Source organism: Microbacterium sp. ABR10, from assembly GCF_057812175.1.
Window position 1 is genome coordinate 1,817,309 of the sequence record NZ_CM173821.1, and the last position, 224,575, is coordinate 2,041,883.

The following is a 224,575-nucleotide window of genomic DNA, read 5'->3' on the forward strand; positions in this document are numbered from 1 at the left end:
ACGCTGACCGCCCGACAGCTGCGCCGGTCGGCGAGTGACGAAGGCCGTCGACAGCCCGACCTCCTCGAGCAGGGTGGCCACGGTCGATCCTCGCGCGGAGCGCGCGACACCCGCGGCGGCGACGGCCTCGGTGAGCGTGCGGCCCACGTTCCACCGCGGGTCGAGCGCTCCCCACGGGTTCTGCTGCACCAGCTGCACGCGCCGCCGGTCCGCTCCGCGCGCGACCGCGCGCCCCCACGGCCGTCCATCGAAGACGAGCTCCCCGGCATCCGCGGCGGAGACACCCACCACGATGCGCGCCAGCGTCGTCTTCCCCGACCCCGACTCCCCCACGACCGCGAGCGTGCGGCCGCGCCGCACCTCGAACGAGACGTCGTCGACAGCGACCCGCTCACCGAACCGCTTCGTCACGCGGTTCGCCGCGAAGATCGGCGCGTCCGACCGGGACTCGCGCTCAAGCGGCTCGTGCGACACCGCCGCCACCAGCTCCTTCGTGACGGAATGGCGAGGGGATGCCAGCACGTCGGCCGTGGCGCCCGTCTCCACGACGCGGCCCTCGTGCATCACCGCGACGCGGTCGGCCACCCGAGCGACGGCACCGAGGTCGTGACTGATGAAGACCACGGCGACGCCGTCGTCGGCGATCCGCCGGAGGAGGTCGAGGACGCGCGCCTGCACGGTGGCATCCAGGGCCGTCGTCGGTTCGTCCGCGACGAGCACAGCCGGATGCGCTGCCAGAGCGGAGGCGATGAGAGCGCGCTGGCGCAGACCGCCCGACAACTCGTGCGGGTACTGGCGTGCGCGCAGGTCGGGCTCGGGCAGCGAGACACGTTCCAGGATGACGCGCACACGGTCGGCGAGGGTGCGGCCGCGCACGGACGGCTCATGGATGCGGACGGGCTCGGCGACCTCCGCCCCGATCCGTCGCAGCGGGTCGAGTGAGACCAGCGCGTCCTGCGACACGAGCGCGATGCGGTTTCCGCGCAGCGCCCGCCACTGCCGTTCGGTGAGAGACCCCGCGTCGACCCCGTCGACCTCGAGCGATTCAACCGACCACGACAGCTCGTCCGGCACGATACCGAGCAGCGCCCGGGCGCTGAGCGACTTGCCCGCGCCCGACTCCCCCACGATCGCGACGCACTCCCCGGGTGCCACGTCGAGGTCGAGACCGTCGACGATCGAGCCGTCGGGCCCGTCGATGCGCAGGCCGCGCAGATGCACCCCGTCCGCGAGCCGCCCCCCGGAGTCCGGTGTCCTCGAGCCCGGCCCTCGGCGCGCGTGCGGCATCCCGGCCTCCCGCCCGCTCATGCCCCGCGCTCCTCGGCGCGCGCCCGCAGGATCCGGCCGACGACGCTCACGCTGACCACTGTCGCGGTGATCGCCAGACCCGGGAAGACCGCGACCCACGGCGCCTGCAACAGCAGGTTGCGCCCGGCCGACAGCATGAGACCCCACTCGGGTGTGGGCTCGGTCGGACCGAGGCCGAGGAAGCTCAGACCCGCGGCCGCCAGGATCGAGGTGCCGACACCGATCGTCGCGAGCACACTCACCGCGCCGAGCACGCCGGGCAGCACGTGGCGCACGTGCACGAGCACGGCGGGCACTCCGCTGATGCGTGCCGCCTCGACGTACTCGGCGGTGGCGAGGGTGCGCGTCTGTCCGCGCGCGAGACGGATGTAGACGGGCACGGCCGCGATGGTGACCGCGAGGGCGACGTTCGCCGGCCCGGGTCCCAACACCGCCACCACCAGCAGCGCCACGAGGAACTCCGGGAACGCCAGAAGCACGTCGACGATGCGCATCGCGACCGTGTCGACAGGGCGCGGTGCGACCGCGGTGAGCGAGCCCGCGATGACGCCGATCACCAGCGCGAGCCCCGTGGCCAGCAGGCCGATGCCGACCGAGCGACCGGCACCGAAGACGACGCGCGAGTAGACGTCGCGGCCGCTCTGATCGGTGCCGAACCAGTGCGCGGGACTCGGCGGCTGGAGCGCCGCGCGCACGTCGGTGAGCAGCGGGTCGTGGGTGGCCAGAAGAGCCGGAGCCACCGCCGCCAGGGCGATGACGGCCAGGACGACGCCCGCGAGCGAGAGGGCGACGGTGCGGCCGGGGCGGAGCCGCGCGCGGGCGGTGGTCGCGCTCACGAGGCGACCGCCGGGCCAACGTCGGCGCCGGTATCGCCGGTCCGATCCCGGGCGAGGCCCACGACAGCGCTCATGAGGGCACCGCCGTGCGGATGTCCAGCGCCGTGGTCGGCGCGCGCAGACGCGGGTCGATGAGCGGCACGACGATGTCGACCACGGTGTTCACGACGACGAACACCAGCGCACTCAACAGGATCACACCGGTGATCACGGGCAGGTCGCGGTCGGTGATGGCCGTCAGCGTCACGCGCCCGATTCCCGGCCGTGCGAACACCGTCTCCACGAGCACCGCCCCACCGAGCAGCGAACCGACGAGGTATGCGGCGAGTGTCAGACCGCCCACGCTCGCATGTCTCAACGTGTGGTGGACGCTCTCGCGGAGCGGCGTCGCCCCCCGCGCGCGCACGCTCAACAGGAACGGCTCCCGCTCGGCCGCCTCCACCCCGTCGCGCAGCACCTGCGACAGCAGAGCTGCGACCGGGAGCGCGAGGGTGACCGCCGGCAGCACGATCGCCGCGGCATCCCTCGCCCCCGACACCGGAAACCACCCGAGCTGGAACGAGAACACGCTCAACAGCACCAGGCCCGTCCAGAACACCGGCGACGAGAGTATGACGAGCTCGATCCCGGATGCCACGGCTCGGCCCGTCCGCCCGCGCACGAGCAGGGCGGATGCCAGAGCCAGCACCACCGCGATGACCAGGGCGAGCGTCGAGAGCTGCAGGGTCGGACCGAGCTGCCGACCGATGACCTCACCCACCGGGAGGCGCAGTTGGTACGACTCCCCGAGGTCACCGCGGAGCAGCCGGCCCACGAACGCGCCGTACTGCTCGAAGACCGGTCGGTCCAGCCCCAGGTCGGCGCGGATCGCGTCCTTGACCGCGTCGCTCACCTGCGCCTGCGGCCCGAGCATCACCTCGACGGGGTCACCCGGGATGATGCGGAACGCCACGAACGCCAGCGTCGCCGCACCCCAGAGAACCAGAACGACGGATGCCACGATCCCGCCGAGGCGCGAGAAGATCGCGCGGGAGCGAGAGCGTGGCATCCGGGGTCTGTCGTCGGGCGGGGTCTCAGCCGACCGACGCGGTGGCGAACAGCGGACGACCGTAGAGGTCGAACGTCAGGCCGCTCACGTCAGGGCGCACGGCGCTGATCAGCGCGGGGCTGTACAGCGGCACGATGGCGGCGTGCTCGGCGTTCCACTGCTGCACCTGGGCGTACACGGCGTTGCGGGCCGCGGCGTCGGTGGTCGAGGCACCCTGCTCCAACAGCGCGTCGAGGGAGGGATCGCTCACCTGCGAGGCGTTCTGGAACCCGTCGGTTGCGAGGTGGCTCTGCAGCAGATCGGCGTCGACGCCCGAGAAGCCCCAATCGGTGACGTCGAAGGTCTTCGGGCCGTACTGCTCGTTGTAGGCGCCGGGCTCGAGCACCTCGCGCTGCAGGTCGAAGCCGACCGCCTTGAGGTCGCTCTGCACGGCGTTCGCGAGTGCGGCGCGATCGTCGGGCACCGGAGTCCACGCGATCCAGCGGGCGGTGAGGCGCTGGCCGTCCTTGGTGCGGATGCCGTCGGCATCCCGGCCCGTCCAGCCCGCCTCGTCGAGCAGGGCGTTCGCCGCCGACGGGTCGAAGGGCCAGGAGTTCTCGAGGCTCGCGTCGTAGCCGGGGGTGGTGGAGCCGAGGATGCTCCACGCACGCGGGTACTGGCCGAAGAAGATCTCCTGCACCGCGGTGTCGACGTCGATGGCACGGGTGAAGGCCTGGCGCACCTTCTGGTCGGCGAAGACGCCGTACTTCTCGTTGAGGAAGAGCGAGTAGGGCAGACCCGGGTACTCGAGCGACTCGACGGTGTCGTCGGCGGGAACCTGGCTGACGAGGTTCGGCGGCAGGTTCGTCACGACATCGGCCTGGCCGCTGGAAAGGGCGCCGACGCGCACCGAGGCCTCGGGCAGGATGTCGACGCGCAGCGTCTCGAAACTCGGCGCCCCGGTGCCGTCGGGGCCCCAGGTGTAGTCGTCGTTGCGGGTGTAGACGATGTCCTGGTCGGGCGTGTATTCGGTCAGCTCGAACGGGCCGGTTCCCACCGTGACGCCGGGGCCGCCGGCCTTGAGCTGGTCGGCCTTGGTCTCGAGCACGGCCGGGGAGTAGAACCCGAGCAGCGACGTGCTGGCGGCCTGAAGGAACGGTGCGTAGGGCTGCGAGAAGCGCACGCGTACGGTGTGGTCGTCAACCACGTCGGTGCCGCCGTACAGGTCGCCTCCGAGCATGGATGCCGCCTGCGCCGACGCCGTCTCGGGATCGACGATGCGGTCGAAGTTCGCCTTCACGGCCGCCGCGTCGAAGGGCGTGCCGTCGTGGAAGGTCACGTCGTCGCGGAGCTGGAAGACGTAGCTCGCACCGCCGTCTTCGACTTCCCACGAGGTCGCGAGCCACGGCGAGAACGAGCCGTCGGCCTCCTGGTAGACCAGCGAGTCGAGCACGGCGCGCTGCACCATGGCCGACACATCGAGCTGGCTGGTCTGCGGGTCCATGTGCCCGGCCGAGAGGTTGGCGCCCTCGATCGCCCAGACGATCTCGCCGTCACCGGAGGCCTCGGGGTCGGACCCCGCGCACGCGGAGAGGGACAGGGCGGCGACAGCGGCGACGGCGACCGCCGTCAGCACGCGGCGGGTGTGCACAGAAGGCATGGAGAGACCTCGGAAATCTCGATGGGGAACCTCCAGCCTACCCGCGTTCCTGGACCCGGTGCGGAAACCCCGGCCCCCGCGCGCTCGCCCGCGGCGAATGCGCGACCATAGCGCGCACGGGTCGCCTCGTCGCGTGGGTGTCCACGACACCCGGACGATCTCCGACCGCTCCCTGGTGTCGTGGACACTCACGCGGCCACGGAGGCGCCCTGCCCGCGCCGCGGCCCCGCCCCCGGTATCGTGGATGCCACACCCTTCAGGCACGCTCACACAGTGCCGCCCATATCGCTCGAGGAGTACCCGCATGGCCACCATTCCCGACAAGCCCGCCCTGGAAGGCCTCGAGCAGAAGTGGGACGCCGCGTGGAACGAGCGCGGCACGTACGTCTTCGACCGCCTGCGCGCCGCCGAAGTCGGTCGCCAGGGCGTGTACTCCGTGGACACCCCGCCGCCGACGGCATCTGGAAGCCTGCACATCGGCCACGTGTTCTCCTTCACGCACACCGACGTGAAGGTGCGCTTCGAGCGCATGCGCGGCAAGACGGTGTTCTACCCGATGGGCTGGGACGACAACGGTCTTCCCACCGAGCGCCGTGTGCAGAACTACTACGGCGTGCGGTGCGATCCGTCGCTCCCCTACGACGCCGACTTCACCCCGCCGTTCGCGGGCGGCGACAACAAGAGCAGCAAGGCCGCCGACCAGGTGCCGATCAGCCGCCGCAACTTCATCGAGCTGTGCGAGCAGCTGACGATCGAGGATGAGAAGCAGTTCGAGGAGCTCTTCCGCGAGCTCGGGCTGAGCGTCGACTGGACGCAGACCTACCGGACGATCTCCGACGACTCGATCCGCACGAGCCAACTGGCGTTCCTGCGCAACATCGAGCGCGGCGAGGCGTACCAGTCGATGGCGCCCACGCTCTGGGACGTCGACTTCCGCTCGGCGATCGCCCAGGCTGAACTCGAGGACCGCGATCAGCCAGCCGCTTATCACCGAGTGGGCTTTGCGAAGACCGACGGCTCGGGCGACGTGTTCATCGAGACGACCCGCCCCGAACTGCTCGCCGCGTGCGTCGCGCTCGTGGCCAACCCCGACGACGAGCGCTACCAGCCCCTCTTCGGCACGACCGTGCGCACCCCGCTCTTCGATGTCGAGGTGCCGGTGCTCGCGCACCCGCTGGCGCAGAAGGACAAGGGATCGGGCATCGCCATGATCTGCACCTTCGGTGACGTGACCGACATCATCTGGTGGCGCGAGCTCGACCTTCCCAACCGCACGATCATCGGCAAGGACGGCCGGATCGTCGCCGAGGCTCCCGATGTCATCGTGACGGATGCCGCGAAGGCGGCGTACGACGAGCTCGCGGGCAAAACCGTGTTCAGCGCCAAGAAGCGCATCGTCGAGCTGCTGCAGGAGTCCGGTGCGATGGAGGGCGCCCCGAAGCCCTTCACCCACCCCGTCAAGTTCTTCGAGAAGGGCGACCGTCCGCTCGAGATCGTGTCGACGCGCCAGTGGTACATCCGCAACGGTGCTCGGGATGCCGAGCTGCGCGAGCGCCTCGTGGCCCTCGGGCGCGAGATGTCGTGGCATCCCGACTTCATGCGCGTGCGCTTCGAGAACTGGACCAACGGTCTCACCGGCGACTGGCTCGTCTCGCGCCAGCGCTTCTTCGGTGTGCCGATCCCGGTCTGGTACGGCCTCGACGAGAACGGTGAGCGGGACTACTCCCGCGTGCTCACGCCCGACCTCGCCTCGCTCCCCGTCGACCCGACCACCGACGTGCCCCCGGGCTACACCGAAGACCAGCGGGGCGTGGCGGGCGGCTTCGACGCCGAGCGCGACATCCTCGACACCTGGGCGACCTCCTCGCTCACCCCGCAGCTGGCCGGCGGCTGGCAGCGCGACGAGGAGCTGTGGAACCTCGTGGCGCCGTTCGACCTGCGCCCGCAGGGCCAGGACATCATCCGCACGTGGCTGTTCTCGACGATGCTGCGCAGCACCCTCGAAGACGACCGCGCGCCGTGGACGGATGCCGCGATCTCGGGCTTCATCGTCGATCCCGACCGCAAGAAGATGTCGAAGTCGAAGGGCAACGTCGTCACTCCCGCCGACATCCTGAAGCAGCACGGCTCCGACGCCGTGCGCTACTGGTCGGCGTCGAGCCGCCTGGGCACCGATGCCGCCTTCGACCCGCAGAACCCGACTCAGGTGAAGATCGGTCGGCGCCTGTCGATCAAGCTGCTGAACGCGGCGAAGTTCGTACTGTCCTTCCCCGTGCCCGAGGGCGCCGAGGTCACGCACGACCTCGACGCGTCGATGCTCGCGACCCTGGACGCCGTGATTCGAGACGCCACCGCCGCCTTCGAGGCGTACGACCACGCGCGGGCGCTGGAGATCACCGAGTCGTTCTTCTGGACGTTCTGCGACGACTACCTCGAGCTGGTGAAGGAGCGCGCGTACGACCGGTCCGACGTGGGTCAGGCCTCGGCCGCTCTCGCGCTGCGCACGGCCCTCTCGACGCTGGTGCGCCTGTTCGCCCCCGTGCTGTCGTTCGCCGCTGAAGAGACCTGGTCGTGGTTCGAAGAGGGTTCGGTGCACACCGCCGCGTGGCCGGAGCCGCTCGGCATCGACGGCGACCCCGCCGTGCTCACCGCCGTCAGCGCCGCGCTCATCGGCATCCGTCGCGCCAAGACCGAGGCGAAAGCCTCGCAGAAGACGGCCGTGACATCGCTCACGGTTGCCAGCCCCCACGTCGAGGCGCTGCGCCTCGCTGAGGGCGACCTGCGCGCCGTAGGGCGCATCGAGACGATCGCCTTCGCCGAGGGCGACACCACCACCGTCACCGACATCGTGTTCGCACCCCAGGAGGACTGATGCAGCTCGGAACCCGTTGGACCGCCCGTGAGCAGCCGCCGAAGGCCGTCCCCGAGGCGTTGCACGCGCAGATCGCCGCGGTCGAAGAGGCGCTGAATCCCGACGGGCTCAGCGCGCCCGCCCCGCGGTGGACGTTGACGTTCCTCGAGGGGCGCCCCGTCGCCGAGCTCGACACCGGGGTCATCGTGTCCCAGGATGCCGCGGGCGACATCGTCGTGCGCTACGACGACGATGACGAGTTCGCCTGAGCCGTCCGTTCGCCACGAAGCCCGCTGCGCCCTCTGGGGCGTCGGCGGGCTTCGTCGTGTGGCGCTTGCGACCCGTCGTGCCCGGGAGCGGAGGAGATTCGGGGGACGGAGGACGTCGCACGCGCCCGGGATCCTCCCCCGGCCGGAAGTCCTCCGCTCGGAGGCTCGCCTCGCCGTTCGCACCTGCGCGCACGGCGGGACCGACGTCCGGGAGTGGAGGAGTTTCCGGCGGCGGAGTACGGCGCACGCTCCCAGGATCCTCCGCCCATCGGAAGTCCTCCCCCCGGATCCGTCGCTCGTGCTCGTAGGCTGGGACGATGACGGATGCCGTGACCAATCCCCTCCTCGCACCGCCCGCTCTCCCCTACGACCTCCCCCCGTACGGAAGCATCCGGCCCGAGCACTACCTGCCCGCCTTCCACGAGGCGTTCGCCGCCCATCGCGCCGAGATCGACGCCATCACCGCGCAGACGGATGAGCCCACGTTCGAGAACACCCTTCTCGCTCTGGAGCGCAGCGGCGTTCTTCTCGATCGTGTGGCGCGGACCTTCTACACCGTCACGTCTGCCGACGGCACCGCCGAGATCCAGGCGATCGAGGAGGAGCTGGCCCCCCTCATGGCCGCGCACAGCGACGCGATCCAGCTGGACGCCACCCTGTTCGCGCGCATCGCGGAGGTGCACGCCCATCTCGACCGACTCGATCTCGATGCCGAGAGCCGCTACCTCGTGGAACGCCGTCACCGCGAGATGTCGCTGGCCGGCGCGGGGCTCGACGACACGCAGAAGGCGCGCCTGACCGACCTCAACCAGCGTCTCTCGGTCCTCACCACGACGTTCGAGAAGAACCTGCTCGCCGACACCAACGACCTGGCCGTCGTGTTCGACGACGCGGCCGAGCTCGACGGCCTGGGCGCGGGCGAGCTGTCGGCCGCGGCGCAGGCGGCGACCAGTCGAGGCCTGGACGGGCGGTACGTCGTCACCCTGACCTTGTACACCGGTCACCCCTACCTCGCGTCACTGACCAACCGCGAGAGCCGTCGACGTCTGCTCGAGGCGTCCCGCTCACGCGCCGCGCGCGGCAACGCCCACGACAACCGCGACGTCCTTCGCGAGATCGTGCGCGTGCGCGCGGAGCGCGCCGCCCTGCTCGGATACCCCTCGCACGCGGCCGCCGTCCTCGCGGACCAGACGGCGGGTTCTCCGGATGCCGCCCGCGACCTGCTCCGCCGACTCGCTGTGCCCGCCGCCGCCAACGCGCGTTCCGAGCAGGACGCCCTCCAGAAGATCGCCGATGCGGACGGCATCCAGATCGAGGCCGCCGACTGGGCCCTCTACACCGAGAAAGTGCGCGCCGAGCGGTACGACCTCGATCGCGCGGCGCTGCGCCCCTGGTTCGAAGCGGAGCGCGTCCTGCGCGACGGCGTCTTCTTCGCCGCCGAACAGCTGTACGGCGTGACCATCGCCGAACGTCACGACCTGCAGGGCTACCACCCCGAGGTGCGCGTGTTCGAGGTGCGCAACGCCGACGGTGGCGAGCTCGGGCTGTTCCTGCTCGACCTCTACACCCGCGACAGCAAGCGGGGCGGCGCGTGGATGAACTCGATCGTGACGCAGTCCACGCTGCGCGGCACCGCCCCCGTCGTCGTCAACAATCTCAACGTCAACAAGCCGGCCCCGGGCACGCCGACCCTTCTGACGTTGGATGAGGTCACGACGCTGTTCCACGAGTTCGGTCACGCCCTGCACGGCCTGTTCGCCACGGTGACGTACCCGCACTTCGCCGGCACCGCGGTCTACCGCGATTTCGTCGAGTTCCCGAGCCAGGTGAATGAGATGTGGATCCTCTGGCCCGAGATCCTCACGAACTACGCCCGTCACATCGACACCGGCGAACCGCTCCCGTCCGACGTCGTCGATCGCCTGCATGCCTCGGAGGCGTTCAACCAGGGCTTCGCGACGAGCGAGTACCTCGCGGCATCCTGGATCGATCAGGCGTGGCACGGCCTGTCCGTCGACGAGGCGTCGGCCGAGATCGACGTCGCCGAGTTCGAGGCCGCCGCCCTGGCCGACATCGGCCTCGACAACCCCGTCGTGCCGACCCGGTACGCCTCGACGTACTTCGCGCACGTGTTCTCGGGCGGGTACAGCGCCGGGTACTACTCCTACATCTGGAGCGAGGTTCTCGACGCCGACACCGTCGGATGGTTCCGCGAGAACGGCGGTCTGGCCCGCGCGAACGGTGAGCGCTTCCGTCAGAAGGTGTTGGGCGTCGGTGGCGCCGGCGACCCGCTCGCGGCCTACCGCGACTTCCGTGGACGGGATGCCGACATTCGCCCGCTCCTGGAGCGACGCGGCCTCACGGGGTGACACCGGGTGCGGGGGCGCCCATAGCGCCCCCGCACCGGACCGGAACGGGTGTCGTCGGTGCGTGCGCTTGTGTGCGGGGCGTGCTCGCGCGCCGTGGCGTTTCTGCGCAGGCACGGATGAGGCCCGGCGCGCGCAGCCGCGATGGCCGTCGGCGTCGTGCGGCTCAGGCGCTACCGTCCCCGGTGCGCGGGTGGCTCAGGCGCTACCGTCCCCGGTGCGCGGGTGGCTCAGGCGCTACCGTCCCCGGTGCGCGGGTGGCTCAGGCGCTGCGGCGCTTCTGCGCGAGCACGATGGTCGGCTGCGCGCCGTCTTCGACGGAAGCGCGCGTGATGACGACCTTCGCGATGTCGTCGGCCGAGGGCACGTCGAACATGATCGGCCCGAGCACGTCTTCGAGAATGGCGCGAAGCCCGCGGGCGCCCGTCTTGCGCAGCACGGCGAGGTCGGCGATGGCACGCAAGGCGTCTTCATCGAACTCGAGCTGCACCCCGTCGATCTCGAACATGCGCTGGTACTGCTTGACCAACGCGTTCCGAGGCGCCGTGAGGATCTCCATCAGCGCGTCCTGGTCGAGCGGAGACACGGATGCAACGACGGGCAGACGACCGATGAACTCGGGGATCAGGCCGAACTTGTGGAGGTCTTCGGGCAGCGCCTCGCTGAAGAGGTCGGGCGCGTCTTCCTTGCGGTGCAGCGGGGCACCGAAACCGACGCCGTGCTTACCGACACGCGCGGAGATGATCTCCTCGAGACCCGCGAAAGCGCCGGCGACGATGAACAACACGTTAGTCGTGTCGATCTGGATGAACTCCTGGTGCGGGTGCTTGCGTCCACCCTGCGGCGGGACGGAGGCGACGGTGCCCTCGAGGATCTTCAGCAGCGCCTGCTGAACGCCCTCACCGGAGACGTCGCGCGTGATCGAAGGGTTTTCCGCTTTGCGGGCGATCTTGTCGACCTCGTCGATGTAGATGATGCCGGTCTCGGCGCGCTTCACGTCGAAGTCGGCGGCCTGCAGGAGCTTGAGCAGGATGTTCTCGACGTCTTCACCGACGTAGCCGGCCTCGGTGAGGGCCGTGGCATCCGCCACCGCGAAGGGCACGTTGAGACGCTTCGCGAGCGTCTGTGCGAGGTACGTCTTTCCACATCCCGTGGGACCGAGCAGCAGGATGTTGCTCTTGGCGATGTCGATCTCTTCGGCGCGGGCCTCAGCGGGCTGCAGCGTGCCGTGCGCGCGGATGCGCTTGTAGTGGTTGTAGACGGCGACGGCGAGGGCACGCTTCGCGGCATCCTGACCGACGACGTACTCCTCGAGGAAGGAGAAGATCTCGCGGGGCTTGGGAAGATCGAACTCGGCGACGTCACCGGCCGACGATTCGGCCATGCGCTCTTCGATGATCTCGTTGCACAGCTCGACGCACTCGTCGCAGATGTACACGCCGGGACCGGCGATGAGCTGCTGAACCTGCTTCTGGCTCTTGCCACAGAAGGAACACTTGAACAAGTCGGCGCTCTCACCGATGCGTGCCATGCCGGTTCCTCCCGTCACCCGGCCCCCGCCGGTGTGTAGTCGAGCCTAACCCGTGCCCGCACGAACCAAGGGCATTTACGACCGCGGCGGTGTCATGATCGCCCAGGGCGGACGCGCGGCATCCGCTGAGGCCCGCGGTCTACCCGTCAGCGGCGACGCAGCGTGCGTCGAGACGGCGTGTCCCTGACACCTCGGCTGCAGCCTGCCACCGTGATGCAGCGTCGATGCGAACCGCGCGCCCGGAGTTCGACGGATGGCGGGCCGGCCGAACACGGCGAAGCCCCGCAGACCGAACGAGGTCTGCGGGGCTTCGTGAGGTGAGTGCCTCAGGCGGTGAGAGCCGCGGGCACACGCTTGCGCGTGGTCAGCACCTGGTCGACGATGCCGTACTCCATCGCCTCGTGAGCGGAGAGGATCTTGTCGCGGTCGATGTCCTTGTTGATCTTCGCGACGTCCTGACCGGTGTGGTGCGCCATCGTGGCTTCGAGCCAGGTGCGCATGCGGAGGATCTCCTGCGCCTGGATCTCGATGTCGGACGCCTGCCCGTGGCCCGCCTCGCCCATCGCGGGCTGGTGGATCAGGATGCGGGCGTTCGGCAGGGCGAGACGCTTGCCGGGGGCGCCGGCGGCGAGCAGCACCGAGGCAGCCGAGGCCGCCTGGCCGAGCACGACGGTCTGGATCTGCGGCGAGACGTACTGCATCGTGTCGTAGATCGCCGTCATGGCCGTGAACGAGCCACCGGGCGAGTTGATATACATGATGATGTCGCGGTCGGGGTCCTGCGACTCGAGCACGAGCAGCTGGGCCATGACATCGTCGGCCGAGGCGTCGTCGACCTGGACGCCCAGGAAGATGACGCGGTCCTCGAACAGTTTGTTGTAGGGGTCCTGGCGCTTGTAGCCGTAGGCCGTGCGCTCCTCGAACTGAGGGAGGACGTAGCGGCTCGAGGGCATGTGCGCCGCGGCGCCGCCGAAGGTGGGGATGTTCATGTCGGTGTCCTTTTCCTCTCGCCTCAGACCGCAGCGGTTCCGCCGCCGCCGGTGACGTCGGTGGCGTGCTCGCGCATGTGGTCGACGAAGCCGTACTCGAGGGCCTCCTGCGCCGTGAACCAACGGTCCCGGTCGCCGTCCTCGTTGATCTGCTCGACGCTCTTGCCCGTCTGCGCCGCAGTGATCTCGGCGAGGCGACGCTTCATGTCGAGGATGAGCTGCGCCTGCGTCTGGATGTCGCTCGACGTTCCGCCGAAGCCACCGTGCGGCTGGTGCAGCAGCACGCGGGCGTTGGGCGTGATGTAGCGCTTGCCCTTGGTGCCGCTGGTCAGCAGCAGCTGGCCCATCGACGCCGCCATGCCGATGCCGACGGTGACGATGTCGTTCGGCACGAACTGCATCGTGTCGTAGATCGCCATGCCGGCTGTGATCGAGCCGCCAGGCGAGTTGATGTAGAGGTAGATGTCCTTCTGCGGGTCTTCTGCTGCGAGCAGCAGGATCTTGGCGCAGATCTCGTTGGCGTTATCGTCGCGCACCTCGGAACCGAGCCAGATGATGCGGTCCTTCAGCAGCCTGTCGAAGACGCTCGTTGCCATAAGGGGTTCGGGCATGTGTGCTCCTCTTCCGGTGATCTTCAACGAATCTACCGGCGCGTTCCGGGGCGGGATGCCGTGTTCGCCGCGGGCGGATCAGAGCGGTTCTTCGGCGATTTCACGCGCGTATCCGGTCACCGACCGGGTATAGCGCGGTAGGTGCGGGGCGAGCGCCTGCAGAGCGATGGATGCCGCCCTCCCGGGCTCCCCGTTCGACACCAGCGCGAGCGCGTAGAAGGCGGCCGCCGCGTCGTGCAGGTCGCCGCGCGGCTCGCGCTCGTACTCCGCCCGTAGCAGGGCCAGCGCTTCCGCCGTCTCACCGAGGTTGCGGATCGTGCTGGCGAGTTGGATGGTCGCACGAGTACGACGCTCGTCGTCGAGACCGATCTGGAGCGCCCTGCGGTACAGTCCCTCCGCCTCCCGCTCTCGCCCGGCCGAATCGCGGGCCCCGGCCCGCTCGAACAGCGCCACCGCGTCGTCCTGGGGACGCTCCGTAGCGAGCTCGTCGATGCGGGTGATCACGTCAGTGGGGTCGAGCGTTTCGTCGGCCCACACGGCATCCACTCGGCTCTGCCAGTCGTCCATGACGTCTCTCCGATCTCCTGGGGTCGTGCTGTCCTGTTGATTGTCCACAACACGCCGCATCACCGGGCCCCGCGCGGCGTGTCCTGGACACTCAACAGCATCCGGGGCCACCCCCGACTCGCTCGCACGCCCCGTCCCCAAACCCCCTGTTGAGTGTCCAGGAATCGCCGTTCGGGTGGCTGGACCGCGGCGTGTCCTGGACACTGAGCAGAGGGGAGGGACGAAAAAGGGGGCGGATGCCACGGCATCCGCCCCCTTCGTCGTGACTTACTCGCTGTCAGCGGCCTTGTCGGCGGCCTTCTTCTTGGCGGGGGCGCGCTTCTTGGCGGGGGCTTTCGCGGGGGCCTCCTCGGCGGGCGACTCTTCGGCGGGCGCCTCTTCTGCCTCGACGACGGCGTCGGCGTCGGCCGCGGCGTCAGCGATCTCCTGCGCCTCTTCGACCACCTCGTCCTCGCCGTCGGTGGGCTCTTCACCCTCGACGGCGACGAAGCCGGTCAGATCGACGGGCTTGCCGTCGGTGTCGACGACCGTGACCTTGCCGAGCGCGATGGCCAGGGCCTTGTTGCGCGCAACCTCTCCGACGAGCGCGGGCAGCTGGTTGCCCTGCTGCAGCGCGTTGACGAAGTCCTGCGGCGCCATGTTGTACTGCGCGGCCGACTGGATGAGGTACTGGGTCAGCTCGTCCTGCGACACCTGGACGTTGGCGTCTTCGGCGATCTTGTCGAGGACCATCTGCGTGCGGAACTGCTTCTCGCTCGCCTCGGTCACCTCGGCGCGGTGCTCGTCGTCCTCGAGGCGGTTCTCGCCCTCGAGGTGGTTGTGGACCTCGTCCTCGATGAGCGCCGGCGGCACGGGGATCTCGACGGCCTCGAGGAGGGCTTCGATGAACTTGTCGCGCGCAGCGGCGCCCTGCGTGAACACCGACTGCTGCGAGACACGCTCGTTGAGCGACTCGCGGAGTTCGGCGATCGTGTCGAACTCGGATGCCATCTGGGCGAAGTCGTCGTCAGCGTCAGGGAGCTCGCGCTCCTTGACGGCCTTGATGGTCACGGCCACCTCGGCCTCTTCACCGGCGTGGTCGCCGCCGACGAGCTTCGAGCGGAACGTGGTTTCTTCGTCGGCGGTGAGCGACTCGATGGCCTCGTCGATGCCCTCGAGCAGCTCGCCGGAACCGATCTCGTACGACACGCCCTCGGCGCGGTCGATCTCGGCACCGTCGATGGTGGCGACGAGGTCGAGCTCGACGAAGTCACCGGTCGTCGCGGGACGGTCGACGGTGACGAGCGTGCCGAAACGGGCGCGCAGCTTGTCGAGCTCGGCGTCGATGCCGGCCTCGTCGACCTCGGCGGCGTCGACGGTCACCGTGATGGTGTCGTAGGCGGGCAGGTCGAACTCGGGGCGCACATCGACCTCGACGTCGACGATCAGGTCGCCCGAGAAGTCTTTCAGCTCGGGCAGTTCGATGATCTCGGCGTTGGGGCGACCGATCACGCGCAGGTCGTTCGCCTCGACGGCCGCGCGGTAGAACCCGTCGAGCCCTTCGTTGACGGCGTGCTCGATGACCGCGCCGCGGCCCATGCGCTGGTCGATGATGGGCGCGGGCACCTTGCCCTTGCGGAAGCCGGGGATCTGCACATCTTTGGCGATGTGCTCGTAGGCGTGCGCGATGCTCGGCTTGAGCTCGTCGGGCGAGACCGTGATGTGGAGCTTGACCCGGGTGGGGCTGAGCTTCTCGACGGTGCTGTTGACCATGCGGTTCGTTCTCCTCGTGTGGCCCGCGCGCACGCGGGGGCCGGCTAGGCCTGTGGTCTGTGGGGCCGTGACGTCGGGGCGACAGGATTTGAACCTGCGGCCTCCCGCTCCCAAAGCGGGCGCTCTACCAAGCTGAGCTACGCCCCGGGGCGGCGCGCGGCACGCGCCGACGAAACGACCGCTGAAAGTCTAGTCGATCGGCCTGAGCGCGCAGGTCCCGCCAGACAGGAACCGGCGGAGACGCCCGTGGGTCGCGTTCGCACCACCCGCGCGGGTGTCGTAGAGTGGTCGAGTTCGAGTTCGGCGTCCTGTTCAGGATGCCGAAATTCGGGGCTGTAGCTTAGTGGTAAAGCCTCTGTCTTCCAAACAGATGATGCGAGTTCGATTCTCGTCAGCCCCTCCACATCCCGACTGTCATGTCGCGTCCGTCACTGCACGGAAAGACTCCGGCAGGACGACGTTCTCCCCGGCATCCGCGAAGAAGCCCGCGACCTGATTCGGGCGGTACCCGGCGATCCCGCACCCCACCTCGGTGACGAGGAACCGCAGGTCAGGATGCGCGGCCGCGAAGGCGACGAACCGTCGCGCCTGCTCCTCAAATACCGTCAGCCCTGACATCGTGTCGATGCCGTACGACTGGCCCTGCAGTCCTTCGCTCTGACCCCAGACGGCGCCGAAGCGGTCGAGGGCGAAGCGCGCCGCTCCCCCGCCGTGCGCGCCGGATGCGTTCGATCCGAAGACGAAGACCTCACCGGGTTGCAGTGACGTGATGTGCATGGCGCGAGCCTACGGACCGACCCGCGTCCCGCAAGGGGCTTCACTCGCCGTGTACCGGCGGTTCGCCGACGGGCAGCGCCGAACGGTGCCGATCGCTGTGTGCGACGTAGATCTGCGCGTTCCGCAGGATCTTCGCCCGCTCCTCGTCGCTCAGCGCCCGCCGCACCTTGGCGGGCACCCCGGCGACGAGTGAGCCCGCCGGCACCACCGTGCCCTCGAGCACGACCGCTCCCCCGGCCACGAGGCATCCGGGTCCGATCTCGGCGCCGGAGAGGACGACGCTGCCCATGCCGATCAGCGAGCCGTCGCCGATCGTGCATCCGTGGACGACGGCGTTGTGCCCCACCGACACGTCGGCCCCGATGACCACGGGCCGCCCGGCATCGACGTGCACCGAGACGTTGTCCTGCAGGTTGCTGCGCGCACCGACCGTGATCGACGCGCTGTCACCGCGGAGCACGGCGTTGTACCAGACGCTGGCGCCCTCGCCGAGATGCACTTCTCCCACGATCCGGGCACCGGATGCCACGAACGCGGTGTCGCCGATGACGGGCACGGCATCGGGAAGGGTGAGCACAGTGGCATCCGGGGCGATCGTCATGCGCATGACCCTATCCGTCCCCTTCGACACCGCCGGAGGATAGGTGAGGATTGCCTATTAACCAGGCATTTAGCCGAGCCTCATCTTCCTTGCGGAATGCTCTGGAGTGAGTAGCGTTCTATCCATCGAGACTTCGAACGTCGCCTAAGGAGCAAAAATGAGCATCGTTCATACCCCCGCCGCCACCACCGTCGATCCGACCATGGCAGCCGGCACCGCCCAGTTCCTCTCCCCCGTCGTGATCGGCCTGGAGGCGCTCGTCGTCAACGGCAAGCAGGCACACTGGCACGTGCGCGGCGCCAACTTCATCGGCGTGCACGAGCTGCTCGACACGGTTGTCGCCCACGCGCAGGACTGGGCCGACCTCGCCGCTGAGCGCATCGTCGCCCTGGGCCTGCCGATCGACGCCCGTCTGTCGACCGTCGCCGCCAAGGCCAAGGCCACCGAGGTGCCCGCCGGCTTCGCACAGTCCGACGTCGTCATCCGCGCCGTCATCGCCGACATCGACGCCGTGCTCGTCGACCTCGAGGCCGCCATCGAGGGCCTCAACGAGGTCGACATGTCGAGCCAGGACGTCGCCATCGAGATCAAGCGCGGCCTCGACAAGGACCGCTGGTTCCTGTTCGCGCACCTCGCCGCGTAAGACGTGTGTTCTGAGGGGGCGGTGCTTCGGCGCCGCCCCCTTCGTCGTTCTCGTAGACGATCGCGTGAGGGGTCAGCACGTGTCGCCGAGTGAATGCCGGGCGACGTTCATCGACCCCTCACGCGCGGGGCTCAGCCGTGCGTGACCCGACCGGCGATCAGCGTCGTGCGCACCGGCATCGTCCGCAGGCTCCGCTCGTCGGCCGTGAGGGGGTCTGCTCCGACGATGACGAGATCCGCCGCCGCGCCGGGTGAGATCTCGGCCGGCGCCGTCGATCCGCCGACGGTGGATGCCGCGATCGCCGCGCCGATGTCGACTCTCTGGTGCGGCTGCCAGGCGTCGCGCCCGTCGCGCGTGCGGAACACCGCCGACGCCATCGCCCCCCACGGATCGAGCGGCGCCACCGGGGCGTCGGACCCGAAGCGCACGTTCGCGCCGCTGTCGACCAGGGCCCGCAGCGGGTACGGCTGCGCGGACTGCTCCGCCCAAACGGCATCCGTCATGTCGCGGTCGTCCAGCGCATGCTCGGGCTGAACACTCGCCGCCACCCCCAGCCGAGCGAAGCGCGGGATGTCGGCGTGGGCGACGAGCTGCGCGTGCTCGATGGTGCCGACGGCACCGCTTCGTGCGTACGCGTCGAGGGCGTGACTGTTGGCGACGTCGCCGATCGCGTGGATGGCGCACTCCAGACCCGCCGCCGTCGCCCGCGTCATCATCTCGACGAGCTCGTCGGGTGCCACGGTCAGCAGGCCGTGGTTGTCGACGTCGCCCGGGTAGTGGTGCGCGCACGCGGCGGTGCGTGTCCCGAGCGATCCATCGGTGATGGCCTTGAACGGTCCGACACGGATCAGGTCGTCGACGGCGCCGCGCACGGGGTCTCCCGTGCGAAGGCCCTCGGTGATCGCCCGATCCAGGTGCTGCGGGTATGTGCCGTACGTCACGCGCACCGTGTCGAAACCGCGCGCCGCGCGCCGCTGCCACGGGCCGTCGTTCCACGTCATGTCGAGATCGACCATGCCCACGATTCCGCGGGCGGCGGCTGCCCGCGCCATGCGCTCCACGGCCCGGTCGGCGACCTCGGGGTGGACGGCGTTCAGGCGACGCGAGATCTCGAAGGCGTCCTCCTCGCGCAGCATCCCGGATGCCACGGGCGCGAAGCCCTCGCGCCGGAAGGCCGCCGAGTTGAGCCAGACACTGTGCACGTCGGCGTTGATGAGATAGGTCGGAAAGACGCCGGTGGTGGCATCCAGCATCTGCAGGCTCGGCGCGTCGGACCACAGGCCGTCGCGGAATCCGACGCCGACGCGGCATCCCTCGCTCAGCGCCGCCGCGCCCATGACGGCGGCCGCCTCGCGCGCCGACGAGACTCCGGCGAGGGGGACGCGATCAGCGACGAGCGCCCACTGGAGCGCGTGGACGTGGTGGTCCCAGAGCCCTGGAAGCAACCAGCCGCCCTCGCCGTCGATCACGAGACCGGTCGGACGCAGATTGCCGGTGGGCGCGATGTCGGCGATGCGCCCGCCCGCGATGACGATGTCGACCGGTTCATCGGTGGGGAGGAACTCGCGACCGGGACCCGCGACCCGCACCGCGCGGAGGAACCCCGCGCTCTCGCCGATCACGGGCGCACCCGCGCGTCGGCGGCCCGACGCATCTCGGCCGAGAGCTCGGGGTTCTGTGCGGACACGCCCTGGATCACCGTCTCGACCACCTCGGCGCTCTTGTTCTGGCTGAGCTTGCGCTTGGCGGTGACCCGCGTGGGCGTGAGGCGGAAGCCGACCGTCCCACGCTCCAGCCGCTCCACGAACGCGGCGTCGTTGGGCAGTGCGTAGAGGCCGCGCGCGTCGGCGTCGTCGCCCTCGAAACGGGCCACCAGACGTTCGAGCACGCGCAGGTTCTCCTGCGGCGTGAGCAGTTCCGGGATGCCGGACAGGTGCGCCGACACGAAGTTCCACGTCGGCACGGCCGGGACGTCGCCGTACCAGCGGGGGGTGATGTAGCCGTGGGGGCCCTGTACGACCACGAGCAGTTCGCGATCGCCGAGCCCGAGGATGAGGTCGTCGGGTTTGCCGACGTGACCGACGATGGTGAGGTCGTCACGTTCGTCGTCGAGCATGACGGCGTAGTGCGAGGCGACGAGGCCGTCGTCGGTCTGACTGACGAGTGTGACCCACGGGTGGCGGTCGATCAGGCGTCGGATCTCACCGACGTCGGTCATCGCGAAGCTGGGGTTCTGACGCACCGGTTCAGCCTAGAACGCCGGTGGCGCCGACGAGCTCAGCCGCCCGCGCGGAAGACCGCCCGTCGCCTCACGCCTGGCACCTCGGGCACCAGTAGAGCTTGCGCCCCGCCGCGTCCTCCATCAGCACAGTGGTGCCGCAGACACGGCAGGGCAGGCCCGCGCGGTGGTACACCCAGTGCCGGTCGTCGCGGTGGGCCATGGCGCGGCGGTAGGCCGCGGGGTCGAGGTCGTCCATGGTCATCATCTGACCGGTCTCGACGCCGATGGGCAGCAGTCGCGCCCAGTCGCGCCAGATACCGCGCACGACCTCTTCCGGCACCTCACGGCCGGGGGTGTGGGGGTTCTGCCGCGCACGGAACAGCAGCTCGGCGCGGTAGACGTTGCCGATCCCGCTCACCACCGCCTGGTCCATCAGCAGCAGTCCGATCGCCGTCGGCTTCTTCCTCACCGTGGCGGTGAAGCGCTCCTCCCCCTCGGCGACATCGTCGACGAGGGGATCGGGGCCGAGCTTGGCGATGACCGCGGCGATCTCGTCGGGTGTCTGCAGGACGCACGCCGTCGGACCCCGCAGATCGGCGCAGGTCGTCTCGGTGAGAAGACGCAGGCGCACCGCGCCCACGACCGGCGGCGGCCATTCCGTCTGCTCGTCGAGCCCGGTGGTCTGCTCAGACATGCGCACGCGGGCGCGTCGCGGGGCGCCGATCGAACTGAGGGAGTTCTCGCCGGCGGCATCCATTATGGCGTCGTCGATCACCGTGCCGCGCTGGTTCGTCTGCCCCATGCGTCCGTTGGACGACGCGATGGTCGCATCGACCGACACGTCGCCCGAGAAATCCCAGGCGCCGTACATCCCCAGGTGAACACGCAGCCAGACGTCTCCGTCGAACCGCAGGAACATCTGCTTGGCGACGGCTTGCACCTCGAGCGCCTCGCGCCCGTCGATGACCTCGGCGCCCTCGACGAAACGGCCCTGGGGACTGGATGCCGCGACCGTGCGGCCCACGATGTTGCGCTCGAACTGCCGGGCGATGCGGTGGACGGAATGCCCTTCGGGCATCAGCCTGCCTCGGGGTCGAACGAGTCGCTGGCGTCGGTCATGGTGCTCTCGGAGGCGCCCGCGCGCGGATCGGGCAGGAGCACCCCGTCCTGCTCGAACGCGGCGAGCTGCCCGATGCGGCGCGCGTGACGCTCTTCACCCGAGAACGGGGTCGCGATGAAGCGATCGATGAACGAGCTGGCCTCTTCGAAGGAGTGCTGGCGCGCGCCGATCGAGATCACGTTGGCGTCGTTGTGTTCGCGGGCGAGCTCGGCGGTCGAGATGTTCCACACGAGCGCGGCGCGTACGCCGAGCACCTTGTTGGCAGCGATCTGCTCGCCGTTGCCCGATCCGCCGAACACCACGCCGAGGGCGTCGACGCCCTCCGCCTGGTCACGGACGACCGCTTGAGCTGCCCGGATGCAGAAGGCGGGGTAGTCGTCGAGCGGGTCGTACTCGACGGGCCCGTGGTCGATCACCTCGTGCCCCTGCGAGGCGAGGTGGTGCTGGATCTGGGTGGAGAACTCGAGACCGGCGTGATCGGTGCCGATGTGGATGCGCATGAGGGAATCCTATTGAGGATCACCGACACCGCGGCGCGGATACGCCGACGCCGCCCGCCCCCTTCGAGGGAACGGGCGGCGTCGATGATCTCAGGGACGAAGACCCGCGGCCACCGGCTTGAAGCCCGCGCGGATGTTCTCGCAGCAGCCGGGTCGGCAGACGTCGTACCAGGGTCCGAGGTCTGTCAGGTGCGGGCGTTCGGCCTTCGGCGTGCCCGCGAGCCGCTCCTCCACCAGGTCGATGAGCCCAGAGACATAGGCGGGGTCGATGCCGGGCGTCGGGGTGCGCACCGCCTTGATGCCGGCCTCCTCGGCCGCCTCCATCGCCTCGGTGTCGAGGTCCCACAGCACCTCCATGTGGTCGCTGACGAAGCCGAGGGGCACGATCACCACCGCCTCCGCACCGCGGCCGGGGAGCTCGGCGATCACGTCGTTGACGTCGGGTTCGAGCCAGGGCTGCGTGGGCGGGCCGGAGCGCGACTGGTAGACCAGCTCCCACTCCACGTCGGCGACGGCGGCCGCGACCTCGGCCATGACGAACGCCGCGACGGCCTTGTGCTGGGCGGCGTACGCACCGCCCTCGCCGAAATCGACGTCGCGAGGTCCGGAGCGCTCGGCGTCCGCCGACGGGATGGAGTGGGTGGAGAAGAGCACACGGATCTTCTCGGGCGCGATGCCCTCCGCGACGTAGGCCGACACGGCATCCGTCACCCCGCGCACGAACGTCGTCACGAAACCGGGGTGGTCGAAGAACTGGCGCACCTTGTCGATGGTCACCGTCTCGCCGAGCCCCGTCGCCTCCAGGACACGCGCATAGTCTTCGCGGTACTGACGGCAGCTCGAGAACGAGCTGTACGCGCTCGTCGCGATCGCCAGCAGCGTGGTGTCGCCGGCCTCGGCCGCCTCTGTCACCGCCTCTTCGAGGTAGGGCTCCCAGTTGCGGTTGCCCCAGTAGACCGGCAGACCCAGGCCGCGCGCCGCGATCTCGGCCTCGAGCGCCGCCTTCAGCTCGCGGTTGTGCTGGTTGATGGGGCTCACGCCGCCGAAGTGCCGGTAGTGGTGGGCCACCTCCTCGAGGCGCTCGTCGGGGATGCCGCGTCCGCGCGTGACGTTGCGCAGGAACGGGATGACGTCGTCCTGCCCCTCCGGTCCGCCGAACCCGGCGAGGAGGATGCCGTCGTAGGCCACGGGCGTCTCGACCCATTTGGGTCCGGAGGACGCGGCGGGAGAGGCGTAGAGGACGGTTTCGGGGGTGCTGTCCGTGTCGGTCGTGCTCACGCAGACATCCTCCCACTTGCCTGCACAGCCCGGACGGGGGGTATCTCGACACTAGGCTTATGTGGTTGTCGTCGTCGCCGACGGCGTCCGTCGCCACCCGTGCCGACGCGTCTGCGACGATCCACCCTGATCCCCGGGAGAACGCCAGTGCCAGGAGAGAACCTCACCCGCATCGAAGCGCAGGAACGCCGCGCGATCGTCGACACCCGCGAGTACCGGGTGGAGCTCGACCTCACCCGCGGTGACGAGGTCTTCTCCTCGCGCACGGTCGTCACCTTCGCCGCCACCGAGGGGTCGTCGACCTTCATCGATCTGATCGCCCGCACGGTGCACGCCGTCACGCTCAACGGCCGCCCCCTCGACCCGGCGGAGGTGTTCGCCGATTCGCGCATCGCGCTCGAGGGCCTCGGGTCCGAGAACGAGCTCGTCGTCGAGGCCGACTGCGAGTACACCAACACCGGCGAGGGCCTGCACCGCTTCGTCGACCCCGTCGACGGCGAGGTCTACCTCTACTCGCAGTTCGAGGTACCCGACTCGCGCCGTGTGTACACGGTGTTCGAGCAGCCCGATCTGAAGGCCGCGTTCACCTTCTCGGTCACCGCGCCCGCGGCGTGGAAGGTCGTCTCCAACTCCCCCACGCCCGATCCGGTCGCCGTCTCCGACGACGTCGCGCGGTGGGACTTCCCGCCGACGCCGCGCATCTCCTCGTACATCACCGCCCTCGTGGCCGGTCCCTACGAGTCGACCTTCAGCGAGTTGACGAGCGCCGACGGCCGCGTCATCCCCCTCGGAGTCTTCGCCCGCAAGAGCCTGTGGAAGCACCTCGACGCCGACTACGTCTTCGAGAAGACCCGCCAGGGCTTCGCGTACTTCGAGGAGAAGTTCGGCTTCCCGTACCCGTTCGCGAAGTACGACCAGCTCTTCGTGCCGGAGTTCAACGCCGGCGCCATGGAGAACGCCGGTGCGGTGACCTTCACAGAGACCTACGTCTTCCGCAGCAAGGTGACGGATGCCGTGAAGGAACGCCGCGTGGTGACGATCCTCCACGAGCTCGCCCACATGTGGTTCGGCGACCTGGTCACCATGAAGTGGTGGAACGACCTGTGGCTCAACGAGTCGTTCGCCGAATGGGCGTCGACGATCGCCACCGCCGAGGCCACCGAGTGGGAGGCCGCCTGGACGACCTTCAACGCGATGGAGAAGACCTGGGCGTACCGCCAGGACCAGTTGCCCTCGACCCACCCGGTCGTCGCCGAGATCAACGACCTCGAAGACGTGCAGGTCAACTTCGACGGCATCACCTACGCCAAGGGCGGGTCGGTGCTCAAGCAGCTCGCCGCCTGGGTCGGCATCGAGCAGTTCTTCGCGGGAGTCGCGGCCTATTTCCAGAAGCACCAGTGGTCGAACACGGAGGTGGGCGATCTGCTCGCCGAGCTCGAGACCACGAGCGGGCGCGACCTGGGCGACTGGGCCAAGAAGTGGCTCGAGACCGCCGGCGTGAACACCCTCACCCCGCTGATCGAGGAGGGAGCCGACGGCACCATCTCTCGCTTCGCGATCGTGCAGACGGCGCCGTCCGACTACCCCACGATCCGCCCCCACCGCCTGGGGATCGGCTTCTACTCGCTGAACGACGCGGGCGCCCTGGAGCGCGTCCACCGGATCGAGCTCGACGTCGACGGCGACCGCACCGAGGTGGCGGAGCTGCGCGGCATCCGTCGTCCTGATCTCGTCCTGCTCAACGACGACGACCTCGCCTACGCCAAGATCCGTCTCGATGAGCGCTCGCTCGCCACGGCGATCGCGCACCTGAAGCACATCTCCGACCCCCTCGCGCGCTCGCTCGTGTGGGGCGCGGCCTGGGACCAGACCCGGGATGCCGAGGCCCCGGCCACCGACTACCTCGACCTCGTGCTGCGCAACATCGGCTCCGAGACCGAGTCCACCACGGTGCGCACGACCCTCGCCCAATTGCAGCTCGCCGCCAACGCGTACGTCACCCCCGCCACCCGTGACGAGGCGCGTCAGCGCGTCGCCGACGGTCTGTGGGAGCTGGCCCAGTCCGCGGAGGCCGGGAGCGACAGCCAGCTGCAGTTCGTCACGGCATTCGCGTCGGCCGCGTCCACCCCGGCTCACGCCGAGACGGTGCGCTCGCTGCGCGACGGCGACACGGTACTCGAGGGACTCGAGGTCGACACCGACCTGTCGTGGCAGCTGCTCATCTCGCTCGCTGCGGCGGGGGTGGCGACCGCGGCCGACATCGAGGCGGCGCGCGCCGCGGACAACACGGCGAAGGGCGGCGAATTCGCCGCCACCGCGCTGGCGTCCCTGCCGTCGCGCGAAGCGAAGCAGAAGGCGTGGGATTCGCTCATCGACTCCGCCGATGCGCCGAACACGATCGTGCGGGCGACGGCTGCGGGCTTCACCCACCCCGCCACGGTCGACGCGCTGGCCGACTTCGTCGAGCCCTACTTCGCCATGCTGCTGCCCATCTGGGAGTCGCGCAGCTACCAGATCGCGCAGTACCTCATCGTCGGGCTCTATCCCGCCGCTCTCGCGAACAAGGCCCTCCGCGACGCGACGCGTCAGTGGCTGACGCAGAACGCCGACGCCGCCCCCGCGCTCCGTCGCCTGGTGGGCGAGAACCTCGCCGGCGTCGAGCGCGCGCTGTCCGTGCAGGAGCGCGACGCGCAGTAAACGCTTCCGCCGGATCGGATGCCCTCTCCCCTTCGGGAGGGGGCATCCGTCGTTGCGGATCATCCTCGCGGTGCGTCCACGTCATCCCCGGGGAGGACGACCGATCGAGCGCGGCTTCCTAGCGTGGAAGCATGATCGTTGCAGAAAACCTCACCAAGAGATTCGGCGCCAAGACCGCGGTCGACGGCGTCTCCTTCACCGTCGCCCCGGGACGTGTGACCGGCTTCCTCGGCCCCAACGGCGCGGGCAAGTCGACGACGATGCGCATGATCGTGGGGCTCGACCGGCCCACGGCCGGTTCCGTCACCGTCGGCGGACAGGACTACCAGCGGCTGCGTTCCCCCCTCACCGAGGTCGGCGTGCTCCTGGATGCCAAGGCCGTGCACACCGGACGCTCGGCCCGGGACCACCTCCGCGCCCTCGCCGCGACGCACGGCATCGGCCGCGCGCGCGTCGACGAGGTGATCGAACTCACCGGAATCGGATCGGTCGCGGGAAAGCGCGCCGGCAAGTTCTCGCTCGGCATGGGCCAGCGTCTCGGGATCGCGTCCGCGCTGCTCGGCGACCCCCACACCCTCATCCTCGACGAGCCGGTGAACGGTCTCGATCCCGAGGGCGTCCGCTGGGTGCGCACCTTCGTACGTCACCTCGCCTCGGAGGGGCGGACCGTGCTGCTGTCGAGTCACCTCATGAGCGAGATGGCGCAGACGGCCGACCACGTCATCGTCCTGGGGCGCGGGCGGGTGCTCGCCGACGCTCCCCTGTCGGAGCTCGTCGGGTCGTGGACCTCGACGGCGCTGGTTGTGCGCTCCCCCCGCCTGTCCGACCTCGTCGCGGCCCTCCAGATCCCGGATGCCACCGTCTCGGTGCTCGAGCCGGGCACCGCCCAGATCACGGGGGTCACCGCCCAGACCATCGGCGACCTCGCCGCTCGACACGGCATCCCCCTCTACGAACTCACCCCGCGAAGCGGCTCTCTCGAAGACGCCTACCTCGCCCTGACCGAGGACTCGGTCGAATACAAGACCAAGGAGATCGCATGACCTCGCTCGCTGCGGCACCCCGCCGCGCCACGCACGCACCCGCCCACCGCCTTACTTTCGCTCGCCTGTTGCGCAGCGAGACCATCAAGATCCTGACCCTGCGCTCGACGTGGTGGTCGCTGGGAATCACCGCGGTGCTATCGCTGGGGATCTCGTTCCTGCTCGCCCTCGCGGCAAATGACAACGGCGGCGGATTCGCCCCCGCCACCCTGCTGACCGCCCCCATCCAGTTCACGATGCTGGTGGCCGGGATCTTCGGTGCGATCGTCATCACCGGTGAGTATTCGACCGGTATGATCCGGTCGACCCTGACGGCCGAACCCCGACGTGGCCTGGTCCTTCTGGCCAAAGCCGTCGTCGTGTCGACCGTCATGGCTGTCGCGACGGCCCTGACCTACCTGCTCGCGAGTGCCGTCACGGCCCCCTTGGTCTCGGCGGGCATGGACTGGTCCGATCCCTCCGGTTCGATCATCCCGCTCGCTCTGGGCGTCGCCTCGATGATCGCCTTCAGCCTGATCGGGCTCGGTTTCGGCTTCCTGGTGCGTAATGGCGCGGGAGCCATCGCCGCCACCGTCGGGGTGTTGTTCGTCCTCCCCGTCGTGGTGAGCCTGTTCGCCTTCGCCGGGGAGCGGTGGCAGTGGCTCCTCGATTCGGCCCAGTACCTGCCGATGAACGCCGCCGCACAGCTCACCACTCCCGGCGCGACCGACCTCGCGGGTCCCGCGATCGCGCTGACCGCATGGGCACTCGTGCCCGTTCTGCTCGGGTGGGCGGCGCTGCGGACACGCGACGCCTGACCCCTCCTCCCCACGCTTCCGACCAGACGGATGCCTCGACGCTCAGCCGGCGCCGAGGCATCCGTCGTTAGTCTGAATGGGATGTCCGTTCTCGCCGAAACCATTCCCGAACCAAGCCCGTCTCCCTCCATCACTTCGCCCGCACAGCTGGCCGACCTCGACACCTGGACCTGGATCGGTGGCCAGTTGCTCGGCTTCGGTGGCGTTCTTCTGCGGGTCCTCGGCATCATCGTCGGGATCGCTGTCGCCGCCTGGATCCTGCGCGTCATCATCCGCCGCGTGGTCGACCGCATCGTCAACGGTGCCAAGAGCAAGGCCCGCGTCGACGACACGCAGGCTCTCGACCGCTCCCCGCTCAGCGCCGTCCGCCTCGTGCAGCGCACCCGCACGCTCGGCACAATCCTGCAGAACATCGTCAACGTCATCCTCGTGATCGTCGCTCTCGTGTGGATCGCCGGGATCGTCGCCCCTGACGCCCTCGCGTCGCTGACCCTGCTCACCGCGGCGATCGGCGCCGGGCTCGGTTTCGGCGCCCAGAACATCGTCAAAGACGTGCTCAACGGCATCTTCATCGTCGCCGAGGATCAGATCGGCATCGGTGACGTGGTCGATCTCGGCCTGGCCACCGGCATCGTCGAGTTCGTCAGCGTGCGCATCACGCACGTGCGCGACGTCAACGGCACGCTCTGGTACGTCCGCAACGGCGAGATCACGCGTATCGGAAACATGTCGCAGGGCTGGTCGCGCGTCATCATCGATCTGGCCGTACCGGTGGATGCCGACCTCGACGTCGTCGAGAAAGCGATGCTGAGCGCCGCGAAGACGATGGCGAAAGAGAACAAGTGGCGCTCGCGCATCATCGAGCAGCCCGAGATCTGGGGCCTCGAATCCATCGGCGGCGACGCGATCGTCATCCGTCTGGTGATGAAGACGCGCTCGAGCGCGAAGGACGACGTCGCTCGCGAACTGCGCGCCCGCCTCAAGCGCGCGATCGACGAGCTGGGCATCTCGCTGCCGCAGCTGAACTCCATCGTGCTCACCGGAGCCGAAGGCGCGCAGAGCGTTCGCGGCGCACACCCGCCCAAGACGAAAGAGACGCCCGTCGCGGCGGGCGACGCACGCCCGGTCTGGAAACCGCGCCGACGCAGCAAGCCCCTCGCCCCGGCCGGCGACGGCGATGACGCCGCACCCGTGACGCAGAAGAAGACAGTGCACGACGCGGCGCCCACGACGACGCTCGACCTGCCGGGCGCCGACACCCCCAAACCCACGCCCCCGGCCGTCCGCGCCGACGAAGAAGGCACGAGATGAGCGAACCCGTCAGCTTCTACGACCAGGTCGGGGGGATGGACACCTTCCGTCGCCTCGTCGATGCGTTCTACCGCGGCGTGGCCTCCGACGAGGTGCTCAAGCCGATGTACCCCGAAGAAGACCTGGGCCCCGCCGCAGAGCGCTTGACGCTGTTCCTGGCGCAGTACTGGGGCGGTCCCCCCATCTACGGCGAGACACGCGGACACCCGCGTCTGCGCATGCGGCACATGCCCTTCCACGTCGACCCCGATGCGCGCGACCGATGGCTCCGACACATGCGCGCAGCCGTCGACGAGATCGCCCTCCCGCCCGCGTTCGAGGCGCCGCTCTGGGACTACCTCGAGCGCGCCGCCCACGCCATGGTCAACACCTTCGAGCCCCGCGGCATCGGTCCGCAGCAGAACGGTCGTCCCGACACCGGGTTGCCCGTGCGCGCCGCCGAGTAGCCAGCCGCGCCACACGTCGCCCGGGACGCGTCAGCGACCGAGGAAGTCGCCGAAGCCCGGAAGGTCGAAGTTCGACAGGCTGTCACCAAAGCCGCTGATGCGATCGCCTGCACCCGACACGGCATCCTGCGCGCCGCCGGCCCAGTCGGCTGCGCCGCCCGCCCACTCGCCCGCGGCCCCGACATCGACGCCCTCGGCAAGGCTTGCGAGATCGACCCCGGATGCCAGACCCTCGAGGTCGACGCCCTCGGCGAGCCCCATGAAGTCGACACCCATCTGACCGGCCTGCGCGAGCAGGGGACCGGCGACGGCGCTCACGACGGCGCCGCCCGCGACGGCCGCGAGGAGCCCCCCGGCACCGACGACACCGGCTCCGATCAGGCCCCCGCGGCCGGCGCGGGCAAGCAGGGTCGACATGCGTCCGGGGCGCGCTGCTTCCGCGCGCGCCGCCGTCCGAGCGAGCTCATCGGGGGTGTCGGAGCGCGGGCGCTCGTGGGGCGCAAGATCGGCATCCATCCGCTCCCGCACGTGTGCTCGCTGCGCCGGCGTCAGCCGTTCGAAGGCTTCGCGGTGCATCTGCTCGACCCGGTCAGGGTCGGCGGTGCGCAGCAGGTAGTCGTAGCGTGCGATCGCGGCGCGATCGTCTGGCGAGAGGCTCGACGAGCCTCCGGATGCCGTGGGTGGAGCGTAACGCCCGGTCGGCGCGGGCGGGGCACCGTGACCGGCCGGCGGGGCGGGCGGCACCGCGGCAGCCGAACCCGTGCGCCGATCACCCGTGACGGCATCCGCTGCGGAGCGCACCATGTCGCGCCAATCCTTGCCGCCGGCCGCGGCCGGCGGACGCGGCGATGACGACGACGACGATGCCTTGTCGACGGCCTTGGACGCGAGATCGAACAGACGGGAGAACGAGACCACCACAGGGGCACCCTTCGACGGGCAGCACGGGGCTGCGACGTCAAGGTCTCCTCCGCCCGAATCGGACCAATGCACCCGGAGACCAGCGGTGGCCTCGTGATGACGGATGCATCGCGACGGGAGTACTCCCCTTGCTTCCCTCATCGTATGGCGGCCACCTATGCGCTTGCTGGGTCAGGCGCCTGTCGCGCGCACGGCCGTGAGTCCGGATCGCACCGGGCCCCGCACGAGCACGTGGCCGCGCGCGAGTGTGACGCGCGTCCAGGCGCCGCTGGTCCGCACCGTAGCCGTCTCGCCGCCGGCGATGAACCCCAGCGCGAATGCGGCGAACGCCGTCCCCAGCGGCAGGCCGCCGAGAGCGTCATCGGGCTGACCCCACACCTGCGCGCGAATCACGCGCACGACGTCCTCGCCCGCGTCCGCGGGCAGAGCGTCCGCGACGGCGGCGACTCCGAACTGCGCACGGGATGCCAGAACCGCCGCGTCGATGGCATCCGTCTGGTCCCATCCGCTGCGCGGCGGCGAGATCCCCGCCCACGCGGGAGAGGTCGCGGTCTCGGGAAGGATCACGGCCTGCGCATCATCGGGAGCCGGCAGCAGAGCCGCGGCGTCGACGACGAGATCGCACTCCAGCTCGGGATCGATGGCCGACACGCGCAGTCCCAGCACCGTGGGCGTGGTGTCGAAGAGGCCGCGGGGCGCGAGGGGTGCGGCGGTCGTGACGAGCACGCCGTTCTCGGCCCGGAGTCGCACCGTCCCGTCGCCCAAGCGGATCGCGCGGGACGCGAAGGTGAGCAGGTCGGCGGCCGCCTGCGGATCGGGGAACAACAGACGCGCGGACACCCGCCCTAAACTACCAAGCGGTGCGGGCTCGCCGTACCGGAATGGAGTCAGCGTGACCGACGCCGTCGATCCCGTGGCGTCGTTGCTCGCGGTCCTCGACCTCCGCGACGCCGGAGCCCGGACCACCGAAGACATCTTCACCGGCGTCTCGCAGGCCATGCCGTTCGGCCGCGTCTACGGCGGCCAGGTGCTCGCGCAGTCGATCGTCGCGGCATCACGCACCCTGCCACCCGAACGCACGGTGCACTCGATGCACGGCTACTTCTTGCGGCCCGGCGACCCCGCCGACGGCATCACGTTCTCGGTGGATCGCATCCACGACGGCCGCTCGTTCTCGACACGCCGCACCCAGGCCTACCAGGCGGGCGTGCCCATCTTCTCGATGATCGCCTCGTTCCAAGACGACGACCCGGGTCTCGAGCACGCCGAGCCGATGCCCGACGGCATCCCGCTCCCCGAAGACCTCCCGGAGTTCGATCCGCAGGGTCTGCACCCGCTGAGTCGTCGGATGTTCTCCGAGCGTCCGGCCGACGTACTGCACGTCCCCTCACCCCTGTACACCTCGGTCGAGGGCCCGCACGTGCCTCGTCAGGCCGTGTGGATGCGCACGCGTCGCCCCCTGCCCGACGATCCCGCGGTGCACCGCGCCGCACTCGCGTACCTCAGCGACCTCACCATCCAGGAGACGATCCTTCGAGCTCACGGTGTGGCGTGGAGCACGCCGGGGCTCAAGGTCGCCAGCCTCGACCACGCGATGTGGTGGCATCGTCCCGGCCGCGTCGACGACTGGCTCCTGTACGTTCAGGAGTCGCCCAACGCGCGCGGCGGCCGCGGCCTGTCGACCGGACGCATCTACACGCGCGACGGTCTGCTCGTGGCGAGCGTGGCACAGGAGATCATGGTGCGGGTGCCGCGCGACTGACGCCGTCGGCGGATGCCGAGAGCGATGGCCGGGGCCGCAAGCGGCTGACGCCGGCTACCGGCGCCAGGGGTGCCGAAGTCGGCGCTCGTCAGACGACGCGAACGAGCGTCGGGCCGCATCGCGCCTTCGCCGTCAGCCCCGAGCGGAACGTCGACGGTAGTCGATCGGGTCGCCGATGTACGGCGCCCACGCCTCTCGCTCGGCGGAGCTCCAGCGGATCGGACGACCGCTGGCGGTGTCGACGAGGACGACGACGACGGTCGCTCGGGCGTAGAGCACCGGCTCGTCAGAACCCGTCGGGCTGAAGACCTCGAAGCAGATGTCGGCGCTCGATCCCCCCATGGCACCGATCCACAGGCGCACGTCGAGAGGGCGTTGGCTGTAAGGAACGGGGCGGAGGTACTCGATCTCTTGGCGCGCGATGAGCGTCGCGCGCTCTCCCCCGCTCTCGAGCACGCTCATGTCGAACACCGCGGTCGGCAGCGGGATGCCGTCGTCGTCGCCACGCCAGAAAGCGCGCAGGCGAGCCTCTTCGAGCAGCTTCAGCATCGAGGTGTTGTTGACGTGTCCGAGGGCGTCGAGATCGCCCCACCGCAGGGGAATCGGCACGTGCACCCGCTCGGGTCCGGCGCCGGCCGGACCCGAGTCGGGGGTTGCAGGGGTGTCAGTCACGCGTGAGCTTGCGGTACGTCGAACGCGCCGGGTTCGCGGCATCCGCCCCGAAGCGTTCGATCTTGTTGGCCTCGTACGCCTCGAAGTTGCCCTCGAACCAGTGCCACTGGTCGGGGTGCTCCTCGGTGCCCTCGTAGGCGAGGATGTGCGTGGCGATGCGGTCGAGGAACCACCGGTCGTGGGTGATGACCACGGCGCAGCCGGGGAACTCGAGAAGGGCGTTCTCGAGCGAGCTGAGGGTCTCGACGTCGAGGTCGTTCGTCGGCTCGTCGAGAAGCAGCAGGTTGCCGCCCTCTTTCAGTGTCATGGCCAGGTTCAGGCGGTTGCGCTCACCACCGGAGAGCACACCGGCCTTCTTCTGCTGGTCGGGCCCCTTGAAGCCGAACTTCGACACGTAGGCGCGCGAGGGGATCTCGGTCTTGCCGACCGTGATGATGTCGAGGCCGTCGGACACCACTTCCCAGAGAGTCTTCTCGGGGTCGATGGCCGCGCGCGACTGATCGACGTAGCTGATCTTGACCGTCTCGCCGATCTTCAGCGTTCCCCCGTCGAGCGGCTCGAGGCCGACGATGGTCTTGAAGAGAGTCGTCTTCCCGACGCCATTGGGGCCGATGACCCCCACGATGCCGTTCGGGGGCAGGTTGAAGCTGAGGTTGCTGATCAGCGAACGGTCGCCGAAGCTCTTCTCGAGCTTCTTCGCGTCGATGACGATGCCGCCGAGGCGCGGGCCCGCGGGGATCTGGATCTCGTCGAAGTCCAATTTGCGCGTGCGCTCGGCTTCGGCTGCCATCTCTTCGTATCGCGCGAGGCGCGCCTTCGACTTGACCTGGCGGCCCTTGGCATTGGAGCGCACCCACTCGAGTTCCTCTTTGAGGCGCTTGGCGAGCTTGGCGTCTTTCTTGCCCTGGACCTCCAGCCGCTGGCCCTTCTTCTCGAGGTAGGTCGAGTAGTTGCCCTCGTAAGGGTAGAGGTGCCCGCGGTCGACCTCGGCGATCCACTCCGCGACGTTGTCGAGGAAGTACCGATCGTGCGTGATGGCGATGACCGCGCCTTTGTACGCCTTGAGGTGCTGCTCGAGCCACAGCACGCTTTCGGCGTCGAGGTGGTTGGTGGGCTCGTCGAGGAGCAGCAGGTCGGGCTTCTGCAGCAGGAGCTTCGCAAGGGCGACACGACGACGCTCTCCACCGGAGAGCGGGACCACCGACGCGTCGGCGGGCGGCGTGCGCAGCGCGTCCATCGCCTGCTCGAGCTGGGAGTCGAGGTCCCAGCCGTCGGCGGCGTCGATCTCTTCCTGCAGTGTGCCCATCTCGGCCAGCAGCGCGTCGAAGTCGGCGTCGGGGTCGGCCATGAGGGCCGAGATCTCGTTGAAACGGTCGAGCTTGGGCTTGATCGCCACACCGTCCTGGATGTTCTCCAGCACCGTCTTGGTGTCGTCGAGCTCGGGCTCCTGCATGAGAATGCCGACCGAGAAGCCGGGGCTCAGACGCGCCTCACCGTTGGAGGGATTGTCGAGCCCGGCCATGATCTTGAGGATCGTGGACTTTCCGGCGCCGTTCGGGCCGACCATCCCGATCTTCGCACCGGGGAGGAACGACATCGTGACGTCGTCGAGGATGAGCTTGTCGCCCACAGCCTTGCGGGCACGGACCATGGAATAGATGTATTCGGCCATATCCCGTCCAGTCTAGGGGCGGCGTGCGGCGGGAGCCGACGGGCGTCGAACGCCTCTCACCAGTCGATCGGCCGCGTCTGCCCGATCAGGCACCCGCCCGACGAAAGGCCGGGTAGCACCGTCGTGACGGGATTGCCGATGGAAGGTCCGACCTGACCGACGAGGCAGTCCGCGCCCAGCCGGACGGAGAACTCGATGCTCTCGGCGGCGTTCCCGATCGTCGACTCGTCGGGTGTCACCTGCATAGCCCCCTTGTCGAACCCCGCCCCCGCCAGCGCGTCGATGTAGGCGCGTCCGTCGACCTGACCGGATCCCGCCCAGACCGTGGCGACGACCTGCGTGAAGAAGGGGAGGTTCTGCTGCGCGCTGCCGCCCGGAACGAGTGCGACGGCAGCCGGCGAGCTCGGTGCAGCGGTGGCGGCATCCGTCGGAGCCGACGACACCGGGGCGCTCGTGTGGACCGTGTCGGTCGGCGTCGTGGGAGATTCGCCGGTGCAGCCCGTGACGGCCAGAACGGCCAAGAGGGTCAGGGCGGCGAGAGGGCGACCGAAGGAGCGAGACACGGCTTCGAGTCTACGGACCCGCACGCCGCGCTCCCTCGGCCGCCGCCCACCGCGGGCAGTGGTCAGAACGGTCTGTCGGGGTCCATCGCAACGGCGCCACCCGGGCCCGCGCCGACACCGACCGGTTCGTTCGGCGCACCCGGCACCGACCACGCCGCCTCCTCCGCGGCGTCCGCCCCTTCTGCTCCGCCACGGGCGGTGGCCGCCGCGACGGAGTCGGATGCCGCCTCCGCCGGAGCGCCGGGCTTGGGCGCACGGTCGAAGCGCGTGGTTCCCCACCGCAGATCGTGACCGATGGCATCGGCGACGACATCGGCGCTCACACCGCGTTTGGTCTCCGTCTCCCACTCGCGCAACCTCAGCCTTCCGCTCAAGACGACGCGCTCGCCTTTGCGCAGCGATCGGAGCGCATTGGCGCCCAACTCCCCGAACACGGAGATCGAGTAGTAGTTGGTGTGCGCGTCCACCCACTCACCGCGCTCCTTGTCGAGCCTTCGCTCGCCGACGGCGAGACGAAAGGCGGCGACGGAGCCGCCGGCACGTGTGGCCCGCTGTTCGATGTCCCCGACGATGTTGCCCACGAGGGTGATGTGATCGCTCATGATGTGTCCTCTCGACGTGATGTGCGCTCCGGCATCCGTGTGCCCGACGGATGCCGGAGCCCACTCAGAATGACCGGGTCGAGCGAGCGCGGGCGGCACGATTCCACCGTTCCGTGGAGGGATGACGGTGACGCTCGGCTGGGGAGGAACGGCCCCCTGCCCGCGCCGGAGTCGATGTCGGAGGTCGGTCGTACCGTCGAGGCATGACCACCGCACTGTGGAACGATCTCGCCCCGGCTCCGCGCTCGGCCGGGTGGGGAGCGGCGACGCACGTCGCCGCCGGCCTCTGGCGCATCGCCGATCCGCGCGGCATCGTCGTGGGTCACATCCGGGCGATCTCGTCCGACGGCGGCTGGCGCTACGCGGCCGAGCGGTTCCACGCCGCATCCGGCGGCTTCCGCCGGCTCGGAGAATTCTGGTCGTCGAGCGACGCGCTCGAGTGCCTGCGCTATGCGCGCTGATGCGCAGTCGGCGAAGCGTCAGCTCCAGCCGGGCGGGTCAGACGACCCGGGCGAAGTCTTCGCGGGCGGCACTCGTCCGACCGCCGCGCACATCGTCCCAGGCGGCGCGCAAGACGTCGACAGCACGTTCGAGCGTCGCCGGGGGCGCCGTGAACGGCACGCGCAGGCGCCGATCGTGACCGCCCTCCACGGCGAAGCGCGACCCCGCCGAGAGCGCCAGCCCACGTGCGCGGGCGTTCATGACCAGCGGCGTACTGAGCGGCTCGCCGAGACCCACCCACAGCGACACGCCGCCGAACACGTCGGGCACTTCCCAGTCGGGCAGCGTCCGGCGAAGCGCCGCGACCAGACTGTCGCGGCCCGCGCGCAGCAGCTCACCGCGTTGATGCGCGATCTCGTCGAGACGGGGTACGAGTCGCCGGGCGATGGCCTGCTCGATCTCGGGAGTGCCGAGATCGTGCACCGGGCGTCCGCTCGCGAGGCGCCTGACGATGTCAGGGGCCGCGCGGATCCACCCGACGCGAAGCCCGCCCCACACGGTCTTGCCGAGCGATGCGACACGGATGATGCGATCGTCGTCGGGGAACGGCGCAGGTCCGACCGGGCGGTCGATGTCGAGCTGCGCCGTCGTCTCGTCGAGCACCAGCAGCGTGCCCGCCGCCTGGGCCGCCGATACGAAGGCCGAAACCTCTTCGAGGGTCATGGTCCGGCCCGTCGGATTGTGGAAGTCGGGCATCAGGTAGGCCAACGTCGGCAGAGCGCGGGCGAAGCTCTGCGCGGCGCGCTCGAGGTCCCATCCGGTGTCCGAGTCGACCGGCACGCCGATGAGCCGCGCCCCGACGCGTCGGAAGGCGTCGGCGGCGTGCGGATACGTCGGCGTCTCCAGCATCACCCGGTCTGCACGGCCGAGCAGCACCGAGGCGATGAGGTGGATGGCGCTCTGGGCGCCCGTCGTGACGAGGATCTGGTCGGGCGACGTGGGCATGCCGCGCCCCGCGTAATGCTGCGCTATCGCGGCACGCAACCCCGCGTCGCCGACCACGTCGTACCCGATACGCGAGACCAGGGCAGGGGCATCCTGCGTCGCCTCGGCGATGACCGCGGGCAGGCCGGGCCACGCGGCGGGGCTCGCCTGCTGCAGGTCGATGGCCGCATCGCCGGCGTCCAACCGCCCGGGGTCGTTCCTCCGCAGGGGAAGCGTCACGCTGCCGCTCCCGCGCAGACTCTCGATGTGCCCGCTGTCGCGCAGACTGCGGTACGCGGCGGCAACCGTCGTCCGGCTCAGGTGCAAAGCCGACGCGAGTTCTCGCTCAGCGGGAAGGGCCGTCGAGGGGGCGAGCCTGTTGTCGAGACACAGCAACCGGATGCCGTCGGCGAGTGCCTCATAGGCGGGTCCGCTCCCCCGCCAGCCGCCGAGAGCGACGGAAAGAGCGCGAGCGGAGATGCGGGAGTCCATCGTGCCACGATAGCCGGATTGGCATCCTCACCTGCGTCCAATCTCATGATTGGATCTCTCCATGCTCTCCCGAATCTCCCGCCTGTTCGTCGGACTCGTGCTGTACGGCGTCGGGTGCGCGCTCACCGTGGCCGCCGGACTCGGCGTCGACCCGTGGACGGTCTTCGCTCAAGGCCTGTCGCGCGTCACGGGCCTCGGGATCGGCTGGATCACCAACATCGTCGGTCTCGCCGTGCTGCTGCTGTGGATCCCGCTTCGCCAGAAGCCCGGGGTCGGCACCATCGCCAACATCCTCCTCGTCGGGACGAGCATGCAGATCGCACTCGGGATCCTCCCGCACCCCGACGCACTCTGGATGCAGGTGCTGCTGCTCGTCGCGGGTGTCGTGCTGGTGGCGGTCGCCTCGGGGCTCTACATCGGCGCCCGCTTCGGACCCGGCCCACGCGACGGACTCATGACGGGTCTGCATGGACGGCTCGGATGGCCCATCTGGGCGTGCCGACTCACGGTCGAGGGAACGGTGCTCATCCTCGGCTGGCTCCTCGGCGGGACCGTCGGCGTGGGCACGCTCGTCTTCGCCCTGGGCATCGGCCCACTCGTGCACGTCGCGATGCCGTTGCTCGCCTTCACCCGCACCGCGCCGCGCACCCGGCGGCTCGCCCGCGCGTGACGCGGGGGCCCGGTCACACCGAAGCGTCCTGTGGCACGCCGGGTCCGATGAGCACCACCGGAGTGGGTTTCCCCGCCAAGGCGAAGCGCGTACTCAGCGCCACCCGACACGTGCAGTGATGCGCCCCCGGGCCCGATCCTCCGAACCCGAGAGGCGCAGCCATTTTCAGTGCTCCCGGAACTCCGGCCGGTCGCTCCCGGGTTTGAGGTGGGAGTGGAGGGCGTTCTTCGCGATCTCCATCGACGGGTAGACGCCGAGCCGCTCACCCTTGCCCGCCATGTGCACGCTGTATCCCTCGGCATCCTGCTGGATCTTCCCGACGACCCCGACGGGTCCGTAGGCCACCCAGAGACGCTTGGTCACCGTTTCCGACATGAGTGCTCCTTCGCTCTCGTTGCGCCGGAGATTACGCCCGCGCGGGCGGGCGCGCCAGGGGCTGGTGCGGCGCGTCGGCGACGACGGATATCCTGAAGACGACCCCCAGTAGCTCAGTGGATAGAGCAGCGGCCTTCTAATCCGCCGGTCACACGTTCGAATCGTGTCTGGGGGACCAGATCCCCTCGCCGAGCCCCCTCACTAGAATGTGGGGATGGTAAACGCCTCCGAGAACGACCGGCTCGTCTGGATAGACTGCGAGATGACGGGCCTCGACCTCGCGGTCGACGAACTCGTCGAGATCGCCGTCGTCATCACCGACTTCGAGCTGAACGTGATCGACCCCGGCTTCCAGATCGTCATCAAGCCCGACGACTCCGCCCTGGCCAACATGGGCGACTTCGTCACCGAGATGCACCGGTCCTCCGGCCTGCTCGATGAAATCCCGCACGGGGTGAGCCTCGCGGATGCCGAGTTCCAGGCGCTCGAGTACATTCAGCGCTTCGCCCCGGTCGAGGGCAAAGCGCCCCTCGCCGGCAACACGATCGGCACCGATCGCATGTTCCTGGCGAAATACATGCCGCGCGTCGACCGGTGGCTGCACTATCGCAACGTCGACGTCTCGAGCATCAAGGAGCTTTCGCGCCGGTGGTACCCGCGCGCCTACTACCAGGCGCCGGCCAAGCACGGGGGCCACCGCGCCCTCGCCGACATCCGCGAATCGATCCGCGAACTTGCGTACTATCGCGCCGCGGTCTTCGTCCCGCAGCCCGGTCCCACGAGCGACGAGGCGAAGGCCGTTTCGACGGCGGCCGTGTCGTCGTTCGCACTGGACGTATGACATAATCGTTCAGTTGTCTGCTGCGGCAGACACATGGTGGCTATAGCTCAGTCGGTAGAGCACCGCGTTGTGGTCGCGGGGGTCGCGGGTTCAAGTCCCGTTAGCCACCCCAGTCAAACCGAGGGAAGATCGGGCAAAAGCACGCTCCTCCCTCATCGAGAGCCCGGCGGACACACTCCGCCGGGCTCTCGTGTTTCCGGCCCGCGAGGACCGCGCGCCCGTAGAATCGACGACGGAGTAGCGACCCGGCGCCGGAGCCGGCCACGTGCTCCACACACCCCCGGGAGGTTCGCGTGCACGACGGCGAAGACCCGTACGCGGGGAGCGTGACGACCTCGTCCGAGCGCGAGCAGGCCACGACGCCGACCGATGACGGCATCCAGGATCATCCCGCTCTCACCCTCGACGCCGAGGCTTTCGAACGCCTCGTGGTGGACGAGCTCGATCAGCTTCCCGACGACATGATCGAGGGCCTCGACAACGTCGTCTTCGTCGTCGAGGACCGCCCCGAGGACGGCTCCCTCGACCTGCTGGGCCTGTACGACGGGTGGGCGTTGACCGAGCGCGATCGATATGGCGTGGGGGAACTCCCCGACCGCATCATCCTGTACCGCGAGCCCCACCTCGCGGCGTGCGCCGACGAGGACGAGTTGCGCGATGAGATCCACACGACCCTCGTGCACGAGATCGCCCACTTCTACGGCATCGACGACGAGCGGCTCCACGAGCTCGGGTGGGCGTGATGGGTGGCCTGACCATGCCCGACCTCGACGCCGAAACCGATCGGGCGCCGTCGGAACAGCCCCCCTCGACGTGGCAGACCGTCGTGTGGAACGACCCCGTGAATCTGATGAGCTACGTCGCGCACGTCTTCCGCAACTACTTCGGCTTCGACGCCCCCACCGCGCACCGTCTGATGCTCGCCGTTCATCACGACGGCCACGCGGTCGTCGCGCGCGGACCCCGAGAGGTGATGGAGGCGCACACGCAGGCCATGCACGACTTCGGCCTCTGGGCCACTGTCAGAAAGGACCCGGCGTGAGTGAGCGCATCGTCGTGCTCGAGATCAGCGGGCTCGAAGCTCTGCACCTCGCCGGCATCGTCGGTCAGTTCCGCGATCTCCTCGCCGACACCCGGTCGGCCGCCGATCCCGCGGTGACGCGGCTGCTTCCCGATGCGTACCCCGACGATGAGGCTGCGAGTCGAGAATTCCGCCGACTGACGGGCGGCGACCTCCTCGAGCGTCGAGGGCAGGATGCCGCGACCCTCCTGCGGACCCTAGGCATCGACGGCGCCGATCTCGACCCCACGAGCGACCCGGATGCCACGATCGCCGTCGCGTTGGGTGAGGGCGAGGCCCTGGCATGGATGCGGACACTGTCGGCGGTCCGTCTCGTGCTGGCGACACGGCTCGGCATCCACACCGAAGACGACCATCAGCCCGACGATCCGCGCTTCGGGGTGTACGACTGGATCGGTTACCGCCTCGACGGGTTGATGACCGCCCTCGACCGACGCTGACCGCGTTCCCGTGGGTGACGACACCTCGACGGTGACGACGCCTACGGCACTCGGACGACCAGCGAGGCGAGCGCGACCGGGTCGTGCACAGCGATGTGATGGTCTTCCTGATGCGCCCACCGGTCCCAGTGCGGACGGTAGGTGTCGCCGTCCCGACCCAGCGCGCGCGCTTTGCGCGACGCACCAGGCGCCTCGACCCAGACCGAAACGTCCGCGAGGGCGGCGACCTCCGGTGTGAGCAGACCCGAACCTTCGACGACGAGGGGCAGCGACGGATCGACCGCATGGGCCTCGGCCCGTGCGTCCGCCTCCCAGTCCCACCGTTCCCACACCCCGATCAGCCCCCGCGCGTGGGGGCGCAGGATGCTCTCGCGCGCGTAGGCGACGCCGTCGGCGAGGCCGTCCCAGCCCGGGTAGACGTCATCGAGCGCGACGAGCTGCACGCGGTCCCGACCGGGCCAGCCGGCGACGAGCCGGCGGGCGAGAGAACTCTTGCCGGCCCCGCTGCGGCCGTCGAGCACGACCACCGGGTTGGACGCTCCGACGGCGGCGACGCGGTCGGCCAGCGCGACCACCGCCGCGCCGAGGGCGACGTCGATCGGATCGGTGTTACTTCTTGAGGGCGCGGATGACACGGCTGAGCGCGCGACCGGCGACCCACACGAACGGGATGCCGACGGCGAGCAGCGACACGAGGTTCGGATCGAAGCGCAGGTCGTCGCCGCGGCGGATGTAGGCGCCGAGCGGCAACGTGTAGCCGCCACCCCCGCCACCGCCGTTGCCCTGCTCGTCGGAGCCGCCGCCGTAACCGGCCCACACGAGGGCGACGGGGACGATGCGCACGCCGTCGACATCCTGCTGCTCGCCGTATGCGGCGGAGACGCCGAAGTGGGTGGACTGCTTGCCGAGTTCGAGTGCGATGTTGGGCATGTGCACCACCGTAGCGGGTGGCTCCGTCGCGTCGAAGGGGCGTTGCATCGAGCTCGCGCGCGTGCGACGTCCCAGCCGGGTCCCCGACCTCGTCGAAGGGGCCGCGCGGACCCGGGCCACGCCGAGGCCCCGAGCGGGTCAAGAGGGCCGGTCTCGCCAAGCCGCTGTATCGGAGTTCGTGAGCTCGCGAAGGGACCGCACGGACCCGTACCGAAGCCCCCCGAGCCCATCGGAAGGATTCATCCCACCAGACCGCTGCACCGAGGTTCCTGAGCCCGGCGGAGGGCACGTGCGTCCCGACGACTCAGTGGTCGTACGACGGCCGCGGGTTCGTCGGCAGCGCTCCCCCACCCCGTGACGGTCCCAGCAGCGAACCGCGTGTCACCGCCCCGCGTCCGAAGCGGGCGGTGGCCCCATCGAGCGCCCCCTCGACGCGGCGCCACTCGGCGTCGTCATCCCAGAGGGTGGCCGCCATGGCCGCGGGCTTGAGTTTCTCGCCGCGCACTCCGACGAGCCGCACGGCCTGCCGGCGGTCGACGGAATCGAACAGCTCGATCGCCGCGTCGCCGATGCGCTGGCCGACCGAGGTGGGCTCGGTCAGCGTGCGCGAGCGGCTCAGCGTCGTGAAGTCGGAGAAGCGCACCTTGATGGAGATGGTCGACGCCTCGTACTGCTGGGCACGCAGACGCGCGCCGACACGGTCGGCGAGGCGTCGGAGTTCGACGTGGAGCGTGGCGGTGTCGGAGATGTCGGTGTGGAAAGTCTCTTCGTGACCGACGCTCTTCTCGGAGCGACCCGTGTGCACCTCGCGCGCATCGATGCCCCGCGACAGATGCCAGATCCGCTCGCCCATCGCGCCACCCAGGACCTGATCCAGGGCATGCCGCGGAGTGTCGAGGATGTCGGACACGAGCCGGATGCCGCGGGACTCCAACGCCTCGGCCGCCTTGGGGCCGACGCCCCACAGCGCCCGCACCGAACGGGGTCGGAGGAACGCTTCGGTGTCGGCCGCCGCCACAACGAGCAACCCGTCGGGCTTCGAGATCGTCGAGGCCATCTTGGCCACGTGCTTGGTCGCCGCCACGCCGATGCTGCAGGTGAGTCCGGTCTCTGCCCTCACCCGGGCGCGCAGCTCGCGGGCGATGGTGCCGGGGCTGCCCCAGAGCCGCCGCGCGCCGCGGACGTCGAGGAAGGCCTCGTCGATCGAGAGGGGTTCGACCAGAGGAGTGACGTCGTGGAAGAGTGCCATCACCTGACGCGACATCTCGGTGTAACGGTGGTACGGCGGATTGACCACGATCGCCGTCGGGCACAGTCGAAGGGCGATGGCGACGGGCATGGCCGACTTGACCCCGTACCGACGGGCCTCGTAGGACGCGCTCGAGACGACGCCGCGGCCCTCGGATCCCCCGATGATCAGCGGCTTGCCCGCCAGCGACGGGTCATCGAGGACGGCCACAGATGCGAAGAACGCATCCATATCGACGTGCAGGATGCCCGTGCCGGTGTCATCCGCGTCGGGGCGCGAGACGATGCGCCCCGTGCCGTCTCCGCGTCCCATGCTTCCATTGTCTCCCGGACCTCCGACATCGGGCCGGGGCCGGGGCTCGCCCGACCGCCGACCCATGACGGAACGACGGATGCCACGACCCCGAGCCGTTCATGACGGCCGAGGTCGTGGCATCCGGTGTCTCACAGCGCGGCGGCGCGCTCCAGCACGAGCTCGCGCACGCGCGCGGCGTCGGCCTGACCTCTCATGGCCTTCATGACCGCGCCGATGACAGCGCCGGCTGCCTGCACCTTGCCGTCGCGGATCTTCGCGAGCACATCGGGCTGAGCGGCGAGGGCGGTGTCGATCGCCGCGATGAGCGCCCCGTCGTCGGAGACGACCGCGAGACCGCGCGAGTCGACGACCTCCTGCGGTGTTCCTTCGCCGGCGATGACGCCCTCGAGCACTTGGCGCGCGAGCTTGTCTGTGAGGGTTCCCGCATCGACGAGCTTCTGCAGCGCGGCGACGTTCGCGGGCGACACGAGATCGGCGGCGTCGCGCTCCTGGGTGTTGGCGACGCGGGTGATCTCACCGGTCCACCACTTTCGAGCGGCCGCGGGGGCGGCACCCGCCGCGACGGTCTCGGCGACGGCGTCGAGCAGTCCACCGTTCGCGACGTCCTGGAACTCCAGGTCGGTGAAGCCCCATTCGGCCTTCAGACGGCGACGGCGAGTGGCCGGCGGCTCGGGGAGAGCTGCGCGCAGCTCTTCGATGAGCGCCGGCGCGGGGACCACGGGCAGCAGATCAGGCTCGGGGAAGTAGCGGTAGTCGTCGGCATCCGACTTGGGACGGCCGGGCGAGGTGCGCCCGGTGTCCTCGTGCCAGTGCCGCGTCTCCTGCGTGATCGTCCCGCCCTTGGCGAGGATCGCGGCCTGCCGCTGGATCTCGTAACGCACCGCTCTCTCGACCGAGCGCATCGAGTTGACGTTCTTCGTCTCAGTGCGGGTGCCCAGCTTCTCCTGCCCGCGGGGGCGCAGCGACACGTTCGCGTCGCAGCGCAGGTTGCCGCGCTCGAGCTTCGCCTCCGAGATGCCGAGCCCGCGGACGATGTCGCGGATGGTCGCGACATAGGCCTTCGCCAGGTCGGGAGCCGAGTGCTCGGCACCGAAGATGGGCTTGGTGACGATCTCGACGAGGGGGACTCCGGCGCGGTTGTAGTCGACCAGCGAATACTCCGCGCCCTGGATGCGACCGGTCGAGCCTCCCATGTGGGTGAGCTTTCCCGCGTCCTCCTCCATGTGCGCCCGCTCGATCGGGATCGTCACGATCGTCCCGTCGGCGAGTTCGACGTCGACCGAGCCCTCGAAGGCGATCGGCTCGTCGTACTGGGAGATCTGGTAGTTCTTCCCGAGGTCGGGGTAGAAGTAGTTCTTCCGCGAGAAGCGGCTCGACGGAGCGATCGAGCAGCCGAGGGCGAGGCCGAGGCTGATCGAGGAGCGGATCGCCTCCTGGTTGACCACCGGGAGGGCACCCGGGAGTCCCATGTCGACGGGGGCGACGAGCGTGTTGGGCTCCGCGCCGTGGTTGGCCTCATTGGCCGGGTTGGGTGCCGCCGAGAACATCTTGGTGGCAGTGTTCAACTCGACGTGCACCTCGAAGCCGAGGACGGGTTCGAAGAGCTCGAGCGCCTCGTCGAAGTCCATGAGTGCGTCTTTGGCCATCAGAGCGACGCTCCGTTCGTGAGAGAGGGGGCACGATCCAGCAGCGGTCCGCCCCATTGGTCGACCAGCAGCGCTTCGAGCGCCGCGCCGACACGGTACAGACGGGCGTCTTCGCGGGCGGGGGCGAGGAATTGGATGCCGACGGGCAGACCGTCTTCTTCGGCGAGGCCGCTGGGGATGGAGATGCCCGGGACTCCCGCGAGGTTCGCCGGGATCGTCGTGATGTCGTTCAGGTACATCTGCAGCGGGTCGTCGATCTTCTCGCCGATGCGGAACGCCGTGGTCGGTGCCGACGGGGTCGCGATGACGTCGACCTGGCCGAAGGCCGCGTCGAAGTCCTGCTGGATGAGCGTGCGCACCTTCTGCGCGCTGCCGTAATAGGCGTCGTAGTAGCCGGCCGACAGGGCGTAGGTGCCGAGGATGATGCGTCGCTTGACCTCGGGGCCGAAGCCGGCGTCGCGGGTCGCGGCCATGACGTTCTCGACGGTGGCCGCGCCCCGCGGGTTCACACGCATGCCGAAGCGCACGGAGTCGAACTTCGCGAGATTGCTCGACGCCTCGGCGGGGAGGATCAAGTAGTAGGCGGCCACGCCGTATTCGAAGTGCGGCGCGCTGATCTCGACGATCTCGGCCCCCTGTGCCTCCATCGCCGACAGCGCCGCACGGAACGACGCGGTGACACCCGACTGGAAGCCGCTGCCGTCGAGCTCGCGGACGACGCCGACCCTGAGTCCCTTCAGCACCTGACCCGTCGCACCCTCGCGGGCGGCCGCGGCGAACGACGGCCACGCGTCAGAGAGCGAGGTCGAGTCGTTCGCGTCGTGTCCGCCGATGACGTCGTGCAGCAGTCCCGCGTCGAGCACGGTGCGGGTGACCGGCCCGACCTGATCGAGGCTGGATGCCAGCGCGATGGCGCCGTACCGGCTCACTCCGCCGTAGGTCGGCTTCACGCCCACCGTGCCGGTGACGTGCGCAGGCTGGCGGATCGAGCCGCCGGTGTCGGAGCCGAGGGCGAGCGGCGCCTCGAAAGCGGCGACGGCCGCGGCCGACCCACCGCCGGAGCCTCCGGGGATGCGGTCGAGATCCCACGGGTTCCGGGTGGGGCCGTATGCCGAGAACTCGGTGGAGGAGCCCATCGCGAACTCGTCCATGTTGGTCTTGCCCAGCGGAACCAGGCCCGCAGCGCGCGAGCGCGCAACGACAGTGGCGTCGTAGGGCGACATGTAGCCCTCGAGGATCTTCGATCCGCTCGTGGAGGGCATGTCGGTGGTGACCAGGACGTCTTTCACCGCCAGGGGAACACCGGCCAGCTCGTGCAGCGGCTCACCGGCGGCGCGGCGGCGGTCGATGTCGCGCGCGACGTCGAGCGCGTGGTCATTGACGTGGAGGAAGGCGTGGACGTCACCGTCGACGGCGGCGATGCGGTCGAGATGCGCCTGCGTGGCTTCGACGCTGGACACCTCGGATGCCGAGAGCTTCGCGGCCAGCTCGGCTGCGGTCAGGCGGGTGAGATCGCTCATCGTCCCTGCTCCTTCTTCGCGGACGCAGTGCACACGAGGTCGGTCGTCGACGGGGTGTTGCCGGTCACTGTTCCTCCCCCAGGATCGCGGTGACGCGGAAACGGCCGTCGGCTTGGTCGGGCGCGTTCTGCAGCACCTGCTCGCGCGTCAGCTGCGGCTGCACGACGTCGGGGCGGAAGACGTTCTCGAGCGGGATCGGGTGGCTCGTCGCGACGACATCCGGGGTCGCGACCTCGGACACCTTCGCGATGTTGTCGACGATGGCATCCAGTTGGCCGGTGAGGCTCTGCACCTCTTCGTCGCTCAACTGGATCCGAGCGAGCACACCGAGATGGCGCACGAGATCAGGGGTGATTTCAGACACCCGTCGAGTCTAGTTCGCGCGTCGCCGACACCCGGGACCGCGGTGGATGGGGTGCGCGTCGATTCCCGTCCCCCGGGAACCGGGTGACCGATCGTTCCTCGTCGGCTGTGGACAGGTCGGCCGGCGGGAACAGCCCGCGTTCTAGGCTGGCCGGGTGACGAGCTTCGATCCGCCGCGACCCTGGACCACGAGCTACGCCGCGGGGGTGCCGGAAGACCTGGCCCCGCAGAGCGGTTCGCTCATCGACATCGTCGACGCGTCCGTCCGCGATTATCCCGACGCCCCTGCCCTGCAGTTCTTCGGACGGGAGACGACCTACGCCGAGCTCTCCGAGCAGATCGCGCGCGCAGCTGCCGCCTTGGCGGCCCAGGGTGTCCGTGCGGGGGATCACGTCGCCATCGTGCTGCCGAACTGTCCGCAGCACATCGTCGCCTTCTACGCGGTGCTGCGCCTGGGCGCAGTGGTGGTCGAACACAATCCGCTCTACACCCCGCGCGAACTGCGCAAGCAGTTCGAAGACCACGGTGCGAAGCACGCGATCGTGTGGAGCAAGGTCGTCGCGACCGTGCAGGAGTTCCCCGTCGACCTCCGCGTCGACACGCTCGTCTCGGTCGACGTGACCCGCGCGATGCCCCTGATGACGCGTCTCGCCCTCCGACTTCCCCTCGCCAAGGCACGCCGGTCGCGGTCGGCACTCCATGCGAAGACGAAAGGCTCGATCGACTGGGACGATCTCGTCCGGCACACGGCGCTTCCGGCGTCGCATCCGCGCCCCGCGGCCGATGACCTCGCGATCATCCAGTACACGAGTGGCACGACGGGCACACCGAAGGGCGCGATGCTCACTCACGCGAATCTCCTCGCGAACGCCGCTCAGGCGCGGGCGTGGGTCCCGCAGATCGTCCGGGGCGAGGGGTGCGTGGTCTACGCGGTCCTGCCGATGTTCCATGCCTACGGCCTCACGCTGTGCCTGACGTTCGCGATGTCCATGGGCGCGCGTCTGGTGCTCTTCCCGAAGTTCGATCCCGATCTCGTGCTCGCCGCCACGAAGAAGCACCCGGCCACGTTCCTCCCGCTCGTGCCGCCCATCGCCGACCGGCTCCTGACGGCGGCGCAGCAGCAGGGTGTCTCGCTCGCCGGCACCGACGTGGCCATCTCCGGCGCCATGGCCCTCCCGCACGAGCTCGTCGTGCCGTTCGAGAAGGCGACGGGCGGGTTCCTCGTCGAGGGGTACGGCCTCAGCGAGTGCTCCCCCGTGCTGATGGCGAACCCTGTCGCCGACAACCGTGTCGCGGGAACGGTGGGGCTGCCCCTCCCGGGGACGGAGTGCCGCGTCGTCGACCCCGACGACCCGCACACCGACGTCGAGCGCGGCGAACTCCTCGTACGGGGGCCGCAGGTGTTCCGCGGGTACTACGGCAAGCCCGAAGAAACCGCGGCCGTGTTCGTCGACGACTGGTTCCGCACCGGTGACATCGTGACGATCGACGAGGCGGGCTTCGTCCGCATCGCCGACCGGATCAAAGAACTGATCATCACCGGCGGCTTCAACGTGGCCCCCACCGAGGTCGAGAGCGTTCTGCGCCAGCACCCGTCCGTGATCGACGTTGCGGTCGTGGGGCTGCCCGACGAGCACTCCGGCGAGCAGGTCGTCGCGGCGGTCGTCCCTTCGGATCCCGACACGTTCGAGGCGGAGGCCGTCCGCGCGTTCGCGCGCGGCATCCTGACGCCCTACAAAGTGCCGAAGCGCCTCGTCGTGGTCGAGGAGCTCCCGCGCTCGCTCATCGGCAAGGTCCTGCGGCGGCAGGTGCGCGACCAGCTGTTGTCCGACTGAGCCGCCGCGGCGGAGGCCATCGCGTTCGCGTCCTTCGCTACGGTGGCAACGCGGGTCGATCGCGGCCCGGCTGTGACTTGTGGGGGGAAATCATGACCAGAACACGTGTGCCGTTCGCTCTCTTCGCCGCGTCGGCGCTGCTGCTGCTCGCCGGCTGCTCCGCCGGTGACGCCTCGACGACAGCGGCCGAGTCGGTGGCACCGGCCGCCTCGACCCCGGCGGCCTCGTCACCGTCGCCGGAGGCCGCCGACACGGAGGGCGGACAGTCGAAGGCCGACGCCTGCCAGATCGTCATCGCGTCCTTCGGCGACGTGGTGTCGACCAGCCAGGCCATGGACACCGCCGACCTGCAGGGCACTCTCACGGCCTTCAACGCGCTGACCGAGAAGGTGCAGGGCGAGTTCTCGCGCATCACGAACGAGGAGATCGCTCCCGTCGCGCAGAAGGCCGGCGCCCAGCTCGACGAGTATGCGGCGTTCCTGGAGGGCTTCACGGCCGACCCCACCCGAGCGAGCGAGTTCGGCGCTCAGGTAACCGCGCTGCAGGAGAGCTTCACGCAAGCCGGAACGGCCTGCCAGGGCTGACATCGGACGAAGGGGCGGGTGCTCGGTCTCCCGCCCCTCCGTCGTCTCCTCCCGCCGGACGTGTCAGTCGGCGGAACCGCCGCCCGCGTCCTCATCGACCGTCTCTTGATCGCCGTCGAGCGCCGCAGGGCCCTGCTCGACGAGGATGCGGAACTGCGCGGCATCCAGAATCCGCAGCCCGAGTGCCTCGGCCTTCGCGAGTTTGGATCCTGCACCCGGGCCCGCCGCGACGAAGTCCGTCTTCTTCGACACGCTCGACGCCGCCTTGCCCCCCGCGGAGATGATCGCCTCCTGCGCGCCCTCGCGCGTGTACCCCTCGATCGAGCCTGTCGCCACCACCGTGACCCCCACGAGCACGCCGCCCGCGGCCGCCGCGGCTCCCGGACCGGGATGGCCGGGAATGGCGAAGCGCACGCCGGCGGCCTGCCAGCGGTCGACGATCTCGCGGTGCCAGTCGACCTCGAACCAATCGATCACCGCGTCGGCGATGATGCCGCCCACCCCTTCGACAGCGGCGAGCTCTTCGCGTGATGCCGCGCGGATGGCGTCGAGCGAGCCGAACCACTGCGCGAGGGCGCGGGCTGCGACCGGTCCGACGTGACGGATGTTGAGCGACACGAGCAGACGCCACAGGTCTTTCGTCTTGGCCTTCTGCAGTTCGGCCATCAGCTTGGTCGCCTGCTCCGACGGGAGTACCTCTCGGAAGTCTTTCCGGATGCCGCGGCGTCGCCGTTCGGCGGCATCGAGCCCCTCGCTGCCCGGCGGGTACGACGCGGGGCCGAGCTTCTGGAAGGGAGCTCGTCGCACCAGTTCACCGGTGTCGGGGTCGATCTTACGTTCACCCGTTTCGGACTCGCGGACGACCACCTCGATGGGGACGAGCTCCTCGATCGTCAGATCGAACAGTCCCGCCTCGGTGTCGAGCGGCGGCCGCTCGGGCACCTCGGGCTGCGTCAGGGCCGCGGCCGTCACTTCACCGAGTGCCTCGATGTCGAGGGCGCCCCGCGAGCCGATGTGCTCGACGCGCCCGCGGACCTGTGCCGGGCAAGACCGCGCGTTCGGACAGCGCAGGTCGATGTCGCCCTCCTTCGCGGGCCGGAGCGCCGTGCCGCACTCGGGGCAGTCGGTGGGCATGATGAAGGCGCGTTCGCTGCCGTCTCGCAGTTCGACCACCGGCCCGAGCACCTCGGGGATGACGTCGCCGGCCTTCCGCAGCACGACCGTGTCGCCGATGAGGACGCCTTTGACCTTCACGACGTCCTGGTTGTGCAGGGTCGCCTGTCGCACGACGCTGCCCGCAACCTTGGCCGGCTCCATGACCGCGAAGGGGGTCGCACGGCCCGTGCGCCCGACCGAGACGACGATGTCGAGCAGCTTCGTGTTGACCTGCTCGGGCGGGTACTTGTAGGCGATCGCCCAGCGCGGAGCGCGGCTGGTCGCCCCGAGTTCGTCGTGCAGCGAGAGCTCATCGACCTTGACGACCACGCCGTCGATCTCGTGCTCGACGGCGTGCCGATGCTCACCGTAGTGCGCGACGAACGACAGGACGCCGTCGATGGTCGACTCCACCCGGCTGTAGGGGGATGTAGGCAGGCCCCACGATCCGAGGAGGTCGTAGATCTCGCTCTGCGCCGCCACCGGCGGCTCGGGCCACGCGCCGATCCCGTGGACGTAGAGCGCGAGCGACTCGATACGGGCGAGCCCTGCTTCGAGCTCGAGCCCGGTCTTCTTCTCGATCTGCTGACGGAGACCGCCGCTGGCGGCGTTGCGCGGATTCGCGAAGGCGGGGAAGCGTCGGGCGGCGGCGATCTCGGCCTTCTCTTCGTCGAAGGCGCGCGCACCCCGACGGCCTGCCGCCCGTTCGCGCGCCTCGGCGACCGCGCGGTCGCGGTACTCCCCCTGCAGACGGTTGAGGTTCTCGAACTTCGCCACCGGGATGAAGACCTCACCGCGTACCTCGACGAGAGCGGGATGGCCCTCGCCCGAGAGCCGGCGCGGGACCCCCGTCACGCGCAGAGCGTTGTCGGTGACGATCTCGCCGACGCGCCCGTCGCCGCGGGTCGCCGCCGACGTCAGCACGCCGTTCTCGTAGCGCAGGTTGATCGCCAGGCCGTCGATCTTGAGTTCGCTGAGCCAGTGCACCTTCCGCCCGGCGGCCGCCTCGGTCTTGACGGCCCAGTCGCGCAGCTCGTCGGCGGAGAAGACGTTGTCGAGGCTGAGCATGCGCTCGGCGTGCTCGATGGTGGCGAGGTCGGTCGCCTCGGCCGCGCCCACCGAGAGGGTGGGGCTGTCCTGCCCCTGCAGTTCGGGGTGCAGCCGTTCGAGGGCTTCGAGCCGGTGCATCCAGCCGTCGTAGGTGGCGTCGTCGACGAGCTCGGCGTCGCGCCCGTAATACGCCTCGCGCGCACCGACGATGCGCTGGGTGAGGTCGGCCGCCTCGACACGTGCGTCGTCGAGGGAGAGGTCGGGAAGCTGGTCGGGGGAAGTCACCGTCTCAGCTTAGGGACGGGCTGCGACATCGTCCGAGAGCCTTGCTGTGTCTACGCTGCCCGGCGCCCGGGTGGCGAGCGGAGGACCCGGGACGGAAAGAGGACCCCCACGTGAACGGCACCCTCCGCTCGTCCAACGCCCTCCCCCGATCACACTTGCCGGGTCGGAAACGCGGCGCCCCGGCTCAGGCGTCGACCGGCACCGCCGACACGGTCCGGTCGATCGTGAACTGCCCGACCACGCGCGTGCCGTCGTAGAGCACCGCCGTCTGCCCCGGAGCGACGCCGTCGAACGGGGTGTCGGGCCGCACCGTGAGCAGACCGTCTACCAGAGACGCGAACGCGGGAACCGGGTCGGCGTGCGCACGGATCTGCACGTCGCAGGCGAAGGAGTCGGTCGACGGTGCGCGTCCCGCCCAGGTGAAGCGCTCCCCCGCGATCTCGGAGCAGGCGAGCGCCTCCTTCGGGCCGACGACGACCGTGTTGTTGACCGGCCGCACCTCGAGCACGAAGCGGGGCTTTCCATCGGCCGCCGGCACGCCCAGCTGCAGACCGCGGCGCTGTCCGACGGTGAACGCGTGAGCGCCCTCGTGCGAACCGATCACGGCACCGGTGCGGTCGAGGATCTCGCCGCGTTCCGCCCCCACCTTGTCGGCGAGCCAACCGCGCGTGTCACCGTCGGGGATGAAGCAGATGTCGTGACTGTCGGGCTTCTGCGCCACCGAGAGACCGCGCGCTTCCGCCTCCGCGCGCACGAGCGCCTTCGACGGCGTGGACCCCAGAGGGAAGGAGGTGTGTGCGAGTTGCTCGGCGGTGAGAACGCCCAGCACGTACGACTGGTCCTTGGCGTTGTCGGACGCGCGGTGCAGCTCACGGCCCTCGGGCGTGTCGACGAGGGTCGCGTAGTGGCCGGTGCACACAGCGTCGAAGCCGAGCTCGAGCGCGCGCTCCAGGAGGGCGGCGAACTTGATCTTCTCGTTGCAGCGCATGCAGGGGTTCGGGGTGCGACCGGCACGGTACTCGGCGACGAAGTCGTCGATCACGTCGTCGCGGAAGCGCTCCGAGAAGTCCCACACGTAGAACGGCATCCCGAGCTTGTCGGCGGCGCGGCGCGCGTCCATCGCGTCTTCGATCGTGCAGCACCCCCGGCTGCCCGCGCGGAGCGTGCCTCCGGCACGCGAGAGCGCGAGATGCACGCCGACCACGTCGTGCCCCGCCTCGACGGCGCGGGCCGCCGCCACCGCGGAGTCGACCCCACCGCTCATCGCCGCCAGAACTCGCATCGCCCCAGTCTACGAACGTGCCGCTGTACGGGCGCCGGATGCCACGGCTCGGGCGTAGGCCTCGGGCAGGCGGGCGAGCACGTCGTCGACGTCGGACGAGGTGGAGGTGTAGCCGAGGGTGAAACGCAGCACCGAACGCGCCGCCCTGTCGTCGAGGCCGAGGGCCAGGACGACGTGCGACGGCTCGGCGACGCCCGCCTGACACGCCGACCCCGTCGACACCGCGATCCCCGCCATGTCGAGCAGGAACAACAGCGTCTCGCCCGCGGCATCCGGGAACAGCACGTGCGCATTGCCGGGGAGGCGATCGTCCGGGTCGCCGAGCAGGCGCGCCTGCGGGATCGACGAGCGGATGCCGGCGATCAACCGCTCGCGGAGGGCGACGAGCCGCGCCGACTCCCCGACGCGCTCCGCCTCAGCGGCGCGGGCCGCCGCAGCGAACGCGGCCGCCCCGGCGACGTCCTGGGTCCCCGCGCGAAGGCCCCGCTGCTGGCCGCCGCCGTGCACCAGCGGGGTCAGCCGCGCATGCCGCGACACGACCGCCGCGCCCACCCCGACGGGCCCACCGACCTTGTGCGCCGAGACCGACATCGCCGCAAGGCCCCCGGGGGCGGTGCCTTCCCCGCGCCAGGCGGCGAAGTCGACCGCGACCTGCCCCAGCGCCGAGACGGCGTCGAGGTGCAGGGGAACGGCGGCCCCGGATGCCGCAGCGGCCAGGCCCGCGGCATCCTGAAGGGTCCCCACCTCGTTGTTGGCCACGAGCGCGGTCGCGAGGGCCGAACCGGGCAGGGCCGAGGAGAACGCGTCGGCGTCGATGCGCCCGCGCGCGTCGAGCGCCACGGCGCGCACCGCCGCGCTCTCGGCAGACGCGAGCCACCCCACCACGTCGAGCGTCGCATGGTGTTCGCCGTCGGGGAGCACGACGGCATCCCTCCCCTCGGGCCGCGACCACCACAGGCCCTTCAGCGCGAGGTTGGCCGCCTCCGTGCCGCCGGAGGTGAAGACGATCTCGATGGGCTGGCAGCCGAGCACCCCGGCGAGATGCTCGCGGGCGTCTTCGAGCAATCGACGCGTCGCCTGGCCCGCTCCGTGGATGGATGACGGATTGCCGAGAACCCGATGCGCGTCGAGCCACGCGTCGCGGGCTTCTGCGCGCAGCGGCGTCGTCGCGGCGTGATCGAGGTAGACCTGCACCCTACGTCCCCCTCACGCTGTCCGCTGCCTTCACTACCCTAAGACGCATGGTCCGAACCGAGCCCGCCCTGGCGACCCGTCCTGCTCTGCTGAACCCCGCGTTCGACGACCTCGGTGTGCGCCTCGGCCCCGACGGCGGAACGCTGCGCGTCTGGTCGGCGTCGGCCGATGCGATGCAGCTGTTGATCTTCGACGACGTCGATCTCGACTGGGCTACCGAGACGATCGCCCTCTCCCCCGTCGGAGGCGGAGTCTTCGAGGCCACCACGCCTCTGCTGCGCCCCGGCGCGCGCTACGCCATCCGCGTCGGCGGGCCGCACGGTGCGGGCCACACCTTCAACCCGCAGTCGTTGCTCGTCGATCCCTACTCGCGCGGACTCGTCTCGGGTAGTTTCGGCGACTGGCGTTCGGTGGTGGTCGACGGTTCCTTCGACTGGGGTACCTCGACCAAGCCGCGCGTGCCGCTGGATCGCACGGTCATCTACGAGGGCCACGTGAAGGGCTTGACCAAGCGGCATCCGTTCATCCCGCCGGCGCTGCACGGCACGTATGCGGGCCTCGCCCACCCCGCGATGATCGAGCACCTTCTCTCACTGGGTATCACCAGCGTGGAGCTGCTGCCGATACACGCGTTCGCGACCGAACCGCGGCTGCTCCAGCTCGGTCTCACCAACTACTGGGGCTACAACACGCTGAACTTCTTCACCCCGCACGCGCCCTATGCCACGGCGGCGAACCGCGCAGAGGGGCCCGAGGCCGTCCTGCGCGAGTTCAAGGGAATGGTCAAGCTGCTGCACGAGGCGGGGCTCGAGGTCATCCTCGACGTGGTCTACAACCACACCGCCGAAGAGGGCCTCGGAGGGCCACGCACGAGTCTGCGCGGAATCGACAACCGGTCGTACTACCGGCAGACGGCGGAGGGCGCGTACATCGATGAGACCGGGTGCGGCAACGCGGTCAACACGTCGACGGATGCCGCGGCCCGTCTCGTGCTCGACTCGGTGCGCTACTGGGCGGACGAAGTGCAGATCGACGGGTTCCGCTTCGATCTCGCGGTGACCCTCGGCCGCGACGAAAGGCATTCGTTCGCGCCCGACCACCCGCTGCTCACCGCGCTTCGCGAAGAAGCCGCCGTTTCAGGCACGAAGCTCATCGCCGAGCCGTGGGACGTCGGGATGGGCGGCTGGCAGACCGGCAATTTCGGCGACGGCTGGCTCGAATGGAACGACCGCTATCGCGACCGTGTCCGCAACTTCTGGCTGAGCGACATCGACTACGCCCGTCGCGCCGACACCGCCCCCGTCGGCATCGGCGGGTTCGCCACGCGCCTCGCCGGCTCCTCGAACACCTTCAGCGAGGAGCGCGGGCCCCTCGCGAGCGTGAACTTCGTCACCGCGCACGACGGCTTCACCCTGCGCGATCTCGTGTCGTACGACGTCAAGCACAACCTCGGTAACGGCGAGCAGAACCGCGACGGAGCCGACACCAACCGCTCCTTCAACCACGGGGCCGAGGGGCCGACCGACGATGAGCGCGTTCTCGCCACCCGGCGGACGGCCATGCGCAACCTGATGGGAACACTGCTCCTTTCGGCGGGGGTGCCGATGATCACCGCCGGCGACGAGATGGGCCGCACGCAGCGCGGCAACAACAACGCCTACTGCCATGACTCGGCCCTCACCTGGCTGTCGTGGGAGATGGCGCCGTGGCAGCGCGACCTCTTCGCCCACACGCAGCGATTGCTGCAGCTGCGTCGCGACAACCCGGCGCTGCGCCCGCAGCGCTTCGCGCGCCTCGGGGAGCAGATCCCCTCGGCGTCGGTCATGGAGTGGTTCGACGAGCACGGCCAGACCATGTCGAGCGACCGGTGGAACGACCCGGCCCACCGCACGCTGCAATACCTCGCGACCTCGACACCCGAGCTCGAGGCCCCCAACCGCGTGCTGTTGGTCATCCACGGCACGGAGCACCCGACCGACATCGTGCTCCCCGACCTCGAGGACGCCGTGTTCGTCGAGCTGTGGTCCAGCGCCGACGAGACACCCTCCGACACCCGCGCGACGTTCGAACCGGGCGACGTCGTCCCCCTCGCCGGTGCGTCGATGCGGTTGTTCCGCGTCGACTGATCAGGCCCCGCTGTCAAGGCCGCACGAAACGATGCGGCAACGTCGGCGGCCCGCGGTAGGTTCGGACCGTGGCCACCACGACGACACTTTCGCCCGAGCTGCCCTGGCGCAGCGCCGCCTCGATCCCCGTGCGTCCGGTCAAACCGACGCCCACGTCGCGCCGCGTGGTCACACCGCGCATTCCGATGGCGCTCCCCCACCCGAGCGTGCCCGGCGGAGCCTTCCGCCCGTCGGCCTATGTCGGTGAGGCCGTGCCGTTCACGGTCACCGCCTTCCGCGAGGGTCACGACCGCATCGGTGTCAACGTGCGGCTGTTCTCGCCCTCGGGCGACGAGTCGTTGCACCGCCTCAGCCCCCTGAACGACGGGTTCGACCGGTGGTCCACGATCGTCGCGCCGCTCGAGCAGGGCGTGTGGCGCTTCCGATTCGAGTCCTTCGCCGACGACTTCGCCACGTGGGAGCACGCCGCCGAGGTCAAGATCGCCGCGGGTGTCGACAGGGCGCTCATGCGCGAGATGGGCGCGGAGCTGTTCGATCGCGCGCGCGGCGAGAAGAAGCGCCCCGGCACCGATAAAGATGCGCTGTACGAAGCCGCGCGGGCTCTTCGCGACCCGGACGTCCACGACGACGTCGCCCTGTCGATCGTGCGCGATCCCGCGATCGCCGCGCTGTTCGCCGCACGCCCGATGATGGGTCTGGTCTCGGTGGGCCGGGATGCCGAGCTGCTCGTCGAACGCGAACGCGCCGGCGTCGGCGCCTGGTACGAGTTCTTCCCGCGCTCCGAGGGCGCCACGCGAGGCGAGGACGGTTCCGTCGTCAGCGGCACGTTCCGCACCGCCGTCGACCGTCTCCCCGGCGTCGCCGGCATGGGTTTCGACGTGCTCTACCTGCCGCCGATCCACCCCATCGGCGAGACCAACCGCAAGGGCCCGAACAACACTCTCGTCACGCAGCCGGGCGACCCGGGTTCGCCGTGGGCCATCGGCGGTGCCGCGGGCGGTCACGACGCGGTCCACCCCGACCTCGGCACCCTCGACGACTTCCAGGCGTTCGTGGCAGCTGCGCGCGACAACGGCCTCGAGGTGGCCCTCGACCTCGCGCTCCAGGCGTCGCCCGATCACCCCTGGGTCGCGGAGCACCCCGAGTGGTTCACGACGCTGCCCGACGGCTCGATCGCGTTCGCCGAGAACCCGCCGAAGAAGTACCAGGACATCTATCCGGTCAACTTCGACAACGATCCCGACGGCATCCGGGCCGAGGTGCTGCGCATCGTGCGCCACTGGATCGCCCAGGGCGTGACCATCTTCCGCGTCGACAACCCGCACACCAAGCCCCTGCAGTTCTGGGAGTGGCTGATCGCCACGGTGAGCGCCGAAGAGCCCGATGCGGTGTTCCTCGCCGAGGCCTTCACACGGCCCGCCCCCATGCAGGGCCTGGCCATGGCAGGTTTCCAACAGAGCTACACGTACTTCACCTGGCGCAACACGAAGGAAGAACTCGAGGAGTTCCTCGGTGCGCTCGCGCACGAGACCGACGACTTCCTGCGCCCCAACCTCTTCGTGAACACCCCCGACATCCTCACCGAATACCTGCAGTACGGCGGACGGCCGGCGTACAAGATCCGCGCCGCCATCGCCGCGACCGCGGCTCCGACGTACGGCGTGTACGCGGGGTACGAACTGATCGAGAACGTCGCCCGCCCGGGGTCCGAAGAGAACATCGACAACGAGAAGTACGAGTACAAGTTCCGCGACTGGGAGGGCGCTGAGGCCTCCGGGCACTCGATCGCGCCGTACCTGCGCATGCTCAACGCGGCGCGACGCGCCCATCCGGCTCTCCGTCAGCTGCGCAACCTCGACGTGCACTGGAGCGACGACGACGCGACCCTGGTCTACTCCAAGCACCTGCCCGCAGAGCTCTCGCCGACCGGCGCCTCCGACACGATCATCGTCGTGGCCAATGTCGACCCGCACTCCACACGCGAGACGACCGTCCACCTCGACACGACCGTCTTCGGCATCGAGCCGGGCGCGTCGTACGACGTCGAAGACCTCGTGACCGGCCAGGTCTGGACCTGGGCCGACCACAACTTCGTGCGTCTCGACGCCTTCAACGAGCCCGTGCACATCCTGCACGTCAAGGAGAACCGATGACCCCGCTCCCCGCTGAGATCCTGGATGCCGTCGCCCACGGTGCCCACCACGACCCGCACAGCGTGCTGGGCGTGCACGAGACCGGTGACGGCTGGGTGATCCGTTCGCGGCGTCCCCTCGCCCTCGAGGTCGTCGCCGAACTCGCCGACGGTCAGAGTGTGCCGTTGGAGCACCTACGCGGCGGTATCTGGGAGGCGCACACCGAGGACCACCCCGGTGCATACACCGTGCGCGCGCGCTACGAGGGCAGCGAACACGTCGCCGACGACGGTTACCGGCATGCGCCCTCCATCGGCGAGCTCGACCTCCACCTCGTCTCGGAGGGTCGCCACGAAGAGTTGTGGCGAGTCCTCGGGGCACACGTACGCGAGCTCGACGGATCGCACGGCGTGGCCTTCACGGTCTGGGCACCCGATGCGCGTGCCCTGCGCGTCATCGGCGACTTCAACGGCTGGGACGGCTCGGGCAGTGCCATGCGCTCGATGGGTGGCAGCGGCGTGTGGGAGGTGTTCATCCCGGGCATCGGAACCGGCACGCGGTACAAGTTCGAGATCCTGACCCGCGGCGGTCAGTGGATCGAGAAGGCCGATCCCATGGCGCGCCTCGCCGAGGTGCCGCCGGCGACGGCGTCGGTCGTCACCGAATCCGACTACAGCTGGGCAGACGAGGCGTGGATCGCGCACCGCTCCTCCACCGCTCCGATTGATCGCCCGATGTCGATCTACGAGCTGCACCTCGGCTCGTGGAAGCAGGGCCTGTCCTACCGCGACGCGGCCGACGAGATCATCGACTACGTCGGTGCCCAGGGCTTCACGCACGTCGAGTTCCTGCCCCTTTCCGAACACCCCTTCGGCGGCTCGTGGGGCTATCAGGTGTCGGGCTACTACGCCCCCACCAGCCGCTTCGGAAACCCCGACGACCTGCGCTACCTGATCGACCGCCTCCACCAGGCCGACATCGGCGTCATCATGGACTGGGTACCCGGGCACTTCCCCAAGGACGACTTCGCCCTCGCCCGCTTCGACGGCGAAGCGCTCTACGAGCACCCCGACCCGCGTCGCGGCGAGCACAAGGACTGGGGCACGCTCATCTTCGACTACGGCCGCAACGAGGTGCGCAACTTCCTCGTCGCCAACGCGCTGTACTGGTTCGAAGAGTTCCACGTCGATGGACTGAGGGTGGATGCCGTGGCGTCCATGCTCTACCTCGACTACTCGCGCAACGAGGGAGAGTGGGCGCCCAACCAGTTCGGGGGCCGCGAGAACCTCGAGGCCGTCCGCTTCCTGCAGGAGGTGAATGCGACCTCCTACAAGCGGTATCCCGGCATCGCGCTCATCGCCGAGGAGTCCACCAGCTTCCCCGGGGTCACCGCGCCGACGTCGGCCGCGGGTCTGGGCTTCGGATTCAAGTGGAACATGGGCTGGATGAACGACTCGCTGCAGTACATCGGGCGCGACCCCATGTACCGCTCGCACCACGAAGGAGAACTGTCGTTCTCGTTCGTCTACTCGTTCAGCGAGAACTTCGTGCTCCCCATCAGCCACGACGAGGTCGTGCACGGCAAGGGGAGCCTCTTCGGACGGATGCCCGGAGACCACTGGCAGAAGCTGGCGAACATGCGCGCGTTCCTGGCCTACATGTGGGGCCACCCGGGTAAGCAGCTGCTGTTCATGGGCCAGGAGTTCGGCCAGATGTCGGAGTGGTCCGAATCCCGCAGCCTCGACTGGTGGATGCTCGACCAGCCCGCTCACCGACAGCTGCACGACTTCGTCGCCGAGCTGAACCGCGTCTACAAGGATCAGGCGGCCCTCTGGTCGCGCGATCACGACGGGGCGGCATTCTCTCGCCTCGGTGCGCCGGCGTGGAATCCGAACGTGCTCGCCTTCGCGCGCCGTGACCACCACGGCAACACCGTCGCAGTCGTCTGCAACTTCTCGGGCGTTCCCCTGGGCGACTTCCCGCTCGACCTTCCCGAGGCGGGCACCTGGACCGAGGTGCTCAACAGCGACGCCGAGGTGTTCGGCGGCTCGGGCCAGGGTAACCTCGGCGCGGTGACGACCGACGCCCGCGGCAACGCGACGCTGACGCTCCCGCCGCTGGGTGTGCTCTGGCTGCACCACCGCGCCGACGCCTGACGGCACGCGAACGTCGAAGGCCCCGTCCTCGGACGGGGCCTTCGTACGTGGCGCGGGGGCGAGGACCACGCCCCCGCCGGTGGCTCAGAAGAGCAGGGATGCCAAGCGGGTGCGCGCGCGGATGACGCGTGCGTCGTCGTCACCGATGAGGCCGAACAGCTCGAGCAGACGCTCGCGCACGGGGGCCCGCTCGTCCGTGGGAAGCGCCGCGAAGAGTTCGAGCAGACGCCCGAAGGCATCGTCGACGTGTCCGCCGACGACATCGAGGTCGGCGACGAGGAACTGCGCCTCGATACCGGTCGGCGACGCTGCGGCGGCCGCGCGGGCAGCCTGCAGGTCGGCGTCCTGCACGCGAGCGAGCAGGCGCACCTGCCCGAGACCGGCTCGCGCATCGGCATCGCGCGGATCCTCGACGAGGGCCTTCTCGTAGGCGGCGACCGCACGGGCGTAGTCGCCCTCCTCGATCGCGGCGAATGCTTCGGCGTGCAGCGGCGGGAGTGGCTCGTCACCGGGCTCCTCGGCCGGCGCGACCCCCTCGACCGGCACTGTGCCCGTCACGCCGTGCTGAGCGGCGAGCTGCAGCAGCTGGGCGAACACGTCGCGCACCTGCTCTTCGGGCACCGCCCCCGTGAACAGAGGAACGGGCTGCCCCGCGACGAGCGCGAGGACCATCGGGATGGACTGCGCACGGAAGCCCTGCGCCAGCTGCGGGTTCGCATCGACATCGACCTTGGCGAGCACGAGGCGTCCGCCGAGCTCGGTGACGACCTTCTCGAGCACGGGGCTCAGCTGCTTGCAGGGCTGACACCACTCGGCCCACAGGTCGATGACCACCGGCACGGTGCGCGAGAGCTCGAGGACGTCGCCGAAAGTGGCATCCGTCACATCGAAGACGAGGGGGGTCGCGCCACCCGCCGGGGCGTCGGCAGACGCGGGCGCGGGAGTCTGCGGGCGGTTGCGCAGCGACGAGAGGTCGACGGCACCGCGCAGGACGGAACCGGGGGCGGGAGTGCTCACGGGGACACCTTCGCTTCGAGGAGGCTGGATCGGTAACCGAGCAGGCGGATCTGGTCGTCTGAGCCCTGGCTGGGCACGTAGAAGAACACCTGATCGGAGTAGGTCGTGGTGAAGCCGGTCGCGGATTGGTCGACCCCGGTGAGGGCCTTGACCGCGGGGTTGTTGTCGAGCTTGATGACAGCGTCGGCGTTGGTCGGCTTCGCGGTGTCACTCTCGTAGACGTTGACCGCGACGATCGCGCCGGTGTCGAGCGTGGCGAGGGCGATCGGGGTCGCGGGGCCGGCCGACGCCGCGAAGCTGATCTCCGCGGTTCCCGCACCGGTCTGGTTCAATTCGTCGGTGCGCTTGGTCTTATTGTCTTGGATGGCCGACAGCAACAGGTCGTTGGCGGTGTCGAACGTCGACCACGACGCACTGTTCTGCCCGTTGTTGATGATGTCGGCGTACGCCGCGGCGACCTTCTCGGGCGCCAGCACGAGGAAACTCGAGTCCGGCGGCACCTGCGTCGCCCCGACGTAGGGCGCAGCGAGCTCGGGCAGATTGGTGGATGCCTCCAGGTTGCCGACGTAGGACGCCTTGTACTCGTCCCAGGGCGACTCCTGCGTCATCATCATGATCGTCGTCGTCGGCGTCGCGGCATCCGCGGACTCCACGACCGTCATGAGCGTGCGCGGCCAGGCCCCCGTGGTCTGCGGGAGCACGATCTGCACCGGCTCGGCGGGGATGGCCGGCAGAGTGGCCCGGTCGGGGATCGCCGCGCGCAGCGTGTAGTTGGTCTGGCGTTCCGCCAGCGCGGGGCCCGCGAGACGCTCAGCGGCCCCCGTCGCGTCGAGGGCCGCATCGGCCTGCGCCACTGTCGACGACACGCGCGACACGATGCGCTGCGCCTGCGCCTCGGTGACGGCGGGAGGGAACTGCCCCTCGGGGACGATCACGGTCGGTGTGGGGCTCGGTGTCTCCTGAGCGGCGAACTGCGGCCACGCGTCGGCGGAGCAGCCGGCGAGGAGGGCGACCGAGACACCCAGAGCGGGCATCGCGATGAGCGCCCTGCGTCCGCCGAGGACGCCACGTCCACGCGAACCGCGTCGGCCGGGGCTGTCGCTGATGACGCCCTTCGCCTCGGCGCCGCCGACCATCGAGATCGGCTCGGTGACGGGCAGGGGCAGTCCCTTTCGGCGCGGACGACGCGAGCGGCGCACGTGCCGGATGCCGAGCAGGTAGAGCACGAGACCGACGAGCAGCACGATGCCCCCGCCGACGATGAGGGGGCCGGCCCACGGGGTGGAGTCGTCGATGGGCCAGCTCACGCTGACGTTGGCGGGAGCGGGGGCGATGCCGTCGGACGCGATGAGCACGCTCATCTCGCTCGGCAACTGCAGGGTGGCGGAGAGCGTGCCCGTCTGTTCGTACTCGTCGAGCCACAGGTCGGAGTCGACGGGGCTGCGACCGGCCGCCGCGGCGCTGGTCGCCGTCACGGTGGGCTGCACCTCACTGGTCTGCACGACGCCTTCGCCGTCGACGGTCACGGCGGTGTAGGGCACATCGGCCAGCCATGCCTCCATGTCGGCGGTGCGGCCGTAGGCGGCGAACACCTCGCCGTCACCCTCCACGCGCAGCGTCTGAGCCCCCGGCACGCTGGTGAGCAGCGCGCCGTCGACGAGCGTGTAGGCGGACGTGCCCTCGGTCTGAACGGTCGCCGAGGCCTCGGATGGACCCTGGAACACCGTCCTCTGGGCGATTCCGGCACCGATCATGACGGCCGCGATGACGAACGCCACCACAGCCCAGACGAATCTCACGCTTCACACCATCCCCACCGGCGGCTCGGGCGCCACCGAAGAATCGACGTTCCAGAGTATCCGAGGGCGGCTGAAAGTTCTCGGCGAGGCCCGTCGCGCGCAATTGGCGCCGCCGTCGTCAGTATCCTGACGTCACGGGCGCGAACGCCCGCTGAGGCGGGAGTCTGGCGGCATGAAGATCCACAACCCATTCCGGGTCGCACTGCTGGCTACGCTCGGCGTCGGAGTCGGCCTCCTCCTCATCGGCAGTGTGCAGAATCTCTCGACGATCCTCCTGTACGTCGGCACGGCGCTTTTCCTCTCGCTCGGGCTCGACCCCGTGGTCTCGTTCCTCGAGAGGCGCGGCCTCCCGCGCTGGGCGGCCGTGCTCGTGACGATCCTCGGGGTCCTCGGCATCTTCGCCGGGATCATCGTGATGGTCGTGCCCATCATCGTCGGGCAGATCGCACAACTCGTCGTGCAGGTGGAGCAGCTGCTGCAGCCCGACCGCTGGAACGAGGTCGTGCGGCAGGTGCAGGACTGGGTGTCGGCGAACCTCCCCTGGCTGCGCCTGGACGACGTGTGGGCGGGCGTGCAGCAGTGGATCTCCACCCTCGACGTCGGTTCCATCTCGACCATGATCGGCAACAGCCTCCTGACCGTCGGCGGGGCGGTGGCGGCGGGCCTGGGCGGCGCGTTCATCGTGCTCATCCTGACCATCTACTTCACGGCATCCACTCCGTCGCTGAAGTCGGCGGTGTACCAGCTCGTGCCGGCGTCCAAGCGCGCGCGCTTCATCGAACTCGCCGAGAAGATCACCGACTCCGTGGGCTACTACGTCATGGGCCAGGTCAGTCTGGGCGTCATCAACGGCGTGCTGAGCGCGATCTTCCTGTCGATCATCCAGGCGCCGTTCCCCGCCGTGCTCGCGGTGATCGCCTTCTTCTTCTCGCTCATCCCCCTCGTGGGAACTCTCACCGGGTCGACGATCATCGTGCTGACCTGCCTGATCCCGGGGGTCGGATCGCCCACCATCGCGATCATCGCCCTGGTCTACTACCTCGTCTACATGCAGATCGAGGCGTACGTGATCTCCCCGCGCATCATGAATCGCGCGGTGTCGGTGCCGGGATCCGTCGTGGTCATCTCGGCGCTCGCGGGCGGCGCGCTGCTGAACCTGTTGGGCGCGCTCATCGCGATCCCGGTGGCCGCCAGCATCCTCATCATCTACCGCGAGGTCATCATCCCCCGGCAGAACGAGCGCTGAGCTCAGTCGGCGACGTCGCCGTCCCACTCCACGGGCAGCGGCAGGGCGTCGGGGACGACCGCGGCGACGATCTCGGTCAGCACGCGGCGGGTCTGCGTCTCGCCCACCCACAGGTGCTTGCCGCCCTCGACGGCGATGAGGGTGGCATCCGGGACCGCGGCGAAACGCTCGCGCGCCGCGTCGGGCCGCAGGTAGTCGTCGAATTCGGGCACGAGCACGACCATCCGACGCTCGTCACCCGCCCAGGCGGCGACCTCGTCGGCGGTCGCGCGGTGAAGGGGCGGCGACAGCAGGATGACGCCTTCGATGTCGTGGTCGCGGCCGTACTTCAACGCCAGCTCGGTGCCGAACGACCAGCCCACCAGCCACGGCCGCGGGAGACCCCGCTCCCGGACGAAGTCGACCGCGGCCGCCACGTCGAACACCTCGCTCGCTCCCCCGTCGAAGGCGCCCTCACTCGTACCCCGGGGCGAGGTCGTCCCGCGGGTGTTGAAGCGCAGCACGGCGATGTCGGCGAGAGCGGGAAGGCGGCCGGCGGCCTTGCGCAGGATGTGCGAGTCCATGAATCCACCCGCTGTCGGCAGAGGATGCAGCGTCACGAGAGTGGCGACCGGCGCCCGGTCGGCGGGGAGAGCCAGCTCACCGACGAGGGTGAGGTCGTCGACCGTGTGCAACTCGATGTCTTCCCGACGGGCGGGAAGCAGAACGGGGCCGCGAATCTCCATCAGGCGATCCTCCAACAGTGTGTGTGCCAGTGTCGACGTGCCGCCAGGTCGGCGGCGTCGCCGAGGACGCCGTCAGCGCGCCAGACGACGAGATGAGCGGTCCCCGTCAGAACCGCCCGCCCGCAGCCGGGACAGATGTAGTCCTTCTGCGCCTGCGGGGCGGAGATCGGCTGCACGGTCCACTCGATGCCGCGTCTGACCTCGGTGCGCTTCCACCCGGCGATGAGGCGGTCGAGGGAGTCGTCGCCGCGATCGGGCTCCGGGCGTCGTTTACGGGAGCGGGGCATGGATGCCGCTCACCACCAGTGGTTGTTGGTCCAGAACGCGTAGGCGCCGGCCCAGCTGCCGTAACGGCCCGTGGCGTAACCGGTGGCCCAGCGCAGGTTGTCGACGGGGTCGTAGCCGTTGCCGGGCACCTTGCTGCACGGAAGCGCCTGGACGAGCCCGCACGCCCCGGACGAGCGGTTGGTGGCGTTGGGGTTCCACCCGCTCTCGCGGCTGACGATGTAGTCGACGTAGCCCATGTCGGACTCGGCGATGCCCGCCGCGGCCATCCACTCGGCGGGAGCCCCGCCGCCCGTGTAGAACAGCGGCCCGGAACTGCCCGCCGACGACTCGGAGTCCGACTCGCTCTCGCGCGTCGAGGTCGGGGTCGGCGTGGGCGTCGGTGTCGGCTTGGGCTTGACGTAGACGTTGTAGCTGGAGCGATCGAGCTGCGGCGCCTGCTTCTCGCCGAGGGTCGAGACCGCCTGCGTGTCGTCCAAGCCCTCGGCGTAGAGCGTGACCGTCCGCGGCTCATCGGCCTGCGCGGGCTGGAGCGCCGCACCCATGGGGCCTACATAGGCCACCGTGAAGAGCACCGCCGCGCAGGCGCCGAAGGCGCCGACGACGCCGCGGCGGCGTGACCAGCGGGGGTTGGCTCGACGGGGCATCACCGGAGGGATCACGTCGTGTCCCGTCTCGCCGCGACGGGCGACACGGGGCGATGAGGTGCGGGAGAGGTGCGAACCGGAAGTCACAGTGCCGCTGAGTCTACCGAGGCGCGGCGGGAGGTGTCATCCGCCCTCATCCGACGGCGAGCATCACATCGACGACGGCGTCGAGGACGGCGTCGACCTGAGCTTCGCGGTACCCGCCGCGTTGCATCCGGAAGGCCACCGCACGCACCTGATCGGGGGTGACGGGGTCGCCCGCCGCGAGATACCGCGCCACGCGGTCGGCCACCACGTCGACCTCGTCGACACGGTAGCCGTAGCGGAGGATGCCCACACGCTCGAAGCGCGACCCTCTCGGACGACGCAGACGATCGAGGACGACCTGAGCGGTGTCCCGGGTCTCGGCGACCCACGCGCGGGCCCCGAGTCGCGACAGGGCGTGTTCGCGCTCGCGTGCCGCGAAGGCGTCTTCGACCCGTCCGAGGGCGGCATCGACAGCCGTGACGGAGTAGCCCCCGCGCACGAGGGGGAACGCCGCCGCGCGGACGTCGGAGGACCGGAGCGTCCCGACGTCGTCGCTCTCGAACACTTCGCGCGCACGGGAAAGGAACGTGTCGACGGCACGTCTCTCGTAGCCCTTCGCCCGACCGGAATCGGGGAACGGCATCGCCTCGACCTTGTCGTGGATCTGCGTCTCGCTCATGACACTCCCAACGGTGCGAGGAGGTAGTAGGTCACCAGGGCGGCGGTGGCTGACGGCAGGATCGAGTCGAGGCGGTCGAGCACTCCGCCGTGCCCGGGCAGCCAGGAACTCATGTCTTTGATGCCGAGATCGCGCTTCACCATCGACTCACCGAGATCCCCGACCGTCGCCGTGGCCAGCACCACGGCACCGAACACCAGGCCCGCCCACCAGGGAACCTGCAGCATGAACACGGCAAGGAGCGCGCCCGCGACGAGGGCGGCGACGCAGGCACCGGCGAAGCCCTCCCACGTCTTCTTGGGGCTGATGCGGGGGGCCATCGGATGCCGCCCGCCCCGCCCGAAGGTGAGGCCCGACACGTACGCGCCGGTGTCGGCGGCGACGGCCAGGATGATGAAGGCCAGGACCCACCACTCGCCGCGGGGTTGCGCGAGCAGCACCACCGCCATGCTCGTGAGGAAGGGGACGTACAGCTGGACGAATCCCCCGACCAGCACATCGCCGATCACGTCGATCCGAGCACGGCCGTCCGACGCGATCATCTGGGCGATCACGCGCCACACGACGACGACGACCACGGCGGTGAGGGCCGCGATCCAATGCACCCAGGGACCGAGGAAGAATCCGCTCAGCAGAAGCAGTGATCCCATCACGAGCTGCGGAACCACGTCGACGCGACGTCCTGCGACCTGCAGAGCGCGGGAGAACTCGAGCACCCCGAGGACCATGGCCGCCCCCGCGAAGAACACGAAGAGCCACTTCACGAAGATGAGCGAGGCGACGAGGACCGCGCCGATGCCCACGCCGATCAGCGTCGCGACGATGAGGTCGCGACCGGTGCGTTGTTTGAGCCGCTCATTCGCTTGCCCGAACTCCGCGCGGGCATGGGCGATGTGCTGCTCGGCATCCGTGCGCATGGCACGCAACTGCGATTCGATGGCCGTCACGCCCTCTCCCGTGACCGGTGAGCGGCGCGCGGCCTCTTCCCGACGCGAGCCGGGCAGATCGACCGGCTGATCTTCGCCGGTCTCAGGGGCGTCGGGCATTCGGATCAGACCTCGAGCAGCTCGGCCTCTTTGCGCTTGAGCGCCTCGTCGATCATGTCGACGTGCGTGCGCGTGACGGTGTCGAGCTCCTTCTCGGCGCGTACGAGCTCGTCTTCGCCGACGTCGCTCTTGAGAGCGTCCAAGTCGTCTTTCGCCTTACGACGGAGGTTGCGCACCTGCACCTTCGCGTCCTCACCCTTGCCGCGAACGATCTTGACGTACTCTTTGCGGCGGTCCTGGGTGAGCTCGGGCATGGTGACACGCACGATCGTGCCGTCGTTCGTCGGGTTCACGCCGAGGTTGGGCATGTCGCGGATGGCCTGCTCGATCGCCTTCAGCGCCGTCTTGTCGTACGGGTTGATCACGAGCGTGCGGGCCTCGGGGTTGTTCAACGACGCGAGCTGCGCGAGGGGTGTCGGCGACCCGTAGTAGTCGACCAGCACCTTCTGGAACATCTGGGGGTTCGCGCGGCCGGTACGGACGGTCGCGAAGTCCTCCTTGGCGGCCTCAACAGCGCGATCCATGCGCGCTCCGGCATCGGCGAGGACATCGGCGATCACGGTGACTCCATTCGTTGGGACTGACGTCTCAGTCTAGTCGCGCGCGGGCCCGGCTCCCCGGGCCCGCGCGGCGCGTCACGCGGTGACCAGGGTTCCCATGGTCTCGCCCAGCAGCGCGTCGGTGACGTTGCCGGGCTCCATGCCGAACACGCGCATGTCGATGCCGTTATCCATGCAAAGGCTGAACGCGGTCGAGTCGACGACCTTGAGCCCCTTCTGCAGGGCGTCGCGGTAGGTGATGTGGTCGAGCTTCGTGGCGGAGGAGTCGGTGCGCGGGTCGGCGGTGTAGACGCCGTCCACGCCGTTCTTGGCCACGAGCACCTCGGTCGCGCCGATCTCGAGTGCCCGCTGGGCGGCGACCGTGTCGGTCGAGAAGTAGGGCAGTCCCGCACCGGCGCCGAAGATCACGACGCGCCCCTTCTCGAGGTGGCGGACGGCGCGACGCGGAATGTAGGGCTCGGCGACCTGGGTCATCGAGATGGCCGACTGCACGCGGGTGGCGGCTCCGGCCTGCTCGAGGAAGTCCTGCAGGGCGAGGGCGTTCATGACGGTGCCGAGCATCCCCATGTAGTCGGCGCGTCCGCGGTCCATGCCGCGCTGACTGAGCTCGGCGCCGCGGAAGAAGTTGCCCCCACCGACCACGATCGCGATCTCGACCCGGTCGACGGCCTGGGCGATCTCTCGCGCGATCTGACTCACGACATCCGGGTTCACGCCCAACTGGCCGCCCCCGAACGCCTCCCCCGACAGCTTCAGAAGAACTCGGCGGCGCTTGCTGGCCTCATCGATCACGTGTGGTGTCCTCTCGTCTTGAACAAACTATCCCCCGCGCGTTTCCTGCGTGCGTCCGCGGCGGTCGCAGCGGGAGCCCGGGCAGGGAAAAGGCCCGGGATGCCATGGCATCCCGGGCCTTGTCATGCGTGCGTTACGCGCCGACCTTGAAGCGGGCGAAGTCGGTCAGGGTGAGACCGGCGTCGGACGCGACCTTCGCGACGGACAGCTTGTTGTCCTTTGCGTAGTCCTGGTCGAGCAGCGAGACCTGCTTGAAGAAGGCGTTGACGCGGCCCTCGACGATCTTCGGCAGGGCGGCCTCGGGCTTGCCCTCGTTGCGGGAGATCTCGGTGACGATCTCGCGCTCCTTGTCGACGTCGGCCTCGGGCACGGCGTCGCGGGTGAGGTACGAGGGGTTCGCGAACGAGATGTGCTGCGCGATGGAGCGAGCGGTCTCGGCGTCGTCACCGGTGTAGGCGAGCACCACGCCGACCTGCGGAGGCAGGTCCTTGCTGGTCTTGTGCAGGTACACCTCGAACTTGTCGCCCGAGATCGTGCGCACGCGACGCAGTTCGACCTTCTCGCCGATGATGGCGGCCTCGTCGGAGATGAGCTGCTCGACGGTCTTGCCGTCGGCGTCGGCGGACAGGGCCGTCTCGACCGAGTCGGCGCCCGCGGCGGCGGCGGCGTCGACGACCTTGTCGGCCAGAGCGATGAAGCGCTCGTTCTTGGCGACGAAGTCGGTCTCGCAGGCGAGCTCGAGAAGCGTTACGGAACCGTTGGTCTCGCGAGCGGCGACGAGGCCCTCGCTCGTGGAACGGTCGGCGCGCTTGGCGTTGCCCTTGGCACCCTTGAGGCGCAGGATCTCGACGGCCTTCTCGACGTCGCCGTCAGCCTCTTCGAGCGCCTTCTTGGTGTCGACCATGCCGGTGCCGAGCTGCTCGCGCAGCGCCTTGATGTCGGCGATCGTGAAGTTTGCCATGGTGTGGCGGTCTCCTTGTCGTTTTCGTTCTCGATGTGAGCCCGGCGGGGCCGTGTCGCCACCCTCGAGCGAGGGGGCAGTCACGACCCCGCCGGATCGTAGCCTGTGCGGGTGACGCACCGTTCACGCGATGGTGAACCGGGCGTCGCGCGGCTTACTTGCTGTCGGTGGCCTCGGCGTCAGCGGCCTCGGCGTCGGTTGCCTCGGCGTCGGCGACCTCGGTCGCGGTCTCGCCCGACTCGGCGGCGACGGTCTCGTCGTGAGCCTCGGCGCCGGCGGTGTCGGCGGGCGACTCCGTTGCGGCCTCGGTGGACTCGGCGTTCGTCTCGGCGGGCGTCTCGAGCAGGTCGCGCTCCCACTCGGCGAGGGGCTCGGCGGCCTCGTCCTCACCGGCGGGCTGGTGACGCTGGATGAGGCCCTCGGCGGCGGCGTCGGCGATGATGCGCGTGAGCAGGCTCACCGAGCGGATCGCGTCGTCGTTACCGGGGATCGGGTACTGGAACTCGTCGGGGTCGGCGTTGGTGTCGAGGATGCCGATCACGGGGATGCCGAGCTTCTTGGCCTCGTCGACCGCGAGGTGCTCGCGCTTGGCGTCGACGACCCAGATGGCCGACGGGGTCTTCTGCAGGTTGCGGATACCACCGAGCGACTTGTGCAGCTTGTCGAGCTCGCGCTTCTTGAGCAGCAGCTCCTTCTTGGTGAAGCCGCTCTCGGCCGGGTTCTCGTAGTCGAGCTCCTCGAGCTCCTTCATGCGGGCGAGACGCTTCGACACCGTCTGGAAGTTGGTGAGGAGGCCACCGAGCCACCGCTGGTTGACGTAGGGCTGGCCCACGCGGGTCGCCTGCTCGGCGAGGACTTCCTGCGCCTGCTTCTTGGTACCGACGAAGAGGATGGTGCCGCCGTGCGCGACGGTCTCCTTGACGAACTCGTACGCCTTGTCGATGTACCCGAGCGACTGCTGCAGGTCGATGATGTGGATGCCGGAGCGCTCCGTGAGGATGAAGCGCTTCACCTTCGGGTTCCACCGGCGGGTCTGGTGTCCGAAGTGAACGCCGCTGTCGAGCAGCTGGCGGATGGTGACGACGGCCATGGTCGTACTCCTGTTTCTGAGCGCTTTCGCGCCGTGGTTGTGGTTGTTCGCGTCAAGCGGTTCGCCTGACGAGCCTGGTGCCCGGCGCACACCCGCCACCCGCCGGAGCGGAGGACCATGGGGTGTGGATGCCGCGCGGTGCGTCATTCGCGAGAACGACGCGGTGCGCAATGGGCACGCGGAGTCATCCCGACATGCGGGATGCATCCCCCAGCATACAGGACCGCTCCTCCCCACCGCGTGCCGGTCCCCACCCGCGTAGAGAGCGCGGCCCGCCGGAGAACGCGCGCGGCAGACTGCCTCGATGATGTCGGCATCCCTCCGTTCCTTCGCGGTGCTCGCCGCGCTCCTTCTCGCGGCACCGGAGCCACTCGCCGACCTCGGATGGGTGTGGCCCGTCGAGCACGTCCAGGTCGTGCGGCCCTACGAGGCTCCGGCCCACGCCTACGGACCGGGCCACCGGGGACTCGATCTCTCATCCGGCGAGGTCGTCCGCTCCCCCGCCGACGGGCACGTGGCGTTCGCGGGCGAGGTGGCCGGTCGCCCGGTGGTGACGATCGATCACGGGGGCGGGCTGGTGACGACGCTCGAGCCCATCGCCTCCGATCTCGCCGTCGGCGATGCCGTCGCGCGGGGGGCTCCGGTCGGTCGGCTCACAGCGGGCGGGCACACCGCGCCGCGGACGCTGCACTTCGGGGTGCGCCTGGACGGGGAGTACGTCAACCCGTTACGGCTGCTCGGTGGCGTGCCGCGGGCGGTCCTGCTCCCGTGCTGCTGACGGTCGCGGCCCGTGGTGACGCTGCCGCACGGGGTGGCGCGCTGACGACGTCGCACGCGCACGTACCGGCTCGTCAGCGGATCTTGTTGCCGCTGCCCGACACGACCGCCGACCCGACTCCACCTCCGGAGCGGACGACGTTGTCGTGTCCACGAACCGTGACCGAGGGGATACCCGATGCCGCCTCGGTGGTGGTGCGGTCGCCCTCGATCTCGATACGTCCGATGCCGGCCGCCGAGAACACCGCGCCGTCGTCTCCCTGGACGATCACCTCGTCGGCGGCGGCGACCTGCACACGGATGCGATCACCCGAGATGCGGAGCGTTCCCACGGTGGCCGCGGACGCGTCGACCGTGAGCGCGGAGCCGGCGACCGTCAGCTCGGTACAGGTACCCGTGACGCGGAACGACTGTTCGGCGCCCGACACGGTGCGACTGCCGTCGCCGCAGTCGAGCGCGTCGGCGTCGGGCGGTGAGGATGCCGAGGGCGAGGGAGCGAGGGGGGTCGCCGTCGACGACGGGGCCGCGGTCTGAGCGAGTTGTCCGTCGGGGCTCGGGGGCAGGCGCGATTCGGCCGGTCGCGGGGCGCTGACGTAGATGCACCCCGCCAGGAGGGTGGTGAGGGCCGCCACGCCGAAGAAAGGGAGCAGACGGCGGTTCATGACCTCACGGTAGGCCCGGAAGAAGGCGCTCACCAGGGGGACGTCTCCCCCGACGGGTGGGCACGATGGGGTGCCCATGCGGGGTCGATTCGGTCGCGCAGGTCGCGGGGCGCGACAGACCGGACGGCGTCGGCCCGGGGTGGGCCAGGCGGGTGCGCCGGCCGCGCGTGACGTGGGGACGGCTCTACCTCAGGCGCGTGAGTGCGCTGTCCGCGCGGGAGGTGAGGACGGCTCTGCCACAGGCACGCGGGTGCGCTGACCGCGCGGGAGGTGAGGACGGCTCTGCCTCAGGCACGCGGGTGCGCCAGCCGGTAGGCCTCGCGCAGGCGTTCAGCCGACACATGCGTGTAGATCTGCGTGGTGCCCAGGCTCGCGTGCCCGAGGATCTCCTGGACCGCGCGCAGGTCGGCTCCCCCGTCGAGCAGGTGCGTCGCCGCCGAATGACGGAGGGCGTGGGGTCCGAGGACGTCGGTGCCGACACGCGGAGCGACCGTCCGTGACACGAGCGAGTGAACAGCCCGGGGACCCAGTCGTGCCCCCCTCGCCCCCAGGAACACGGCGCGCGCATCACCCGTCGCCGCGAGCCGGCGCGGTGCGGACGCGGCCTCATCTCCACGGCCCTCGTGCAGGGCCGCCTGACGGCGCGCCACGAGCACGGGACGACCTCGGACGAGGTAAGCCTGCAGGGCGCGCTCAGCTGGAAGACCGAACGGCACCACCCTCTCTTTGTCGCCCTTTCCTCGCAACCGAAGGGTCCGTCGTTCGTGATCGATGTCGTCGAGGTCGAGCCCGCAGATCTCCGATACCCGCGCACCCGAGCCGTAGAGCGCCTCGAGGATCGCGTGGTCGCGCAGGGTATTCGCGTCCCCGCTCTCCGCGGCCGCGGCGGCGTCGGAGAGTACGTCGTCGAGAGCGTCGGCGGTCGCCACCGTCGGCAGGGTGCGACCACGCTTGGGCGAGACCATCCGCTGCGACGGGTCGACCTCTACCAGCCCCTGCTCTGCGGCCCATCCGAACATCCCCCGCACGGTCGAGGTCCGTCGGGCGGCCGTCGCTTTCGCCTGCCCGGCTTTCGTCGCCTGCCACTGCCACTCGCGCAGATCGTCGACCTCGACGTGGGAGATGTCACGGTCGCCTATCGCTCGGACGAGGTCGGCGAGATCAGCCCGGTAGGCGCGAACCGTTGCGGGCGACAGGCGCCGCACGTCGGCGACGTGGGCGAGATAGCCCTCGACGACCTCAGACGTGCGCATTCGTCCAGACTGCCCCGACGCCGCTCGAATGCGTCCGCCACGCGCCGAAACCCCACGAGACGAATCGGTCCCCACACCGCCTGCGACGCCGCACCCCCTAGCCTGTTCGTCGTCCGCCCGGCGCGTCTCGCGCGATCGTGCGCCACGTGCCGTCGTCCTCGCGGAGCACCCGACCTTCCAGCTCGGCGAAGCCCAGCAGGACGGCCGCTTCGTCGGGCGCGAGTCCGCTGCGGCGCGCGACCTCGTCGGGCGAGCGTCCCGTGCGCGACGACAGCGCGTCGAGCAGACGAGTGGTGGCGTCGGTTCGTGCCTGCCCCGCTGCCGCCGGCGGCGGCGGCCCACCGGCACCGAGCATCTCCAGCACGTCGGCTGCCGAGGTCACGCACACGCCGTCGTACTCGCGGAGGATGCGGTGACACCCCGCCGACGCGGCGCTTGTCACCGGTCCCGGAACCGCGCCGAGCGGGCGCCCGAGCGTTGCGGCGTGAGCGGCGGTGTTCAGCGAGCCACTGCGCCATCCTGCTTCGACCACGACGACCGCGTCGGCCATCGCCGCGATGAGCCTGTTCCGCGTGAGGAAGCGCCATTTCGTCGGCGCGGCACCGCATGGCGTCTCGCTCCACACGGCCCCCGTGGCGGCGATCTGAGAGAGAAGGGCCTCGTGACCGCGAGGGTAGGGACGATCGACGCCTCCGGCGAGGAAGGCGACCGTCGCCCCACCCGCAGACAGGGCTGCTCGATGGCAGGCACCGTCGATGCCGTAGGCGGCGCCGGACACGACCGCGACACCCGCCGCGGCGAGATCTGCCGCCAGGTCGACCGCAACACCCTCGCCATAGGCCGTAGACGCGCGGGCGCCCACCAGGGCGACGGCGGGGCGTTCGGCATCCGTCACCGCGCTCCGCCGCCAGAGCGCCAACGGCGCGTGCGCGCCGAGGTCGTCGAGACGCGTGGGCCACGCGGCATCACCGGGCACCACGAGCGATGCCCCGCACCGCCGTGCCGCATCGAGCGCCGCGTCGACGGCGCCCGGCTGCCCTCGCGGCGCCCAGCGAGCTCGCGCCCGGCGCACCTCGGGATCCTCCGAATCGTCGATTCGGCGCAGCGCCTCGATCGCTCCGTGCTCGGCGACGAGCGCCCCGGCCACACCGTCACCCGGTTCGACGAGCACGCTCCACACCGCCCGCGCGTACGCATCTTGGGCGGAAGTCTGTTCCTCACCGCGAAGCCCCCGCACCGCCACCGTCGCCGTCGCCGCGTCGATCGGGATCACGCGCCCGCCCCCTGACGGAGATACAACGCTCGCCCGACGTCATCGAGCCGCAGCCGGTCGTGACCGGCGAGGTCGGCGACGGTCCACGCGACCCGCAGCAGACGGTCGTAGCCGCGGAGCGTCAGCGCCCCGCGACGCAGTGCCACGTCGAGGGGCCGGAGCACCTCCGGCGGCGGGGCTGCCGGCCCCCTCAGCCACGTGCCGGGTACATCGGCGTTGCGGCGCCAAGCCGTCGACGACCATCGCCGCGCGGCGCGCACCCTCGCCTCGGCGACCCGGTTCCGCGCGTCGGCGGAACTGACGACTCGCGCGTCACCCTCTTGGCGGGCCGACGTCACGCGTTGCAGTCGCAGGTCGATGTCGATGCGATCGAGGAGCGGACCCGACAGGCGACGCGAGTACCGGCGGATTGCCTGCGGCGGGCACTCGCAGGCTCCCCCGGGAACGCCGTACTGGCCGCAGGGACACGGATTGGTCGCGATCACCAGCTGGAACCGCGCGGGATACGTCGCCGCGACACCTGACCGGTGCACCTGGATCGTGCCGCTCTCGAGCGGCTGCCGCAGTGCATCGAGCACGGAGGCGGGGAACTCGCCGCCCTCGTCGAGGAACAGCACGCCGTCGCTGGCGCGGGCTATCGCGCCGGGGCGGACGACACCGGATCCGCCGCCGATGAGCGCTGCTGCCGTCGCCCCGTGGTGCGGGCTCTCGAAGGGAGGCGTGCGTGAGAGCCGCGTCACGGTGTCGCCCGCGAGTGAACGGACCGAGGCGACCGACAGCGCCGCATCGTCATCGAGGGGCGGCAGGATGCCGGGGAGCCGACGCGCGAGCATCGTCTTGCCCGCGCCCGGCGGCCCGCTCATCAGGATGTGGTGGCCACCAGCGGCCGCGACGATGAGTGCGTCGACAGCCTCGGGCTGTCCGACGACGTCGGCGAGGTCGAGCAGGGTCTCGTCGGAGGCCGCATCCCTCGGCGCCTCCACGGCGACGAGCTCGGCCGCATCGCTGCGGCCGCCGTGCCAGCGCACGACCTCGGCCAGACACGAGGCCGCGAACACCTCCGTGCCCTCCACGAGCCGGGCTTCGGCGGCGTTGGCGGTCGGGACGACGACCCGGCCGTGCCCGGCTCGCTGCGCCGCCATGACAGAGGGCAGGACGCCGGGAACCGGACGCAGCCGTCCGTCGAGACCCAGCTCGCCGATGTGGACCGTCGTCGCGACGCGTGCGGCATCCATCTCCACAGACGTCGCCAGAGCGGCCACGGCGATGGCCACGTCGAAGCCGGATCCGCGTTTCGGCAGGCTCGCCGGCGAGAGGTTCACCGTGATCCGCCGCTTGGGCAGATCGAGACCTCGATTGGTGCAGGCGTTGCGCACGCGCCGCCCCGCTTCGCCGAGCGCCTTGTCGGGCAGGCCGATGATGGAGAACTCGGGCGTCTGCGATGAGACATCGGCCTCCACCTCGACGAGATCGCCCCGCAGGCCGGAGAGGGCCACCGCCCACGTTCGCGCGACGGTCACAGGGCGTCCTCGAGGTGCTCCAGGCGGGCCGTGGCCGGGTCGCCACCGGTCAGCCCGATCGCATCGACGCGGAGCCGCCGCCCCCGCGCGAGATCCGGATGCGCCGCGAGCCACGCCATCGCCAGTCGCCAGAGGCGCGTCGCCTTGCGCTTGTCGATCGCCTCGAACGGATGCCCGAAGTCTTCGCTGCGCCTGGTCTTCACCTCCACCACGACGAGCGTCCCGTCGCGTTCCGCGACGATGTCGATCTCGCCCTGGGTGCACCGCCAATTGCGCGCGATGATGCGGTAGCCGTCACCTGTCAGGTAGGAGACGGCGCGGTCTTCCCCGGCTCGGCCGAGGTCGTCTTTCGCTGCCATGCCCGAGAGCGTGGCATCCGGGTCCCCCGGCTCGCGGGCCGATTCAGCTCGTCCGTGGAGAGCTGAGCGAGATGCGCCCTGGGGAGGAACCTCAGTCGAGCGACAGCTCGTCGGGCAGCTGGAAATCGTGTCGCGAGAGCTCTTCGACGTTCACGTCCTTGAACGTGAGCACTCGCACCGACTTCACGAAACGGTCGGCGCGGTAGATGTCCCAGACCCACACGTCGGTCATAGAGATCTCGAAGTAGAAATCGTGCTCGGTGTCGCGGCGCACGACGTTGACGTCGTTCGCGAGATAGAACCGACGCTCGGTCTCGATCACGTAGGTGAACTGGCGCACGACATCGCGGTACTCGCGGTATAGGGCCAGCTCGAGTTCGCGGTCGTAATCCTCGAAGACGTCGTCATCCATGGTCTTCCCATCCTAGGCGCGCACCGTGGTCCGAGCGGCACGACGATGCACGCCCGGGCGCGTCCGCCGGATGCCCGACCAGCCGAAGCGCGCGCAGAAAGACACACGACGGTCGGACGACCCGTGCCGCCGACTGCAGAGCCGGTCGACGCACCGCCCGGTCACGCAGTCAGAACAGCGTCGGCGCCGCCGCGATCGCCCACGAGTGGCGGTGGTGCACGCTCATGCCGTGCGTCGTGATCGCATCGCGATGGTCGAGGCTGGCGTAGCCCTTGTTGCGCGCCCAGCCGTAGGCGGGCAGGTCGTCGTGCAAACCCGTCATCAGCGCGTCGCGTGCGACCTTGGCGATGACGGATGCCGCGGCCGCACTCGCGCAGTCGCGGTCGGCCTTGATGACGGGCTTGACGTTCAGGCCGGACTCGCCGGCCGGGGTGATGTAGTCGTGGTTGCCGTCGAGGATCACCAGCGCCTCTTCGGGCACCACGCCGTGCGCACGCAGGTCGGCGATGGCCCGGACGGCGGCGAGGCCGAGCGCCCGGATGATGCCGATCTCGTCGATCTCGACCGAACTCGCCCACCCCACCGCACTGTGCTGCACGAAAGCGGCGGCCCGCGCCGCCACCTCGGGTCGGCGCGCCTCGGGCACGAGCTTCGAATCGCGCAGGCCCGCCGGCACGCGTTTGCGAGAGCGGGCGGGGTCGATGACGGCCGCCCCGACCGCCACGGGCCCGGCGAGGGCTCCGCGACCGACCTCGTCGCACGCGATGACGATCGCGTGCTGCTTCAGCACGCGACGCTCGAAGGTGAGGGTCGGTTCGATCACTGCTCGGGCGGCGCGGGAACGCCCGCGAACACATCGTGATGGAAGTCGATCAGGCCGAACCGTGTGAACGGCCAGGTGATGAGGAACGCCCGGCCCACGACGTTGTCGACCGGCACGAAGCCCTTGTTCGGCTGGTCCTGGTTGAAGCGCGAGTCGCGCGAACTGTTGCGGTTGTCGCCGAGCACCCAGAGCGATCCCTCGGGCACGGTGACGTCATAGGGCACCGGCTCGGGCGACGTCGCACCCGGGGCGAGGCGCACGTAGCTCTCGTCGATGGGGACGCCGTTGACGGTCGTCTGGCCGAGGGCGTTGCAGCACACCACGTGGTCGCCCTCGGTGCCGATCACGCGTTTGATCAGATGGTCGTCACTGTCGGGGGCCGAGAGGCCGAACAGCGAGAGCACCCAGTCCGCTCCCTCGACGACCGGAGACCGCTCCTCGGTGGGCTGGGAGGGAAGCCATCCGCCGGGATCGCGGAACACGACGATGTCTCCGCGGGAGTACTCCCCGAACCGCGGGGTCAGTTCGTCGACGAGGATGCGGTCCTTGATCAGCAGCGTGTTCTCCATCGACGCCGACGGGATGTAGAACGACCGCACCACGAATGTCTTGACCAGGAACGACACCAGCAGGGCGATGGCGATGATGACGATCAGGTCGCGGAAGAAGGCCCCCCACCCGCGGCGACGCCGCTCGGGAGCGGCGGTTTCCGTGGCATCCGGGGTCGAGGCGGTCTGGTCGCTCATGTGTTCCTTCACCGGGTTGGTCGCACGCCGACCGAACCGCACAGACCAGGGTCGCACACCCGGATGCCGCGCGTTGACCGTGTCGCCCGCGAAAACGCCGAACGCCCCGTGGGTGAATCCCACGGGGCGTTCGAGAGAGCCGACTCAGCGGTCGCGCTTCTCCTTGATCTTGGCCTTCTTGCCGCGGAGGCTGCGGAGGTAGTAGAGCTTCGCGCGACGCACGTCACCGCGGGTGACGACCTCGATGTGGTCGATCACGGGGCTGTGGACCGGGAAGGTGCGCTCGACGCCGACCTGGAAGCTGACCTTGCGGACGCAGAAGGTCTCGCGCACGCCGTCGCCCGAGCGGCCGATGACGACGCCCTGGAAGACCTGAATACGCGAGCGGCTACCTTCGACGATGTTCACGTGCACCTTGACGGTGTCACCGGGGCCGAAGGTGGGGATGTCGGAGCGGAGCGAGGCCGCGTCGACGGAGTCGAGGATCTGCATGATCGTCACTTCCTGCGACCGCCACAGGTCGATCGCACGATAAAAGGGAAAAGGATGGGACGTGCCCGAGGCCGCGGATGCGACATGACTCCCCTGAGGCAGAGCCGGTCAGGGCACAATCGTCCATTGTGCCACGCGGGAGCCGCCCTGCCAAAACGGTCGACCCTCCAGGGGTCAGTCGGAGCGACGGTTCTCGGGAACGACGATGACCTCGCCGGCCACGGGCGGCTGCATGCGGTCCGTCGTCGGCGGGATGTAGGCCGTGCCGTCGGTCGTGTGCAGCACCGTCACCACGCCGCGCGCTTCGTTCCACAGCTGCGCGAGCGATGACCAGAAGAGCAGCAGGGCTCCGACGATCGACAGCACGAGCAGCGGGAAGAACACCCGCGAGTCGAACATGCCGAGCGCGATGATCACGAGGTGCCAGACGCCGAGTCCGGCGAGATCGCGCCACGACACCGCACGTGTCTCGCGGACGCTCGCACGAGCGCGGATCACCAGCGACAGCAGCAGCTGGGAGACGAACACCGCCGGCACGGCCACGAACAACCACAGCAGCGCCCACCCGCTACCGCCCGAGAACACGATCCACCCGACGAAGAGCCAGAGCGGCAGGACGAAGGCGGCGGGGAACAACCAGCGGAGGAACAGTCGGCGCAGCACCATGAGGCGATGCTAGAGCGCGCCGATGTGCGGGGCCTTTGAGAATGCAATGGTGCGACGGCACCACGGCAACCGGCCTTGATCGGGGAGAATAGAGGTTCCACGAGAGGATTCACCCATGATCGAACTGCGTACGCCGGCCGAGATCGATGCGATGCGACCCGCGGGGCGCTTCGTCGCGGAGGTGCTGGCGACGCTCCGCGACGAGACGAAGGTGGGCACCAACCTGCTGCACCTCGACCGCCGCGCACACGACATGATCCGCAAGGCCGGCGCCGAGTCCTGCTACATCGACTACCACCCGTCGTTCGGCGCGAGCCCGTTCGGCAAGGTGCTGTGCACCTCGATCAACGATGCGGTCCTGCACGGTCTCCCCCATGACTACGTGCTGCGCGACGGCGACCTCGTCTCGCTGGACTTCGCGGCCTCGGTCGACGGCTGGGTCGCCGATTCCGCGGTCTCATTCGTGGTCGGCACCGCCCGCGACGAAGACCTCGCGCTCATCGACACCACCCAGCGCGCTCTCGCCGCGGCCATCGACGCCGCGACCGTCGGACACAAGATCGGCGACATCTCCGCCGCCATCGCCGCCGTCGCGCACGCCGAGGGCCTCTCGATCAACACCGACTTCGGCGGACACGGCGTCGGGCGCACCATGCACGGCGACCCGCACGTCGCCAACGACGGCAAAGCGGGACGCGGCTACCCGCTGCGGGCGGGCCTGGTCGTCGCGCTCGAGCCGTGGTTCCTGCACACGACCGACGAATTGATCACCGACGCCGACGGCTGGACGCTGCGCAGCGCCGACGGATCGCGGGGCTCGCACTCCGAGCACACCGTCGCGATCACGCCCGAGGGGCCCATCGTGCTGACCGACCGCTCGTTCCTCGGCGTCGACTGACCTCGAGAGACCGGATGCCGCGGCCTCGAGGTCGCGGCATCCGTCACGTCCGGCCCGCCCTGCGCCGCGAGACGCTCGGAGAAGCGTGCGCTTTTCGCAGATTACGCGTCAGGATCTGCGGGGAGACCGCCGCTCTGCGAGATCGGCGTACGCCCGACGGTGCCGGCCATCCCGGATGCCGCAGCGCTGTGGTCGCGCCCAGCGATCAGTCGGACAGCAGGTCGGGCCGACGCTCGCGCGTGCGCACGAGCTGCTGCTCGCGTCGCCACGCAGCCACCGCACCGTGGTTCCCGCTCAAGAGCACGGGCGGCACCTCGCGCTCCCGCCAGAGGGCGGGCTTCGTGAACGAGGGGTACTCGAGGAGGCCGTCCTCGTGTGATTCTTCGACCAGGCTCTCGGGATTTCCGACGACGCCGGGGATGAGGCGACCGATCGCCTCGACCATCGCCATGACGGCGACCTCTCCCCCGTTGAGCACGTAGTCGCCCAGGCTGAGCAGACGCACGTCGCCGAGCTCCGCGGCGTAGTCGAACACGCGCTCGTCGATGCCCTCGTACCGCCCGCAGCCGAAGACGAGGTGCGGCGCGACCGAGAGCTCACGGGCGGTGGCCTGCGTGAAGCGCTCACCGGCGGGCGAGGGGAAGACGATGACCGGGCGCGCGACCGCGTCACGCGTCACGGCATCGAGGGCCTCACCCCAGGGTTCGGGCTTCATCACCATGCCGGCACCACCGCCATAGGGCGTGTCGTCGACGGTGCGGTGGCGGTCGTGGGTGAACGCGCGCAGGTCGTGCACATGCACGTCGAGCAGACCGCTCTGCCGAGCCTTGCCCAAGAGCGACACCTCGAGGGCGTCGAAGATCGTGGGGAAGATCGACACGACGTCGATGCGCACGTCAGTCCTCGCGGGTGTCGGAGTCCGCCTCGGACGCGGCGGGATCGGACTCAGCCGAATCGACGTCGGCCGGCTCGGGCTCGTCGTCGGCCTCGGCCGGGAGATCTTCGAACAGCCCCGCGGGCGGGGTCACGACGACACGGCCACCGGCGATGTCGACCTCGGGCACGATGGCGCTCACGAAGGGCACGAGCACCTCGCGGTCTTCACCGGAGGGGCGGACGATCAGAAGGTCTTGCGCGGGGAAGTGATCGACCCGCGCGACCCGGCCGATGACGGCACCGTCGCGGACGACGTCGAGACCGACCAACTGGTGGTCGTACCAGGCGTCTTCCTCGGTCGGGGCGGCCTCGGTGTCTTGGTCGATCCACAGGATCGCCTTCACGAGGGCCTCGGCCGACGAACGGTCATCGACGCCTTCGAAGAAGACGACCGGGTGGGAGTTCATCCAGCGGAACTCGCGGACCGTCAGCTCGCGGCCATGCCACGGCGAGGACTTGGGAACCTGCAGGGTGAAGGAGCTGCCCGCGACGAAGCGCCCGTCGGGGTCGTCGGTGTACAACTCGAGCTTGAACGCGCCCTTCAGGCCGTGGGCCTTGACGAGTCGTCCGACGCGGAGCTGGGTGTTGGCGGGCTGCGCGCCCGCCACGTCGCCGGTCGCCATCAGTCGTCGGCGACGTCGACGCGCACGCGACGACCATCGGCCAGAGCGGTGATGAGCGTGCGCAGCGCCTTGGCGGTGCGTCCGCCGCGCCCGATCACGCGACCCCGGTCATCGGGGTGCACGCGAACCTCCAGCACGTCTCCGCGAGGAGAGGTGCTGGAACGGATGGTCACGTCATCCGGGTGATCGACGATCCCCTTGACGACGTGTTCGAGCGCGGCAGACAGCACGAGGATTACTCGGCCGAGGTCTCGGCGGCGTCCTCAGCGGGCGCCTCGGCGGGGGCCTGGTCGGCCTTCTTCTCGGCCTTGGGCTTCACGACCGACTTCTTCGAGGCGTCGACCTCGAACGCGGCCTTGGGCTCGCGCACCTTGACGGTGGAGACGGCGTTCGCGTCGCCCTTGAACTTGCCCCAGTCGCCCGTGAGCTTGAGGATGGCGGCGACCTGCTCGGTGGGCTGCGCGCCCACCGACAGCCAGTACTGCGCCCGCTCCGAGTCGACCTCGATGAACGAGGGCTCCTCGGTCGGGTGGTACTTGCCGATCTCCTCGATGACACGACCATCGCGCTTGGTGCGCGAGTCGGCGACGACGATGCGGTAGTAGGGCGCGCGGATCTTTCCGAGGCGCTTGAGACGGATCTTGACAGCCACGATGACTCCTGATGATGAAAATGAACGAACCGAACGCCTGGAGCGTGGGGTGCACACCCGGCGGAAGCTCAAAAGGGGGGACCGCCACTGGATAGAGGGTCGAGTGGTGGGTCCGACCCTCTATTCTGCCAGATCCTTTCGCCTCACCGTGACAGGTGAAGCGAAACGACACGGAACGTCGCGCAGAGTAGCGGAGCGTCTCCCTGCGAGGGCACCGTGTCAGACTGGGCCGCATGAGGCTGCCGTTCGCTGCATCGACGCGTTCGTCCGTGGGTCTGGAGTGGGAGCTCATGCTCGCCGATCGCGAGACGGGCGATCTCGTCCCCCGCGCTCCTGAGATCCTCGAGCATCTCGAGGACAAGACCGCGCTCGAACGCTTCACCGTCACCGGCGAACTGCTGACGAACACGGTTGAGGTCACCAGCGGCGTCGGGCACACGGTCGCCGAGGCGGTCGACGACATCGCGGATGCCATCGGCGCCCTGCGCGAGCAGACCGAGCCGCGCGGAGTCGAGATCCTGTGCGCCGGCAGCCACCCGTTCGCGCAGTGGTTCGACCAGCAGGTCACCGACAAGACGCGGTACCACACCCTCATCGAGCGCACCCAGTGGTGGGGGCGGAACATGATGATCTGGGGCATCCACGTGCACATCGGCGTCGACGACGTCGAGAAGGTGATGCCGATCGTCAACGCCCTGAACGTGTACCTCCCCCATCTGCAGGCGCTGTCGGCCTCCAGCCCCTTCTGGGCCGGCGAACGCACCGGCTACGCGTCGAACCGCGCACTCGTGTTCCAGCAGCTCCCCACCGCGGGCCTGCCCTGGCAGCTCGGCAGCTGGGGCGAGTTCGAGGACTACCTCGACGACATGGTGCGCACAGGGGTGATGGCGGATGCCAGCGAGGTGCGCTGGGACATCCGTCCGGCGCCGAAGTGGGGCACGGTGGAGATCCGCGCGTGCGACGGCATGTCGACTCTGCCCGAGCTCGCGGCCGTCGCCGCTCTCGCACAGACACTCGTCGAGCACTTCTCACGTCTCCTCGACGAGGGGCGTGAGCTGCCCGGCATCCCGCCCTGGTACGCCCGCGAGAACAAGTGGCGCGCCGCCCGGTACGGCCTCGATGCCCGGGTGATCGTCGACCGCGCGGGAACGCAGCGCCCGGTCGTGGAGCACCTGCGCGAGACGATGGAGGAACTCGCCGACATCGCGCTGGAGCTGAAGTGCGCGAGGGAGTTCGCGAGCCTCGAGACCATCCTCGCCACCGGCGGTAGCTCGGCGCGTCAGATCGCGGTGGCCGAGGCCGCCGACGGCGACCTGCGGGAGGTCGTCCAGCACCTGATCCGCGAATTCCGCGGCGGCCCGACGCTGCGCGAGCACCTGGCAGCCCTGCGTGTCTGAGTCGTCTTTCGACGCTGGCTCATAGGCGACCGCTCGTAGGATCGCGGCATGATCTCGGGACGCAGCGCTCCGGCTGTCTCGCTGACGGCCCTCGCAGCCGTGGTCGTGGCCCTGGTCGCCGGGTGCGCGGCCGTGCCCGTGACCGCCGACTCCGCCACCCCGCGACTCCTGCCGGCGCAGCTCGCGGCATCCCCCTCCCCCGCACCGTCGACGAGTGCAACCCCCTCTGAGCGGGTGGTCACTCTCGGCGACTCGGTGATGTCAGGCTTCGGGCTCCCGGCGCGGGACGCATGGCCGCGGCTGCTCGCCCAGCGGACCCACCTCTCACTCGTCAACCTCGCCTGCCCCGGAATGGGCTTCGTGGTGGAGGGCGATTGCGGAACGCCGTACGCCGGGCTCGTGCCCGCGGTGGCCGCCCTGCAGCCCGACCTGGTGATCGTGCAGTCGTCCAGCAACGATTTCTGGCAGGACCCCGACGAGATCCGCTTCGAGACCGCCGACACCGTCGAGCGCCTGCACGAGGCCGCGCCGGACGCGCTCATCGTCGCCCTCAGCACCATCTGGAACGACGATCCCGAGGTACCCGACGACACCGCGGTCACCTCCGACGCGCTGCGCGACGCCGTCGAGGCGGTCGGCGGCACGTACATCGACATCGGTCAGCCGCTCGTCGGACATCCCGAGTGGTTGCAGAGCGACGACGTGCACCCGACCGCCGGCGGGCAGCGTGCGATCGAAGAGGCGGTGGCGTCGGCCCTGCAGGGCGCCGCGGTGCTGCCCTGAGATCGGACGCCGCAGAGTCCGGTCAGCCCTTGCCGAGCATCTTCTGCAGTTCGGCGAGATCGGCCTCGCTCGGAACCGCCTGACCGCCCAAGCCGAAGCCGGAACCCGTCGCGGGTGCTGCCGCAGCGATACCGGCGTTCTCGGCCGCGCGCTTGGCAGGGTTGCCGGAGCGCGAACCCTTCGCCTTCTGCTGCTTGCCGCGCTTCGAGGACGCGCCGGGCTTGCCGCCGACCGGACCCATACCGGGGATGTTGGGCACACCGCCGCGGGCGACGGTCTTCATCATCTTGGCGGCCTGGTCGAAGCGTTGCACGAGCTGGTTGACGTCGGTGACGGTCATGCCCGAGCCGCGCGCGATGCGCAGGCGCCGCGAGCCGTTGAGGATCTTGGGGTTGCGTCGCTCGACGAGGGTCATCGAGCGGATGATCGCCTCGGTGCGATCGATTTCGCGCTCGTCGAAGTCTTCGAGCTGCTGCTTCATGTTTCCCATGCCCGGGAGCATCCCGAGCATCTTCTTCATGGAGCCCATCTTCTTCATCTGCTGCATCTGCTGCAGGAAGTCTTCGAGCGTGAACGTCTCGGTCGCCAGCTTCTCGGCGACCGCCATCGCCTCGGCCTCGTCGAACGCCGACTGCGCCTGCTCGATCAGGGTGAGGATGTCACCGAGGTCGAGGATGCGGGATGCCATGCGGTCGGGGTAGAACGGCTCGACATCGTCGAGACCCTCACCCGTCGAGGCGAAGATGATCGGGCGGCCGGTGACCGAGGCGACCGAGAGGGCCGCACCACCGCGGGCGTCACCGTCGAGCTTCGACAGCACGACGCCGGTGAAATCGACGCCGTCCTGGAAGGCCTTCGCGGTGTTCACCGCATCTTGACCGATCATCGCGTCGATGACGAACAGCACCTCGTCGGGCTGCGTCGCCTTGCGGATGTCGGAGGCCTGCTTCATCAGCTCGGCGTCGACGCCGAGGCGGCCGGCGGTGTCGATGATGACGATGTCGTGCTGTTGGCGCGTGGCGTGGGCGACGCCGTCGCGCGCGACCTTGACCGGGTCGCCGACACCGTTGCCGGGCTCGGGGGCGTAGATCGCCGCTCCCGCGCGCTCGGCGACGACCTGCAGCTGGTTCACGGCGTTGGGGCGCTGGAGGTCGCAGGCGACCAGCAGCGGGGTGTGCCCGTCTTTCTCGAGCATCTTCGCGAGCTTTCCCGCGAAGGTCGTCTTTCCGGAGCCCTGGAGACCCGCGAGCATGATGACCGTGGGCGGGTTCTTGGCGAACTGCAGGCGTCGCTGCTGACCGCCCAGGATGCCGATGAGCTCGTCATTGACGATCTGCACGACCTGCTGCGCCGGGTTCAGGGCGCGGTTGACCTCGTCGCCGAGGGCTCGCTCGCGGATTGCGGCAGTGAACTCCTTGACGACGGGCAGCGCCACGTCGGCGTCGAGGAGGGCTCGGCGGATCTCACGCACCGTCCCGTCGACGTCGGCGGGAGTGAGCTGGCCCTTCTTCCGGAGGTTGCGGAAGGTCTCTGTGAGCCGGTCGGAGAGGGTGCCGAAAGTCGCCATGATGTGACGAGTTTACGCGGGCTCCGCGATGACCGCTGCCGTCCTTCCGGCCCTGCCGCCCCGCACGACCTCCGCGAACGCACGACCTCAGCCCGACGGCCCCGGATGCCACTGACCTCACGCGAAAGACTGACGTCACGTAAACGCAACCCGGCACCGTGCGGAGAGGCACGCGCACGACGCCGGAGGGGCGAGCGCGGCGCGTCAGACGAGGGCGAGTGCCTCGGCGAGCACCTCGTCGAGGGGTCGCCCCGTCGCGGTGCGGTCCGCCCATGACCAGACCGCCGCCAGCACGGCGGCCGCGAGCGCGCCCGCGCGGACCTCGGCGAGCAATCGCGGCATCCCCTCTCGCCCGAAGCGGGCCACGACGTGCTGCTGCAGACGGAACTGCCGCACGGCGCGATCACGGTCGAGCTCGGCGGCGATGCCCATGGCATTGGCATTGGTGATCGCCAGGGCAAGGGCGTCGGGCGTCAGTCCGCGGCCGATCGTCGCCAGGGCGGCGACGATGTCAGCGCCATCGTGGAGGAGCGCCACGCCTGCGGCGACCTGCTCGTCGAAGCCCGACCACAGCACGTCGCTCTTGGCCGCGAAGTAGTTGAAGAAGCTCGAGCGGCTCACCCCCGCGCGGCGCGTGATGTCGGAGACGCTGGTGGCGTCGTAACCCTGTTCGAGGAACAGCTCGCACGCCGCCTCGGACAGCACCTCTCTCGAGGAGGAGCGCGGACGTCCGCTGCGCGGTTCGGGGGTCACCGATTCAGACTAGACGGGTCCCCTGCGTGTATTGTTGGACGCAATCCAACATCGGAGGCGGTCGATGATCGACATCCACCACGCGGGCCTCGCTCCGCTGTATGTGCCCTACCTCGACGGGTGGGCCCACCAGCGGCGCGTTCACGCCGACGTCGTCGCCGACGAGCGGCCCGACACGCTGCTGCTCCTCGAGCACGAGGCCGTCTACACCGCCGGCAAGCGCACCGAAGCACACGAGCGACCCGACGACGGCACCCCCGTCATCGACGTCGACCGCGGCGGCAAAATCACGTGGCACGGACCCGGGCAGCTGGTCGGCTACCCGATCGTGCGGCTGCCCGAACCGATCGACGTCGTCGCTCACGTGCGCCGGCTCGAGGCTCTGCTGATCGACGCGCTGCGCGTGCACGGCGTCGACGGCTTCCGGGTCGAGGGACGCAGCGGCGTCTGGGTGAAGCGACCGCTCGGTGTCGACAAGGTCGCGGCCATCGGCGTCCGCGTCGAGAAGGGAGTGACCATGCACGGCTTCGCGGTCAACTGCGACAACTCGCTCGCCGGCTTCCGGCACATCGTCCCCTGCGGGATCTCGGATGCCGGGGTCACGACCGTCAGCGAGGTGGTCGGTGCCGACGTCTCCCCCGCCGACCTCGTTCCCTCCATCGAGCGGGTGTTCCGCGCCGAGTACGCGGCGGTGGCCGCGTGAGCGCCTGCGGAACCGGCAACACGGGAGCCGCGGCATCCACCGCCCCCAAGGGGCGGAAGCTGCTGCGCCTCGAGGTGCGCAACGCCGAGACCCCCATCGAGCGCAAGCCCGAGTGGATCAAGACCAAGGCCAAGATGGGCCCCGAGTACACCGCCCTGCAGAACCTGGTGAAGACCGAGGATCTGCACACGGTCTGCCAGGAGGCGGGCTGCCCGAACATCTTCGAGTGCTGGGAGGACCGCGAGGCGACCTTCCTCATCGGCGGCTCCCAGTGCACGCGCCGCTGCGACTTCTGCCAGATCGACACCGGCAAACCCGCCGACTACGACACCGACGAGCCGCGTCGTGTCGCCGAGAGCGTGACCCGGATGCAGCTGCGATACGCGACCGTCACCGGCGTCGCGCGCGACGACCTGCCCGACGAGGGGGCGTGGCTCCACGCCGAGACGGTGCGGCGCATCCACGCCGAGAACCCCGGCACGGGCGTCGAGATCCTCGCGACCGACTTCTCGGGCAACCCGGCGCTGCTGGAAGAGGTCTTCTCGTCGCGTCCCGAGGTGTTCGCGCACAACGTCGAGACGGTTCCTCGCATCTTCAAGCGCATCCGTCCGGCCTTCCGCTACGAGCGCTCCCTCGGCGTGCTGAGCGCCGCCCGCGACGCCGGCCTCATCACCAAGTCGAATCTCATCCTCGGCATGGGCGAGGAACCCGAAGAGGTCGTTCAGGCCCTCGAAGACCTGCGCGCCGCGGGCACCGACATCATCACGATCACGCAGTATCTGCGTCCCACTCCCCGTCACCTCCCCGTGCAGCGCTGGGTGAAACCCGCGGAGTTCGTCGAGTTCAAAGAAGAGGCCGAGCGCATCGGGTTCCTCGGCGTGCTCGCCGGTCCCCTCGTGCGCTCGTCGTACCGCGCGGGGCGCCTGTGGGCGCAGTCGATGGTGTCGAAGGGGCAGCAGATCCCGCCCCACCTCGCGCACCTCGCGAAGGACATCGTGGACGCCGACGCCGGTTTCGCCCAGGCGGTGTGAGGGCGGCGAGAGGGCCGATCCTCGGCGACGGGTCGCTCACCCACCGCTGACGGAGCGCGGATCCGAGCACGGTGTGACGCGCGGGGTCTGCGCGTTCAATCGGCGCTGGTGACCGACTGCACGCGACCGTCGGAGGCGAGGTTGACCAGCAGAACGTCGTCGGTGGCATCCGGATCGAGGGCGTACTCGAGGACCGCGAACGGGTCGGCGCCGCCGTGCTCGTCGGCGAGAATCGTCATGCTCATCAGCTGCAGCGCCTTGATGACGTCGATGTGCGTGTCGCCGCTCACATCGGAGAGGAGGTCGTCGAGCTCTTCGCCGAGGGTCGCCTGCTGCTGCAGGACGTACTCGGTCACCTCACTGGTGCGGGAGTCCAGCTCATCGACCATGGCGTTGCGAGCGGCGAGATCGATCGACTCGAGCGAGGAGACCATGGATGCCGCGACGTCGAGGGCCTCGACGGACACGTCGTCCTGATCGGGAGCCGTCAGGTCGACGGTGACGCTCTGGTCACCGAACTCCACGTTCTCACTCCAGAAGATCGACCCGTCGGGGCCGGATTCGAGGAGTCCGAAGAAGTCGTGCTCGATGGCCATGCCTCCATGTAAGCAGTCCGTCCGGGCTTCGGGAAGACGACCCGCCCGCAGCTCGCCGTGCGGTATGGGCACGGATCCGCGAGGGGCCGCCTGCGCGAGCACCCCGCGTGGCGCGTGACCCTGCTCAGTCGACGAGCGAGGCCGCGAACACGTGCGGGGTGAAGCCCGTCAGATCGCCGATGCCCTCGCCCTGCCCGAGGAGCTTGACCGGGATACCGGTGAGCTCCTGCACGGCGAGCACGAACCCGCCCTTGGCCGACCCGTCGAGCTTGGTGAGCACGAGACCCGTGACCCCCGCACTGTCGAGGAAGGCCTGCGCCTGCATCAGACCGTTCTGTCCCGTCGTCGCATCGAGCACGAGGAGCACCTCGCTGATCGGCGCCTGCTTCTCGATCACGCGCTTGATCTTGCCGAGCTCGTCCATCAGGCCGCCCTTGGTGTGCAGGCGCCCGGCGGTGTCGATCAGCACGATCTCGGTCGCGGTCTCTTTGGCGTGGGCGACGGTCTGGAAGGCGACGGATGCCGGATCCTGACCCTCGTGCTGCGGGCGCACGATGGTCGCTCCCCCGCGCTCGGCCCACGTCGCGAGCTGGTCGACCGCCGCGGCGCGGAAGGTGTCGGCCGCGCCGACGACGACCGTGCGGCCGTAACGCTGGAGGAACTTGGCGAACTTGCCGATCGTGGTCGTCTTGCCCACGCCGTTGACGCCGACGACCAGCACGACCGCGGGACGCTCGGTAAGACGGAGTGTCGTGTCGAACTTGGCGAAATGCTCCTCGAGCGTCTCACGGAGCATCCGCTGCAGGTCGCGCGGATCGGTGGTGCGGAAGCGCTCCACCTTCTCGCGCAACTCGTCGATCAGGCGCTCGGTGACGTCGGGGCCGAAGTCGGCGGTGAGCAGCGCCGTCTCGAGGTCGTCCCACGTCGTCTCGTCGATCGTGGGCTTGACGAACAATCCGCGCAGAGCGCGGCCCAGCGACCAGGAGTTCTCAGCCATTGCTTCAGCTTACGGGCGCGGCCTCGTCCGGGGCGGCGGCGCGGACGGCCGCACGATCGCCCACGCGCTGCCCGACCACGGCTGACACGCCGTCCTGGCGCATCGAGACGCCGTACAGCGCGTCGGCGATCTCCATCGTGCGCTTCTGGTGGGTGATGACGATGAGCTGACTGCTCGCGCGCAGCTTCTCGAACACGCCGAGAAGACGCCCGAGGTTCGCGTCGTCGAGGGCCGCTTCGACCTCGTCGAGGATGTAGAACGGGCTCGGCCGCGCGGTGAAGATCGAGGTCAGGAACGCCACCGCCGCGAGCGACCGCTCGCCGCCGGACAGGAGCGACAATCGCTCGATCTTCTTTCCCACGGGGCGCACGGCGACCTCGATGCCGGTGGTCAACGGCGAGTCGGGGTCGGTGAGCGAGATGCTGCCCGAGCCCCCCGGGAAGAGGATGGGGAAGATCTCGGTGAACGCGACGCGGGTGTCCTCGAACGCGGCGACGAAGATGGTCTGCATCCGTTCGTCGAGGTCGGCGATGATCGTCTGAAGATCTGCGCGGGTCTGCTGCAGATCGGCGAGTTGTTCGGTGAGGAAGGCGTGCCGCTGCTCGAGGGCCGCGAACTCCTCCAGCGCGAGCGGGTTGACCCGGCCCAGCTGCGACAGCTTGCGCTCGGCATCCTGGAGCCGGCGCTTCTGAGCCGCGCGATCGAACGGGTCGCCGTCACCGTCCCGATCGACGGGAACGAGCTGATCGGGGCCGTATTCTGCGACGAGCACGTCTTCGTCGAGCGCGAGCTCGGACTGTACGCGCTCCAGCAGGCTCGTGACGTGGAGCTTCTTCTCGTGCATCTGCAGTTCGAGGCCGTGCACGCTTTCGGTGAGGCGCGCAAGACGCTCCCGCACGGCCGCTTCATCGGCGCGGGCGCGTGCCAGTTCTTCGGTGATCGCGGTGCGCGCCGACTCCGCTGCCGCGAGCTCGACCCGCGCCTGGCTGACCGAATGGTCGACCGAGTCGAGAAGCGCGGGAAGGTGACTCGCGACCTCCGCGGCGACCTCGCGTTGGGCGCGCCGGAGCACCGCGCGACGGGCGGCCTCCGCCGCGGCCGCACGTTCGCGCTCGCGCTGCTGCTCGAGCTGGACGATGCGGGCCTCCCCCGCCCGCACGCGCTCCTTCAGCCCCTCGATGTCCAGACGCGCTCGCATCTCCGTCTCGCGCGCGGCGTCGACCTCGGCGGCCATGCCCTCGCGCGCCGAGGCGTCGAGCAGAGGGCGCGGCGCCTCGAGTGCGCGCTCGAGCGCGTTGTCGGCGCGACGAGCGACGTCTTCGGCCTCGGCCACCGCGGTCTCCGTCTGAGCGAGACCCGCGGCGAGGCGATCGCATTCGGCGACCGCCGCCTCGTGCCGCACCGTGACGCGGTTGACCCTCTCGGCATGGGCCGCCAGCGCGGCGTCGTGGGCGCGCAGAGTCGACAGCGACTCTTTGGTGCGGTGTCGGGCGTCGGTGAGCGCGCGCTGCTCGTCGGTGAGGGCCTCGCGCAGGGAATCGGCGATGACGACGATCTCATCGAGCCGTACGGCTGCCGCATCGCGCTCGGCGGCGAGCTCCAGCCGCGACCGTCCCGACCCCGACCCGGCCCGGAGCGTCCGGGCCGTCGCGACCTCCCCGGCTCGGGTGACGACGGTGACGTCGGAGGGCAGCGACGCCTGCACCTCGCGGACGGTGGCGAGGTCGTCGACGATCACCGTCCGCGTCAGGATACCGAGCACCCCCGGCGACGCGATGACAACCTCGGTCGCGGGAACGGCCCTCGCCACCCCCGTCGCCGCGTCCGCCGGGGACCCGTCGGGTGCAGCAACGCCGGCGATGACGATCTCGACGACGCCGAGGTCGCCCTCGCGCGCGTCACGAGCGGCGGAGAAGGCCGCCACGGCATCGTCCACGAGCAGTCCCTCGGCCAGCGACCCCAGGGCCGCGGCGATCGCCGCCTCGTATCCCGCGGTGACCTTGACGTCGTCGCCCACGAGGCCGCGCACGCCCCGTCCGCCGACGGCGAGCAGGTCGGCTGCCGCGTTGCGCAGGTCGAGGGCACGGCCGATCGCGGTCGTCTGCGCGCTGAGGGCGTCGCGCTCGCGCTCGGCGGCGTGGAGGCGTTCGCGCAGTCCGGCGACCTTCGACTCGACGTCGTTCGCATCGCGCTGAGCCCGGTCGTAGGCCGCGGCGTGCTCGTCGGTGGATGCCTCCGGCACCACGTCGGGGTCGAGTTCGGCGCGGGCCCGTTCGGCATCGGCCCGACGTGTGAGGGCCGCATCGAGCGCCCGCTGCTGCCTGTCGACACCGGCCCGGACCGCCGCGAGGCCGGAGTTCGCGGCATCCGCCGTGCCGCGGAGCGCCTGGATCTTCAGGTCGTGCTCGGAAACGAGGGCGCTCTGCGCGGCGATGTCGACATCGAGGGCATCGAGGTCGGCGCGTGCGCGCGTGACGGCGCGGGCGGCCTCGGCCGCGGCATCCTGCGCATCGCCGAGACCCGCGGCGATGTCGTCGATCTCGGCCCGGACGTCGTCGATGGTGCTCTGCGACACGGTCGGGGCGAAGCCTGGGGTATCGGAGCCGTCGTCGGTCAAAAGGGTGAGGCGCTGACCGGCCAGGGAGTACAGGCCGCGCAGGCGCTCCTGCACCTGTTCGAGACCGAACGAGACGCTGCGCGCGCGGTCGACGGCCTCCGAGCGCTGATCGTTCTCGAGCCGCTCGACGCGCCGGCGCAGACCATCGGCCTGTTCCTGTAGACCGAGGCGCTCGGTGTGCCGCTCGCTCTCGGCGCGGGCGGCATCGGCCAGCTGCGTGCGCAGCCGCACGAGGTCGTCGGCGTAGAGTCGCGCCTTCGCATCCCGGACGACGGCGGCGATGGTCGCGGCTTCCCGCGCGATCTCGGCCTGCTTTCCGAGGGGCTTCAACTGTCGGCGCAACTCGCCGGCGAGATCGCTGAGGCGGGTGAGATTGGTCTCCATCGCCTCGAGCTTGCGTACGGTCTTCTCTTTGCGGCGCCGGTGCTTCAGGATGCCGGCGGCCTCTTCGATGAAGCCGCGGCGGTCCTCGGCGGTCGCCTGCAGCACCGTGTCGAGCCGGCCCTGACCGATGATGACGTGCATCTCGCGACCGAGGCCCGAGTCGCTCAGCAGCTCCTGCACGTCGAGCAAGCGGCACGTCTGACCGTTTATGGCGTACTCGCTGGCGCCGGTGCGGAACAGCGTCCGGCTGATGGTGACCTCGCTGTAGTCGATCGGCAGCGCACCGTCGCCGTTGTCGATCGTGAGCTGAACCTCGGCGCGCCCGAGCGGGCCGCGGGTCGAGGTACCGGCGAAGATGACGTCCTCCATCTTTCCGCCGCGCAGGGTCTTGGCGCCTTGTTCCCCCATCACCCACGCCAGAGCGTCGACGACGTTGGATTTGCCCGATCCGTTCGGCCCGACGATGCAGGTCACACCGGGTTCGAGCGCGAAGGTCGTCGACTGGGCGAAGGACTTGAAGCCTTTGAGCGTCACGCTTTTCAGATGCATGTCACCCGCCTTCCCGCCCGGTCGAATCCTCGCCTCACGCTAGTCGAGGATCCGCGGAAAACCGCGGCGGCGGGCCGCGCTCACCTTCAGGACGCGCCCGGACGTCGACCGATTCTGGGAAATCGCTTGACCTTCGGTGACGACCTCCGCTAGCGTCGGGGGTCGCAACCGACGTTGAAAGGAGGTCACACCATGATTCGCATCACGACCGGCTTCACCGCCACCGGCTTCACCGCCGCCCCCGTGCTGTCCGCACCCGCCATCGGAGTGACCACCGCCGTCGGCATGCCCCATCTCCAGGGCTGACCCCGTCGCGTAGAGACGCCCCGCGTCTCCGCTTCCCGCGAGCACACCCTCGCTGCTCGCCCGGATCTCCACGATCCTGCTACGCGCTCGTCGCGTCCCTCACTCGCTTTCGCCTCCACGGAGCCTCCGCATGAACGCCCTGTTCGCGCGCGCGCCGCAGCATGCCTCGGCCGCGCTCCCTCCCACCCCGTCCACGATCACGATCGCCACCGACCAGCCGCTCGGCCTGCTCGACCGGCTGTCGCTGCGCCTCGGCCTGTGGCTGCTCACGCGTCACGCCGCTCGCAGCCGAACGCTCGCGCACCGTGCCGACCAGGCGCACCGTCGCCGCGCAGCCGACGCCGAACGCGCCGCGCGTGAACGCGCCTGGCACCGCACGGCCGCCCTCATCCGGCCGCCGCAGTGATCCCGTGGGGCCGACCGCACCCGGCCGGCCCCACCCCACGACATCTCTTCCGAACCGAAAGCACCCACATGTACTCCCTTCCCGCCGGCCTTGAGCTGCGGCCCCTTCACATCCCGGCATCCATCGACGACGACGATGCCGCCGACTTCCGCGAGATGGTGCGCCTGCGCAACCTCGTCTACGAGGAGATCTCCGGACACGACGACGAGTCGATGCCCGCCGATGAACTGCTCCCCCTGTTCCAGCCCCGGCCGGAGGTGAAGCGGTTCTCGTGGATCGCCGTGTTCCACGGCGAGGTCGTCGGTCGCGCGGGCCTCGACCTCCCGCAGGAGGACGGCGCCCGCACCGGGTCGTACCTCATCGAACTACGCCGGTCCGCGTGGGGTCAGGGCATCGGTCGCGCCGCCTTCGCCATGATCGAGCCCCTCGCCCGCGCCCACGGACGCACGGTCCTGCAGTCGTGGGCGGCGCACCCTGCCGCCGAGGGACCGCAGTTGGCGGCACCCACGGGGTTCGGCGCCGTGCCGAAGGATCACTCGGCGCGGTTCCTGCTGGCATCCGGCTGCACGCTCGAGCAGATCGTGCGCGTGAGCACGCTCGATCTCGCCGACGCACGCCCACGCCTCGGCGCCCTCCTCGCCGAGGCCGAGGCCGCGGCGGCCGGGTATCGCGTGGTGCAGTGGACGCTGCCCACGCCCGACGAGTTCGTCGACTCCTTCGCCTGGATGAAGTCGCGCATGGCGACGGACGCGCCGTCCGCCGACCTCGACGTCGACGAAGAGGTGTGGGATGCAGCTCGGCTCCGTCGCCACGAGGCCACGTACCTCGACGCGGGTCGCCACATGCTGGTGACCGCGGCGCAGCACATGGACTCGGGAGAGCTCGCCGCGTTCAACGAGCTCGTCATCGGCAAGGACCGCACGGCGGTGACGGGACAGGAGGACACCCTCGTGGTGGCCTCCCATCGCGGACACCGCCTGGGTCTGCTGGTCAAGTGCGCCGGCCTCCTCGCGTGGCGCGACGTCGCCCCCGACTCGCCGCGCGTGATCACCTACAACGCGGAGGAGAACCGCCCGATGCTCTCGATCAACGAGCAGATCGGCTTCACCCCGATCTCGTACGAGGGCGTGTGGCAGAAGAACCTGTCCTGACCCCACGGCGCGAGACGTCAGGCCACGCCGCCCGGGACCGTCCCCGACGCCGCATTCGGGCGACTCGTGCGGTCGGTCCCGGGCGCGGGCCGAGAATCAGCGCCGTTTCTGGCAGTGCGGGCAGAAATGGCTCGAGCGGTTCATGAACGACACGCGCACGATCGGGCGCCCGCACCGGGGGCACGGTTGACCCGTACGTCCGTAGGCGTTGAGCGAGTGCGCGAAGTATCCGGCCTGGCCGTTGACGTTCACGTACTGCGCGTCGAAGCTCGTGCCGCCCTCGGCCAACGCCTTCTCGAGCACCGCCCGCACCTCGCCGAGCAGGCGGTTCACCGATCGGGTGGGCAGGTCAGAGCCGGGCGTCTCGGGGTGGATACGCGACGCCCACAGCGACTCGTCGGCGTAGATATTGCCGATACCGCTGGCGACCGTCTGGTCCAGGAGCACGCGTTTGATCCCGGATGCCGTGCGGCCCAGCCTCGCGCGGAATCGCGCCGCGTCGAAGGCCGGATCGAGCGGATCGCGACCGATGTGCGCCACCTGGGTGGGCACGCGCGCGAGGTCGGACCCGCGTCCGCCCGCGGCGCCGTCGGGCGTGTCGACGAGTTCGTCGAGCGCGAGCGAGCCGAAGGTGCGCTGGTCGGCGAAGACGACCGACAGTGGCCCATGCACGGGATGCTCGAGTTCGATGCGGATGCGCTCGTGACGTTCCTCCGGAGCGCCGGGAACCCGCAGCAGCATCTGCCCGCTCATCCCCAGGTGCGTGACGATCGCTTCGTCGCCGGCCACCGGCATCCACAGGAACTTGCCCCGGCGGACGGCGGCGGTGATCCGCCGGCCCGTCAGTTCGGCCTCGAAGTGGGCCGCTCCCCTGGTGTGCCGCGTCAGCGCGCGTTCGTCCCGCACGTCGACGGAAGTGATCAGCGCGCCCGCGACGGCGGGCTCGAGGCCGACCCGCACGACCTCGACCTCGGGGAGCTCAGGCACGGGTGTCGAGCTCGCGCCACGCCGTGAGGGCAGCGGCCATCTCGGCCTGCTTCTTGCTCGATCCGTTTCCCGTCGTGGCGAGCTCGCCGACGGTGACCGTGGCCGTGAAACGACGGTCGTGATCGGGGCCGGTGGCATCCACCGTGTACACCGGTGCGAGCAGTCCCAGCCGGGCCGCGATCTCTTGCAGGCTCGTCTTGGGGTCCATCGCGGCGCCGTAGCGTTCGGGGTCGGCGAGGAGCGGCTCGACCATTCGCAGCACCATGGCTGTCGCCGCCTCAGGACCCGCCGACAGGAAGGTCGCTCCGATGAGCGCCTCCATCGTGTCGGCGAGAATCGAGTCCTTGTCGCGCCCGCCGGTGAGGATCTCACCGCGGCCGAGGCGCACGAATGCCCCGAGCCCGATTCTGCGGGCCACCTCGGCGAGGGCGACGGTCGACACGACGCTGGCGCGACGCTTGGCGAGGCCCCCCTCTTCGAGCTCCGGATGCCGTGTGAATAGACGCACCGTGACGGCCTGCCCGAGCACCGAGTCGCCGAGGAACTCCAGGCGCTCGTTGTGCGGGATGCCGCCGTTCTCGTAGGCGTACGAGCGGTGCGTCAGGGCAAGAGAAAGAAGCTCGGGGTCGATGTCGACCCCGAGCTTCTCAGTGAGCGCAGCGCGCTCGACGTTGTTACGCGTCATGAATCGCCGATCAGACGTCGGCGACCTTGCGGCCCTTGTACTCGAGGAAGAGCTCGGTGCCCTGCGAGTCGGTGACGACCTTCGCCTGGTGAGGGCGGCTGTAGACGACCTTGCCGTTCTCGATGGTCTTGACCAGCGTGGGGGCCTCGGCCTTCCACTGCGCGCGACGCGAGCGGGTGTTGGAGCGGGAGACCTTCCGCTTCGGGGGGTTACCTGCCATGACTAGCTCTTCTCTGTCTTGGGGGCGGCGCGGAGCGCATCGCCGTCGTCTGGGGTGTACTGCTGGAGCGCAGCCCATCGGTTGTCGACAGGCGTCTGCTCCGTGTCGCCGGTGTTTTTCGTCAGCCTCTCGCCCGTGTTCGGGTCGAGCCCGGGGCAGTCCGGCTGACACACCGGCTGGAACGGAAGCGACAGGACAATGGCATCCCTGACCAGATTTTCAAGATCCACGTGGTCGTCTTGAACGTCGAAGTCACTCGCTTCGTGCCCAGGATACGCGAAAAGTTCCTGGAACTCGACTTCGACAGGCTCGTCGATGTCGATGAGGCAGCGTCCGCACACGCCCGTGGCGGTGGTGTCGACGGTGCCCGAGACGAGAATCCCCTCGTGCACCGACTCCAGCCGCACCTCGAGTTCGAGGATCTCGCCCTCGGGGATCGACAGCAGGCCCTCCCCCCATTTCTCGGGGGTGGGGAGGTCGAGGCTGTGCTCGCGCATCTCACCGGGATGGTGCTCGATGTCGCGGACGGGGAGTTGGAAGGGGCCGGGTCGACGGGTTCTCACGGTCGTCCATGCTACCCGCGCGCCCCTGGGCGAGGGCCGGCGGCACGAGCAGCGGTGCGGCGTCGCACGAACGAACACGCATAAACGCTTTCTGCGCGCAGAAACACGACGAGCGCGTGTTTCTGCGCAGAGATCGCGTTTACGCGTGGAAGGCGGACCACCTCGCACCCGCGGACGGGGGGGGTTCAGATGCCGCGGGCGCCGGTGTCGAGGTAGCGCGCGACGGCGGGCGGGACGTAGGGCGACACGTCTCCACCGAGGCCCGCCACCTGTCGTACGAGCGAACTCGACACGAGGGCGTGGGAGGGATCGGGCAGCAGGAACACCGTCTCGACGTGTGCGAGGTCGCGGTTGACGATCGCCATCGGGGTCTCGTACGCGACGTCGACCTGCGAACGGATGCCCTTCACCAGCACTTTCGCCCCCACATCGGTGGCGTAGTCGACGAGGAGGCCCACGCTCCACGCCGCGATGATCACGTCACCTTCGACCCCAGCCTCCGAGATCGACTGCTCGAGCAGACGTTGGCGCTCGGCGATGGGCAGCATCGCTTCTTTGCCGGGGTTGTGCACGACGAGCACGTGAAGCTGGTCGAAGAGGCCGGCGGCGCGACGGATGACGTCGAGGTGACCGAGCGTGGGCGGGTCGAACGAGCCGGGGACGACGGCGATCCGGGGATCCATGCCGCCAGCCTATCGACGCGACTCGGCGGAGAGCCCGGCGTTCAGGACTTCGCCAGCGCGGCACGCTCCTCGACGCCCACGCGGCGTTCGAGGGCGGCGGCGAGTCCGGGATGCCGCACCAGCGCGGGGTCGTCGGCGAGGAGGCGCTCCCCCTCGGCGCGCGCCTCGGTGATGAGGTCGGCGTCGGTCACCACCCGCAGCAGACGCAGCGACGATCGGGCGCCCGATTGCGCTCCGCCGAGCACATCGCCCTCGCCGCGGAGTTCGAGGTCGACCTCGGCGAGGGCGAAGCCGTCGAGGGTGGATGCCACGGCTTCGACGCGCGAGCGAGACGACGTGCCCGGTGCGGCTTCGGTCACGAGCAGGCAGAGGCCCGGGACCCCGCCACGACCGACGCGACCGCGCAACTGGTGCAGCTGGGACACGCCGAATCGGTCGGCCTCGAGGATGACCATCGTCGAGGCGTTCGGCACGTCGACCCCGACCTCGATCACGGTCGTCGCCACGAGCACGTCGATGTCGCCGCGGGCAAAGGCCTGCATGACGGCGTCCTTCTCATCGGAGGACATCTTGCCGTGCAGAATCTGCACACGGATGTCGGCGAAGCCCGGGAGCCGGGAGATCAGCGCCTCGACCTGCACGACGCCCCACCGCGTTCGATTGCTCTCCCCCGCGGCGGGGGCTGCCCCGTCGGGTGCATCGGCGGGTTCGTCGGTCTTGTCGTCAGCGGCGAGCTGCTCTGCGTCGATCGCCGCGCAGACGACGAACGCCTGACGGCCCTGCGCCACCTCTTCGGCCACGCGGTCCCACACCCGCGCGAACCAGCTCGGCTTCTCGGCCAGCGGCGCGACGAACGACTGGATGCCGGCGCGCCCGGCCGGCATGGTGCGGATCGTCGAGACGTCGAGGTCGCCGAACACCGTCATGGCGACCGTGCGCGGAATGGGCGTCGCCGTGAGCACGAGCGTGTGCGGAGAGTCGCCCTTGGAACGCAGCGCCTCGCGCTGGTCGACGCCGAAGCGGTGCTGCTCGTCGACGACGACGAACCCGAGGTCGGCGAAAGTCGTGGTGGCGCTCAGGAGCGCGTGCGTGCCGACGACGATCCGCGCCTGCCCCGACGCCACACGCAATGCCGCCCGGCGTCGCTCGGCCGCGGGCATCTGCCCCGTCAGCAGCGTCGGCATGAGCTCCGGCGCGAGTTCGGGACCGAGCATGCGCGCGATCGAGCGGAGGTGCTGACCGGCGAGCACCTCGGTGGGGGCGATCAGGGCGGACTGCCCTCCCGACTCGGCCACCTGCATCATCGCCCGCAGAGCGACGAGCGTCTTACCGGAACCCACCTCGCCCTGCACGAGACGGTTCATGGGCCAGTCGCCCGTGAGGTCGGCGGCCAGTTGCGCTCCGACGTTCTGCTGGTCGGGAGTCAGGTCGAAGGGAAGGATCGCGTCGAATCGCTCGAGCAGACCGCCCGGCGCTGCGGGTCGCTTCGTCGCCGAGAGCGCACGGACGAACTGACGCTGCTGCAACAGTGCCGTCTGGAGCACGAAGGCTTCGTGCATGCGCAGGGTCGCCACCGCCGGAGGGATGTCGTCGTCGTTCTCGGGTCGGTGGATGCTCTCGAGCGCCGCACGAGCGGGGAGGAGTCCCCGCCGGGTACGGAGGTCGTCGGGGAGCGGGTCGTCGACGTCGCCGAGTGCGTCGAGGACGACGGCGATCGTCTTCTGTACGAGCGTGCTGGGAACGGAGCTGGTGGCGGGATAGATGGGGATGGGCCTCTTCGCCGTCACCTCGGCCTCGGCGCGGGCTTCGGCGATGTCGTCGAACAGCTCGTAGTCGGGGTTCGTCAGCTGGGTCTGCCGCCGGTACTCGCCGACCTTGCCCGAGAAGATGCCCCGCCGTCCGGGAGTGAGGTCTTTCAGTCGCCAGGGCTGGTTGAAGAACGTCAGCGACATGCGCCCGTCGCCGTCGCTGATCACGACCTCGAGGAGCGAGCCGCGTCGGTTCTGCATGCGACGCTCCGAGGCGCTGACGACCTCGGCGACGATCGTGACGGGTTCGCCTAGCGGCAGCGAGGCGATCGGGGTGAGCTCGCCGCGCCGGGCGTAGCGGCGCGGGTAGTGCTCGAGCAGCTCACCCACGGTCTTCATGCCGAATGCGCGGTCGAACGCCGACGCCGTCTTGCCGCCCACGGCGCCGTCGAGCCGGGAGGCGAGCGAGAGACCGGGCATGCTGACGAGTCTAGGCAGGGCGCCCGACATCGCCGCCCGCACGCCCGGCCCGACAGGGGTCCCTGAGCCCGTCGAAGGGACCGAGCACCCGCGAGGATCCCGAGGCTTCGCGAGGATCTCGAGGCTTCGCGAGGATCCCGAGGCTTCGCGAGGATCCCGAGGCTTCGACAAGCTCAGCCTCCTCCGCCGCCCCGCTGCCAGGACCGACAGCATCCGCGACCCTAGGCTGGACCGGTGACGCGCATCATCTCCGGCCGAGCGGGCGGCACCGTTCTCGACGTCCCGCCGAAGGGCACCCGCCCGACGAGCGACCGAGTGCGCGAGTCGCTGTTCGGAGCACTCGAGTCGGCGGGCGTCCTCGACGACGCCCGGGTCGCCGACCTCTTCGCGGGCTCCGGAGCGCTGGGATTGGAGAGCCTCAGCCGCGGTGCCGCCTCCGCCGACCTCGTCGAGCTGTCGGCCCCGGCCGCCGCACTGATCCGCAAGAACGCCGAGCGGGTGCGCGCCGCGGGCGTCGCCGCCCCGGCGCGGGTTCACCGTGCGAATGTCACCACCTACCTGGCGGCATCCGCCGGGGAGTGGGATCTGGTGTTCCTCGACCCGCCCTACGACATCGCCGACCACGACCTCGAGAAGGCCCTCGTCGCCCTCGCGCCGCACCTGAGCCCGGATGCCATCGTCATCGTCGAGCGCGCGAAGCGCTCCGCGGCGCCCGACTGGGCGGCTGCCGGTCTGGTGCCCGAACGCGAGCGCAACTACGGCGACACCACGATGTGGTGGGGACGACCACCCCTGTGAGCGGCATCCGTCCCCGACGGCACCGGAGTCAGCCCCGGCCGGCGTCCCAGTCCCGGTAAGGGTCCCAGCCGGCGCGGCCCGTCCACGCCGCACCGTCCACCTCGATCGCCGCAGCTCCGCGCGGCTGCACGCTCCCGATGCGTCGACCGAGGGTCACGGCATCCGGGGGGAAGGTCACCAGGAAGCCGTGGTCCTCTCCCCCGCCGAGCGCCCGCGCGGGGTCGTCGCCGAGGGCGCTCGAGTCGATGGCGATCGTCACACCCGACGCGTCGGCGAGGCGTGTCGCGTCCAGGACGAGGCCGTCCGAGACGTCCATCATCGCGGTGGCTCCGGATGCCGCCGCCCTCAACGCCTGGTCCAGCGGCGGGCGCGGGGCGAGCTGGCTCGACAACGCCTTCGCGTCGGCGGGGTCGAGGGCGGCACGCGCCGCGTCCGTGAGGGCGACGGGGGCGCCGTCGGCATCCACGAACCGCTGGAACAGCAGGTCGAGGCCCCGGGCCGCCTCGCCGAGCTCCCCGATGACGTAGACGCCGTCGCCGGCCCGGGCACCCGACCGGCGCACGGGGGCGCGACCGTCGAGACTGCCGAGGGCGGTGACGGCGATCGTCAGCGTGTCCGAGACGGTGAGGTCGCCACCCTCGACGGCGCAGTCGGGTGCCAGCTCCGCGCAGGCAGCCGCGAGGCCGTCCGCGAATCCGCGCACGAACGCGAGGGGCGTCGTATCGGGCATGGCCAACGCCACGAGCAGGGCGATCGGCCGGGCCCCCATCGCGGCGACGTCGGCGAGGTTGACCGCCGCCGCCTTGAAACCGAGGTCGAACGGCGACGACCACGCCAGTCGGAAGTCGGGGCCGTGCACCAGCGTGTCGGTGGTGGCGACGACCCGACCGTCGGGAACGGCCAGCACAGCGGCGTCGTCACCCGGGCCGACCGGGGCGCTGGAGGGAGGAAGGCGGTCGAGGATGCCCCGTAGGATCTGCCCCTCGGACAGCTCCCCCACGGTTGTTTCACGGTCGGGCTCGGCGTCGGTCACTCCCCCACGCTATTAGCCTGGACGGGTGCCCCGCTCCTCCCGCTCCCTCGCACTCCTCGCCGTCCTCACCCTGGTTCCAGGGCTCGCGGCGTGCAGCACCACGGTGGCGATGGAACCCGCGAAGCTCGCCAACGACCCCGCGTGCGCCTCGGTGATCTCGCGTCTGCCGGAGAGCATCTCGGGCCAGGAACGCCGCTGGACCGACGCGCAGGCGACGGGTGCCTGGGGCGATCCGGCATCCATTCTGATGACCTGCGGTCTCGAACCCCCGGCGCCGTCGACACTGCCGTGCCGCTCGTTCGACGGCGTGGACTGGCTCGTCGACGAGTCGCAGGCCGCCGACAAGCTCTTCACCCTGACGACATACGGTCGCGAGCCCGCGATCCAGGTGTTCCTGAACCAGGGCACCGCGAGCAGCGGCGACGTCGCCCAGGCGCTCGGGCCCCTCATCCGCGAGTACCTGCAGCCGACGGGGTCGGTCTGCACCGCGGCATCCGACGTGGCGGCCTCGCCGGCGCCGACGCCGTAGCCGTAGCCGTAGCCGCCGAGCGGATGCCGCGGGCCGTCGTGGAGCGGGTGCCGCGGTCCCCGTCATGGGGCGGATGCCACGGGCCCCGTCTTCGAGCGGATGCCACGAGCACAACGGCGGGGCTGCCCGTCGACACGCCGCCACCCGGCATCCGTCCGCGACGTGTCGCCCACTTCACCCGCCGTTGTGCACCGCACGAACTGCGACGGGGCGACGGGCCTCAGGCCTTCTCGAGCGCGGCGTCGAGCAGGTCGCTGATGAGGTCGGGGTAGGAGAGCCCCGAGGCGATCCAGCACGTGGGGAACATCGAGATCGGCGTGAATCCCGGCATGGTGTTGACCTCGTTCACGTAGAACTCGGTTCCGGTGTAGAAGAAGTCGACACGCGCGAGGCCCTGCCCGCCGATCGCCTCGAACGCCTTCGCCGCGACGCGCTGCATCTCTGCCAGTTCACCCTCGCCGAGCTCCGCGGGGCACACGAGGTCGACGCCCGGGGCGTCGAGGTACTTCGCCTCGAAATCGTAAAAGTCCCGACCCGTCACGACGATCTCGCCGGCGACGCTCACGCGCACCGGTCCCCCGTCGCGCCCGGGCAACACGCCGCACTCGAGCTCTCGCCCGACGATCGCCTGCTCGACGAGTGCGAGGCGGTCTTCGGCGAAGGCCGTGTCGAGAGCGGCATCCAGGTCTTCCCACCGCGACACCTTCGTCACGCCCACGCTCGAACCCGCCTCGTTGGGCTTGACGAACACCGGCAGACCGAGGGCGCGCATGCGACGCTCCCACAGCGCGCGGTCGCGCGCGAGGTCGGCGCGGGTCACCGCGACCCACGGCACCACCGGCACGTTCGCGGAGCGGAGCACCTGCTTCGTGACGTTCTTGCTCATGCCGATCGCCGACATGAGCACGCCGCCGCCGGCGTACGGGATGCCGAGCAGCTCGAGCAGGCCCTGCACCGTCCCGTCTTCCCCGAAACGGCCGTGCAGGATCGGCAGCACGACGTCGACGTCTCCGAGCGACCGCGTGCCCTCGGCATCCGTCACCGTCCACTCGCGCGACAGCGTCGAGTCGGGAAGCCGCACGCGGGAGCCGTTGTCGACCACCTCGGGCAGAGCCTCGGGGCGCAGGGCGAACTTGTCGGGATCGTCGTCTTCGAGCACGAAGGCGCCCTCGCGCGTGATGCCGACCGGGATCACCCGGAAGCGGTCACGGTCGATCGCCCGCAGCACCCCGCCCGCCGTGGCGGAACTGATCGAATGCTCGCTGGAGCGCCCGCCGAAGAGCACCACCACCACCGGTCTGGTCATTCTGCGTCCTCTCGCCCTGCGGCTGGTCGTCGTCTGTCGTCAGGTGCGGCGCGATGTCGCGCGGGTCCATGGTGCCGTCGAGCACCATCTTCACCTGCTGCACGATGGGCATGTCGACGCCGACCTGCTTCGCGAGCTGGAGCACGGGGGCCACGGATGCCAAGCCCTCGGCAGTCTGCTGCATCTGGGCCACGACTTCTTTGTAGCCGTATCCCTGGCCGAGCAGTCGCCCGGCGGTGTTGTTGCGACTGAGCGGCGACTGGCACGTCGCGATGAGGTCACCGAGACCGGCGAGACCCTGCAGCGTCTCGGGCTTCGCGCCCTGGGCCACGGCGAAGTCGGTCATCTCGACGAGCCCGCGCGTGATGATCGAGGCCTTGGTGTTCTCGCCGTAGCCGACGCCGTCGACGATGCCGATCGCGACGGCGATGAGGTTCTTCAGCACTCCGCCGAATTCGGTGCCGATCACGTCGGTGTTGACGAACGAGCGGAAGTACCGGTTGCGCGCGCGCCGGGCCACCGCTTCGGCCGTCTCGGGGCTCAGCGAGCTGATCACGGCCGCCGTGGGCTGCTCGCGCGCGATCTCGAGGGCGAGGTTGGGGCCCGACGCCACCGCGATCCGCGCGGGGTCGCACTGCAGCACCTGCTCGATGACCTGGCTCATGCGAAGGCCCGTCGACTTCTCGACGCCCTTCATGAGCGAGACGATCGGCACGTCGGTGTGCTCCACGAACGGCTTGATGGCGGCGAGGTTCTCGCGCAGCGACTGGCTCGGCACCGACAGGTAGATCTGCTCGGCGCCGCGCAGCGCTTCGGCGAGGTCGGTGGTGGCCGTCATGGTCCGCGGCAGATTGATGCCCGCGAGGTACCGGCTGTTGCGCTTGGACTCGGTGATCTCGGCGGCCAGCTCCGGGCGGCGGGCCCACATCACGACCGAGGCTCCGCCGTCGGCGAGGATCTTGCCGAACGTCGTGCCCCAGCTGCCGGCGCCGATGACGGCGACCTTGGGTCCCGCCGCGGGGACGACGTTCTTACGGCTCAAGGCGCCCCGTCTCGTTCTGCCCGTGCTTCGACGGGTCCCAGCGTTCGGTCGGTGCGGGAAGACCCCGGATGCCGCCGAGCATATCGGCGACACGGTTCATCATCGTGTCGGTCGCCTTGACCAGCGTCGAAGGCTGTGTCGGCGTCGCCGCGTGCTCGGTCAGGTCGAGCGCGGGTCCGAACTCCACGATCACGTGGGAGCGCCGGGGGAACTTCAGCTTCCCGTAGCGCGGCAGGATCTGCTGCACGCCCCACTGCGCCATCGGGATGAGCGGGAGACCGCCCGCCAGGGCGAGGCGTACAGCGCCGGTCTTGCCGCGCATCGGCCACAGGTCGGGGTCCCGGGTCAGCGTGCCCTCGGCGTAGACGATGACTCCGCGACCGTCGCGCGCGATCTGCTCGGCGGCCTTCATCGACTGGTTGGCCCCCGACGATGCGCGCGGAACGGGAACCATGCCGGTGGCCTTCAGCGCCGCACCCAGCACGGGGACGCGGAAGAGGCTCTCTTTCGCCATGAACCGGGGGGCGCGGCCGAGTCGCCACACGGCGACGGCCACGACGAGCGGGTCGAACTCGGAATTGTGGTTCGGCGCCAGCACATAGGCCCCCTCGCGGGGCAGGTTCTCGGCGCCGCGGATCTCGATCCGGGCGAAGAGCCCCACCGCGGGCACGATGATCGCCGCGAGCGGCCAGAAGACGCTCGGGCGACTCGTCTCGGGGGTCGCGGTCGCCGACCTCATCCCGCGACGTCGAAATCGGCGTCGAGGGCGGTGAGCTTCTCGAGGAACTTCTCGTAACCGCGGCGGATGATGCCGATGTTGCGCACCGTCGACTCGCCCTGCGCGGCGAGGGCCGCGATGACGTAGCTGTACCCGCCGCGGAGGTCGGGCACCTCGACGTCGGCCGCGTGCAGGGGCGTGGGGCCGTTGATGACGGCGGCCTGCTCGAGATCGCGGCGAGGAACGCGACGGTCGGCGCTGTGGAGTCCCTTCGGGTGCACGACGATGTCGGCGCCCATCTTGTTCAGGGCCTCGGTGAAGCCGAGACGGTTCTCATACACCGTCTCGTGCACGACGGAGGTGCCCGACGCCTGGGTGAGGGCGACGATGAGCGGCTGCTGCCAGTCGGTCATGAAGCCGGGGTGCACGTCGGTCTCGACCATCACGGGCTTGAGCGCGTCGCCGCGACGGAACAGGATGCCGTCTTCGCGGACGTCGAACCAGCCGCCGGCCTTGCGGAAGACGTTGAGGAAGGTCAGCATGTCCTGCTGGCGGGCGCCCTTGGCGAAGATCTCACCGTCGGTGGCGAGGGCGGCGCACGCCCACGAGGCGGCCTCGTTGCGGTCGAAGATCGCGCGGTGGTCGTAGCCGTCGAGACGCTCGACGCCCTCGATGAAGATGACGCGGTTGGGCTCGTACGAGATGATCGCGCCCATCTTCTGCAGCACCGCGATGAGATCCATGATCTCGGGCTCGATGGCGGCGTTGCGGAGCTCCGTCACGCCCTTCGCGCGCACGGCCGTCAGCAGCACCTGCTCCGTCGCGCCGACGCTCGGGTACGGCAGCGTGATGTTCGCACCGTGCAGCCCGTTCGGGGCCGTGATGCGGATGCCCTCGTAGCTCTTGTCGACGACCGCACCGAAGGCGCGCAGCGCGTCCATGTGGAAGTTGATCGGTCGGTCGCCGATGCGGCATCCACCGAGGTCGGGGATGAGCGCCTCGCCGAGCAGGTGCAGCAACGGCCCGCAGAAGAGGATGGGGATGCGCGAGGCACCCGCGTGCGCGTCGATCTCCTCGAAGTGCGCGGCGACCGCGCCCGAGGGGTCGAGGTGGAGTGTGCCCTCTTCGTCGCCCTCGGTCACGGTCACGCCGTGCACCTCGAGGAGCGAACGCACGACCTTGACGTCGCTGATCATGGGCACGTCGCGCAGCGTGCTCGTGGTGTCGCCGAGCAGCGCCGCCACCATCGCCTTCGTGACGAGGTTCTTCGCCCCCTTGACCTCGACGGTGCCGCGCAGCGGGCGGCCGCCGCGGATCGTGAGGGTCTCGGCTTCCTCCCAGTCCGGCTGCCCGGGAATGCGGTCTCCGGAATCGGTGACGAGTGTGCTCATAGGGGGGTGGACCTCACTTCGTTGACGAGGGGCGGCGAATCGACCCGATCGGGTCGATCGAGCTCAGCGGACCGGGAGGGTCCGCGGCCGCCATGCCTCGCGGCGCGCCTCGAACTGCGTGATCTTGTCTTCGTCACGCAGCGTGAGCCCGATGTCGTCGAGCCCTTCGAGAAGCCGCCACCTAGTGTAATCGTCGATGTCGAACGAGACCTGGAGATCGCCGACGGTCGCCGTCTTGGCCTGAAGATCGACGGTCATCTCGATGCCCGGCTGCGCCTCGATCACAGCCCAGATGCGCTCGAGGTCTTCTTCGCTGATCACGCCGGTGACAAGGCCCTGCTTGCCGGAGTTGCCGCGGAAGATGTCGGCGAACTTCGGGCTCAGCACCACTTGGAAGCCATAGTCGCGCAGGGCCCAGACGGCGTGCTCGCGGCTGGAGCCGGTGCCGAAGTCGGGACCGGCGACGAGGACGGATGCCGAGCGGTAGGCGTCCTGGTTGAGGATGAAGTCGGGGTCCTGGCGCCAGTTGGCGAAGAGGGCGTCGTCGAAGCCGGTCTTGGTGACGCGCTTGAGGAAGACCGCGGGGATGATCTGGTCGGTGTCGACGGCCGAGCGCTTCAGCGGGGCGGCGACACCGGTGTGGGTGCTGAACTTCTCCATGTCAGGCCTCCGCCCCGGTCGAAACGGTCTCGTCGGCGCGCGCTGCGCCGCCGGTGATCAGGGTGCCGTCGCTCGAGATCGGGTCGAGATCGGCGGGGCTCGACAGCGTGCCGCGGACCGCCGTGGCCGCCGCGACCAGCGGCGACACGAGGTGCGTGCGTCCGCCCTTGCCCTGACGTCCTTCGAAGTTGCGGTTCGAGGTGGAGGCGCAGCGCTCCCCCGGTGCGAGCTGGTCGGGGTTCATCCCCAGGCACATCGAGCACCCGGCGAAGCGCCACTCCGCACCGAAGTCGACGAACACCTTGTCGAGTCCCTCGGCCTCGGCCTCGAGGCGCACACGGGCCGAGCCCGGCACGACCATGACGCGCACGTTCTCGGCCTTGGTGCGGCCCTGGATGACGGAGGCGAAGGCACGGAGGTCTTCGATGCGGCTGTTGGTGCACGAGCCCATGAACACGGCATCCACCGGGATGTCTTTCATCGGGGTGCCGGCGGCGAGGTCCATGTACTCCAGCGCCCGCTCGGCGGCGGCACGCTCGTTGGGGTCGGCGAAGTCGGCCGGGGTGGGCACGACGTCCGACAGCGAGACGCCCTGGCCGGGGTTCGTGCCCCAGGTGACGAACGGCTCGAGGTCGGCTGCGTCGAGGAAGACCTCGGCGTCGTAGACGGCGCCCTCGTCGCTCGGCAGGGTGCGCCAGTAGGCGACGGCGTCGTCCCAGTCCTGGCCCTGCGGGGCGTGCGGCTTGTCTTTGACGTAGGCGAAGGTCGTGTCGTCGGGGGCGATCATGCCCGCGCGGGCGCCCGCCTCGATCGACATGTTGCACATCGTCATGCGCCCCTCCATCGAGAGGGAGCGGATCGCGCTGCCGCGGAACTCGAGCACGTAGCCCTGGCCGCCGTTCGCGCCGATCTTGGCGATGATCGCGAGGATGATGTCCTTCGCGGTGACGCCGGGCTTGAGGTCGCCCTCCACCGTGATGGCCATCGTCTTGAAGGGCTTCAACGGCAGGGTCTGCGTGGCGAGCACGTGTTCGACCTCGCTCGTGCCGATCCCGAACGCCATGGCGCCGAACGCGCCGTGCGTGGAGGTGTGCGAGTCGCCGCAGACGACGGTGATGCCCGGCATAGTGAGCCCGAGCTGGGGACCCACGACGTGGACGATGCCCTGCTCTTTGTCGCCGAGCGAGTGGATGCGCACGTCGAACTCGGCGGCGTTGCGGCGCAGCGTCTCGATCTGCGTGCGGCTGGTGAGGTCGGCGATCGGCTTGTCGATGTCGAGCGTGGGGGTGTTGTGGTCTTCGGTCGCGATCGTCAGATCGAGCCGGCGCACGGGGCGCCCCTCGGCGCGCAGACCATCGAACGCCTGGGGACTCGTGACCTCGTGCACGAGGTGCAGGTCGATGTAGATGAGGTCGGGCTGACCGTTCTCGCCCTTGACGACGAGGTGGTCGTCCCAGACCTTCTCAGCCAGGGTGCGAGGGTTCTCGGGAATTGTGCTCATGTTTGCGTTTCTCCTCGGGAGGGGTGTGAGGCCCGCGACGAACTCCGCGACGAGAAAGGCCTAGAACAAGGTCTCGTCGCGGCCGCTAAGGAGGAGGCCGGCGATCCGCACCTCGTCACGATACCACCGGGCCGGTCGGCAGCTCCCGCGTAACACGACGCCGCATGTTTGGGCGTTGCGCGCACTCGCGTGCGAGCCTGGGCCGACCCGTAGGAAGGAGCGTGCCCCATGGCCGCAGACGCCGAAACCGGATTCTCGACACGACAGGTGCACGCCGGCTCCGCCACCGCTCCCGCCACCCCGCGGGCGATGCCGATCTACCTGACCGCCGGGTTCACGTTCCGCGACCTCGACGAGTCGGCCGCGCACTTCGGCGCGGGCACCGGCTTCGGTTACACCCGCACCGGCAACCCCACCGTGCACGCGGTCGAGGAGCGTCTCGCCTCGATCGAGGGCGGCGATCAGGCCGTGCTCGTCTCCAGCGGCCAGGCCGCGGTGACCGTGGCGCTGCTGGCCCTGGCCGGTGCCGGCGATCACGTCGTCGTCTCGGAGCACATCTACGAGGGAACGCGCGGACTGCTCCTCGACAACCTCCTGCGACTGGGCATCGAGACGACCTTCGTCGACACGTCCGACCTCGACGCCTGGCGGGATGCCATCACCCCGCGCACGAGGGCGTTCTTCGCCGAGACGCTCTCCAACGCCCGCAACGACGTGCTCGACGTTGCGGCGATCTCGGCGATCGGTCGGGAGCACGGCATCCCTCTCGTGGTCGACAGCACCTTCACGACGCCGTACCTGCTGCGGCCGATCGAGCACGGCGCCGCCGTCGTCGTGCACTCGGCGAGCAAATTCCTCGCGGGCCAGGGGGCGGTGCTGGGCGGTGTCATCGTCGACGACGGCCGCTTCGAAGCCGCGGCATCCGGTCACCGCTTCCCCCACCTCGTGCAGACCGATCGCCTGGGCGGCGCCAGCTACGCCGAGAAGCACGGGGCCCGCGCCCGAGGCGCCTACATCCGCGAGAGTGTCGCCCCGCGCTTCGGTCCCGCGCCCTCGCCGCTGAACGCCTTCCTCATCGGTCAAGGCATCGAGACGCTGAGCCTGCGGGTGGAGCGCCAATCGCAGAATGCGCTGACCGTGGCGCGGTGGCTCGAGGGGCGCCCCGAGGTGGAGCGCGTCGATTACGTCGGCCTCGAGTCGCACCCCCACCACGAGCTGGGGCGGCATTACCTCACGCGCGGGAGCGGCTCGGTCTTCACGGTGACCCTGAGCGGCGGTCTGGAAGCCGCGCGGCACGTCGTGCAGTCGGTGAAGCTCATCACGCACATGACCCATCTCGGCGACGTGCGCTCGCTCGTGCTGCACCCGCAGAGCACCTCGCACTCGGCGCGCACCGTCGAGGAGCGCGAGCGCGCGGGCGTCTTCCCCGGCACGATCCGCCTGTCGATCGGCATCGAGGACATCGACGACATCCTCGCCGATCTGGATCAGGCGCTGGTGGGTGTGCCCGCCCTCGAGCGCGAGACGGTCGTGCTGTGACCCGCCTCCAGCACTTCGGCTGGTTCCTCGCGCGCGGCTTCGGACCGCACGGATGGGGCCACCCGTACCTGCGGTGGAACCATCGTTGGACCGAGTCGGGTCTGTACCAGGACTCCGCCCGCACGCTCGAGCAGGCCGGTTTCGACCTGCTGATCATCGAGGACGCCCCCTCGCTCGGCAGCGCCGAGACCATCGACCTGCGCGTGCGCCACGCGTTCGGCGGCCCGAAGCACGACCCGCTCCTGCTCGCGCCGTACCTGTTCGCGGCGACCCGGCACCTCGGCGTCGTTCCCACGGTGAACCCCGCGGCGTATCTGCCGTACACGGCCGCCCGTCAATTCGCGACGCTGCAGCACCTCAGCGGGCACCGCCTCGGCCTGAACGTCGTGACCGACACGGGCAGCGCGCGCCACTTCTCGTCTGCGCCGCAGCTCGGACACGACGCGGCGTACGACCGGGCCGAGGAGTGGCTCGGCGGCATCCGGGATCTTTGGCGCAGCTGGGGCGAGGGCGCCCTCGTCGTCGACGAGGAGTCCGGCGTCTACGCCGACGGGACGAGATTGGATGCCACCCGCCACCGCGGGGAGTACTACGGCTTCGACGGCCCGCTGAACGCCGTGCCGTTCACCGACGGCGAGCCGGCCATCGTTTCTCCGGGCGGGTCGGGCCGCGGACTGTCGTTCGCCGGGCACAACTCCGACGTGCAGCTGGCGCTGGCCCCGCTGGACGAGCAGAGCATCCGGGGCTATCGCGGGCGCATCCACGCCGCCGCGGAGGCCGCGGGTCGACGCGCCTCCGACATCAAGATCCTCTTCGCGATTCAGCCCGTGCTCGTGTCGTCGCCGGAGGAAGCCGACCGGCTGGTCGCGGCATCCGCTCACCCCGACGACGACGCGCTGATCGCCATCGCCCGCAAGCAGTCGAGCGACCTCGAGACCGACCTGACCGGACTCGACCTCGACCGGCCGCTGGACCGCGCGATCTTCGGCGAGCACGTGTCCGAGGGCAGCATCAAACGGCTCGTCGGGAAGCACGAACCCGACGCGCCGCTGCGGGCCATCCTCGCCGCGCACGCGCGCCTCGGGCGCCTGAACGACGGCACCGGGTTCGTGGGCACGGCCGACGAACTCGCGGACCGCATCGAAGAACTCGGCACGTGGGGCAACGACGGCGTGCTGCTGTGGGGCGACCTCCACCCGGTCACCGTTCACCGCGTGCTCGACGATCTGGTGCCGATCCTGCGGCGGCGCGGGATCCTCCGCGAAGAGTACGTCGACGGCGGCCTGCAGGCGAATCTGCGCGCGTTCTAGATTCCGGATGCCGGGGTCGCGGCGACGCACGCAGCGGGCTGCGCCCCCTCACCCCCTTGTCCCGATTGTGGTCGTCTCGGGGCTGCACAGGCAGCCACTTCTGGGACACGCAGCGCATCCACCGGGACATGGGCGGTGTCGCGCGGCGAAACGACGGCCATGTCCCACTGATGGTCGTCCGCGCGCTGCACGGACAGCCACCTTTGGGACACGCAGCGCATCCACCGGGACATGGGCGGTGTGCGGCGACGCGTCAGTCGCGGTCGGGGTGCTCCACCGTCGAGGGGGTGCCCTTCTCGTCGGCGACCTCGGCCGCGGCATCCTGTGCGCCGGCGGCCGCGGGCTCGCGACGGGCGGCGATCAGGCTGGCGACCGTCGCGACAGCCATCGACAGGATGATCACGGCGAGCGAGACCCACGTCGAGATCTCCGGCGCCCACTCGATCGGCTCGCCGCCGTTGAGGAACGGCAGTTCGTTGACGTGCATCGCGTGCAGGATCAGCTTCACGCCGATGAAGGCCAGGATGAAGGCGATGCCGTAGTGCAGGTACTTCAGGCGGTCGAGCAGGTCGCCGAGCAGGAAGTACAGCTGACGCAGACCCATCAGGGCGAAGAGGTTCGCGGTGAAGACGATGAACGGGCTCTGGGTGATGCCGAAGATCGCGGGGATGGAGTCGATCGCGAACAACAGGTCGGTGACGCCGATCGCGACGAAAACGATGATCATCGGCGTGAACAGCTTCTTGCCGTTGATACGCGTGATGACCTTCTTGCCGTCGTACGCGTCGCTCATCGGCAGGACGCGACGCAGCGTCCGCACGATGAGGTTCTCTTTCTGCGTGTCGTCGTCGTGATCGCCGCCGGGGAACGCCTGCCGGATCGCGGTGTAGATCAGGAACAGACCGAACAGGTAGAAGATCGGGCTGAAGTTCTCGATGATCGTCGCGCCGACCAGGATGAACGCGCCGCGCAGCACCAGCGCGATGATGATGCCCACCATCAGCACCTCCTGCTGATACCGGCGGGGCACCGCGAACTGCCCCATGATCAGCACGAAGACGAACAGATTGTCGATCGACAGGCTGTACTCCGTCAGCCAGCCGGCGACGAACTGCCCCGCCACCTCTCCCCCGGCGACGATCCACATCACGCCCGCGAAGATGAGAGCGAGGGTGACGTAGAACACCACCCACAGGGTGGATTCCTTCGGCGAGGGGATGTGCGGGCGCTTCAGGATGATCAGCAGGTCCGCGACCAGGATCAGTACGAGCACCACCAGGGTGATCGTCTGGAAGAGCGGGTCGAGCTGCAGCTCCATCGCGGGGCCTTTCGTCGGGGGAAACGCTCGAGTTTATCGACCCGACGGGGCGGTCCGTCGGCTTATGTAACTACTTCGCCCGTTGCGGACGTCGCGCCCGTGCCCTCCCGCTGCGCGCCGCCGTTGCAGTCGACCGTCGACAGCGCCGATGGAACCGGCGTGAGACGATCCGCCGCGGCGAGACACTTCTCAGTGAGAGAGTGCTCACGACAGCCCGCCCGAGGAGTGGAACGGATGCCATGACCGACGACGTGATCGACGACAGGGCGCTGGTCGCGCGCGCGGCCGGCGGCTCCGAGGGAGCGTTCCGCGAGCTGTACCGCGCGTACGTGCGCCCGGTGTACTGGGTGGCGTTCGGACTCGTCGGCGATGCCACCGATGCGGAAGACATCGTGCAGGACACCTTCGTGGTCGCCTGGAAGAAGATCCCCTCCCTGCGCCTCGAGGGCGCGTCGCTCCTGCCGTGGCTGGCGACGGTGTGCCGGTTCCAGGCGCAGAATCGTCTGCGCGCGCGGCGCCGGCACGGTTCGCACACGCAGCTCGACGAGCAGATCCCCGCCGCCGTCGACGTCGAGGCGCAGGTCGTCGAGGCACAGACTGTGGCGGCCATCGTCGCCGCCGTGGAGCGGTTGAGCGAGCTGGATCGCGAGATCTTCCGGCTGTGCGCCGCCGAGGGCTACGGCTACGAGGCCGCGGCGGCGTCGCTGGGCGTGTCGCACGGCGCGGTGCGAAACCGCCTCTCCCGCATCCGTTCCCGGGTGCGTGCCAGCGCGATGGAGACGGAGACGCCATGACCACCCCCGCACTGCCCTCACTGTCCGCCGAGCGCGTGGATGCCATGGAGTACGCCGTTCTCGGACGGATCGCCGATGAGCGCCACCGCGTGCGACGCCGTCGCCGCAACGTCTGGACGGGTGTTGGCGCGGCCGCCGCCGTCGTCGCGATCGCCGCCGTCGTCGGTCCGTCGCTTTCGTCCTCGCAGGGCGCGGGCGGGTCGATGGTGGTGGGCGCGAGCGGGGCCGAGAGCGCGCCGGACCTTCAGGATCAATATGACCCGGGCGGTGTCGACGTCGTCCCGGGTCAGGGTTTCGCGGAGTCCGGCGCCCTTCCCGACGAGTCGGCCGCTCGAGACGCCGGGACGCGCGACATCGTCGCCACCGGCTCCAGCACGGTCGAGGTCGACGACGTGCCCGCGGCGATCGATGCGGTCACCGCGGCCGCGGCCGCGGTCGGCGGTTACGTCGAGTCGTCGCAGCTCGGTGGCGGCATGGTCGGGATCCCGATCGACGGTTCCGCGGCGACGCCTGCCACGGCATCCTCCGGCTGGATCACCGTGCGCGTCCCTGCCGAGTCGCTGACCTCCGTCATGGACGGCCTTCGCGACATCGGAGACGTGACGGCGACCAGCGTGAACCGCTCGGACGTGACCGAGCAGACCGTCGACCTGCGTGCGCGGGTCGCCGCCGGTGAGGCATCCGTCGCGCGTCTGACGGAGCTCATGGGTCAGGCGGCATCGGTCGCCGACCTCATCACCGCCGAGTCGGCGCTGGCCGAACGGCAGGCTCAGCTCGACAGCGACCGGCAGGTGCTGCAGTCGATCGAGTCGCAGGTGGCCCTGTCGTCGCTGAGTGTGCAGCTGACCGAGCGCACGGCATCCGTCACCGCCGACCCCGCCGGCTTCGGCGACGGCCTTGGCGCTGGCTGGAACGGTCTCGTCGCGACCCTGAACGGGGTCGTCATCGGCGTGGGGTTCTTGCTGCCGTGGATCGTGGTGGCCGGGCTCGCGTGGGCTGTGGTGTGGGGCGTACGACGTGCGGTGCGGCGGCGGCGCGCGGCGCGCGGACGCTGACCTCGGCTCGGAATGGTGCGTTCGCGCCGACAGGGCAGCAGACAGCGCTGACGGCGCATGAGGCTCAGGGCGGCGCCCCCGATCAAACATCGGGTCTCTTCGCGCATACAACGCGAAATGCCGCTGACGATCGGCTATCGTGGACACAACAATCCGATGTTCACGTCAACATCGGCCGACTTGAGCAGTCTCGATGAGGAGACCCCCGATGCGAAAACTTCTCCCTCTCGCGGTGAGCGCGGTAACGGTGGCGGTTCTGACGAGCACGTCGGTGCAACCCGCCGTCGCGGCCGTGCCGACCGCCGCCGCCGAGACCACATCGACGACGGTCATCACCCCGAATCCCTGGTACGAACACACCCCTTTCACCGGGTGGGGCACGAGCCTCGCGTGGTTCGCCAACGCGGCGGGGCGCTACGCGCTGTCGGACGATCCGGATGCCAGAAAGCTGGCAGACGACTTCTACAACCTGCTCTTCAGCGACGCTGGACTGGACCTGCAGACGGTCCGCTACAACATCGGCGGGGGCAACGCGTCGGACACCACCGACTACCTCCGGCCGGGGGCCGCCGTCGAGGGGTGGTGGGCTCAAGACCCCACGGGGGAGGCTGGCCTCTACGGCGGATCACCCACGTCGTACGACGCGCGCGGTGAGCTCCTCGACCGGTGGGACCCCGACGACGATGCCGACTACGACTTCACCGCCGACGCGTCGCAGCGGTGGTGGCTGTCGAAGCTCCAAGCCGATCAGCAGGTGAAGAACTGGGAGTTCTTCTCGAACTCGGCACCGTACTTCCTCACCAATTCCGGGTACGTCTCGGGCCACTGGCGAGGGAGCTCCGACGACCAGCTCGCGGGAGACGGCACCGAGACCGGGTCGACCACGAACGCGACCGAGAAGTTCGCGAAATACATCGCCCGCGTGACCAAATACCTCTCCGACGAGTACGGCATCACCCCCGACACGGTCGAACCGCTGAATGAGCCGAACGACTGCCCCAACTGTTGGGCGACCGACGGAACCACCGACAGCCCGAAGGCGCGTCAGGAGGGCATGTCGGTCAAGCCCGACCAGCAAGCGCGGCTCATCCGCGATCTGCGCGAAGCGCTCGACGCTCAGGGGTTGACCACCCGCGAGGGCAAGAACCGCGTCTCGGCCATGGATGCCTCCAGCTCGCAGACGTTCTCCTCCGACTACCTCGGCTCCGACAACGGCGGCAACGGGTACAAGCAGAACGTCGACATCTGGCGCGACGCGCTCGGTCAGATCAACACCCACGGATACGGCGACCAGAGCCGCGCCGCCTGGATCCGCGATATCGCCAAGAGCTTCGACAAGCCACTGATGCAGAGCGAGTTCGAAGGCGACTACTCCGGCACCGGATACGACCCCTACGACTTCACCAACGCGATCAACTTCGCCGATCGCATGAACTATCAGATGGCCCACTACGAGCCGAACTCGTGGGTTCTGTGGCAGCCGGTCGAGGACTACTACAACATGGAACAGCCGCCGTCGACGGGAGGCGAGAACCTGAACTGGGGCTCGATCTTCATCGACTTCGATTGCCAGACCTTCACGCGCGCCGACGGGTCGACGGTGTTCGCTTCGGAACGTCGCGTCGACCGTCTCTACGGCGGCGTCGACGCCAACGGCCACGTGCGCGCCGACGTCCCCGCCTGCGAGCTCGCCACGAACTCGAAGTTCAACATGTTGAAGAACTACACGCACTTCATCCAGGCCGGCGACTCGGTCATCGCCACCGACTCCCTCAAAGCCACGGCAGCGATTCGACCCACCGACAAGAGCCTGCGGGTGGTCTACACCAACAGCGACTCGGCGAGCACCACGGTGAAGCTCGATCTCCGCGGCTTCGGCGACATCGCCCGCGGCGCGACCGTGCAGAAGTTCGTGACCACTCAGGCTCCGTCCGACGGTTCGACCACCGCGAACACGCTGGTGCACGACAGTGCACAAGATGTCGCCGTCGACGCGGGCACCCGCAGCGCGACGCTCGAGGTCCCCGCCCGCTCGGTCACGACCTTCGTCGTGACCGGCGTGTCCGGTGTCTCGGCCGACGCTGCGTCCGCCATCGACGGGCACACCTACCAGCTCGTCGGGCAGGGCTCGGGCAAGCCGATCGCCGCGCGCGCCGCCGGCTCGGCGATCGCGATCGATTCGACAGCAGCCGCGTCGGCACAGAAATGGACCTTCACGGCCGTGGCCGCGGCATCCACTCGACCGACGGACCGCGCCTACGTGCTCAGCAGCAGCGACGGGGCAGTTCTCGTCGGCGACTCCTCGGGTGTCCGCACGACCGCGGAGCTCTCGGTCGCGCGGGCGAAAAGCGACCCCTCCGCGATCTGGATCCTGAACACCACCGACGGCACGCACTTCTCCTTGGTCAACAAGGCGGGGGTGCAGGCCCTCGAGGTGCCGGGCGGAGCCACGACCGACGGCACCGCCCTCGCTCTCTGGGATTCCAACAACGGGACCAATCAGGCATGGACCCTGCGCGACCTGGCAGTCTCCTCCGCCACCGCTCTGACCTCCGCGACGCCGGTCGGACGCGCACCCACCCTGCCCGCCACCGCGATTCCCGCCTACCGTTGGGGAAGTGGTCAGCCCGCGCCGGTGTCGTGGCGACTGCCCGACGCCTCCGTGTGGAACACGCCGGGAACCGTCGTCGTCACGGGGTCCGCGACCGACGCGTACGGCACCGCTTTCGACGTCACGTCGACCGTCGAGGTCGGCGAGTTCACGATCACCGACCCCGCCTCGATGACCGTGCCGGTGGGCAGCTCCCTTCAGCGTCTCGTCGCGCAGGCGCCCTCCGTCGTCGATGCGCGCATCGGAGCCTCGGCGACCGTTCACCCGACGGCGGTCACCTGGGACTGGTCTTCCGTCGACCCGAACGCTCTCACGCGGACCGGCGTCGTCACGGTGACGGGTGCCGCGAAGACCCTGTCCGGCTCGACGACCATCCCCGCAACGCTGAACGTCATCGTCGTCACAGCGACCGACGCGAACATCGCGCGACTGCCTGCCACCCGAGTCGACGCGTCCTTCACGGAGAAGGCGCAGTACACCGCCGAGAACACTCGTGACGGCGACCGCGGAACGGTCTGGTCGAACTGGAAGCCCGAGGCCGGCGCAGATCGCGACCCGTGGTTGAGCTACACCTTCGACCGTCCGTACACGCTGAACTCGCTCGACTTCTTCGTCGGCACGGGCTCGAACGGTGCCGCGGAGTCACCGGTGGCCGGCATCGCGGTGCAGTACCTCAGCACGGACGGCAAGTGGACGAACTCCGGGGTCTCGACCACTCAGATCCAGACCACACCCGGAGTACCCACGACGCTCGATCTCTCGAGCCTCCCTCGGACAACCGGCGTGCGCCTGTCCATGACTTACTCGGCGGGCGGGTACTTCACCAAGGTGGGCGAGGTGGAGATCCTCGGTAAGATCGCGGATTCCGCCGACACGGCAACACTCGCCGCACTGCGGCTGGGGGGCACCCCGATCGACGGTTTCTCGCCCGACACGGCGGACTACCGCGTCGCAAAACCCGCCAGCGGATTGCCGAGCGTCGTCGCCATCCCCACCGACCGGGATGCCACGGCGGCCATCACCCCGCCGACGTCCGCATCGCCCGTCGCGACGATCGTGGTGACCGCCGCGAACGCTCGAGCAAGCCGCACCTACACGGTGACCTTCGTCGATGCGCTGGCGCCGGTGAACGTGCAGACGACCGTGACGCCGCGCTGCGTCGCGGGCAAGGTCACCCTCTACGTGGTCTCCAAGAACGCGGACACCGCGACGGCCACGGTGGGATGGACGACCGCGTACGGCTCCAAGAGCGGTGTGGGCATCCAGCCGACGAAATCCAGCTCGGCGTCCTTCACGACCCGGAAGGCATCCATTCCCGCGGGCACCGTGACGGTCTCGGCGACCGCGGACGGGCGCACTCCGCTCAACGCGGCGGTCCCCTTCCCTGCCACCACCTGCGCGAACTGACCCACAGACTAAGGGGGCACCGACCATATGGTCGGTGCCCCCTTAGTCTTAGTGGCCCCAGCGGGATTCTTCCTTCCGCCCCCTCCACATGCCGCTTCGCGGCGCGCGGAGACTCCGGGGGTGGGGCCCAACTCGCTCACGCGGCTCCTCATCCAGCTACGGCACCCTAACGACAAAAAGGCCCCGACCATTCGGTCGGAGCCTTTTTTCGTTGGTGACCCCAGCGGGATTCGAACCCGCGTTACCGCCGTGAGAGGGCAGCGTACTAGGCCGCTATACGATGGGGCCGCGTCACAACCGTTCAAGTATGCATCACGATAGGCGCGCACGCAAAATCGAGGTGGAACCGTCGAAATCTCGGGCGTGTCTCAGCACGGTACCGCGAACCGGGTGCCGACGGAAGAGGCGATAGACGCTGTTCACCCGCAGCGCCAGCGGTTGCCGCGCTCCCCGCAGGAAGAGTTGACTCGGATCATGCGCCTCACGAAGCACGAACACGCCGCCCTCGTCCTCGTCGAAACCGGCCACTCGCTCGTCATCGATCCCGGCAGCTTCACCTCGCCGATCGAGGACCTCGTCGGTCTGGTCGGAATCGTCCTCACACATGAGCATCCCGATCACTGGACGCCCGAGCACCTCACCCGCCTGCTCAAGGCGCACCCCGGAGTCCCGATCTACGGGCCCGAGGGGGTCGTCCATGCCGCCGCGGGGTTCGAGGTGACCGCCGTGCACCCCGGTGACCGGCTCGACCTCGGGCCGTTCCACCTCGAGTTCTCGGGCGGCGAGCACGCCGTGATCCACGAGTCGATCCCGGTGGTCGACAACGTCGGCGTGCTCGTGAATGACGCGTTCTACTACCCCGGTGACTCGTACACCGTCCCCAAGCACGTAAAGGTGACGCTGCTGGCCGCCCCGGTCGGCGCCCCGTGGCTGAAGATCGGCGACGCGATCGACTACGTCCTCGCGGTCAAGCCGGAGCGCGTCTTCGCCACCCACGACATGACGCTGTCCGTCGCGGGAAAGCAGATGGGCGACGCGCGCCTGACGTGGGCCGTAGAACAGAACGGCGGCTCGTTCGTCGACCTCAAGCCCGGCGACACCGTAGACGTCTGATCGGCACGTCCTCGGCGGAAGCTCCGTTCCCGCTCCCACCGCGAGTTCCTGGTGCTCCCGCGCAGACACCCCTGCCAGGCCCCGAACGCGGAAACACCGGATGCCACGAGCCCTGGGGGCCCGTGGCATCCGGTGTTCTGATACGGAGTGCTTACTGCGCGTCGAGGTCGGTCTCGAGAAGGGCGACGAGCTCGTCGAGCGCCTGCTCGGCACCCTCACCCTCGGCCTTGAGCGTCACGACGGTACCGTGGCCGGCGCCGAGACCCATGAGCGACAGAATGCTGCCGGCGTTGAGGTCGGCACCGCCGTCGGCCGAGATCGTGACGGGGATCTTCTTCTCCTGCACGGCCTGCACGAAGAGTTTCGCGGGGCGGGCGTGGAGTCCCGAGCTGCTGGCGATGGTGGCCTGACGTTCTGCCATGGTGAATCCTCTCGATTCGACGGGGGTCTTATGCGGCGACCGTGGCCGCGGGAGCGGTCTCGGCGACGGAGGCATCCTTCGGAGTGCGACCGATGCCCTTGAGGGCGACGACGATGAGCGCCGTCACGACCGTACCCACAATGATCGCCAGCGGGAAACCCCACACCGGGTTGATGGCGAACAGCACGAAGATGCCGCCGTGAGGTGCGTAGGACTGCACGCCGATCAGCATGCTCAACCCACCGGTGATCGCGCCGCCCACCATCGAGGCAGGGATGACGCGCAGCGGGTCGGCCGCGGCGAAGGGAATCGCGCCCTCGGAGATGAACGAGGCACCCAGCAGCCAGGCGGCCGCACCGTTCTCGCGCTCGACCGGGGTGAACCGTCCGCGCGAGAGGACCGTGGAGGCGAGCGCCATCGCGAGCGGGGGCACCATTCCGGCGGCCATGACCGCGGCCATGATCAGGTACGGAGTGGTGTTCGTCTGGGTCGCGGCGGCGAGGCCGGTCGTAGCGAAGACGTAGGCGACCTTGTTGACGGGGCCACCGAGGTCGAAGCACATCATGAGACCGAGGATCACACCGAGCACGATGGCGCCGGCGCCGCTGGCGGCGAGTCCGGTCAGGCCCTCGGTGAGCGCGGCCATGAGCGAGGCGATCGGGCGACCGAGGAAAAGGATCATCAGACCCGAGGCGAAGATCGAGCCGAGGAAGGGAACGATGACCACCGGCATGAGGCCGCGGAGCCAGCGAGGCGCGTTGAAGCGGCCGAGCCACCAGGCGATGAAGCCGGCGAGGAGCCCTCCGATGATGCCGCCGATGAAGCCGGCGTTCATGAGCACGGCCACGGCACCGGCGACGAAACCGGGCGCGATGCCGGGGCGATCGGCGATCGCGTAGGCGATGAAGCCCGCGAGGACGGCGACGAGGAAGCCCATCGACGTCGCGCCGATCATGAACGCGACCGAGCCGAGGTACTGGCCCAGTCCGCCCTCCGGCAGATCCCAGAGGGAGTTCTGGATGATGACGTTGGCCGCGTCGTCGGTCACCCGATAGCCAGCGAGCAGGAACCCGAGGGCGATGAGCAGACCGCCACCGGCGACGAACGGGATCATGTAGCTGACACCGGTCAGAAGCCAGCGCTGGATGCGGCGGCCGACCGACTGCTGGGCGACCGGCACGTCGGAGGCGGATGCCGCGGCGCCGCTGCCGGGAACTCGGGCGGCGTTCGGGTTCTCGCTGGCGGCGAGAGCCTCGGCGATGAGCTGCTTCGGCTGCTCGATACCGCGCTTGACGCCGGAGCGGACGACCGGCTTGCCGGCGAAGCGCTGAGGTTCGCGCACGTCGACGTCGACCGCGAAGATCACGGCGTCGGCCTCGTCGATGACGCTCTGCGGCAGGGCCTTGTAGCCGCTGGAGCCCTGCGGCTCGACGATCAGCTCGACGCCGTCGGCTTCGGCGCCGGCCGCTGTGAGCGCGTCGGCGGCCATGAAGGTGTGGGCGATGCCGGTGGCGCAGGCGGTGACGGCGACGATCTTCTTCGTCTTGGTGGCGGTGCGGGCGTCGGCGCGGGTGGCGGCGGGCACGGCGGCGGCGGCGGGGGCAGCAGCAGCGGGCTCGGGCGCCGGCGTGATGGCATCCGTGATGATGCGCACCGCGTCTGCGGGCGCCTGCGCGGCACGCAGGCCCGACATGAAGTCGTTCTTCATGAGGCTGCGGGCGAGCTGCGACAGCACCGACAGGTGGGCCTCGTCGGCACCCGAGGGGGCGGCGATGAGGAACACGATGTCGGCGGGACCGTCCGGAGCGCCGAAGTCCACGCCCGGGGTCAGGCGTGCGAAGGCGAGCGTGGGCTCGGTGACCGAGGCGCTGCGCGCGTGCGGGATGCCGATGCCGCCGGGCAGGCCGGTCTCGTCCTTCTGCTCTCGGGCCCATGCGTCGTCGAACAGTTCTTGAGCGCTCGTCGCGCGGCCCTGCGCGACGACGCGCTCGGCGAGGGCGCGGATCACCGACTGCTTGTCGGTACCCAGGGGCACGTCGAGTGTGACGAGCTCCGGCGTGATGATGTCGGACATTGTCGATGACCTCCGTGGTCAGGATGTAGCGATGGGGGTGGCGAAGTCGGTGACGACGATGGATGCGGTGGGCAAGTCGTCGGGTGTCGGGGCCTGGGTCCCCGGCAGGGTCGCGGCCGCGGCGCCGTAGGCGATGCTGCGCGCGAGGCGGTCGGGGGCCGTGGCCCCCTCGAGGTCGGCCAGCAGGTAGCCGGCGAGCGAGCTGTCACCCGCGCCGACAGTGCTGGCGACCTGGATCTTGGGGGCGCGTCCGCGCCAGTCGCCGTCAGCCGTGAACAGCAGGGCGCCGTCGGCTCCGAGGGTGACGAGAGCGGATGCCACGCGGCCGGGCACCAGGGCCCGAGCACGCCGAGCGGCTTCCGCGAGGACGTCGGCGTCGGACGCCGCGTCTTCGCCCACGAGTTCGGCGAGTTCTTCGTGGTTGGGCTTGATCAGGTCGGGGCGAGCGGTCTCGACGACGGCGGCGAGAGCGGCACCCGACGCGTCGACCGCTATACGGGGAGCTGCCGACCCCCAGCGTGCGCGGACGGCACCGACCAGATCGGCGTAGAACGTCGCAGGAACGCCCGGCGGCAGGGAGCCGGCCAGCACGAGCCAGGTGGCTCCCTCGGCCGCGGCGACGACTCCGGCGACGAGCGCCTCGGCCTCGGCGGCCGTGAGTTCGGCGCCCGGCAGGTTCAGCTTGGTGGTCTCGCCCGACGGATCGGTGATGGTGAGGTTGGCGCGTGCACGGCCGGCGACCTCGACGGTCTGCAGGGCGATGCCGGTGTCTTCCAGCAGCATCCGGTACGGATCGTGCGCGTTCACGGGCACGACGGCACGTGCGGGAGCGCCCGCGGCGGACACGACACGGGCGACGTTGACACCCTTGCCGCCCGCGTCTTCACGGGACGACAGGGCGCGCTGCACTTCGCCGGGGGCGAGGGCGTCCAAGAGCACGACGGCGCGGTCGGCCGATGGGTTGGCGGTGACGGTGACGATCATGCGACACGCACCTCGACGTCGGCGTCGGCGAGGGCTTCCGCCAGGGCTGCGGGCGGGGCCGCATCGGTGACGAGAACGTCGATCTCGTCGAGTCGGGCGAAGCGCACGAGCAGTTCCTCTCCGAATTTGGCCGCGTCGGCCACGAGGACGACGCGACGAGCCGACTGGATGATGGCGGCTTTGACGGCCGCCTCCTCGGGGTCGGGGGTGCTCAGGCCGAAGCCGGCGCTAAGTCCGTTGGTGCCCACGAAGGCGATGTCGGGGCGCAGCTGCGCGATGGCACCGACGGTGTGCGCACCGACCGCGGCCGCGGTGACGCCGCGCACGCGCCCGCCGATCGTGGTGAGCGAAAGCTGCTCCTCGCCCGCGAGCAGATGCGCCGCTTCGAGGGAGTGCGTGACGACCTCGACGCCGCCGCCCGTTCCGAGCGTCTCGGGCAGCATCGCCGCCACGGCGGCGGGGGTGGTGCCGCCGTCGAAAAAGATCGAGCCGCGGAATGACGCGCCGAGCAGGCTCGCGGCTTCGGCGGCGATCGCGCGCTTGGCATCGCCCTGACGGTCGCGACGCTCGGTGAGCGTCGACTCGGCGGTGCTCGCCCGATCGGTGCTGACCGCACCGCCGTGCACGCGGCGCAGCGAGCCGGTGCCCTCGAGGCGGTCGAGATCGCGTCGGACGGTCTCGGTCGTGACGTCGAAGCGGCGGGCGAGGTCGACGACGCTGACGCGTCCGACGTCTCGCAGTTCGCGCTCGATGAGCTGCTGGCGCTCCATTGCGTACACGGGATCCCCTTCGAAGATTCCCACACGATACAACACGAAACCACACAGAGCAACAGTCGCGCGAAGATCTGCCGGCGGTGGTCGAGGACGACCTCTCCGCTCCGCGCGGCGCGGGAGGGCGACCCCTGCACCGAATAGGGGGATCGCCGACCATCCCCGGGCGCTGGGCAGGTAGGCGAGCCGTCACTGGCGCGCTGGTCGGATAGGTGCGAGCCATCCCCCGGGCGCAGGGCGGGTAGGCGAGCCGTCCCCCGGGCGCGCTGGACGGGTAGGTGAGCAGTCCCGGCATGGCGAGCGCGGCGAAGAAACTTCACCCTCGCGGCGAGACGCCGTTCCGACCGACGGCGCCGCCCTCCAAAGGTGCACGCGACGTCAGGGTTCAGGGCGCCATGTCGGCGGTCGGCACGCCGCGTCAGCGGTCAGCACGCCACGCCACGTCGGCGGTCGACACGCCGCGTCAGTGGTCAGCACGCCGCGCACGCCGCGCCGGCGGTCAGTACTCGGAAACCGTGATCGTGAACGAGACCGTGGCGCCGTCGGGACCCGTGACGGTGGCCGCGGTGGTGCCCACCTCACGCACGATGAATCCGGGCCGGAAGACGGCACCCTCCGACGGTCCGCCGGCGGAGAACTCCGCGACGGCGACGTCTGCGGTCGTCCCTCTCCACTCCGCTTCGCTGCCCTCGGGCACGGCAAGCACGAGTGAGGTGCCCCGGATGACACGGACGTCTGTGCCCTCGAGGTCGTCCGGCGCGACGGTGGTCGGCGGCAGCATCTGATCCATCCCGGAGGGCGACGGAGCGGTCGACGCCGCTGGATCCGCGGTCGATGGGCCCCCGGATGCCGTCGGGGTGCAGCCGGCGATCAGCAACGGCAGGGCCGCAGCCAGGACGACGATGCTGATGCGCTTCACGAGGACCTCCTTCCGGGATGCTATCCCGCCGCATTGCCACCGCGCGGAGGTGGAGCCGTGTCGTCCGCTCCCCCGTGCTCAGTCGCCGTCGGCCGCCTCAACGGAATGGCCCAACGGGATCGCGATCGAGGTCGTGGAGTCGTTGCCGATCCCGAGCAGACCGGTCGGCGACGCAATCGGACGATCGTCATCGGGCAGCAGCTCGGCTTTCGTGCGCGGGCGCGCAGGCTCCCCCGGCAGGCCCGCCCACTCGCTCGGTTCCTCTGGTCGCTGTACGAAGAGTCCCATGCGTCCATTGTCGCCCCGGTGGGTGTTCTCGGACGGGCCGGGGTTCGATCGGTGACCGCGGTACGCCGCGCTGCTAAGGGCTCGGTCACTGCGCGCGGGGGCCCGCGGCGCACGACGCCCGCCCTTCCCCGCGGGGCCGGGATCAGTTGCCCCGCCCCGGCGGCCGTGCTTTGATGAGCGCGGTCCTGGGGGATCGGGGAGCGCCGCGCCTGATCATTCTGTTGCGGCGCCGGTTCCGGTGGTCGTAGACAGTCGTGTGTCGCTGCTCCATGGGGGCTTGGGGTGGTGTCGCGCGGGCCGGGCACTGACGACGACCCGCGTGCGAGCGCGGTCTACAGGGGGTAAATCATCGTGTCCATTCATCGCGCCAGAAAATCGCTGGCCTGTGCTCTATCGCTCGTCGTGGCGATCGGACTGGTCGGGGGGACCGCCGCGAACGCCGCGGCGAACCCCGTCGATCAGGACTCATCCACCACGGCCGGACGCTGGCACACACCGGAGGAGCGGGAGCAGTCGCCGGCAGAGCGTTCGGCACCGGTCTCACCGAATCGTCTGTTTTCGGCTGCCGCGGCGCCCGCCAACGACATGCTCGCGAATGCGACGAAGGTGTCGTCGCTGCCGTTCCAAACCAGCGGGCAGCCGTATGTCGGCGCCACCCTAGAGGCGGGTGAGCCGGCGACGTGTCGGACGACGGATCCCGACGAGTCCGAGTTCTTCACGGCCGGGGACCGGTCGATCTGGTACTCCTACACCTCTCCGGTCGCCCAGACGCTGTCGTTCGGCGGCGGAGTCGGCTCGGCTTACAGCATGGTCATCGCGTACGCCGCTGCGGCAATGAGTGACCTCACCCGCATCAGCTGCACCGAAGACAGCTTCCGTGAAGAGAACCACCTGCAGGCCAAGGCCGGAGTCACCTACCTTTTCCAAGTGACCGACTCCATCAATCCAGAAGGGTCACCCGGAACCGCGTCTCTCTGGATCCGAGGAAGCGCCCCGATCTCTAACCTCTCCCCCGAGACCGCGACCTCCGTCTCGGTCCCGAGCACGGTGACGGGGTCCATCTCCAAAGTGGACAACAACTGGTACTCGCCCTACGTTGCATCGTGCGGCGGCGACCTCGGGACGCTGTTGGGCACACGCTGGTACAAGTACGTCGCCACGAGCACGACGGGTGTCCGCCTGGATCTGCGCGGCAGTTTCTACGACGCGAACACCATGGTGTGGTCGTCCAACGGAACGGTACCCACCGCACCCCTCGCCTGCCCACGAGGTAACCCGAATGATCCGGGCACCCACGACGCCAACTTCGCATACGCGGATTTCGCGGTGGAACCCGGCAAGACGTACTTCATCCAGGTCGGTGGCTACTACTTCAGCGTCGGCGACTACGAACTCAAGTTCTCCACCTACCAGCTGCCCCTCCTGACGTCGACTCCGACCCCGAAGATCACCGGCACCGCCCAGGTGGGCTCCACGCTCACGGCGAACCCGGGAACCTGGGACGAGGGCACCACCCTCACCTACCAGTGGATGCGAGGCGGCGGCACGTACATCTCCGGGGCGAAGTCATCGACCTACACGGTCAGCCCCGCCGACGCGGGGGCGCAGATCACCGTCGCGGTCACCGCGAGCAAGCCCGGCTTCTCCGGAGCACGCAAGACCAGCGCACCGACGGCCGTCGTCGCCAAGGGCGTGCTCACCTCGGCCACCCCGACGCTCAGCGGGGCGCCGGCCGTCGGCAAGACGGTGACCGTCGCGCCGGGTGCATGGGGACCGTCTCCCGTGACGCTCACCTATCAGTGGCTTCGCGGCGGTGCGTCGATCTCGGGCGCCACGTCGGCGAGCTACACCCCCGTCGCCGCCGATGTCGGAACCCGACTGTCGGTCACGGTGACGGGCACGAAGAGCGGTTACACATCGAAGGCATCGACCAGCACGTCGGCCTTGGTCGCGAACGGCACCCTGACCGGGGCCAAGCCCACCATCACGGGAACGACGAAGGTGGGGTCCACGCTGACCGCGAAAGCCGGCACGTGGGCGCCCGCGCCGGTGACCCTCAGCCACCAGTGGCTGCGGAACGGCGTGGCGATCTCCGGCGCCACCGCCAGCACGTACAAGCTCACCTCTGCGGATAAGGGCAAGCGCATCACCGTCCGGGTCACCGGTACCAAGGCGGGCTACACCACCCTGTCCCAGACCAGCACCGCCACCGCCGCCATCGGGTGATCGGCCGCGCGTCCGTCGCCTCCGCGGATGACGCGGGGGCGACGGGCGTGGTACTACCCCACAGGGCGCGCGGACGCCGGCCGGAACGTCCGGGCTTGCGCCGCGACAGCGGGTGCGGGTGAACTTGGCGGATGTCCACGGAAACCACCGCGTCTTCCCCGGCCGACTCCGGCAAGCTCAAGCGCGTCGTCACGGGACCCCTGCTCTTCGCCTTCATCGTCGGCGACACGCTCGGCGCCGGCATCTACACGCTCGTCGGTTCGATGGCCACCGACGTCGGCGGGGTGATCTGGCTCCCGCTGCTCATCGCGCTCGTCGTGGCGCTGCTGACGGCCGGCACGTATGCCGAGCTCATCACGAAGTACCCCCACGCCGGTGGGGCCGCCCGCTACGCCGAGCGGGCCTTCGGCATCCCGTACGTCTCGTTCCTGGTCGGCTTCCTCATGATGGCCTCCGGCATCACGACGGCGGCGTCGCTGGCGAACGCCTTCGCCGGCGACTATCTCGCTGCGCTGGTGGACATCCCGCCCATCCCCACCGCGATCGCGTTCATCACAATCCTCACGCTCATCAACCTGCGCGGTGTTCGCGAGTCGCTCGGGGCGAACCTGGTGGCATCCGTGATCGAGGTCACCGGTCTCGTCATCGTCATCGTGGTAGCCGCGATGGTCTTCGGCAGCGGAGGGGGCGAACCGGCGCGCATCTTCGAGTTCGCGCCCGACGTGCCCCCGCTGCAGGGCGCCTTCGCCGCCTCGGTCATCGCGTTCTTCTCGTTCCTCGGGTTCGAAGCGGCGGCGAACATGGCGGAGGAGGTCAAGAACCCGTCGCGCACGTACCCGCGCGCCCTGTTCGGGGCGATCGCCACCGCGGCGGTGGTCTACCTGCTCATCGCCCTCGGCGCCGTGATCGTCCTGCCGCCCGCACAATTGGCCGAGTCCACCGGACCGTTGCTCGACGTGGTCGCCGCCAGCGGTGTCGCGATCCCGGCGTGGTTGTTCGGCACGATCGCGCTCGTCGCCATCGCCAACGGCGCACTGCTGTTCATGGTCATGGCCAGCCGCGTCGGATTCGGACTCGCCGAGTCGGGTCTGCTCCCCCACGCCTTCTCGCGCGTGCTGCCGCGGCGCCGCACGCCGTGGGTCTCGATCGTGGTGGTGGGCGCCGCGACGATCGCCCTCTCGTTCGTCGGCGACGTCGCCACCCTGGCCGAGACGACGGTTCTGCTGCTGCTCCTGGTGTTCCTGGCGGCGAACGTCAGCGTGCTGGTGCTGAAGAAGGACGAGGTGGCGCACGAGCACTTCCGCGTCCCCCGCGTCGTCCCCGTGCTGGCGATCATTGCGAGCATCGTGCTGCTCACGCAGCAGACGGGCATCGTCTGGCTCGGCGCGCTCGGTTACATCGCGGTCGGATCGGTGCTGTTCCTGGTCGCGCGGGCGGGGCGTCGGCGTGCCGAGCGCCGCGCCGCGTCGCATTAAGCGGGATGCCGCACGAAATCGATTCAGAAGGGCGTCAACGGGATGCCGCGGGGGTCGGCCCACCGCGCGGAGTCCCGAGTTGCAGTGAGCCGCGTTCCGCACACCACCGAACCGGACGGGCCGGGATGCCGTCGGGGGCGCCCCGGTCAGCGGGAGAGGACGTAGACCAGCTCGAGCGCACCCGCCGCCGTCACCGTCACTTCGCCGCCGATGTCGACGCCGGCGGAGGTCACCGTGGGGAGGCTCATCGTCGTTGCGACGCCCTCTCTCCGCGCCGCTGCGCCGACCTGGTTCTCGAGGGTCGCGATATCGGCATCCGACCATCCCCATTCACCCGCGCGCCCGCGGAGATCAGCGGAGATGCCCGTCCATGAGCCCGAGGATGCCGACACGACGGCGACCCGGGCAAGCACACCGTCCGTCGTGGCGAGGGAGAATCGCATCACTCCGCTGAACCGGAGGTCGCCATCGCTACCCCGCACCTCGACGGGAAGGGGAACGAGCGTCTCGACGGTCGTGGATCCGTCCCCGGGGAGGCCGAGAGCGGCAGCCGGGGCCGGCGCGCCCAGATCGATGGTCACCAAACCCTGTCGATTGAAGAAGTCCTGGCCCGCCTGGTCGAACCGCGACTGGCCGTCGGGGAGCTGTTGGTCGGCCGACGCGACGGGTGTCTCTTCTGTCCACCACGAGTTCGTCATGGCGTACGCACCCACGCCCACCACCGCGCAGATGATCGCGGCGATCCCCAGCGTGATCGCGGTCAGCAGGCGGTTCTTGCGCCTCGCTCGCGCGCTCGGCGACTCGCGCGGGGGCGACGGGGCGGTGGACGTCATGCGTCCTGCCTAACACGACGCGGCGCGCGCTGCCACCCGGGCGGAACGGGGCCGCCGTCCTGAAGGAAGAGCCGTGGGCGCGCAGAAGAAGGCCCCGAAGGAGACCTCGCCACTGGCGGTCGCTCGCCGGCGAGAGCCGCCAAAAAATCAAAACCTCCCCGGACGATTTCCGAAGGAGGGAGAGATTCTCGTGCGCGTACAGCTACTGAGACTTGCTGGGGTACCTGGACTCGAACCAAGAACAACGGAACCAGAAACCGCCGTGTTGCCAATTACACCATACCCCAAGGCGCTGAGCCGGAACTCGTGCCGAGGGACAAGCTTACGTGAGATGCCGGGGTGAGCAAAATCGGGGCCCGTCCGTGCGCGTCACGCCAAGCCGGATCTCGCTGGGACGCGCGATACCCGCAGCTTCCTCGGCAGGGTCTGCGAGGGTCGCGCGCTGCTGCGAGGATCGCGTGCGCCCGGCCGATAGTCGCATGCGCCCCGCCGAGCGTCGTGTGCGCACGACCCAGCCTCGTGTGCGCACGACCCAGCTCGTGTGCGCCCGACCCAGCCTCGCACACGCCCGACCGAGCGTCGCGTGCGCCCGACCCAGCGTCGCACGCCGCCGACCCAACGTCGCACGCGCCTGACCGAGCGCCGTCGCGTCCGCTCCACCCACGCACGGCCCGCTCAAACACCGCGATCCTCGCAGCCTCCGGTCGGGATTCTGCGAGGACCCGGCTCAGCCCAGGTGGGCCACCAGTGCGTTGAGTCGTCGCAGCGTCTCGTCCTTGCCGAGCAGCTCCATCGACTCGAACAGCGGCGGCGACACCCGGCGACCGGTCAGCGCGACGCGGGGCGGGCCGTAGGCGACGCGGGGCTTGAGACCCATCTCGTCGACGAGAGCCGTCGACAGGGCTTCCTGCACACCGGCGGCGGTGAAGTCGTCAACACCTTCCAGGGCGCGGACGGATGCCGTGAGCACCTCGGCCGCGTTCGCCGGGAGCCCCTTCATCGCGTCGTCGGCGTACTCCACGTCGGAGACGAAAAGGAATCCGAGCATGCCCGGCACCTCGCCCAGCAACTGCACGCGCTCCTGCACGAGGGGGGCCGCCTGGGCGATGATCGCACGGTGCTCGGCCGACGGCTCTTCGGCGATGAACCCGGCGCCCGAGAGGTAGGGGACGATCCGGGCGGCGAAGTCGTCGGCATCCAGCAGGCGGATGTGGTCGCCGTTGATCGCCTCGGCCTTCTTCTGGTCGAAGCGGGCGGGGTTGGGGTTGACGTCGGAGATGTCGAACGCGGCGATCATCTCGTCGAGCGAGAACACGTCGCGGTCGCTCGCGAGTGACCAGCCGAGGAGCGAGAGGTAGTTCAGCAGCCCCTCGTGAATGAAGCCCTTCTCGCGCTGCAGGAAGAGGTCTGCCTGCGGGTCGCGCTTGGAGAGTTTCTTGTTCCCCGTCTCGCCCAGCACCAGCGGCATGTGACCGAAGCGCGGGATGAAGGTCGTCACTCCGGCATCCACCAGGGCCGAGTACAACGCGAGCTGCCGGGCCGTGGAGGGCATGAGGTCTTCGCCGCGGATGACGTGGGTGATGCCCATGAGCGCGTCATCGACCGGGTTCACGAACGGGTAGAGGGGCACTCCGCCGGCGCGCACGAGCACGAAGTCGGGGAAGGAGCCGGCCGGGAAGGTGACCTCGCCGCGGATCAGGTCGTCGTAGCTCAGGTCGTGGTCGGGAACGCGCAGGCGCCATGCGGGCTGCCGGCCCTCCGCGCGGAAGGCGGCCCTCTGCTCGTCGGTCAGCTCGCGGTCGTGGTTGTCGTAGCCGAGCTGCTTCGCGCGTCCGTTCGCCTCGTTGCGGGCGTCGATCTCTTCGGCGGTCGAGTAGCTCTCGTACACCGCTCCCGCAGCAACGAGCTTGTCGAGCACCTCGCGGTACAGCTCGTGGCGCTGCGACTGGCGGTAGGGCGCGTGGGGGCCGCCGACCTCGACGCCCTCGTCCCAGTCGATGTTCATCCACCGCAGCGCGTCGAGCAGCTGCTGATAGCTCTCTTCACTGTCGCGAGCGGCATCGGTGTCTTCGATACGGAAGACGAGTTTGCCGCCGTTATGCCGGGCGTAGGCCCAGTTGAACAGGACGGTGCGGATGAGACCTACGTGCGGCAGGCCCGTCGGAGACGGGCAGAAGCGGACGCGAACGTCGGCGCCGGAGGCGGTCGTGGTGCGGGGATCGGGCGTGGCAGACATCCCCTTGATCCTACCGGCGGCGCGCTGCGCGCCCCGAGGGGTGGGGATAGTCGGCGAGCACGTCGGTCACGGCGTCGAGGGCCACTCCCACCGCCGGCACGTTCTCGGCCCCGCGGGCGGTGACGACGTGCAGGGTCCGAGCCTCGGCATCCGGCAGGCGGGGCACGGCGATGCCCGACAGCAGGGGCATGGATGCCACGGCCATGCGCGGCAGGATGGCCACGCCCACGCCCTGCGCGACGAGGTTCTCGACCGCGATGTAGTTGTCGGTCTCGAACGCGATGTCGGGTACGAACCCGGCGCGCGCGCACGCCTCGAGCAAGTGGCCGCGGCACTGCGGGCATCCGGCGATCCACCTCTCCCCCGCCAGGCGCGACAGGTCGATCGGGCCTTCGGCGGCCGGGTGGTCGACGGGGAGCACGAGCACCGTGTCATCGCCGCCCACCGTGCGAACGGCGAGTCCCGTGGCCGCGAGGTCGAGCTCGCGGCGGTCGCCGGGGTAGCTGTAGGTGAGGGCGATGTCGGCGCGGTCCTCGCGCACGGCGACGATGGCCTCGGGGGGCTCGGCCTCGACGAAGCTGATCGACACGCCGGGCCGGCGCGCCGTCATTGCCGCGATCACGCGCGGCACGACCGTCGACGACGCCGAGGGGAAGGCAGCGATGCGCACACGTCCCGCGCGGAGTCCCCGGAGTTCGGCGAGGTCGCCCGCCGCGGCATCCAATGCCGTCGTCACCGCCGCGGCGTGCCGCGCGAGAACCCGGCCGGCCTCGGTCAGGCGCACGCCCCGGCCGACGCGCTCGACGATGGGCATGCCCGCGCGGCGTTCCAGGCGGCGCAGCTGTTGGCTCACGGCGGGCTGGCTGTAGCCGAGCAGACGAGCCGCGGCCGTGATCGACCCCGCGTCGGAGATCGCCTTCACGACCCGCAGGGAGTGGGCGTCGAGGTCGTCGTCGGCATCCGTCACCCCGATACATAAGCAGAGACGATGATTCTCATGCAACACCTGTCCTAGTGCAATGAGCTCGCTCGCGCGAACCTGGATCCATGAGCACCCTCGCATCGCACTTCACCGGCGGCCGCGACTACCTCGCCGCGTGCACGCTCGGCATCCCCGCGCGCGGGACCGTGCGCGCCGTCCGCGCAGATCTGGACGCCGCGGCATCCGGTCGCCCCGATATCGCCGCAGCGTCGCGCGCCGTCGAAGACGCCCGCTCGGCCTACGCACGTCTGGTCCACTCCCCCGTCGGTGACGTGGCCATCGCATCGCAGACCTCGGTGATGGTGTCGCTCATCGCCGCCTCCCTGCCCGAAGGCGCTGAGGTTCTGTGCCCCGAGGGTGACTTCTCGTCGCTGGTCGCACCGTTCGTGCACGCCGGGCGCGGCATCCGCCTGCGCACGGCGCCACTCGCCCACCTCGCCGACGCCGTGACGAGCGACACCTCGCTCGTGGCGTTCTCGCTCGTGCAGTCGGCGACGGGCGAGGTGGCGGACGCCGCCGGCATCGCCGCCGCGGCGACCCGCGCAGGCGCCCGCACGCTCTGCGACCTGACCCAGGCCGCGGGCTGGCTGCCGGTCGACGCGACGCTGTTCGATGCGACCGTCTGCCACGCGTACAAGTGGCTGTGCTGCCCTCGCGGCGTGGGCTTCCTGACCGTGACCCCGTCCTTCGCCGCGACCCTGCGTCCCGTACAGGCGGGGTGGTACTCGGGCGACGATCCATGGTCGTCGTGCTACGGCACCGGGGGGCCGCTCGCCTCCGATGCCCGTCGCTTCGACGTCTCGCCCGCGTGGCAGGCCTTCGTCGGCGCCGCCCCCGCGCTCGAGATGTTCGCCGACGCCGACATCACCGAACTGCATGCCCACGCGACGGGCCTCGCGGCGCGTTTCCGTGCGGGACTGGGCCTCGCCCACCCGACGCGTCCGTCCGCGATCGTCACGTGGCCGGATGCCACGGGTGAGGCACTGGCGCGACTGACGGCACACGGCATCACGGCGTCGGGCCGAGCGGGTCGGGCGCGGGTCGCGTTCCACGTGTTCAACGACGACGCCGACGTGAATAGGGCGCTCGAGGCGTTGGGCGCGGGTGGTGCTGTCGGAGCGCGCGGTGCGAGTGGCGTGCTCGGCGCGGGTCGAGCGCATGCTGCGGAGGGAGCGGGCGACGTTGTCGGCGTGCTCCATCTGAGCGGAGCCGAGGGCACCGCCGCGCCGGACTCCGCGCACCGCGTCGGCGCGTTGAGCTACTCGATCTGACCCGTCGGAAGAATCCCCGGATCAGGCGCGCGTCTCACGCCGGATGCGTATCTCACCCCAGCCGCGAGTCTGGCAACGGACGCGTTTGTCACGCTGGACGCGAGCGCACGAAGACCGCGCCCGCGCACACGACAGCGATCGGCACGAACGCCCAGAGCGCGAGACCGCCGTACCCGACGAGGCCCAGGATGAGCCCTGCGAGCACCGACCCGACGGCGGCGGACCCGGTCATCAGCGTGTCGCTGCGTCCCTGACGCCGAGGGCGAGCGGCGAGCGGCGTCGCTTCGGTGAGCAGGGCCGAACCGGCGACGGTCGCCGCGCTCCAGCCGAGGCCGAGAAGCAGTAGCGCGATGAGGACGCCGGTCTGCGAGTCCGCGGCGGTCGACACGACCGTGAGGGCCACCGCCAGAAGCACCTGGCCCAGCAGGATCACGGGGATGCGACCGACGCGATCAGCGAGGATGCCGAACACCGGAGACAGCCCGTACATCCCGAACACGTGCAGCGAGATCGTGACTCCCACGGCGACGGTCACGGCATCCGGTGCCACGATGTGGGCGAGATGCACCGGGGTCATCGCCATCACGGCCGCCATCGTGACGTGAGACGCTGCGACCGCGAGCATCGCGAAGCGGGCGATGCGAGGTCGATCGACCTCGGGCGAGGCCCGGGCTGTCGGCGCCCTCTCGCGGTCGAGCCGTTGCGCGAGCAGCAGCGGGTCGGGGCGCAGGACCAGAACGTACAGTGCGAACGCGCATGCCTGGGCGAGGAGCGAGAAGAGGTAGGCGCCCGTGAGGCGGGGCATGCCGATGCTGGCACCGAGGAGTTCTCCCGGCGCCAGGAGCAGCGGACCCACGACTCCACCGACCGTGGTCGCCCAGACCACCGTTGCGAGGTCGCGGCCGCGCCGGGCCGTCGTCGAGAGGTCGGTTGCGGCGAAGCGCGACTGCAGGGTGGCCGCGTTGCCCGCGCCGATCAGCGCAATGCCCACGAGTAGCAGCGGGAACGCGCGCGTCGCAGCGGCGAGGATCACGAGGGCGATGCCGCTCAGGGCGGCGACGTTGCCGGTCGTCAGCGCGATCCGTCGCCCACGCCGCGCGGCCAGGCGCGCCAGCGGGATCGCCGTCAGGGCTGCACCGAGGGTCACCGAGGCGGTGGCGAACCCCGAGAGCGATTCTTCGCCAGACAGGTCGGCGGCCAGCAGGGCCCCCAACGACAGCGTCGAGCCGAATGCGACGCCGCTGAGCACCTGCCCAGCCGCCAGCACCCGCACCGTGCGGCGTTGCGCGGCGACGAGATCGATCGCCGCGGGCGCCGCGAGGTCAGGCATCACGCGCTGTGTTGCGCAGGATCCCGATGCCCTCGATCTCGACCTCGATCGTGTCACCCGCGTCGAATGACCCGATGCCCGCGGGAGTGCCCGTGAGGATCAGGTCTCCGGGCAGCAGCGTGAACACCGCCGACGCGTAGGCGATGAGGGCGGGGATGCCGTGGATCATGTCGGACACGGGGCCGTTCTGGCGCACCTCGCCGTTGACCCGCGTCGTGATGACGGCCGCGTCGAGATCGAGGTCGGTCTCGATGACCGGTCCGACCGGGCAGAACGTGTCGAAACCCTTGGCGCGCGACCACTGACCGTCACTGCGCTGCAGATCGCGCGCCGTGACGTCGTTGGCGACGGTGTACCCGAGGATGTAGTCGCTCGCGCGCTCAGCGGGGACGTTCTTGGCGACGCGGCCGATGACGACGGCCAGCTCGCCCTCGTAGTCGGTGTGGGAACTCAGTGCCGTGGGGCGCACGATCGCGTCACCCGGGCCGATGACCGACGTGTTGGGCTTGAGGAACATCAGCGGTTCGGCGGGGGCCTCGCTCCCCATCTCGGCGGCGTGATCGCGGTAGTTCTTGCCGATGCACACGACCTTGGAACGCGGGATGACCGGGGCGAGCAGAGCCACCTCGGTGAGAGGCACGCGTTCCCCCGTGGTGTCGAACCCGGCGAACATCGGGTCGCCGGCGAGCACGACGAGTTCGCCGTCGTCGACGATCCCGTAGCGAATGGCATCCTGGTGGCTGAATCGTGCGATCTTCACCGGTTCAGCCTATCCGCGAGGTCCGACATCGCCGGGGCGTTCCACAGCCTGCCGCGATGCGGGCTGCCCCGCGGTGCTGCTGGCCCCTGCGCCTCGGCGCTGCTGCGCTCCTGCGCCCCGGCACTGCTGCGCCCCGGCATTGCTGCGCCCCGGCACTGCTGCGCCCCGGTACTCCTGCGCCCCGGCGCTGCTGCGCCCCTGCACTGCTGCGCCCGGCACCGCTGCGCCCCGGCGCTGCTGCGCCCCGGCACCGCGGTGCTGCCGCGCCCCGACGCCCCTCCCCAGGAAGGTCGCCGCGTGCGCTGGCCCCGGGAGCACGCATAAACACGATCTCTGTCGATAAACGGGGCGTCAGCGTGTTTATCGACACGAATCGCGTTTATGCCGCGGGGGCCCGGGGACACAGGCTTCGGTCTTTCCGCGAATCCACTCAGGATTCAGCGCGAACGACGGAGGGACCCCCGGCATCCGGGAGTCCCTCCGTGTGCGACGCGTCAGGCGTCGAGTCTGTACAACCAGCCGTGCTTGTCTTCCGCGCGGCCGTACTGGATGTTCGTCAGCTCTTCGCGCAGTTCGAGGGCGAGGGTGCCGGTGGGCTGCTCGTCGATGAAGTCGCGACCCTTGAGCGTGCCGATGGGGGTGACGACGGCGGCGGTTCCACAGGCGAACACCTCGACGATGTCTCCGGATGCCACGCCCTCGCGCCATTCCTTCAGCGAGACGTTGCGTCCCTCGACGTGGTGTCCGCGGTCACGGGCGAGCTGAAGGAGCGAGTCGCGGGTGATGCCCTCGAGGATCGAGTCGGACTGCGGGGTGACGATGGTGCCGTCTTTGTAGACGAACACGACGTTCATGCCGCCGAGCTCTTCGACGTTGCGGTCCTGGTCGAGGAACACGACCTGGTCGCACTCGTTCTCGTACGCCTCGGACTGCGGCAGCAGGCTGGCGGCGTAGTTGCCCCCTGTCTTGGCCGCACCCGTGCCGCCCTTGCCGGCGCGCGAGTAGTCCTCGCTGAGCCAGATCGAGACGGGCTTCACGCCGCCCTTGAAGTAGGCGCCCGCGGGACTGGCGATCACGTAGAAGGCCACCTTGTGCGCGGGGCGCACACCGAGGAAGGCCTCCTTCGCGAACATGAAGGGCCGCAGGTACAGGCTCTGGTCTTCGCCGGAGGGAACCCACGCACCGTCGACGGCGATGAGTTCGCGCAGCGCCTGCAGGAAGTACGGAACGGGCAGCTCGGGCAGAGCCAGACGGCGGGCCGAACGCTGCAGGCGACGACCGTTCTGATCGGGGCGGAACGTGTGCACCGACCCGTCGGCGTGACGGTAGGCCTTGATGCCCTCGAAGATCTCCTGCCCGTAGTGCAGGACGGCCGCAGCCGGGTCGAGGGAGATGGGGCCGTAGGGCGAGACGCGCGGGCGGTGCCATCCGCCGCGGACCGACCAGCAGATGTCGACCATGTGGTCGGTGAAGCTCTGCCCGAAGCCGGGGGCGGCGAGGATGGCGTCGCGGTCGGCATTGCTCTTGGCTGCGAGATTGCGGGTGACGGCGAACTCGAGCGGGTCGAGTCCGGTGTCGGGGTCGGTGTCGATGGTGGTCATCTGGGGATCCAAAACTGTTCGATGCACGGGGGTGATGCGGGCCGATCGGTCCAGGTTACGCCTGGACGCGTTCGGCGATGGCGTCACCGACCTGCGCGGTGGTTCGGGCGCCGACACGGCTCGCGATGTCATCCTCGACCGCGCGGGTGACGCGGGCGGCCTCGTCGGTGAGCCCGAGATGATCGAGCAGGAGGGCGACGGAGAGGATCGCGGCCGTGGGGTCGGCCTTCTGAGTACCCGCGATGTCGGGCGCCGATCCGTGGACGGGCTCGAACATCGAGGGGAACGCGCCGTCGGGGTTGATGTTGCCCGATGCGGCGAGGCCGATGCCTCCGGTGACGGCGCCGGCCAAGTCGGTCAAGATGTCGCCGAAGAGGTTGTCGGTGACGATCACGTCGAAGCGGCCCGGGTTCGTGACCAGGAAGATCGTCGCCGCGTCGACGTGCAGGTAGTCTACGTCGACCCCCGGGAACTCGGATGCCACGGCATCCACGATCCGCTTCCACATGCCGCCCGCGTGCACGAGCACGTTGGTCTTGTGTACAAGGGTCAGCTTGTGACGTCGCCGCTCGGCGAGAGCGAAGGCATAGCGGACGACGCGCTCGACGCCGTATGCGGTGTTGACGGAGGTCTCGTTGGCGACCTCGTGCGCCGTGCCGCGGCGGATCGAACCGCCGTTGCCGACGTAGGGGCCCTCGGTCCCCTCGCGAACGACGACGAAGTCGATCTCACCGGGATCGGCCAGCGGTCCCGTCGCGCCGGGGTAGAGCTTGGACGGGCGGAGGTTGACGTAGTGGTCGAGCTCGAAACGCAGCTTCAGCAGCAGACCGCGCTCGATATTCGCGTCCTTGAGTCGGGGGTCACCGGGAACCCCGCCGACGGCACCCAGCAGGATGGCGTCGTGCGCGGCGATCGCGGAGAGGTCGTCGTCGGTGAGGGTGTCACCGGTCTCGAGGTACCGTCCGGCCCCGAGGGAGAACGGCGTCTTCTCGAACGACACGTCCGAGGCGGCGGTGACGGCGTCGAGGACCTTCACGGCCTCGGTGACGACCTCGGGACCGATGCCGTCACCGGGAATGACGGCCAGCTTCACGACACGCGACATCGCTCTCCTCAGAGCTCGGGGCACGTCACTTCTTGGACGTGCTGCGGGTTCCTCCCAGGGTAGCGGCAGCGATCAGTCCGGCCACGACGATCAGCACCGCACCGATGAGCGCGGTGACCACGACACCCGAATCGAAGGCGTGCGCCGCCGCCAGGCGCAACGACTCCGCCAGCGCGGCGTCGTCGAGCGTGTGCGACACGGCCACGGCCCCGGCGAGGGTCTCGCGAGCAGCCTGTGCTGCGGCGTCGGGCAGACCGGCGGGCAGCACGAGCTGCGTCCGGTAGAACGCGGCGAGGATTCCGCCGAGCACCGCCGTTCCGAGGACGGCACCGACCTCGTACGCCGTCTCGGATACGGCGCTCGCGGCGCCCGCCTTGGCGGACGGAGCGCTGGAGAGGATCAGTTCATTCGACACGGTCTCGGCCGCGCCGATGCCGATGCCGAGCAGCCCGAAGGCAACGATGAGCTGCACCAGGTCGGCAGTGGAGAAGGCGACCATCACGTAGGCCACGACCGAGAACGACAGCGCGATCGGAACGACGATGCGCGGGGCGAAGCGTTTGGCGACGGGCACGATCGCCAAGCCGGACACGATCATCAACACGAGTCCGGGCAGGAGGGCGAAGCCCGCGACCATCGGGGAAAGACCGACGACCAGCTGCAGATGCTGCGCGACGAAGTAGAGGAAGCCGACGAGGCCGACGACGCTGAGCAGATTCACGAGGATCGCGCCCGAGAACGTGCCGCGGTGGAACAGCGTCATATCGAGCATGGGGTTGTCGAGGCCCCGCTGTCGCCGCACGAACAGCCAGCCGAAGACGATGCCGACCACGAACAGCGCGGGCGCGAGCGAAAGCGGGCCCTCGACCGCGAGCTTCTTGATGCCGTAGACGATCGGCACCATCGTGGCGAGCGAGAGGACCACGCTCATCGGGTCGAAGCGGCCCGGCGCCGGGTCGCGGCTCTCGGGCACGAAGAACGGAGCGAGGACCAGGAGCGGCACGAGGACCGGTACCGCCATGAGGAACACCGAACCCCACGAGAAGTGCTCGAGCAGGAAGCCGCCCACGATCGGTCCCAGGGCGGCACCGGCCGAGAAGCCGGAGGCCCACACGGCGATCGCGAACCGCCGCTGGTCGCGGTCACGGAAGATGCTGCGCAGGAGCGACAGGGTCGACGGCATGAGCATGGCGCCGAAGACACCCATCAGGGCGCGGCCGGCGATGAGCAGAGCCGCGGTCGGCGCGAATGCCGACAGGGCGGACACGGCCGCGAAGCCCGTGGCGCCGATGAGCAGCATGCGCTTGCGACCGAACCGGTCGCCGAGCGTTCCCATCGTCACCAGCAGACCCGCGAGGACGAGCGGGTAGACGTCGATGATCCACAGCTGCTCGATGCTCGAGGGCTGCAGGTCGAGGGCGATCTCGGGAAGGGCGAAACTCAGCACTGTGTTGTCGACCGAGACCAGCAGCACGGGCAGCATGAGCACCGCCAGCGCGAACCATCCGCGCCAGCCGGCGCGGGGCACGTTGATCTCTTGAGTGGGCAACGACGAGGTGAGCATGGTTCCGTTCCGTTTCTTAACCGTCCAGCCGGTATAGTATCAGACGGAGCCGCCCGTCCGCACGTACGATCGAGGAGACATGAGCCGCCCTCCCCTCGCCCGCGACGCCGTCCTCGATGCGTTCACTCGCATCCTCGTCGACGAGGGCGAGCGTGCCGCGACGATGGATGCCACCGCACGCACCGCGGGCGTGTCCAAGGGCGGGCTGCTCTACCATTTCAGCTCCAAGAGCGCCCTGGAGTCGGCCCTCGTCGAACGCCTCGAGCGTCTCGCCCAGGAAGACGTCGCCGAGATCGAAGATTCCGACGAGGGCGTCGTCGCCGCGCACCTCCGCTCTTCCCAGAACACCGGCTCACCCCTCGACGTGACGATCCTCGCGGTGTCGCGCCTCGCGCAGAACGGCAACGACGCGGCATCCGCCTCCCTCCGGCGTGTCCGCGAGCTTTGGGAAGACAGCCTCCGCGCGCACACGCGGGACGAGACCGCCCTGCAGATAGTGCTGCTGGTCAGCGACGGCCTCTACTTCAACGCCGTGCTCGACCTCAACGCCGTACCCGGGCCGCAGCTCGGAGGTGCCGACCTCGACCGGTTGATCGCCGCGGTTGTCGCCGCGACCACCTGACACGACGCGGGCACGCCCGCGCGTCGACATCACGCCCGTGCCCGCGACGCCACCGGCACGCACGCGACTCACCATCACGCCCACGCCCGCGCCACCACCGGCACGCCCGCGACCCATCATCGCGCCCGCGCCACCACCAGCACCTGCACCAGGACTCTCAGGCCGGTCGATACAGATACCAGAAAGAGGGGGCCGCCGCAGCGACCCCCTCCCCCACGACCTCCCGGTCGTCAGTCCTCGACGATGTCGATCTGTCGGAACAGGTCAGCGCCGACGGCCTCGCGCATGGCGCCGAGGATGTCGTCGGGCACCGGCGAATCCACCGTGAGCACGGAGAGCGCACGGCCCGTGGCATCCGGAGCCGCCACCTGCAGACCGGCGATGTTGATACCCGCCTCGCCCAGCTTCTGGCCGTAGATGGCGACGATGCCGGGGCGGTCGGCGTAACGCATCACGAGGTGGTGCTTCTCGATGGGCACCTCGATGTCGTAGCCGTTGATCGAGACGACCTTGGGCACCATGCGGGTCCCGGCGAGCGTACCGGCGACCGTCAGCGTGGAGCCGTCGGCCAGGGTGCCCCGCAGGATCGTGATGTTGCGGTACAGCGGGCTCTCGGCCTCGACCACCAGGCGCGCCTCGACGCCCCGCTGCTCGGCGAACAGGGGTGCGTTCACGTACGACACGCTCTCGCTGACGATGCGGCTGAAGTAGCCCTTCAGCGCCGCCAGGCGGTAGACGCTCACGTCGTACTGCGCGAGCTCGCCGCGCACCTCGATGTCGAGGCTCGTGAGCGCACTGTCGGCGAGGCCGCTGAAGAACTGGCCGAGCATCTCGACCAGCGCGATACCGGGGCGCACGAACGGGTCGATCGCGCCGCCGGCGACGTTCACGGCATCCGGAACGAGGTCGCCCTCGAGCGCGAGCTTGACCGAGCGAGCGACCGAGACGCCGGCCTTCTCCTGCGCCTCTTCGGTGCTGGCACCGAGGTGCGGAGTGACCACGACGTTCGGCAGGTCGAGCAGACGGCGCGCCGGGCCATCCTGGGCGGGCGGCTCGGTGGAGAACACGTCGAGACCCGCCCCGGCGATCTCGCCCGTGGTGAGCGCCTCGAAGAGCGCGTTCTCGTCGATGAGTCCGCCGCGGGCGACGTTGATCACGTAGGCCGTCTTCTTCATGCGGCGCAGCTGTTCGGCGCCGATCATGCCCGTGGTCTCGGGCGTCTTCGGCATGTGGATCGTGACGAAGTCGCTCTGCTCGAGGAGCTCGTCGAGCGAGACGAGCTGCACGCCGAGCTGCTGCGCGCGAGCGGCGGTGACGTAGGGGTCGTACGCGATGACGCGCATGTCGAAACCCTGCAGACGGGCGGCGATGAGGGCGCCGATCCGGCCGAGACCGATGATGCCGATCGTCTTCTCGAACAGCTCGGTGCCGGTGAAAGAGCTGCGCTTCCACAGGCCCTGCGCGAGCGAGGCGTGTGCGGCGGGGATGCGGCGCGCGAGGCTCAGCACGTGCCCGACAGTGAGCTCGGCGGCGGAGATGATGTTCGACGTCGGAGCGTTGACGACCATCACACCGGCAGCGGTGGCCGACTTGATGTCGACGTTGTCGAGACCGACACCGGCGCGGGCGACCACCTTCAGCGACGGCGCCGCGGCGAGGGCCTCGGCGTCGATCTGGGTGGCCGAGCGCACCAGCACCGCGTGCGCGTCGGCAAGGGCCGAGAGCAGCGCGGGGCGGTCGGTCCCGTCGACGTTGCGCACGTCGAAGTCGGGGCCGAGCGCGTCGATCGTGGCGGGAGAGAGTTCTTCGGCGATGAGCACGACGGGCTTCGTCACGGATGCGTCCTTCGAAACGGTGCTGGGGACTGGCGCGCACCGCCGCGCACCACCGGCGCGAGCCGGGCGCGCGACCCGTACGGGCCGTCTGCCAGCCTAGCGCGGAGGCGAGGACGCGCCCGACCGTGTGACGGCGGACGATGGATGCCGGGACCCCGCCACCGCGGTCCACAACGTGTGACGGTACCCCGCCGACTTCCGTCCGCCAGCGGCGATCGACCCGTCAGCGATCCATGTCCGGGGACCGCCGAATCGACGCGTCAGCCCCCGTACAGGCCGTACGACGTCGTTCCATAGCCGACGATTGCCAGCCAGAACGCCGCCGACACCGTCAACCCGGCGAGCAGCGCGATCGCGAACTCCCCCGCCCGGCGGCGAGCCCCGATCGCGAAGGCCGCGCCGAATGCGAGGAGGGGGAACGCGATGGGCAGGATGTAGACGAACCATCCCAGTCCGTTGAGCCCGAGCGGTCCGTTCACCTGCTGGATCAACAGCGCGACCGAACTCCACACGACGTAGGCGTAGAACAGGCCGAACACTCCGGCGATCGTCACGACCAGCCAGGTGGGCAGATGGCGGGTGCGCACGGTCTCGCTCATGCGAAGGCTCCCAACGAGAGGAAGGGCCAGGGAACGAGCAGCACGATCCCGAGGATCAGCAGCAGGAAACGCTGCCAGGTGCGCCACGACCGGGTCAGAGCGAGCACCGCGACGAACCACACGAGGGGGGCGAGGGCAGCGCCGATCGTCAGGGCGATCAGCGTGACGGACGGGATGGGCAGTCCCAGCCCCTGCAGCCGCAGGCCGGCGACGAGCCATCCGACGGCGAATAGCAGGAAGGTGGCGGCGACCATGCCGATGCCGATCAGGCCGGCGTTGCCCAGCGGCCTCGAGTGAACGGCATCCTGTTCGTCGTCTTCGGACTCGACGTCGTCGGCTTCCGGATGCCGGGCGGCCGGCGCCGTGGACGATGAACGGGCCTGCAGGGGCTCGGGCGCCGGCTGCAGGGGCTCCGGTCCACGCGCCTCCGCTGCGGGCTCGGAAGCCGGGACAGGCTCGGACGCCGCGGGAGCGGCGCGATCGGGCATGGCCTTCTCGCCGACATCGAGCGTCGGGTCGTCGTCACCGCCCCACGAGAGGGCATCGTCATCGCGCGGAGTGCTCACGCGTCCACGCTAGCGGCGCTCTCCCGCCGTCGGCGCGCGCCCCGCCGCGCGCACCGTGCGCGCCGCACCACATCCGACCGGTGGCTCGGACCCGAGACGAGGAACGCCCCGCGGCCGGAGCCGCGGGGCGTTCAAGGGTGAGGAACTCAGCGCGCGGCCGAGCCTTCGACGTAGTCGCTGTCCTGCTGCTTCCAGGCGAAGAGGCCGCGAAGCTCCTTGCCGGTCGCCTCGATGGGGTGACCCTGCTCCTTCTCGCGGAGCTCGAGGAACTCGGTGGCACCGTTGTCCTGGTCGTCGATGAAGCGCTTTGCGAACGCGCCCGACTGGATGTCGGCGAGCACGGCCTGCATGCTCGTCTTGACCTCGGGCGAGATGACGCGGGGGCCGGAGACGTAGTCGCCGTACTCGGCGGTGTCGGAGATCGACCAGCGCTGCTTGGCGATGCCGCCCTCCCACATGAGGTCCACGATGAGCTTGAGCTCGTGCAGAACCTCGAAGTAGGCGATCTGCGGCTGGTAGCCCGCCTCGACGAGAGTCTCGAAGCCGTACTGCACGAGGTGGCTCATGCCACCGCAGAGAACGGCCTGCTCGCCGAACAGGTCGGTCTCGGTCTCTTCGGTGAAGGTCGTCTTGATGACACCGGCACGGGTGCCGCCGATGGCCTTCGCGTACGACAGGGCGGTGTCCCAGGCCGAGCCCGAGGCGTCGCGCTCGACGGCGATGATGTCGGGGATGCCGCGGCCGGCGACGTACTCGCGACGCACGGTGTGACCGGGGGCCTTGGGCGCGATGAGGATGACGTCGACACCCTCGGGCGCGTCGATGTAGCCGAAGCGGATGTTGAAGCCGTGCGCGAAGGCGAGCGTCTTGCCCTCGGTCAGCTTGTCTTTGATCGAGTCGGCAAAGATCGACCGCTGGTGCTGGTCGGGCGCGAGCACCATGATCAGGTCGGCCCACTCGGCAGCATCGGCGACGTTCTTGACCTCGAAGCCGTCTTCCTGCGCCTTGGCGGCCGACTTCGAGCCGTCCTTGAGCGCGATGACGACCTCGACGCCGGAGTCGCGCAGGTTCTGCGCGTGGGCGTGACCCTGCGAGCCGTAGCCGACGATCGCGACCTTCTTGCCCTGGATGATCGAGAGGTCGGCGTCGTCGTCGTAGAAGATCTCTGCCATGAGGATGTTTCTCCTTGAGTCAGGTCCCAGAGCGAGTCGAAGGGACCGGGGTTGTGGAACGTGTGAAGTGGAAGATGTGGGCCGCTCGAAAGGCTCGAGGGCGGTGGAGGATCAGCCGCGCAGGACGCGTTCGGTGATGCTCTTGCCACCACGGCCGACGGCGAGCAGGCCCGACTGCGCGAGCTCCTTCACACCGAACGGCTCGATGGCCTTGAGAAACGCCCCGACCTTGCCCGAGTCGCCCGTGATCTCGATGACCATGGCGTCGGGGGCGTAGTCGACGACCGAGGCACGGAACAGGTTGACCACCTCGACCACGTTCGAGCGTGTGGCGTTGTCGGCACGCACCTTCACGAGCACGTGCTCGCGCTGCACGGATGCCGCGGGGTCGAGCTCGACGATCTTGATGACGTTGATGAGCTTGTTCAGCTGCTTGGTCACCTGCTCGAGCGGCAGGCCCTCGACGTCGACGACGACGGTGATGCGCGAGAGTCCGGGCACCTCGGTGACGCCGACCGCGAGCGACTCGATGTTGAAGCCGCGCCGAGCGAAGAGCCCCGCGACGCGGGTGAGCAGGCCGGGTTTGTCTTCGACCAGGAGGCTCAGAACGTGACGAGACATCTCAGTCCTCCTGCTCGTTGAAGGTGGGCGAGTGATCGCGCGCGTACTGGACGTAGCTGTTGCTGACGCCCTGGGGCACCATCGGCCACACCATCGCGTCGGCGCTCACGACGAAATCGATCACGACCGGGCGGTCGTTGGTGTCGAGCGCGAGCTGGATGGCGGCGTCGATCTCGTCTTCCTTCTCGACGCGGATGCCCAGGCACCCGTAGGCCTCCGCCAGCTTGACGAAGTCGGGGATGCGGCGCGTTCCGTGGCCCGTGTTCAGGTCGGTGTTGGAGTGGCGGCCGTCGAAGAACAGCGTCTGCCACTGGCGCACCATGCCGAGCGAGGAGTTGTTGATGATCGCGACCTTGATCGGGATGTCGTTGATGACGCAGGTCGCGAGCTCCTGGTTGGTCATCTGGAAGCAGCCGTCGCCGTCGATCGCCCACACCGCACGCTCGGGTTGGGCCACTTTGGCGCCCATGGCCGCGGGTACCGCGTAACCCATGGTGCCGGCACCGCCGGAGTTCAGCCACGCATTAGGACGCTCGTACTTGATGAACTGCGCCGCCCACATCTGGTGCTGACCCACTCCCGAGGCGTAGACGCCCTCGGGTCCGGTCATCTCGCCGATGCGCTGGATGACGTGCTGCGGCGAGAGCAGGCCGTCGGTGGTGGGTGTGTAGCCGAGGGGGAACTCGTCGCGGAGCCCGTTGAGGTAGGTCCACCACTCGGTGTAGTCGTGGGCGTTCTCGGCGTCGGCCGCGCGGAAAGCGGCCTCGAGGTCGATGAGAACCTCGCGCAGATCGCCCACGATCGGCACGTCTGCGGTGCGGATCTTGGAGATCTCGGCGGGGTCGATGTCGACGTGCACGACCTGCGCGTTCGGGGCGAACAGCGCCGCCTTGCCGGTGACGCGGTCGTCGAAGCGGGCGCCGAGCGAGACGATGAGGTCACTCTCTTGCAGCGCGAGCACCGCGGGCACGGTGCCGTGCATGCCGGGCATGCCGAGGTGCTGCTCGTGGGAGTCGGGGAAGGCCCCTCGCGCCATCAGCGTGGTGACCACGGGGGCGCCGGTCGCCTCGGCGAGCACCTTGAGCTCGGCCGACGCGTTCGAGCGGATCGCGCCGCCACCGACGTACAGAACGGGCTTCTTGGCGGTGGTCAGCAGGTGGGCCGCAGCCTGGATCTGCTTGCCGTGCGCCTTGGTCACCGGGCGATAACCGGGCAGGTCGATCTTGGGCGGCCACACGAAGGGCGCCTCGGCCTGCTGCGCGTCCTTTGTGATGTCGACGAGCACGGGACCGGGGCGACCGGTCGAGGCGATCTCGAACGCGGCGGCGATGGCGCCGGGGATCTCGTCGGCCGACTTCACCAGGAACGAGTGCTTGGTGATGGGCATCGTGATGCCGACGATGTCGGCTTCCTGGAAGGCATCGGTACCCATGAGGGTGGAGAACACCTGGCCGGTGATGCACACCAGGGGCACCGAGTCCATGTAGGCGTCGGCGATCGCGGTGACGAGGTTGGTCGCGCCCGGACCGGACGTGGCGATCGCGACGCCGACGCGCCCGGATGCCGCTGCGTACCCCTCGGCCGCGTGGCCGGCGCCCTGCTCGTGGCGCACGAGGATGTGGCGGACGTGCTCGTCGTCCATGAGCGGGTCGTAGACGGGCATGATCGCGCCGCCCGGCAGACCGAACACGTCGGTCACGCCCAGCAGGTCGAGCGAGCGGACGACCGCCTGCGCGCCCGTCATCATGGGCGCAGGGGCTGTGCGAGAGGGCGGCCGGGGAATGGCCGCGGTGGGGGAATCGATGGACATGGGAGTACCTCGAGAACCAGAGAAGGTGAGAAGAGAGACGGCCGTCAGCCCGTGACCGCGCCCTCCGCGGCGGAGTGCACGAGCTTGGAGTACTTGGCCAGAACGCCACGGGTATAGCGCGGGGGCAGCGGTTCCCAGCCTTCGCGGCGGGAATCCAGCTCGTCTGTCTCGACGATCAAGTCGAGAGTGCGAGCGGCGATATCGACCCGTATCAGATCACCATCGCGCACGAAGGCGATAGGACCTGCGTCCACCGCTTCGGGAGCTATGTGGCCGATGCAGAGGCCGGTTGTGCCGCCTGAGAATCGACCGTCCGTCAAGAGTAGTACATCTTTTCCGAGGCCCGCGCCCTTGATGGCCGCCGTGATGGCGAGCATCTCGCGCATGCCGGGACCACCCTTGGGGCCCTCGTAGCGGATGACGACGACGTCACCGGCCTGGATCTGACCCGCCTCGAGGGCGTCCATGGCCGCGCGCTCGCGCTCGAACACGCGGGCAGGGCCCTCGAAGACGTTTCCGTCGAAGCCCGCCGACTTCACGACCGCACCCTCGGGGGCCATCGAGCCGTGCAGGATCGTGATGCCGCCCGTCGCGTGGATGGGGTTGTCGAAGGTGTGGATGACCGTGCCGTCGATGGGGTCGGGGTTCAGATCGGCGAGGTTCTCGGCGAGCGTCTTGCCCGTCACGGTCAGCGCGTCGCCGTGCAGGAGTCCCTCGTCGAGCATCGCCTTCATGATGACCGGGATGCCGCCCTGGCGGTCGACATCGTTCATGACGTACTTGCCGAACGGCTTCATGTCGGCGACGTGCGGCGTCTTGTCGCCGATGCGGTTGAAGTCGTGCAGCGACAGCTCGACCTCGGCCTCGCGCGCGATGGCGAGCAGGTGCAGCACGACGTTCGTCGAGCCGCCGAGCGCCATGGCGAGGGCGATGGCGTTCTCGAACGCCTCTTTCGTGAGGATGTCGCGGGTGGTGATGCCCTGGCGCAGCAGGTTGACGACGGCCTCGCCCGAGCGGTGGGCGAAGTAGTCGCGACGACGGTCCGCCGACGGCGGGGCGGCGGAGCCGGGGAGGCTGAGTCCGAGCGCCTCGGCCACAGACGCCATCGTGTTGGCCGTGTACATGCCACCGCAGGCACCCTCGCCCGGGGCGAAGGAGCACTCGATGCGCTTGAGGTCGGCCTCACTCATGCGACCCGCCAGGCACGCACCGACGCCCTCGAAGGAGTCGATGATCGTGATCTCCTTCTCGGTACCGTCGGAGAGCTTGACCCAGCCCGGAGCGATCGAGCCGGCGTAGAGGAAGACGCTGGAGAGATCGAGACGAGCGGATGCCATGAGCATGCCGGGGATCGACTTGTCGCAACCCGCGAGCAGCACGGACCCGTCGAGGCGCTCGGCCATCATGACGGTCTCGACGCTGTCGGCGATGACCTCACGCGAGACGAGGGAGAAGTGCATGCCCTCGTGACCCATCGAGATGCCGTCGGAGACGGAGATCGTGCCGAACTGCAGCGGGTATCCACCGCCGGAGTGCACCCCCTCTTTCGCGCCCTGCGCGAGGCGGTCGAGGCTGAGGTTGCAGGGCGTGATCTCGTTCCAGCTCGACGCGATGCCGATCTGGGGCTTGTCCCAGTCGTCGTCGCCCATGCCGACGCCGCGGAGCATGCCGCGCGAGGTCGTGGCTTCGATGCCATCGGTGATGACGCGACTGCGGGGCTTGATGTCGAACTCGCCGGTGTTCGGATTCTGCGGAGCGGGCATCCTCGAAGTCTATTGCGCGCGCGCGTCCCCCCGATGCGCCACAGGGGATGAACGGCGGATTAATCGCCGTGCGCAGGAGCGCCCAAGACCCCTGGACGCGGGCGCCGCCCGGCGCACACGCCGGTCACGCGCCGTGCGCTCGGCGCAGGCGCGCCACGTCCTCCAGTACGGCGACGAACGCGGCGATGTCGTCGACGCGCAGGCTGGCCGTGGTCTCTCCCCCGCCGACCCGGACGCCGAGGTCCTGCGGTCCCAGCGAGCGCAAGGCGTCTTCATCGGTGACGTCGTCGCCGGCGAACAGCACGGCAGACGCCCCGACGCGCTCGCGGAGGCGCGCGACCGCGGAGTCCTTGCCCTCGTGGCGGAACGCGAACTCGAGGATGTCGTGCCCTGTGCGACGTCGCCAGGTGGGGGCTTGCGCTCCGACCAGTGCGTCGACGAGGTCTCGCGCGGCACGGGCGGTCGCGGCATCCGCCGTGCGCGTATGCACGCCGAGGCCGTACTCCTTCGGCTCGATCCACACACCGTCCATCTCACCGGTGCCGGCCGTGGCTTCCCGCTGCAGACGGTCGCGCAGCGCGAGGTCGTCGGTGTCGTCGGGGGTCTCTTCGACGCCGTTGCCGGGCACCCAGAACTGCGCGCCGTGCGAACCCGCGAGCCAGACCGGCGAGTCGTCGGCGTGCTCGGAGATCTCACGAAGGTGGGCCAGCGAGCGGCCGGAGACCAGCGCGACCACCGTCCGCGGCAGTGCCGCGAGCTCATCGACGATCGCGCGCGCCGCCGGGGTCATGCGCGCCGACATCGGCTCGTCGACCAGCGGCGACAGCGTGCCGTCGAAGTCCAGCGCGATGAGCAGGGTGTGGGTGGTGGCGACGGCCTCGACCGTCGCGTCGGCGGCGGTCATTCGGCATCCCCCTGACCGTCGTCAGTACCGGCCTCGACCTCGGCGGCCGCCGCACGGGACGAGCGGCCGTGGAACGCCGACAGCGCCTCGAGGAAGCCGCGCGACCAATCCTCGACGTCATGCTCGCGGACACGACGCCGCAGGGTGCGCATCCGTCGGCCCTGCTCGGCCGCGGGCATGTCGACCGCGCGGATGACGGCATCCTTCAATCCGTCGATGTCGTGCGGGTTGATGAGCAGTGCGCTGCCCATCTCGTCGGCGGCCCCGGCGAATTCGCTCAGCACGAGCACGCCGCGGTTGTCGATGCGGCTGGCGACGTACTCCTTGGCGACGAGGTTCATGCCGTCGCGCAGGGCCGTGACGAGCATGACGTCGGCGGCGAGGAACAGTGCCACCATCTCTTCGCGCGGATACGACTGATGCAGGTAGCGGATCGCTGTGTGCGTGGTGGTGTCGTAGTCGCCGTTGATACGCCCGACGGTCATCTCGATCTCGTCGCGCAGCTGCATGTACGCGTCGACGCGCTCTCGACTGGGGCTCGCGACCTGCACGAGGGTGGCGTCCTCGACCGTGGCCCGGCCGTCTTCGAGCACCTCGCCCCACGCCTTGAGGCGGTGACGGATGCCCTTGGTGTAGTCGAGTCGGTCGACGCCGAGCAGGATCTTGCGAGGATTGCCGAGTCCCTCGCGGATCTCTCTGGCGCGCTGCTGGATGTCGGGCCGCTGGGCCAACTCGACGTACGACTCCGCGTCGATCGAGATGGGGAACGCCTTCGCCAGGGCGACGCGCGTGCCGCCTTCGGCGTCGGGCACCAGGATGCCGCTGGCCTTGGTCTCGTAGCGCAACTGACGACGTACGGCCCGGGCGAAGTTGCCCGCGTCGGCGACGCGTTGGAAGCCGATGACGTCGGCGCCCAGCAGACCCTCGAGCACCTGCTTACGCCACGGCAGCTGGGAGTAGAGCCCGTAGGCGGGGAACGGGATGTGGTGGAAGTACCCGATCGTGATGTCGGGGCGCAACTCCCGCAGCAGCTTGGGCACGAGCTGCAGCTGGTAGTCCTGCACCCAGACGGTGCCGCCCTCGGCCGCGACCGCTGCGGCTGCGTCGGCGAAGCGCTTGTTGACCTTGACGTAGGCGTCCCACCACGCGCGCTTGTACGTAGGCGGCGAGATCACGTCGTGGTAGAGCGGCCAGATGGTGTCGTTCGAGAAGCCCTCGTAGTACAGCTGCACGTCGGAGGCGGACAGCGTGACGGGAACGAGGTGCATGTCGTCGAACTCGAACGGCTCGACGTCGACATCGGCTTGACCTGCCCACCCCACCCACGCACCGTCGGCACTGCGCATGACGGGTTCGAGGGCGGTCACGAGTCCGCCGGGCGAGCGCCGCCACCCCTCTCCATCGGGGGTGCGGTCGACGGGCAATCGGTTCGCGACAACGACGAAATCGGCCTGGGTCACAGGTCCTCCTCGGGGATCGACCTCAGGCTAACAGCGGGCCGGATCCCGGTTCGGGGGCTGGACGCCGGCGTGAGATCCGGTCGTGGCCGCCGGAAACGCTCCGACGCGCCGCATTCCGTCGCCCCCGTCGTTCACCGAACGGGGCGCGCGCGGGTGTCAAGGCGGCGGCGGCGATGAACCACGGGTCGGTAAGTTGGGCGCATGCGGCAGTACATCTTCGGAACCGGTCTCCTCAGCGCCATCACCGGCGGCGTCACGCTCCTGCGCGGACTCAAGAACGACGAGCCGTTCACCTGGCGGACCGCTCTGGCGTGGCTGAGCTGGGGCATCACCCTCGCTCTCGCCGTCGGCGCCGTCGTCGACACGCGTCGCGCCCGCCGGGGCCGGATGATCGCGGGTGACTCCCCCGTCCAGAAGAAGCAGGGCAAGCTGCTGAAGAAGCGCCTGACGCGCTGAGCACCCCCTCGAACGTTCCGGATGCCGCGGCCTGAGGGTCGCGGCATCCGTTCGTCGATCAGCGGGTGGGTGTCACCGGGTGAGGATGAGTGCGTCGCCCTGACCGCCGCCGCCGCACAGTGCCACGGCTGCCGTGCCACCGCCCCGACGGATCAGCTCATGCACCGCGTGCACGACCAGCCGGTTGCCGGAGGCGCCGATGGGGTGACCGAGCGCGATGCCGCCGCCGTGCGGGTTGACCACGTCATCGGAGAGTCCGAGCTCGGCCTGCGACCGCGCGACCACGGCCCCGAACGCCTCGTTGATCTCGACGAGATCGAGGTCGGATGCGGCGATGCCCTGCTTCGCGAGCGCCTTCTCGATCGCGCGTGCGGGCTGGGCGTGGAGGGAGTTGTCGGGTCCGGCGACCTGGCCCGCGGCTCCGAGCGTGGCGAGCACGTCCCAGCCGCGCTCCTGGGCGGTCGCGCGGGTCGTGACGACCACGGCAGAAGCGCCGTCCGAGATCTGCGAGGCGTTTCCGGCCGTGATCGAGCCGCCCTCGGCGAAGGCGGGGCGGAGCTTCGCGAGCGTTGCGACCGTGGTGTCAGGGCGGATGCCCTCGTCGGCGGTGACGACGACGGGTTCGCCTTTGCGTTGCGGGATCGACACCGGCACGATCTCGGCGTCGAACACCCCGTCGGCCTGCGCCGCGGCGGCGCGCTGGTGCGAGCGCACGGCGACGGCATCCTGGGCTTCGCGGGTGACCTCGTACCGGGCGTTCGCGCGCTCGGTCGAGGCGCCCATGCTCTCGCGGTCGTACGCGTCGGTCAAGCCGTCGAAGGCCATGTGGTCGATCACCTCGACGGAGCCGTAGGCGTAGCCCTCGCGCGAGTTCATGAGCAGGTGCGGGGCGCGGGTCATGGATTCCATACCGGCCGCGACGACGACGGTGGCGTCACCCACGCGCAGCATGCGGGCCGCGTCGATGATCGCCGTGAGACCCGAGAGGCACACCTTGTTGACGGTCGCGGAATGCACATCCCACCCGATTCCGGCCTCGATCGCGGCCTGCCGTGCGGCATTCTGCCCGGCGCCGGCCTGCAGCACCTGACCCACGAGGACGGCGTCGACGGCGTCAGCCGGGATGCCGCCGCGCTCGATGGCTCCGCGGATCGCGGCGGCGCCCAGCTGCACGGCGGTGAGCGGAGCGAGTTGCCCCTTGAGCCGACCCTGCGGGGTGCGTGCGGCGGCGACGATGACGATGTCGTTCTCAGCGCTCATGCGGTTGCGATCTCCTCGGTGAGTCTCACGGTCAGCGGGGGCTCGGTGGCATCCCGCACCTCGTCGACGCCGACGCCCGGGGCGAGCTCGACGAGCACGAGTCCATCCTGCGTCACGTCGATGACGGCGAGGTCGGTGATGATGCGATCGACGACGCCCCGTCCGGTGAGCGGCAGGGAGCACCGGTCGACGATCTTGGGCGAGCCGTCCTTGGCGACGTGCTCCATCAGCACGATCACCCGGGCGGCGCCGTGCACGAGGTCCATCGCGCCGCCGGGGCCCTTGACCATCTTCCCCGGGATCATCCAGTTGGCCAGGTCTCCGGATGCCGACACCTGCATCGCCCCGAGGATCGCGGCATCGATCTTGCCGCCGCGGATCATGCCGAAGCTCAACGCCGAATCGAAGAAGGCGGCCCCCGGGAGGGTCGTCACCGTCTCTTTGCCGGCGTTGATCAGATCGGCGTCCACCGCGTCGTCAGTCGGGTACGGACCCACGCCGAGGATGCCGTTCTCGGACTGCAGCACGACGGTCACCCCGTCGGGCACATGGTTGGGGACCAGGGTCGGCAGGCCGATGCCGAGGTTGACGTAGGCGCCGTCGGCGAGCTCGCGGGCGGCGCGGGCGGCCATCTCCGTGCGGGACAAAGTCATCTCAGATCTCCTTGACGATCGCGGCAGTGGTCCCTGAGCCTGTCGAAGGGACCGGTCCCGGCTCAGCGGCACCCTCGCGGATCGTGCGCTTCTCGATGCGCTTCTCGACGTCGCCGACCTCGACGATGCGGTGCACGAAGACTCCCGGCAGGTGCACGGCATCCGGATCGACCTCGCCCGGCTCGACGAGGTGCTCGACCTGCACGATGCAGGTGCGTCCGGCCATCGCCGCGAGCGGATTGAAGCTGCGCGCGGCCTTGCGGAAGACGAGGTTGCCGTGGCGGTCGCCCTTCCAGGCGTGAACGAGGGCGAAGTCTGTGGTGATCGCCTCTTCCAGGACGAACTCACGGGGCTCGCCGCGCACGTCGAAGCTCCGCACGTCCTTCGCGGGCGATGCCACAGCGATGCCGCCGGTGCCGTCGTAGCGGCGAGGCAGCCCGCCCTCGGCGACCTGCGTGCCGACGCCCGTCTGGGTGTAGAACGCGGCGATGCCCGCGCCGCCGGCGCGCAGCTTCTCGGCCAGCGTGCCCTGCGGGGTGAGCTCGAGTTCGAGTTCGCCCGTCAGGAACTGCCGCTCGAACTCCTTGTTCTCGCCGACGTACGACGAGGTCATCTTGCGGATGCGGCCGGCCCCGAGCAGGATGCCGAGCCCCCAGTCGTCCACCCCGCAGTTGTTCGACACGACGGAGAGATCGCGCGTCCCCTGCGCGAGCAGCGCCTCGATGAGAGCGATGGGATTGCCGGAGAGGCCGAATCCTCCGACGGCGAGCGAGGCTCCGTCGGGGATGTCGGCGACGGCGTCGGCCGCCGATGCCCAGGTCTTGTCGATCACGCGTACTCCTTCGAACAGCGGTGATCCCATGCTGCGACGGTGGGCGCGGGCGCACACAGCGACATCTTGCGATGTGGATGCCGCAGCGCGTAGCGTCCACATCGTGGACACCCCATCTGGATCGGCCCCACGAGCCGGCGTCCCCGGCGCGCAGGTCATCGCCCGTGCGGCGCACCTGCTGCGCCTGGTGACCGCCGCGGGCGACACCGGCACGAGCGTCGGCGACCTCGCGCACGACGCCGCCCTGACCCGCCCGACGGTGCACCGCCTCCTCACCGCGCTGCGCGCGGAGGGACTGGTCGATCGCGACGACGCCTCCGGACGGTGGCTACCGGGGCCGGAGCTGTATCTCATGGGGAGTGTGGCGGCATCCCGATTCGATGTCACCGCCACTGCGCGCGACATCGTGCGCTCGCTCGCGGTACGGACGGAGGAGAGTGCGTTCCTCTCGGTGCGGCGCGGCGATGAGACCGTCTGCCTGGTGCGCGAAGACGGGAGCTTTCCCATCCGCTCGTTCGTCCTGTCGGAGGGGGTGCGCTTCCCGCTGGGCGTCGCGTCGGCCGGACTGGCGATCCTCGCCTTCCTCCCGCCCCAGGATGTGGACGCCTATCTGGAGCGGCATCCGGAGCTGGCGGAGCGGTGGGGAGCGTCGCACTCCCCCGCGCGCCTGCGCGCGCGCATCGCCGATACGAAGGCCCGCGGCTACGCCGTCAATCCGGGGCTGATCGTCGAGGGCAGCTGGGGTCTGGGAGCGGCGGTCTTCACACGGTCGGGTGATCCGCAGTGGGCGCTGAGTTTGACCGGCGTCGAGTTCCGGTTCGGCGGTGAGCGCCTCGCCGAGCTGGGTCGCGTCCTGTTGGCGCACGCGCATCAGCTGTCGACGCGGATCGCCGCGCGATCGTGACGTCCTCCATTTAGATACCCTAGGTATATACCTGCGGTATGCTTTCTCCATGACCCGCGACGACGACCTGCAGACACTCTTGCTCGCGGTGCACGCCCTCACGCGCATCGCGGCCATCGACACCCAGAACGACGCTCCGGCGGCGCAGTGGCGCACGCTCACGCTCTTACGCGACCACGGGCCCCAACGGCTCGGCGATCTGGCAACCCTGAGCCGGGTGACCCAGCCGGGTATGACGCGGCTGGTACATCAGATGGATGCCGCAGGGCTCGTCGAGCGTGCCGCGCACCCGAGCGATTCGCGCGTCAGCGTGATCCGCGCGACCGACGCCGGCCTGGCGGCACTCGCCGGCTGGTTCGAGCAGTTCCGCGCGGCGCTCGCACCCCACGTCGCCGATTTGTCGGGGACGGAATGGGATGCCGTCGGCGTCGCCGCCTCGGCCCTCTCCCTGCGCGTGGGTCTCGTGCCCGTCGCGCCTCCCACCCACGAACTGGAAGAGGTCGTCCGGTGACCGCCGACACCGCAGCACCCCGCATCTGGCAGCAGCCCGCGCAAGTGTGGGCCGTCGCATTCGCGTGCGTCGTGGCGTTCATGGGCATCGGGCTCGTCGACCCCATCCTTCCGGCCATCGCCGAGTCGTTGCAGGCGAGCCCCGTCGAAACGGAGCTGCTGTTCACGAGCTACCTCGTCGTCACCGGTCTTGCGATGCTCGTGACGAGCTGGATCTCGAGCCGGATCGGAGCGAAGGCGACGCTCCTGGTAGGCCTGGCCCTCATCGTGGTGTTCGCGCTCCTCTGCGCCCTGAGCGGCAGTGTCGACGCGATCATCGGTTTCCGCGCCGGGTGGGGACTCGGCAACGCGCTGTTCATCTCGACCGCTCTCGCCACCATCGTGGGGGCGGCGTCGGGGGGCAGTTCTGCGGCGATCATCCTGTACGAAGCCGCCCTCGGCCTCGGCATCGCCGTGGGGCCGCTGCTGGGCGGCATCCTGGGCGAAGTCAGCTGGCGCGGACCGTTCTTCGGCGTGGTCGCCCTGATGGCCGTCGCGTTCGTGGCCGTGATGCTGCTGCTGCGCGGACCCACTCCCGAGCGCACGCCTCTGGCGTTCAGCGCACCGTTCCGTGCTCTGGGTCGACCCGCGCTGGCGATCCTCGCCGCGACCGCATTGTTCTACAACATCGGCTTCTTCACGCTGCTGGCGTTCTCGCCCTTCCCCCTCGGCTTCGGCGCGATGGGCATCGGCCTGACGTTCTTCGGGTGGGGTCTGGGACTGGCGATCACCAGCGTGTGGGTCGCACCGCTGCTGCTGCGGCGTCTGCGGCTGACGACGGTGCTGCTCATCGCCCTACCGCTTCTCGCCCTCGATCTCGTCGCGGCCGCGTTCGTGGTGTCGTCGGCCGCCGCCCTGGTCACCTGCATCGTGGTCGGCGGACTCGTGCTCGGCGTGGTCAACACCGCGCTCACCGAGGCGGTGATGGAGGCGACCGACCTGCCGCGTTCGGTGGCGTCGTCGGCTTACTCCGCCGTGCGTTTCCTCGGCGGCGCCGTCGCTCCGCCGCTCGCCGCCCTGCTGTGGCACGCCTTCAACGCGGGTGTTCCGTACATCATGGCGGCCGCGTCGGTCGTGATCGCCAGCCTCTGCATCCTGTTCGGACGCCCTCTGCTCGCCCACATCGACGGAGCGCACCCGGATGCCGCCGACGAGGGCGCCGCGGTGCTGGTGGGCGACGCGGCGTGACGCCGCGGAGCCGGTGGTGAGGCGCCGGATGTCGACACCCGATCGGGAACCGATCGGGCGCGGCATCCGGCGCCTCACCGTGCAAGCGTCAGCCCCAGATGGCCGCCAGGCGTTCGGCTGTCGGCACGGGCGCGATCTCGTCGAGGTCGTCGAGCGTCATCGGCTCGAGCTTGCTGAACCCGCGATCGCCCTTGGTGCTTTCTGACGCCTCGACCTCGGAGAACGAGTACGACGGCGAGACGCTGCCGGCTACGGTCGAGGTGTCCATCGCGAGGTCCGACCACGTTCCATGCAGGGAGTTCGCCGCGAGCACAGGCTGACCCCCCTCGTAGACGGGGTAGCGCTGCTGGCTGGTCTTGCCGCCGACGACGACGGTGTTGCGAATCTCGCCGCCGTTGTTGCTGCCCGCGATGATGCCCTGGTTGGACGACGCGAAGACGGCGGAGTCCTCGATCACGATGTCGGTCATCGTCCCCTTGCCCGAAGTGGTCACGAACTGGATCGTGTCGGTGTGGGCGTTCGAGCCACGAGCCTTGTAGTGCGGGGCGGCGTACAGACCCGAGAAGGTCAGACCGTCGATGTTGTACCCGTCGGCGGACTTGACCTCCATGCGGTCGTAGCCGGCGCCGGCCACGGCTTCGGTGCCCGCCACCACCTCGACCACGTCGGCGTCGCGCACTCCGCGGCCTCCGTTGGCGGTCACGAGGAGCGTGCCGACCGTGGTGTACCCGAAGCCGAACGACTCGACGTTGCGCAGCATCACCGACGTGTCACCCATGTCGATGCCGACGATCGACACACCGCGGACGCCGACGAAGGCGATCCCCTTGTCTCCGGCGGTCTTGACCGTGCCGATACCGTCACACGCGTCGACCAGGATGCGCGAAGCGCGGTTGGCGTTTCCGACGTCCTGGATGACGCCCTTCGCGCTGGATCCCGAGCCGTTGCCGCCCGTGATGGTTCCCGGCGAGACGCAGATGACCACGTCGTCCGACGTCTTGGCCTCCGCGTTGATCGCTGCGGAGATCGCGGCCCACGTCGGCTTCACCTGCACCACGCGTGCCTCATCGGCACGGGGGGTGTTGGCGGGCCAGTGGGTGCCGTCGGGGCCGACGGCACTGACGGGTCCGGCGGGGTCGGGCTCGGGCGCCGCCGACTCGACCGGAGTCGGAGTGGGTGCGGGCTCGGTCGGGTCCGGCTCGGTCGGCTCGACCGGCGACTCGGATCCGGACTCGAGGTCGGGTTCGGCGGTGAAAGCGATGTCGATGAGACCGCTGGAGGTCTGCCCGACGGTGGGGAAGCCGGCGGAAGCCTTGTACACCCCGGCCTTCGCGGGAGTGACGATGCCGTTGGTCGTCTTCGCCTCGGCGAAGAAGTTCTCGATGGCGGGGATGCGGCCGTCGTTGTCGAGCACACTCACGGTGTACGAGACGTCCGCGTCGAGGTCGAGCGCGATCGGGACGGTTCGCCAGCCGACCGCGGCCACGGGATTGACCGGCGCCTGCGCCAGAAGGACACCGGTGGACGACCAGACCGACGCGCTCACCACACCCGAGTTGGGGGCGTTCTGGTAGAACCGCACGGCCGATAGGGCGCCCGACTCCGCGGGCGAGAAGGTGAAGCCGACCTCGAGCGGACCGGGGACGGGCATCGCGTTGACCTGCGGTCGCGTGCTGTCGGGGAGGAGTCCCACCGGCCCGGTCACCGCGGCGACGCTGGGCGTCGCACTGCCAGCGACCAGGGCGGCGGCGACGGCGACGGCGGTGAGGATCAGGGTGCGTCGGTGGCGGGCGGACGAACGGGACGGAACACCGGAGGCGGCGTTGAGTTCCATGGGCGCATTGTGCTTTCGGCTCGAGCTCAGGGTGCGCATTGTTTCTTTACGCCCCGCGGCGGGTGCAAATGTCAGGACCGCTGCGGCGCAGCAAATCCGACCTTATACCCGCACCATTACGGGTGGATTAAGAATGGACCGCGCGGAGCCCCCTCATTCGAGCTCCCGAACGTGTCGCGCGACCATACCCACGGTGAAGATCGCGGGAACGACCGGGCCGTCCGGCGGGGAGCACGTGATTGCGCCGGGCGGTGGCCGCGCCTCGACAGCGGAGCAACCCGCATCAGGACGCGGAACGCGCTATTGACACCGCATTGTCGAGTGCCGGAAGATAGCGGTAACTCGGCCCTTGGGAGCGTGAAAGCGAGTACGAGAGCGTCATTCGACGATCCCTCTGCGATTTCCGCGGAACGCGCGATGAGAATGGACCGCGCGGCCCACCGTGGGACAGGACCAATCGCGTCAACGTAGCGAGCGCGGTTCCGCCGAACGTACGTTTCCGAAGCAATTCACCCGCGCGGTCTACGAAGTTCATCCCCTCGGCAGACGACGTCATTCTCTCCGCCGCGCGAACCGCCGATTTCAGGTTGTGCCGAAAACCCCTGCCGATCGACATCGATGCCGCTCCCCCGAAGAAGCGACTACGGGGTGCCGGAACCAGTAGTGGGGCACTACGGATCATGGGCGGGACCGCGGGACGACCGGCGCCGCGCGCGGTAGACATGATCGTCGGGTCTCCGCGTCGTGCGCGGAGGACACCATCGAGGGAGATGGATGTCGTGGTCGGGCGGGGGCCCCAACCACCGGCGGAACGAGGGGGACGCCGATGCTCATCGGAGAGCCATCGATAGGGCGACTGTTGCGATGGATGGATGCGAGGCTCGATCGACCCTCGCTCTGCGAGTTCGGGGCCCGGGGCGAAGTGTCGGAACCCCGATGCGAGATGATCGTCACCCCGCGGGTTGCACGGGAAGCGGGCCACCCCGGGTACTGCTCGCATGCGCACGACGCCCTCGCGCAGCAGGACCAGGTCTTCTGACGACGGTGACCGCACGGCAAGCGGGAAGACCGGCCGGGCACCACGGAAACACGGAAGCCCGGCGTCTCATCTCGCGATGGGAAGCCGGGCTTCGTAGCTGGTGCACCCCCTGGGACTTGAACCCAGAACCCACTGATTAAGAGTGAGATGAGCGGCATACATTCGTCGTAACGGGGACGTGCGCGGAACGTCCGCGATTCCGCTCCCTGACTGGCATCGAGCCGGTGACCGTGCTCGAACCGTCCGACGCGAGTACACCTATGTTTGCTAGCAATCAGCTAGCACGTAGCTAGCAGACACGACGCATGAGGTCGGAAGGCGTTGACCCACCCCCCTACCCCCGCCGATTCGGTCGACTGGGGCTGCCTGGGGGTAGGTGGGCGGCACACCGCACATCACCCTGGATGAGAATCGAAAATCACCGTGCCACGTCTAGAACTAGCAACACGAGCCCAGTGACACCTGAGCCAAGTACGAGCCACTGGCGCCTAAGCTCGCTCACCGTCTCGACGGGGCGATCCATGGCAGCCTCGACAGCCATGCTCATGTAGCTGGCTCTGCTCAGACTGATCCCGTGCGCGCGCAACATCACATCTCCGAACTCCCGAGCGTTGCGCTCTGCCCGGTCCCGCTGCGCACTCCCGTAAGGCATGTCGTACGACAGCTGCGTGCGCTCTTCGACCATCTGCGCGACGCGCATCCGCACGCGATACTCACGTCGCGCCTCTACCTGGTCGAAGGTGAACCACGCGCCAGCCCAGAATGCACCAACGATCGGAACAAACGCCGCCAAGAAGCCGAGGAGAGTCACGCTGGCCACCCTAGACGGGAGGCAGCGACGGCCTGGCCCGCCTGCGTGCAGCACCCTGAGTTCGACAGGCCCACTGATGGACGATCTGCTGGCCTACATAGGCGGTCTATGCTCCGGATATGAAGAAGCGGATGAGCATGGCCGTTGCGGTCGGCGTCGGTTTGGCACTCTGCTTGACGGGGTGCGCCGTGAGCAAGGAAGACACGGCGCTGAACCTCTGCAAGCAGGCGGCCGAGAAGGAGGTTGGCGCCTCTGTCGACTCGAGTGGGCTGGAGTCGACCAACATCGTGGACGCCCTATTCGAGGGCGGCGTTAGTAACGAGCGCCAGACCACTGACGACGACGCCCTTTTCACCGTGGCGGGGGACTTCACATTCGAGGACGCCGGCAAGGAGATACGACGAGGCATGGTTTGCACCGTCAAGTACGAAGGCGGGGAGGCCGGGGAGGCTGACCTCAGCATCGTCCAGAAGTAGAGGTGCGCCCGCAGGTTGTGCCGTCGGCTGAATGCATGCCCGCAGTACCCCTGGGGGGTATCCTCCACGCATGGGAACTGGCGAAGAAATGGTGAAGAATGCCCCGCCGCCGATCAAGCGAGGGGACGCCCTTCAGCGCGCCAGTGAGGGCTGGGCTCTGCGCGTGCAGGGGAAGACGTGGGCGCAGATCGCTGAGAAGGTGGGCTTCGCCTCTCCGCAGGGGGCTCACCGTGCCGTCATGCGCTTCGCCGGCACGATCCCCGACCCCGACCCGGCCGTGCTCAAGCGCATGTGGCGGGCGCGCCTGGACCGGCTGTATGCGATCGCTGACCGTGACGCGCGGGAGGGCAAGCCCGGGGCGCTTCGTGCTGGGGCGGCTATCGCCCAGCGCGCGGCCGCGATGGACGGGCTGGACGCACCGACGAACATCACCCTCACGGCCGTAGACACCGCTGAGCTCGCCACGATGGTTGACGTCCTTCTGCGTGCGAACGACGGTAAGGAGGTCGAGGCGAGCATCTGGGATGACGACGTGGTCGACGCGGAAATCGTCGAGGGTTGACACGCGAGAGGCCCCCGGCGCCGGTGTGGCGGCCGGGGGCCTCAGCTGTCTGTGTCAGGCCGTGCCGAAGTGGATGAGTCCCGGTTTGGACTCGGCCGCGCCGGCCTCTGACTCGTGCGAGTTGCCGAAATGCACGACGGGTCGCTGGAAGTGGTTGAAGTTCGTCACGACACCCACCCCGCTTCCGTAAGCTCGGCGCGCCGCTCCGCTTCCCGCTGCTCGACGTCGCGCTGGCGGTTTGCCTCGCGTGCGGCGGCGACTTTGGCCCGATATTCGGTGCGGAGCGGTTCGGGCAGCGACCCTGGCAACGCGATGCGGGCGGCTTCCCGGATCTCGTCGAGGGCCTCGGGCGCGAAGCTCCACGGCTCGTCGGTGCCGCTGTGATCGTTGCCGGCCACGTCGACGAAGATCTGCATCTCGTCGCCCAAGTACTCGTCGAGGCCCGCGCCGCTCGCCCCGCTCAGCGCCTCGATGCCGATCGTGCGCAGCGCCCGCTTGTCGGTCGTCGAGGGTCGCCGCCGCACGACGGCCGCGCACTTCGCGCACGCCGGGGCGTCTGTCCCGTCGGACCACTTCAGCGGGACCGCGTACCACTTCCGGGCGAGCCGAACGCCGCAGAAACCGCACGCGCCGTCGAGGCAGGCGTGATCCTCGTTTCGAAGCCGGTACTCGCGCGCCTCTTCGTCAATGATGTCGGACAACCGCTTGCGGTCGTCGGCGGTGAGGTGGGCCCACGCCTTGCCGGTCCAACTCTCGAAGGGGCTCGATCGCAGGTCGGCGTAGAGCGGCGCATGCCCGAAAGGGTCGCCGCCCGGAACGGGCGGATTCGCCGCGGCCAGTGCCAGTGTCGCCACGGCGTCGGACACCTTCCGGCCCGTGATTGCTCGCACGACGGCCGCGGAGTCGATGCACGCCTGGTGCTTCCGCTGCCAGCCGTAGAGCGGGGGCAGGCCGTTGTAGGCGCGCTCTGCGTCGATGTTGCGATCTGCGAGCGTGGGCTCGCCGATGACGAGATCGCGGCCGGCCCTCACGATCCCGCCGCAGACGCTACACACCGCCTTCGGTCGCTCGGCCTCGGCCGCGTCGGCTTTCGCCTTCTCGGCCGTCAGAAACGCGCGGGCTTTCGCCAGCGCCTCGGCGTCCGTATCGGTGGGGTCGGTGGTCATGGTTCTCTCCCTGCGTTTGAACATCAGGCGGTGATGGTCGAGCGGACGCGGAACTCTGCATCCACGATGAGGGCGTGCACCTGCTCGGCCAGGGCGTAGTGCCGGTTCCGGCGGGCATCGACGACGTCGCGCTCGACGATCTCGCCGTGCTCGATCGCGACGGAGCCGACACCGTAGACGGTGCCTTCCGCGATGGTCCCGGATGCCACGACCGGGGTCCCGTTGACCGTGCGCGGCAGCTGGCCCGCGGTGTACTCGAGACCGGCGCTGACCGCGTCGAACCGAGACATGAGGATGACGCCGCGGCCGACGTAGCCCGCGTCGATCGCCTGCTCGACACGGCCGACCGCGGCTCGTGCGTTCGCGCCGGCCGCGAGCCCGGTGCCGCCAGCCGCCCACGTGGCGAGGCGCTGCTCGAGCACTCGCTCGCGGCCCGATTCGAGGATCCGCAGCGCCTGCTCTGCCTCTTCGGGGTCGGGCGATGCGTGGCACTGCACCCCGGCGAAGAGGGTGAACGGCGCGCCGATCCCCTCGCCGATCGAAACGCCGCTGAACGTTTTGTCGGCGACCGGGGCCGTGGCGATGCAGCGGCTTTCCTCCGTGCTGGGCAGGGCGTTCGGCTCGCCCTGCGCGACGATCTCCTCGACGTGCGCCAGACGGCCGTTCGAGCGCTGCTCGGCGACGGCGAGAAGGCCACCTTCGCGCGGTGCCCGCGTCGGGGCCTGTACTTCAAGGGTGGGGCCAGAGGCCATGATGTTTCTCCTGGTGTGTATGTTTCTTGGGTGGTCGTGAGACCGGGGACGGCGCAGTGATGACGCCGCCCCCGGCGCGGTCAGGCCGGGGTCTCCATACCCGGCGCGACCTGTTCCGGGTCCCTCGGCCCGGAATCCCTTTCGGCGCCGCTGAGCGGCAGAACGGCGACGAGAGCCGCGTCGTCCCCGTCGCGTGACTGCAGCCATGTCGCGGCGTCGATGTGGCCGGCGGAGACGGCGTACGCCGTCAGCACCTCAACCGTCTCGGCGTCCGTGTCCAGTGCCGATGCGAGGTCAGATCGCATGACGACGGCGCCGCGAGCGAGGAGCGGATGCCGCCGCAGCTCAGCCGCCAGGCGTGCTTGCATCTCGTCGAGCGAAGGGCCGACGGTACGAACGGCCGTCACCCTGCACTCTCCGTCTGAGCGAACCGGACCACCAGGACGGCAGTACCGTCCGGCAGCTCCCGCCAGAGGCTCCGCTCAATGACGCCGCGGCCTTGCGCGACCGCGATGCCGATCTCGTAGTCGAGCGCGTCGAGGCCGGTCGCCGCGGCCAGCTCGTCGCGAGGCATGGCCGCTCGACCTCGCTTGTCGGCGACGGGCACCAGAGCCCGCAGCACGGCCGCGGTGCGCGGTGCGAGGGCTCCGCCGGGGTGGCGGTCCATCTCGACGTGCTTCGGGACGGCGATGGGCGCAATCATCGCTGTGCCTTGATCACGGCGCGCACTGTGCGGCGCGCCTGGTAGAGCCGCAGCGCGAGCGCGTCCAGCTCGCCGGGGGCCGCGGATGCCACCAGCGACGCCGACCACTCCGGGTGCGCGCAGACGGGGTGACGCAGGCCCGAAGCGAGCACCGCGGGCGCGTGAGGGTCGGCGGCCTCGCCGCACACGTCGCAGACGTTCACGGCCACGCGCTCCCGGTCCTCCGCGGCTCGCTCAGCCGCGACGAATTGCTCGACACGCGCGGCCCGCATGTGCACCGTCGGCACGGCGAGGGCCTCCGACCGCTCGCGAATGGCGCCGCTGGCGGTGAGGGACTGCCACACCTCACGGGCTCCCGTCTCCCCGAGTGTGGCGGCGAGGCGCTCCCGCACCGTAGTGAGCTTCGGACGCGGGCCCGCGGCCTCGATGATGCGACGCGCGGATGCCGCGGCGGTCGCCGTCGTAATCTGCGCAAGAAGCGGGGTGGTCATGGTGTGCGCCCTTCTCGGGGGTCGGAGGATCGGTCAGTGGTGGGAGTGGCGGCGAAGCCGGGGCAGCCGCGTTCGTGGTACAGGACGATGTGCGCGCCGTTCGGTGCGGGAGTGTCCAGCCAGATCGCCACGCCGTTGCAATCCAGGCATGGGCGCTGAACGCCCGCGGGGAGACGGCTTGCGAAGCTCTCAGGGGTCAGCTCGTCCACGCGCCCTGCTCCTGCTCGACAGGCTCAGGGACGGTTCCCTGGGAGCGTGGTTCGATCGAGCCGTACGCGGGGCTGTCCGCGGCTGGCAGCGCCGATGGAACATCGGCCCATCCGCCCTCCGCCGTCCAAAGCGGCTCCACCCCCGCCGCCGACGGGCGTAGCGGAGGCCCAAAGGCCGCAGCGGAGACCGTCTCTCGCTCGACATTCCGCTCTACCTGCGAGACACCTTTAGGTGTCTCGCTTAGGCGAGGCCTAGCCTGCCTAGCCTCGCCTAGTGACATACGCGTCTCGTCACGCGTGACACCTTCGCGCGGTTCCACAGATGAAGATCCGTCACGCGTTACGTCACGCGTGACGCGTGACGACCCTTCGGTGTGGTCCACATTCGAGGTGCGAGCCTGGGCAGACGGCCCCTTGCCGCGGTGACGCCGCTGCCGTTCACGCGACAGCTCGCGGGAGCGTTCGAGGTCGGCCGCGAGAGACTGAGTGCGGCCCCACTCGCGCACCCGGTAGTCGGTCTGCTCGTGTTGCCAGAGGCCGACCATCACGAGTGCACGCGCGTCCTCATCGCTCGCCCCTTCCGGGTGCAGCAGACGGAGGGCCGACCGCGGCACGAAGCCATCGCTCTCTTGCTCGGCGCTCCACATCAGGGCGCCGTAGTGAACGCGGGCGAGCCGGTCTGACAGCCCCGTGTGGCGAGGGTCCATCAGCCAGCGCCCAGGGAGTCGGGCGTCAGTCACGGGAGGCCTCCTGGGCATCGGGAAGGGATAGCGGCACGATGTCGAAGCTCAGCGCCCGAAGGCGCTGCTCTGCTCGCCGCCAGACTGCGCGCGGCACGCGCCAGCCGCCGATCTCGTCGACCCACGCCGCCCACTCCACCGCCGTGCGCGAGCTCTTGAGCACGTCAACGGCGTCGGCGTCATAGGCGAAGCGAGCGAGCACGCCGCCGTCCGTCTCCGAGATGTGCACCGCGGGTCGAGCACGTGCACGGGATGCAGTCGGGGCGCTCATCGGATCACCACCCCCGCCACGAGAACGGCGCCGATAATCATCCCGGTGAGGACAACACCGAGAACGGCGAGCGCGGCGACGAGGTCGCGCAGACCGTCGCCGTCGCGGCTCATCGTCCGGCCTGTTCGTTGAGTGACGCCCCCTCGAGAAGCAGAGCCGGGTCGATTCCAAGGGCACGGGCGAGGTCGGCGGTGCGCACGTGGAAACGGGAACCGACGGTGACGACGGGGCAGGGGAAATTGCCGAGCTGGTGCAGCTGGTAGCTGGCGGCGCGGGAGAGGCCCCAGCCCATTTTGCCGGCGGTCGGGAGCGTGATCGTCGGCGGCAGCGCTCGCAGATCAGCGAGGCGACTTGTCCGCCGTGGTGTGGTGTCGGTGTTTGTCATGCTGCTATCGTGATCGATGAGTGATCAATTAGTCCACGTAGAAAGTGTTCAATCCTGATGAGCAATACAGACGCCGCCACATCGATCGAGGAGGCGAGGCCCGCGCCGTCCGGTCGGCGGGTGTCGTCCATCCGTGTGGTCATTTCTCACGAAGCATTCGCCGGGCCCGCGCCGATCTTCGACGGCGCACATTGGCAGCCCGGGCGGACAGAGGTGCTGGGCGTGCACATCGTGGACCACGACGGAGGCGGGAGCTACGTCGTCACCCTCGACGATCACAACGCGGCGGCACCCGGACTGGCGTCGTCGTGGCGTTCGCCAATTCGCGGCACCTTCGCCAGCGTCGCCTGGATTCCAGACGCCGAACTCGTCGCCCTCGCAGCCGCGTACTTGCGCCGTCGTCAGGAGTGGCGCCGGGGCCTGGATGCTAGTTGGGGCCGCGCGACCGACGAGGGCCACCACGACCTTGAGCTCACGGACCTAATCCGCCAGGTTGGCCGCCCACCCCTGAGCGTTGTGGCCTCCGACGTCCGGCTGGCCCTTCAGGCAGGCCGGTCGCTGGAATGGGTGGCGACGAACCTCTGGCACGTGAGCTACATGACGGCCCGACGCTGGGCCACCGCAGCACGAGAGACGGCCGGCCCCGACGGCGTCAGTCTCCTCCCCGAGCTGACAGGCAAGCGCGGGCGCCCCCGCAAGACGACCCCGGAGAGCTGAGACCCATGAAGACGAACACCCGAACTGGCGGCGGCGTGTCACAACGCCACTCCGCATGCGACTGCGAGCGCGCCCACACCCCCAGCTGCAGCGGCACGGGCTGCCGATGCCCGCGCGAGCACGGCGCGAAGTGCGCGCACCGTGTGCGTCCCGACGGCAAGACGGCATGCGGCTGCCCCTGGTCCTATGCGGCGAGCGCCGTTCGCGCCGGTAAGCGCGTGCAGGCGACCGCTAGCGGCTTCACCTCGCGATCGGCAGCGCTCCGGGCGCGTGCCGAGGCCGTCGACACGCTCCGACGCGCGCCGTCCGCAGCCCGCCGAGGCGACACCCTCGCCGACTGGCTCGACTCGTGGCTCGCCCGGCGTTCCGAGGGGTCGAACGCCCTCCGCCCTGCCACTCTCGCTGAGTACCGGCGGCTCGTCGTTGTGATCCGGGATGCGATCGGCGGGGAACGTCTACGAGACGTGACGGCCGACACCCTCGACGACCTCGAGCGGCATCTGCACAAAACGCTGCCGGGTAAGGCGACGACGCATGCCCGCGTCTTCGCAGTGATGCAGTCCGCCGTGCGCGACGCATTCCGGCGCGGCATGATTGCCGACGACCCGACACGCCGCCGCGACGCCGTGCGCGCCCCGAAGACGCGCCGCACCATCCTGCAGCCGGAGCAGTTCGCGCGGCTGGTCGACTGGATGACCGACCGCGGCGAGCGCATGGCGCCGGTGTTCTGGGCGGCGGCGGCGACCGGTCTTCGCCGCGGCGAGCTCGCAGGCCTGCGCTGGATCGACGTCGACCTGACCGCAGGGCGGCTCGTCGTCGCCCAGCAGGCCGTGCAGGTCGGCCGCGAGGTCATCGTGGGCGCCCCGAAGACCGCGGCCGGTGAGGGGCGCGTCGTCATGCTGGATGAGCGCACCGTCGACACCCTGCAGGGGGTCCAGGCGCAGCAGGCGCGCGACGCGAGGGCGTGGGGGTCGGACTACCAGAACGACGCCGCGCTCGTCTTCACGAACGAAGACGGCTCCCCGCTCATCCCCGAGCAGCTGACGCGAGCCCTCCCCCGCGCAATCCGCCGGTTCAATGAGGAACTGCGCGTCGCGCAGCTGTCAGCGGACAAGGATGCAGCCGAGCTGGCGAGACTCGCCCGCTCGCACGGCATGGGCGCACGACGACTCGCTCTCATCCGCGCGGACCAGCACCTCACCGGCAAGCCGCTGCCGGCGGTCACGTTCCATTCGCTGCGCCACCTGCACGCCTCGATCCTTCTGGCATCCGGTCGCGGGCTGCAGGCCGTGCAGCGCCGACTAGGTCACTCGTCGATCACCGTCAGTTCGGACCTGTACGGCCACCTCGTCGAGAGCGCCGCGCGAGCCGACGCCGAGGCGGCTACCGCGCTCATCCCGTCGCGTCCGCGTCCCGTCGAAACGACCCGATCTCAGGACGTCAGCTAGCAATCAGCTAGCATCGCGGCGTAACGGTCGCAGACAGCACGAAACCCCCGGTCACGCTTTAGGCGGTTGACCGGGGGTTTCCTTGTGGTGCACCCCCTGGGACTTGAACCCAGAACCCACTGATTAAGAGTCAGTTGCTCTGCCGATTGAGCTAGAGGTGCGTTCCGTTTCGGACCGAAACTCGCGTTCCGAACCGAGGGATTACGTTACCAGGCGTGACGCGGGCACACCAAATCGGCCGCCCGTCGACCGATATCCTTGAGCCGTGTCCCCGATCGAAGCGACGCCTCCGACCCTCACCGACGACCTCGCCCTCGCCCTGCGCCTGGCCGACGCCGCCGACGCCGTATCGATGCGCAGCTTCGACGCGGCCGACCTCCGCATCGACACCAAACCCGACCGCACGCACGTGACCGAGGCCGACCTCGCAACCGAGCGCGCGATCCGCGAGATCCTCGACGCCGAGAGGCCCGACGACGCCGTTCTGGGTGAGGAGTACGGCGCTTCCGGAGACACCGCCCGCCGGTGGGTCATCGACCCCATCGACGGCACGCACAACTACATGCGCGGGATCCCTGTGTGGGCGACGCTGATCGCCCTCTCCGTCGACGGCGTTCCCCGGGTCGGCGTCGTGAGCCAGCCCGCCATCGGGCGTCGCTGGTGGGCCGCGGTCGGGCACGGCGCCTGGACCACGACGGCGTCGGGTGAAACCCGCGGCATCCGGGTGTCGGGTGTGGGTGAGATCGGCGCCTCGAGCATCAGCTTCCAGAGCATCCAGCAGTGGGACGGTGTCGAGCTGGTGCCCGCGCTCGAGCGACTGGCGCGCGCGGTCTGGCGCGACCGTGCCTACGGCGACGCGCTGCCCTACATGTGGCTCGCAGAGGGCCGGCTGGAACTCGTCGCCGAGTTCGACGTGAAGGAGTACGACATCGCCGCGATCGCACCGATCGTGCGGGAGGCCGGCGGCCGATTCACCGCGTTCGACGGCTCTGACCGTCTCGACGCGGGGTCGTCGTTCGCGACCAACGGCGTCCTGCACGACGACTTCTTCGCCCTGCTGCACGGCGAGGGGCCCCGGTGACCGGCCCGCGTCGGCGCGCTGCGTGGGCGACGACAGGGGGGCTCCTCGCCGCCGTCCTGCTCAGCGCCTGCACGGGCCCCGCCCCAGAGGCCGTGCCCAGCGTCGCCGAGTCCGCTTCCGGTCCCCCCATCGAGGCTCCCGAGACGACCGCCACACCCGCGTCCGAGACGCCCGACCCCACGTGCGAGAACATCATTCCGCAGGCAACCGCCGACGACTTCACGAGCCTCGGGTGGGTCACGCAGCAAGAGCCATTCCGTATCGGAGCGATCGCGCTCGAAGACGGCATCCAGTGCAAGTGGGGCGATCAGAAGATCGCGTCCGACCGCGTCCAGATCTTCGGGTGGGCGCCGATCGACGAGGCCACCGCCGCCACGGCCCAGAAGGAGCTCGTCGCCTCCGGCTGGAAGGTCGAGGTCGGCGACGACGGCACCTACGTCACCGAGAACCCGGAGTGGCTCGGTGGTCGCGGTGTCGACGGCTACGGACTGACGTACCTGTTCGGCGACGGCTTCGTCAAGCTCGCCGACACACGACAGAGCCTCATCCTCGTCGACACCCCGCGCTGATCGGCAGCGTGCCCGCCGCTCGACCTCAGCGGTACGGGTTGACCGCCCTGGCATCCCGTCCCGCAGCGAAACCCTCGTCCCACGCGTCGCCGCGAGCCTCGACGGAGCGCCACAGTTCGTCGGCACGCAGCACCTGGGCGGCGAAGGCGACCCACTCCCCCCACCCCGCTGAGATCCCGGATGCGGAACCCGCGGCATCGCCGCGCGGCACGGCGGTCCAGGTGGACGCGTCGGGCGTGGGAGCCAGGTGGAAAGGGCCGACGTCGATGCGGAGCGCGCGAGGGACAGGCATCCTCCGACGCTAGACGCCGCCAGGGGGCCCGACAAGCCGCGCACCGGCGCTGCGGGGCATCCCCGCTCGCGTAGGCTCGGTCGTCGTGGCTATCGGCTCGACCATTCACACCTTCACGGTGCAGCTCTCCGACGTCGATCGCGGCGTGTACGACGAGCTGCAGCTGCGGGTCGCCCGGCATCCGTCCGAGACGGCGCCCTACATGCTCACCCGCGTCCTTGCCTACTGCCTCGAGTACGAGGAGGGCATCGGCTTCAGCGAGGGCGTCGCCGCCACCGACGAGCCGGCCGTCATGGTCAAGGACCTCACCGGAGCGCTCGTGGCGTGGATCGAGGTGGGAGCACCGGATGCCGCGCGGCTGCACACCGGCAGCATGAAGGCCGAGCGCGTCGCCGTCTACACCCACCGCGACCCCGACAAGGTCTCGGCGGCCTGGGCGGGCAAGCGCATCCACCGTGCCGACGAAGTGCTGCTGCACAGCTTCGACCCCGGCTTCATCGAGCGTGTGGCCGAGGGTCTCGAGCGCCGCAGCACCGCCACCCTGACCCGCACCGAGGGTCGCGTGTACCTCGAACTCAACGACGTCTCGGGCGAGAGCGACATCCACACCCGCAGCGCGGGCTGAGCGCACGGATCGCCGACACGCAAGAAGCCCCCGACCCCGCCGAAACGGGCGCGAGCGGGGGCTTCTTCGTGCAACTCTTCGTGACAACGGCTCGTGGAGCTGGGGGGAATCGAACCCCCGTCCAACGCTGGGTCTCCGCGTTTTCTCCGGGCGCAGTCTGTGCAGACGTTCTGCTCGGCTCCGACCTTTGTCACAGACACCTAAGTCGACGAGCCCAGCCTGGGAAAAGTCCCGCGTGACGTCCAGACGCCGTCACACAGCAAGACCCCTAAATGACGCCAGATTCCGTGGCGGGGTCACACACGGTCTGACGGACTATCGGGCTCGCTTACGCAGCGAGGGCGAAGTCAGTGCGCTTAGCATTGGCACTTATTGTTTTGCAGGGAGCGTTTACGAGATAACCCCACATCCTCGGCCCGCTTTCTCGCGGGTTCGCAGGCGCTGTCGAAACCGATCAGCCCCGGGAACTCCGTGAAGGAGCGGCCGTTGTCACGCTATTGAGTTGCCACCTCGGTTGCCGAAACACCCGAGCATCCCACTCTACAACGGTTCGCGGGGCGCCGGGATTCCCACCTCCGGGATACACGGCGCCCGTCGCGTAGGCTCACCGCATGAGCGACGTCGTCATCACCGTCCGGGGCGAGAGCAACTCGCGCGTCCGCGCCGAAGAAGCGGCGGTGCGCGTCACCGTCTCCACCGACGGCCCCACGCGCGGTCCCGTCGTCGAGCGGGCGCAGGAGCGGGCATCGACCGTTCAAGACGGCCTGGTCGCCCACCTCCGCTCCGGCGAGGTGTCGGAGTGGTCGAGCGCGCGGGTCTCGGTGTGGTCGGACCGCCCGTGGAACAACGAGGGGGCACAGCTGCCCCTCGTGCACCACGCCAGCGTCGAGCTGTCGGCGACCTTCACCGACGCCGGTGCGCTGTCGTGGTGGCTGGGCGATGTCGCCGAGTCCGACGACGTGCAGGTCACGGCCGTCGAGTGGCGCCTCTCCCCCGACACGCGCGCACGCGTGGAGCGCGAAGTCGCAGCCGAAGCTGTCCATGTGGCCGTCGAACGCGCCACGGCCTACGCCGACGCCCTGGGCCTCGCATCGGTCGCGGCGGTCGAGATCGCGGATGTCGGATTGCTCGGCGGTCGCCCCGAGTCACCGACGCCGATGGGCGCCCGGATGATGGCCGCCAGTGCCGACGCCGGCCCGTCGTTCAGTCTGCAGCCGCCCGAGATCGTCGTCACGTCGACGGTGGAGGGGCGCTTCCGCGCGGAGTGACCCGCCCGGAGCGACCGCGACCCCGAGGCACTGACGGGGTCCGTAGCGGGGACTGTCAGTCGCCCAGGCGGTTCTTCGTCCGCATCGCGCGCTCCGCCTCGCGCTTGTCTTCGCGCTCACGGATCGTCTGACGCTTCTCGAACTCGCGCTTGCCCTTCGCCACGGCGATCTCGACCTTGGCCCGTCCGTCGAGGAAGTAGAGCCGCAGCGGGACGAGCGTGTATCCGCCCGCCGACACGGCGTGCGAGAGCTTGATGATCTCTTCTTTGTGCAGCAGCAGTTTGCGGGTGCGCTTGGCGGAGTGGTTCGTCCAGTGCCCCTGCGAGTACTCGGGGATGTGGACCGCGTCCAGGAAAGCCTGCCCACCGTCGATGTACGCGTAGCCGTCGGTCAGGTTCGCCCGGCCCTGCCGCAGCGATTTGACCTCGGTGCCGGTCAAGATGAGACCGGCTTCGTAGGTCTTCTCGATGGCGTAGTCGTGACGCGCCTTCTTGTTGGACGCGATGAGCTTTTCACCCTGCTCACGAGGCATGGTGCCACCTCCTCATGATCATGGGCACACAGAGCCTTACAGTTTACCCCACGCTCAGGTGCGCAGCCACCGCCGGATCGCGAAGCTGGCACTGAGGGCGGCCAGGATGACGCCCACGACGACGATGACCGGGATGACGATCGCGACGTCGCCCACGTCGACCCACGACGTGATGAAGCCGATGCGGTCTCGCAGGTACTGGTCGACTCCGACGCCGACGATCGCCCAGACCGCGACGCTCGCGAGTGCCGAGCCGACCAGTGCGGCGAGCACGCCCTCGACGACGAACGGTGTCTGGATGAAGCGGTTGGACGCCCCCACGAGCCGCATGATGCCCAGCTCGCGTCGACGCGCGAACGCCGACAGGCGGATGGTGGTGGCTATCAGCAGCACCGCGGCGATCAGCATGAGCCCGGCGATGCCGACGGCGACGTAGGTCGCGACCGTCAGCGCCTGGAACAACGGCTCGAGGTACTGCAGCTGATCCTGGACGTCTTCGACACCCGTCTGGCCGCTGAACGCCTCGGTGATCACGTCCGACTGACGCTGGTCCACCAGATTGATGCTGAAGGTCGCGTTGAACTGGTCGGCCGTGACGACACCGAGGATGTCCTCGGGCAGCTGCTGCTGCGCGTCGGCGAACACCTCGTCGCTCGTCTGGAACGTGTAGTCGCGGATGAGCGGCGCGAGCGCCGGCCCCTCGAGCGTCGCCCTGACCTCGTCGATCTGCTGCTGCGTCGCGGGCTCTCCCGCGGCGCAGGTGTTCACGTTCGACGAAGACGCGCACATGAACACCGCTACCTGGGCACGGTCGGCCCAATACGACTGCATCTTGCCGATCTGCATCTGCATGAGCATTGCCGCGCCGACGAAGGTGAGCGAGACGAAGGTGACGAGGATGACCGAGATGACCATCGACGCGTTACGTCGCAGGCCCGTGAAGGCCTCCGACAGGATGAGCCCGAACCTCATGACGTGGGCCCCACTTCGTCGCTGCGGTCTGTCTTCTTACCGAGGCCGAGGCGGTCGGCGAGTCCGAGCTCGTCGACCTGGGGCGTCGTGACCGAGATGAACCCCGTGTTGGTCCCCGGCTCGCGCGGCTGCCGGGTGGGCTCGTCGGCGGGGGCGTCCGATGCCGGCGCTGCCGCGGCCTCGGGGGCGGCATCTGCGGCCTCCGCCCGCGGTGCGGGCGCGGCATCCGTCGTCGGGAGGGGCTGCAGGGGACCCGTGCGACCGGTGACCTCGCGCTGCACCTCGAGCACCGCCGAGAGGGCGGCGACAGCCGCTGCTCCCTTCTCGACCTCGGGAGTCAGGCGCGGGATGCTGGCGGTGTCGCCGTACCCGCCGCCGCGCTCGTCGCGCACCATCTCGCCACCACTGAGCTCGATCACGCGCCGCTGCATCTGGTCGACGAAGCCGGCCTCGTGCGTGGCCATGACAACGGTCGTGCCGCCGGCGTTGATGCGGGCGAGCAGGCGCATGATGTCGGTGGACGTGCCGGGGTCGAGGTTTCCGGTGGGCTCATCGGCGAGCAGCACCTGGGGACGGTTGACCAGGGCGCGCGCGATGGCGACACGCTGCTGCTCACCACCCGACAGCTCGTGCGGCAGGCGCTTCTCTTTGCCGTCGAGGCCGACGAGCGCGAGGACCTCTGGGACGGCCTGCTGGATGAATCCACGCGACGACCCGGTCACCTGCAGCGTGAACGCGACGTTCTGGAACACGGTCTTGTTCGGCAGAAGCCGGAAGTCCTGGAAGACCGAGCCGATCTCACGGCGGAAGTAGGGCACCTTGCGATTGGACAGGGTGCGCAGGTCGCGACCGAGCACGACCACGCGCCCCTCGCTGGGCGTCTCGGCGCGCAGGATGAGCTGCAGGCACGACGACTTGCCGGACCCCGATGCGCCCACGAGGAAGACGAACTCCCCGCGCTGCACTTCGAAGTCGACGGCGCTGAGGGCGGGCTTCGCGGTGCCGCGATACCGCTTGGTGACGTTTTCGAACCGGATCATGGCTCGATGAGCCTAAGCGCGGGTCCGAGGCACGCCGTCAGGACGCGCCGTGTCGAGAAACGAGAGAACCCTGTGGATGCCGGTCGTCTGGCATCCACAGGGTCCGTCGTCACGTGAGTGTCAGTCGTCTTCTTTGCGCTTGCGCCAGCGGATGCCGGCGGCGATGAGCCCATCGAGGTCGCCGTCGAAGACGACCGCGGGGTTGCCGACCTCGTACCCGGTGCGCAGGTCTTTCACGAGCTGCTGGCCGTAGAGGAAGTAGGAGCGCATCTGGTCGCCCCAGCTCGCGGTGATGGTACCTGCGAGCTCCTTCTTCTTGGCGGCCTCTTCTTCACGCTTGAGCAGGAGCAGCCGCGTCTGCAGCACGCGCATGGCGGCGGCACGGTTCTGGATCTGCGACTTCTCGTTCTGCATCGACACGACCAGGCCCGTCGGGAGGTGCGTGATGCGCACGGCCGAGTCGGTCGTGTTCACCGACTGCCCGCCCGGTCCCGACGACCGGAACACATCGACGCGGATGTCGCCCTCGGGCACATCGACCTCGACGGCTTCTTCCATGACCGGGATGACCTCGACCGCCGCGAAGCTGGTCTGACGCTTGTCGGCACCGCCGAACGGGCTGATCCGCGCGAGGCGGTGAGTGCCCGCCTCGACGGAGAGCGTGCCGTAGGCGTAGGGCACGTCGACCTCGAAGGTCGCAGACTTGATGCCCGCGCCCTCGGCGAACGAGGTGTCCATCACCTTCACGGGGTACTTGTGACGCTCGCACCAGCGCAGATACATACGCAGCAGCATCTCGGCGAAGTCGGTGGCGTCGTCGCCGCCGGCGCCGGAGCGGATCGTGACGACGGCGGAGCGCGGGTCGTACTCGCCGTCGAGGAGGGTCTGCACCTCGAGCTGACCGATCACGTCTTTCAGCGAGGAGAGTTCGCGACGGGCTTCGTCGGCCGACTCTTCGTCGTCCATCTCGATCGCGAGCCCGACGAGCACCTCGAGGTCGTCGAGCCGCTGCTCGATCTCCGACACGCGCTTGAGCTCCGCTTGGCGGTGGCTGAGGCGACTGGTGACCTTCTGAGCGTTGTCGACGTCGTCCCAGAGGTTCGGGGCACCGGCCTCTTCGCTGAGACGTGCGATGTCTGCGGTGAGTGCGTCGACGTCGACCACGGCCTGGATATCGGCGAAGGTCGAGCGCAGCGCCTGGATGTCGGCGGTCAAATCGAGTTCGAGCATTTGGCATCCAGCCTATCGTGGACACGGTGACAGCCGACTCTCCCCGGAACGTGCTGGTGCGCTTCGCGCCGATGATCTACGGACCCACCCTGCTCTTCGCGGTCGGCGAGGGCGCGGTCATCCCCCTCATCCCCGTGATCGCCGACCGGCTCGGGGCCGACGTCGCCCTCGCGGCCCTGGTCGCCGCCGCCCTGGTCGTCGGCCAGCTGTGCGGCAACATCCCCGCGGGGTGGGCCGTGGCCCGATTCGGTGAGCGCGTCACGATGGGTGTCGCCGGCATCGTCGTGCTGGCCGGTCTCGTCGGCATCGTCTTCGCCTCGTCGCTGGCCGTGTTCGCGGCGGCGGTGTTCCTCATCGGCTTCTGCGCGGCGGCGTTCGCGCTGGCCCGCCATTCGTTCATGACGACGCGCGTACCGTTGCATTTCCGCGCCCGGGCGTTGTCTCTCCTGGGCGGTACCTTCCGGGCGGGCATGTTCGTCGGGCCGTTCATCTCTGCGGCGCTCTTGGGCATCTTCGGCGACGAGACGGCATCCGTGGTCTTCTTCGCCGTGTGCCAGGTCGCGACCATCCTGCTGGTGTTCTTCGGTCCCGACCCCGAGCGGGCCGTGCCCGTCGGGGCGGACTCGACGCCGCGGCCACCCACCGCGACCGGGGAGGCCGAGGACAGTGGCGAGCCTGTGACCGGCGCCATCCCCACGGTTGAACGGGCGGGGGTCTTCCGCACGATGTGGCGATTCCGCGGGGTGCTGGCGCGACTCGGGCTCGCGGCCGCCTCCCTCTCAGCGGTGCGGTCGGCCCGCCAGGTGGTGCTCCCGCTATGGGGTGTCTCGCTGGGGTTGGATGCCGGCACGATCGCGGTGGTGGTGGGGGTGTCGGGCGCGATCGACTTCGCCCTGTTCTATGCCAGCGGTCAGGTGATGGACCGCTTCGGGCGATTGTGGGCGGCACTGCCGGCGATGATCCTCATGGGCGCGGGGTTCATCGCGCTCTCGTTCACCCACGATCTGGGCTCCGCAGCCATGTGGTACGCGATGTTCGCCGCGGTGCTCGGTGTGGGCAACGGGCTTTCGAGCGGCATCCTGCTCACCCTCGGCGCAGACATCGCCCCTCCCAACGAGCCCGCCGCCTTCCTCGGATCGTGGCGGACGCTCACGGATGGCGGCGGGGCGCTGGCCCCGCTGCTCGTGTCGGCGCTCACGGCGGTGGCGTCGCTCTCGGTCGGGGTCGGTGCGATGGGCGCGATCGCGGTGCTGGGCATCATCGGGTTCGTCCGGTGGGTGCCGCGGTATGTGCCGCGCACGCGATGAGCCGGCCGGATAGCACGGAAGGGGGCGACGTGCGCGTCACCATCGGCTAGCCTCCGTGCAAAGCAAGTTCACAGGATGGAGATTCCCCCCATGTCCCAATCCCGAGCTCCACTTCGCACAGGCATCGCCGCTCTCGGCGCCGCCGCCCTCATAGCCGCGTTCGCGGTGGCGCCGGCAGGCGCCGCAACGGCCGCGATCCCCAGTGCCTGCGGCACGCTCTCCGCACCTTCACTGACGAAGATGCAGGCGTGTATCGCGTCGGTCGATCCGGCGACGCACTTGAAAGCGCTCCAGAAGATCGCCGATGAGAACGACGGCAATCGCGCGGCGACCACGAGCGGCTACGACGCCAGCGTGGCCTACGTCGCGGGAGTCCTCGAAAAGGCAGGCTGGAAGGTGTCGTACGACGAGTTCGACTTCTTCGTCTCTCCGCCTCCCGTCCTGAAGCAGATCTCGCCGGCCGAGGCGGATTACGTGGCTCTCGAAGCCACGGGCACCGGCTACGGGTCGGTCACGGGTGACGTCGTCGCCGTGGACACCGTTCTCGACCTGCCGCGCGACCCCGTGACGAGCGGGTGCGAACCGGAGGACTTCGCGACCTTCCCCGAGGGCGCCATCGCTCTGGTCCAGAGGGGCACGTGCTCCTTCCGGCAGAAGGCGGTCAACGCCGAGGCCGCCGGAGCCGGCGGCGTCATCATCTTCAATCAGGGCAACACGCCCGACCGCGAGCCGCTCTTCAGCGGCACGCTCCTCGGCACGCCCGATGAGGCTCCGCTGACGATCCCCGTGGTGACGACGAGCTTCGCCGACGGCGAAGCTCTTTCCGTCGGCACCACTGCGACGCTGTCCATCGATCCTCCGGTGAACAAGCCCCAGGTCAACGTCATCGCGGAGCTGCCCGGAAAGAATGCGGACAACGTCGTCATGGCGGGTGCGCACCTCGACAGCGTCGCCGAAGGCGCGGGCATCAACGACAACGGCAGCGGCTCGGCTGCCCTGTTGTCCGCGGCCCAGGCGCTCGGCAACGTCACCCCGCAGAACACCCTGCGGTTCGCGTGGTGGGGAGCCGAGGAAGCCGGCCTGGTCGGCAGCACCTCGTACGTCGATGGGCTCGCCCCCGACCAGATCGAGAAGATCGCCCTCTACCTGAACTTCGACATGATCGCGTCGCCGAACTTCGTCTACACCGTCTACGACGCCGACGAGTCATCCTTCGAGGCGCCTGTCGAAGTGCCGGAGGGATCCGAAGCGATCGAGTCCCTGTTCGCGAGCTACTTCACGGCCCTGCGGCTCCCGTATGACGATTCGGAGTTCAACGGTCGCAGCGACTACGAAGCGTTCATCAACAACGGAATCCCCTCGGGTGGCCTGTTCACGGGTGCCGAAGAGATCAAAACCCCTCAACAGGCTGCGCTCTGGGGTGGCACGGCGGGTGCCGCGTTCGACCCCAACTACCACCAGGTGGGTGACACACTCGCGAACCTCTCGAAGAAGTCGCTGTACGTGAACACGGGAGCGCTCGCCACCGCGCTCCTGACGTACGCGTACTCGACAGAGTCGGTCAACGGTGTCACGGGCAAGAAGCTGCCGATCCCGCTCCCGAAGCCCGCTCCGCCCGCCGGCACCTTCGTCGGCGGAGGCGGGATGTCAGTGCCGCACGCGTCGAACGAGTTCTGACGCTCGACACAGCCCCATCGGCGCGGGGTGACACTCGTCTTCACGGCGTGTGTCGCCCCGGACCGTTGCCGCCTGGGCGGCTCGCCACGGGGCCTGAGCAACATTTCCTCTCCCCCTGACGGACGAAACCGCCGGGGTCGTGCATCACGCGCGGCCCCGGCGGTTTCGTGTGTGGCGGTTACTCCGCGTCGCTCACGCGGATGAGCACTTTCCCCGTCGCGCCGTTCGCGACGGCGTCGTGCGCGGCGGCGGTGTCGGCGAGAGGGAACCACGTCAGGGGCAGCCCGGCGTCGTCTCCGACCGGTAGCGCTCCGTCGGCGACGGCTGCCGACACGTCTTCTGCGGCGGCGGCGAGCGCGTCTTCGCCCACGGTGTACAGCAGCAGACCCTGCCAGCGGACGTTCTTGGCGAAGCTGGCCCGCACCGCGGCGCTGAACTGGTCACCGCCGTTATCGGCGTAGTAGCCGATCGAGCCGTGGTTGGCGATCACCTCGACATCGAGGGCGGCGTTGTCGGCGATGGCGACCTCGACGATGTGCTCGACGCCGTTCGGTGCGAGCTCGCGGATGCCGTCGGCGAGCGCGTCGCTCGGGTACTGCAGCACGTGGTGGGCGCCGGCAGCGCGCGCGAGCGCCTCCTTCTCATCGCTGCTGACGGTCGCGATCACCGTCGCGCCTGCCCACGCGGCGAGCTGGATCGCCGCGTGGCCGACGGCGCCGGCGCCGCCCTGCACGAGCACCGTGCGTCCGTTCAAGGCTCCCGGCGCGAGTCGGGACGGCCCGTGCTCGTGCACGGTCAGGGCGCGGTGGGCCGTCATGGCCGGGACGCCGAGACTAGCCCCGAGGGCGAACGAGGCGTCGTCAGCGAGCGGGACCGCACGGGCGGCCGGGATCACGGCGTACTCGGCGGCCGTGCCGGTGGGACGCTCGTGCTGGGCGAGGTAGACCCACACCCGCTGACCCGTCGACGGGGTGTCGACGCCGTCGCCGACGGCATCCACGATTCCCGCGCCGTCCTGGTTGGGTGTGACCTCATCCCACGAGAACGGGCGGCCGCCCTGTCGGGCCTTCCAGTCGGTCGGGTTCACCCCCGACACGGCGATGCGCACGCGCACCTCGCCGGGACCCGGGTCGGGCAGAGGACGCTCGACGAGCGAGAGGACGGAGGAGTCACCGGTCTGGGAGTACGTGATCGCCTGCATACGGAGGGAAGCGCCCGAGGCGGTGCGCGCATTCCTTCGGCGTGTCGCGAAGGCTCCCGCCACACTGAAGCCGTGAGCAGCCTTCTCGTCGCCAACGGCGTCTTCTTCTCCGCCGGAAACGTCCTCGACGCCGACGCCCTGGGAGTGCGCGACGGCAGAATCGTCGCCGTCGGTTCGTACCGCGACGTGCGCGACACCCTGGGGAGGGTCGACGACGAGCTCGATGCGCGCGGCGGACTCGTGACCCCGGGGTTCGTCGATGCGCACCTCCACCTCGGAGGTGGGGCGGTCGACGCCCTCCGCTGCGATCTGGCGGGCGCGGACACGCTCGATGAGATCGACCGGCGCATCCGCACCTTCGCCGTCGGATCCGGTGCCTCGTGGGTGGTGGGCGGAGGATGGGACCCCACGCTCTTCCCTCCCACCGGCCCCACTGCCGCCCACCTCGACGCACTGGTTCCGGATCGTCCCGCCTTCCTGCTCGACGCCGACCACCACGGCGGGTGGGCGAACTCGGCGGCCCTCGTCGCCGCGGGCATCGACCGCGCCACCCCCGATCCCTCCGACGGGCGGATCGAACGCGCGGCCGACGGCACACCGAGCGGCGCGTTGCGCGAGGGCGCCATGCAGTTGGTCTCTCCGCACATCCCCCCGCACGAGACCGCGGACATCGCGCGGGCTCTCCTCGCGGTGTCGCGGTCGGCACTGGCCGCCGGCATCACCGGCTGGCAGGAAGCTGCGCTGGGAGAGTACGCCGGTTACCCCGACTTCTCGCACGCGTACCTCTCGCTCCTGCGCGACGGATCGCTGGTCGGGCGGGCGACGGGCGCCATCTGGGTGCCGCGAAACCTCACATCGGACACCATCGACGCCTTCGTCGCCGCCTGCCTCGAGCGCGCCCGCGCGAACACGGCGGCCGGGTTTCCCACGCGCACGGCGAAGCTCATGCTGGACGGCATCGTGGAGACGCGGACCGCGCACCTCTGCCACCCCTATCCCGACGGGTCGCATGGCCTGTCGTACTTCGCGCCCGAGCTCGTGCAGCAGCTGGTACCCGCGCTGAACGCCGCCGGTGTCGCCGTCCACGTGCACGCCCTGGGCGACGCGGCGGTCCACGACGCGCTCGACGGATTCGCCGCCGTACCGGCCGATCACCGCGCCCGCGTGCGCAACCACATCGCCCACCTCGAGCTCATCGCCCCCGACGACGTCCCCCGCTTCGCCGAGCTGGGGGTCACCGCCAACTGCCAGCCGTACTGGGCGTGCGCCAACGCCCTCGTTCGTCAGGTCACCCTGCCCCTGCTCGGCGCCGACCGCGCCGACGATCTCTATCCGTTCGCGGCCCTCCGCGATGCCGGCGCCGCGCTCGCGATGGGGTCGGACTGGCCCGTCTCCACCTTCGACCCGTGGCTCGGCATCCACGTGGCCGTCACCCGTCGCCCCCCGGGAGAAGCGGATGCCGAGCCCCTCGGCGCCGCGCACGCCCTCTCACTCGGCGCGGCACTCGACGCGTACACGCGCGGCTCGGCCGACCTTCTCGGTATCGGTGCGGGCACCCTCGCTCCGGGCGCCGCGGCCGACCTCGCGATCGCCGACCGCGATCCGTTCACCGGCCCGTCCGTCGACATCCACGAGACTCGGACGAACGCGACCGTGGTGGCGGGTGAGGTGCTCGCGCTTTGACGGCTCGTTCACATCGAGCGCGGGCGCGTCCCGTTTAGACTGAACGCACTCGCGGGAGTGGTGAAATCGGCAGACACGCAGGATTTAGGTTCCTGTGCCTTCGGGCGTGGGGGTTCAAGTCCCCCCTTCCGCACGATTGGCCGCTTCACCCGCACCACCTCTCCGACCCGACGGGACCGATGTGATCCACACCACCGCCGCACTGCTCCCGTGGCTCGACCCCGCGACGATCATCGACGCCGCCGGCCCCTGGGCCCTCGTCATCGTGTGTCTGATCGTCTTCGCCGAGACCGGTCTGCTGATCGGCTTCCTGCTGCCCGGCGACACGTTGCTCATCATGGCGGGCATCCTGTCGAACCCGGTCACGCACCCGCCTCACGGGGTCTTCGGAGTCAACGTCTGGATCACCGGACTGCTGATCGGCCTCGCGGCCTTCCTCGGTGGCGAAGTCGGCTACCTCATCGGCCACAAGGCGGGGCCCGCGATCTTCGAGCGCAAAGAGTCGGGTCTGTTCAGCCGCAAGAACGTCGAGCGCACGAACGCGTTCTTCATCCGCTTCGGCGGACTCACCGTGATCCTCGCCCGCTTCGTGCCGATCGTGCGCACGTTCGCGCCGATCGCCGCGGGTGTCGGCCACATGAACAAGTGGAAGTACACGCTCTACAATCTGATCGGCGCCCTTCTGTGGGGCTTCGGCCTCACCGTCGCGGGCTACCTGCTCAGCCTGATCCCCGGCGTCGGCGAGTTCGTCGCGGAGTACATCGACGTCATCCTCCTGACGGTGGTGGTCGGCACCGTCGGTTTCGTCGTCTTCCACTACTTCCGCGAGCGCGCCGCCGCCAAGCGCGATGCGGCAGCCGGACACGACACCGTCACCCACGACGAGGCCGAGGCGCTGACGCTCGACCCGAAGTCGTTCGAAGACGGCGACCGCCCGGCGCGCTGAGGCTCAGGACGCCTTCGTCTTCTTCTTGGCCGCCGGCTTCTTGTCGGCGGCCTTGTCGTCGTCCCCCGCCCGTGCCGCCCGGCTGCGCTCGACGCTCGCGCGGAGCGCCTCCATCAGGTCGATGACTTCACCGCCGTCGTCTTCCTCCTGCTTTCCGAAGGTGGCATCCGTGTCGATCGCGTCGCCCTGTTCGAGCTTGGCGTCGATGAGGGTGCGCAGCTCCGCCTGATACGCGTCGGTGAACTCCTCGGGATCGAAGTCCTTCGAGAAGCTGTCGACGAGGGATGCCGACATCTCCAGTTCTTTGGCCGAGATCCGCACGCTTTCATCGAGCGCCGGGAACGCCGCCTCGCGCACCTCGTCGGCCCACAACAACGTCTGCAGAACGAGCACGTCTCCGCGCACCCGGAGAGCGGCGAGCCGCGTCTTCTGCCGCAGCGAGAAGCGCACAATCGCGGTGCGGTCCGTCTGCTCGAGCGTCTTGCGCAGGAGCACGTACGCCTTGGGCGACGACGAGTCGGGCTCGAGGTAGTACGCCTTGTCGAGGGTGAGCAGATCGACCTGCTCGCTGGGGACGAACTCGACGACCTCGATCTCACGGCTGCGCTCGCTGGGCAGTGACGCGAGGTCGTCCTTGGTCAAGACGACCGTCTGCTCGCCGTCGTCGTAGGCGCGGTCGATGTCGCCGTAGGGCACGACCTCGCCGTCGACCTCGCAGATGCGCTGGTAGCGGATGCGCCCGCCGTCCTTGTTGTGCACCTGGTGAAGGGAGACGTCGTGATCCTCGGTGGCCGAATACACCTTCACGGGCACGTTGACGAGGCCGAACGTCAGGGCACCCTTCCAGATCGATCGCATGGGTCCAGTGAACACCGAAACGACGGGGGATGCCGAGACCCTTGCGTCACGGGAGGGTCCCGGTCCCTGCACAGGCTCGGTCGTCAAGCCGCCGGGAGGCGGGCATCACGACGACAAGATGGACACTGCACCCGTGAGCGGCAGACCCGCCCGACGTGCCACGACCCCCGGAGAGAGGAACCCATGGACGACATCGACGCGCTGAAGCGATGCGTGGAATTGGCGACCGAGGCGGTGAACGCCGGGGACGACGCCTTCGGATCGCTCCTCGTCGACGGCGACGGGCGGATCCTCCGGGAAGAGCGCAACCGAGTCGGTCAGGGTGATCCGACCGCACATCCGGAGATCGCCCTCGTGCGGTGGGCGGTCGCACACCATCCCGCGGCCGAGCGTGCGGCGATGACGGTCTACACCTCGGGCGAGCACTGCGCCATGTGCGCCGCAGCTCACGCGTGGGCGGGACTCGGCCCCATCGTGTTCGCGGGGTCGACCGCCCAGCTGACGCGGTGGCGCGCCTCGTGGGGCGCGGCCCCCGCGCCGATCCGGCCCCTCGCCATCCACGACGTCGCACCGGGTCTCACCTCGCGTGGTCCCTTCGAAGCCTTCGCCGCTGAGCTCGAACGACTGCATCTCCAGGTCGCTCGACGCTGATCCGGTACGCCGGGTGACGTCGCGCGCCCGGCGACCTCGTCCGGGCGGCCCGATGCGGCTCGGACCCTCGGCGGGAGCCTCGGTCCCGCAACCCCCTCGGCATCCGGAGCCGTTCCCGCCCTACGCTGGGGCGATGGTGGAGCAGACGGTGCGGATCGGCGGGCGCCGGTTGCGCCTGTCGAATCTCGACAAGGTGCTCTACCCCGAGACGGGGACCACCAAGGGCGAGGTCATCGACTACTACTCGCGCATCGCACAGCGTTTGCTCCCCCACGTCGCCGAACGCCCGGTCACCCGAAAGCGCTGGCCTGACGGGGTCGGCACCGACTCCGACCCGGGCGAGCCGTTCTTCGCGAAGGCCCTCGAACCCGGAGCGCCCGCGTGGGTGCGTCGGTTCCCCATCGATCACTCGTCCGGCGCCAAGGACTATCCGCTCGTGGACGACCTGCCGACACTCGTCTACCTCGCGCAGGTCGCGAGCCTCGAGCTGCACGTGCCGCAGTGGCGGTTCTCGCCCGACGGCGAGCGTCAGAACCCCGACCGTCTCGTGCTCGACCTCGATCCCGGTCCCGGCGTCGGTCTCGCCGAGTGCGCCGAGGTCGCCCGGTGGGCCCGCGCGATCCTGCGGGACATCGGGCTCGACCCCTTGCCGGTCACGAGCGGCAGCAAGGGGATCCACCTGTACGCCCACCTCGACGGTCGCCAATCGAGCGACGCGGCCAGCGCGATCGCGAAGGAACTCGCCCGGGCGATCGAATCCGACCATCCCGACTTGGTGGTCAGCCAGATGTCGAAGGCCGCTCGACCCGGCAAGGTCTTCATCGACTGGAGCCAGAACAACGGGTCCAAGACGACGATCGCGCCCTACTCCCTGCGGGGACGCTCGCACCCGACCGTCGCCGCGCCCCGCACCTGGGAGGAGCTCGAAGATCCCGGGCTCAGCCATCTGCTCTTCAGCGAGGTCCTCGATCGCACCGGAGATCCGCTGGCGCCCCTCGAGCGCGACGCGGGCCCGCTGCGCGCGTACCTCTCGAAGCGCACCGCGGGCAAGACGCCCGAGCCCGTCCCCGACGCGCCGCACGGCGACCCCGCCCCCGAAGGGCTCCCCCGGTTCGTCGTCCAGGAACACCACGCGAGCCGCCTGCACTGGGATCTGCGGCTCGAACACGACGGCGTGCTGGTGAGCTGGGCGGTCCCCCGCGGCATACCGCCGACCACGGCGAAGAACAGTCTCGCCGTGATGACCGAGGATCACCCCATGAAGTATCTCGACTTCGCCGGCGAGATCCCCCGCGGCGAGTACGGCGCGGGTGTCATGACGGTGTGGGACACCGGCACATACGAGCTCGAGAAGTGGCGTGACGACGAGGTGATCGCCACGCTCACCGGGCGCGACGACGGCCCGCTCGGACGGGTGCGACTCGCCCTGATCCGCACCGAGGGGCGGGGCGAGAAGTCGCAGTGGCTGCTGCATCGCATGAAGACGGATGCCGCGGGCCGACCACAGGGCGACGGGGCGCCGGTGGTGGCTCTGGATCACGGCACCACGGCCGGTCGCCCACGCCACGCGGCACCCGACGACGCATCGACCCCGATACGGGCTTCGGACGAGTCCGCGACAAGAGCGCCTGACACCGCGCCCACCGTGGCCGACCTGCGGCCCATGCTCGCCACAGCCGCGACCGCGGGTCTCGCCCGCGCCGCGGCCTCGAGATGGGGCGCTCCGTGGGTGGAGATGAAGTGGGACGGCATCCGGGGGTTGGGCATCTGGGACGGGGAGCGCCTGCGGCTGCGCTCCCGCAACGGCAACGACCTGACCCAGACCTATCCCGAACTGACCGGTGTCGACCTGGGCCTCGGGCCGCGACGTGCGGTCGTCGACGGCGAGATCGTCGCGCTCGACTCCCAGGGGCGCCCCAGCTTCCCCCTCCTGCAGAAGCGCATGAACCTCGCCCAACCGCGCGAGATCTCCCACGAGGCGAAGCGCACGCCGGTGCAGCTCTACCTCTTCGACGTGTTGTCGATCGATGGGCGCGACGTGGCATCCCTTCCCCTGTCCGAGCGACGTTCGCTGCTCGAGACCCTCGCCGCGCAAGCCGGCACCCCGGTGGTGGTGCCGCCCGTCTTCGACGACGTGGACGCCGCGGTCGCCACCAGCGGCCGGTTCGGGCTCGAAGGCGTCGTCGTCAAAGACCCCGCATCGGCGTACCGGCGTGCAACGCGCTCGGAGCAGTGGCTGAAGGTCAAGCACTCGCGCACGCAAGAGGTCGTGATCGGCGGCATCCGCCCCGGCAAGGGGAACCGCGCGGACACCATCGGGTCGCTGCTGGTCGGGGTGCCGTCGCCCGACGGGCTGCAGTACGCCGGGCGCGTGGGCTCGGGCTTCGGCGAGCAGACCCTCGCCCGTCTCACTGCCCTGCTCGAGCCCCGGCGCACCGACACCGACCCATTCGTCGGGGTGCCCGCAGCCGACGCCCGAGACGCGCTGTGGGTGCGGCCCGACCTCGTCGGCGAGGTGGAGTTCGCGGAGTTCACCCCCCGCGGCATCCTGCGTCAAGCGCGCTGGCGAGGGCTGCGGCTCGACAAAACTCCGGACGAGGTGGTGCGGGAGGGCTGAACCCTACCGGTCCGCAGGGCTGTCGGAGCCACCGGGCGCGGCGATCGACTCCGGGGCTAGGCGTGCCGCGAGTCGTGCTCGACGTGGCCGGCGGGTTCGAGCTGGAAGGTCGAGTGCTCCACGTCGAAGTGGTCGGCCAGACACGTCTGCAACGACGCGAGGATCGCCGCCGAACGACCGTCGCTCAGCGCGGCGTCCTCGACGATGACGTGGGCGCTGAACACGGGCGCTCCGCGTGTGAGCTGCCACACGTGAACGTCGTGCACGTCGACCACGCCGTCGGCTCCGCGCAGGTGGTCGCGGATCTCGGCCACGTGCACCCCGACGGGCGCCGATTCGGTCAGGACGACCACGACCTCGCGCAGCAGCCCGATGGCCCGCGGCACGATGAGCACCGCGATGAACAGCGAGGCGATGGCATCCGCCTGCACGAACCCGGTCGTCAAGATGACGATCGCGGCGACGATGACCGCCACCGACCCGATGAGGTCGCCCAGCACCTCGAGGTACGCACCGCGCACGTTGATGCTGCGCTTCTGCGCGCGACCGAGGAGCCACATCGACACGGCGTTCGCGACCATGCCGACGGCGGCGACCACGAGCATCAGCCCGCCCTGAACCTCTGCCTCGGCCGGTGCGAGCAGCCGCTGCACCGCCTCGAACCCCACCCACGCGCACAGCACGATCAGGATGACGCCGTTGACCAGTGCCCCGAGCACCTCGGCGCGCTGGTAACCGTACGTGCGGCGGTCGTCGGCGGGGCGTGCGGCGATCGAGGTGGCGACGAGGGCGACCACGAGGGCCGCCGCGTCGGTGAACATGTGCGCGGCGTCGGCGAGGAGCGCGAGGGAACCCGACAGGATCGCACCGACGATCTGCACGACCATCACCGTCGCGGTCAGGGCGAGGGCGGTCGCGAGCAGGCGCGAGTTACCGGCATCGCGGACGCCGGCGGCGGGCGCGTGATCGTGCATGCGTCCAGGCTAGGTCCGACCCCCGACACCGCGCGTGTTTCCGCGGCAGTCGGGAATGAGAACCGCTCGCATGGTTCGCGAAATCATGCGGGAGAACGGCTCAGCGTGACCGGTCGTGTCCAGTTGCCCCTTTCGATGACGGTTGGTCGATCACCCCCTCAGGTGCGTAGAACACCCTGAGAGGAGCACTACATGAACAAGCCACAGCTCTTGCCGAGCGGGAACTATCGAATCCGGATCACCGGCCCGGACGGTGCGCGACACAGCGTCACTGACACCACGCCCCGCAAGGTTGAGTTGGCCGCGAAGGCCCTGCTGGGCCAGCTCCACGTGGAGCACCAGGCGAAGCTCACAGCCAAGGCCGCAGCCAAGGAGGCCCGGGAGAACCCGCGCAAGCGCTTCGACCTGTTTGCGGAGTCGTGGCTTCACACTCGCCGCCCCGGGGAGCCCTACGGGTATCGGCCCGTGGTGTATCGCCAGCGGCTGAATCACCTACGCACCTTGAATGAGACGTTCGGGCACCGGTACGTGCAGGACATCACCGTGGCCGACGTACGCGCCTGGTGGAACTCCCGCTCCGGCACTCCGGCCCACCGCTCCAACATGTACTGGCTCCTACACAGCGTCTTCGAGGTGGCCCTGGATGATGAGCTGATCCAGCGGAACCCCTGCCGCGTGAAGGGCGCATCCCGACCCGCTCACCGTAAGCGCCCCACCTTCACAGACGAGGACGTAGACAAGATCCTGGCCGCGACCGCCGATCCTCAGATGCTCGTGATCCTCCAGGTGCTCGCTGGCACCGCCCTGCGCATCGGTGAGCTTCTGGCGCTCGACTGGGAGCACGTCGAACTGTTGGACCGCCGCGTGCACGTTGTGCGTCACCTGACGCCCCTGGGCCTTCTGGACGGCACGAAGAGCGGCGAGTACGACACCCGGTCCATCGCGCTGCCCCTGTGGGTCCAAGAGATCCTGCAAACGTGGTACATCACGACGGGACCGGAAGGCCCCATCTTCCGAAACACGCGGGGTACGCGCCTGAGCATCGACAGCGCCGAACGCATCTTCCGACCCATTCGCGCCGCCGCGGGGCTCGACCAGATGCACCTCCACGATTGCCGCCACGTTGCGCTGACCAAATACGGACAGCTGCCTGGCGTCACGCTTGCCGACATCATGCGACACGCCGGACATAAGAGCGAGCGGGTGGCCATGGGCTACCAACACTCCTCGGACGAACGCGGAGCGATGCACGCTGCCAACGCAGTTGCGCCCAGATGGGCCAGGACATGAGCGACCGTTGCCCCACCACTGGCCTGGCGTGCAGCGTGGCCTACCGGCGCAAGGGGTGCCGGTGCACGCCCTGCAAGGTTCAGCGCGCGAAGGCTGAGCGTCACCGGCTGCCCAACCGCAGGCTAGACGCCCTGGAGCAGGAGTTCATTGAGGCCGTGCGCGTTGACAGTCACTACCTCGTGGACATCGTGAAGGCGTGGAACCGTCTCCCAGCTCGGAAGCGCCGAGCAGAGAAGGAGTGACCCATGAAGGACCACCTCAGCATCGTCCTGGAGACCCGCCGCAACTGGCAGGAGGGCGTCGTGGTGATCGACACCGGAGAGTTGACCGACACGCAGCGCCACGACGAAGGGCAGTCCCGGACCCGCCTTCGGGTCAGCAAGTGGGGCCTCCGCTTCGAGATCGACAGCGCCCTCCACCGGCAGGTGATCGAGATCAACCTCGACGATGAGCAGCGCCTGGAGCTGGCATCCACCCTCGCCCGATACCCCTTCATCATGGACAGGGAGGAGCGGCTGGCGTTCGTTGACAAGCTGGACCGGCCCATGCGCCCCTGAGCCCACCTCATGACGAAGGCCCCCACTGGATCTCGCACAGTGGGGGCCTTCATGAACACGTTGGACCGGATTCGAGTTCTACGTTACCGGTTATCGGACGGGGGCACAGGGAATTGCCTGTATCAAGTGAACTAGCACTGGCTCATGTTGCAGCTAAATGCGTGTGTTTCAGCCCGTATCAGATGAGCTAGGCGTAGGTGTATCAGACCAACTAGGTGTAGGTGTATCAAATGAACCTATCTTCCAGGGGAAGATGGTCATGAACTCCAACACACCTCTGCTCTTACTTGACTACCCCCTCTCGTGGGATAATCTCTACACGACAGCTTGATTCCAGATCACGCGGAATCGTTCGAGTAGTGCTCGGACTGGTCGCCTCCCGATTCATCGTCGGTGAGGGGGTAGCTCACAAGATGAGACCTTTGGACCGGTCATGAAGCTCTACCCCTACCCACAGCCCCGCATCGCTCTGCACCGTCGAGAGAACTCCTCCGGTCACGCCAAGAGCTACTGGAACCACAGCACTCACGTCATCCGCTGGATGGGGCGAAACGCCCTCCGCCGCATCCGTGACTTCGACGCAGCTGGTCAGTCCTGGCCCACTGTTGACGAGCTGGAGGCCTGGATCATGGAGACCCATCAGAAGGCCCTGGCGCACTGCACGGACGCGGACTACGCCGCCAAGGCGCAGGATGCCGCCGTCTTCGCCCTCTCCGCCTACGACCCCGCCGAGTACGACAGGCGCGTGCAGCGCGCACGCAACGGCGGGAAGGCGTCCGGCCACAAGAAGGGTGCACGAGGCAAGCGCCCACCCGTGCACAAGCCGGAAGACCTTGACGGCCTAGAGCACCTGAGCAAAACCGAGCAGGCCGAACGGCTCGGATGCTCACCGGCCACCATCGGGCGGCTCCGCGCCGAACGTGCACGTATGCAGGCTGAGCCCGACTTCCTGGATTCGGTTATGGCCGACATCGACGCCGAACGCGCTAATTCCGTTCGTGCTAATAAGCCCGAACCCGTTGCAGCTAACTCCGTTCGTGCCAACAACCCAATCGTGTCAATTGCAACAGGTAAACCCATCCAGTACCTGGAGCAAGTCCTACTGGATATCAGGGCTGAGCGCGAACAGAACGCATACGACCACGCCAGCGACATGCTCGCCGTCATCGGACTCTAAGGACAGTTCCTAGCGGATGCGCGCCGAGATGCGGCGAGCGCAGCAGCGGCCCTGACCCCGGATCTCGGCCATGGCCGTCATACGTGCTAATGATTTAGCTGTCACAGCGTGCAGACCCATGCCGATGAGCGGCGATGACAAGAATTTTCCGCAGATTGCGCACTTCGAGGGCCGAGGGGCCGATATGACATTGCATGAGGACCATTCAGACGAGGGCAAACGGCGAGCGAGTCTGCACCATCTGCGCCTCGCCGCACGCCGAAGCGCTCCGCGTCGCGCTGGCTGAGGGCGAATCCGCCACCTCACTGGCACGTCGCTACAACGTCTCGGTGGATGCCTTGGGGCGTCATCGTCGGGCCGGTCACGAAGCCGCACGCCTCATTGTGATCGACCCCGACACCGCCGCACTGGGTCTCATTGACTCAACCGTCACTCTGCTTCAGCTGGCCCGCGCCGCCGCAGCACACGAGTACTCCCGAGGGAACAACCGTCTCGGCGCTCAGGTGTCCGACACCGCCTTGCGGGCGGTCGGCACCCTCCGCGACCTGGGCCTGGACGCCGACGCGCTCACCGCGGACATCGCCGCAGCGAAGGACGCCCGACGCAAGGCGTATCGCCTCTCAAAGGCCGTCGAGGACCTTCTCGAAACTCATCCCGACCTCATCCCCGAAATGGCTGACCATGCCGAGGCCCGCGGCCTCCTGGACATCGCGGCCATTCTCCGCGCCGACGACACCGAGGAGCAGTCATGACCGACAACTACGACAAGGCAGAAGCCGAGCGCATCGCCCGCGACCTCCTCCGCACCCTGCGCGACCACCACATGGGGGGCGTCCTGTCGGTAGCAGTTCCCACCCCGGGTATCGCCCGCGCCCTGGCGGACCACCTGAACGAGACACCGTTTCTGAAGCCGGACGACCGAGGCACCATGGGTGCGCGCGAAGACGACTTCCGTCGTCGCCTTGGGGCGCGTGAGGCGGTGAGCGCCTACGAGCAGCTGTACGTGCGAGCCGAGTGGCTGAGTTCTTCCGCGCACCTCCTCGCCTTTCACGACCTCATGGACACCGGCACGCCCACCGAGCGCGAAAAGTTCGCATCGCGCCTCCTCGGCCAGATCCGCCAGGACCTCGACCACTTCGCATTGCTCCTGCCTGAGGGGGCCGAGACGTGACCGGCGACCTGGACCATGGCCCCCTCCGCCGCGACCTCGCCCGCCAGACCGCGCCGCACCACCTGAGCACGAGCGACATCGCGGCCTCGTACGAGCCCCAGATCGACGCCCTGACCCGCCCGCCCCGCACGAACGCCTCCCCCGACTGAGCACCTGGAGAACATCATCATGAGCACTCCCGACACCGCCGACCTCGACGACTTCGACGACCTCCTGTCCGACGACACCCCCGAGCAGGGCTCCGCGTGGGAAGTCGGTGAGGTCATCACGTGCCTCACCTCCGGGAGCACGCAGAACTTCGGCAAGCCTCTGGTTGACCTGAGCCGCACCTATACGCGCGGCGACCGAATCGAGGTGACCGCCGCGACCCTGGAGCACCGCGCCGACGTTCTCGCCCTCGTGGACGACCCCACCGAGCAGATCCGCCGATGGGGTGAGCAGCGCTGGCACCGGGGCACGCTCGACGTGGAGCGATGGTCGCAGCGGGGCGACGCAATCTGGATTCTCGAACGCGATCAGGCCCGCGCCGTTGCCGCCGACACCATCGATCCCGTCGAGCGCGCGGAGCGCTACAAGGCGATCTCGGAGCGTTTTGGGGCCGCACCCCAGGCGAAGACCACGCAGTACCGTGACCGCGCCGCAGAGCGCCGCCAGGCCGAAGACCTGCACCGTCGTGCGCAGCAGCCCCGCGCGGTTTATCGCAGCACGGCGGACTGACCCGTGGACCGTCCCGAGCGCTCCGCGCGTAAAGTGTTTCAGTCTCTCGTCCTACGCATCCTCGACTTCGAGAATCTTCCCGTGGATGCCGCCGACCTCGACGCCCCCGGGCCGGATCTGGTGAACCGTCACGCCTGGATCACCGTCTCCGCGCAGAACCTCACAAAGGCGGGATTCAACCTCGCCGCCGCCCGGAGTCACGCGCGCGAAGCTGGCGACCTTCGCCCGGTGGTTGTTGTGAACCGCTACGAGCCCCAGGTTGGGCCGGTCGATGCCCTCGCCGTGATGTCGCTGCATGATCTCGCGGTGTTGCTGGGACGCGCCGCCGACGCCGAGGAGGTCGCAGCGTGAACGACGAGCACCCCCGCATTCTCCCCAAGATCACTATCCCAGTCGGTCCCAAGACCATCCGTGTCGGCGCGCTCACCCTGCGAGCCCCCGCCGATGCGACCCTGGCCGCAGGACCACGCGGCCTGACCTACGTGCTAACCGCGGGGCGTGTTCACTGTCTCAGCCCCCGCGGCGAAGAGATCTCGATCCCCGCGACCGTGCAGGCCCCCCTGCGCGCGGCGTACTTCCGCTCGACCACCTAGCTCAACACAGACCGCCCGCGTGCGTTGAACGCGCGGGCACGGGGCCGTCGTAGCCTGACTTCCTTCGCGGGCGTGGGAGTAGTTCACCCACCATGGCGACGGCCCCACCTCAGACGGGCACTGCCTTTCGTGCCCGCCGACCCGGGGGCTCTCGTCCGGACGTGCGACATGCGCGTCGGCATGAGCCGGAGGATTCCCCCGGGGTTCGGCACCCTGACCCCGCACCCCCTCCCACTCGTAGGAAGAGACCGTCATGAAGTAGATCCCTCGGGAGGGGGTGCGGCCTGATCCCTGGGCCTCTTGGTCACGCGAACGGCCCAGGTGCGACGGCCCCCGATTCTTAGCCGAGGTCGGGGGCCGTTCGTCTTCTCAGAAACGAAGCCGAGACGAGAACCCCGACCGCGAGAACGGTCCCGCGCAATTCCGGGTCTGGAGTAGCGGTGAGGCCTTCGTCAGATCTCAGACGAGAATGAGTCGCGCAAATGTATGAGATTATGAGATACTATATACATGACGACCTCGCAGAGTATCCGCCTCGGCTACACCCGTGTCTCGACCTCGGCGCAGGACGAGCAGCTACAACTGGACGCCCTCGACGGCGCGAAGGTACTCCGTCGCAACCGCTACTCCGACCACGGCGTCAGTGGCACGAAGGTCAGCCGCCCGGGCCTCGACGCAATGCTGGCCGACGCCTACGCGGAACGAGAAGCGGGACACGAGGTGACTATCGTCCTCTACCGCCTCGACCGCCTCGGACGCAGCTCCCTGCACATCGCACAGTTGTTGTCCGACCTCACCGAGCGTGGGATCAACATCGAGTCGATCTCGGACGGCCTCAACAGCGCCACCCCCATGGGCCGCGCCATGCTTCAGATGGCGTCGATCTTCGCGGAGATGGAACGCAACATCATTGCCGAGCGCACCGTGGCGGGCCTCGCCGCTGCGAAGGCGCAGGGGAGGACAGGGGGACGCCCGAAGGTCACCGATTCCGCGAAGGCCCGCAAGGCGCAGACACTCCGCGACGCAGGTGAAAGCATCCGCGAGATTGCCTCGACCCTGGGCGTGTCCATCGCAACGGTCTACCGAATCACCAAAGCTCCCGCCAAGTAGAGCCCCGAACCCTCCAAGGCCCTCAGATCGTCGCGCACGGCGTCCTGGCGGCCATTCCTCGTTCCATGCGGCGGATGCAACTGTGGATGGCACAGCGAGAGGTTCTGGATAACGGCTGGTGCGTCTTGCTCATGTGAGGCACGTTATAAAGGTAGGTCGAGAAGGTCCACGATGTCGTCCCCAGCTTTGCTCGCCATGAAGCACGATGCGCGGTCCTCCTCGAAAGAAAGGAATCGTCGTGGGCAAGTTCATCTACGACAGCGACATCAAGGTCGATTTCGAGGACCGAATACTAGCTCATCTTCAGGCCGTCATTTTGGCGAAGGTCAGGCGTAGCGAGTCGTTCTCGTTCTCGTGGAAAGACGACCTGAGCACGGGAGGCGGACGTACGACCGTCTACATTCACCCGAATGTCTCGCTGGTATTCAAGTATCACGGTGGGCGTACTCCGCAGCTGAACCCGGCGTGGTTGCACGCGCTGACCTACAACGCGAATTCCGGCCGGGGTCTCTACGTCTGCCCGGAGCCGGACCCCGGCAGCGCGCCTAGCGGACCGCCGGTCGAGCCAATGGTCTTCAGCGAGGTGCCTTCGAACGGCCCGCCTGAGGTGCCGCACCTTGGGGTGCAAGACTGAGCAGGTGAACGACCTGGACAACTCGCCTCCCCGTCGCAGTCAGGACCGGCTCCAAGCGTGGGTCGATGCGTTCAAGCAAGAGGGACATCTGTACGCCGGAACCGTGAGTGTCGCGTCGCAAGAGGACGACGACGAGCAGGACACGGGACTCGTCATCATGCGTCTCGCGAATGTGCCCGCAAGCGTCTCCCTGCAGCCCCGCAGCTACGACAACCCGTACTGGGAAGCGACACTGACGGGGTGGGAAACTGACCAGACCCTGAGCCCACACCAGCTGGCGAGCCTGGCCGCGGAACTCGTCGTGGCACAGAACCTCTGCACCTATCTGCAGTGGCGCTCCCTCGAATGGGACCGCGAGAGCGGAAACCACTAAGGGTTGTCTGGGGAGCGCGATTGCGGCAGGTGCTTAGTGGAGCATGGAACCACCGCTTCGGGTGAAACCCAGTGCCTGGTTGGGTGACTCCAATCGTCAATCTCGGTTACGGCGTGCAGCTTGGCCCGATGCTTTCGTCCATGAAGAACTCGCCGACCCTTTCAGCCCGAGCAGCGGCGCGCCGACTGGGCGTCTCCGCACGAACCGTGCGCGAATGGTCAGAGTCCGGGGTCGGACCCCTCCCCGACGCAAGGGGACGTTACGACCGGGCCGGGGTCGATGTGTGGCGGGCCGAGGTAGAAGAACAGCTATGTGCGCGGAGCACCGTGGACGCCCCGTGAACGACGTTCTCGACCGACCTCGACCCACGGGGCCGCGCCCTCGATCTCGGCGGCGAGCGCGTCGCACAAAGCCATATGATGCTTGCCCTCGTAGTAGCCGGAGCACGTGCCGGCCACCTGGGCCAGAAGCTCGTCTTCCTCCACGGCGAGCGCGCGCAGCTGGGCGATCACCGGCGCTGGATCTCGCACGAAAAGATTCCGCGTAATCGTCGCGGACAGGCTCACATCGAGCCTGGTCCTGGGGCTGAGGCGTCGGGAAGGCACACCCCGGACGCTAGGTCACACCTCCGACATCTCAGGCGGTTCGGGCTTCGGTCGGGATCCCGCCGGAGTGCCACAATCGGCGCATGATGAAGCGACGCGAGGTTGTGGACGGCCAGGTGCAGTGGCACGACGACGACGGCTTGACGACGATCTGGTACGTCGAATCGACCGTCCTCTCGGACGATGCTCAGCAGGCCTTGGGACTCGTCGCGTACTGGGCCGCGTTGTTGGAGCAGCAGATCGAGACCGCGCTCATCGAGTTACTGTTCGGGCTCGCCCATTACGAGCGCGGTCGGGTCATGACTAGGGACCTCACGGCAATGGCCATGATCCAGCGGTGCAAGGCTCTCGTGAAGCTGGAGGCGACCGAGGACACAGCCGCACTGGAGGTATTGGAAAAGGCGGCGACCGCTCTTCAGGAACGGAACGGCGTCCTCCACGGAGCCATCGGAGGCCACCTCTCAGAGGGCATGCTCAGCGTGCGCAACAGAAAGCTCGGCTCGATCTCCGAGGCCTCAACCGCAGACATCTTGAATGTGGCTGAGGTGGTCTTCGACGCTGGGATGACGGTCGGAAACGTCTCATGGCACAAGATCGGTACTCACTGACGGCCAGACCCGCTCTGTCAGGTCTCCAGCCGCCCCCGGAGGGCCGCGGTCTCATTGGCTAGGCAGGGGTCTCCTTCCTGCCAGCCTGATCGATGAGCCCAAACATGTCCTGAACCGCCTGAGGCATCGCAGCAGGGCGGGGGCGCTCAGCAGACGACCGTTGAGCTTCGGGTTGCGGAGCATCAAGCGCCTCCACGTCGGCCAGCAACTCTTTCACTGACTGGTACCGCTGTTCGGGCTGCGAATGGATGCACCTCTGGACAATGCGCTCCACCCGGGGGTCGATGCCTTTCGTCACAGATTTACGTCCGGTGAAGATGTAGAGCAGGACGAAGCCCGCAGCGTAGATGTCATTGACCGCCGCGAACTCTTTGAACGACCCCAAGGCGGGGTCGATCTTGGTGCCCTTCATCTCCGTTTCGGTAACGGTGAAGTCTGACCCCCGTTGCTTCGCCAGGCCGAAGTCAGAGAGCTTCACCAGAACCGCCGAGCCCCCGAATGTGCGCAGCAACACATTGCGCGTGCTGATGTCGCGATGAAGATGCCTCCGCGAGTGGATGAAGTTGAGGCCGTACAAGAACTGCAGCGCGATGCGCTTTCGAGTCAGGAACCCGAACGCTTGTTGATTGTTCTTCTCGGCGACGAAAGCCTCCAGTGAAGCGTCGCAGTACTCCATCGTGTAGGACCAGTCGGACTCGTCAAACCGGTACACCTCCAGGACGTACGGGAATTGAAGGTCCTTCATCAGGTCAAACTCACGGCGAAACCGCTCCTTCTCGCGTTGGTCCGACCCGGGCTTCAGACGCTTTCGCGCGAAGGTCAAGCCGTAGTTGGGATCGGTGAAGCGATGCACCAGCGCAAAGGCACCTTCTCCAACCTGCGTGAGCTTCGCTGTGCGGGAGTCATCGAGCTTGACTGCATGATCGTGAAGCTGGAAGACCGGCGCATAGCTCTCCACCTCTATGGGGGTAAAGCCTTCGGGGATTGCGCTTCCCCCGCTGCTGCTAAGCCATTTCGCAGCCCCATCGAGGACCCGCTCGTACTCCGGATTGATGACTAACCCCAGACCCGCCTTATCGAGCGCGGTCCGAACTTCTCGAATGCGGTCGATGAGGTCGAGGAGATTGCGCGAGTTGTCCGCGTTGAAGTGGCCACCGTGTCCTCCCCTGGCCTTCACGTTCATCCACTTGAACTCGGCGTCGAGCCCCGCGTGGATGAACGCGAAGGCGTTGGGAAGAATCTCCTCACGCCGATAGATGTCGAGGTATGTCGGATCGACCGGCGTGTTCTCGTACTCCCGCTCGAACCGTCCCAGTCTTTCCAGCGCCACCGTTTCCACGGCCCCAGGCTACCGAGCGCCGCTCTGCCACGTCCTCGACACGTCATCGAGAGCCGTCCGTGTCCAATTCGTGTCCACTGCCGTGGCCACGGGCTACGCTGAAGGCCCCTGAGGGATCGTCCATTTTCTAGAACATTGGACGGGTCTGACGATAAGTCGGGAACGAGAACCGCTGTCACTCACGGGCATCGCCGACTCGGGGGCGTCCGTTTGCGGACACGACCGCTAGAGGACCTTGTGAGGACGGACCGCGCCTGCCACCTTCGGGGAAGGGCTGCCGACGGCCCGAACGAGGGATTCCGATGGATGAGACCACCGCCACGCGCCCGCCACTGACGCGCTCCCTGGGCGGGTTCCAGGTCTTCGCGATCTCGTTCGCCTTCATCTCGGTCGTGGTCGGCGTGTTCGCGACCTACGGCGAGATGCTGCAGACCTCGGGACCGGTGGGTGTGTGGCTCTGGGTGGTGGTCGGTGCCGGCCAGACGCTGGTCGCACTCGTCGTCGCGCAGTTCGCGGCGCGCATCGCCCTCAGCGGCTCGTCGTACCAATGGGCCTCCCGGCTCGCCTCACCCCGCGTGGGGTGGTTCTTCGGCTGGTTGTCGTTCTGGTTCCTCGCCATCGCGGTGGTCGCCATCGCCAACGCGCTCGCCGGTCAAGCGATCATGCCGCTGCTGGGAATGGGCGCCGACGAGGACGTCGCGCGCTGGCTGACACTCGTCATCCTGGCCGTTCAGGCGATCCTCGTCATCGTCTCCACGCGCCTGCTCGGCATGGTCACATCGGCGGCGGTGGCCGTCGAGCTGGCGATCGTCGCGGTGCTCGTGGTGGTGCTCCTCGTCGTCGCCCTCGCCACCGGCACCGTGCAGCCGCAGAACCTCGTCTCGCGCGGTGTCGCCGAGGCGGATCCGCAGTACTTCGCCCTGGGCGGCGGGCTGATGGCGGGCATGCTGATGGGGCTCACCACCCTCGTCGGCTTCGATTCCGCGGCCAACCTCGCCGAAGAGGCGAAAGATCCCTACCGAGCGGTTCCGCGCGCGATCGTCGGATCCGTCGTCGCGGCGGCGGTCGCCGGATTCGCGTTCCTGCTGACGCTGACGGTGTCGATCCAAGACGTGGCCGCCGTCACGAGCGACCCCTCCCCCGTCGCCGCGATCATCCGCGGACAGCTCGGACCCGTCTGGGAGCTGATCCTGCTCGCGGGCATCGCCTTCTCGATGTTCGGTGCCGGAACCGTGGTGCTGGCCGCCGCCGCCCGACAGGCCTTCGCCATGGCCCGCGACGGCCGCTTCCCCGCCTCGCGCCTCATCGGTCGCGTCGACGCGCGCACCCGCACGCCGGTGTTCGCCACCCTGCTCATCGTCGCCATCGGGTGCGTGCTGATGCTCGTCCTGCCCGGAGAGGCGCTCCTGCAGCTGATCATCGGGAGCACCATCCTCCCCGCCCTCATCTACGCGGGCGTCGTCGTGCTCTACCTGGTCGTACGCCGTCGGCTCGAGCGCCGCGCGGGCGGCTTCAGTCTCGGGCGCGCTGAGGTCCCCGTCGCCGGCGCGGCGCTGGTGTGGATCGCCTTCGCCCTGCTCGCCCTCGTCACCCCCGGCGATGCCCTGGTTCCCGTGCTCATCGTCCTCGGGCTCGTCGTCGTGGGCGGCGTGTACTTCGTCCTGCTGCTTCGGCTGCGACCGGGCGTGATGGACGAGCAGCCCGGGGCGGACGATGAGCCCGGCCGTGCCGCCACGCCCTGACGTCTTGCGATCATGAGCGCGCGAGCGCTCCCGACGAAAGCGGCGACGACTCACGACTCCCGCACCGCAGGGCGCTCGGAGCCGCCTCAGCTGCGCAGAGCCCGAAGCTGCGCTTGCACCCGCCGGTGCATGTGCAGTGCCGGATAGACGCTCAGGAACACCGCCATCGGTGCGCGCAGGCGTACGTCGCGGATGTCGTGCGCCGAGTAGGTGTTCTCGAAGCGGTCGATGTAACGACGGAAGTCGCGCGGACGGTCGTCGAGGCGCCGTGCACCGATCGCCGCGACCATCTGAGAGGAGTAGACGATGCGTCGGCCGCCCAGCGCGAGGTGGACGGCGATGTCGAGGTCCTCGTGCATGACGTCGTCTTCGTCGTCGCAGAGGAATTCGCGTACGTCTCGCCAGGCATCCGCGCGCAGGGCCATGTTGCTGCCGAAGAGGAAGACGAAGTCGCCCGCGAGCCGCACCTGGAGGCGGCGGAAGGCATCGTCGACCTGCTGGCCGATCGCACGCAACGGGAGGTCGTAGTACTCCACCGGACCCGAGGCCGCGTCGACCTCGCCCGACGCGAACACCTGTGACACCTGGGCCACCCAGTCGGGTTTCAGGGCCGTGTCGGCGTCGATCCGGCCGAGCACATCGCCGATCGCGGCATCCATTCCGAGGTTTCGGGTCGGGACGAGTCCCTGCCTGTCATCCTGACGGAGCAGCCGGATGCCGGCGTCCGGATGCCGCGCGATGAACCGCTCGACGACCGTTCGGGTGGCGTCGGTCGACCGATTGTCGACGACGAGGACCTCGACGGGGGCAACCGTCTGACGAACGATGGCCTCGAGGCACTGGGTGATCACCGTCTCCTCGTTGAAGGCGGGGACGACGATCGACACCGAAGGCAGCACGGTCATCGATCCGGTCTACACGCTCAGAGTGACGCGAGAAGGGGCGCCAGCTGAACGAATGCCCGGGCGCGGTGCGAGTGCGCGTTCTTCTCGGCCGCCGTCCACTCGCCGACAGTGCGCTCCACGCCCGCGAGCTGACCGTCGGGCACGAAGATTGGGTCATACCCGAAACCACCCGGTCCGGCGGGTTTCATCGCCAGGCGACCGGGCCACCGGCCCTCGACCGTCTCCTCGGCGCCGCGCGGATCCACCAGCGCGATCACCGACACGAACTGGGCCGTGCGGTGAGGGTCGGCGACGTCGGACAGCTGGTCGAGCAGCAGCTCGAGGTTGGCGGTGGCGTCTTTCTTGTGCCCCGCCCAGTACGCCGAGAACACACCGGGCGAACCGCCCAGCACGTCGACAGCGACGCCGGAGTCGTCGGCGAGGGCGGGCAGCCCCGTGTGGGCCGCGGCCGCGCGCGCCTTGATCAGGGCGTTCTCGGCGAAGGTCACGCCGTCTTCGACCGGCTCGGGTCCGTCGTAGCCGACGACCTCGAGGTCGGGGCGCACCTCGGCCACGATCGCCTGGAACTCCTCGACCTTGTGCGGGTTGTGCGTGGCGAGGACGACGCGTGCCATCTCAGCCCTCGAGCGCCGCGGTCTGGATGCCGCGCAGCTCGGCGCACCCGTTCACGCCCAGTTCGAGCAGACGGTCGAGCTCCGCTTTGTCGAACGGTGCACCCTCGGCGGTGCCCTGCACCTCGACGAACAGGCCGCGGCCGGTCACGACGACGTTCATGTCGGTTTCAGCCCGAACGTCTTCGACGTAGGCCAGGTCGAGTAGCGGCTCGCCGTCGACGATGCCCACAGACACCGCGGCGACCGAGTCGCGCAGCACCTCGGAGCGCTGGCCGATGAACTTCTTCTCGCGTCCCCAGGCGATGGCATCCGCGAGGGCGACGTAGGCACCGGTGATGGCCGCGGTGCGCGTGCCGCCGTCGGCCTGCAGCACGTCGCAGTCGATCACGATGGTGTTCTCACCCAACGCCTTCGTGTCGACGACGGCGCGCAGCGCCCGCCCGATCAGGCGCGAGATCTCGTGCGTGCGCCCACCGACCTTGCCCTTGATGCTCTCGCGGTCGTTGCGGCTGTTCGTCGCGCGCGGCAGCATCGCGTACTCGGCGGTGACCCAGCCCTTGCCCTTGCCGCTCAGCCACCGCGGCACGCCATTGGTGAACGACGCGGTGCACAACACCTTCGTGCCGCCGAACGTAATGAGCGCCGAGCCCTCGGCGTGCGCCGACCACCCGCGCTCGATGGTCACGGGGCGGAGCTGATCGGCGGTGCGGCCGTCTTTGCGGGTCATGGATCCTCCAGAGGAACGGGAACGGGGATGCCACGCCTCAGCGCGGCAGGTCGATGGCGCCGGTCTGCACGAGCTGCACCTCGCGCACCTCGCGGCCCATGAGGCGGTGCGCCAGGCGAAGGAAGTCGTCGGCGGACGAGCCGGTGGCTTCGTAGCGGTGGCGGGGAGTGGCATCCGGACTCGCCAGGAGGTCTCGCGAGACGAGCTGGCGGAAGACGTCTTTCGCGGTCTCGCTGTCGCTGGAGACGAGGCTGACGTCGGGGCCCATCACGTAGCTGATCGCCCCCTCGAGGAACGGGTAGTGCGTGCAACCGAGCACGAGGGTGTCGACGCCGGCGTGCCTCAGCGGGGCGAGATACTGCTCGGCGGTGGCGAGCACCTCGGGCGAGTCGGTGACGCCCGCCTCGACGAACTCGACGAAGCGCGGGCAGGCCTCGGCGAACACCGTCAGGCGCTCGTTGACCTCGAGCATGTCCTGGTAGGCGCGGGAGCCGATGGTTCCGACCGTGCCGATGACGCCGATCCGGCCGTTTCGGGTGGTCGACATGGCGGTGCGCACGGCGGGGCCGATGACCTCGACCACGGGGACGTCGTAGCGCTCCCGCGCGTCGCGGAGCATCGCCGCCGAGGCGGTGTTGCAGGCGATCACCAGCATCTTCACGCCCTGCTCGACGAGGGTGTCGAGCACCTCGAGGGCGTACCGGCGGACATCGGCGATCGGCTTCGGGCCGTAGGGCGATCGGGCGGTGTCGCCGATGTAGAGGATCGACTCGCGCGGCAGCTGCGCCGACACGGCCCGGGCGACGGTGAGACCGCCGACACCCGAGTCGAAGATCCCGATCGGCGCGTCGTCCATAGGGTGCCAGCCTACCGGGCGGGCAGGAGTCGAGCAGGTCGTGCGGGTGCACCGCGCCGGGCTGTCCCCCGTAGGACTCCTGCGGGAGCGACGGTTCACGCGGACATCCGGCGGAGACGCGCGGAAACGTCGAAGTCGTGCACCGGCGAGGGCGACCCGGGCGCGTGCATGCGCGGCGGGCGCGGCAACGGCGGGGGCGCCGGAATAGGCTGGCGCGATGACGCGCAGCACTGCTCTGCTCACCGACCGCTATGAACTCACGATGCTGGACGCGGCCCTCCGCGACGGTACGGCCTCGCGCCGCTGCGTGTTCGAGGTGTTCGGGCGCCGGCTCTCCGGCGGGCGCCGCTTCGGTGTCGTCGCGGGCACCGGCCGGCTGCTCGGGGCCATCCGCGACTTCCGCTTCGGCGACGATGAGCTGCGCTACCTGCGGGATGCGAGGGTGGTGGATGCCACGACCCTCGACTTCCTCGCCGACTACCGCTTCACCGGATCGGTGACCGGCTACCGCGAGGGCGAGGTGTACTTCCCCGGCTCGCCGCTGCTGACCGTCGAGGGGACCTTCGCGGAGGCCGTACTGCTGGAGACGCTCGCGCTCAGCATCCTGAACTACGACTCCGCCGTGGCCACCGCTGCCGCGCGCATGAGCGTCGCCGCCGGCGACCGACCGCTCGCCGAGATGGGCTCGCGTCGCGCAAGCGAGGAGGCGGCCGTCGCCGCCGCCCGCGCCGCGTACATCGTGGGCTTCTCAGCCACCAGCAACCTCGAGGCGGGGCGGCAGTGGGGCGTTCCGACGATGGGAACCGCCGCCCACGCGTGGACCCTGCTGCACGACAGCGAAGAAGACGCGTTCCGTTCGCAGGTCGACGCGCTCGGCAGCGGTACCACGCTGCTCGTCGACACCTACGACATCGCGGACGGCGTGCGCACGGCCGTGCGCGTGGCCGGCACGCAGCTGGGCGGCGTGCGCATCGACTCGGGCGACCTGCCGATCGTCGCGGGCGAGGTGCGGGCGCTACTGGACGAACTCGGCGCCACGGGCACGCGCATCACCGTCACGAGCGACCTCGACGAGTACGCTCTCGCCGCCCTCGCGGCCTCCCCCGTCGACTCCTACGGCGTCGGAACCTCGGTCGCGACCGGATCGGGCGTTGCGACCGCCGGTCTGGTTTTCAAGCTCGTCGCGCGCGAAGCGACCGACGGGTCGTGGGTGGGTGTCGCCAAGGCATCGACGCAGAAGGCCTCGCACGGGGGCCGCAAGGCCGCGTTCCGCACCCTCGACGGGGGCACCGCGACCGCCGAACTCATCATGGTCAGCGACGGCTTCGAAGAACTGTCCACCGCGGCCGAGCATCCAGACGCCCGTCCCCTGCAGACGACGCTCATGCGCGACGGTGAGGCCGATACCGCAGCCCTCGGCCCGGAAGGCGTCGAGGCCGCACGCCGACACCATGCCCGCGTGCGCGAGGAGCTACCCGTGCGGGCGCTGGCGCTCAGCAAGTCGGAGCCCGCTCTGCCGACGGAGTACCGCGAGGCGGGCTGACCGGCCGCCAGGGGCCGGCGAAGGACCCGATCGGGACCGGTGCGGGGTTCGGCGCACCGTGAACGGACGGGTCGACGGACCGTGGGGCGCTGAGGTGAGACGTCGGGTGATCGGAGCCCGCATCGGGCTCTGCCGGTTCGGCCGCCCGGTTAGCGTGAATGGTTGTGCGATCCCGCCGACGGCATCGCGGGAAAGGACCCTCATGCCGCACCCCGCAGGCGAAGTCCCTCAGCCGACACGCCGCGGTGCCATCGCTGCAGCAGCCTGGACGGTGCCCGCGATCGTCGCAGCGACTGCGACCCCCGCCCTCGCCGCGTCGGGAGGCAGCGTCCCGGTCGCCAAGATCCGCCCGAGCTCGGACTTCGCGGCGCAGGACCTGCACGAGTACGACGCCGCGACGAACAGCAACCGGGGGCCCATCGCGGTCTACGTCCGCGCGCGGTACGACCAGAACATCGTGTGGTGGCCCGTGCGCGACCCCGGAGTGGCGGTCATCCCGTACGTCGTCTCCGTGGAGGGACCGCTCGGGCCGTCGACGATGACGGGGGTGCTCAGCATCCCGATCGGTGGATACGTGCAGGACACGCGCACCTACCCGGCCGATGGCAGCCACCCCCTGCCCAGCGGCACCTATCGCTTCACGCTCATGCTGTTCGGCTCCGACGGGTCGGCGGCGGCGACGACCTCGGTGGAGATCAGCTGACGCTCACTTGACGAGCGACTCGTAGATCTCTTTGCACTGCGGGCACACCGGGAACTTCTCGGGATCGCGACCCGGGGTCCACTTCTTGCCGCAGAGCGCGCGCACCGGTTTGCCCGTGATGGCCGACTCGAGGATCTTGTCCTTCTTCACGTAGTGCGAAAAGCGCTCATGGTCGCCGGGCTCGATGTTCTCTTCGCGGATGAGCTCTTCGAGCTCTCGATCCAGGGTCGCGAGACCCCCGCTGTCAGGACTGTCGAGAGGCGTGCTCATGGAGAGCCAGTGTAGCCGCGGACCACGCTCGGCGGTCGGACGGGTTCGACTCAGGTCGCTTCGGCGAACTCCATGAGGCGGGTGGCGCGGCGCTCGTAGACCACGGCGCCCCCCACGATTCCGAGGATCAGCACGACCGCACCGGCGCCCACACCGACCCAGAGCGCCAACATCGCGTCGATGGTGGTGCCGTTGATGGCCTGCCATGTCAGCCAGCCCGCGGGCAGCGCGGTGAGCACCGCCCCGAGCATGACGAGTCCCTGTGCGACGACCCCGCCGGAGCCGGTGCGCTGCGGCTGCTGGAAGGGGCTGTCACCCGGCCGCGATACCGCGTAGGGGGCCATCACCGACGAAAGGCTCGACAAACCCAGACCGCCGAGGAACAGGGCCGCGCACACGCCGACCATGGCCGGGAAGATCGCCCAGCGACCGTGCGCGACGATCGCGAGCGGCAGGCTGACGGCGAGGATCGGGATGCCGATGAGCAGGATGGGCACGAGGCGCCCCACGCGATCGGGGATGCCGCGCACGCCGCTGGCGATGTGCATCCACAGGGCCGTGGAGTCGTACGCGAGATCGTTGTGGGGCAGCCAGCCGAAGAACAGCGCCATGATCGGCACCGGCAGCAGCACCGCCAACTCGAACGGCACCCCCGCGACGAGCAGCGGCACCGTGGAGACCACGGCCGCGATCGGCACGATCACGACGTTGACGATGTATCGCCGGTCGCGCAGCCAGTACGACAGGCTCCGGGCGGCGACGGCTCCCCCCGGGGTGCCCGGCAGGAGCGCGAACCACCCGAGTCCGCCGCGCTCGCGCACTGCGGCCGGACGACGCGTCGTGGTGAGCAGAACCTCGACCAGGGCGAACCACGCCAGGGTGAGCAGCGCCACGGTCGCGAGCGCGACGACGAGGCTGCCGACGGCCGCTCCGGTCGTCGGTGCGAGGCCGACGGCCCATGCGGCCCCGACGGGCGTCCACGACAGGATCTCGGCCGCCGACGCCAGCTGCGACGGCACCGCGCCGCGCCACTCGAGCGATCCGAGGAACACCCCGATCGGCACGACGACGACGAGCACCGCGATGAGGTAGACGCTCATCAGTTCGCGGGATTGCCGGGGCCGCTGCACGAGCGCCCCGAGCGCCATGCTGACGCGGGCGAACAGCACGCACGTCGTGAGCCCCAGAACGACGGATGCCACGCCCGCCACCACCGAGGCACCGTGCGCGCCCCACGCCACGGCGACGCTGACGCCGAGGACGAGCGTCACGAGGACGGGCACGCTGCAGAAGCCCGCGAGCAGCAGCGCCCCGGCGAGCGGACGCGGCTCGGGGCCCACGACCGCGAACCGCCGCGGATCGAGGGGGTCGATCGAGGCCGTGACGGGCGGACCGACCGCGAACCCGAGGGTCACCGCGGAACCGGCCAGGACGGTGACGACCGCTGTCGTGAGGCGGTCGGCATCTGCGAGACCGGCGGCGCTCATGGCCGCGAAGACGGTGGCCGCGATGAGAACGACGACGCCGATCGCCCGCCGGATCACGTCGCGCCGGTCGCCCCGCAGGGCGCCCAGCATCATCGCCAGTCTCAGGCGGAGAACGTGTGCAACCACTCGAGGCCCTCCACGTCGCCCAGTCCGCCCGACAGTTCGCGGAAACGCTGCTCGAGCGTCCCCTCGCCGCGCACCTCGTCGACGGTGCCCTCGGCGAGCACCTGGCCCGACACGATGACCGCGACGCGGGAACACACCCGCTCGACGAGCTCCATGCCGTGGCTCGACAGGATCACCGTGCCGCCGTGGTCGACGTAGGTGCGGAGGATGTCGAGGATGACGCCGCTGGACACCGGATCGACGGCCTCGAAGGGCTCATCGAGCACGAGCAGACGCGGAGAATGAATCATCGCACCCGCGAGCATGACCTTCTTCGTCATGCCCGCCGAGTAGTCGGAGACAGGCCGCGCGAGCGCGTCGACGAGGTCGAACGCGCGGGCGAGGTCGGCCATGCGGCTTTCGACGAGTCCGCTGGGGAGCCCCCGCAGCGCACCGTAGTACGACAGCAATTGGCGACCCGTCAGACGGTCGAAGGTGCGCAGGCGATCGGGCAGTACGCCGATCATCTTCTTCGCTTCGCGCGCCCGCTTCTTGGCATCGACGCCGTTGATCGTCACGTCGCCCCCGTCGGCGCGGAGCAGCCCCGCGATGATCGACAGGGTCGTGGTCTTGCCGGCGCCGTTGGGGCCGACCAGACCGTAGAAGGAGCCCGCGGGTACGGTCAGGTCGATCGCGTCGACGGCGCGGAGCTCGCCGAACGTCTTGGTGATGTGGCGGAGCGTGAGCGCGGGGACGGCGGCGTCGCCGGCGTCGCCGGCCGGATCGGTGGATGCCGCTGTGTCGGTGGATGCCGCTATGACGGTGCCCGAATCAGCGGACGCCTCTTCGTCGGTGGCGGAGTGGGCGGAGACGTCTGTGCCGGTGGACGTGTCCGCGGTGACCGCGCCTCCGACGACCGCGTCGGGCGACGCCTCGGCGTCCGTGTCAGCGGGGATCGCGGTGTCGGCGGGCGACGCCTCGGCGTCCGTGTCGACGGGCGTCTCGGTAGGCGTGTCAGCGGTGTCGGGCACCGGGGTGTCGAAGGTCTCGCCGGCTGGGACCTCGTCGTCGAAGCGAACGTCGGGCGGAGTGGGATCCTGCGGATCATCGATCTGCGTGTCGTCGAACGTGCGCGCACCCGGGACGTCATCCGGTGCGACAGACCTGGCGCCGGCGCTGTCCCCGGCGTCGGGGACCTGGGACGTCGCCCGTGTACCGTCGGCGTCGTCGCGCGAGTCGAGCGGGGTCGCGACGATCACCTCGACATCGGATGCGGCGGGCTCGAGGTCATCTTCGGCGGCGGGCTCGTCGGCTGTGGTCGGCGAGCCGTCAGCGGACGACTCCGCGGCGGGCGGACCGGAGATCACCGGCTCCTCGACGGCGACATCTGCCGGCGTCGGGTCGAGGGCGACGTGCTCGTCGATCCCGTCCGCCACAGGCGCCTCCGCCGCGAGAGCGCCGGGAAGCGGCGGTCGCGGAGGGATGACGATGTCATCGAACGCGACGGGGGACGCGGCCTGGGGCGCGACGAGGTCCGGATCGGACGGTGCCGGGCTCGTCGGATCGGTCTCGTCCGCGGCCGGCGAATCGAACGCCGGAGCGGGCGCCCCCGGAGTCACCGGCGTGACAGCCGCCGCCCCGGTCGTCTCAGGAGTGTCCGCAGCCTCCGAGGTTGCGGGCTGGTCGAGGTCTGCCGGTGCGCCCACGGCATCCGCGGACGAGGGCTGGTCCTCCGCGACACGCGCGTCAGCGGCATCCACCGACGCCGCCGCGGGGACGACGGCCGCGTCGACCGTCGCCTCTTCGGCGGCGGAGGCAGACGCGGTGCTCGGAGGCGCAGGGATCGGCGACGCCGTCGTGGTCGAGGCGGCGGAGGCGCGCGGCGAAGCCGGCTTCTTCGCGGCGGTCCGCGCGGTCGCCGGTTTCTTCGCCGCGGGAGTACGCGGAGCCGTCGTCGCCGAGGCGCGTGCCGCCGCCGTGCGCGGGGCACGGGGTGCGCGCGGCTTCGAGGCCGGTTTCGCCGCCGCAGCACCGGTCGACGCGTCGGTTTCGGACGCCCCGTCGCCCTGGGTGCGAGCCGGCGGACGCTTCGCAGGCGTGGTCCGCGGTGCGCGCGGGGTCGACGGGGTCTGACGGGCCGCGGGTTCGACGCTCGCCGCGACGCCCTCGGTGTCAGAGGGGGACGAGTCTCGGGGTTCCGGCAGCGACGCTGTCATCGCACCAAACTACCAACCCCCTCCGACACCGCCCTTCCTCTTGCCGACGCCGGTTCCACATGCGTCGGTGCCCCGGGGCTGCGCGGCCTCCGGTGCGGCGAGACCGAGCAAGGGTCTGCGCCGGAGGGCCGATGCGTTCGCCCGACGGATCCGCGCTCCGCCGTCAAGTCACGGCGCACGTCGAGCCGGCCGGGAGAGGATGAGGTCATGGCTGAGAAGGTGCACCGCATCCACTCCCTCCCGCAGGACGCCCCGTGGACGGGCGGACTCCCACCCGCGGGATCGGAGGAGCATCCCCGCACGATCCGCATGCTCGACCGCGTGCTGTCGGTGCAGCGACCCGTCGTGCTCGCGCACCTGCGCAGCATCCGCCTCCGGCATCCGGATGCCACCGTCGAGCAGATCCTGAGGATCCTCGAGCGCCGCTACCTCGCCGCGGTGACCACGGGCGGCGCCGCCGTCGGGGCCACCGCCGTCGTGCCGGGCATCGGCACCGGCGTCACCCTTGCCCTCAGCGGCGTCGAGACCGTCGCATTCCTCGAGGCGACCGCCCTTTACGCGCAGTCGGTCGCGGAGGTCCACGGCGTCGCCGTCGAAGACCCCGACCGAGGGCGGGCCCTCGTGCTCGCGCTGATGCTCGGCAAGGAGGGCGTCGACCTCGTCTCGCAGCTCGCCGCGCAGGCGGCCGGCCGCGGCACCACCCGCTCGGGGTACTGGGGCGAACTCATCACGAAGACCCTTCCGCGCGCGGCCGTCGGCCCCCTCGTCGACCGGCTGAAGACCTCGTTCGTGCGGCAGTTCGCCACCCGTGGCGGGGCGTCTTGGCTCGGCAAGGCCCTGCCCTTCGGCGTCGGCGCCGTGGTCGGCGGCACCGGCAACCACATCCTCGGCCGGCGGGTGCTGGTCAACGCACGTCGCGCTTTCGGGAGTCCCCCGCTCGCGCTGCCCGCGGATCTCGAGCCGCGCGAAGGCAGCGAGCCTTTCGAGCGCAGCGCCGTGGGCGGCGTCCGCCGCGCGGGCTCCGTCATCGCCGACGCCGTCGGATCGGCGGGGCGACGCACCGGCTCGGTGGCGCGCAAGGCGCTCCCCCACCGTCGTCAGCGCGACGCCGACGCCGAGACCGTCGACACCGTCGAGACGGACTGACCCCTTCTCATCGAGACCGCCCCGCGCGCAAGTCCTGCGCGACGGGCCCCGTGGCGCGTTAGCCTCACGGCATGGGCGACCTTCTCGATCTCCTCGCTGTCTGGATGCCGCGTCAGCGCTGGTACGGCACGAAAGGCCGCGACCCGCGGCTCACCATCGTGGCCGACTGGCCTCTCGATGACGACGTCCGGCTGCTGCTCGTGCGCGATGAGGCCGTGCACCCGGCCATCGTCTACCAGGTCCCCGTCGCGGTCCGCGCGGAGGGATCGGTTCCGCCTGGCAGCCTCATCGGCGCGTCCGGAGAGGGACATGTGTGGACGGATGCCACGACCGACGCCGGATTCACCGACCAGCTCTACTCGTGGGTGACCGCCGGCGGCGAAGTCGGCGCGCCCGGCGACGGCTTCATCGGATTCGCCCTCGCGATGTCGGACGGCAAGACGCCGGCAGCGCGCGCGACCGCGAAGGTCTTGAGCGGCGAGCAGTCCAACACGTCGCTGATCTTCCGCCCCGACGAGGGAACCGCCGGTGTGCCCGTCATCTGCAAGCTCTTCCGCCAGGTGAACCCCGGCATCAACCCCGATGTCGAACTGCAGTCGGCTCTGGCAGCTGGCGGTGCCACGTTCGTTCCGGCGGCCATCGGCGAGGTCCGCGGATCGTGGATGACGCCCGAGGGCGTGCCGGTGAGCGGCTCGCTCGCCTTCGCGCAGGAGTTCTTCGACGGCGTCGAGGATGCCTGGCGCGTCGCACTGGATGCCGCCGCGGCCGGCGAGGACTTCGCCGAGCGCGCTCATGCCCTCGGCACCAGCGTCGCGGGCATGCACGTCGCCCTCGCCGCACAGTTCCCCACCCGCGAACCCGACGACGCCGATCGCGCGGCCGTGGTCGGCGCGTGGGACCGACGACTCGCCATCGCCCTCGCCGAGGTGCCGGCGCTGGCCCCCTACGCCGATCGCATCCGTGCGGTGTACGCCGCCGCCGCGCGTGCGCCGTGGCCGTCCCTTCAGCGCGTGCACGGGGATCTGCACCTCGGACAGGTGCTCCACACCCCCTCGAACGGATGGGTCCTGCTCGACTTCGAAGGCGAGCCCCTGCGGCCGATCGAAGAGCGGCTGCTGCCCGACGTGGCCGTGCGCGACGTCGCCGGAATGCTGCGCTCGTTCGACTACGTCTCGGGTGCGGTGGCCGACGACGACGGTGACGCGGTGCGCGCGTGGGTCATCGACGCGCAGCAGGCCTTCCTCGCCGGCTATGCCGATACCGCGGGCGCCGTGCGCACCGACGACGATCCGCTCCTCGCCGCGTTCGAACTCGACAAGGCCGTCTACGAGGCGATCTACGAGACCCGCAATCGTCCCGACTGGATCGGCATTCCGCTGGCCGCGATCGGCCGTCTCGCGCCGCTCGACTGAGGGAGTCGTACCCGCCGGCTCCGGTCCCTTCGACAGGCTCAGGGACCTCCGTCGTCACCGGGCTCGATCGCCCGGGTCGCGGTGGAGGTTCCTGAGCTCGTCGAAGGAACCGTGGTCGGTGCCGCGCTCCGCCGTGACACAACGACGCCACCCCGCGAAACGCATCGCGGGGTGGCGTCGTGCCGGTGACGGCGAGGGTCAGCTGGTCGGCATCGAACCGAGTGTCACCTCGGCGGTCCGCTCCTGGCCGCCTCGGAGGTAGGTCACCTGGGCCTCGGCGCCCGCGGCGAGCGCGCGCACCTGGGCGGTGAGGTCGATGGAGTTCGTGACCGGGATGCCGTTGAACTCGGTGATGACGTCGCCCTGGGTCAGGCCCGCGGCTTGCGCTGCACCGCCGCTGACGGCCTCGGCCACGAGAGCGCCGGTGGTGGTCGCCCCCTGCTGGGAGGCGGCATCCTGAACCGACGCGCCCAGCAGACCGTGCGTGGCGGAGCCGTTCTCGATGATCTCCGACGAGATGCGCTTGGCGATGTCGGCCGGGATCGAGAAGCCGACCCCGATGTTGCCCGACTGCCCACCCGACGAGGAGCCGCCGGCGCTGGCGATCGCGACGTTGATGCCGATCAGCTTGCCCTCGTCGTCGACGAGCGCGCCGCCGGAGTTACCCGGGTTGATGGCCGCGTCGGTCTGGATGACGGCGATCTTGATGGTCTGGCTCGCCGACTGCGACTGCTGGCCCTGACCGAAGTCGAAGCGGAACGGGCTCTCCTGTCCGGGCTCGGTCTGCTGCTCGTCGGAGCCGTCGCTGGGTGCGGCCGAGGAGGCGACCTGGATCGACCGGTTCAACGCGCTCACGATCCCGGTGGTCACGGTGTTGGGGAGATCCAGCGGAGCCCCGACGGCGACGGTGGCGTCGCCGACGTTCAGCTTGGAGGAGTCGCCGAACTCGATGGGCGTGAGATCCGACACGTTCTGCAGCTTGATGACGGCGAGGTCGTAGGTGGGGTCGGTGCCGACGACGGTCGCGGCGTACACCTTGCCGTCCGACGTGGTGACCGAGATCCGTGCGTCGCCCGTCTGTCCGTCGAGGGTGACCACGTGGGTGTTGGTGAGCACGTATCCGTCGGCGCTGAGGACGACGCCCGATCCGGTGCCGCCGGCCTGCGAGCCGGTGGCGCTGATGGTGACGACGCTCGGGACGACCTTCGAGGCGACCGCCGCGGTGGCGTTGACGTCCTGCGGGTCATTGACGGTGATGGCCGTGGGACCGGCGACGCTCGAAGCGTTCTCGCCGCCCCAGAGGCTGAGTCCGGCGTACGTACCGCCCAGGCCCGCGCCACCTCCGACGAGGGCCGCTGCCACCAGGAGCGCGGCGATGCGGGGTGCCGAGCTCTTCTTGCGGGCGGGGGTGGATGCCGACTCGGGCAACGCCAGAGTGGGGTGCGCGTTCGTGGCGGCGGGGCCGAACCCGTGGCCCGTGGGGCTCGGTGCACCGGAGGGAGCCGAGGCGTAGGCGCCGTGGGCGGATGCACCGGGCTGGGGGGTCGCGGTCCCGGCGGCGGGCGGGGGCCACGCGGCGGCAGCGGCGGCCGGCGAGCGCGTGGGCACCGGCGGCACGTCGGGACGCGAGGTCGCGGCCGGCGGGGTGTGCGCGGCGGGGGCGGGCGTCTCGTGCTGAGGCGAAGGCTCGCTGGTGTGGCTGTGGTCGTTACCCTCGGGACGGTTGTCCGTGGTGTCGCTCATGGGATGCTCCTTCTTCCAGGCGCTTCTACGATGACCACGGATGCTGTGGGTCACCTATGACAGAAGTGAGCCGCCTCTATGGGTCTAGCAGCAACGCACCGCGAAGCATTCCCCCTTGCCCCCGGCGCGCGTGCGGCATGCTGGATCCATGCACCAGCTTCCCGGCGCCTGGCAGCGCACGGCCCGCGGCGCGGGCCTGCTCGCCCCCGACGGCTCCTCGGTCCCCACGATCTTCGCCGAGATGAGCGCGCTCGCCGCGGCCACCGGCGCCCTCAACCTCGGTCAGGGCTTTCCCGACGAGGACGGGCCCGCACCGGTTCTTGAGGCGGCACGGGATGCCATCGCCCGCGGCGTCAACCAGTACGCCCCCGGGCGCGGCTTCCCCGACCTGCTGTCGGCCATCGCCGAGCATCAGCGACGCTTCTACGGTCTCGAACTCGACCCGCAGCGTGAGGTGCTGGTCACGGTCGGGGCGACCGAGGCGCTCGCGGCGACCCTGCTGGCCCTGATCGACTCCCCCGACGACGAGGTCGTCGTCTTCGAGCCCTACTACGACTCGTACGCGGCGTGCGTGGCGCTGTCGGGCGCGAAGCTGGTGCCGGTGCCGCTGCGGTGGCCCGACTTCCAGCCCGACCTCGAGCAGTTGGCATCCGCGGTCACCGATCGCACGCGGGTGATCCTCGTGAACGACCCGCACAATCCCACCGGCACGGTGTTCTCGCGCGAGGTGCTCGACGAGGTCGTGCGGCTCGCGCATCTGCACGACGCGATCATCGTCACCGACGAGGTGTACGAGCATCTCGTCTTCGACGGGCCGCACGTGCCGATCGCCACGCTTCCGGGAGCCGCCGAGCGGACGCTCTCGATCTCGTCGGCGGGCAAGACCTTCTCGCTCACCGGATGGAAGACCGGCTGGGTCACCGGCCCCGCCCAGCTCGTGACCGCCGTCCTCGCCGTCAAGCAGTTCCTCACGTACGTGGGGGGCTCGCCCTTCCAGCCCGCGATCGCCGTCGGTCTGCGTCTGCCCGACGCGTTCTTCGCATCGGTCGCCTCCGAGATGGCCGAGAAGGCCCAGCTGCTCGGCACCGGTCTGCGCGGCGCCGGGTTCGAGGTGTCGACCCCCGGCGGGTCGTACTTCACGGTGGTGGATGCCGCCCCGCTCGGCGCCACCGACGCCGACGCGTTCTGCCGCGAGCTGCCCGCCCGCGCCGGAGTGGTCGGCATCCCGCTCACCGCCTTCGTCTCTCCCGCCCACCGGGACCGCTACGCCACGCTGGTGCGGTTCGCGGCGTGCAAGAGGGTCGAGGTGCTCGCCGATGCGGCCGAGCGCCTCGCCGGGATGACGGTGTCGTGAGGCCGGAGGAGCCGAGAATGACCGACGACTGGACCGTTCAGATCTACGTGCCTTCGCCCGCGGCGTCGGGAGATACTGACGAGCAGGGCACGGGCCGGGCTCCGGGCCTCCGCGACCGCGGCGGCCGAGTGGTCGATGCGAGCGTCGAGGCATTGCGGGAGAACTGGCGCGACACCGTGCAGAAGCTCGTCGAGATCGGTGACGGGATCGATGACGCCGAGTCGGGGTGGGGCGTCGCCGAGATCGAGGTGGGGCTGACCCTGAGCGCGAAGGGCCAGCTGCTGTTCATCGCCGAAGCGGGGGCGGAGGCGTCGGTGAAGATCACGCTGACGCGGCGAGGTGTCGACGTGCGGCCCCCCGCGAAGGACTGAGCGCCCGCGGCACGCGAGACGCCGGCACTCTCGCCTCGGCGCAGCTCGGACGCGCACGACGCCGGTCAGGGCCCCTCAGGGCGTGACGCCTCCAGACTCAGCGAGGGGTCACGCGATAACGACGGAGCTGGAGCGCCGGGTTGACCCGGCGAACCCGCTCGATGGCATCCGGATCGATGTGCGCGACGGCGAGGTCGGTCGATGTGCCCACCTGAGCGACGGTCACCCCCTGCGGGTCGACGATCATCGAGTGCCCCACCCCGAGTGGCGGCGGATGATCGGCCGCGGCGACGAAGAAGGTGTTCTCGATCGCGCGCGCGTGCAGCAACGTGCGCCAGTGATGCTCCTTGAGGGGCCCCCGCACCCACTCTGCCGGCACGAGTGCCACGTCGACGCCCGCGTCGGCGAGCGTGCGCGCGACCTCGGGGAAGCGCAGGTCGTAGCAGGTCATCAGACCGAAGCGCAGTCCGGCGACCTCGAAGGTCTCGGGAGGGGCGATCTCGCCCGGCTCCACCCAGTCGGACTCGCGCTGCCCGAAGGCGTCGTAGAGGTGCAGCTTGCGATAGATCGCACGGACGCCGTCTCCGCCCACGGCGACGACCGCGTTGCGCACCCGTCGACCGTCGTCGGCCTTCTCGAGAAGACCCGCGACGATCACCGTGTCGAGCTCGCCCGCCAGCACGGTGAGGGCGGCGACGAACGGGCCGTCGATGTCTTCTGCGTTCGCAGCGAGGGTGTCGTCGAACGGGTCGACGAAGTAGCTGGAGTACTCGGGGAACACCACCACGCGCGCGCCACGCTCCGCTCCCGTGCGGGCGGCGGCGGTGATGTGGTCGAGATTGACGGCGCGCGACGCCACGGGCGCGAACTGCGCCACGGCGACGCCGACGGTGTCCTGACTCATGGCGCGCCCTCTCTCCCCCCGCGCCGGATGAACACCGGCACCACCACCCAGAGTAGGAGGATCACCGCCCCGAGCACGACTCCCGCCGTCACGGCGGCGGCGAAGCCGACCACCACGTCGAACACGAACACCACCACGCCGACGAGAAGAATCGACACGAGCGCCAGCGCTCCCCGGAGGGCGTCATGCCCGAATCGGACGAGCGCGGGCTTCACCTGCAGGTGGAAGACCGCGCGGTGCAGAGCCACGGGTGCGAGCGCCACGACAGCGCTGAGCGCCGCGAGACACACCAGCGCCAGGTAGAACGTCCGCTGCGCCGGGACGAGATCAGCGAACGCGGCCTGGAACGCCAACGCCAACAGGAAGCCCGTGAGAATCTGCGTACCGGTCTGCAGCACCCGCAGTTCTTGCAGGATGTCGTTCCAGTTGCGATCAGCGCGCTGCGCGGGGCTTTCTGGGCGTCCGTCGGCCAGATCATCGAAAGTGTTGCTCACCGGGTCATTCTCTCGCGACACTCCCGGGCTGCGCGTCCCGATTTGCCATGCCGTTCATCTCGGCGTAATGTTTTCTCTTGTGCCGCGGGGTGGAGCAGCTCGGTAGCTCGCTGGGCTCATAACCCAGAGGTCGCAGGTTCAAATCCTGTCCCCGCAACAAGAAGAAGGCCCCGGATCGCGAGATCCGGGGCCTTTTGCCTTTGGTTTCTCGGACGTCCGGCTCCGCGGAGTTGCGCCGAGGCGCCGCGATGAAGCTGGGCTAACGAGGACGAGATACGGAGTCGGGCGCGCAGCCATCCGCATCGGGCGCTCCCTACGCCCCGACAGAGCCACTTTCGATGTGACAGCGGCGCGGGCGGACCGGCCGACCGGGGCGTCACCAGATGCGTTCACCCATCGGCACCGGTGCCCAGCACATCTTCCGCTACAAGAGGAGGTATGGCCGTTGTTTAGGCGCGATTCGCGCCGAAACAAGACGCACGAAGAATCGCCGTCAATAGCCTCAGGCGGCGCCAACGGATCGTTTTCCTGCCGTATTGTTGCATTAGTACTAACGAGGCTGTGCGGCTACGCCAATTGCTACACGCCCGGGGTTGGACAACACCGACCGACACGGAGGCAATCCGCGCCGGCTCACGTGCTGACCGTGGGTTGGCGCGGGCGCCCTCTTCACCGAGTAGACGTCCCGCATGACGCCCACGACATCGCAAGTGAACGCACTTCAGCCGGCCGGAGTTCTTCATGACCACACTGTCGATAGTCCAGACATACGTCCCCAGGTATCGACTGCCCTTCTTCGAAGGTCTGCGTCGAGAGTTGGCGACGGACGGTATAGAACTCGAGATCGTGGCGGGCCAACCCACAGACGCGCAGAAATTGCGTGGAGATGCGGCCGACGCCCCATGGATCAAGACGATCCAGACGCGTGAGATGAAAGTCTGGAATCGGACGCTTTCCCTGACGTACTCCCGCCGCCTGTGGAAGGCTTCCGATGCCGTGATAGTGCCGCATCAGGGCACTTCTATCGACGCCGTGGCCGCGCTCGCGTACGCCAACGCTCGCCGCGTGGGAGTGTGGGGGCATATCGCCTCATACACGTCGCCCTTGAACCCCGTAGACGGCGCGATCGAAAATTGGCAGCTTCGCAGAGCCAACCACGTCTTCGCGTATGTGCCCAGTGGGGCGAGGTATGCGTTGGACCGCGGCGTTCAACCCCGTCGAGTGACGACAGTCATGAATACCATCGACACCACGGCGCTGGAAGACGCGCTCGTCAGCACGACCGACGACGAGGTCCATCGGTTCAGACTCGAGCACAGTATTCCCGATGGCCCGTTTCTTGCATACATCGGGGGTCTCGACAGCAGCAAACGAGTCGATCTCCTCGTTGACGCGCTTGACATTCTGCATTCGAGGCGAAGCCAGGTTCATGTGGTCGTGGCGGGGCGCGGCGAACAGGAAGACATGCTTTCGCCCGCCATCGCTCGAGGCCAGGCGACCCACATCGGATACGCCTCAGCGGAAGTGAAGGCTCCCCTACTCCGCGGTGCGACGGCGATCGTCAACCCGGGACGAGTTGGGCTCATCGCAGTCGATGCTCTCGTCTCGAAACGCAGGCTTATCACCACGGATTGGCCGTGGCATGCACCTGAACTCGAGTATCTGGTGCCCGGAGAGTCGGTCATCCTGACGGGAGGCTCAGCGGAGGAGTTCGCTCACGGACTCCAGGAACAGAGCGACGAATCGCCGTCCACCGACATGCGTACTTCATGGCCTCAGCCTCCACGGCTCGACGAGATGATCCGCAATTACCGGGAGGGCGTGCTCGCCCTATTGAGCGGGCCGTAACAGCGCCCGTCCTTTCTTTACAGAAGGCCCCGAATCCAAGATCCGGGGCCTTCTGCCATCCCTGCTCAGCCGTCCGGCTCCGCGGCATGAGGTCTCCGCGCGGAGCCGGACGAAGCCGTCGTCAGTGGTAACTGCGGTAGCGGCTGGCCGCGGCTGCGGGGGCGGCCACGATGAGAGCGGCGACGAGGAGGAAGACCCCCGTGTCGCCGTGCATGGTGATGATGGCTAGACCCGCCACCGCGAATGCGATGACCGCGGTCCACAGGACGACCGTGGCGAGCGGGGTCGCCCACGTCGGTCGGTCTGCAACATGGTGCGCGTAAGGGTGCTGCATTGCTCCTCGCCTTCGAGTTGCTCTGAAAAACCTGTCCAGGGGGTGCGACAGGGTCGCGCCGGACTACGGCGTCGACTGCGTCGATCGTATGACCATTTCGCATTGGCGACGCAACCCTTGACGGGTGTCGCGGGAAATATGACGAAAATCTCTCCACGCGTCCGTCAATCCCCTCCGATGGAGAACTCCGAAACTTGTCCCCCATTAGGGGGACACGTATGATCAGCGAGGCCGATTCGCATTGCGCTTTCTCAGGGCGAGTCGGTGAAGGGGGACGGGGAAAGAGTTGAGCAATGTTTGCACCACTCACGCAGGCGAGGATTTTGATGAGTGAGTTCCTGTTCGGCGCAACGAAGGTCACGTGCGAGACATGCGGGGACTCCGTGCGTCCGCAGCACGCCGTATGGCGCAGCCACCGACCGTATTGCTCGGCGGCGCACGAACACGCTGACCAGCCGTGACTCAGGTCGTCGGCTGCTCCCAGTCGGCGACCCACCAGTCCGAGATCTGCGCCATGTGATCGGCCGCTTCGCGGTGCGCGTCCGACGAACGCCACTCACCGAACGCCTTGGCGTCGGCGAAGGTGGCGTCCTGAACGAGGATCGTGCCCTTGCGACCGTCAAGAGAGCGCTCCACGGCCCACGAGACGACGCCGGCGTGCCTACCGAGCTCGCGCAGCGTCTTCGTGGCGGCATCGACGTCATCCGTGCCCACACCGTCGCGGACGCGGAACAGCACGACGTGCCGGAACATCAGACGCGGAGGGCGCTTGCGTTGTCGCGATACCAGGCGACCGTCCGCTCCATCCCTTCCTCGAGCGAGATGCCGGCGGTCCAGCCCGCGTCGCGGAGGGTGGAGACGTCGAGCAGTTTCTGCGGCGTGCCGTCCGGCTTGGATGTGTCCCAGCGGGTCTCCCCCGTGAAACCCGTCACCCGGGCGATGGTCGCGGCGATCTCGCTGATGGTGACGTCCGAGCCGGTACCGACGTTGACCTGACCGGGCCCGTCGTAGTGCTCCATGAGATGCAGACAGGCATCGGCCATGTCATCCGCGTGGAGGAACTCGCGTCGGGGAGTACCCGTCCCCCAGTTCGTGACGGTATCCGCGCCCGACGTCGCGGCCTCGTCGTACCGACGGATCAGAGCCGGGAGCACGTGAGAACCCTGCGGTGAGAAATTGTCGTTCGGGCCGTAGAGGTTCGTCGGCATCGCGCTGATCCACGGCAGTCCGTACTGTCGCCGCACCGCCTGAGTGTGCAGGATGCCGGCGATCTTGGCGATCGCGTAGGCGTCGTTCGTCGGCTCGAGGTGGCCGGTCAGCAGGGATTCTTCACGAATGGGTTGATCCGCGAACTTGGGATAGATGCAAGACGATCCGAGAAAGAGCACGCGCTCGACGTCGTTCGCCAGGGCGGCGTCGAGAACGTTCACCTGAATGCGCATGTTGTCGCTGAGGAAATCGACGGGGTACGTCGAATTGGCCAGGATCCCCCCGACCTTCGCCGCCGCGAGGACGACGTAGCGCGGCTTGATCTCGGCCATGTAGGCGAAGACCGCTTCGCGGTCCTTCAGGTCGAGCTCCGCCGATGTCTTGCCCACGACGTTCTCGAACCCCCCGCGCCGGAGTCGGCGCACGATGGCCGATCCCACCAGACCGCGGTGACCGGCGACGTAGAACGACGCGTCTCGGTCGAGCTCGCCCGGCGTGTAGGTCACCCCGTCGACGGCTGTCGTCACGCGCGAACTCCCACGAGTTCGCGGTTGCTCCAGCTGGGCAGCGAGACCGTGTCGATCCATTTCGCCCCCTGCTCGAGCGCGACGGTGTCGGCGTCGACCATGAGCCGGGCCAGTTCGTCACCGTGCACGGAGGGCACCCAGCCGAGCTTGTCGGCCGCCTTGCTCGGGTCGCCGATGAGGGCGTCGACCTCGGTCGGGCGCAGATAACGCTCGTCGAAACGCACGTATTCGGCCCAGTCGAGCCCGACATGACCGAACGCCACCTCGAGGAAGTCCTTGATGGTGAAGCCGACGCCCGTGGCGAGAACGAAGTCCTCGGGGGTGTCCGCCTGCAGCATCCGCCACATGCCCTCGACGTACTCGGCGGCGTAGCCCCAGTCGCGGATCGAGTCGAGGTTGCCGAGGTAGAGGTGGTTCTCCTCCCCCGCCTTGATACGCGCGACCGCTCGAGTGATCTTGCGTGTCACGAACGTCTCGCCGCGTCGGGGCGAC

At 69.4% G+C, this 224,575-nt stretch carries 220 protein-coding genes, 9 tRNA genes and 1 other RNA gene (2 of these 230 cut by a window edge); 88 read left to right on the forward strand and 142 right to left on the reverse strand.

The genetic code is table 11. The features are described 5' to 3' along the window. The 4 genes from ACXKZF_RS08360 to ACXKZF_RS08375 form a co-directional block, all read right to left on the reverse strand. On the reverse strand, positions 1–1,308 hold the 5' portion of the coding sequence (locus ACXKZF_RS08360) for a dipeptide ABC transporter ATP-binding protein (protein ID WP_488983924.1). The gene continues 318 nt to the left of window position 1, outside the view; only the first 1,308 of its 1,626 coding nucleotides appear in the window; it begins with the start codon at positions 1,306–1,308; its stop codon lies beyond the left edge, outside the window. Then, the gene (locus ACXKZF_RS08365; RefSeq protein ID WP_488983925.1) at positions 1,305–2,144 is read right to left on the reverse strand and encodes an ABC transporter permease; all 840 of its coding nucleotides are present in this window, start codon (positions 2,142–2,144) and stop codon (positions 1,305–1,307) included. Before ACXKZF_RS08365 ends, ACXKZF_RS08360 begins: the two co-directional genes overlap by 4 nt. A 70-nt stretch (positions 2,145–2,214) precedes the next feature. Continuing rightward, entirely contained in the window at positions 2,215–3,192 is a 978-nt protein-coding gene (locus tag ACXKZF_RS08370; protein WP_488983926.1) for an ABC transporter permease, read from the reverse strand. A gap of 25 nt (positions 3,193–3,217) precedes the next feature. Beyond that, positions 3,218–4,831: an ABC transporter substrate-binding protein gene (locus ACXKZF_RS08375; RefSeq protein WP_488983927.1), complete on the reverse strand. Its 1,614-nt coding sequence runs from the start codon at positions 4,829–4,831 to the stop codon at positions 3,218–3,220. Positions 4,832–5,135: 304 nt separating this feature from the next. Here ACXKZF_RS08375 and valS point away from each other — a divergent pair, with 304 nt between their 5' ends. The 3 genes from valS (at position 5,136) to ACXKZF_RS08390 (ending at position 10,320) form a co-directional block, all read left to right on the forward strand. After that, positions 5,136–7,703: a valine--tRNA ligase gene (gene valS / locus ACXKZF_RS08380; protein ID WP_488983928.1), complete on the forward strand. Its 2,568-nt coding sequence runs from the start codon at positions 5,136–5,138 to the stop codon at positions 7,701–7,703. Continuing rightward, on the forward strand, positions 7,703–7,951 hold the full coding sequence (locus tag ACXKZF_RS08385) for a hypothetical protein (RefSeq protein ID WP_243222276.1): 249 nt from the start codon (positions 7,703–7,705) through the stop codon (positions 7,949–7,951). Before valS ends, ACXKZF_RS08385 begins: the two co-directional genes overlap by 1 nt. 317 nt (positions 7,952–8,268) lie before the next feature. After that, positions 8,269–10,320 carry a M3 family metallopeptidase gene (locus ACXKZF_RS08390; RefSeq protein ID WP_488983929.1) on the forward strand — a complete coding sequence of 684 codons (2,052 nt, stop codon included), beginning with the start codon at positions 8,269–8,271 and terminating at the stop codon, positions 10,318–10,320. Positions 10,321–10,579: 259 nt separating this feature from the next. On the opposite strand, the gene clpX is transcribed toward ACXKZF_RS08390, so the two are convergent. Then, complete coding sequence (gene clpX / locus ACXKZF_RS08395; RefSeq protein ID WP_055954303.1) at positions 10,580–11,848, reverse strand: ATP-dependent Clp protease ATP-binding subunit ClpX; 1,269 nt, start codon at positions 11,846–11,848, stop codon at positions 10,580–10,582. A 52-nt stretch (positions 11,849–11,900) separates the two neighbouring features. On the opposite strand from clpX, the gene ACXKZF_RS08400 reads away from it, so the two are divergent. After that, on the forward strand, positions 11,901–12,035 hold the full coding sequence (locus tag ACXKZF_RS08400) for a hypothetical protein (protein ID WP_488983930.1): 135 nt from the start codon (positions 11,901–11,903) through the stop codon (positions 12,033–12,035). 139 nt (positions 12,036–12,174) lie between these two features. Here ACXKZF_RS08400 and ACXKZF_RS08405 read toward each other — a convergent pair whose 3' ends face one another. The 5 genes from ACXKZF_RS08405 to ACXKZF_RS08425 form a co-directional block, all read right to left on the reverse strand. Further along, positions 12,175–12,837 (reverse strand): ATP-dependent Clp protease proteolytic subunit, encoded by a 663-nt coding sequence (locus ACXKZF_RS08405; protein ID WP_055954300.1) that lies wholly within the window; start codon positions 12,835–12,837, stop codon positions 12,175–12,177. Between the two features lie 23 nt (positions 12,838–12,860). Further along, entirely contained in the window at positions 12,861–13,448 is a 588-nt protein-coding gene (locus ACXKZF_RS08410) for an ATP-dependent Clp protease proteolytic subunit (protein WP_055954298.1), read from the reverse strand. 78 nt (positions 13,449–13,526) lie between these two features. Beyond that, on the reverse strand, positions 13,527–14,015 hold the full coding sequence (locus tag ACXKZF_RS08415; protein ID WP_488983931.1) for a tetratricopeptide repeat protein: 489 nt from the start codon (positions 14,013–14,015) through the stop codon (positions 13,527–13,529). 267 nt (positions 14,016–14,282) lie between these two features. Continuing rightward, complete coding sequence (gene tig, locus ACXKZF_RS08420) at positions 14,283–15,767, reverse strand: trigger factor (protein ID WP_055954293.1); 1,485 nt, start codon at positions 15,765–15,767, stop codon at positions 14,283–14,285. Positions 15,768–15,840: 73 nt separating this feature from the next. Beyond that, positions 15,841–15,914, reverse strand: a tRNA-Pro gene (locus ACXKZF_RS08425). A 182-nt stretch (positions 15,915–16,096) separates the two neighbouring features. Between ACXKZF_RS08425 and ACXKZF_RS08430 the strand changes: the two genes are divergently transcribed. After that, positions 16,097–16,170, forward strand: a tRNA-Gly gene (locus ACXKZF_RS08430). 11 nt (positions 16,171–16,181) lie between these two features. Here ACXKZF_RS08430 and ACXKZF_RS08435 read toward each other — a convergent pair. Together ACXKZF_RS08435 and ACXKZF_RS08440 are read right to left on the reverse strand one after the other, a co-directional pair. After that, on the reverse strand, positions 16,182–16,544 hold the full coding sequence (locus tag ACXKZF_RS08435) for an A1S_2505 family phage non-structural protein (RefSeq protein ID WP_488983932.1): 363 nt from the start codon (positions 16,542–16,544) through the stop codon (positions 16,182–16,184). Positions 16,545–16,584: 40 nt separating this feature from the next. Further along, a complete protein-coding gene (locus ACXKZF_RS08440) occupies positions 16,585–17,145 on the reverse strand; it encodes a gamma carbonic anhydrase family protein (protein ID WP_488983933.1) in 561 nt (186 codons plus the stop codon). Positions 17,146–17,302: 157 nt separating this feature from the next. On the opposite strand from ACXKZF_RS08440, the gene ACXKZF_RS08445 reads away from it, so the two are divergent. Continuing rightward, entirely contained in the window at positions 17,303–17,788 is a 486-nt protein-coding gene (locus ACXKZF_RS08445; RefSeq protein WP_488983934.1) for a Dps family protein, read from the forward strand. A gap of 131 nt (positions 17,789–17,919) precedes the next feature. On the opposite strand, the gene ACXKZF_RS08450 is transcribed toward ACXKZF_RS08445, so the two are convergent. The 5 genes from ACXKZF_RS08450 to ACXKZF_RS08470 form a co-directional block, all read right to left on the reverse strand. Further along, positions 17,920–19,410 carry an amidohydrolase gene (locus ACXKZF_RS08450; RefSeq protein WP_488983935.1) on the reverse strand — a complete coding sequence of 497 codons (1,491 nt, stop codon included), beginning with the start codon at positions 19,408–19,410 and terminating at the stop codon, positions 17,920–17,922. Then, a complete protein-coding gene (locus ACXKZF_RS08455) occupies positions 19,407–20,030 on the reverse strand; it encodes an FMN-binding negative transcriptional regulator (protein ID WP_200936085.1) in 624 nt (207 codons plus the stop codon). The genes ACXKZF_RS08450 and ACXKZF_RS08455 overlap by 4 nt, the downstream gene beginning before the upstream one ends. 67 nt (positions 20,031–20,097) lie before the next feature. Next, entirely contained in the window at positions 20,098–21,087 is a 990-nt protein-coding gene (locus ACXKZF_RS08460) for an Fpg/Nei family DNA glycosylase (protein WP_488983936.1), read from the reverse strand. Beyond that, the gene (locus ACXKZF_RS08465; protein ID WP_055954278.1) at positions 21,087–21,629 is read right to left on the reverse strand and encodes a ribose-5-phosphate isomerase; all 543 of its coding nucleotides are present in this window, start codon (positions 21,627–21,629) and stop codon (positions 21,087–21,089) included. Before ACXKZF_RS08465 ends, ACXKZF_RS08460 begins: the two co-directional genes overlap by 1 nt. A 90-nt stretch (positions 21,630–21,719) precedes the next feature. After that, entirely contained in the window at positions 21,720–22,907 is a 1,188-nt protein-coding gene (locus ACXKZF_RS08470) for a ferrochelatase (protein WP_243222251.1), read from the reverse strand. A 147-nt stretch (positions 22,908–23,054) separates the two neighbouring features. Here ACXKZF_RS08470 and pepN point away from each other — a divergent pair, with 147 nt between their 5' ends. The 5 genes from pepN to ACXKZF_RS08495 all read left to right on the forward strand — a co-directional run bounded on the left by pepN (position 23,055) and on the right by ACXKZF_RS08495 (position 29,201). Continuing rightward, positions 23,055–25,604 carry an aminopeptidase N gene (pepN, locus tag ACXKZF_RS08475; protein ID WP_488983937.1) on the forward strand — a complete coding sequence of 850 codons (2,550 nt, stop codon included), beginning with the start codon at positions 23,055–23,057 and terminating at the stop codon, positions 25,602–25,604. 131 nt (positions 25,605–25,735) lie between these two features. Continuing rightward, positions 25,736–26,647, forward strand: a complete 912-nt coding sequence (locus ACXKZF_RS08480) for an ABC transporter ATP-binding protein (protein ID WP_243222249.1) — start codon at positions 25,736–25,738, stop codon at positions 26,645–26,647. Then, a complete protein-coding gene (locus ACXKZF_RS08485; protein ID WP_488983938.1) occupies positions 26,644–27,444 on the forward strand; it encodes an ABC transporter permease in 801 nt (266 codons plus the stop codon). Before ACXKZF_RS08480 ends, ACXKZF_RS08485 begins: the two co-directional genes overlap by 4 nt. An 81-nt stretch (positions 27,445–27,525) precedes the next feature. After that, on the forward strand, positions 27,526–28,755 hold the full coding sequence (locus ACXKZF_RS08490) for a mechanosensitive ion channel family protein (protein WP_243222247.1): 1,230 nt from the start codon (positions 27,526–27,528) through the stop codon (positions 28,753–28,755). After that, a complete protein-coding gene (locus ACXKZF_RS08495; protein WP_055954258.1) occupies positions 28,752–29,201 on the forward strand; it encodes a globin in 450 nt (149 codons plus the stop codon). Before ACXKZF_RS08490 ends, ACXKZF_RS08495 begins: the two co-directional genes overlap by 4 nt. Positions 29,202–29,231: 30 nt before the next feature. Here ACXKZF_RS08495 and ACXKZF_RS08500 read toward each other — a convergent pair whose 3' ends face one another. Both ACXKZF_RS08500 and ACXKZF_RS08505 read right to left on the reverse strand, forming a co-directional pair. Then, positions 29,232–30,122 (reverse strand): cation-transporting ATPase, encoded by an 891-nt coding sequence (locus ACXKZF_RS08500; RefSeq protein WP_488983939.1) that lies wholly within the window; start codon positions 30,120–30,122, stop codon positions 29,232–29,234. A 171-nt stretch (positions 30,123–30,293) separates the two neighbouring features. Continuing rightward, positions 30,294–30,962, reverse strand: coding sequence for a DUF8185 domain-containing protein (locus ACXKZF_RS08505; protein ID WP_055954253.1), 669 nt, complete (start codon positions 30,960–30,962; stop codon positions 30,294–30,296). A gap of 52 nt (positions 30,963–31,014) precedes the next feature. Here ACXKZF_RS08505 and ACXKZF_RS08510 point away from each other — a divergent pair, with 52 nt between their 5' ends. Then, on the forward strand, positions 31,015–31,884 hold the full coding sequence (locus ACXKZF_RS08510) for an acyl-CoA thioesterase (protein ID WP_235561243.1): 870 nt from the start codon (positions 31,015–31,017) through the stop codon (positions 31,882–31,884). 132 nt (positions 31,885–32,016) lie between these two features. Here the strand turns inward: ACXKZF_RS08510 and ACXKZF_RS08515 are convergent, their stop codons facing one another. The 4 genes from ACXKZF_RS08515 to ACXKZF_RS08530 form a co-directional block, all read right to left on the reverse strand. Then, positions 32,017–32,556 (reverse strand): acyl-CoA thioesterase, encoded by a 540-nt coding sequence (locus tag ACXKZF_RS08515; protein ID WP_055954250.1) that lies wholly within the window; start codon positions 32,554–32,556, stop codon positions 32,017–32,019. Beyond that, the gene (ettA, locus tag ACXKZF_RS08520) at positions 32,549–34,228 is read right to left on the reverse strand and encodes an energy-dependent translational throttle protein EttA (protein WP_055954247.1); all 1,680 of its coding nucleotides are present in this window, start codon (positions 34,226–34,228) and stop codon (positions 32,549–32,551) included. The genes ACXKZF_RS08515 and ettA overlap by 8 nt, the downstream gene beginning before the upstream one ends. A 56-nt stretch (positions 34,229–34,284) precedes the next feature. After that, entirely contained in the window at positions 34,285–34,791 is a 507-nt protein-coding gene (locus ACXKZF_RS08525; protein ID WP_488983940.1) for a DUF6993 domain-containing protein, read from the reverse strand. 62 nt (positions 34,792–34,853) lie between these two features. Then, entirely contained in the window at positions 34,854–35,393 is a 540-nt protein-coding gene (locus ACXKZF_RS08530) for a single-stranded DNA-binding protein (RefSeq protein WP_488983941.1), read from the reverse strand. 203 nt (positions 35,394–35,596) lie between these two features. Between ACXKZF_RS08530 and ACXKZF_RS08535 the strand changes: the two genes are divergently transcribed. After that, positions 35,597–35,854, forward strand: a complete 258-nt coding sequence (locus tag ACXKZF_RS08535; RefSeq protein ID WP_055954241.1) for a hypothetical protein — start codon at positions 35,597–35,599, stop codon at positions 35,852–35,854. Positions 35,855–35,891: 37 nt separating this feature from the next. On the opposite strand, the gene yczR is transcribed toward ACXKZF_RS08535, so the two are convergent. Continuing rightward, a complete protein-coding gene (gene yczR, locus ACXKZF_RS08540; protein ID WP_488983942.1) occupies positions 35,892–37,310 on the reverse strand; it encodes a MocR-like transcription factor YczR in 1,419 nt (472 codons plus the stop codon). Between the two features lie 61 nt (positions 37,311–37,371). Between yczR and yczE the strand changes: the two genes are divergently transcribed. Next, entirely contained in the window at positions 37,372–37,980 is a 609-nt protein-coding gene (gene yczE, locus ACXKZF_RS08545; RefSeq protein ID WP_055954235.1) for a membrane protein YczE, read from the forward strand. A gap of 165 nt (positions 37,981–38,145) precedes the next feature. On the opposite strand, the gene ACXKZF_RS08550 is transcribed toward yczE, so the two are convergent. Then, positions 38,146–38,355, reverse strand: coding sequence for a hypothetical protein (locus ACXKZF_RS08550; RefSeq protein WP_055954232.1), 210 nt, complete (start codon positions 38,353–38,355; stop codon positions 38,146–38,148). A 102-nt stretch (positions 38,356–38,457) separates the two neighbouring features. Between ACXKZF_RS08550 and ACXKZF_RS08555 the strand changes: the two genes are divergently transcribed. From ACXKZF_RS08555 to ACXKZF_RS08580, 6 genes are all read left to right on the forward strand, one after another. After that, positions 38,458–38,533: transfer RNA gene (locus tag ACXKZF_RS08555), tRNA-Arg, on the forward strand. Positions 38,534–38,569: 36 nt separating this feature from the next. Next, positions 38,570–39,196, forward strand: a complete 627-nt coding sequence (gene orn / locus ACXKZF_RS08560; protein WP_055954229.1) for an oligoribonuclease — start codon at positions 38,570–38,572, stop codon at positions 39,194–39,196. Between the two features lie 36 nt (positions 39,197–39,232). Next, positions 39,233–39,308, forward strand: a tRNA-His gene (locus tag ACXKZF_RS08565). Between the two features lie 349 nt (positions 39,309–39,657). Continuing rightward, positions 39,658–39,939 carry a metallopeptidase family protein gene (locus ACXKZF_RS08570; protein WP_235561256.1) on the forward strand — a complete coding sequence of 94 codons (282 nt, stop codon included), beginning with the start codon at positions 39,658–39,660 and terminating at the stop codon, positions 39,937–39,939. Next, positions 39,939–40,238, forward strand: coding sequence for an ATP-dependent Clp protease adapter ClpS (gene clpS, locus ACXKZF_RS08575; RefSeq protein WP_082484915.1), 300 nt, complete (start codon positions 39,939–39,941; stop codon positions 40,236–40,238). The genes ACXKZF_RS08570 and clpS overlap by 1 nt, the downstream gene beginning before the upstream one ends. Further along, a complete protein-coding gene (locus tag ACXKZF_RS08580) occupies positions 40,235–40,717 on the forward strand; it encodes a DUF2017 family protein (protein WP_488983943.1) in 483 nt (160 codons plus the stop codon). The genes clpS and ACXKZF_RS08580 overlap by 4 nt, the downstream gene beginning before the upstream one ends. Before the next feature lie 41 nt (positions 40,718–40,758). On the opposite strand, the gene ACXKZF_RS08585 is transcribed toward ACXKZF_RS08580, so the two are convergent. The 6 genes from ACXKZF_RS08585 to gatC form a co-directional block, all read right to left on the reverse strand. Beyond that, a complete protein-coding gene (locus tag ACXKZF_RS08585) occupies positions 40,759–41,352 on the reverse strand; it encodes a nucleoside/nucleotide kinase family protein (RefSeq protein ID WP_488983944.1) in 594 nt (197 codons plus the stop codon). Further along, positions 41,327–41,647 (reverse strand): hypothetical protein, encoded by a 321-nt coding sequence (locus tag ACXKZF_RS08590; protein ID WP_055954219.1) that lies wholly within the window; start codon positions 41,645–41,647, stop codon positions 41,327–41,329. Before ACXKZF_RS08590 ends, ACXKZF_RS08585 begins: the two co-directional genes overlap by 26 nt. A 304-nt stretch (positions 41,648–41,951) precedes the next feature. Further along, a complete protein-coding gene (locus ACXKZF_RS08595; protein WP_243222237.1) occupies positions 41,952–43,208 on the reverse strand; it encodes a DNA polymerase IV in 1,257 nt (418 codons plus the stop codon). A 131-nt stretch (positions 43,209–43,339) separates the two neighbouring features. Then, positions 43,340–44,857 (reverse strand): Asp-tRNA(Asn)/Glu-tRNA(Gln) amidotransferase subunit GatB, encoded by a 1,518-nt coding sequence (gene gatB / locus ACXKZF_RS08600; RefSeq protein ID WP_488983945.1) that lies wholly within the window; start codon positions 44,855–44,857, stop codon positions 43,340–43,342. Further along, complete coding sequence (gene gatA / locus ACXKZF_RS08605; protein WP_488983946.1) at positions 44,857–46,377, reverse strand: Asp-tRNA(Asn)/Glu-tRNA(Gln) amidotransferase subunit GatA; 1,521 nt, start codon at positions 46,375–46,377, stop codon at positions 44,857–44,859. Before gatA ends, gatB begins: the two co-directional genes overlap by 1 nt. A 64-nt stretch (positions 46,378–46,441) precedes the next feature. Beyond that, positions 46,442–46,741, reverse strand: coding sequence for an Asp-tRNA(Asn)/Glu-tRNA(Gln) amidotransferase subunit GatC (gatC, locus tag ACXKZF_RS08610; protein ID WP_055954207.1), 300 nt, complete (start codon positions 46,739–46,741; stop codon positions 46,442–46,444). Positions 46,742–46,895: 154 nt separating this feature from the next. Between gatC and ACXKZF_RS08615 the strand changes: the two genes are divergently transcribed. After that, a complete protein-coding gene (locus tag ACXKZF_RS08615; RefSeq protein ID WP_488983947.1) occupies positions 46,896–48,575 on the forward strand; it encodes a long-chain-fatty-acid--CoA ligase in 1,680 nt (559 codons plus the stop codon). A 92-nt stretch (positions 48,576–48,667) separates the two neighbouring features. Next, a complete protein-coding gene (locus ACXKZF_RS08620) occupies positions 48,668–49,159 on the forward strand; it encodes a hypothetical protein (RefSeq protein ID WP_488983948.1) in 492 nt (163 codons plus the stop codon). 63 nt (positions 49,160–49,222) lie between these two features. Here ACXKZF_RS08620 and ligA read toward each other — a convergent pair whose 3' ends face one another. From ligA to ACXKZF_RS08635, 3 genes are all read right to left on the reverse strand, one after another. After that, positions 49,223–51,649: an NAD-dependent DNA ligase LigA gene (gene ligA, locus ACXKZF_RS08625; RefSeq protein ID WP_488983949.1), complete on the reverse strand. Its 2,427-nt coding sequence runs from the start codon at positions 51,647–51,649 to the stop codon at positions 49,223–49,225. Between the two features lie 184 nt (positions 51,650–51,833). Then, positions 51,834–52,931 (reverse strand): tRNA 2-thiouridine(34) synthase MnmA, encoded by a 1,098-nt coding sequence (gene mnmA / locus ACXKZF_RS08630; protein ID WP_243222231.1) that lies wholly within the window; start codon positions 52,929–52,931, stop codon positions 51,834–51,836. Between the two features lie 9 nt (positions 52,932–52,940). Beyond that, complete coding sequence (locus ACXKZF_RS08635) at positions 52,941–54,125, reverse strand: cysteine desulfurase family protein (RefSeq protein ID WP_488983950.1); 1,185 nt, start codon at positions 54,123–54,125, stop codon at positions 52,941–52,943. 47 nt (positions 54,126–54,172) lie between these two features. Between ACXKZF_RS08635 and glgX the strand changes: the two genes are divergently transcribed. From glgX to glgB, 3 genes are all read left to right on the forward strand, one after another. After that, on the forward strand, positions 54,173–56,251 hold the full coding sequence (gene glgX, locus ACXKZF_RS08640) for a glycogen debranching protein GlgX (protein ID WP_488983951.1): 2,079 nt from the start codon (positions 54,173–54,175) through the stop codon (positions 56,249–56,251). Positions 56,252–56,436: 185 nt separating this feature from the next. Continuing rightward, positions 56,437–58,404 (forward strand): alpha-1,4-glucan--maltose-1-phosphate maltosyltransferase, encoded by a 1,968-nt coding sequence (locus ACXKZF_RS08645; protein WP_488985981.1) that lies wholly within the window; start codon positions 56,437–56,439, stop codon positions 58,402–58,404. Further along, complete coding sequence (gene glgB / locus ACXKZF_RS08650; RefSeq protein WP_488983952.1) at positions 58,401–60,539, forward strand: 1,4-alpha-glucan branching protein GlgB; 2,139 nt, start codon at positions 58,401–58,403, stop codon at positions 60,537–60,539. Before ACXKZF_RS08645 ends, glgB begins: the two co-directional genes overlap by 4 nt. 84 nt (positions 60,540–60,623) lie before the next feature. Here glgB and ACXKZF_RS08655 read toward each other — a convergent pair whose 3' ends face one another. Then, positions 60,624–61,556, reverse strand: a complete 933-nt coding sequence (locus ACXKZF_RS08655) for a tetratricopeptide repeat protein (protein ID WP_488983953.1) — start codon at positions 61,554–61,556, stop codon at positions 60,624–60,626. After that, on the reverse strand, positions 61,553–63,355 hold the full coding sequence (locus tag ACXKZF_RS08660) for a DUF8094 domain-containing protein (RefSeq protein WP_055954180.1): 1,803 nt from the start codon (positions 63,353–63,355) through the stop codon (positions 61,553–61,555). The genes ACXKZF_RS08655 and ACXKZF_RS08660 overlap by 4 nt, the downstream gene beginning before the upstream one ends. 172 nt (positions 63,356–63,527) lie before the next feature. On the opposite strand from ACXKZF_RS08660, the gene ACXKZF_RS08665 reads away from it, so the two are divergent. Beyond that, the gene (locus ACXKZF_RS08665) at positions 63,528–64,601 is read left to right on the forward strand and encodes an AI-2E family transporter (RefSeq protein ID WP_055954177.1); all 1,074 of its coding nucleotides are present in this window, start codon (positions 63,528–63,530) and stop codon (positions 64,599–64,601) included. A 2-nt stretch (positions 64,602–64,603) separates the two neighbouring features. On the opposite strand, the gene ACXKZF_RS08670 is transcribed toward ACXKZF_RS08665, so the two are convergent. The 9 genes from ACXKZF_RS08670 to rpsB form a co-directional block, all read right to left on the reverse strand. After that, positions 64,604–65,326 (reverse strand): alpha/beta hydrolase, encoded by a 723-nt coding sequence (locus ACXKZF_RS08670; RefSeq protein WP_243222225.1) that lies wholly within the window; start codon positions 65,324–65,326, stop codon positions 64,604–64,606. Continuing rightward, the gene (locus tag ACXKZF_RS08675; RefSeq protein ID WP_055954171.1) at positions 65,326–65,613 is read right to left on the reverse strand and encodes a hypothetical protein; all 288 of its coding nucleotides are present in this window, start codon (positions 65,611–65,613) and stop codon (positions 65,326–65,328) included. Before ACXKZF_RS08675 ends, ACXKZF_RS08670 begins: the two co-directional genes overlap by 1 nt. 9 nt (positions 65,614–65,622) lie before the next feature. After that, on the reverse strand, positions 65,623–66,345 hold the full coding sequence (locus ACXKZF_RS08680) for an aggregation-promoting factor C-terminal-like domain-containing protein (protein WP_235561241.1): 723 nt from the start codon (positions 66,343–66,345) through the stop codon (positions 65,623–65,625). Between the two features lie 46 nt (positions 66,346–66,391). Further along, entirely contained in the window at positions 66,392–66,964 is a 573-nt protein-coding gene (locus ACXKZF_RS08685) for a DivIVA domain-containing protein (RefSeq protein ID WP_055954168.1), read from the reverse strand. Next, positions 66,961–68,010 carry a phosphatidate cytidylyltransferase gene (locus tag ACXKZF_RS08690; protein ID WP_055954165.1) on the reverse strand — a complete coding sequence of 350 codons (1,050 nt, stop codon included), beginning with the start codon at positions 68,008–68,010 and terminating at the stop codon, positions 66,961–66,963. Before ACXKZF_RS08690 ends, ACXKZF_RS08685 begins: the two co-directional genes overlap by 4 nt. Before the next feature lie 5 nt (positions 68,011–68,015). Then, complete coding sequence (gene frr, locus ACXKZF_RS08695; RefSeq protein ID WP_055954162.1) at positions 68,016–68,570, reverse strand: ribosome recycling factor; 555 nt, start codon at positions 68,568–68,570, stop codon at positions 68,016–68,018. A 75-nt stretch (positions 68,571–68,645) separates the two neighbouring features. Next, positions 68,646–69,362: a UMP kinase gene (pyrH, locus tag ACXKZF_RS08700; protein ID WP_055954160.1), complete on the reverse strand. Its 717-nt coding sequence runs from the start codon at positions 69,360–69,362 to the stop codon at positions 68,646–68,648. Between the two features lie 133 nt (positions 69,363–69,495). Next, on the reverse strand, positions 69,496–70,323 hold the full coding sequence (tsf, locus tag ACXKZF_RS08705) for a translation elongation factor Ts (RefSeq protein ID WP_055954158.1): 828 nt from the start codon (positions 70,321–70,323) through the stop codon (positions 69,496–69,498). Positions 70,324–70,477: 154 nt separating this feature from the next. Next, positions 70,478–71,413, reverse strand: coding sequence for a 30S ribosomal protein S2 (gene rpsB / locus ACXKZF_RS08710; protein WP_488983954.1), 936 nt, complete (start codon positions 71,411–71,413; stop codon positions 70,478–70,480). A 304-nt stretch (positions 71,414–71,717) separates the two neighbouring features. On the opposite strand from rpsB, the gene ACXKZF_RS08715 reads away from it, so the two are divergent. Next, positions 71,718–72,191, forward strand: coding sequence for a murein hydrolase activator EnvC family protein (locus ACXKZF_RS08715; protein WP_488983955.1), 474 nt, complete (start codon positions 71,718–71,720; stop codon positions 72,189–72,191). Between the two features lie 73 nt (positions 72,192–72,264). On the opposite strand, the gene ACXKZF_RS08720 is transcribed toward ACXKZF_RS08715, so the two are convergent. The 10 genes from ACXKZF_RS08720 to ACXKZF_RS08765 form a co-directional block, all read right to left on the reverse strand. Next, a complete protein-coding gene (locus ACXKZF_RS08720) occupies positions 72,265–72,852 on the reverse strand; it encodes a hypothetical protein (protein ID WP_488983956.1) in 588 nt (195 codons plus the stop codon). 287 nt (positions 72,853–73,139) lie between these two features. After that, entirely contained in the window at positions 73,140–74,105 is a 966-nt protein-coding gene (locus ACXKZF_RS08725) for a tyrosine recombinase XerC (RefSeq protein ID WP_488983957.1), read from the reverse strand. Between the two features lie 97 nt (positions 74,106–74,202). Next, complete coding sequence (dprA, locus tag ACXKZF_RS08730) at positions 74,203–75,378, reverse strand: DNA-processing protein DprA (protein ID WP_488983958.1); 1,176 nt, start codon at positions 75,376–75,378, stop codon at positions 74,203–74,205. Further along, positions 75,375–76,898, reverse strand: a complete 1,524-nt coding sequence (locus tag ACXKZF_RS08735) for a YifB family Mg chelatase-like AAA ATPase (RefSeq protein WP_488983959.1) — start codon at positions 76,896–76,898, stop codon at positions 75,375–75,377. Before ACXKZF_RS08735 ends, dprA begins: the two co-directional genes overlap by 4 nt. Continuing rightward, the gene (locus ACXKZF_RS08740; protein ID WP_055954136.1) at positions 76,895–77,257 is read right to left on the reverse strand and encodes a YraN family protein; all 363 of its coding nucleotides are present in this window, start codon (positions 77,255–77,257) and stop codon (positions 76,895–76,897) included. The genes ACXKZF_RS08735 and ACXKZF_RS08740 overlap by 4 nt, the downstream gene beginning before the upstream one ends. Before the next feature lie 91 nt (positions 77,258–77,348). Next, the gene (locus ACXKZF_RS08745) at positions 77,349–77,669 is read right to left on the reverse strand and encodes a DUF2469 family protein (RefSeq protein ID WP_055954133.1); all 321 of its coding nucleotides are present in this window, start codon (positions 77,667–77,669) and stop codon (positions 77,349–77,351) included. Between the two features lie 169 nt (positions 77,670–77,838). Further along, positions 77,839–78,492: a ribonuclease HII gene (gene rnhB, locus ACXKZF_RS08750; protein ID WP_243222217.1), complete on the reverse strand. Its 654-nt coding sequence runs from the start codon at positions 78,490–78,492 to the stop codon at positions 77,839–77,841. Beyond that, positions 78,489–79,238 (reverse strand): signal peptidase I, encoded by a 750-nt coding sequence (gene lepB / locus ACXKZF_RS08755; protein WP_055955347.1) that lies wholly within the window; start codon positions 79,236–79,238, stop codon positions 78,489–78,491. The genes rnhB and lepB overlap by 4 nt, the downstream gene beginning before the upstream one ends. 144 nt (positions 79,239–79,382) lie before the next feature. After that, positions 79,383–79,730, reverse strand: a complete 348-nt coding sequence (rplS, locus tag ACXKZF_RS08760; protein WP_055955342.1) for a 50S ribosomal protein L19 — start codon at positions 79,728–79,730, stop codon at positions 79,383–79,385. 174 nt (positions 79,731–79,904) lie between these two features. Further along, positions 79,905–80,396, reverse strand: a complete 492-nt coding sequence (locus ACXKZF_RS08765) for a hypothetical protein (protein ID WP_055954127.1) — start codon at positions 80,394–80,396, stop codon at positions 79,905–79,907. A gap of 115 nt (positions 80,397–80,511) precedes the next feature. Between ACXKZF_RS08765 and map the strand changes: the two genes are divergently transcribed. Continuing rightward, the gene (map, locus tag ACXKZF_RS08770; RefSeq protein WP_488983960.1) at positions 80,512–81,294 is read left to right on the forward strand and encodes a type I methionyl aminopeptidase; all 783 of its coding nucleotides are present in this window, start codon (positions 80,512–80,514) and stop codon (positions 81,292–81,294) included. Between the two features lie 205 nt (positions 81,295–81,499). Here the strand turns inward: map and trmD are convergent, their stop codons facing one another. The 4 genes from trmD to rpsP are packed head-to-tail and all read right to left on the reverse strand — an operon-like array spanning position 81,500 to position 83,505. After that, positions 81,500–82,189, reverse strand: a complete 690-nt coding sequence (gene trmD / locus ACXKZF_RS08775; protein ID WP_243222214.1) for a tRNA (guanosine(37)-N1)-methyltransferase TrmD — start codon at positions 82,187–82,189, stop codon at positions 81,500–81,502. Between the two features lies 1 nt (position 82,190). Next, positions 82,191–82,853, reverse strand: coding sequence for a ribosome maturation factor RimM (gene rimM / locus ACXKZF_RS08780; protein ID WP_488983961.1), 663 nt, complete (start codon positions 82,851–82,853; stop codon positions 82,191–82,193). Beyond that, positions 82,853–83,083, reverse strand: a complete 231-nt coding sequence (locus ACXKZF_RS08785; protein ID WP_055954116.1) for an RNA-binding protein — start codon at positions 83,081–83,083, stop codon at positions 82,853–82,855. Before ACXKZF_RS08785 ends, rimM begins: the two co-directional genes overlap by 1 nt. A gap of 5 nt (positions 83,084–83,088) precedes the next feature. After that, a complete protein-coding gene (gene rpsP, locus ACXKZF_RS08790) occupies positions 83,089–83,505 on the reverse strand; it encodes a 30S ribosomal protein S16 (RefSeq protein ID WP_183419910.1) in 417 nt (138 codons plus the stop codon). Between the two features lie 233 nt (positions 83,506–83,738). Between rpsP and ACXKZF_RS08795 the strand changes: the two genes are divergently transcribed. Both ACXKZF_RS08795 and ACXKZF_RS08800 read left to right on the forward strand, forming a co-directional pair. After that, positions 83,739–84,902, forward strand: a complete 1,164-nt coding sequence (locus tag ACXKZF_RS08795) for a glutamate--cysteine ligase (RefSeq protein ID WP_055954110.1) — start codon at positions 83,739–83,741, stop codon at positions 84,900–84,902. Between the two features lie 48 nt (positions 84,903–84,950). After that, positions 84,951–85,685: an SGNH/GDSL hydrolase family protein gene (locus ACXKZF_RS08800; protein WP_488983962.1), complete on the forward strand. Its 735-nt coding sequence runs from the start codon at positions 84,951–84,953 to the stop codon at positions 85,683–85,685. 22 nt (positions 85,686–85,707) lie between these two features. Here the strand turns inward: ACXKZF_RS08800 and ffh are convergent, their stop codons facing one another. Further along, positions 85,708–87,252, reverse strand: coding sequence for a signal recognition particle protein (gene ffh / locus ACXKZF_RS08805; RefSeq protein ID WP_055954103.1), 1,545 nt, complete (start codon positions 87,250–87,252; stop codon positions 85,708–85,710). Positions 87,253–87,456: 204 nt separating this feature from the next. Next, complete coding sequence (locus ACXKZF_RS08810; RefSeq protein ID WP_488983963.1) at positions 87,457–88,005, reverse strand: TetR/AcrR family transcriptional regulator; 549 nt, start codon at positions 88,003–88,005, stop codon at positions 87,457–87,459. 64 nt (positions 88,006–88,069) lie between these two features. Between ACXKZF_RS08810 and lipB the strand changes: the two genes are divergently transcribed. Both lipB and lipA read left to right on the forward strand, forming a co-directional pair. After that, positions 88,070–88,708 (forward strand): lipoyl(octanoyl) transferase LipB, encoded by a 639-nt coding sequence (gene lipB / locus ACXKZF_RS08815; protein WP_055954097.1) that lies wholly within the window; start codon positions 88,070–88,072, stop codon positions 88,706–88,708. Further along, positions 88,705–89,739 carry a lipoyl synthase gene (gene lipA, locus ACXKZF_RS08820; protein ID WP_488983964.1) on the forward strand — a complete coding sequence of 345 codons (1,035 nt, stop codon included), beginning with the start codon at positions 88,705–88,707 and terminating at the stop codon, positions 89,737–89,739. The genes lipB and lipA overlap by 4 nt, the downstream gene beginning before the upstream one ends. Before the next feature lie 95 nt (positions 89,740–89,834). Here lipA and ACXKZF_RS08825 read toward each other — a convergent pair whose 3' ends face one another. From ACXKZF_RS08825 to smc, 3 genes are all read right to left on the reverse strand, one after another. Further along, on the reverse strand, positions 89,835–90,335 hold the full coding sequence (locus ACXKZF_RS08825; RefSeq protein WP_055954095.1) for a DUF2004 domain-containing protein: 501 nt from the start codon (positions 90,333–90,335) through the stop codon (positions 89,835–89,837). A 124-nt stretch (positions 90,336–90,459) separates the two neighbouring features. Continuing rightward, complete coding sequence (gene ftsY, locus ACXKZF_RS08830) at positions 90,460–91,332, reverse strand: signal recognition particle-docking protein FtsY (protein ID WP_055954091.1); 873 nt, start codon at positions 91,330–91,332, stop codon at positions 90,460–90,462. A 4-nt stretch (positions 91,333–91,336) separates the two neighbouring features. Next, entirely contained in the window at positions 91,337–94,882 is a 3,546-nt protein-coding gene (smc, locus tag ACXKZF_RS08835) for a chromosome segregation protein SMC (RefSeq protein ID WP_488983965.1), read from the reverse strand. A 436-nt stretch (positions 94,883–95,318) separates the two neighbouring features. Here smc and ACXKZF_RS08840 point away from each other — a divergent pair, with 436 nt between their 5' ends. Both ACXKZF_RS08840 and ACXKZF_RS08845 read left to right on the forward strand, forming a co-directional pair. Continuing rightward, on the forward strand, positions 95,319–95,594 hold the full coding sequence (locus ACXKZF_RS08840; protein WP_488983966.1) for a hypothetical protein: 276 nt from the start codon (positions 95,319–95,321) through the stop codon (positions 95,592–95,594). Positions 95,595–95,662: 68 nt separating this feature from the next. After that, positions 95,663–96,745 (forward strand): GNAT family N-acetyltransferase, encoded by a 1,083-nt coding sequence (locus tag ACXKZF_RS08845; protein ID WP_488983967.1) that lies wholly within the window; start codon positions 95,663–95,665, stop codon positions 96,743–96,745. Positions 96,746–96,841: 96 nt separating this feature from the next. Here the strand turns inward: ACXKZF_RS08845 and mutM are convergent, their stop codons facing one another. The 6 genes from mutM to ACXKZF_RS08875 form a co-directional block, all read right to left on the reverse strand. Then, positions 96,842–97,732, reverse strand: a complete 891-nt coding sequence (mutM, locus tag ACXKZF_RS08850) for a bifunctional DNA-formamidopyrimidine glycosylase/DNA-(apurinic or apyrimidinic site) lyase (protein ID WP_488983968.1) — start codon at positions 97,730–97,732, stop codon at positions 96,842–96,844. Then, complete coding sequence (rnc, locus tag ACXKZF_RS08855; protein WP_488983969.1) at positions 97,725–98,417, reverse strand: ribonuclease III; 693 nt, start codon at positions 98,415–98,417, stop codon at positions 97,725–97,727. The genes mutM and rnc overlap by 8 nt, the downstream gene beginning before the upstream one ends. A 10-nt stretch (positions 98,418–98,427) precedes the next feature. Beyond that, entirely contained in the window at positions 98,428–98,637 is a 210-nt protein-coding gene (rpmF, locus tag ACXKZF_RS08860; protein ID WP_019179169.1) for a 50S ribosomal protein L32, read from the reverse strand. A gap of 2 nt (positions 98,638–98,639) precedes the next feature. Continuing rightward, entirely contained in the window at positions 98,640–99,134 is a 495-nt protein-coding gene (locus ACXKZF_RS08865; protein ID WP_055954074.1) for a YceD family protein, read from the reverse strand. Between the two features lie 251 nt (positions 99,135–99,385). Further along, complete coding sequence (coaD, locus tag ACXKZF_RS08870) at positions 99,386–99,883, reverse strand: pantetheine-phosphate adenylyltransferase (protein ID WP_055954072.1); 498 nt, start codon at positions 99,881–99,883, stop codon at positions 99,386–99,388. A 41-nt stretch (positions 99,884–99,924) separates the two neighbouring features. Next, positions 99,925–102,111 (reverse strand): ATP-dependent DNA helicase RecG, encoded by a 2,187-nt coding sequence (locus tag ACXKZF_RS08875; protein WP_488983970.1) that lies wholly within the window; start codon positions 102,109–102,111, stop codon positions 99,925–99,927. A gap of 234 nt (positions 102,112–102,345) precedes the next feature. Between ACXKZF_RS08875 and rsmD the strand changes: the two genes are divergently transcribed. After that, complete coding sequence (gene rsmD / locus ACXKZF_RS08880) at positions 102,346–102,909, forward strand: 16S rRNA (guanine(966)-N(2))-methyltransferase RsmD (RefSeq protein WP_488983971.1); 564 nt, start codon at positions 102,346–102,348, stop codon at positions 102,907–102,909. Between the two features lie 28 nt (positions 102,910–102,937). Here the strand turns inward: rsmD and thiL are convergent, their stop codons facing one another. Next, positions 102,938–103,942, reverse strand: a complete 1,005-nt coding sequence (gene thiL, locus ACXKZF_RS08885) for a thiamine-phosphate kinase (protein ID WP_243222201.1) — start codon at positions 103,940–103,942, stop codon at positions 102,938–102,940. 25 nt (positions 103,943–103,967) lie between these two features. On the opposite strand from thiL, the gene ACXKZF_RS08890 reads away from it, so the two are divergent. Further along, positions 103,968–104,471 (forward strand): DUF3515 family protein, encoded by a 504-nt coding sequence (locus ACXKZF_RS08890; RefSeq protein WP_488983972.1) that lies wholly within the window; start codon positions 103,968–103,970, stop codon positions 104,469–104,471. Positions 104,472–104,691: 220 nt separating this feature from the next. On the opposite strand, the gene ACXKZF_RS08895 is transcribed toward ACXKZF_RS08890, so the two are convergent. The 6 genes from ACXKZF_RS08895 to leuC form a co-directional block, all read right to left on the reverse strand. After that, complete coding sequence (locus ACXKZF_RS08895; protein ID WP_488983973.1) at positions 104,692–105,777, reverse strand: D-alanine--D-alanine ligase family protein; 1,086 nt, start codon at positions 105,775–105,777, stop codon at positions 104,692–104,694. Then, positions 105,677–106,819 carry an NAD(P)H-dependent glycerol-3-phosphate dehydrogenase gene (locus ACXKZF_RS08900; protein WP_488983974.1) on the reverse strand — a complete coding sequence of 381 codons (1,143 nt, stop codon included), beginning with the start codon at positions 106,817–106,819 and terminating at the stop codon, positions 105,677–105,679. The genes ACXKZF_RS08895 and ACXKZF_RS08900 overlap by 101 nt, the downstream gene beginning before the upstream one ends. Next, entirely contained in the window at positions 106,809–107,558 is a 750-nt protein-coding gene (locus ACXKZF_RS08905; RefSeq protein WP_314454002.1) for a lysophospholipid acyltransferase family protein, read from the reverse strand. The genes ACXKZF_RS08900 and ACXKZF_RS08905 overlap by 11 nt, the downstream gene beginning before the upstream one ends. Further along, on the reverse strand, positions 107,555–108,928 hold the full coding sequence (gene murA / locus ACXKZF_RS08910) for a UDP-N-acetylglucosamine 1-carboxyvinyltransferase (protein WP_055954044.1): 1,374 nt from the start codon (positions 108,926–108,928) through the stop codon (positions 107,555–107,557). Before murA ends, ACXKZF_RS08905 begins: the two co-directional genes overlap by 4 nt. Before the next feature lie 63 nt (positions 108,929–108,991). Further along, positions 108,992–109,588: a 3-isopropylmalate dehydratase small subunit gene (leuD, locus tag ACXKZF_RS08915; RefSeq protein WP_243222195.1), complete on the reverse strand. Its 597-nt coding sequence runs from the start codon at positions 109,586–109,588 to the stop codon at positions 108,992–108,994. Position 109,589: 1 nt separating this feature from the next. Next, entirely contained in the window at positions 109,590–111,089 is a 1,500-nt protein-coding gene (gene leuC / locus ACXKZF_RS08920) for a 3-isopropylmalate dehydratase large subunit (RefSeq protein WP_055954039.1), read from the reverse strand. A gap of 228 nt (positions 111,090–111,317) precedes the next feature. Between leuC and ACXKZF_RS08925 the strand changes: the two genes are divergently transcribed. After that, positions 111,318–112,628 carry an O-acetylhomoserine aminocarboxypropyltransferase/cysteine synthase family protein gene (locus tag ACXKZF_RS08925; RefSeq protein WP_488983975.1) on the forward strand — a complete coding sequence of 437 codons (1,311 nt, stop codon included), beginning with the start codon at positions 111,318–111,320 and terminating at the stop codon, positions 112,626–112,628. Then, entirely contained in the window at positions 112,625–113,938 is a 1,314-nt protein-coding gene (locus ACXKZF_RS08930; protein ID WP_488983976.1) for an LLM class flavin-dependent oxidoreductase, read from the forward strand. Before ACXKZF_RS08925 ends, ACXKZF_RS08930 begins: the two co-directional genes overlap by 4 nt. Positions 113,939–114,191: 253 nt before the next feature. Here the strand turns inward: ACXKZF_RS08930 and ACXKZF_RS08935 are convergent, their stop codons facing one another. Then, the gene (locus ACXKZF_RS08935; protein ID WP_488983977.1) at positions 114,192–115,256 is read right to left on the reverse strand and encodes a TerC family protein; all 1,065 of its coding nucleotides are present in this window, start codon (positions 115,254–115,256) and stop codon (positions 114,192–114,194) included. Positions 115,257–115,495: 239 nt separating this feature from the next. Between ACXKZF_RS08935 and ACXKZF_RS08940 the strand changes: the two genes are divergently transcribed. From ACXKZF_RS08940 to ACXKZF_RS08950, 3 genes are all read left to right on the forward strand, one after another. After that, complete coding sequence (locus ACXKZF_RS08940; RefSeq protein WP_488983978.1) at positions 115,496–116,050, forward strand: RNA polymerase sigma factor; 555 nt, start codon at positions 115,496–115,498, stop codon at positions 116,048–116,050. Further along, positions 116,047–117,105 carry a DUF4349 domain-containing protein gene (locus ACXKZF_RS08945; protein WP_488983979.1) on the forward strand — a complete coding sequence of 353 codons (1,059 nt, stop codon included), beginning with the start codon at positions 116,047–116,049 and terminating at the stop codon, positions 117,103–117,105. Before ACXKZF_RS08940 ends, ACXKZF_RS08945 begins: the two co-directional genes overlap by 4 nt. A 208-nt stretch (positions 117,106–117,313) precedes the next feature. Beyond that, on the forward strand, positions 117,314–121,123 hold the full coding sequence (locus tag ACXKZF_RS08950; RefSeq protein ID WP_488983980.1) for an RICIN domain-containing protein: 3,810 nt from the start codon (positions 117,314–117,316) through the stop codon (positions 121,121–121,123). 212 nt (positions 121,124–121,335) lie between these two features. Here ACXKZF_RS08950 and ACXKZF_RS08955 read toward each other — a convergent pair. After that, a tRNA-Glu gene (locus ACXKZF_RS08955) sits at positions 121,336–121,411 on the reverse strand. 186 nt (positions 121,412–121,597) lie between these two features. On the opposite strand from ACXKZF_RS08955, the gene ACXKZF_RS08960 reads away from it, so the two are divergent. Beyond that, entirely contained in the window at positions 121,598–122,236 is a 639-nt protein-coding gene (locus tag ACXKZF_RS08960; RefSeq protein WP_488983981.1) for an MBL fold metallo-hydrolase, read from the forward strand. A gap of 151 nt (positions 122,237–122,387) precedes the next feature. On the opposite strand, the gene ACXKZF_RS08965 is transcribed toward ACXKZF_RS08960, so the two are convergent. The 6 genes from ACXKZF_RS08965 to ACXKZF_RS08990 all read right to left on the reverse strand — a co-directional run bounded on the left by ACXKZF_RS08965 (position 122,388) and on the right by ACXKZF_RS08990 (position 127,695). Continuing rightward, the gene (locus ACXKZF_RS08965) at positions 122,388–122,657 is read right to left on the reverse strand and encodes an HPr family phosphocarrier protein (RefSeq protein WP_055954014.1); all 270 of its coding nucleotides are present in this window, start codon (positions 122,655–122,657) and stop codon (positions 122,388–122,390) included. A 28-nt stretch (positions 122,658–122,685) separates the two neighbouring features. Further along, positions 122,686–124,731, reverse strand: a complete 2,046-nt coding sequence (locus tag ACXKZF_RS08970; protein ID WP_055954011.1) for a PTS fructose transporter subunit IIABC — start codon at positions 124,729–124,731, stop codon at positions 122,686–122,688. A gap of 18 nt (positions 124,732–124,749) precedes the next feature. Further along, positions 124,750–125,715 carry a 1-phosphofructokinase family hexose kinase gene (locus ACXKZF_RS08975; RefSeq protein WP_488983982.1) on the reverse strand — a complete coding sequence of 322 codons (966 nt, stop codon included), beginning with the start codon at positions 125,713–125,715 and terminating at the stop codon, positions 124,750–124,752. Beyond that, positions 125,712–126,494, reverse strand: coding sequence for a DeoR/GlpR family DNA-binding transcription regulator (locus ACXKZF_RS08980; protein WP_055955335.1), 783 nt, complete (start codon positions 126,492–126,494; stop codon positions 125,712–125,714). Before ACXKZF_RS08980 ends, ACXKZF_RS08975 begins: the two co-directional genes overlap by 4 nt. A gap of 493 nt (positions 126,495–126,987) precedes the next feature. Next, complete coding sequence (locus ACXKZF_RS08985) at positions 126,988–127,407, reverse strand: hypothetical protein (RefSeq protein WP_055954004.1); 420 nt, start codon at positions 127,405–127,407, stop codon at positions 126,988–126,990. Positions 127,408–127,485: 78 nt separating this feature from the next. Beyond that, positions 127,486–127,695 (reverse strand): hypothetical protein, encoded by a 210-nt coding sequence (locus tag ACXKZF_RS08990; RefSeq protein ID WP_055954001.1) that lies wholly within the window; start codon positions 127,693–127,695, stop codon positions 127,486–127,488. Positions 127,696–128,046: 351 nt separating this feature from the next. Between ACXKZF_RS08990 and ACXKZF_RS08995 the strand changes: the two genes are divergently transcribed. Both ACXKZF_RS08995 and ACXKZF_RS09000 read left to right on the forward strand, forming a co-directional pair. Beyond that, complete coding sequence (locus ACXKZF_RS08995) at positions 128,047–129,921, forward strand: hypothetical protein (RefSeq protein WP_488983983.1); 1,875 nt, start codon at positions 128,047–128,049, stop codon at positions 129,919–129,921. A 131-nt stretch (positions 129,922–130,052) separates the two neighbouring features. Further along, positions 130,053–131,396, forward strand: a complete 1,344-nt coding sequence (locus tag ACXKZF_RS09000) for an APC family permease (RefSeq protein WP_488983984.1) — start codon at positions 130,053–130,055, stop codon at positions 131,394–131,396. 146 nt (positions 131,397–131,542) lie between these two features. On the opposite strand, the gene ACXKZF_RS09005 is transcribed toward ACXKZF_RS09000, so the two are convergent. The 4 genes from ACXKZF_RS09005 to ACXKZF_RS09020 form a co-directional block, all read right to left on the reverse strand. Next, positions 131,543–132,229 carry a hypothetical protein gene (locus ACXKZF_RS09005; protein WP_488983985.1) on the reverse strand — a complete coding sequence of 229 codons (687 nt, stop codon included), beginning with the start codon at positions 132,227–132,229 and terminating at the stop codon, positions 131,543–131,545. Between the two features lie 215 nt (positions 132,230–132,444). After that, a tRNA-Gln gene (locus tag ACXKZF_RS09010) sits at positions 132,445–132,516 on the reverse strand. 440 nt (positions 132,517–132,956) lie between these two features. Continuing rightward, entirely contained in the window at positions 132,957–134,465 is a 1,509-nt protein-coding gene (gltX, locus tag ACXKZF_RS09015) for a glutamate--tRNA ligase (RefSeq protein ID WP_488983986.1), read from the reverse strand. Positions 134,466–134,475: 10 nt separating this feature from the next. Continuing rightward, positions 134,476–135,432 (reverse strand): LysR family transcriptional regulator, encoded by a 957-nt coding sequence (locus tag ACXKZF_RS09020; protein ID WP_488983987.1) that lies wholly within the window; start codon positions 135,430–135,432, stop codon positions 134,476–134,478. Between the two features lie 80 nt (positions 135,433–135,512). Here ACXKZF_RS09020 and ACXKZF_RS09025 point away from each other — a divergent pair, with 80 nt between their 5' ends. Next, positions 135,513–136,718, forward strand: a complete 1,206-nt coding sequence (locus tag ACXKZF_RS09025; protein ID WP_488983988.1) for an aminotransferase class V-fold PLP-dependent enzyme — start codon at positions 135,513–135,515, stop codon at positions 136,716–136,718. A gap of 88 nt (positions 136,719–136,806) precedes the next feature. Here ACXKZF_RS09025 and ACXKZF_RS09030 read toward each other — a convergent pair whose 3' ends face one another. The 5 genes from ACXKZF_RS09030 to ACXKZF_RS09050 form a co-directional block, all read right to left on the reverse strand. Then, the gene (locus tag ACXKZF_RS09030; protein WP_488983989.1) at positions 136,807–138,048 is read right to left on the reverse strand and encodes an MFS transporter; all 1,242 of its coding nucleotides are present in this window, start codon (positions 138,046–138,048) and stop codon (positions 136,807–136,809) included. Next, positions 138,041–138,808 (reverse strand): fumarylacetoacetate hydrolase family protein, encoded by a 768-nt coding sequence (locus ACXKZF_RS09035; RefSeq protein WP_055953976.1) that lies wholly within the window; start codon positions 138,806–138,808, stop codon positions 138,041–138,043. Before ACXKZF_RS09035 ends, ACXKZF_RS09030 begins: the two co-directional genes overlap by 8 nt. Before the next feature lie 494 nt (positions 138,809–139,302). Continuing rightward, complete coding sequence (locus ACXKZF_RS09040) at positions 139,303–140,409, reverse strand: branched-chain amino acid aminotransferase (protein WP_488983990.1); 1,107 nt, start codon at positions 140,407–140,409, stop codon at positions 139,303–139,305. A gap of 55 nt (positions 140,410–140,464) precedes the next feature. Beyond that, on the reverse strand, positions 140,465–141,514 hold the full coding sequence (locus ACXKZF_RS09045) for a 3-isopropylmalate dehydrogenase (RefSeq protein WP_488983991.1): 1,050 nt from the start codon (positions 141,512–141,514) through the stop codon (positions 140,465–140,467). Between the two features lie 25 nt (positions 141,515–141,539). Then, complete coding sequence (locus ACXKZF_RS09050) at positions 141,540–143,078, reverse strand: MFS transporter (RefSeq protein ID WP_488983992.1); 1,539 nt, start codon at positions 143,076–143,078, stop codon at positions 141,540–141,542. Between the two features lie 79 nt (positions 143,079–143,157). Here ACXKZF_RS09050 and ACXKZF_RS09055 point away from each other — a divergent pair, with 79 nt between their 5' ends. Next, positions 143,158–143,700 (forward strand): TetR family transcriptional regulator, encoded by a 543-nt coding sequence (locus ACXKZF_RS09055; protein WP_488983993.1) that lies wholly within the window; start codon positions 143,158–143,160, stop codon positions 143,698–143,700. A gap of 230 nt (positions 143,701–143,930) precedes the next feature. On the opposite strand, the gene serA is transcribed toward ACXKZF_RS09055, so the two are convergent. The 9 genes from serA to ACXKZF_RS09100 form a co-directional block, all read right to left on the reverse strand. Then, the gene (gene serA, locus ACXKZF_RS09060; protein WP_055953960.1) at positions 143,931–145,535 is read right to left on the reverse strand and encodes a phosphoglycerate dehydrogenase; all 1,605 of its coding nucleotides are present in this window, start codon (positions 145,533–145,535) and stop codon (positions 143,931–143,933) included. 260 nt (positions 145,536–145,795) lie between these two features. Further along, positions 145,796–146,134, reverse strand: a complete 339-nt coding sequence (locus ACXKZF_RS09065) for a hypothetical protein (RefSeq protein WP_055953957.1) — start codon at positions 146,132–146,134, stop codon at positions 145,796–145,798. Further along, on the reverse strand, positions 146,131–146,700 hold the full coding sequence (locus tag ACXKZF_RS09070; protein ID WP_055953954.1) for an ABC-2 family transporter permease: 570 nt from the start codon (positions 146,698–146,700) through the stop codon (positions 146,131–146,133). Before ACXKZF_RS09070 ends, ACXKZF_RS09065 begins: the two co-directional genes overlap by 4 nt. A 146-nt stretch (positions 146,701–146,846) precedes the next feature. Then, positions 146,847–147,872 (reverse strand): ketol-acid reductoisomerase, encoded by a 1,026-nt coding sequence (gene ilvC, locus ACXKZF_RS09075; RefSeq protein WP_055953951.1) that lies wholly within the window; start codon positions 147,870–147,872, stop codon positions 146,847–146,849. A 111-nt stretch (positions 147,873–147,983) separates the two neighbouring features. Further along, entirely contained in the window at positions 147,984–148,493 is a 510-nt protein-coding gene (gene ilvN / locus ACXKZF_RS09080) for an acetolactate synthase small subunit (RefSeq protein ID WP_055953948.1), read from the reverse strand. Position 148,494: 1 nt separating this feature from the next. Next, positions 148,495–150,303 carry an acetolactate synthase large subunit gene (locus tag ACXKZF_RS09085; protein ID WP_488983994.1) on the reverse strand — a complete coding sequence of 603 codons (1,809 nt, stop codon included), beginning with the start codon at positions 150,301–150,303 and terminating at the stop codon, positions 148,495–148,497. A gap of 44 nt (positions 150,304–150,347) precedes the next feature. After that, positions 150,348–152,066: a dihydroxy-acid dehydratase gene (ilvD, locus tag ACXKZF_RS09090; protein WP_488983995.1), complete on the reverse strand. Its 1,719-nt coding sequence runs from the start codon at positions 152,064–152,066 to the stop codon at positions 150,348–150,350. Positions 152,067–152,190: 124 nt separating this feature from the next. Continuing rightward, complete coding sequence (gene otsB, locus ACXKZF_RS09095) at positions 152,191–152,970, reverse strand: trehalose-phosphatase (protein ID WP_488983996.1); 780 nt, start codon at positions 152,968–152,970, stop codon at positions 152,191–152,193. Continuing rightward, positions 152,967–154,430: an alpha,alpha-trehalose-phosphate synthase (UDP-forming) gene (locus ACXKZF_RS09100; protein ID WP_488983997.1), complete on the reverse strand. Its 1,464-nt coding sequence runs from the start codon at positions 154,428–154,430 to the stop codon at positions 152,967–152,969. The genes otsB and ACXKZF_RS09100 overlap by 4 nt, the downstream gene beginning before the upstream one ends. A 201-nt stretch (positions 154,431–154,631) precedes the next feature. On the opposite strand from ACXKZF_RS09100, the gene ACXKZF_RS09105 reads away from it, so the two are divergent. Beyond that, positions 154,632–154,886, forward strand: coding sequence for a hypothetical protein (locus tag ACXKZF_RS09105; protein ID WP_055953934.1), 255 nt, complete (start codon positions 154,632–154,634; stop codon positions 154,884–154,886). 72 nt (positions 154,887–154,958) lie between these two features. Here the strand turns inward: ACXKZF_RS09105 and ACXKZF_RS09110 are convergent, their stop codons facing one another. The 3 genes from ACXKZF_RS09110 to ACXKZF_RS09120 are packed head-to-tail and all read right to left on the reverse strand — an operon-like array spanning position 154,959 to position 157,631. After that, complete coding sequence (locus ACXKZF_RS09110) at positions 154,959–156,146, reverse strand: acetyl-CoA C-acetyltransferase (RefSeq protein WP_488983998.1); 1,188 nt, start codon at positions 156,144–156,146, stop codon at positions 154,959–154,961. Further along, positions 156,143–156,799 (reverse strand): CoA transferase subunit B, encoded by a 657-nt coding sequence (locus ACXKZF_RS09115; RefSeq protein WP_243222163.1) that lies wholly within the window; start codon positions 156,797–156,799, stop codon positions 156,143–156,145. The genes ACXKZF_RS09110 and ACXKZF_RS09115 overlap by 4 nt, the downstream gene beginning before the upstream one ends. Position 156,800: 1 nt before the next feature. Then, entirely contained in the window at positions 156,801–157,631 is an 831-nt protein-coding gene (locus tag ACXKZF_RS09120) for a CoA transferase subunit A (RefSeq protein ID WP_055953928.1), read from the reverse strand. 103 nt (positions 157,632–157,734) lie between these two features. Between ACXKZF_RS09120 and ACXKZF_RS09125 the strand changes: the two genes are divergently transcribed. From ACXKZF_RS09125 to ACXKZF_RS09135, 3 genes are read left to right on the forward strand one after another with little or no spacing between them, the layout of a single operon-like run. Further along, positions 157,735–158,535 carry an IclR family transcriptional regulator gene (locus ACXKZF_RS09125; RefSeq protein WP_055953925.1) on the forward strand — a complete coding sequence of 267 codons (801 nt, stop codon included), beginning with the start codon at positions 157,735–157,737 and terminating at the stop codon, positions 158,533–158,535. Positions 158,536–158,584: 49 nt separating this feature from the next. Next, a complete protein-coding gene (locus ACXKZF_RS09130; protein WP_055953922.1) occupies positions 158,585–159,046 on the forward strand; it encodes a MarR family winged helix-turn-helix transcriptional regulator in 462 nt (153 codons plus the stop codon). Further along, positions 159,043–160,272, forward strand: a complete 1,230-nt coding sequence (locus tag ACXKZF_RS09135; RefSeq protein WP_055953919.1) for an MFS transporter — start codon at positions 159,043–159,045, stop codon at positions 160,270–160,272. The genes ACXKZF_RS09130 and ACXKZF_RS09135 overlap by 4 nt, the downstream gene beginning before the upstream one ends. Before the next feature lie 88 nt (positions 160,273–160,360). Here the strand turns inward: ACXKZF_RS09135 and ACXKZF_RS09140 are convergent, their stop codons facing one another. Together ACXKZF_RS09140 and ACXKZF_RS09145 are read right to left on the reverse strand one after the other, a co-directional pair. After that, a complete protein-coding gene (locus ACXKZF_RS09140; protein ID WP_488983999.1) occupies positions 160,361–162,106 on the reverse strand; it encodes a DUF4082 domain-containing protein in 1,746 nt (581 codons plus the stop codon). A 1,457-nt stretch (positions 162,107–163,563) separates the two neighbouring features. Continuing rightward, complete coding sequence (locus tag ACXKZF_RS09145) at positions 163,564–163,956, reverse strand: hypothetical protein (protein WP_488984000.1); 393 nt, start codon at positions 163,954–163,956, stop codon at positions 163,564–163,566. Between the two features lie 119 nt (positions 163,957–164,075). Here ACXKZF_RS09145 and ACXKZF_RS09150 point away from each other — a divergent pair, with 119 nt between their 5' ends. Together ACXKZF_RS09150 and ACXKZF_RS09155 are read left to right on the forward strand one after the other, a co-directional pair. Continuing rightward, positions 164,076–164,432 carry a hypothetical protein gene (locus tag ACXKZF_RS09150; RefSeq protein ID WP_488984001.1) on the forward strand — a complete coding sequence of 119 codons (357 nt, stop codon included), beginning with the start codon at positions 164,076–164,078 and terminating at the stop codon, positions 164,430–164,432. A 70-nt stretch (positions 164,433–164,502) separates the two neighbouring features. Then, positions 164,503–164,994, forward strand: a complete 492-nt coding sequence (locus tag ACXKZF_RS09155; protein ID WP_488984002.1) for a hypothetical protein — start codon at positions 164,503–164,505, stop codon at positions 164,992–164,994. 54 nt (positions 164,995–165,048) lie between these two features. On the opposite strand, the gene ACXKZF_RS09160 is transcribed toward ACXKZF_RS09155, so the two are convergent. From ACXKZF_RS09160 to ACXKZF_RS09195, 8 genes are all read right to left on the reverse strand, one after another. Further along, complete coding sequence (locus ACXKZF_RS09160) at positions 165,049–165,171, reverse strand: hypothetical protein (protein ID WP_488984003.1); 123 nt, start codon at positions 165,169–165,171, stop codon at positions 165,049–165,051. Then, positions 165,159–166,160: a hypothetical protein gene (locus ACXKZF_RS09165; protein WP_488984004.1), complete on the reverse strand. Its 1,002-nt coding sequence runs from the start codon at positions 166,158–166,160 to the stop codon at positions 165,159–165,161. Before ACXKZF_RS09165 ends, ACXKZF_RS09160 begins: the two co-directional genes overlap by 13 nt. Before the next feature lie 23 nt (positions 166,161–166,183). Beyond that, entirely contained in the window at positions 166,184–166,912 is a 729-nt protein-coding gene (locus ACXKZF_RS09170) for a hypothetical protein (RefSeq protein WP_488984005.1), read from the reverse strand. 80 nt (positions 166,913–166,992) lie between these two features. Further along, positions 166,993–167,319 (reverse strand): hypothetical protein, encoded by a 327-nt coding sequence (locus tag ACXKZF_RS09175; RefSeq protein WP_488984006.1) that lies wholly within the window; start codon positions 167,317–167,319, stop codon positions 166,993–166,995. Then, the gene (locus tag ACXKZF_RS09180; protein ID WP_488984007.1) at positions 167,316–167,615 is read right to left on the reverse strand and encodes a hypothetical protein; all 300 of its coding nucleotides are present in this window, start codon (positions 167,613–167,615) and stop codon (positions 167,316–167,318) included. The genes ACXKZF_RS09175 and ACXKZF_RS09180 overlap by 4 nt, the downstream gene beginning before the upstream one ends. Then, entirely contained in the window at positions 167,612–168,106 is a 495-nt protein-coding gene (locus ACXKZF_RS09185) for a hypothetical protein (protein WP_488984008.1), read from the reverse strand. Before ACXKZF_RS09185 ends, ACXKZF_RS09180 begins: the two co-directional genes overlap by 4 nt. A gap of 941 nt (positions 168,107–169,047) precedes the next feature. After that, positions 169,048–169,326 carry a hypothetical protein gene (locus ACXKZF_RS09190; protein ID WP_488984009.1) on the reverse strand — a complete coding sequence of 93 codons (279 nt, stop codon included), beginning with the start codon at positions 169,324–169,326 and terminating at the stop codon, positions 169,048–169,050. 109 nt (positions 169,327–169,435) lie between these two features. Further along, positions 169,436–169,711: a hypothetical protein gene (locus ACXKZF_RS09195; protein WP_488984010.1), complete on the reverse strand. Its 276-nt coding sequence runs from the start codon at positions 169,709–169,711 to the stop codon at positions 169,436–169,438. A gap of 120 nt (positions 169,712–169,831) precedes the next feature. Between ACXKZF_RS09195 and ACXKZF_RS09200 the strand changes: the two genes are divergently transcribed. Further along, complete coding sequence (locus ACXKZF_RS09200; RefSeq protein ID WP_488984011.1) at positions 169,832–170,428, forward strand: hypothetical protein; 597 nt, start codon at positions 169,832–169,834, stop codon at positions 170,426–170,428. Positions 170,429–170,646: 218 nt separating this feature from the next. Next, positions 170,647–171,876 (forward strand): tyrosine-type recombinase/integrase, encoded by a 1,230-nt coding sequence (locus tag ACXKZF_RS09205; protein ID WP_488984012.1) that lies wholly within the window; start codon positions 170,647–170,649, stop codon positions 171,874–171,876. Between the two features lie 85 nt (positions 171,877–171,961). On the opposite strand, the gene ACXKZF_RS09210 is transcribed toward ACXKZF_RS09205, so the two are convergent. Beyond that, positions 171,962–172,037, reverse strand: a tRNA-Lys gene (locus tag ACXKZF_RS09210). A 113-nt stretch (positions 172,038–172,150) separates the two neighbouring features. On the opposite strand from ACXKZF_RS09210, the gene ACXKZF_RS09215 reads away from it, so the two are divergent. Together ACXKZF_RS09215 and ACXKZF_RS09220 are read left to right on the forward strand one after the other, a co-directional pair. Continuing rightward, the gene (locus ACXKZF_RS09215) at positions 172,151–172,957 is read left to right on the forward strand and encodes an inositol monophosphatase family protein (RefSeq protein WP_055955328.1); all 807 of its coding nucleotides are present in this window, start codon (positions 172,151–172,153) and stop codon (positions 172,955–172,957) included. Then, entirely contained in the window at positions 172,954–173,526 is a 573-nt protein-coding gene (locus ACXKZF_RS09220; RefSeq protein ID WP_055953913.1) for a hypothetical protein, read from the forward strand. Before ACXKZF_RS09215 ends, ACXKZF_RS09220 begins: the two co-directional genes overlap by 4 nt. Before the next feature lie 25 nt (positions 173,527–173,551). On the opposite strand, the gene ACXKZF_RS09225 is transcribed toward ACXKZF_RS09220, so the two are convergent. Next, the gene (locus ACXKZF_RS09225) at positions 173,552–173,818 is read right to left on the reverse strand and encodes a hypothetical protein (protein WP_488984013.1); all 267 of its coding nucleotides are present in this window, start codon (positions 173,816–173,818) and stop codon (positions 173,552–173,554) included. Positions 173,819–173,903: 85 nt separating this feature from the next. On the opposite strand from ACXKZF_RS09225, the gene ACXKZF_RS09230 reads away from it, so the two are divergent. Further along, complete coding sequence (locus ACXKZF_RS09230) at positions 173,904–174,443, forward strand: YaeQ family protein (protein ID WP_055953907.1); 540 nt, start codon at positions 173,904–173,906, stop codon at positions 174,441–174,443. 91 nt (positions 174,444–174,534) lie between these two features. On the opposite strand, the gene ssrA is transcribed toward ACXKZF_RS09230, so the two are convergent. Continuing rightward, positions 174,535–174,905: a transfer-messenger RNA gene (gene ssrA, locus ACXKZF_RS09235) on the reverse strand. Between the two features lie 149 nt (positions 174,906–175,054). On the opposite strand from ssrA, the gene ACXKZF_RS09240 reads away from it, so the two are divergent. Continuing rightward, complete coding sequence (locus tag ACXKZF_RS09240; protein WP_055953904.1) at positions 175,055–175,711, forward strand: SIMPL domain-containing protein; 657 nt, start codon at positions 175,055–175,057, stop codon at positions 175,709–175,711. A 55-nt stretch (positions 175,712–175,766) separates the two neighbouring features. Here the strand turns inward: ACXKZF_RS09240 and smpB are convergent, their stop codons facing one another. The 4 genes from smpB to prfB all read right to left on the reverse strand — a co-directional run bounded on the left by smpB (position 175,767) and on the right by prfB (position 179,485). After that, positions 175,767–176,243 (reverse strand): SsrA-binding protein SmpB, encoded by a 477-nt coding sequence (smpB, locus tag ACXKZF_RS09245; protein ID WP_055953901.1) that lies wholly within the window; start codon positions 176,241–176,243, stop codon positions 175,767–175,769. A gap of 54 nt (positions 176,244–176,297) precedes the next feature. Further along, a complete protein-coding gene (gene ftsX / locus ACXKZF_RS09250) occupies positions 176,298–177,215 on the reverse strand; it encodes a permease-like cell division protein FtsX (RefSeq protein ID WP_055953897.1) in 918 nt (305 codons plus the stop codon). Beyond that, entirely contained in the window at positions 177,212–178,255 is a 1,044-nt protein-coding gene (gene ftsE / locus ACXKZF_RS09255; protein ID WP_488984014.1) for a cell division ATP-binding protein FtsE, read from the reverse strand. The genes ftsX and ftsE overlap by 4 nt, the downstream gene beginning before the upstream one ends. 120 nt (positions 178,256–178,375) lie before the next feature. Beyond that, a complete protein-coding gene (gene prfB / locus ACXKZF_RS09260) occupies positions 178,376–179,485 on the reverse strand; it encodes a peptide chain release factor 2 (RefSeq protein ID WP_055953891.1) in 1,110 nt (369 codons plus the stop codon). Between the two features lie 71 nt (positions 179,486–179,556). Between prfB and ACXKZF_RS09265 the strand changes: the two genes are divergently transcribed. Together ACXKZF_RS09265 and ACXKZF_RS09270 are read left to right on the forward strand one after the other, a co-directional pair. After that, a complete protein-coding gene (locus ACXKZF_RS09265; protein WP_488985982.1) occupies positions 179,557–180,792 on the forward strand; it encodes an MFS transporter in 1,236 nt (411 codons plus the stop codon). A 90-nt stretch (positions 180,793–180,882) separates the two neighbouring features. Continuing rightward, the gene (locus tag ACXKZF_RS09270; RefSeq protein WP_055953888.1) at positions 180,883–182,469 is read left to right on the forward strand and encodes a M28 family peptidase; all 1,587 of its coding nucleotides are present in this window, start codon (positions 180,883–180,885) and stop codon (positions 182,467–182,469) included. Positions 182,470–182,647: 178 nt separating this feature from the next. Here the strand turns inward: ACXKZF_RS09270 and ACXKZF_RS09275 are convergent, their stop codons facing one another. Further along, positions 182,648–183,670 carry an NADPH:quinone reductase gene (locus ACXKZF_RS09275; protein WP_488984015.1) on the reverse strand — a complete coding sequence of 341 codons (1,023 nt, stop codon included), beginning with the start codon at positions 183,668–183,670 and terminating at the stop codon, positions 182,648–182,650. 72 nt (positions 183,671–183,742) lie between these two features. Between ACXKZF_RS09275 and ACXKZF_RS09280 the strand changes: the two genes are divergently transcribed. From ACXKZF_RS09280 to ACXKZF_RS09290, 3 genes are all read left to right on the forward strand, one after another. Continuing rightward, positions 183,743–185,353, forward strand: a complete 1,611-nt coding sequence (locus tag ACXKZF_RS09280) for an amidohydrolase (protein WP_488984016.1) — start codon at positions 183,743–183,745, stop codon at positions 185,351–185,353. 51 nt (positions 185,354–185,404) lie between these two features. Continuing rightward, positions 185,405–185,486, forward strand: a tRNA-Leu gene (locus ACXKZF_RS09285). A 48-nt stretch (positions 185,487–185,534) separates the two neighbouring features. Beyond that, positions 185,535–186,299, forward strand: a complete 765-nt coding sequence (locus ACXKZF_RS09290; RefSeq protein WP_055953878.1) for a DedA family protein — start codon at positions 185,535–185,537, stop codon at positions 186,297–186,299. A gap of 3 nt (positions 186,300–186,302) precedes the next feature. Here the strand turns inward: ACXKZF_RS09290 and ku are convergent, their stop codons facing one another. Then, entirely contained in the window at positions 186,303–187,157 is an 855-nt protein-coding gene (gene ku, locus ACXKZF_RS09295) for a non-homologous end joining protein Ku (protein WP_243222151.1), read from the reverse strand. A 183-nt stretch (positions 187,158–187,340) separates the two neighbouring features. Here ku and ACXKZF_RS09300 point away from each other — a divergent pair, with 183 nt between their 5' ends. Together ACXKZF_RS09300 and ACXKZF_RS09305 are read left to right on the forward strand one after the other, a co-directional pair. Then, positions 187,341–187,808 (forward strand): deaminase, encoded by a 468-nt coding sequence (locus tag ACXKZF_RS09300; RefSeq protein WP_488984017.1) that lies wholly within the window; start codon positions 187,341–187,343, stop codon positions 187,806–187,808. Positions 187,809–187,941: 133 nt separating this feature from the next. Beyond that, positions 187,942–190,425 (forward strand): ATP-dependent DNA ligase, encoded by a 2,484-nt coding sequence (locus ACXKZF_RS09305; RefSeq protein WP_488984018.1) that lies wholly within the window; start codon positions 187,942–187,944, stop codon positions 190,423–190,425. Between the two features lie 56 nt (positions 190,426–190,481). Here ACXKZF_RS09305 and ACXKZF_RS09310 read toward each other — a convergent pair whose 3' ends face one another. After that, a complete protein-coding gene (locus ACXKZF_RS09310) occupies positions 190,482–191,399 on the reverse strand; it encodes a cation diffusion facilitator family transporter (protein ID WP_488984019.1) in 918 nt (305 codons plus the stop codon). Positions 191,400–191,591: 192 nt separating this feature from the next. Between ACXKZF_RS09310 and ACXKZF_RS09315 the strand changes: the two genes are divergently transcribed. From ACXKZF_RS09315 to ACXKZF_RS09370, 12 genes are all read left to right on the forward strand, one after another. Next, positions 191,592–192,689, forward strand: a complete 1,098-nt coding sequence (locus ACXKZF_RS09315) for a tyrosine-type recombinase/integrase (RefSeq protein ID WP_488984020.1) — start codon at positions 191,592–191,594, stop codon at positions 192,687–192,689. A gap of 245 nt (positions 192,690–192,934) precedes the next feature. Beyond that, positions 192,935–193,246 (forward strand): hypothetical protein, encoded by a 312-nt coding sequence (locus ACXKZF_RS09320; protein ID WP_488984021.1) that lies wholly within the window; start codon positions 192,935–192,937, stop codon positions 193,244–193,246. Between the two features lie 433 nt (positions 193,247–193,679). Next, positions 193,680–194,423: a hypothetical protein gene (locus tag ACXKZF_RS09325; RefSeq protein ID WP_488984022.1), complete on the forward strand. Its 744-nt coding sequence runs from the start codon at positions 193,680–193,682 to the stop codon at positions 194,421–194,423. Positions 194,424–194,617: 194 nt separating this feature from the next. Further along, positions 194,618–195,175, forward strand: coding sequence for a hypothetical protein (locus ACXKZF_RS09330; protein ID WP_488984023.1), 558 nt, complete (start codon positions 194,618–194,620; stop codon positions 195,173–195,175). Then, positions 195,172–195,594 (forward strand): hypothetical protein, encoded by a 423-nt coding sequence (locus tag ACXKZF_RS09335; RefSeq protein ID WP_488984024.1) that lies wholly within the window; start codon positions 195,172–195,174, stop codon positions 195,592–195,594. The genes ACXKZF_RS09330 and ACXKZF_RS09335 overlap by 4 nt, the downstream gene beginning before the upstream one ends. Next, complete coding sequence (locus ACXKZF_RS09340; RefSeq protein WP_488984025.1) at positions 195,591–195,743, forward strand: hypothetical protein; 153 nt, start codon at positions 195,591–195,593, stop codon at positions 195,741–195,743. Before ACXKZF_RS09335 ends, ACXKZF_RS09340 begins: the two co-directional genes overlap by 4 nt. 19 nt (positions 195,744–195,762) lie before the next feature. Continuing rightward, positions 195,763–196,311 carry a hypothetical protein gene (locus tag ACXKZF_RS09345; RefSeq protein WP_488984026.1) on the forward strand — a complete coding sequence of 183 codons (549 nt, stop codon included), beginning with the start codon at positions 195,763–195,765 and terminating at the stop codon, positions 196,309–196,311. An 81-nt stretch (positions 196,312–196,392) separates the two neighbouring features. Continuing rightward, positions 196,393–196,662 carry a hypothetical protein gene (locus ACXKZF_RS09350; protein WP_488984027.1) on the forward strand — a complete coding sequence of 90 codons (270 nt, stop codon included), beginning with the start codon at positions 196,393–196,395 and terminating at the stop codon, positions 196,660–196,662. Continuing rightward, the gene (locus ACXKZF_RS09355; protein ID WP_488984028.1) at positions 196,659–196,904 is read left to right on the forward strand and encodes a hypothetical protein; all 246 of its coding nucleotides are present in this window, start codon (positions 196,659–196,661) and stop codon (positions 196,902–196,904) included. Before ACXKZF_RS09350 ends, ACXKZF_RS09355 begins: the two co-directional genes overlap by 4 nt. Before the next feature lie 510 nt (positions 196,905–197,414). Further along, the gene (locus ACXKZF_RS09360) at positions 197,415–198,014 is read left to right on the forward strand and encodes a recombinase family protein (protein ID WP_488984029.1); all 600 of its coding nucleotides are present in this window, start codon (positions 197,415–197,417) and stop codon (positions 198,012–198,014) included. 238 nt (positions 198,015–198,252) lie between these two features. Further along, positions 198,253–198,648 carry a DUF7882 family protein gene (locus ACXKZF_RS09365; RefSeq protein WP_488984030.1) on the forward strand — a complete coding sequence of 132 codons (396 nt, stop codon included), beginning with the start codon at positions 198,253–198,255 and terminating at the stop codon, positions 198,646–198,648. Positions 198,649–198,652: 4 nt separating this feature from the next. Continuing rightward, positions 198,653–199,021, forward strand: a complete 369-nt coding sequence (locus ACXKZF_RS09370) for a hypothetical protein (RefSeq protein WP_488984031.1) — start codon at positions 198,653–198,655, stop codon at positions 199,019–199,021. Positions 199,022–199,329: 308 nt separating this feature from the next. On the opposite strand, the gene ACXKZF_RS09375 is transcribed toward ACXKZF_RS09370, so the two are convergent. Next, positions 199,330–199,533 (reverse strand): hypothetical protein, encoded by a 204-nt coding sequence (locus tag ACXKZF_RS09375; RefSeq protein WP_488984032.1) that lies wholly within the window; start codon positions 199,531–199,533, stop codon positions 199,330–199,332. Between the two features lie 176 nt (positions 199,534–199,709). On the opposite strand from ACXKZF_RS09375, the gene ACXKZF_RS09380 reads away from it, so the two are divergent. Then, entirely contained in the window at positions 199,710–200,234 is a 525-nt protein-coding gene (locus ACXKZF_RS09380; protein WP_488984033.1) for a hypothetical protein, read from the forward strand. 58 nt (positions 200,235–200,292) lie between these two features. Here the strand turns inward: ACXKZF_RS09380 and ACXKZF_RS09385 are convergent, their stop codons facing one another. Then, positions 200,293–201,573, reverse strand: coding sequence for a serine/threonine protein kinase (locus ACXKZF_RS09385; RefSeq protein ID WP_488984034.1), 1,281 nt, complete (start codon positions 201,571–201,573; stop codon positions 200,293–200,295). Positions 201,574–201,875: 302 nt separating this feature from the next. Between ACXKZF_RS09385 and ACXKZF_RS09390 the strand changes: the two genes are divergently transcribed. After that, positions 201,876–203,315 carry an APC family permease gene (locus ACXKZF_RS09390; RefSeq protein WP_488984035.1) on the forward strand — a complete coding sequence of 480 codons (1,440 nt, stop codon included), beginning with the start codon at positions 201,876–201,878 and terminating at the stop codon, positions 203,313–203,315. 86 nt (positions 203,316–203,401) lie between these two features. On the opposite strand, the gene ACXKZF_RS09395 is transcribed toward ACXKZF_RS09390, so the two are convergent. The 4 genes from ACXKZF_RS09395 to murI are packed head-to-tail and all read right to left on the reverse strand — an operon-like array spanning position 203,402 to position 206,417. Continuing rightward, positions 203,402–204,220, reverse strand: a complete 819-nt coding sequence (locus ACXKZF_RS09395; RefSeq protein WP_243222146.1) for a glycosyltransferase family 2 protein — start codon at positions 204,218–204,220, stop codon at positions 203,402–203,404. Between the two features lie 17 nt (positions 204,221–204,237). Further along, positions 204,238–204,834, reverse strand: a complete 597-nt coding sequence (rdgB, locus tag ACXKZF_RS09400; protein WP_488984036.1) for an RdgB/HAM1 family non-canonical purine NTP pyrophosphatase — start codon at positions 204,832–204,834, stop codon at positions 204,238–204,240. A 1-nt stretch (position 204,835) separates the two neighbouring features. Beyond that, positions 204,836–205,561, reverse strand: coding sequence for a ribonuclease PH (rph, locus tag ACXKZF_RS09405; RefSeq protein WP_183419992.1), 726 nt, complete (start codon positions 205,559–205,561; stop codon positions 204,836–204,838). 37 nt (positions 205,562–205,598) lie between these two features. Then, positions 205,599–206,417: a glutamate racemase gene (gene murI, locus ACXKZF_RS09410; protein WP_055953848.1), complete on the reverse strand. Its 819-nt coding sequence runs from the start codon at positions 206,415–206,417 to the stop codon at positions 205,599–205,601. A gap of 217 nt (positions 206,418–206,634) precedes the next feature. On the opposite strand from murI, the gene ACXKZF_RS09415 reads away from it, so the two are divergent. Further along, positions 206,635–207,960 (forward strand): nicotinate phosphoribosyltransferase, encoded by a 1,326-nt coding sequence (locus tag ACXKZF_RS09415; protein ID WP_055953845.1) that lies wholly within the window; start codon positions 206,635–206,637, stop codon positions 207,958–207,960. A gap of 202 nt (positions 207,961–208,162) precedes the next feature. Beyond that, positions 208,163–208,663: a hypothetical protein gene (locus tag ACXKZF_RS09420; protein WP_488984037.1), complete on the forward strand. Its 501-nt coding sequence runs from the start codon at positions 208,163–208,165 to the stop codon at positions 208,661–208,663. 3 nt (positions 208,664–208,666) lie between these two features. Here ACXKZF_RS09420 and ACXKZF_RS09425 read toward each other — a convergent pair whose 3' ends face one another. From ACXKZF_RS09425 to ACXKZF_RS09435, 3 genes are read right to left on the reverse strand one after another with little or no spacing between them, the layout of a single operon-like run. Further along, the gene (locus tag ACXKZF_RS09425) at positions 208,667–208,933 is read right to left on the reverse strand and encodes a DUF3039 domain-containing protein (protein WP_055953839.1); all 267 of its coding nucleotides are present in this window, start codon (positions 208,931–208,933) and stop codon (positions 208,667–208,669) included. Between the two features lie 50 nt (positions 208,934–208,983). Then, complete coding sequence (locus ACXKZF_RS09430) at positions 208,984–210,546, reverse strand: hypothetical protein (protein WP_488984038.1); 1,563 nt, start codon at positions 210,544–210,546, stop codon at positions 208,984–208,986. Then, on the reverse strand, positions 210,522–211,961 hold the full coding sequence (locus ACXKZF_RS09435; protein WP_488984039.1) for an ABC transporter ATP-binding protein: 1,440 nt from the start codon (positions 211,959–211,961) through the stop codon (positions 210,522–210,524). The genes ACXKZF_RS09430 and ACXKZF_RS09435 overlap by 25 nt, the downstream gene beginning before the upstream one ends. 52 nt (positions 211,962–212,013) lie before the next feature. Between ACXKZF_RS09435 and ACXKZF_RS09440 the strand changes: the two genes are divergently transcribed. The 3 genes from ACXKZF_RS09440 to ACXKZF_RS09450 all read left to right on the forward strand — a co-directional run bounded on the left by ACXKZF_RS09440 (position 212,014) and on the right by ACXKZF_RS09450 (position 215,299). Next, entirely contained in the window at positions 212,014–212,658 is a 645-nt protein-coding gene (locus ACXKZF_RS09440; RefSeq protein WP_488984040.1) for a hypothetical protein, read from the forward strand. A gap of 290 nt (positions 212,659–212,948) precedes the next feature. After that, the gene (locus ACXKZF_RS09445) at positions 212,949–213,887 is read left to right on the forward strand and encodes a hypothetical protein (RefSeq protein WP_055953829.1); all 939 of its coding nucleotides are present in this window, start codon (positions 212,949–212,951) and stop codon (positions 213,885–213,887) included. A 71-nt stretch (positions 213,888–213,958) separates the two neighbouring features. Further along, positions 213,959–215,299 (forward strand): maltokinase N-terminal cap-like domain-containing protein, encoded by a 1,341-nt coding sequence (locus tag ACXKZF_RS09450; RefSeq protein WP_488984041.1) that lies wholly within the window; start codon positions 213,959–213,961, stop codon positions 215,297–215,299. A gap of 198 nt (positions 215,300–215,497) precedes the next feature. Here ACXKZF_RS09450 and ACXKZF_RS09455 read toward each other — a convergent pair whose 3' ends face one another. Beyond that, positions 215,498–217,042, reverse strand: coding sequence for a S1C family serine protease (locus tag ACXKZF_RS09455; RefSeq protein WP_488984042.1), 1,545 nt, complete (start codon positions 217,040–217,042; stop codon positions 215,498–215,500). 148 nt (positions 217,043–217,190) lie between these two features. Here ACXKZF_RS09455 and ACXKZF_RS09460 point away from each other — a divergent pair, with 148 nt between their 5' ends. After that, positions 217,191–218,396, forward strand: coding sequence for an aminotransferase class I/II-fold pyridoxal phosphate-dependent enzyme (locus tag ACXKZF_RS09460; RefSeq protein ID WP_488984043.1), 1,206 nt, complete (start codon positions 217,191–217,193; stop codon positions 218,394–218,396). Between the two features lie 17 nt (positions 218,397–218,413). Continuing rightward, positions 218,414–218,767, forward strand: a complete 354-nt coding sequence (locus tag ACXKZF_RS09465; RefSeq protein ID WP_488984044.1) for a Pepco domain-containing protein — start codon at positions 218,414–218,416, stop codon at positions 218,765–218,767. Positions 218,768–218,864: 97 nt separating this feature from the next. Here the strand turns inward: ACXKZF_RS09465 and ACXKZF_RS09470 are convergent, their stop codons facing one another. Together ACXKZF_RS09470 and ACXKZF_RS09475 are read right to left on the reverse strand one after the other, a co-directional pair. After that, positions 218,865–219,671, reverse strand: coding sequence for a carbon-nitrogen hydrolase family protein (locus ACXKZF_RS09470; RefSeq protein ID WP_055953814.1), 807 nt, complete (start codon positions 219,669–219,671; stop codon positions 218,865–218,867). Beyond that, on the reverse strand, positions 219,668–220,165 hold the full coding sequence (locus tag ACXKZF_RS09475; protein ID WP_055953812.1) for a DUF6328 family protein: 498 nt from the start codon (positions 220,163–220,165) through the stop codon (positions 219,668–219,670). Before ACXKZF_RS09475 ends, ACXKZF_RS09470 begins: the two co-directional genes overlap by 4 nt. Positions 220,166–220,248: 83 nt before the next feature. Here ACXKZF_RS09475 and ACXKZF_RS09480 point away from each other — a divergent pair. Both ACXKZF_RS09480 and ACXKZF_RS09485 read left to right on the forward strand, forming a co-directional pair. After that, a tRNA-Met gene (locus ACXKZF_RS09480) sits at positions 220,249–220,322 on the forward strand. Positions 220,323–220,906: 584 nt separating this feature from the next. Continuing rightward, positions 220,907–222,013: a glycosyltransferase gene (locus tag ACXKZF_RS09485; protein ID WP_488984045.1), complete on the forward strand. Its 1,107-nt coding sequence runs from the start codon at positions 220,907–220,909 to the stop codon at positions 222,011–222,013. Positions 222,014–222,134: 121 nt separating this feature from the next. On the opposite strand, the gene ACXKZF_RS09490 is transcribed toward ACXKZF_RS09485, so the two are convergent. The 4 genes from ACXKZF_RS09490 to gmd all read right to left on the reverse strand — a co-directional run. Beyond that, positions 222,135–222,347: a hypothetical protein gene (locus tag ACXKZF_RS09490; RefSeq protein WP_055953809.1), complete on the reverse strand. Its 213-nt coding sequence runs from the start codon at positions 222,345–222,347 to the stop codon at positions 222,135–222,137. Positions 222,348–222,809: 462 nt separating this feature from the next. After that, a complete protein-coding gene (locus ACXKZF_RS09495; RefSeq protein ID WP_488984046.1) occupies positions 222,810–223,100 on the reverse strand; it encodes a Dabb family protein in 291 nt (96 codons plus the stop codon). Further along, entirely contained in the window at positions 223,100–224,062 is a 963-nt protein-coding gene (locus tag ACXKZF_RS09500) for a GDP-L-fucose synthase family protein (protein ID WP_488985983.1), read from the reverse strand. Before ACXKZF_RS09500 ends, ACXKZF_RS09495 begins: the two co-directional genes overlap by 1 nt. A gap of 17 nt (positions 224,063–224,079) precedes the next feature. Next, positions 224,080–224,575 carry the 3' end of a GDP-mannose 4,6-dehydratase gene (gene gmd / locus ACXKZF_RS09505; RefSeq protein WP_055953800.1) on the reverse strand. It continues 554 nt past the right edge of the window, so only the last 496 of its 1,050 coding nucleotides appear in the window; its start codon lies beyond the right edge, outside the window — the gene reads right to left on this strand; the stop codon is at positions 224,080–224,082.

Excerpts from the sequence above, each read along its gene's own strand:
- ACXKZF_RS08945 (WP_488983979.1), top strand. The coding sequence starts at position 116,047 with ATGACCACCCCCGCACTGCCCTCACTGTCCGCCGAGCGCGTGGATGCC.
- smpB (WP_055953901.1), bottom strand. The coding sequence starts at position 176,243 with ATGCCTCGTGAGCAGGGTGAAAAGCTCATCGCGTCCAACAAGAAGGCG.
- ACXKZF_RS09320 (WP_488984021.1), top strand. The coding sequence starts at position 192,935 with ATGAAGGACCACCTCAGCATCGTCCTGGAGACCCGCCGCAACTGGCAG.
- ACXKZF_RS08440 (WP_488983933.1), bottom strand. The coding sequence starts at position 17,145 with ATGACGATCGCCCCGGATGCCACTGTGCTCACCCTTCCCGATGCCGTG.
- ACXKZF_RS09270 (WP_055953888.1), top strand. The coding sequence starts at position 180,883 with ATGTCCCAATCCCGAGCTCCACTTCGCACAGGCATCGCCGCTCTCGGC.
- ACXKZF_RS09460 (WP_488984043.1), top strand. The coding sequence starts at position 217,191 with ATGCACCAGCTTCCCGGCGCCTGGCAGCGCACGGCCCGCGGCGCGGGC.
- ACXKZF_RS08595 (WP_243222237.1), bottom strand. The coding sequence starts at position 43,208 with ATGGGACGCGGAGACGGCACGGGGCGCATCGTCTCGCGCCCCGACGCG.
- ACXKZF_RS09445 (WP_055953829.1), top strand. The coding sequence starts at position 212,949 with ATGGCTGAGAAGGTGCACCGCATCCACTCCCTCCCGCAGGACGCCCCG.
- murI (WP_055953848.1), bottom strand. The coding sequence starts at position 206,417 with ATGGACGACGCGCCGATCGGGATCTTCGACTCGGGTGTCGGCGGTCTC.
- mnmA (WP_243222231.1), bottom strand. The coding sequence starts at position 52,931 with ATGCGAGTTCTGGCGGCGATGAGCGGTGGGGTCGACTCCGCGGTGGCG.
- ACXKZF_RS08970 (WP_055954011.1), bottom strand. The coding sequence starts at position 124,731 with ATGTCCGACATCATCACGCCGGAGCTCGTCACACTCGACGTGCCCCTG.
- ACXKZF_RS08925 (WP_488983975.1), top strand. The coding sequence starts at position 111,318 with ATGGCCGCAGACGCCGAAACCGGATTCTCGACACGACAGGTGCACGCC.
- ACXKZF_RS09305 (WP_488984018.1), top strand. The coding sequence starts at position 187,942 with ATGGTGGAGCAGACGGTGCGGATCGGCGGGCGCCGGTTGCGCCTGTCG.
- ACXKZF_RS08840 (WP_488983966.1), top strand. The coding sequence starts at position 95,319 with ATGAACGCCCTGTTCGCGCGCGCGCCGCAGCATGCCTCGGCCGCGCTC.
- ACXKZF_RS09130 (WP_055953922.1), top strand. The coding sequence starts at position 158,585 with ATGACCCGCGACGACGACCTGCAGACACTCTTGCTCGCGGTGCACGCC.
- tsf (WP_055954158.1), bottom strand. The coding sequence starts at position 70,323 with ATGGCAAACTTCACGATCGCCGACATCAAGGCGCTGCGCGAGCAGCTC.
- ACXKZF_RS09105 (WP_055953934.1), top strand. The coding sequence starts at position 154,632 with ATGCGGCAGTACATCTTCGGAACCGGTCTCCTCAGCGCCATCACCGGC.
- ACXKZF_RS09240 (WP_055953904.1), top strand. The coding sequence starts at position 175,055 with ATGAGCGACGTCGTCATCACCGTCCGGGGCGAGAGCAACTCGCGCGTC.
- ACXKZF_RS08435 (WP_488983932.1), bottom strand. The coding sequence starts at position 16,544 with ATGCACATCACGTCACTGCAACCCGGTGAGGTCTTCGTCTTCGGATCG.
- ACXKZF_RS08375 (WP_488983927.1), bottom strand. The coding sequence starts at position 4,831 with ATGCCTTCTGTGCACACCCGCCGCGTGCTGACGGCGGTCGCCGTCGCC.
- ACXKZF_RS09085 (WP_488983994.1), bottom strand. The coding sequence starts at position 150,303 with ATGTCCATCGATTCCCCCACCGCGGCCATTCCCCGGCCGCCCTCTCGC.
- ACXKZF_RS08385 (WP_243222276.1), top strand. The coding sequence starts at position 7,703 with ATGCAGCTCGGAACCCGTTGGACCGCCCGTGAGCAGCCGCCGAAGGCC.
- ACXKZF_RS08485 (WP_488983938.1), top strand. The coding sequence starts at position 26,644 with ATGACCTCGCTCGCTGCGGCACCCCGCCGCGCCACGCACGCACCCGCC.
- ACXKZF_RS09050 (WP_488983992.1), bottom strand. The coding sequence starts at position 143,078 with ATGCTCACCTCGTCGTTGCCCACTCAAGAGATCAACGTGCCCCGCGCC.
- ftsX (WP_055953897.1), bottom strand. The coding sequence starts at position 177,215 with ATGAGGTTCGGGCTCATCCTGTCGGAGGCCTTCACGGGCCTGCGACGT.
- ftsY (WP_055954091.1), bottom strand. The coding sequence starts at position 91,332 with ATGGCTGAGAACTCCTGGTCGCTGGGCCGCGCTCTGCGCGGATTGTTC.
- ACXKZF_RS09180 (WP_488984007.1), bottom strand. The coding sequence starts at position 167,615 with ATGATTGCGCCCATCGCCGTCCCGAAGCACGTCGAGATGGACCGCCAC.
- ACXKZF_RS09325 (WP_488984022.1), top strand. The coding sequence starts at position 193,680 with ATGAAGCTCTACCCCTACCCACAGCCCCGCATCGCTCTGCACCGTCGA.
- map (WP_488983960.1), top strand. The coding sequence starts at position 80,512 with ATGATCGAACTGCGTACGCCGGCCGAGATCGATGCGATGCGACCCGCG.
- ACXKZF_RS08405 (WP_055954300.1), bottom strand. The coding sequence starts at position 12,837 with ATGAACATCCCCACCTTCGGCGGCGCCGCGGCGCACATGCCCTCGAGC.
- glgB (WP_488983952.1), top strand. The coding sequence starts at position 58,401 with ATGACCCCGCTCCCCGCTGAGATCCTGGATGCCGTCGCCCACGGTGCC.
- ACXKZF_RS08990 (WP_055954001.1), bottom strand. The coding sequence starts at position 127,695 with ATGGGACTCTTCGTACAGCGACCAGAGGAACCGAGCGAGTGGGCGGGC.
- ACXKZF_RS08415 (WP_488983931.1), bottom strand. The coding sequence starts at position 14,015 with ATGGACGACTGGCAGAGCCGAGTGGATGCCGTGTGGGCCGACGAAACG.
- ACXKZF_RS09025 (WP_488983988.1), top strand. The coding sequence starts at position 135,513 with ATGAGCACCCTCGCATCGCACTTCACCGGCGGCCGCGACTACCTCGCC.
- ACXKZF_RS09190 (WP_488984009.1), bottom strand. The coding sequence starts at position 169,326 with ATGAGCGCCCCGACTGCATCCCGTGCACGTGCTCGACCCGCGGTGCAC.
- ACXKZF_RS08460 (WP_488983936.1), bottom strand. The coding sequence starts at position 21,087 with ATGCCCGAAGGGCATTCCGTCCACCGCATCGCCCGGCAGTTCGAGCGC.
- ACXKZF_RS09225 (WP_488984013.1), bottom strand. The coding sequence starts at position 173,818 with ATGCCTGTCCCTCGCGCGCTCCGCATCGACGTCGGCCCTTTCCACCTG.
- ACXKZF_RS09045 (WP_488983991.1), bottom strand. The coding sequence starts at position 141,514 with ATGTCGCGTGTCGTGAAGCTGGCCGTCATTCCCGGTGACGGCATCGGT.
- ACXKZF_RS08570 (WP_235561256.1), top strand. The coding sequence starts at position 39,658 with ATGATCGAGGGCCTCGACAACGTCGTCTTCGTCGTCGAGGACCGCCCC.
- coaD (WP_055954072.1), bottom strand. The coding sequence starts at position 99,883 with ATGGATCCCCGGATCGCCGTCGTCCCCGGCTCGTTCGACCCGCCCACG.
- gltX (WP_488983986.1), bottom strand. The coding sequence starts at position 134,465 with ATGTCTGCCACGCCCGATCCCCGCACCACGACCGCCTCCGGCGCCGAC.
- ACXKZF_RS09300 (WP_488984017.1), top strand. The coding sequence starts at position 187,341 with ATGGACGACATCGACGCGCTGAAGCGATGCGTGGAATTGGCGACCGAG.
- tig (WP_055954293.1), bottom strand. The coding sequence starts at position 15,767 with ATGGTCAACAGCACCGTCGAGAAGCTCAGCCCCACCCGGGTCAAGCTC.
- ACXKZF_RS08875 (WP_488983970.1), bottom strand. The coding sequence starts at position 102,111 with ATGCCCGGTCTCTCGCTCGCCTCCCGGCTCGACGGCGCCGTGGGCGGC.
- ACXKZF_RS09185 (WP_488984008.1), bottom strand. The coding sequence starts at position 168,106 with ATGACCACCCCGCTTCTTGCGCAGATTACGACGGCGACCGCCGCGGCA.
- ACXKZF_RS09310 (WP_488984019.1), bottom strand. The coding sequence starts at position 191,399 with ATGCACGATCACGCGCCCGCCGCCGGCGTCCGCGATGCCGGTAACTCG.
- ACXKZF_RS09330 (WP_488984023.1), top strand. The coding sequence starts at position 194,618 with ATGAGGACCATTCAGACGAGGGCAAACGGCGAGCGAGTCTGCACCATC.
- gatB (WP_488983945.1), bottom strand. The coding sequence starts at position 44,857 with ATGGCCAAAGACGCACTCATGGACTTCGACGAGGCGCTCGAGCTCTTC.
- ACXKZF_RS09485 (WP_488984045.1), top strand. The coding sequence starts at position 220,907 with ATGACCACACTGTCGATAGTCCAGACATACGTCCCCAGGTATCGACTG.
- ACXKZF_RS08685 (WP_055954168.1), bottom strand. The coding sequence starts at position 66,964 with ATGAGCGAGACGCAGATCCACGACAAGGTCGAGGCGATGCCGTTCCCC.
- gatA (WP_488983946.1), bottom strand. The coding sequence starts at position 46,377 with ATGAGCGATCTCACCCGCCTGACCGCAGCCGAGCTGGCCGCGAAGCTC.
- ACXKZF_RS08720 (WP_488983956.1), bottom strand. The coding sequence starts at position 72,852 with ATGAACCGCCGTCTGCTCCCTTTCTTCGGCGTGGCGGCCCTCACCACC.
- ACXKZF_RS09415 (WP_055953845.1), top strand. The coding sequence starts at position 206,635 with ATGACGCGCAGCACTGCTCTGCTCACCGACCGCTATGAACTCACGATG.
- ACXKZF_RS09155 (WP_488984002.1), top strand. The coding sequence starts at position 164,503 with ATGGGAACTGGCGAAGAAATGGTGAAGAATGCCCCGCCGCCGATCAAG.
- ACXKZF_RS09115 (WP_243222163.1), bottom strand. The coding sequence starts at position 156,799 with ATGACTTTGTCCCGCACGGAGATGGCCGCCCGCGCCGCCCGCGAGCTC.
- ACXKZF_RS09030 (WP_488983989.1), bottom strand. The coding sequence starts at position 138,048 with ATGCCTGACCTCGCGGCGCCCGCGGCGATCGATCTCGTCGCCGCGCAA.
- orn (WP_055954229.1), top strand. The coding sequence starts at position 38,570 with ATGGTAAACGCCTCCGAGAACGACCGGCTCGTCTGGATAGACTGCGAG.
- ACXKZF_RS08845 (WP_488983967.1), top strand. The coding sequence starts at position 95,663 with ATGTACTCCCTTCCCGCCGGCCTTGAGCTGCGGCCCCTTCACATCCCG.
- ACXKZF_RS08905 (WP_314454002.1), bottom strand. The coding sequence starts at position 107,558 with ATGAGGTCGGCGACCGCGACCCCCGAGACGAGTCGCCCGAGCGTCTTC.
- ACXKZF_RS08865 (WP_055954074.1), bottom strand. The coding sequence starts at position 99,134 with ATGCGCGAGCACAGCCTCGACCTCCCCACCCCCGAGAAATGGGGGGAG.
- ilvN (WP_055953948.1), bottom strand. The coding sequence starts at position 148,493 with ATGTCTCGTCACGTTCTGAGCCTCCTGGTCGAAGACAAACCCGGCCTG.
- ACXKZF_RS08965 (WP_055954014.1), bottom strand. The coding sequence starts at position 122,657 with ATGGCAGAACGTCAGGCCACCATCGCCAGCAGCTCGGGACTCCACGCC.
- rplS (WP_055955342.1), bottom strand. The coding sequence starts at position 79,730 with ATGCAGATCCTCGACTCCGTCGACGCGGCCTCGCTCCGCTCCGACATC.
- ACXKZF_RS08940 (WP_488983978.1), top strand. The coding sequence starts at position 115,496 with ATGACCGACGACGTGATCGACGACAGGGCGCTGGTCGCGCGCGCGGCC.
- ACXKZF_RS09110 (WP_488983998.1), bottom strand. The coding sequence starts at position 156,146 with ATGAGCGCTGAGAACGACATCGTCATCGTCGCCGCCGCACGCACCCCG.
- ACXKZF_RS08535 (WP_055954241.1), top strand. The coding sequence starts at position 35,597 with ATGACCACCGCACTGTGGAACGATCTCGCCCCGGCTCCGCGCTCGGCC.
- rnc (WP_488983969.1), bottom strand. The coding sequence starts at position 98,417 with ATGACGCGTAACAACGTCGAGCGCGCTGCGCTCACTGAGAAGCTCGGG.
- ACXKZF_RS08825 (WP_055954095.1), bottom strand. The coding sequence starts at position 90,335 with ATGGCCATCGAGCACGACTTCTTCGGACTCCTCGAATCCGGCCCCGAC.
- ACXKZF_RS09470 (WP_055953814.1), bottom strand. The coding sequence starts at position 219,671 with ATGAGTCAGGACACCGTCGGCGTCGCCGTGGCGCAGTTCGCGCCCGTG.
- ACXKZF_RS09040 (WP_488983990.1), bottom strand. The coding sequence starts at position 140,409 with ATGACCACCATCGACACCGACCCCGACACCGGACTCGACCCGCTCGAG.
- leuD (WP_243222195.1), bottom strand. The coding sequence starts at position 109,588 with ATGGAGAAGTTCAGCACCCACACCGGTGTCGCCGCCCCGCTGAAGCGC.
- rimM (WP_488983961.1), bottom strand. The coding sequence starts at position 82,853 with ATGGCGACCGGCGACGTGGCGGGCGCGCAGCCCGCCAACACCCAGCTC.
- lipB (WP_055954097.1), top strand. The coding sequence starts at position 88,070 with ATGATCGACATCCACCACGCGGGCCTCGCTCCGCTGTATGTGCCCTAC.
- ACXKZF_RS09390 (WP_488984035.1), top strand. The coding sequence starts at position 201,876 with ATGGATGAGACCACCGCCACGCGCCCGCCACTGACGCGCTCCCTGGGC.
- smc (WP_488983965.1), bottom strand. The coding sequence starts at position 94,882 with ATGCATCTGAAAAGCGTGACGCTCAAAGGCTTCAAGTCCTTCGCCCAG.
- ACXKZF_RS08715 (WP_488983955.1), top strand. The coding sequence starts at position 71,718 with ATGATGTCGGCATCCCTCCGTTCCTTCGCGGTGCTCGCCGCGCTCCTT.
- rph (WP_183419992.1), bottom strand. The coding sequence starts at position 205,561 with ATGACCCGCAAAGACGGCCGCACCGCCGATCAGCTCCGCCCCGTGACC.
- ACXKZF_RS08670 (WP_243222225.1), bottom strand. The coding sequence starts at position 65,326 with ATGGAGATTCGCGGCCCCGTTCTGCTTCCCGCCCGTCGGGAAGACATC.
- ACXKZF_RS09420 (WP_488984037.1), top strand. The coding sequence starts at position 208,163 with ATGCCGCACCCCGCAGGCGAAGTCCCTCAGCCGACACGCCGCGGTGCC.
- ilvC (WP_055953951.1), bottom strand. The coding sequence starts at position 147,872 with ATGGCAGAGATCTTCTACGACGACGACGCCGACCTCTCGATCATCCAG.
- ACXKZF_RS08645 (WP_488985981.1), top strand. The coding sequence starts at position 56,437 with ATGGCGCTCCCCCACCCGAGCGTGCCCGGCGGAGCCTTCCGCCCGTCG.
- ACXKZF_RS09345 (WP_488984026.1), top strand. The coding sequence starts at position 195,763 with ATGAGCACTCCCGACACCGCCGACCTCGACGACTTCGACGACCTCCTG.
- ACXKZF_RS08960 (WP_488983981.1), top strand. The coding sequence starts at position 121,598 with ATGCGCCTCACGAAGCACGAACACGCCGCCCTCGTCCTCGTCGAAACC.
- prfB (WP_055953891.1), bottom strand. The coding sequence starts at position 179,485 with ATGCTCGAACTCGATTTGACCGCCGACATCCAGGCGCTGCGCTCGACC.
- ACXKZF_RS08445 (WP_488983934.1), top strand. The coding sequence starts at position 17,303 with ATGAGCATCGTTCATACCCCCGCCGCCACCACCGTCGATCCGACCATG.
- ACXKZF_RS09000 (WP_488983984.1), top strand. The coding sequence starts at position 130,053 with ATGTCCACGGAAACCACCGCGTCTTCCCCGGCCGACTCCGGCAAGCTC.
- ACXKZF_RS09005 (WP_488983985.1), bottom strand. The coding sequence starts at position 132,229 with ATGACGTCCACCGCCCCGTCGCCCCCGCGCGAGTCGCCGAGCGCGCGA.
- ftsE (WP_488984014.1), bottom strand. The coding sequence starts at position 178,255 with ATGATCCGGTTCGAAAACGTCACCAAGCGGTATCGCGGCACCGCGAAG.
- ACXKZF_RS08665 (WP_055954177.1), top strand. The coding sequence starts at position 63,528 with ATGAAGATCCACAACCCATTCCGGGTCGCACTGCTGGCTACGCTCGGC.
- ACXKZF_RS08620 (WP_488983948.1), top strand. The coding sequence starts at position 48,668 with ATGACCAGAACACGTGTGCCGTTCGCTCTCTTCGCCGCGTCGGCGCTG.
- ACXKZF_RS09165 (WP_488984004.1), bottom strand. The coding sequence starts at position 166,160 with ATGACCACCGACCCCACCGATACGGACGCCGAGGCGCTGGCGAAAGCC.
- ACXKZF_RS08370 (WP_488983926.1), bottom strand. The coding sequence starts at position 3,192 with ATGCCACGCTCTCGCTCCCGCGCGATCTTCTCGCGCCTCGGCGGGATC.
- ACXKZF_RS09425 (WP_055953839.1), bottom strand. The coding sequence starts at position 208,933 with ATGAGCACGCCTCTCGACAGTCCTGACAGCGGGGGTCTCGCGACCCTG.
- glgX (WP_488983951.1), top strand. The coding sequence starts at position 54,173 with ATGGTCCGAACCGAGCCCGCCCTGGCGACCCGTCCTGCTCTGCTGAAC.
- yczE (WP_055954235.1), top strand. The coding sequence starts at position 37,372 with ATGCTCTCCCGAATCTCCCGCCTGTTCGTCGGACTCGTGCTGTACGGC.
- rpsB (WP_488983954.1), bottom strand. The coding sequence starts at position 71,413 with ATGGCCGTCGTCACCATCCGCCAGCTGCTCGACAGCGGCGTTCACTTC.
- ACXKZF_RS09065 (WP_055953957.1), bottom strand. The coding sequence starts at position 146,134 with ATGAGCGAGACCGTGCGCACCCGCCATCTGCCCACCTGGCTGGTCGTG.
- ACXKZF_RS08550 (WP_055954232.1), bottom strand. The coding sequence starts at position 38,355 with ATGTCGGAAACGGTGACCAAGCGTCTCTGGGTGGCCTACGGACCCGTC.
- ACXKZF_RS08390 (WP_488983929.1), top strand. The coding sequence starts at position 8,269 with ATGACGGATGCCGTGACCAATCCCCTCCTCGCACCGCCCGCTCTCCCC.
- ACXKZF_RS09195 (WP_488984010.1), bottom strand. The coding sequence starts at position 169,711 with ATGACAAACACCGACACCACACCACGGCGGACAAGTCGCCTCGCTGAT.
- ACXKZF_RS09455 (WP_488984042.1), bottom strand. The coding sequence starts at position 217,042 with ATGAGCGACACCACGGACAACCGTCCCGAGGGTAACGACCACAGCCAC.
- yczR (WP_488983942.1), bottom strand. The coding sequence starts at position 37,310 with ATGGACTCCCGCATCTCCGCTCGCGCTCTTTCCGTCGCTCTCGGCGGC.
- clpS (WP_082484915.1), top strand. The coding sequence starts at position 39,939 with ATGGGTGGCCTGACCATGCCCGACCTCGACGCCGAAACCGATCGGGCG.
- ACXKZF_RS08950 (WP_488983980.1), top strand. The coding sequence starts at position 117,314 with ATGCGAAAACTTCTCCCTCTCGCGGTGAGCGCGGTAACGGTGGCGGTT.
- ACXKZF_RS08800 (WP_488983962.1), top strand. The coding sequence starts at position 84,951 with ATGATCTCGGGACGCAGCGCTCCGGCTGTCTCGCTGACGGCCCTCGCA.
- ACXKZF_RS08895 (WP_488983973.1), bottom strand. The coding sequence starts at position 105,777 with ATGACCAGACCGGTGGTGGTGGTGCTCTTCGGCGGGCGCTCCAGCGAG.
- otsB (WP_488983996.1), bottom strand. The coding sequence starts at position 152,970 with ATGACCGCCGCCGACGCGACGGTCGAGGCCGTCGCCACCACCCACACC.
- leuC (WP_055954039.1), bottom strand. The coding sequence starts at position 111,089 with ATGAGCACAATTCCCGAGAACCCTCGCACCCTGGCTGAGAAGGTCTGG.
- ACXKZF_RS09275 (WP_488984015.1), bottom strand. The coding sequence starts at position 183,670 with ATGCAGGCGATCACGTACTCCCAGACCGGTGACTCCTCCGTCCTCTCG.
- ffh (WP_055954103.1), bottom strand. The coding sequence starts at position 87,252 with ATGGCGACTTTCGGCACCCTCTCCGACCGGCTCACAGAGACCTTCCGC.
- ACXKZF_RS08530 (WP_488983941.1), bottom strand. The coding sequence starts at position 35,393 with ATGAGCGATCACATCACCCTCGTGGGCAACATCGTCGGGGACATCGAA.
- ettA (WP_055954247.1), bottom strand. The coding sequence starts at position 34,228 with ATGGCCGAATACATCTATTCCATGGTCCGTGCCCGCAAGGCTGTGGGC.
- clpX (WP_055954303.1), bottom strand. The coding sequence starts at position 11,848 with ATGGCACGCATCGGTGAGAGCGCCGACTTGTTCAAGTGTTCCTTCTGT.
- ACXKZF_RS08745 (WP_055954133.1), bottom strand. The coding sequence starts at position 77,669 with ATGGATGACGACGTCTTCGAGGATTACGACCGCGAACTCGAGCTGGCC.
- ACXKZF_RS08725 (WP_488983957.1), bottom strand. The coding sequence starts at position 74,105 with ATGCGCACGTCTGAGGTCGTCGAGGGCTATCTCGCCCACGTCGCCGAC.
- ACXKZF_RS09490 (WP_055953809.1), bottom strand. The coding sequence starts at position 222,347 with ATGCAGCACCCTTACGCGCACCATGTTGCAGACCGACCGACGTGGGCG.
- ACXKZF_RS08675 (WP_055954171.1), bottom strand. The coding sequence starts at position 65,613 with ATGCCCCGCTCCCGTAAACGACGCCCGGAGCCCGATCGCGGCGACGAC.
- ACXKZF_RS08690 (WP_055954165.1), bottom strand. The coding sequence starts at position 68,010 with ATGCCCGACGCCCCTGAGACCGGCGAAGATCAGCCGGTCGATCTGCCC.
- murA (WP_055954044.1), bottom strand. The coding sequence starts at position 108,928 with ATGAGCACACTCGTCACCGATTCCGGAGACCGCATTCCCGGGCAGCCG.
- ACXKZF_RS08740 (WP_055954136.1), bottom strand. The coding sequence starts at position 77,257 with ATGGCAGCGAAAGACGACCTCGGCCGAGCCGGGGAAGACCGCGCCGTC.
- ACXKZF_RS08490 (WP_243222247.1), top strand. The coding sequence starts at position 27,526 with ATGTCCGTTCTCGCCGAAACCATTCCCGAACCAAGCCCGTCTCCCTCC.
- ACXKZF_RS08935 (WP_488983977.1), bottom strand. The coding sequence starts at position 115,256 with ATGGAGCTGCAGCTCGACCCGCTCTTCCAGACGATCACCCTGGTGGTG.
- ACXKZF_RS09380 (WP_488984033.1), top strand. The coding sequence starts at position 199,710 with ATGATGAAGCGACGCGAGGTTGTGGACGGCCAGGTGCAGTGGCACGAC.
- ku (WP_243222151.1), bottom strand. The coding sequence starts at position 187,157 with ATGCGATCGATCTGGAAGGGTGCCCTGACGTTCGGCCTCGTCAACGTG.
- ACXKZF_RS09335 (WP_488984024.1), top strand. The coding sequence starts at position 195,172 with ATGACCGACAACTACGACAAGGCAGAAGCCGAGCGCATCGCCCGCGAC.
- ilvD (WP_488983995.1), bottom strand. The coding sequence starts at position 152,066 with ATGCCCGCTCCGCAGAATCCGAACACCGGCGAGTTCGACATCAAGCCC.
- ACXKZF_RS09495 (WP_488984046.1), bottom strand. The coding sequence starts at position 223,100 with ATGTTCCGGCACGTCGTGCTGTTCCGCGTCCGCGACGGTGTGGGCACG.
- ACXKZF_RS08590 (WP_055954219.1), bottom strand. The coding sequence starts at position 41,647 with ATGCCCAACATCGCACTCGAACTCGGCAAGCAGTCCACCCACTTCGGC.
- ACXKZF_RS08795 (WP_055954110.1), top strand. The coding sequence starts at position 83,739 with ATGAGGCTGCCGTTCGCTGCATCGACGCGTTCGTCCGTGGGTCTGGAG.
- ACXKZF_RS09450 (WP_488984041.1), top strand. The coding sequence starts at position 213,959 with ATGGGCGACCTTCTCGATCTCCTCGCTGTCTGGATGCCGCGTCAGCGC.
- ACXKZF_RS09465 (WP_488984044.1), top strand. The coding sequence starts at position 218,414 with ATGACCGACGACTGGACCGTTCAGATCTACGTGCCTTCGCCCGCGGCG.
- ACXKZF_RS08765 (WP_055954127.1), bottom strand. The coding sequence starts at position 80,396 with ATGGTGCTGCGCCGACTGTTCCTCCGCTGGTTGTTCCCCGCCGCCTTC.
- ACXKZF_RS09395 (WP_243222146.1), bottom strand. The coding sequence starts at position 204,220 with ATGACCGTGCTGCCTTCGGTGTCGATCGTCGTCCCCGCCTTCAACGAG.
- ACXKZF_RS09170 (WP_488984005.1), bottom strand. The coding sequence starts at position 166,912 with ATGGCCTCTGGCCCCACCCTTGAAGTACAGGCCCCGACGCGGGCACCG.
- ACXKZF_RS09055 (WP_488983993.1), top strand. The coding sequence starts at position 143,158 with ATGAGCCGCCCTCCCCTCGCCCGCGACGCCGTCCTCGATGCGTTCACT.
- ACXKZF_RS09315 (WP_488984020.1), top strand. The coding sequence starts at position 191,592 with ATGAACAAGCCACAGCTCTTGCCGAGCGGGAACTATCGAATCCGGATC.
- ACXKZF_RS08480 (WP_243222249.1), top strand. The coding sequence starts at position 25,736 with ATGATCGTTGCAGAAAACCTCACCAAGAGATTCGGCGCCAAGACCGCG.
- ACXKZF_RS08975 (WP_488983982.1), bottom strand. The coding sequence starts at position 125,715 with ATGATCGTCACCGTCACCGCCAACCCATCGGCCGACCGCGCCGTCGTG.
- ACXKZF_RS09140 (WP_488983999.1), bottom strand. The coding sequence starts at position 162,106 with ATGGAACTCAACGCCGCCTCCGGTGTTCCGTCCCGTTCGTCCGCCCGC.
- rpmF (WP_019179169.1), bottom strand. The coding sequence starts at position 98,637 with ATGGCAGGTAACCCCCCGAAGCGGAAGGTCTCCCGCTCCAACACCCGC.
- valS (WP_488983928.1), top strand. The coding sequence starts at position 5,136 with ATGGCCACCATTCCCGACAAGCCCGCCCTGGAAGGCCTCGAGCAGAAG.
- ACXKZF_RS09150 (WP_488984001.1), top strand. The coding sequence starts at position 164,076 with ATGAAGAAGCGGATGAGCATGGCCGTTGCGGTCGGCGTCGGTTTGGCA.
- ACXKZF_RS08465 (WP_055954278.1), bottom strand. The coding sequence starts at position 21,629 with ATGCGCATCCACATCGGCACCGATCACGCCGGTCTCGAGTTCTCCACC.
- rdgB (WP_488984036.1), bottom strand. The coding sequence starts at position 204,834 with ATGGCACGCGTCGTCCTCGCCACGCACAACCCGCACAAGGTCGAGGAG.
- ACXKZF_RS09360 (WP_488984029.1), top strand. The coding sequence starts at position 197,415 with ATGACGACCTCGCAGAGTATCCGCCTCGGCTACACCCGTGTCTCGACC.
- ACXKZF_RS09265 (WP_488985982.1), top strand. The coding sequence starts at position 179,557 with ATGATCTACGGACCCACCCTGCTCTTCGCGGTCGGCGAGGGCGCGGTC.
- lepB (WP_055955347.1), bottom strand. The coding sequence starts at position 79,238 with ATGAGCGACCAGACCGCCTCGACCCCGGATGCCACGGAAACCGCCGCT.
- ACXKZF_RS08495 (WP_055954258.1), top strand. The coding sequence starts at position 28,752 with ATGAGCGAACCCGTCAGCTTCTACGACCAGGTCGGGGGGATGGACACC.
- ACXKZF_RS08410 (WP_055954298.1), bottom strand. The coding sequence starts at position 13,448 with ATGCCCGAACCCCTTATGGCAACGAGCGTCTTCGACAGGCTGCTGAAG.
- ACXKZF_RS09440 (WP_488984040.1), top strand. The coding sequence starts at position 212,014 with ATGTCATCGAACGCGACGGGGGACGCGGCCTGGGGCGCGACGAGGTCC.